A 230,686-nucleotide genomic window follows, 5' to 3' on the forward strand; every position below is an offset into this window, starting at 1 on the left:
ATCAAGTACATGTTCCCGAAAGCCCATGCGGCGGCGTATGTTTTGATGGCGTTGCGGGTGGCTTACTTTAAAGTGTACTTCCCAATTCTCTATTACTGTGCTTATTTCTCTGTCCGGGCGGATGATTTTGATTTGATTGCCATGTCAAAAGGAAAAGACGCCGTAAAAGAACGGATGCAAGAAATCACTGACAAAGGATTGGGTGCGTCAACGAAAGAAAAGAATCTGTTAACCGTTCTGGAGTTAGCCAATGAAATGTTAGAGCGCGGTTATGAATTTGGGATGATCGATCTGTATAAATCGGATGCGGAAAACTTCGTGATCGACGGAAAAAAATTGATCGCACCATTTCGAGCAGTACCGAGTTTGGGACTAAACGTAGCGAAACAAATCGTGGAAGCACGGAAAAATGGTCCTTTCTTATCGAAAGAAGATCTCGCCAATCGCGGGAAAGTTTCTAAGACTTTGATTGAATACATGACGGATAACGGTGTTCTAAAAGATTTACCTGATGAAAATCAGTTGTCGTTGTTTGATATGTTGTAAACCACCGGCTGTTCACTTAAGATAAAAAAAAGCACATCATCATAATGGCTAGTATAGCTAGTTTCTGCATGATGTGCTTTTTTGTCTTGTTTGTGAAATCGATCTAAGCAGCCACAATCTGACGAAAATCAGAAAGATCGTGGTCTATTGTGGGAAATCATAGGGGCCAGCCTTGGTAGCGAATCAATCGAACCTTTACCATACAAAGAGGAGAAAAATACTCGTTACCGAAAGAAGCGAATGCCTTTGGTAACGAGTATTTTTCGACAAAGTTCGTTAAATAGCTAAAAAAAGAAAAAAAGCAAAACAGGCAAATACACCATGTACAGTAAGACGGAATAGCCTAAACATGAAGTTGCAAACTCTTCATCCCCTTGGTAGTTTCGTACAAGGATCGGGACAGAGTTTTGGACGGGCATAGAGGCTTGAATAATAAACACAGAAAGCATCAATTCAGGAACAGGGATGATTCTGCTTAACAGCCACACAACGAGGGGCGAAAGAACGAAACGACCAAACAAGACACCGACAATGTCTTTCGTCATTCGCAAATTTTTGAGTCCCCCAAAGTAGACGATGATTCCGATAATAAACATTGATAAGGGTGTCGTCAAATCTGCTAGATAGCTTCCAAGGCCATCAACAAATGAGGGCAGCGGTAAGGTGAATAGCATCCAGATCAAACCGATGATGAAACCAATCAAGGCTGGTGAAAAAATCTTTTTTAGCATGACCAATGGATGAAAGGAAATCCGGGCTTCACCAAAATCAGGATTGTCTTTTGCTAACTCAAAAATACCGATGGTCCAAAATAATGTCGTATTTACAATATAGTACAACAACACATAAGGAACAGCTTTTTCACCAAAAATAGCTAAATTGATCGGTAAGCCGATGAAGATCGTATTGGAAAAGGTAAACATGGCGGAAAATGCGCCTTGGTGTTTGGCTTCAACTTGCGCGAAACGTCGCCATAAATAACCAGCGAAGTAAGTGATCATCATGGAAAGTAATGGGATGATCATCCCCGAAACCAATGAAAGAAATTCATCTTTCGTAAAGTTTTTAATAATCGTTAAAAACATATTGGCTGGTAATGAGACATTTAATACCAATTTTGAAAACGTATCGGCGGTTCGATTAGAAAACCATTGTTTGTAAGACAACCAATAACCGATAAACATGAGACTGAAAATGACAAAAATATTGATATATGCTTGAAACATGTGCTCACCTCTCATTTACTATAGCGAAAGGCAGAAGAAGAAGCAACTGATTCCCATTTGAAAACAACAAAAAACCAAACCACTCATTGAGCGATTTGGTCAAGAATTACTAACGTTGCTGCTTGCCTGCGTTACGACCTTTTCCACTAGGCTTTGTCGTGTTCAACGCTTTTTTGACAGCTTCTGTTTTTTCAGGAGTTACATCTTTGCGAGGCGTAACCACCGTTTTTGGCGGATTGGCTTTCATTTCTGCTTCGACTTGGGCACGAATTTTTGGTTTCATGATGACATTCGTGATAAATGTTTGGATACAACTGAAGACCCCACCGACTACCCAATAAAGCGTCACACCAGCTGGTGCACTCATTGACATGAAAACGATCATCAATGGAGAAACGATCAACATGGTTTTCATCGTTTTTTTCTGTTCTTCCGGAATCCCAATGGTTGAGATGTATCCTTGTGCCAGGTAGGAAATACCAGCAATCGCCACAAAGAGGATGCTGGGGTCACCTAATGATACGCCAAAGAACTCAGAGTTTTGGATTCCTTGTGTGTAACGGGCGGTGAAGTAGAGGGCAGAGAAGATCGGCATCTGAATCAGTAAAGGCAAACAACCGATACCGCCAAACATACTGACGTTGTTTTCAGAATAGATTTTTTGCATCTCCGCTTGCGCTTGCATTTGTTCTTCCCGAGTGGTTGCTTTCTTCAAATTGGCTTGCGCAATATCCACTTGAGGTTTCAGAAACTGCATTTTTTCACTTTGAATCATCGTTTTTCGAGACTGATGGATCCCTAATGGTAAGATAATGACGCGGACAACGATCGTTACGGCGATGATCGCCCAGCCGTAAGACCAGTTGAAGTTTTCAACGAGCATCGTGATCATATCACCTAAAGGTTTCACCAAAAAGCGATAAATCATTCCTGTTTCTTTCGGCGTACCATCAGCATTGGTACTGACACAGCCTGATAATGCTAATAACAGGCCAAATAATCCTGATGAAAGCAGCCATTTATTCATTTTAGACATTCTATTCTTCCTCTTCACAATAAATTTAGACAAAAATAACTATACTAAAAAAGACCGACTATTTCAATGTACAAAGAGAAATTCATTGAAAAATCAATCTTTCGACTTAGAAAACATTCAATTATCAATAATAGACTACATCAAAGCTAGTACGTTCTTTAATGGTATCGTCTGGTTGGATGTCGATTTGGTTCACTTTTCCAGCGGGAGAAGGAGAATCTTTCACTCCGGCAACAAAGGCATCGATGATTTTTTCATCTCCCATTGCTTCAATCGAAACAGAACCATCTGCCTCATTTTTTACAGATCCTGTGACCCCTAACTGATCGGCAAGCATTTTCGTGGTATAACGAAAGCCGACACCTTGGACACGCCCTTGAACATGGATTCGTAGTTTCTTCATGGACAATCCCTCCTCTGCTTATAATGATAGCGTTTTTTCAGTAAAAGAACAAGTTAGATCGATTGACTCATGCTATAATAAATCGAGGTGACCACATGAAAGAAATTCAATCGAAAAAAAATACCTTTATCAAGGAAATCAAAAAACTAACACAAAAAAAACACCGTACACAGACCAATACGTATTTGATCGATGGCTGGCATTTAGTGCAAGAAGCGCTGCAGGCCAAAGTACCTATCAAAGCGTTGTTGGTGACACCGCGAGGGTTAAGCGAAGCCAACGGGCAGCTCGATGATTATCAGGAAGAAAGCTATTTAATCACAGAGGAGATCGCAGCGATGCTTTCTGATTTACCAACACCACAAGGAATTTTTGCCGTGGTGGAAAAGCAAGAGCAAAACTTACAGACACTGACGGGTAATTGGTTGATTTTAGATAATGTGCAAGATCCCGGGAACGTTGGTACCATGATTCGAACAGCGGATGCTGCTGGATTTAGCGGGGTGTTTCTCGGCGAAGGAACAGCAGATCTTTACAGCACAAAAGTCTTGCGCAGCATGCAAGGAAGCAACTATCATTTGCCGATTTTAGAAGGAGCGATCCCGCCATTTCTAAAGCAGCTACGCTCAGCTGGCGTGACGATTTATGGCACCGAATTAAATAAAGAAGCCGTTCCTTATACCGAGCTTCCTAAAGAACAAACAACTGCCTTCATTTTAGGTAACGAGGGACAAGGGGTTCACCCAGAACTGTTGGCTTTGACTGACAAAAATGTGTATATTCCCCTCTATGGTCAGGCGGAATCATTGAACGTCGCCATTGCAGCCGGAATTTTGATGTATTTTTCTGTCAGATAGATTTTTAAGGAACTGTTAAACTATTTGAATCTATTGCACCTCACCTAGAATCTTCGATGAATAGGTGCTATACTTTGTCTTGTAACAATCAAGCAGATCAAAAAAAGGTGGCAGACAAAAATTTATGACAGAAAAATGGCAAGAAGATAGCGAATATATGTCTTACGTGGCTGACCTGTTAGAAACAGAAGCTGTAAAAAAATTAGCCAACTTTGTGCAGCATATGAACTCCACACGTTTGGAACATTCGATCAGCGTCTCTTATTATAGTTACAAATTGGCCAAGAAATGGGGCGGCGATGCTCGTGCAACAGCTCGTGCAGGACTCCTTCATGATTTATTCTACTATGACTGGCGTACCACAAAGTTTGATGAAGGTACCCATGCGTATATGCATCCACGAATTGCAGTAAAAAATGCTGAAAAAATCACTGAACTAAGTGATCTAGAAAAAGATATCATCTTGAAACATATGTGGGGAGCAACGATTGCGCCGCCACGTTATAAAGAAAGCTATATTGTCACAATGGTTGACAAATATTGTGCGATCAAAGAAGCATCAGAACCACTTACAGAAAGTATGAAAGAAAAATGGCAACAACGTTTCTGGAAGAAACATCGTACGATTCAATAAGAAAAAAGTTCTTCGAACCAGCCGGTTCAAAGAACTTTTTTTGTTTGCTTAGCCAAAAATAAGTTGGAGGATCGCTGCACCTACATAAAGGATCAGTAAGGTGATCAATACCGTTAAGTGTCGTCTTTTGTGCATAAAAAGAATCGCTACGAATTCTCGTAAGAAGGCATTTGGTAAATAGTAAAAGGCGGTAGGTGCTCCGATACCATCTGCTTTAAGTTGTGCTTGATCTGCATAGAGACCGGCACGAAAAATATGGTAATTGTTGGAGGAAAAAATTACTTTGTAGCCATTTGGCTTTAAGGAATCCATGATTTCCTTCGAAAACTTCATGTTTTCATAAGTAGTCGTGGAATTTGTTTCTACTAAAATCTCTCCTTCGGGCACTCCTTGCGCAACTGCATATTCTTTCATCGCGACAGCTTCTGGCAACTTTTCATCGCTTCCTTGGCCGCCTGACATCAGTAACCGAGGAGCGGTTTTTTTCGCTTTAAATTGCGCTTCGTAGAACGAGATTGCTTTATTGATACGCTTGGCCAATAAAGGGGAGACCGTGGTGCCATTCAAAAGACCTGCTCCTAAGACGATGATAAAATCTTGATTGTAACGAGGATGATTGAACTGATAAATGACTGAAATCGATAAAAAGTTCAAAAAGACCACAAATAGATACATCAGACTTAGGGGAACAACGCCGAATAAGGTTCGGATCCAATCCGGGAAAAAGTGCAAAAGGGTATCTGAAAATAATAAAACGGTCAAAACCACTGCTAAGATCAGGGTCAATAGATTGGCGATTGATCGCGACTCTCTTCGTAAAACAATAATGGAATTCCAGTAAAGAAAGACCACGAGAATGGCTAAGCCGAATAATAATACAGCAAAGAAGATCGCTAGCAAAACAGCCAATAGACCACCTACAAGAATATCTTGTGTTCGGTATAGATTAATGACTAGGTAGCCACCAAATGCTAAGACAAACAAATTAAAGAGCAAGCCATTTACGAGTCGGTGCTTGTTGCGCCGATAAGAAAATAAAAAAAGGCCGGCGAAGGCAACTGGTATTAGAATAAAGAAACTGCCTGTCCGTAATTCTGAGACGGCTAAATAAATCAGCAGGGCTAAAATCGTCCAACAGCACTCAAAAAAGAAAATATCTGGCTCATCTTTATTCTTGCGCCACTTTTGAACGACGATCACACCCGTCAAATAGCTGATGGCAAAAATCAGCAATTGCGTAAAATCCATGTTTTTCACTCCTTTAACGATACACCTAGTATACCGAAAAATGACAAAAATTGCTTGTTGCTAAGGTCAAAGTTGCTGAAATTCTTGCAATTCGCTAAAATGAAGAAAAGAAGGAGGAAGGAACATGCAATTAGGTGAAGTGATTCGCGTTGAACGGCCCGCTTTTTATGTGATCGGAAAAGAAGGCAAGGGATTAGCGGAAGAAGGAGCTTCTTGGGTACCAGCGCTATGGGAACTTGCAACAAAGGATTTTGAAGAGATCGAATTTCTAGTGAGCGATCAAAAGGCAGAAGAACTGGAATTTTGGGGCTTAATGAGTGATGGCACTAATTGGTTAGAGCCTTGGCAAGAAACCGGCCGTTATTTGGCAGGCGTTCAAGTCCATACAGAAAATTTTCCTCCCGTCGGTTGGGTCCGTTGGGAAATGCCCGCAATGACCTATCTCGTTGTAAAAACGGATGAAAAAAACTTGACCATGATGACTGAAAAAATGTTGATGGAAGTTTTACCAGAAAATAACGTCCACTTGTCAGCAGCGATCCAAGAAAGATATCTTCCTCATTTTAAAGAAGGGGAAGTTGAATTGTTTTTCCCTGTTGAGCCTTTGGCAGCAGCAACGGTGGAAACGGTAGAATAAAAAAAATCTGTCCGAGAAGCAATCTTTGCTCAGGACAGATTTTTTCTTTGGTTTGGATTAAAAAAGATTCTCGAAAAAGGTAGACACACCGCGCCAAGCACGAACAAAGATGTTGGCTTTTTCTACCGTTTGTGTTGTGACCAATCCTGCAGTTTCGTCATGATCAGAAGCATCAATATAACCAAGCGTATCAGCTGGAATCGAAGCACTTACAGTACCGACTTCTGTGCCCTCAGTCAATGGCGCTTGCAGGGCAGAATCACGATAATGCTCATTAAAGTCAATGGTTGTTTCAAAGGCTGTTGCATCCATATCTCCACGTACCCATAAGGTCAAACCTTGATTTAAGGCAACGGGAACACTCAATTCTTTCCCATCTTTGACTGCCACCGTCTGTGTATCTTCTAACTGTGCATTTTCTGGTAGAATTTCTACTTGTTCCCAAGCATCGAAGGAGTAGTCCATCAACCGACCTGTTTCGATAAAACGTACGCTTGGATTTTCCGCATGACCATTAACGTTTAGCACGACGGTGATAATTCGTTGACCATCCTTGACGGCGGTTCCGACAAAGCAGGCGCCTGCCATATCTGTCGTACCAGTCTTAAGACCGTCAACACCATCTTTAGTATTCGTAAAACCTGGAAGCATCCAGTTCCAATTGACCATCTCGACAGGCGAATAGGAACCTTCGCCAAATTGTTTGGTGGAAAGACTTGTTACTTCTAAAACGTCTGGAAAGTCTTGCAGCAAATGGCGAGCAATCAGGGCGACATCTTTTGCGGATAGTTCGTTTTCGTCAGTAGAAGTTGACCCGGGATAGATATTGTCCCCTAAATAAGTATTGTTCAAGCCAGAAGCATTGACGATCTTTGCATCGGTAATGCCCCATGATTGCACTTTTTCTTGCATTTGATCAACAAAGGCACTTTCAGACCCAGCAATCAGCTCCGCGAGCGCTACGATTGCAGCATTTGCAGATTGGATATAACTGGCATCATACAAATCTTTTACTGTATAGGTAACGTCTTGATGCAAAGGGACATTCGATAAGTTTGGCGACACGCTGAGATTCGCGGCATAATCTGAAATAGGGACAGGATCATCCCAAGCGATGGTTCCTTGCTCTACTTGCTCAGCTACAAGGTAGAGACTGATGATCTTGGTGATGGAGGCGATGCCCATGGCGGTCTCACCATCTTGATCATACAACACTTTGCCTGTGTCAAAATCAATGGAGTAAGCGGCTTTTGCATCGACTGAAAAATCTTGGATCTCTTCGGCGCTCATAGCTGTATCATCAGCATACGAAACGACGGGTAAGCCGGCAGCAGCAAAGAGGATTGCCAAAGCAGCAACGATGGAATACCCGAACTTGGTTATTTTCTGCATATATGTAGTAGCTCCTTTAAAGTTGTATCTAAGCAAAAATTTTAACAAAGAGTATCCACCGTTGCAATACTCTAAGAGAAAACTTAGCATTTAATTGCGTAAGACCGATCCCTCAGTAGACAAACTGAGACGTTACGTGACTAAGGTTGTTTACTGTAAATAATAGCTAACAAAAAAACTTACCTTCCTATAAAATAGAAGGCAAGTTTTTGTGAATTGACATAGGGTCAAACTGATTCACTTAGCGACGATTGGAATGGATTCTCGGGTTTTGGTTTTGGACTCTGACGGGAACTTTCACCGCCTTCGTTTCTTGTTGCATAGCCAATTTTGCTAAAAAGAATGTCCCAGCTAACAATGCAGCTAAAGCAAAGATGGAAAAGAGTGAAATAAAGGTCGTTAACATAAAAATCCCTTCTTTCTATTTAAAATAAATGTGGAAGGTAGGAATCGAACCTACACCTTAATCTATGAACGATCAAACATCACTCAACGGAACACCTTGTTCAACCACTTGTTAAGTTAATGATAGCATGGATTGCCAAGAAATGCTGATAAAAAGTCTGAGAATTGACCGAAGAAAATGTGAAGAAAACATGAACTTGTCTTTCTCAGCGATTTTAGATGATTTTTGTCAAAGAATAGTGGCAATCTTCTGCTTCATCATATAAAGTAATGACGGAGCCTTTTTGTTCAAGAACTAAATGATAGCCAAATGTGTCCAGTAAAACTAACCGCATCGGAGTCAATTCAACGATGGAAGCAGTCAAAGGCTTGCCTTCGATGGTCAACGAATAATCATTGGCTATTTCTATCGTGACATCTTCTTTTGTCTTGGAAGTAAAACGCCAATTACCAATGAAATTCTGGCGATTCTCATTTTTTTGTTTTTCTTTTCGCAACAGCAAGGAGCTGACCACGCCCGTTGCAAGAGATAAACCAATCAAAATAGACCTTTTCTTCATTTATACACGTCCTATCATTTACGATTCATCAAGTTGTGCCTTGTGGACAGGTGTCCACTTTTTCGCACTAGAAAATAATTGCCATAAGTATACCATGAGAAGGTAAAAAAGCATGGTACTTTAGTTTGAAGTTTAGAAGTTTTTATCAAAATATGCTATGATTCAAAAGAGCAGGTGAGAAAATGAATTATCCGAATACCCTTTTAGCCACGTTTCTCGTGCGAGACAACCGGTTCATTGCCCGATGTCTCGTTGACGGTCAAGAAGTAATCGTCCATGTAAAAAATACCGGACGAGGAAAAGAGCTCTTGCACAAAGGTGCGCTTGTTACCCTGCAATATTGGGACAATCCGAAACGCAAAACCAATTACGACTTGATCTCAGTCAAGAAACAAGACCAATGGATCAACATCGATAGTCAAGTACCGAATCGTTTAGGCTATGAAGGCCTCTTGGATGGCACGATCCAGTTGCCAAATATCAAAGGGAGAATCGCGCTTTTGCGAAGGGAAGTTGTCTATAGGACATCAAAATTCGACCTTTATTTTGAAACAGATGAACAAGAAAAAGGCTTTTTAGAAATCAAGGGAATGACCCTTGAAAACAAGCAAGTCGGTGCTTTTCCAGATGCACCCACCATTCGTGGCTTGAAACACGTCAATGAATTGATCCATGCCAAAGAAGCTGGCTATTATGCGGCGGTTTTGTTTATGATCCAATTTGAAGCGGTGCAAATCGCCACGATCCATCGACAGATGCAACCGGATCTGGCCACTAAAATCGCTGAAGCGCAAAGCAAGGGTGTCGAAGTGTTTGCCTATAATTGCCAAGTAAACCAAGGGATGATCACGGTCAAAGAACCAATCCCTTTTGATTTGAATGTCGTCTTTGACGACCCTAATCTATAGAAGAAAGAAGGAAAAAACATGATTCATTTAGGGATTATCGGCACAAATTGGATCACCGATCAATTTGTACAAGCAGCCCACGAAACCAAACGCTATCAATTGGTTGCCGTATACTCAAGAAAGTTAGCAACGGCACAACGTTTTGGAGAAAAATATGGGGATATCGAGTATGCGACCGATCTGGACACTTTTTTTGGCTTAGCTCATATGGACACGGTCTACATCGCGTCTCCGAATAGTTTGCACTTTGAACAAGCCAAGCAAGGTATTTTAGCAGGAAAAAATGTCATTGTGGAGAAGCCAGCCTTTTCAACGCCTGAGGAAATGGCGGAGATCATCGAATTGGCAAATCAGCAACAGGTATTATTCTTTGAAGCAGCTCGCAACATCCATGAAGCAAGTTTTTCTACTGTAGCCGAATTCTTACCGACACGCGGTGCCATTCTTGGGGCGAACTTTTCTTATATGAAATATTCGTCTCGTTATGACGCTGTACTAGCTGGGGAGGAACCAAATATTTTTTCTCCACATTTTTCTGGCGGTGCCTTAGCGGATTTGGGCGTCTATCCGATTTATGCGGCGGTCGCTTGGTTTGGCAAACCGCAAGATGTTCATTATTTTGCCCGTAAATTACCGACTGGTGTAGATGGTATCGGGACTGCAGTGTTGCGCTATGCTGACTTTGATGTCACAATCCAAACAGGAAAAATCGCTGATTCAGAGTTGCGTTCAGAAATCTATTTTGAAGACGGTACATTAGACCTAAATGCCGTCAATGCCATCGAAGAAGCCGCATTTTATGAGCGAAAAACAAAACAAACCCAGGCATTAGCAGTAAGTGCTTTAGAAAACCCGATGATCGAAGAAGCACAAGACTTTGCAGACATCATCGAAAACAAAAATGATCCCCAACAAGGACAACGGTATGAGGAATGGGTGGAACTTGCTCGCAGTGTCAACGAAACCATCGCTCTTATGCGTAAACAAGCAGGCATCATTTTTGATGCAGATAAAAAATAAGGAATGGAACATTTATGACAGTATTTGAATTGACACAATTGCCAGACATCTGGCAGGAAAAATGGCAAGCGGCAGGGTATCACGCACCGTCCTTGATCCAAGAGAAAACCTTTGGCCCTTTAAAAGATGGTGAGTCTGTCATTGGAGTCTCACCGACCGGTTCTGGTAAAACATTGGCGTACCTCTTGCCACTGTTAACAAAAGTCGAGGTAAAGCAAGGCAATCAGTTGCTGATTTTGACTTCTTCACAAGAATTAGCGATGCAAGTCACAGAAGTGGCCCGAGAATGGGCCCAAGCCATTGGTTTGACCGTTCTGCCGCTAATTGGTGGCGCAAGTACAAAACGCCAAGTGGAAAAACTGAAAGACAAGCCCGAGGTCTTGATTGGCACCCCAGGCCGAGTGTTAGAATTGATCAAAGCAAAAAAAATCAAGACCCAGCAGTTGCAATCGTTGGTATTAGATGAGGTTGACCAATTATTGAAAGAAGGGGCCTTCACACTGGCTGCCAAGATCAATCAAACATTGCCAAAACAAATCCAGCGTAGTTTCTTTTCAGCAACCGCTAACGAAGTGATTGATGAGATTCGACCATTGGTGACAAAAGAGCCGCTGATCATTGATGTTACCCAAGAAGATCAGAGCAAAGGCGTGATCCATCACTACTATTTGAATTATCCGCAACGACGAATCGTGGATGCTTTAAGGCGCTTTGCTCATTTACCAAGCTTTCAAGCCTTGGTTTTCTTCAATGAATTAAGCGCAATGGGAAATGCAGAAGAAAAACTGCTGTTTCACGGCTTGCCGGTGGCATCATTAGCATCTGACCAAAACAAACTTGCCCGAAAAGGCGCACTGGAGAGCTTCCGTCAAGGAAAACTAGTAGAATTATTGACGACCGATGTCGCCTCTCGCGGCTTAGATGTGGTGGATTTGCCTTATGTCATCAATACGGAAGTCCCGTTAGAAAAAGAATCCTATCTGCACCGGGCAGGACGTGTTGGACGAATGGGCAAAGAAGGAACCGTCGTCACGATCGTTCAAGACCATTCGTTGAAGGATTTGAAAAAAATCGCGAATCAATTGTCCATAGAACTCAAGGAAGTCTATCTGCATGGGGGACAATTACACACAGAAGCACCTGTTATCGAAAAGGAAAGCAAGAAAGAAACGAAAATAGTAAGTGTGCAGAAAATTTCCAAGAAAACATCTGAAAAATTACACACTCCTGTTAAAAAGACCAAGAAAAAGACGAAAAAGCAAAAAGACAAAGGAAAAAGACGCCATTGAGCGTCTTTTTGTGTTACCATTAACGTTGTTTATTATTAGTGTGTAAAAAAATGAGGAGGCTATCGAATGAATTCGCGAAAAGAAGAGATTTTTCAAACGATCGAACTGCATAAGCAAGGGTTGACCGCAGTTGACGTCGCTAAAATCTTACAAATCGATCGCAGCAATGCAAGCCGTTATCTCAGTGAGCTTTATAAAGAAAAGAAAATCGGCAAACGTTCCGGCCGTCCGGTCGTTTATGAGCCATTAGAAGAAACGGTGCATGTGGATGTTTCCTCTGAAGTGAGTTTTGAAAGTCTTGTTGGGGTTCAAGCTTCTTTAAAAGTAAGTATCCAGCAAGCCAAAGCAGCAATTTTATATCCGCCTAGAGGACTCCATACCATTATTTTTGGAGAGACAGGTACCGGTAAATCCCTATTTGCCGAATGTATGTATCACTTTGCGGTTGAATCAAATATGTTAGAAAAAGATGCTCCTTTCGTATCGTTTAATTGTGCGGATTATGCACAAAATCCGCAGTTGTTGTTTGGTCACATCTTTGGCATCAAAAAAGGGGCCTACACAGGTGCTGCAGAAGATAGTCCAGGACTTATGGCAAAAGCCGATGGCGGCATATTGTTCTTGGATGAGATCCATCGACTGCCGCCAGAAGGCCAAGAAATGCTCTTTACCTTCATTGACAAAGGGATCTACCGCCCATTAGGGGAAAGCAACCAAGTTCATGAAGCCGCCGTGCAGATCATTGGTGCCACCACTGAATCATCAGAAACCTTTTTGACGACCTTCAATCGGCGAATTCCCATGGCTATTACTTTGCCAAATGTGGAAAGTCGTTCGCTAGATGAACGGTATGAAATCATTTCCTTGTTTATCAAGCAAGAGGCGACCCGTCTAAATCAGCGGATCGATGTCGAGCGAGATGCGATATTGGCCTTTATGCTCTATGATGCAGAAGGCAACATCGGTCAAATCAAGCGAGACCTGAAACTCGTCTGTGCGAAGGCATTCTTACATTATCGGACCTATGGGAAAAAACACCTCCTGATTCGAAAAGGCGATTGCTCACTGCAAGTTCAAAAAGGGCTGTTGAAGATCAAAGAAATGTCAGAACGCTTGGATCGGTTTTTAGATGGCAAAGGCGACTTTCTGAGTTTCGAACCCGGCGACCCAGATGTTGTCTGGTCTCGTGATCCGCAACGGAATATGCAGGTGTACAATGAGATCGAAGAAAAAGTCAGCACACTGATTGAAACCGGTGTAGCCAATGTAGATTTAGAAAACTTGATCTCTAAGGATGTGGATGCCTACTTTGAAAAATATGTCGAAGAATTGATCCAAAACCCTGTTCATAAAGAGTTGATTCCAGAAGACATTTGGAAACTGACCAATGTTCTTTATGACTTGGCAGGTCAGAGGTTAGATCGAACTTATAGTGAAAAAGCCCGTTTTGCCTTTGCGTTGCATTTGCAAAGTACGCTGGAACGTGTTAAAGAGGGACATATGATCGTTCATCCGGATTTGAACACAATTAGAAAAAACTTAAAATCCGAATTTCAAGTGGCAATGGATTTATCGACGATCATTGAAGAGGAACGTCATGTCGAGATCCCATTTGATGAAATCGGCTTTATCAGTATGTTTTTAGCGATTCAAGTCAAACAGCCTTCGCCATTGCCCCTTGAAAAAATCGAGATCATTGTCTTGATGCATGGTAAGGCAACTGCCAGTAGTATGCTGGAGACAGCCCAAGAGCTGCTGGAGACCGACCATGGCAAGGCAATGAATATGTCTTTGGATATGGAAGTCGGGCAAATGTATGACCAGCTGTTGAATTATATCAATGAAAACAAAGAGAAGATGAGCAATGGCTTATTGCTTTTAACCGATATGGGCTCCCTCAATTCATTTGCGAATTTGATTTCCGAAGAGACGGGGATTCGTACGAAAGCTATTTCGATGGTCAGCACGATGATTGTTTTAGAAGCTTTGCGGATGGCAGAGAGTGGGCGCAGTTTAGAAGATATCTACCAAAACATTCAGCGTTCTTTTGAAACCATCGTACAAGAACAGTTCCGTACGGTTCGTGAAGCAAAAGGAAATAAAAAGGCAGTCATCGTTACTTGCTTTACTGGGGAAGGTGTCGCTGCCAAACTTTATCAACGAATTTATCCCGTCGTCGATCAATCAAAAGTCGAGATCATCCAAATGCAATTTATTGAAAAAGAAACCTTCAAAAAACATATTGACGGCTTGCTAGAAGAATATGAGATCAAAGCTATTGCCGGCACCGTCGAGATCGATTATCAAAACATTCCGTTTTTCTCCGCCTATGATGTTTTTGATGACAATCGCTTGAATGTGCTAAAACGAATCGCTTCAGATGAAGTGCCGATCGAAAAGATCGTGCGTTCATTGGAAAATACGATAACTCATGTTGGGTCCGTCTATCATCTGATCGAAAGCCTGCAACGAATCGTTCATCAGATTCAAAATCAATTGCATGTGATTGTAGAACCAACCGTCGATGCAGGATTAGTCATTCATTTAGCCTTTTTGGTAGAAAGTTTATTGAAGAAGGAGCCTTCCCGTACTTTCGTCAACTTAGCTACTTTCCAAAAACGGTACCGAATTGAAATGGATGTTTTACGAACCCATTTATTACAAATTGAAAAAAATTATCAAATCAAATTTTCTGAAGATGAGATCGCCTATTTAACCCAAATGTTTTTAGAAAACAAAATCAAAAATTATGATGAATCCGCACACAATTTTAGTGTGTAATGAAAAAACTGCGAGTGTGTAAACGAGAAATTGGTTCAGACCATTGATAAATAAAGGTCTGAACTTATTTTTTTTTGGCACGCTTTTTGCTTTATAGTAAAGTGTAACTTACAACAGAAAGGAGCAGATGCGCGATGGCGAAAAAAACGATTATGCTGGTTTGTTCAGCAGGAATGAGTACCAGTCTATTGGTGACAAAAATGCAAAAAGCAGCCGAAGCTAAAGGAATGGAAGCAGATATCTTTGCTGTTTCAGCTTCAGAAGCCGACCAACATTTGGAGTCAAAACCAGTCGATGTTCTATTGTTAGGACCACAAGTACGTTTCATGAAATCACAATTTGAACAAAAATTAGCACCAAAAGGCATTCCTTTGGACGTGATCAACATGGCAGACTATGGCATGATGAACGGCGAAAAAGTATTGCAACAAGCAGAAACATTAATGAACTAAGATTTTTTAGGATCGAAGTGTAAGGAGGATTTTTAAAGATGGATGAGCAAAATTTGGAAGCCATTATGGGATTGATCATGTATGGTGGTAATGCAAAAAGTGACGCAATGGAAGCAATCGCGGCAGCAAAAGAAGGGAACTTCGAATTAGCTGACCAAAAAATCAAAGATGCTGAAGCATCTCTTGTGGAAGCGCATCATTCGCAAACAGGATTGTTGACACAAGAAGCGCAAGGCAATCATATGACCGTGACATTGTTGACCGTGCATTCACAAGATCACCTAATGACGTCAATCGCATTTACCGATTTAGCGAAAGAAATCATTGATGTCTATCGACGTCTAAATAACGAATAATCTTTGAACGGATAGAAGTAGTTATTGTCGATGATTCAAAAAATCTTCTTTGACGAATAGAACTTATAGGAGGAATTAAGAATGGATGGATTAACAAGTTGGATGGAGAAGTACATTCTCCCTGTAGCTGCAAAAATTGGAGCCCAGAAGCACTTAGTTGCATTACGTGATGCCTTTATTGGAACAATGCCTGCTACTATGGCTGGTTCGATCGCAGTAATGATCAACGCGATCATTCGTGACTTACCACCGCAATTTTGGCCGAGTTATGATGCCAGTACCATTCCAGTTATTCGTGAAATTATTAGTATCAATGGCTTCGTATGGAATGGTACATTGGCTGTTGCTGGTTTAGTATTTGCCTTTTCTTGGGGATATAATCTGGCTCGTGCTTATCGAGTGAATGATCTCGCAGGTGGGATCGTTGGAGTAGCGACACTGATTCAAGGAATTGCTTTTTCATACAGCACTTCTGTGGCGACAGCTGTTCCAACAGCTTTGATGGATGAAATCAATGCTGGGTCAGCAACTTCCGGATGGTCTGCAACAGCAGATGCAATTACAGCAGGTGGATGGGGTTGGTTGAAACTCGATCATCTAAACGGAAACGCTTATTTTACCGTAATGATCATGGGGGCTATTTCAGTTATTATTTTCTGTAAATTGATGTTAGCTGATATCACTATCAAAATGCCTGATTCAGTACCGCCAGCAGTATCGAAAGCGTTCGCTGCGATTTTGCCGGCAACAATTGCCTTATATGTCATTGCTATTATTAACTTTATTGTCGGTAAACTGACTGATGGACAATTAATTATTGATCTTGTCCAAAAATATATTGCAGAACCATTCCTAGGCTTGTCTCAAGGGCTTGGTGCAGTACTGATCGTAACTGTTTTTGTTCAAATTTTCTGGTTCTTCGGAATCCATGGTCCAAACGTACTAGCTCCAGTTTTAGAAGGTATTTGGGGACAAGCGCAGTTGATCAATATCGATATTTTCCAAAAAGGATATGAAGGACAAACCGGTACTAACGCGGTTCTTGCCGCAATCGAAGATGGCAAGGCATATATGTGGGTACGCGGATCCTTTGACTCATTTGCTTGGTTTGGCGGTTCAGGCGGTACAATTGTATTGCTGATTGCTATTTTGATCCTATCAAAACGTGCGGATTATCTAACTGTTGCAAAATTGTCAATCGGACCTGGTGTGTTTAATATTAATGAGCCGGTAATGTTCGGTCTGCCAATCGTATTGAATGCGATCATGTTTATTCCGTTCATTATTGCTCCGCTAGTAGCCACTTCAATCGGTTGGTTAGCAACGTACTTTGGTTTAGTAGCACCTGTTTCACAACAAGTAACGTGGGTCGTTCCACCAATGTTGCTATCATTCTTGGCAACAGGAGCTGACTGGCGTGCCCCAATCGTAACGTTGGTATGTATGGTCGTTACATTCTTCATTTGGGCGCCATTCGTTATTTCAGCAAATAAAATTGATCCAAAACTAGGCGAATAGACCTGTAGATTGTGAGGAACTGCTATGGCTTCGCTTGAAGTAAAGCAGTTCCTCCTTTTATTATTGATTATTTAGGAGGAAAAGAATATGATTTCAATAGCAAGTGCAATGCAGCAAGATGCCATCAAAGAATTACTTGAAGGATATAACGAAGATGGAATGTCTTTTACATTCAAAGAAAAACAAGGAATTAAACTTATTTTTACTACGACAGCTTCCGATTCAGAAGCGGCGGCAAAAAAAGCAAAAGAATTGATCAAAGCACAGCCTTGGGGTTCTGTTTTATACTTTCAAGCAGTTAGTGTTTGAGTAGGTTCTCTGTGGATCAACGAATAGATAGGATGATTGAAAATGATAAAAAACGGCTTGTTTATATGTAGTATCGGTCTACTCGTAGTCCTATACAGTATGAATCCAAGTAATCAGCAGTTAGATATATTCAGTTTTACAACAGGTATTTTCTTGCTTATTTCTGGCAGTCTTCTGTTCATGAAAGGAAAGAAGAAAGCCGAAGAGTCAGATAGGAGGAAGTCTTAATGAGAATTGAAAAAGATTTATCGATTCCAGCAAATGTCTTTTACGATCAAATTATGGATTCTGTTATCTTTGACATACGAAAAGCAACTGGAAAAACACTTTCTAGAAAGCAACTGGCAGGATTTCAATATGTAAAGGAATTTTCTACTACGAGTCGTGCGAAGATCGAAATCGAAGAAATCATTGAAAATCAAGTTTATCAATTCAAAACAGAAACAACAAAAAATGAATTTGTCGCTCGCTATGAAGTAACGCCACTTGATGGAAAGAGTAGCAAAGTCATTTATACGGAAACCATGAAATCACATGGCTTCATGCAGCAATTAAATGACATGCTCTTAGGTACGATTCTAGGATATTTCAAACGCAAGCAATTTAAAAAAATGTTGAGTATGATGGAAGAAGCATATTAAGGGGTCGACTGACGCCTTTTTTGCGTTTCTTGCGTGTTTTCAAGTAGAGGAGATGAAGGAATGACAGATGTCAAAAAAATGACCGAATTTGGTTCGCAAGAAGTACTGGACTTGGTTTCTTATGCCTTTCAGTGGGAATTGAATGAACCAAATATCAAGCGCTATCGCAAGCTTGCGGAAAATTCTTGGAATTATGGTTCCTACGATGGGAATGGAAAATTGGCGAGCCAAATCATGGCAACGATTTTTGATGTGAACTTTCATGGAACGAGTTATCCGATGGCAGGGATCGGTTTTGTGGCTTCGTATCCAGAGTATCGCAGCCAAGGTCGGATCGATCGGATCATGAAACAAATCATTAAGGACTGCTATGAACAAAAAATCGTTCTTTCCTATCTGGCACCTTTCTCCTTTGCTTTTTATCGCAGATATGGGTATGAGTATACTTTTGAACGGACGGTTTATGAAGTCGATGCGCATCAATGGCCCGATGGCAAGAAAGTGAATGGAACGATTCAACGCATGAATTGGGAGGAAGCACAGCCGATCATTCACGAGATTTATCATCAATTGCCGCGCCATCAAAAGGGCGGACTGATTCGCCAACCCTGGTGGGAAGAAATCAAGTTTGTTTTGCGACGACCGTATACGTTTGCGATTTATCGCAATGAAGCAGGGGTCCCTGAAGGCTACTTGATTTACTTTATCGAGGGAGGACGTTTCGATATTCAAGAGTGGGGCTATTTGACTGCGAATGCTTACCAAGGATTTAATCGGTTTATCGTCTCCCATGCAGATTCAGTAGCACAGATTAACTATCGACCAGGGTTTGATGGGGAAGTCCTACAAGCAAACGCGGCCAAACCATTGGCTCACTACCAAGTGCGCCCGGACATGATGGCGCGCGTCATCGATGTGGAAGGGTTTCTAAAAAGTTATCCATTCACATTGAAAAAAGCCGGCGGTTTTGCCATAGAAATTCAAGGGGATGAATATGCCCCATGGAATAATGGCTGTTATGAAGTGACAATCGAAACCGCTCAGCATCAGGTCACGAAAACGACGGCTACCAAGCTGCCAAAAGCAACCTTGTCGATTCAGCGTTTTGTGCAGCTGTTCTTGCAGGCACAATCCCTCGATTCTCTGGTCTTTTTCCAGCAAATGGAAACGGAGAAGGAAGCTGCAGTGATGATTCAGGAAAACTTACCAGACGGAAAGCCGATTCTGGAAGATTATTTCTAAGCAAATCGAGGCAGAGGTATTTACTTTCCAACAAAAAAAGATTCCTTAAAAATAAGGAATCTTTTTCTTCAAAAAACGTTCCCTGCCGGAATCGAACCAGCAACTAATCCTTAGGAGGGACTTGTTATATCCATTTAACTAAGGGAACACAATAGCTATATTTTACCTGTTATTCGTGTTTCTCGCAAGATGAGAAGGAAAAGAAAGGAAGAAAAACATGGTCAAACGATTGATAAGTGCAAACTATAGTGAAATCAAAGAAATGTCGGCGCAAGAATTGAAACAATCCATTAAAGCGAGCGAAGGACGAGTAATCGTCTGTGAAACGGTGGTTCAAACCATGCCGCAAGCTGGCGATATTACCAACGCAGAAGTCGCGGCAGCTTTTGGGGCTGACTTAATTTTGTTGAATGGGTTTGATTGTTATCGCCCAGCTATTTTTGGGATGCCTGGTATCACATTGGAGCAGCTGCTTGATCCTAAACAACCGATTGAAAACCCGATTCCTCAACTAAAACAACTGATTGGACGACCTGTCGGCATCAATCTTGAGCCGATCCCAGCTACGACGGAGATGATGAGTGAAAAGATCAGCATCAGTCAAGGCCGAACAAGTTCGGTTGACACCATCAAAAAAGCCCAAGAACTCGGGGTGGACTTTCTCTGCTTTACAGGCAATCCTGGAACAGGTGTGACCAACCGAGAAATCGCTAAAGCAGTAAAATTGGCAAAAGAACATTTCTCTGGGTTGATCATCGCTGGAAAAATGCACAGTGCCGGCTCAGATGAGCCTGTGGTTGATCGAGAAGCCATCATTTCTTACGCTGAAGCTGGGGCAGATATTTTGTTACTGCCTTCCGTTGGCTCGATTCAAGGCTTTCTAGAAAAGGATCTGATTGAAGCTGTTCAAATTGCCAAACAATATGACTTATTGACGATGTCAGCGATCGGAACGAGTCAAGAAAGCGCACGTCCAGAAACGTTGCGGCAATTAGCCATTATCAACAAAACCTGTGGGGTCGATCTGCAGCATATCGGTGATGCCGGCTATGGCGGCATGGCACCGACCGAAAATATTTTTGAAACATCGGTTGCGATTAGAGGCATGCGCCATACGATCAATCGTGTCGGGCGTTCAATCAACCGTTAAATCAGAAAAAAATACTAGCGAAGGAAAGCGAAGAATCGTTCTGCTTCGCTTTTTGCATTTTTTTCGCTAAGTTAGAAAGAAAGGAGGGAACACAAAATGAAACAAGCATTGATCATTTATGGAGGTTGGGAAGGACACGCCCCAAAAGAGACCAGTCAGTTTTACCAAACGTTGCTGGAGTCAGAAGGATATCAGGTGACACTCGCCTCAGATTTTGAACCTCTCTATCATAAAGAAGAATTAAAAAGGCTGGATCTGTTGATCATGAATTGGACGCGAGGAGAATTGCCTGATGAGCCGCTGCAAAATGTCACTCAGGCTGTAGCAGAAGGATTGGGATTAGCAGGGGTTCATGGCGGTTTTGCCTCGGCTTTTCAAGCCAGTAAAGGCTGGTTGTTTATGACTGGTGGCTGTTTTTTGGCACATCCTGGCGGCTTGAAAACGACCTATAGCATCGATCTTACGACAGATCACTATATTACGGCAAATACGCAATCGATCCCTCAGTTGACGACGGAGCAATACTATTGCCTGGTTGATCCAGCCGTCACTGTGTTAGCTACCTCAACATTTGCCGCTAAAGATCATCCGAATGCAGCTAACCAAGAAGTCATACTGCCAATGATGTGGATCAAAAAATGGGGCAAGGGCAGAGTCTTTTTCCAATCCGTTGGACACAGTCTAAAAGAGCTGAAAGAGCCGACCATTCAAACTTGGACCAAACGAGGCTTTCTATGGGCCACCAGAAATACATTGACAGATCCGCTGAAAAATAGCCAGTATAGTGATTAATCAGAAAAACGAATGAGGAAATAAATGCGTGCAATCGTTTTACTTTATGGAAGAAAATAAGCATGGTACACTTTATTTGTATTTGATTAAGCAGGAGGTAATGTGGAATGGGAAAATTTGGAAAAAGTTTTTTATCGCAGGTAATATCTGACGGAATCAAAGGACCATTTGTCACGATCATGCTCAATACGCATGTCGGCCACCAGAATGTCGAAAAGGATCAAATCAAATTTAAGAACTTTGCCAAAGATGCGAAGCGCCGTTTTGAAAAAAAATACCCAGAACATGCTTGGGATCTTTTTCAAACGAAAATTGATGAACTGCTTGCAGATCAATCATTTTGGCGTAACAGTACAACAAGTGTGGCGGTGATTACCACCCCAGAAGAGGTACTGGTCCATCGGTTAAGTATTCGTGTGGATGATCAATATTACGTAGGGGAAACTCCTTATGTATTAGCTGTCATCAAAAACGCACAATTTAATTACCCATTTTATCTCTTAGCGTTGAATCGCGATTCAATGCAAGTCTATCAAGTTGAAAACAATCAAGTGCGTGAAGTCGAGTTGCCAGAAGAGGCACCGACAACGATCGAAAAAGCGCTGGGGGAAGAAATCACTGGCGGCGGCAACTTTAATTACAGTGCCCAAGGTGGCCCTAACTCAGGAGGAGAAGGCGTCGCTTATCATGGCTTTAGTGCCAAAGACGAAGAGGTCGAGATCGATCACGTCAACTACTACCAAGCAGTTGATGCATTTTTCAAGAATGATTTTTCAAACGAAGAGCATTTACCAATGTATCTTTTTGCGTTGCCAGAAAATCAAACGCTGTTTAAAAAAGTGGCAAAAACCAACTTTTTCAAAGCAGAACCAAGTATTTCTTCTTCACCAGCGTCGTTATCTTTGAAAGAGATCCAAACGTGTACGCAAAAGCTGATTGCGGAGTTGACACAAAAAGAAGTTGGGGAATACGGCAAGCTGTTGGATCGAAAATTTATTGACCAATTGGTTGATATCGTGCCTGCAGCCAAAGAAGGCCGCATCGCCAATCTGTTTGTGGCTACCTCAAATCTCGCCGATGGGTTTGGAGAAGATCCTGATACAGAGTACGATCGTCGCCAAGTGTTAAATACGCTGGCAATCGATGTTTTAGAAAACGGCGGTGAGGTATCTATCTTGGAACAAAAAGATGCCCCTGGAGAAAAAAGTTTGACGGCGATTTTGCGTTACTAAACACAGTTGCGTCGTTCATAAATAAATCGTTTCCATAAAAGAGAAGGCTGTTGCAGATCTTTAATGCAGCAGTCTTTTTGTGAATTATAAAAAAATAAAGGCGTTTTCATTTTTTTTGATTTTCTATTAGTCATAATGAAGATAATGTGCTATAATACAAAGTGTAGTTTTTGTTACGGTAAATTATGGTAGCTTGTTTCATCTTAAACATCTTCCACATTTTCACCTTATACAAGTAATTGCAAAATATGTGTATAAACACAAGGAGGATTTTTATTATGGAAACAGGTACAGTTAAATGGTTTAACTCAGACAAAGGTTTTGGATTCATCACTGCAGAAAACGGTAACGATGTATTCGTTCATTTCTCAGCTATCCAAGGCGAAGGCTTCAAAACTTTAGAAGAAGGTCAAGCAGTGACTTTCGATATCGAAGACGGACAACGTGGCCCTCAAGCGACTAACGTTAACAAAGCATAATTAGTGAATGCCTTTTAAGAGCAGCTTAGCTGCTCTTTTTTTGTGCGCGAGATATTTGCTTGCAGACAATGGAGTTGTTATACTCTTAAAAAAAGGAGGCACATTTATGGGATTGAATGAATTTATTCTCGGATTGGCTAATTTAGAAAAGATCCAACGAGCGCCGGGTTTTTTTAAGTTTACTGAGCACAGTGTAGCTGCTCATTCATTTCGAGTAACTATGATTGCCCAGACCTTAGCTGATATCGAAGAAAAGGCGGGGAATCAAGTCAACTGGCAAATTCTCTACGAAAAAGCCTTGAATCATGATTACACCGAACGTTTCATCGGTGATATCAAAACGCCGGTCAAATATGCGAACAAAGAATTGCGGGCAATGTTATCAACCGTTGAAGAAAAAATGACCGATGCCTTCATCGAAGAAGAAATTCCAGGAAGCTTTCAAGCAACTTATCGCAGACGCCTAGCGGATGGCAAAGACAACAGCCTTGAAGGGCAGCTATTAGCAATTGCGGATAAGATCGATCTTTTGTATGAATCTTTTGAAGAGATCTCAAAGAGCAACCCAGATAAAGTATACAAAGAAATGTTTCGAGAGGCCGTTTTAACTGTCAAAGAGTTTCAGCATCGTCCGTGTGTCACTTATTTCTTTGAAGCCATTTTTCCAGAGTTACTAAATGCAGATTTTTATGGCAAGACTGCCTTTCTAGAAGAAATCGCGGCTTTGGTGGAAAAATAACCAAAACGAAAAAACGAAAAATCAAGAAATGATTCATCTCAAGGGCTTCAATGAAACAAGTGAGGGGATCAGGTTTGATTTTTCGTTTTTTTGTTGGATTAAAGTAAAGATTCCGCTCCATCAATATAGACTTCCGTTCCAGAAATATTGCCCGCAGCCTCTGAAGAAAGAAAAAGCACAAGGTTGGCGACTTGTTCTGGCACGCCTGTTTCTTGCTTTAATGGTCGAGAACGTTCTGGATATTTGACGGGGATCTCAACGCGAGCAACTTCTTCTTCAATTTCTGTGTTGGCATCGATATTCGTTGCGATCGCCCCAGGACAGATAGCATTGACCCGAATATTATAACCGGAAAGTTCCAGCGCAGCCATTTTTGTAAAGGCAACTTGTCCTGCCTTAGATGTACTATAAGCTGTCGCACCAAAATTGCTAAAGATGCGGTTTCCATTGACTGAACTCGTAATGACAATGCTGCCACCGTTTGTTTTCATAAAGGGAATGGCCGCTTTGACGGTAATAAAGGTACTGCGTAAATTTGTGTTGATCGTCTGATCCCATTCTGCCACCGTCAGCTCTTCGATCGGTGTCCAGGTACCGTTGATGCCGGCATTGACATGGAGTACATCAAGTCCACCTAGTTCTTCCACAAGACCACTCATTGCTTCTTGCAGCTTATCCGCTTCGGTGACGTCAACCGCTCGATAATGGGCTTGTGCGTCATAGTCAGCAAGAAACTCCTGCAGCTCTTTCTCATTGCGATCAATCAACCCAACAAGTGCGCCCTGGGCTAGAAATTGTTCTGCCACTGCTTTTCCAATTCCTGAAGCAGCCCCCGTTACAATCACTCGTTTGTTTTTGAAATCATTCATTTTTTTCGCCTCCTTATAGTAAATTATAAAAAAGATCCCTTTTTTTGTCGAAAAAAGCGATCAGTGACCAGCAAAAAACTCTTTCAGATGGGACACGCGAACGGTTAGCTTTCTAGTTTTACCTCCTGAGAACCCTTGTATCTAGTGGGAAAACAGATGTAATCGCCATTGATTTTGTAGTATAATGCAGACAGTGTGCAAGGAGGAATACAATGAAACCCATATACGCTGTGGTGGATCTTGAAACAACAGGAACCGATTCGACGGTTGATCGAATTATTCAATTTGGCTGTGTCTTAGTCCAAGATGGCAAGATCATCAATCGTTTTGCCGCAGATATCAACCCTGACCGCAGAATTTCTAAGCAAATTCAACGATTGACACACATCACAAACCAACAAGTAAGCAAAGCGCCATATTTCGAAGACGTAGCTGATACGATCTATAACTTACTCAGTAACACGATTTTTGTGGCGCATAATATTTATTTTGATTATCATTTTTTAAGCAATGAATTTGTGCGTTGCGGGCTGCCACCTTTATCACTTCCCGGAATCGATACGGTGGAATTGGCACAAGTGTTTTTACCAACAGAAAGCAGCTTTCGTTTAGGTGACCTAGCAGACAGCATTGGCTTTCGTCATGATAACCCGCATCAAGCAGATAGTGATGCAGAAGTGACCGCAGCTTTATTTTTGTATATCGAAGCGATCATGCGAGAACTGCCACGGACGACCCTTAAACAAATTGCGCTTTTAAGCGGTCAAATGGGTATGCAAACGAGTGACTATATCCATGGGATCTTAAAAGAAAAAGGACCAGAGTTGGCGGAAGATTTCGAAGTGATCGACGGCGTCGTCCTGCGAAAAAAAACTGTTCCGCTTTTTGAAGCCACGCATTTTCAAGAAACGTATCCGAAAGTAAAAACGGAAAAAGAACAGCGCTTTGGCCAGCACTTAGTCTATCGGAAACAACAAGCACGCTTGATGAATGCAGTGTATACGCATTACACCCAGCCAGAGAAAAATCTGATCATTGAAGCAGAAACAGGCATGGGGAAAACCATTGGTTACTTGTTTCCAGCCGCCTATTTAGTGACACCAGAAAATCCGTTGATCGTTAGTACCTCTTCAATTCTATTGCAAAATCAAATCATCAACAAAGACATTCCTTTGGTAAACCAAGTACTGCAGCAACCTTTGCAAGCAGTTTTGGTCAAAAGTCATCGTCATTACATTGATTTGCAGCGTTTTAAAGCGACCCTTGATCAACCGATAGAGCAAAAGCAATATGCGCAATACCAAATGGGGATCTTAGTTTGGCTGACTAAAACAGAAACGGGGGATTTCGATGAATTGAACTTGGTTCGACTTGATCATCCTTTATTTACCGACATCCGCCATCGCGGCGTTGCTTTTTTAGCCAAAGATCAACCCTTCTATGAACAAGATTTTGTTCGACATTTATATAAGCGGATGGCGCAAAGCAATGTTTTGATCGTCAACCATGCCTTTTTGATGCAGGAAAACCGGCGAGCGCAGCCACTGTTGCCAACGAGTGATTACTTATTGATTGATGAAGCCCAACAGTTGCCGCAGCAAGCAGAAGGCTTTAGTCAACATGTCTTTGACTCTGCTCACTTCAAGCGGCAGTTTTTACAGCTAAATGAAGAAGGGCTATTTGAAGAAATTGCCCAAATCATTACCGAGGATGACTTTCTGCAACGGATGTTCTCGTTGTATCGAAACGCGTTGTCGATCTTGGTCGAAACACAAGAACAGTATTTTCGCAGTTTGTCGATCGATGCGCCAGAGCTACAAGTCGTGCACCATGACGACCTCTATGATGGCACGTTAGAACAAGACAAGCTGCATCAGAAATTGAGCCTTTACTATCAAGAAATCAATGAGATCCAACAACAGTTGCGTCAGCGATTCGAGTTGACCAATGATCGGTGGTATGCAAGACAACGAATCGTGATTGCTCGTTTGTTTGATTTCTTTGGTCAAATGGAAACCCAGGAACAAACGGTGACCGCATGGTTGACTTGGTGGCATCCTCGTTACGTTCATTGGTTGAAAAAGCATCCCCAGTCAGGAAATGCTGTGATTGAATTAGCTGATCTAGAAGGGCATTCGATCGTGGAAAGCACGTGGTATCAACGCTATCAGCACATCATTTATCTTGGGGGGACATTGAAGATTCCAGGAAATAAAGAATATTTTGCCCATCAGATTGGCTTGACCGATGTGCCAGTCAAAACGATTCCCGCTTTTTATGACTACAGCAAACAAACTCGACTCTATGTAGTTAAAAAAGGACTCTCGATCCAACAAGCATCAGCTGCCGAATACGCGGATTATTTAGTCGAAGCGTTAGTCCCAATTTTGTTTGACAATCCGCAACCAGCGCTTGTGTTGTTTACGGCGCACGAAACTTTGAAAAATGTCTATGATCGATTGAATAAAAAAGCCCTGCATTACGGCAGAGAAATCGTTGCTCAAGGAACTGGCGGAACCCGTGAGAAAATCTTAAAGAAATTTTTATTAGCGGAAAATGGCATCTTATTAGGGACTAGCAGTTTTTGGGAAGGGGTCGACCTACCAGGTCAGGCCTTGAAGATCGCTGTGGTGACTCGCTTACCTTTTGAGAATCCTAAGCAACCTATGGTCCAAGCACGGCATGCCTTCTTGGAAGCAGAAGGCATCGATTCTTTCAAAGAAGATGCCTTACCTAAAGCGATTCTACGGCTACGCCAAGCGTTGGGGCGCTTGATCCGTTCTGAAGAGGATACAGGCGTGATGGTCGTCCTTGATCGACGCTTGTTATCAACGAAGTATGGCAAACGGATGGTCAAAGGTCTACCTAAAAACTTACCTCTGATTGAAGCTAGTCCAACCGAAATTGCCGAAGATATTCAACATTTTTTTGCGCAAGAGGAAAAAGCGGCGGTTGATTTTGAAAAATGAGTCGAACATCTGATATAATGAGTTTTATTTAAGATTGGAGTACGAAGTGTGAAAACAAAAGACAAAGAACATCGGCGAGTGATTATTTTGCTGAGTGCGATCACGGTTTTACTGGTCGTTATTCTCTTCGCTTCTATTTTCTATCTCCGTTCTTCTCGTCCAATGCGGCAAGCAAGAAACGAAGCGATCGAAATAGCAGAAAGATACACCGATTTAGCAGAGGTCGAACAATTTTATTGGTTCACCCGTGAGGAAACATCTTTTAGCATTGTTGGAAAAGATACGAATAACAATGAGATCGTCGTGATCATTCCTAAAAGCGGCGAAAAGGTTTCCGTTTTTAATCAAGGGGATGGATTGACGGAAGCACAGGCCAAGGCCTTCGTTCGCGACAACCATCAAGGGCAGGAAATCCAAAAAGCAGCATTGGGTATTTTTAAAGGCGAGCCCGCTTGGGAAGTCATGACTAAAGACGACCAAGGCCGCTTGAACTATTATTTGATTGGTTTCAAAGATGGAGAAGAAATCAAAGCGGTCACTGAACTATAAAAAGGCGCTTTTGATAGACAGAAATTTGGATCGTAGGAAGGATGATAAACATGGTACTTTCAAAAAGAGCAGAAAAATTAGAACCCTCCGCTACGTTAGCGGCATCTGCTAAGGCAAAAGCATTAGCAGACCAAGGTGTAGACGTATTAAGTCTAACCGTCGGTGAGCCCGACTTTATTACCCCGAAGAACATTCGCCAAGCAGCGATTGCAGCGATTGAGAGCGGCAAAGCTAGTTTTTATACAGCAACTGCTGGGATTCCAGAGCTAAAACAGGCGATTCTTGCTTATATGAAAGAGTTTTATGGTGCTGACTATGATTCAAACCAAGTGATCGTGACAGATGGCGCGAAATTTGCTTTGTATACGTTGTTTCAAGCGCTTCTTGATGAAGAGGATGAAGTACTTATTCCAGTTCCTTACTGGGTCAGTTATGCGGAACAAGTCCGTTTAGCAGAAGGGACACCTGTGTTTGTTGAAGCTAAGCAATCAGCAGATTTTAAAGTTTCTGTTGCTCAATTAGAAGCCGCTCGTACAGAGCAAACGAAAGCCATCATTTTAAACTCGCCTGCCAACCCAACAGGGGCGATATACTCAAAAGAAGAATTAACGGCAATCGGCAACTGGGCAGTGGAAAATAATATTTGGATCATAGCGGATGATATCTATGGTCGTTTGGTTTATAACGGCAATACCTTTACATCAATCGCTAGTCTATCAGAAGAGATCCGCAAACAAACCATCGTGATCAACGGCGTTTCTAAAACCTATTCTATGACTGGGTGGCGGATCGGATTTGCTGTCGGCGATGCAAAAATCATCAAAGCGATGGTCGATATCGCTTCCCAAGCTACCAGCAACCCGCCGGCTGCTAGCCAATACGCTGCAGTTGAGGCACTGACTGGTAATCAAGAATCGATCGAAGTGATGCGTCAGGCCTTCGAAGAACGCTTGAACAAACTATATCCGCTAATTGCCGCTATTCCTGGTTTTCAGGTGACGAAACCCCAAGGCGCTTTTTACTTGTTCCCAAATGTCAAAGAAGCCATGACAATGTGCGGCTATCAAACCATTGATGCCTTCGTAGAAGCTTTACTAATGGAAGCCCACGTGGCAGTAGTGACTGGTGCTGGTTTTGGCACACCGGATTATTTACGGATCAGCTATGCAACTGATTGGGACACGTTAGCGGAAGCTACCAAACGAATCCATGATTTTGTTGAAAAGAAGCGCCAAAAAGCTTAAAATGCTCTATGGTGCCTTTATTAATTAGATAGGAGAGAATCAAGTGGAATCTATTCAAATTTTAGATGCAAAAAAACACGTTGGCGAAACCGTTCAAATCGGAGCATGGGTTGCTAACAAACGTTCTAGCGGCAAGATCGCCTTCTTACAACTTCGCGACGGAACAGCGTATTTCCAAGGAATCGTTGTAAAAAGTGAAGTAGGTGAGGAAGTTTTCCAATTAGCGAAAAATTTAAATCAGGAAACTGCCGTACTGGTCACTGGGGAAATCAGGGAAGACAGCCGCTCAAAATTTGGCTATGAAATTGGCATTTCTGGTTTAGAAGTTGTTGGGGAAAGCCATGATTACCCAATCACACCAAAAGAACACGGAACAGATTTCTTGATGGACCATCGTCATTTATGGTTGCGTTCCTCAAAACAACACGCCATCATGCAAATCAGAAACGAAATCATCCGGGCAACGTATGAATTCTTCAACAAGAATGGCTTCATCAAAATCGATCCACCGATCCTAACCGGATCAGCACCAGAAGGAACGACCGATTTATTTGAAACCAACTATTTCGATCAAAAAGCATATCTATCTCAGTCCGGTCAATTGTACATGGAAGCTGCCGCTATGGCGTTTGGCAAAGTCTTTTCTTTTGGACCAACCTTCCGTGCCGAAAAATCAAAGACACGTCGTCACTTGATTGAATTTTGGATGATTGAACCAGAAATGGCCTTTATGCACCAAGAAGAAAGTTTAGAAGTCCAAGAGCAGTACGTGGCATTCTTAGTGCAAAATGTGCTCGATAACTGTGACTATGCGTTAGACGTCTTAGGTCGTGACCGTGAAGTCTTGAAAAAATACACCAAATTACCATTCCCACGAATCTCTTACGATGATGCAGTGGAATTATTACAAAAGAACGGCTTTGATGATATTCAATGGGGCGATGACTTTGGCTCACCACATGAGACCTTTATTGCCAATTCATTCGATCAGCCCGTCTTTATCTTAAACTATCCAAAAGCCATCAAACCTTTCTATATGAAGCCACATCCAACGAGAGAAGATGTCGTGATCTGTGCCGATATGATCGCACCAGAAGGCTATGGCGAGATCATAGGTGGTTCTGAACGTGCCATCGATCATGAATACCTCCTAGAGCAAATCCGCGCCCATGGCTTGGACGAAAACGAATACTCATGGTATTTAGACCTACGCAAGTACGGCTCAGTTCCTCACACCGGCTTTGGACTTGGACTAGAACGGACCGTTACCTGGTTATCAGGAATCGAGCACGTAAGAGAATCCATTCCGTTTCCACGGTTGTTGAATCGGATTTATCCGTAAAAAAGATAAAAAGTCAGCTTGATTTGAAGCTGACTTTTTTTGATTTCTTAAATGTGATGAATAAGATTACTGCTCATTGACTGATGCTAATGAAAGAAAAGCTCAAAAACAGTTAGAGTAATATAACGGTTTTGTTACAATTATTTTCTTTTCACTAATAATCATGTAAAATAAGAACTAATGTGAAAATAGAGGGTAATTATGAAAAAAAATTTTTTTGTTTCATTATCAAAAGAAGTATATTTATTTTTAGTTCGTCTTTGTTCCTTAGGGAAAAGGCGTAAAAATGATAAAATCATTTTTCTTGTCAGTTTTCCTTCAACAAGCAACTACGTTTTGGAAGCTCTGGCTGAAGCCTATGGTGATCGACTGATAATTTGTTACACCAGAAATGCGCGACAAATGGTTTCAGTATTTGAGAAACAAGGATTTAAGAGCTATCTTGTGGATTCCTTTGCAATCCTTTGTTTAAAAGTCATACCGATACTAAAGAAGTCAAAATTGATCATTTGTGATAATTACTTTGCTTTTTTGGGTGGTATGATATTAGATAAACAAACGAATGTTGTTCAAATTTGGCATGCCAATGGAGCAATTAAAAAGTTTGGTCTTCAAGCACAGTATGCAAAAAATGCTGCTCCTGCGGATCGTCGGCGCTATCAGAAAGTTTATAATAAATTTACTCATTTTGTAGTAAGTTCACCCACAATGGCAACGATTTTCAAGGATAGTTATAATATTGATCCGATCTTTCTAAAGTTCGGCTATCCATTAACTGATTATTACTATCAATTAGATGATGAAACAATAACTTATCAAAAAAACGCTTTGCTAGAGGATATGAACAAGAAAATCGCTCTTTATTTACCTACCTACAGAGAGAATACCGATGATAATAATCCCTTAGATTTTGATTCTATATCAAATCAATTGAATGAAGATTGGGCATTATTCATTCATCCACATCCACATGATAAAAAGATGATAGAATTAGCAAACCAATACCCAGAATATTTTATTAAAGATGATAAGGACTACGATTTAAAAAATTTAATAGCAATGGCGGATTGCTTGATTACAGACTATTCTTCAGTACCTTTTGAATATTCTTTAGTAAACCCTCGTGGGAAGATCATTTATTTCTGTTATGATTTTGAACTGTACGATGAAATTGTCGGAATTCAAGAAGAGTTTAAGAAAGATATAGGTTCTTCCATTGTGAAATCCTCCGAGGAACTTTTTTCCAGTATAGAGACGATGGGAAATGAGGATTTGTCAGATTTTAACCAAACTTGGAATACGTATGTTTCCGGGCGCGCCATTGACTCTTTTTTAGAATGGATTGATAAGCAATATGAAATCTGAAAATATAATGGGCGTTTTAGTTGATCCAATCACTTATGGAGAAGTGGTGGATGATTTGGCACGCTACATCGATAGTGATAAGAAAATGACTATCATTAGTGTAAATCCGCAGATTATTACTGAAAGCAGAAAATACCCAGATATTGTAACGTTTATCAATCAGAGTACCCATCGGATACCTGATGGCGTCGGAGTGGTACTTGTTTCAAGATTAACTGGCGGAAAGATAAAAGAAAGAGTTACTGGTTACGATTTAATGGTAAGATTGCTAGGTTACGCAAATGAAAATAAAATGAGTGCTTTTTTTTATGGCGCAAAACCTGAAGTGTTGACTGATGCACTAAAAAATATTAATAATCAGTATCCCGACCTAACAATTGCAGGAGCGATAGACGGTTATACGACTCTGGGTGATGAGGCAATTGTCAATCAAATAAACGCTGTGAAGCCCGATTTTGTTTTTGTGGCGCTAGGGTTCCCCAGACAAGAACGGTGGCTTGCCCAAAATATGAATGCGATACACGCTTCTGTTTTTCAAGATGTTGGTGGGAGCTTTGATGTTTTGAGTGGTCATGTAAAAAGAGCCCCTAATTTTTTTATAAACCTTCACTTAGAATGGTTGTATCGCTCGTTAAGTAATCCGACCAGATTAGGAAGAATTGCGCAATTGCCTGTTTTTTTAGTTAAAAGTATCTATTGGAAGCTGGTGAATAGAAGTGATCAAAAGAATAATTAGTTTTTTTTATCGAATACTATTTAATTTTATAGCATCTATTTTTCCAGTAAAAAAACAAATGGTTATATTCGAAAGTTTTAACGGGAAAATTCCTTCTGATAATCCTTTAGCGATCTATCAAGAGATGATACAATCGATTGATTTTGCAGATTGGACTTTCTACTGGAGTATAAAAAAAGAAAGTTTGTCAGAAGCGAAAGAAAAATATCCTGAAATGTTTTTTATCTCACGTTTTTCCTTTAAATGGCTTTTGTTAATGCCAAGGGCTAGTTTTTGGATCTTTAACTCCCGTTTATCTGAATGGCTTAAAAAAAATAAGCAGACAATTTATTTGCAAACGTGGCATGGTACGCCCCTTAAAAAATTAGGAGCAGATATTGATAACGTGGTTATGCCAAATACTGATACGCAAAAATACAAAGCTGGCTTCTACAAAGAAAGTAATCGGTGGGATTACTTGATTGCCCCAAATGAGTATTCAAAAAATATCTTCAAGACGGCGTTTGGTTTTGAAAATACTTTCTTAGATATTGGTTATCCAAGAAATGATGTTTTAGTACGTTTCAAAGATGATGATAATACAATTAGTCAGCTTAAGAAAAAAATTATTGGAGATAGAAAAGGGCATGTTCTATTATATGCACCGACCTGGCGGGACGATTATTTTATTTCAAAAGGAAACTACAAGTTCTTTATGCCATTTGAATTGAGTCAACTTACTTCTAGAATGAATAAAGACGATACATTGATAATTCGACCGCACTATTTAGTCAAAGAATCTATTGTAATAGATGGCTATGAAGACCAAATCAAAATATGTTCGGATGAGGATATTAATGAGTTATATTTAATTAGTGACTGTCTCATAACGGATTATTCTTCTGTAATGTTCGATTATTTGATATTAAAAAAACCGTTGATTTTCTATCCATATGATTTAAATCATTATGAAAATGGAATCCGAGGATTTTACTTCGATTATAGTGAAGTACCAGGATCTATCTGTTTAGATGAACAATCATTCTACCAGGTTATAGAAAAATTTTGTCGTCAAACTATTGATTCAGAATGTTCGGATACGAAATATCTAGAATTCTATAATAAATTTTGTTCTTGGGAAAATGGTGATGCTGCTAATAAGGTAGCTGAACTGATCAAAGAATGCAATATAAGGGGATAACACATGAGTGCTTTAAGTAATGTGAAAACGATATTAAGTAAAGTAGTGACTAGTTTTGTTTCAGAAAATGGCAAAATTGCCTCATACTATATAAAAGCGAGTAAAAAGAAAATACAAAAGAACACGATCCTTTATGAAGTTCGAGATGGGCAATCAATCGTAGATTCTCCCTACGCAATGTTTATGCATTTAGTAAAAGATCCCGAATATGCTCATTTTCATCATATCTGGGTTATCAACGACTTAAATTATCCCACAGTAAAACGTATTAAGGCAGAATTCGACAATGTTGAATTTGTAGAAAGAAACTCAAAAAGATATTTGCTTTGGCTGGCAACAGCAGAGTATCTAATTAACAATGCTACTTTCCAGTCAATTTTCTTAAAGAGAGAAGGTCAAACATACATAAATACTTGGCACGGAACGCCTTTGAAATATATGGGATTTGACATTCCTGGAAATCCAGCCCATTCTCAAAATGTTGTACGAAATTTTTTAATGGCTGATTACATCTTGTCACCTAACTCACATACAACAGAGATTTTCTCAAAAAGTTATCGTTTAGATGGCTTATTTCCTGGAACGATTTTAGAAGGCGGATATCCAAGGATCGATAGGACGAATACTATCAATCGAGAAAGTATAAAGAAAGAGTTAAAGAAGCTAAACTTAACTTATAATGATCGTTTACCTACAATTTTATATACACCGACTTGGAAAGGATCATCCATCTTAAATCCCTCGAATGATAAAGAGCAGATCGTTAAAGAAACCATTTTTTTGAAAGAACATTTTAAAAATCAGTACAATGTATTGGTTAAAGTACATCCATATATTTATCGTGAATTAAGTAGAGATGAAGAGATTCGCTCAATACTTATTCCGGACTACCTAGATCCTAATGAAGTTTTGTCTATTGTTGACTTATTAATAACAGATTACTCTAGTATATTTTTCGACTTTTTAGTAACTGATAAACCAATTATTTTTTATGTTTGGGATCGAGACTTATATGAAGTGGATAGAGGAATGTATTTAAAAGAAAGTGATTTACCAGGACCAGTTGCTGAAACAATAGATGATCTTATTCGGTTAATAGAAACAAAAGCGTATTCTACTGAGCAACATCGGGAATGTTACCAATTGATGAAAGAGAAATTTTCCAAATATCAAGATGGTAAAGTTACAAAAAGATACATCGAAAGAATATTTAATAATAAAAGAACGAAAAGAATTGAAGAAGTTATTCTAAGAAACGATTTAAATAAGCTTATTATTTATCCTGGCGGAATGAAAAATAATGGTATCTCAACTAGTTTTATCAATCTTACCAATAATCTAGACTTCAATAAGTATGATGTTTCCATTATCCTCAACAAACCAGTTTCCGACGAAGAAATCAGTAATTTAAATAAAATCAATGAAAATGTTCGAATGCTTTTTCGTCCTGGAAGGACCCTTTATTCGAGAAGTGAAATATTGAGAGACTTATTTATTCAGGCGTTCACTTCGAAAAAAGTATGGCGTTTTGTCCTTCCGAAACAAGCGTACAAGAGGGAAGCAACTAGAATAGTTGGGAATGTTCATTTTGATGCTGCGATTGATTTTAGTGGCTATAGTTTTTTCTGGGCAAAAACTATAGCGTTTATGAACAGCGATAAGAAAATTATTTTCCAACACAATGATTTATTAAGTGATTCAAAAAAAATAATCAATGGAAAAGCCCCACACAAGAAAAATTTACCAGCTGTTTTTTCAATATATTATCTTTATGACCGCATCTTAAGCGTATCGAAAGAGACTATGGAAGTTAATAGACGAAACTTAAGAAGATTTATTAAAGATGATCAACTTGGTTTCACTATAAATACTATCGATACTAGAAAAATCCTAAATGATGATTTTGTTTCTAAAGATCATAATATAGTAAGTAATGAAGTAGTGGAATTTCGATATAATGCAAGAATCAAAAAAGAGGGTTTTTATAAAGTAGCAAAAAACTTAGTTTCATTAAAAGACAATTCCTTTTTCAATATATTGATTTCTGAAAAAGACACTATCTTCGTAATTGCTTCAACGAGAGTTAATGTTAAGGAATATGTAAAGATTACGTTGAATGGACTATATACAGGATGGATAGACGGTAAAGATGTTGATCCAATTAATCACATGATTGAATTAGATACTGTTGTAGATAAATACTCATCAATTGCTACCGTCAATTGTGACAATGATGCAATGATTTTTAAGTCATTAAACAATTTAACTGAATTTCGCTCACCACTAAAGATGCTTGACAAAACTTATGTTTATATAAGTAAGCGAATCATATTCAATGATCAAAGATTTTGCTTTATTGAGAATAATACTGGCGAAGTTGGCTGGGTGAATCAAAGTAGTCTTTCTAATTTTCATGACACTAAAGGACTTAAGTTTTTAAAAAATTATTTTCTTAGAAAAAATAAATCAAAAAACATAAATCTGTATGATTCATTTGCAATGGAGTTTGTAATTGGAACAGTTGCTAAGAATCCCATTGTAGCATCTCTTGCTCCTGAAATAGATTCTGAAAGTGAACATTTAGTTTTGGAAAAACAAAAGGGTAGGGTTATAAGTTTTTCTAAGCAAGCAAGAATTGCTGATAAGATTTACTACTGCACTAATGATTTTAACAATCAGTCTCTTTGGGTTGAAGAGGATGATTTAATAGGAATTTCTGATATACAAAGTAATGAATATATTTTCAATAAAAATTATCGGAATGAATTTACTGATAACAACCAACGAACAGAAACTGAATTACCACAAACATTAGATAATTATTTTAATTTAGTCAATATGGGAAGATTATCACCTGAAAAAAATCAGATCAGTTTAATTAAAGCAGTTAAGACCGTACTAGGTAAACAGCCAAATATTCGCCTATTTATTATAGGAGATGGCCCTTTAAAGAACGAAATGCGTCAGTTGATCTTGAGCTTAGACTTAGAAAAAAATGTTTTTCTTTTGGGACATCAAGAAAATCCATTTACAATTATGAAGCAGTGTGATCTTTTTGTTTTCCCCTCAATTTACGAAGGACAACCAATGGTCTTACTTGAAGCATTAACTTTAAAACTTCCTGTTTTAGCCACTAATATTCCGGCAAATCTATCGGTCCTCAAAAATTATGCTTCGGAATATATTGAAGGATTTTCTTCTGAAGATATTTCTAGCGCTCTGTTTAAAAAAATTAATAATTTAGAAATGAATTTAATTTTTAATCCCGAAGAATATAATGATAAGGCGTTAAAAAACTTTTATACAGAAGTAAATTAAAAATGAATTTAAACTGTAAGAAAAAGTGGCTATATTATAGAATAATTTACAATTTGTATTGTAGAGAAAGGTGCTTATTATGATAGCAAAAAAGTTCAAGAAAATTAAATTGAGAAATTCTGAGCAATTATCATTATGGTTTTCTGAAGAATATAAAAAAAATGATGTTGATTCATCAACAATTTTTTACGAATCTCGAGATGGAAAAAATATGATTGATTCTCCCAAAGCAATATTTGATTATCTAATTGGGGATCCTATGTTTGAAAAATATCATCATGTGTGGAGTTATGTTCCCACTGAAATTGGATGGGGTAGAATAATCGAAAAATTTTCTAATATGCCAAATGTTTCTTTTATAGAAAGAAACACTCGCGAATATGTATATTATCTTTCAAAAAGTAAATATCTTATAACTAATTCAACATTTCAATCTTTCTTTATACCTAAAGAAGAGCAAATTGTGATTAATACTTGGCATGGAACACCTTTAAAAAAAATGGGATATGACATTGAAAATGCAAATCCAGCAGGATCTCAGAATGTTGTTAGAAACTTTTTATTTAGTAAGTTTATTCTTAGTCCTAATGCACATACTACGGAAGTGTTTAAGAATAGTTTCCGATTGGACGGTATTTTTTCAGGTGAGATACTAGAGTTTGGTTACCCAAGAAATGATATATTGCAGAAGAAAGATAAATCTGTCTTGGAACAGTTGATTGAACGTGGAATGGTTATTGATTCTACAAAAGATGTTATCTTGTATTGTCCTACTTGGAAAGGTACCTCAACATTGAATCCGACAGATTCAATACATCAGATACTAGCGGAAACATCCTTATTAAGAAAACAAGTCGGGGATAAATACAATGTTTTAGTCAAAGTACATCCTTATATTTTTAAGCGAGCACAAGAAGTTGAAGAGTTGAATAATTACTTAGTTCCAGACGATTTTGATCCAAATTGTATATTATTAGCTACAGATATATTGTTGACAGACTATTCAAGTATTTTTTTTGATTTTTTAATTACAGACAAACCGATAATTTTCTATTCTTGGGATAATGATATTTACGATTCGACCAGGGGATTGTACTTTGATGAGAAAGAATTACCAGGACCGATTCTAAGTACGATAGATGAAGTGATTGAATCGATTAACGCAATTGAATCAGTGAAAGCTGAATACAAAGAAAATTATAATAGAGCAAAAGAAAATTTTGTTAAATATGAAGATGGCTGTGCAACTAAACGAGTAATAAATTATATATTCAAGGATCAAGCAGCTGGTTCTGGTAAAGTCGTAAAGTTAACAAATACAAAAGAAAAAGTTCTAATATATACAGGTGGAATGCAAAACAATGGTATTACTTCTAGTTTATTGAATCTCTTGAAAAATATAGACTACGATAGATACGAAATTACTTGTTTTATGGGCAATCCTAATACAAAAGAAAAACTGGAGAATGTGAATAGAATTCCGAAGCAATGTCATCTTATTTTCAAACCAGGATATGCCATCCTTACCCCGGAAGAAAGTAAGAATCTTAGAAAGTTAACTTCACAAAATAATGTAGATCATATTGATAGTTCAATGCTTCCTTGGGAAGGTTTTCGAAGAGAAGCAAATCGTATTTTTTCAAATAGTAAATTTGATGTTTCTATTGATTTCTCTGGTTATAGTTTCTATTGGGCAAAATATATTTTATCATCAGATTCAAAAAAGAAAATTTGTTACATGCATAGTGATATGGATGCTGATAGACAAAAAATAGTAAATGGAAGACAAGTTCATTTTAAAACCCTAGGGCAATTATTTAGTGTATATAATCGTTTTGATATGTTATTAGCTGTATCTCCAGTCATGGCCGATGTGAATAAAAACTCTCTGAAAAAGTTTATTCCAGAAGAAAAAATTAGCTATGTATTAAATTCATTAGATTTAGAAAAACTATTTAGTAATGATGATAGTACTAAGGAAGAAAAAAAACCTATTATAAAAAAAGTAAATATAGAATTAGAGTTAACAAATAAAATGGATATTCTCGTATGGGACACATTTCGTGAGAAATCTAGTAAAATGTATCCTTATAAGGATGATTTAAAAATAAAAGCTATAGCATCTGTAAAATATAAAAGTAAAGAGTTTTATAAAATCTTAATAGACGATGTTTATGTGGGATGGGTTGATGCACAGAACTATACTAAAAAGTATCCTTATTTACTTTCAAAGGAACCATATTCGTCGTATGGTTATATAAAAAGGCAAAAAAACAAGGTCTTTTGGATCGATCTTCCTACAAGTGATCTTAGTAAAAGATATGGAACGACCGATTTTTACAAATATTTGTATGTAAGAATTATTGAGAAAGCCACTTTAAGTAATGGAGATATCTATTTTCATATTATTGTTGATAATTATGTTAATGGATGGGTCTATTACAACGTTATTAACGAAGTACCAAGATTCAGTAAAATTAGAAGAGTCAAGAATATTATATCTAATTTAAAGAGGCTAGCTGATAAGAAAAAAAATCCTTTATTAACAATTAACGAAGAAGGTTATGTATCTATAAATAGTATAGATGGAAAAGATCCCTTCGATAAAGCGGCGAACAATAATTCAAATTTCAATTCTGTTAACTTAATAAACAAAATAGTTAAATATACTAAGATTATTAATAATTTTTATGGAACTTACTATCTTTTATTTGATGGCAGCAAAAAAATTGGTTGGGTAAATAAGAATAATCTGCGTTTTATATCAGATGATCAAATTGTTTCAGAAAGAAAAGTAAGAGTGGAGATATTATTGAATCCAGGAAACAATAAGTATACTGATTGTTTCTTAAAGAATCCTATTACAATTGATAAAAAAGAAACTATTATTGTTGATACTTTAATTGAATCCACTAAAGGGTCTTTCTTTTATGATGGAACTTTCTATTTTGAAACAAAAGATGTTGAGATAGTAAAAGAGTTTGGAAAATATGATCTACTTGGGAACTTCATTTTACTTCCAGATGAAAGTAATTATAATATTATTTCTATTGGAAGATTATCTGTTGAAAAGCAGCAAGATAAGCTTATTACTGCTTTTCAAAACTTCCAAAAAAAGGTTCCTAAAAGCAAATTGTACATCTTGGGGGACGGCAATTTAAGAGAAGAATTAATATCAATTGTTAAGGATAATAACTTAGAAGATTCTGTTTTTCTAATGGGACATGTTTCTAATCCTTTTGCAATACTGAAAAAGTGTCAACTTTTTACTTTAACCTCGGCCTATGAAGGTCAACCTATGGTTCTTCTTGAAGCTTTATCTTTAGGTATTCCGGTTTGCTCAACTAATATTCCAGCGAGTAATTATGTTCTTTCAAATGGAGATTATGGTATACTGGCATCCTCTAATGATATCAATGGGATAGAAAACATGTTATTGGAGTCTTATCATAGTCAAGACGAATTTAAGAGATTTGATGCAAATGAGTACAATAAAAAAGCTGTAGAGATGTTTTATGATAAAATTAGCATACTGTAAGTGACGTATTAAATAAATATATTTTAAGGAGTATCAATTATGAAGTATTTTGTATCTGGAGGCGCTGGTTTTATAGGGTCTACCATTGTCAACACGCTAATTAAAGAAGGAAATGAAGTCATTGTTTTAGATGATTTATCAATGGGAGATCTTCAAAATCTGAAGCAATCGAAAAATTTAACATTTGTTAAAGGTGATATACGAGACAAAGAAATGATTAAGGAAATATTTGAAAAAAATACGTTTTCGTTTATCTTTCATTTAGCAGCAATCGCCAGTGTCGCAGATTCAATTGGCAGACCATTATTAACACATCAAGTTAACATGGAGGCGACTCTAAATTTATTAGAGCTCTCAAAACAAACTCAGAAAAAACTAAAGAGATTTGTCTTTGCTTCATCTGCCGCTGTATATGGAGATGAACCTTCTTTACCTAAAACCGAAAATTCAAAGATAAAGCCTTTATCACCGTATGCTATTGATAAATATTCTTCGGAACAATATGTTTTACTTTATAATTCACTTTATGATCTACCTACTAGTGCTGTACGATTTTTCAATGTATATGGACCTAATCAAAACCCATCATCGCCCTATTCAGGTGTACTTTCTATAATAACGAACCATTTCAAGAAACTGAAAAACCATGAAAAAAATGTGTTTACCCTTTATGGTGATGGAAGTCAGACAAGAGACTTCGTCTATGTTGACGATGTCGTTCAAGCATTAAAAATTGTGTCAGAAAAAGAAGAGGCACAAGGTAATGTTTATAATGTTGGTACTGGTACTCCAAGTTCAATTAATGATGTACTGGATATTTTTAAATCAGAGACAGGTATAGAGCCAATCATTAAATATGAAAATGTAAGAAAAGGAGATATTCAAGACTCATATGCAGAGGTTTCTGAACTCAAAAGTCTTGGATTTTCACCTAAATACAATTTGAATAAAGGGATAGCTAAATATTTAACAAATGAAATGAAATAAGTTTTTCTGTTCTTTAGAGTTATTTTTTTTATTGTTGGGTTGGTTTCTCACTAAAATATCTGTTAAGATATTTTAGTGAGAAACCTTTTTATTTCAATAAATAATTTGGTGCAAATTAATAGAGGCAAATCTTGTCTGATAATGTAGGGAGTTTTTTAATAATGATAAATCGAGCAAAAAAAGAAAATAGCTTTAAGTATTTAGGAGTCATCTTAATATTTTCAATTGCTTCCATAGCTATTCAAAGTGCTCAGATGTATGAAAGAGGATTTATATTGGGTGTGGATTCTATATTTCATATGAATCGTATTTATGAAACCATGATGCAAATGCAATCGGGAGAATTCAATTATTTTCTTTCTCTATTTTCTTTTCAACAATCCGCAAGAATCGTAAATGCATTTTACGGACCCGCAATGGCTTATTTGTTAGGTGCTATTTTACTATTTACGGAGAGCTGGGTGAAGTTTCAATTAGTAACATCGTTTCTTGTTAATATAATAGGTGCAATTGGAATTTATAGAATTGCGAAGAAGCTTTCGTTGAGAGATTCAATTGCACTGATGTCTGGTATCCTTTATATGTCAAGCTATTTTGTTTCGTCATGGAATCTTGCAGGCTCTTTTACGAGCGTGGGAAATATGCTTATTCCATTTGTAATCTATTATGGTATTGAAATGCTAATTAACGAGGACCATGATTTTTCTGCTTTTGGATTAGGACTAAGTATGGGGATGCTGCTTCAAACACATGTTTTTTCTTCTTTACTTGCGACAATTACTTTAGCCCCATTTATTGTTTACTCTTTTTATAAGTGTGATAATAAAAAAAAATTCGCAATCAAACTACTCTTAGCGATTATTCTAGCAATACTGCTAAGTTTAAATGTTTGGACAGGAATGCTACATTTAATGAGCAGTAATGAATTGTTACAGACATTTCCCAGTGATTTAATGGCAAATGCAGTTTATTTTCTCCCTAATGCAGGTACTGGTCATGCTAATATAGGAATTATTTTTTCTCTTGTATTTTTTATACAAATTTGTTATTCAGTTACCTTTTGGAATACCATAAATATTAATAACAAGTTAATGACAGCAATAGGTGTTATTTTCTTGTTTATATCAAGTCGCTTCTTCCCATGGAATGTTTTAGGTCAAAAAGTCTCAGCATTAGAGACTCTTCTTCAATTTCCATCTAGACTAATTATAATACCAACTATATTATTATTGCTTTCACTGGGGATGAATATAAACAAACACAAAGAAAAACAATTAATTATAATGCTAGGTGTAATCACTTTGTTTTCTGTGTCGATAGCTCAAAATAGAGTTTATGAAAGAATGGATAGTTGGAAGTCTGAAAATGTTTTAGCATTTCCAAATAAAAAGCCTGATAGTATTTCAAGTGAGGATATGCGAAATGCTATTAAGAGTAAGAATTTAGAGGAAGTACTTAACATAGTAAGAAAGGGAACTTCTGATTATCTTCCTTTACAACACAAAATTCCAAATAATGAGTTCGAGGATTTTAATCCATATACAAAATATTGGACATATATTATATATCCGAATAGCGATTTTAATAAGGAAGTAAAGAATGGCAAAATAATAGTCACATGGAATAATGATAAAGAAGAAAAAACGAATATTCCTATCGTGAAGTATAATGATACAATAATTGAGGATGTATTGAATAAAAATGAAATTAAACCTGAACTAACTGAGATTGGTACGATTCAGGTCGAAGCTAACCAAGGTCAAAATAGATTAGAGGTATCGTATGATACACCTAGTTATGTGATTTTTTCAATATTTATATCATCAATAGTTTTCATCATATCTTTGTGTTATATATGTTTTTCAAAAATTTATAAATTATTGAATTAGCTTTATTATTTTCAATATCACTATGTAATGTACAATTTGTTGCTATTGTAAATCGTATTATCTTGAGGAGAGGGCAAGATGAGACTTTTTAGTTTATAATCTTTTTAATGGAAGAATTATTTTATTTAACTCCTCCTAACTTTCGTGTATAATGGTACAAGCCAGTATTACGAAAGTTAGGAGGAGTTGTTTTGAGTAAACAACATCCAGAGGATAGATCCTTTAAAGACGAAGTATTAGGAGCTTTAAAGCAACCTCAATCAGATCAAACCCATGAAGACCAAGGTTTGAACGAGCGTCCTATTCAACAACCTCAAGAAGAGGTGGGTTCGCGAACTGCAAGTGGAAAGACCAAAAATAAACAAGCAAAGCAAGCTGCTACAAGTCGTAGGGCAGCAGCGGAAGAAGTGCCCATAGCTGAAGGTGGGGAAACGCAATTGCGCAAGCAGCAACGCAAAAAAGAAGATCGGATTGTCAATCGGATCGTTTTGATCGTAGTCCTTGCTCTGCTCGTCATCGGTGGTGTTTTAGGATTTTCAATGTATCGTTATGTAACATCAGGATTGCAGCCGTTGAATCCAGAAGATACAGAAACGGTGGCAGTTGAGATTCCTAGTGGATCGTCCAACAAAGCAATTGGAGAAATATTGGAAGAAGACAATATCATTAAAAGTGGTATGATCTTTAACTATTATACGAAATTCAATAATTTAACTGGATTTCAAGCAGGAAATTATCATTTTTCTCCTAGTATGACTTTGGATCAAATCTCAAAGATGCTGCAAAATGGCGAAGGTTCGGTCACCTCTGATGCAAAAGTGACGATTCCAGAAGGATTTGATGTGGACCAAATCGGTGATGCTCTAGCGGAAGCAACAAATATCTCGAAAGACGATTTCTTAGCTTTGATGGAAAGCGATGAGTTCTTTGAAAAAATGAAAGAAACCTATCCTGAGCTTTTAGCAAGTGCCGGCGATGCGCAAGGCGTGCGTTACCGACTAGAAGGATACTTGTTCCCAGCGACGTATGACTACTATACAGGGAATACCCTAGAAGAAGTCGTTACCCAAATGGTGGATAAATCAAATTCAGTCTTGTCCAAATATTTCGATCAAATTGCTCAAAAAGAAATGACGGTCCAAGAAGTCCTTACATTGGCTTCACTTGTTGAAAAAGAGGGTAGTAAGCTAGAAGATCGTAAAAATATCGCACAGGTATTCTTCAATCGTTTAGCGATTGATATGCCGCTACAATCGGATATTTCGATTCTATATGCGTTAGGTGAGCACAAAGAGCTAGTCACTTATGAGGACACTCAAGTTGACTCTCCTTATAATCTCTATGTGCAAACTGGCTACGGACCTGGACCATTCAACAATCCAAGCGAAGCAGCGATCCAAGCGGTCTTAGATCCAACACCGAATAACTACTATTATTTCATTGCTGACATTCAAACCCAAGAAGTTTACTTTGCGGAAACCTATGAACAGCATATGCAATTAGTGGAACAATATGTAAACAATACCTCAAATTAAATTTTCATAGGTTTATAGTTTACATTTAAAAAAAAGCATGGTAATCTTTTGTGGACTCATCGCAAAAGATTACCTTTTGCGATTTATTAGAAGTTACTAAAAGGAGAAAAGAACTATGGTAGAAAAAGTTTACCCAATGACACTTGAAGGAAAAGAAAAGCTAGAACAAGAATTAGAAGAATTGAAAACGGTAAAACGCGGGGAAATCATTGAACGTATCAAGGTAGCCCGCAGTTTTGGCGATTTATCCGAAAACTCCGAGTATGAGTCTGCAAAAGATGAACAAGCGTTTGTCGAAGGCCGAATCACTACTTTAGAAAATATGATTCGTTTTGCAGAGATCATTGATAATGAGGGTGTAGACTCTGATGAAGTTTCCATCGGAAAAACTGTGATTTTTGTTGAGTTGCCTGATGGTGACGAAGAAGAGTACATGATCGTTGGTAGTGCTGAAGCAGATCCGTTTTCTGGTAAAATTTCCAATGATTCACCAATCGCTCGTGCCTTGATTGGGAAAAAAGTCAATGATGAAGTGACGATCTCAACGCCAGGCGGAGATATGCAAGTAAGAATCACAGAAGTAAAGAAAAGCTAATTGCTTGATCACTCGATCAAACTAGTTGACCCTGTTGTTCATTCTCCTTAAGGGAATTTGATCAAACAGGGTCTTTTTTCGGACCAGCGACGGATGGACAAACCATTTTTTTCGGGTATGATAAAGTAGAATTACTAGGAGGAGGAGCTTGAATGAAAAGTCCTTGGCGTTTTTTCTTTATTGTTGAAGCGCTCTTACTGCTTTTTGCGGTATGGCAAATTTTATCTAATCCGCCATTATTATTTTTATTAATACTTGGTGTGACGTGCTTGGTCCTTGTGAACCGAAGTGAGCGCAAGAGCAATTTTAAAAATTTCTTGATGGTCTCAAGTTCCATTGCTATTTTGATCAGTTTGTTAAATAGTCCAGCACTGTGGCTGATGCTGATTTTTGCGATTTTATTTATTGGTTTAAAAGGAGTCGAGATTACCGGAATCGACTTAACTAAAAATTCATTCTGGCGCAAAAAACAAATGATTATCGTTGAAACTGAAGAACCCAAAGCTGATCATCCGCTGAAACAAAAGCAGCAATGGTTAGGCAATGAACGGATCGGCAGTCAAGTCTATGAATGGGACGATATCAATTTAGATATCTTGACGGGAGACACTTTCATCGATCTAGGCAACACTTTATTGCCTAAGAAAGAAAACGTCGTGATCGTACGAAAAGGCTTTGGTAGAACTCGTATTTTAGTGCCTGCTGGCATAGCGATCAAATTAGAGCACAGTACTTTTATTGGCTCTGTTATCTTTGAAGGCGAAGAAACGAGCTTGAAAAATGAAAAAGTGACGATTTACAGCCCGGATTATGGCGAAAATAGTCGGCGTTTGAAAATCTTAACGAATACCCTTGTTGGTGATGTTGAGGTGATTCGGGTATGATTGGGAAATTTTCAAGAGGCATGATCGCTTTTTACGCAGGATTAGCAAGTTTTTTCACCATGATATTGATGCTGTTTTCCTATTTGTATGCCAGTGGGAAAAATAATTGGCTGATAGAAGTCTTTCAAATCAAACTCTTTTTTATCCCAATTATCTTTCACTTACTTGTAATATCTGCATTGATTGCTTTAGCTGTCTTTTTACTGATTTCTTTTTTTCGCAACCGTCAATACGGTCCGGTGGAAGAAAAGCTAAGACTGTTAGCCAGCGGCTATATCGATAGCCCTTTATTGGAAACAAAGATCCCACATGCGTCTGAAAACCATTTGATTGCGAATGTGGATCGTGATATTGCCAGTATCCAATCGAAGATGAAACAGATGTCGATGGAATTACAGCAATTGAATGCGAAACCTCAGTTTGTTGATGGTCAGACGAAAGAAGAGATTTTAGAAGCAGAAAGGCAGCGTCTGGCTCGTGAACTGCACGACTCTGTTTCTCAACAGCTGTTTGCCGCCATGATGATGATGTCTGCACTGAATGAGCAAGCGATTCGAACAGATGCTCCAGAAAGCCAAAAGAAACAGTTAGCGATGGTCACAGACATTATCAATGCTTCGCAATCTGAAATGCGGGCGCTCTTGCTTCATCTACGACCTGTAACTTTGGAAGGGAAGAGTCTAAAGCAAGGAATCGAGCAATTGTTAAAGGAATTAGAGACCAAAATCAAAATTCTATTGACTTGGGATATTGAAGACTTTACGATGCCTAGTTCGATTGAAGATCAACTCTTTCGTGTGATCCAAGAACTCTTGTCTAATACACTGCGTCACGCGAAAGCTGATGAGTTAGAAGTATACTTGCATCGCATCGATAATAACGTGTTATTGCGGGTGATCGATGACGGAGTTGGCTTTGATCCCCAAGATCAAAAGGCCGGCAGCTATGGCTTGATGAATATCCGAGAACGTGTAAGTGCTGTTGGCGGAACGTTGAAAATTATTAGTTTTAAAAATCAAGGAACCAGTATTGAAATCAAAGTTCCACTGTTGAAGGAGGCATAACGTATGATTAAAGTGTTGTTAGTTGATGACCATGAAATGGTTCGTCTAGGGGTCTCTTCTTATCTATCAATTCAAGACGATATAGAAGTAATTGGGGAAGCGGAAAATGGTCGAGTCGGGTATGAAAAGGCATTGGAATTACGTCCAGATGTGATTTTGATGGATTTGGTTATGGATGAAATGGATGGGATCGAATCTACGAAATTGATTTTAAATGATTGGCCAGAAGCAAAAATCATCATTGTCACTAGTTTTATTGATGACGAGAAAGTCTATCCTGCAATTGAAGCGGGTGCGGCCGGTTACCTGTTAAAGACGTCTACTGCTCATGAGATTGCGGAAGCCATTCGTGCAACCCAGCGAGGAGAGCGGGTCTTAGAACCCGAAGTCACCACGAAAATGATGGATCGTTTGACGAATCGGACACCAATCCTACATGAAGATTTGACCAATCGGGAACAAGAAGTGTTACTGTTGATCGCTGAAGGAAAGAGCAACCAAGAGATTGCGGATTCACTCTTCATTACGCTGAAAACAGTGAAGACACATGTGTCAAACATCTTATCAAAATTAGAAGTAGAAGATCGTACACAAGCTACGATATATGCTTTTAAACATGGCTTGATAAAATAAAATCTTAATAATCATACCTCCTCATGGCAAGCAGGGGAGGTTTTTGTTATACTAAATAATGATCTGGCAAACAAAGGAGCGTTTGTGGTGAAGCAAAATTATGCAATTATTGGATTAGGTCGTTTCGGTGGAAGTATTTGTCGTACGTTGATTGAATCAGGTCAAGAAGTGTTGGCAATCGATAGCAACGAAGATCGTGTCAATGAATACATGAATATCGCCACCCATGCGGTGGTCGGGAACGCACAAGATGAGATGACGTTGCGTTCATTGGGTATCCGTAACTTTGACCATGTCATTGTTGCGATAGGTGAAGATATTCAAGCCAGTATATTGGTCACACTGATGGTTAAAGAAATGGGTGTTCCTAATATCTTAGCCAAAGCCCAAAACGAATACCATGCCCGTGTACTGGAAAAACTCGGCGCAGACCGTGTCGTCCATCCTGAACGTGATATGGGGATTCGCATCGCCCATAATCTAGTTTCCAAAAATATCTTAGATTATATTGAACTATCTGACGAATTTTCTTTAGCAGAGATTCGCGTGTCCAATCCACGCTTTTTCAATAAATCCCTGATTGAGCTGAATTTTCGACAAAAGTATGGTCTGACAGTCGTTGCGATTCGTCGTGGACCAGGACAAGTGATCGTTTCGCCTGATGCAGAGGCAATCGTGCGTGAAAATGACAATTTACTCGTGATCGGCAATACAGATGATGTAGATATACTCGATGAACATATGAATGATTAGGAGTGAAGAAAATGAACTTAACAATAAGTCCTGAAGCAATGCAATGGTTCAAAAAAGAGTTGGTGGTAGACCAAGGAAGCGGGATTCGTTTTTTTGGAAAAATTTATGGAAAGACACAAGTGCATGACGGATTTTCCGTGGGGATGTCAGTAGACAAACCAGAACGTCCGATCGTTGAACAAACCATTGACGGATTGCTTTTTTTTATTGATGAAGCGGATGAGTGGTTTTTCAAAGGCTATAATCTGACAGTTGATTATGATCAAACGTTGGATGAACCGAAGTACGATTTTAGTGAAGATAAAAAATAATGTGGATTCGGTCATAGCTGACCGGCTTCCCACGATTGGCTCTAGGAGATGAAACCGATGTTATCAATTGTTGTACCTTGTTTTAATGAAGAGGCGAGCTTGCCGATATTCTTTGAGGAAACAGAAAAAGTGAAGAGACAATTAAATATGCCCTTTGAATATATTTTTGTCAATGATGGCTCTTCAGATCAAACACTACCTGTTTTAAGAGAGTTATATCGTGCCCACCCCGACAGTGTTCGCTATTTATCTTTTTCGAGAAACTTTGGCAAAGAAGCGGCACTTTATGCAGGCTTACAAGCGGCGAAAGGCGATTTTGTCACTGTGATGGACGCAGATCTACAAGACCCGCCGACATTACTGCCAGAAATGTTTGCGATGCTGGAAGCAAAACCAGAGCTTGATTGTGTGGGGACTAGACGGGCGGATCGCAAAGGAGAACCGAAGATCCGTAGTTTTTTCTCAGATGCTTTTTATAATATTATCAACAAGATTGCCGATACCGAAATGGTAAATGGTGCTCGAGATTTTCGCTTGATGCGCCGTAATATGGTAGATGCCGTTTTACAACTGTCTGAATATAATCGCTTTTCCAAAGGGATCTTCAGTTGGGTCGGCTTTGATACAGAATACATCGCCTATGAGAACCGGGAACGAGTCGCTGGTGAGACATCGTGGTCATTTTGGAAACTATTTCAATATTCGATCGACGGTATCGTCAACTTTTCGGATACCCCTCTGAACATTGCTTCTTTTATTGGTGCGCTTTCCTGTTTTGGCTCTCTGATCGCATTGATCTTTATTGTGATCAGAACCTTTATCTTTGGTGATCCAACAACTGGTTGGCCATCGATGGTTAGCATTTTCTTATTTGTGGGCGGCTTGCAATTGCTTTGTTTGGGAATCATCGGGAAATATATTGGGAAAATTTTCTTAGAAACCAAAAATAGACCCTTATATTTCTTGAAAGAAACTGAAAAAGACCAAGAAAAACAACGATAAATTAAAAGTGTACAATCTGAAGGTTTCGCCTCCAACTGTACACTTTTTTTGCGGAAAGAATTTGTTAGTAGCCTTTATCCAAGTTTATCTCATTTTTTTCAAGTTCTTGTTTCGCCAAAAATTGTTGGAGATTCGCTAAGAAAATGGCCATAAATGCCTTTTGAAAATGGGGCGTATGCCCTGAGATATGGGGGGTTATCAAAAGGTTCTCGATGAGCCATAACGGATCATTCTCGGGCAAGGGCTCTTCTTCAAAAACATCCAGTGCGGCAAATGCTATCTGCTTTTTTTCTAGGGCTTTTGCTAATGCAGTGGTATCCACACTTGGCCCGCGGCCGACATTATAAAAGGAAGCACTAGGTTTCATTTGGGCAAAAAAAGCTGCATCATACAAGTGATTGGTTTCTTCCGTCAGAGGAAGGATGTTGATGACGCAATCGGCGGTTTTTGCGCAAGCGTGTAAGTCAGATAACGCAAACGTTTTTTCAAAACCTGTCACGTCATGCCCGCTAGTATTGATACCAATGGGACTTACACCAAAAAAGGTCAATGCTTGAGCTAACTTTTGGCCAATTTGTCCTGTACCAACGATCAAAATCTCTTGGTCCGACAATTTTGTATAGTGAATTGTATTCGGTGACCATTGCTGTTTTCTCTGTTGCTGAATTGCTTGGAAAATCCCGCGGTTTTCCATAAATAGTAGAGCCAACAAATGGTCTGTGATCGATTCGGCATGGATGCCGCTGCCATTAGATAAGCGAATATTGTATTTCGCAAACTCTTTTAATGGTAAGGTGTCTACGCCAGCTGAAATCGCTTGGACCCATTTCAAATTTGTTTTCTCCGTTAGCAGGTAGTCCTTCCATTCCGACTTCCAACCAATGGTGATTTCTACTTGTGACCAATCAATTGCTTGGTCCTTTGTGTACACAAGAAATTGATAGTCTTTTTCGATTTGTTTCACATATGTGTCGCGAAACTCTCGAGTGGCTAAGATTATTTTTTTCATTGCCAAGCCTCCTTTTAACTTAAGTGTAGCAAAGAATGAGAAAAAAACCATGTTCAAGGAATTGAACATGGCCTAGATTAGGTTTTAAACTGAATTTTTGGAGAATGTTTGACCCCTTGTGTGAATAAGAATAAAGAACCAAACAAAATAAAGGTGGTTGCATCGAAGGAAGGCAATAGTAGTTGTACGATTACACTAATAAGCGTAGGCAATGCAGCACTTACGATCAGAATCTTTAAATTTTCAAAGAAAGTATAGGAGAATCGTTTTAATCTTGTATAGATTGTTGCAATAAAGGTCCCCATCACTAAGGTGATCAGCAAGCTGACAAATGATGGATACAATGCAACAAAAAAGACAATGAGTTTGATTAGCCATGGAATTGCTTGGTTTGATAGCGCTTCTCGAATCGCCTGACCGTTAAGATTGCGCAGCGCAGGCTCACTGTAATCAAATTCTAATTGATTAGAATCTAACATTGACGTCGATAAGCCAGAAGAGGGGATACGGATGACCAGCTGATCTTTTAACAAGCCAACAGCGATGACAGAGCCAGTAACATCAGATGCAATATCTGCTGGCGTACGGTTGCCATCTGGATCGAAAGTAAAGATGATCGAATCGGTTTGATAAATGAAACCTTGCGTATCCGGCGCTGTAGCAAGCTGCCCATTTTCGATCGTAAAATCTGGAATCGATTCTCCAATTTTTTGTCCGTCTGCTTGCACATCGCGAAAGACACCTAATACATTGATGGTCATCGGTACCGCGATAAGCACGGAGGCGCTTAATAGAAAAACGATTACTTTGGAAAATTCTGCTTTTTTGACAAATTTTAAATCAGGTATTCGGAAAAAAGCAAGTTTAAATAGTTGGACGATAGTCATTTGCTGATGAACTCCTTTGTGGTATAACTAGAGTAATTGTAACGAAGGGTTCTTTGAATTACAAGGAATTCACAAAAAAAGAACCAATAATCGAATGAATGAATAAATAAAGAAATGAAAGTAGGCAAAAGAATGCAAAAGTACAACGAATACAAGCAGTTCTTGCAGCAAAAAAAGTTGTGGGAGCCGATTACGTATTTATTTTTTGGTGGATTAACGACTGTAGTCAACATTGTCGTCTATCTCATTTTTCGTGAAGGATTTGGTCTTTATTACCAGACAGCGAATGTGATTTCATGGATTGCTTCTGTTTTGTTCGCCTACTTTACAAATAAGTTATGGGTTTTTGAAGCAAAAACCGAGACAAAGCAAGAGTCATGGGCGGCATTTGGGAAGTTCATTTTCTTTCGTGTCTTATCATTAGGCTTAGATATGCTTTGTATGTATCTATTTATTTCAATTTTGGCAACCGGCGATCTAGTTGCCAAGCTGGTCACCCAAGTTGTTGTTGTTTTGGCAAACTATGTGTTTAGTAAATTTTTGATTTTCAATACGAAAAAAAGTGAGAAAAAGTAAGCATATTTTTTGAACAAAGTCTGATAGTCTGATAATGTTACTTATGTAAACATTATCATTGAGGAGGAATTTTTTTATGACTTACACATTACCAGATTTACCTTACGCATACGATGCATTAGAACCATACATTGATGAAGAAACGATGCATTTGCATCATGATAAACACCATAACACTTATGTAACAAACTTAAACGCAGCGATTGAAAAACATCCTGAATTAGGTGAAAAAACAGTTGAAGAATTATTAGCTGACTTTTCTTCTGTACCAGAAGATATTCAAACAGCAGTTCGTAACAATGGTGGCGGCCATGCCAACCATACGTTCTTCTGGGAAATCTTAGGCCCAAATGCTGGTGGCGAACCTACTGGAGCCATCAAAGAGGCAATTGACGAAGCTTTCGGCAGCTTTGAAGACTTCAAAGAAGAATTCAAAACGGCTGCAACCGGACGTTTTGGTTCAGGTTGGGCATGGTTAGTCGTGAAAGATGGCAAATTAGCAATCACCTCAACAGCGAATCAAGATTCACCATTGATGGATGGCCAAACACCTGTCTTAGGTTTAGATGTTTGGGAACATGCGTATTACTTGAAATACAAAAATGTTCGTCCAGATTACATCAATGCTTTCTGGAGTGTTGTTAACTGGGACAAAGTAAACGAATATTTCGCAAAAGCTTAAACAATTTACTAGAAAGAAGCCTGCTAAAAGGCTTCTTTTTTTGTGGATAGAAAGAATCGTTTTGATATTGCTAACGCTTACATAATCCGCTATAATAAAGGCGACGGAATCGTCGGATTATAATTATTGGAGGCTTTACACACTATGGAACATGGGAAAGTAAAATGGTTCAACAACGAAAAAGGGTTTGGTTTTATCACAGTTGACGGTGGCGATGATGTATTTGTTCACTTTTCTGCCATTCAAGGAGACGGTTTTAAGTCACTAGAAGAAGGTCAAGAAGTTGAATTTACGATCGTTGAAGGTGCCCGCGGACCTCAAGCAGCAGAAGTGACCAAAGTCTAAATCAGAACGGAAAAGCTGAGTAAGCCCTCAGCTTTTTTAATTTGCTATTTCTCGCCATATTTGGTATCTTCAATACATTAGTAAGACTAGGAAGCGAAGAGGGATAAGCATGAAACGAGTAATTACTTACGGAACATTTGATTTATTGCATTATGGACATATCAATCTTTTGCGTCGTGCAAAAGAGCAAGGCGATTATTTGATCGTAGCACTATCAACGGATGAATTTAATTGGAACGAAAAACAAAAAAAATGCTACTTTTCTTATGAGAAAAGAAAGCAGTTATTAGAAGCGATTCGGTATGTGGATCTAGTGATTCCTGAAGAAGGCTGGGGCCAAAAAGTTTCCGATGTCAAAGAATATCATGTGGATACCTTTGTTATGGGAGACGATTGGGCTGGCAAATTTGATTTTATTCAAGAAGAGACAGATGCTGAAGTGATCTATCTAGCACGGACTCCGGAAATATCAACTACTCAAATCAAAAAAGATTTGAAACTTAACAATTAAAAGACTATTATAAAAAAGCATCTTTTACAGATGTTTTTTTTATTGAGCCCAACTTCAAGAAATTAAGATTTTATTACTAGTTTTTCATTGATTATTTGTTCAGAACACAAAATATGGTATGATGTTTTGTGAGTTGACTCGATCAATTAGAAATTCTATGAGAATGGATGAAGAAAGTGGAAAAAGAAATCAAAGTCCGTGCAACTTTAGTGACGAAAGAATACGACTTATATAAAAAGAAAGCGGATAAAGTAAAAGCACTATTCAAGTTCTATCATCGCAATGTTCCTCGATTTTGGGCCTTAAAAGGGGTCAGCTTCGATGTGAAAGCCGGCGAATCAGTAGGGATCATTGGAATCAATGGTTCTGGGAAATCAACTTTATCCAACGTGATCAGTGGGATTATCCCACCGACATCTGGTACGATGGAAGTAAATGGTGACACCTCGATTATCGCAATCGGTGCGGGGTTAAAATATCAGCTGACTGGGTTAGAAAATATTCGACTCAAAGCATTGATGTCTGGAATGACTAATAAAGAAATTGATGAAAAAATGCCTGAGATCGTGGCCTTTGCTGATTTGGGTGACTTTATCAATCAACCGGTTAAAAGCTATTCCAGTGGGATGAAATCACGGTTAGGCTTTGCTATTGCTGTTCATAATGATCCAGATATTTTAGTTATTGATGAAGCTTTGTCTGTCGGTGATGAAACTTTTTATCAAAAATGTGTGGATAAAATCATGGAATTTAAAGCAGCCGGAAAAACCATCTTTTTTGTCAGTCATGCTTTAGGACAGGTAGAAAAACTTTGCGACCGAACGATTTGGATGCACTATGGTGATTTACGGATGTTTGGTCCTACTGAAGAAGTAATGGCTGAATATCGCAAATTCATTGATTGGTTCAAAAAGCAGCCAAAGAAAGAGCAAAAAGCGTATCAAGACAATTATAAAGAAGACCAGAAAGCCTTTAATTTGGAGAAATTAGCAGAAAAAAGCCGTGAAGATCACTTCTTGCAACAACAAAATCTTTCGGACCAAATGATCCAAAAAAACTTGAAACGTACACCTTTAGGGGAAAAAATGAGCTGGCCAACCAAAGGAATCCTAGGTTTGGTAGTAGCCGCAACGATATTTTGTTCGCTGGTTTCTTTTAGTGGGCGTTCGATTACTTACGCAATTAAGAATCCCGTTGAAACGATCAGTCAAGTTTTCAAATAAAGAAGATGTTTCTTTGTTTAGTTCATATAGAAAAGGAAGAAGTTTGTGAAAGAGATTGCTGCAGTTATAAAAGAACAATTTAAGCATGCGGGAATTATATTCCGGATGTCTCGATATGAGGATAAGGCTACTTATCAGAGCCATTATTTGGGATTAGCTTGGCAAATATTAAATCCTGCGATTCAAATCGGTATTTATTATTTGGTTTTCGGGTTAGGAGTGAACGGGAATAGAAAAATTGATGGCGTTCCTTTTATTATCTGGATGCTGATTGGGATCACTGCTTGGTTTTATATTAATGCATCTGTACTAGGCGCTTCTAATAGTATTCACCGACAAGTTGGAATGGTAGCAAAAATGAAGTTCCCAGTAAGCATTTTACCATCGATCAATATTATAAGTAATTTGTCATCCTACATTCCTATGGTGGCAATCGTCGTAGGTTCGTTATTCATAGCAGGTGTGACACCAAGCATCTATTGGTTACAATTTATTTATTACTTTCTTGCGATGGTCATATTCCTATTTGCTTTTGGTCTATTGAATGCGACCATAACAGTACTGATACGTGACTATCATATTTTTCTACAGTCTGTTTTGAGATTATTATTTTATGTTTCTGGTCCGATTTGGGATATTAATAACCGAAATATGCCTGTTTGGTTAATCAAGATTCTTCGCTTGAATCCATTTTACTATTTAATCGAAGGATTTCGTGATGCTTTCCTTTCTCGTGCATGGGTTTGGGAAAAAACAACTTATACACTTATCTTCTGGTGTTTAACTTTGATGCTTCTTATTCTAGGAAGTCATTTGCATATGAAGTTCCGCGCTCGTTTTGTGGATTATATTTAAAAAAGACTATTTGCGGTGTCCCCTCTAACTTAGAGGGGACACTTTATTTTTGTTTATTTCAAAGAAGTTACGGAAGGATTAAATATGAAGTTGATGCATGATAGCGATTGCTGAAAGATGCGTTTTGTGGGAAAATTTATTTGATGAGTGAATTTTTATTAGCGAGGTGTAAGATGCGGAGATATCAAAAGGTAATTTTAGGTATTTTAGTCGTGTTAGTGGTTGGAATCATTGGAGTAACGATCTACGGGATGCAGGTTTATCAAGAGACGAATGCCACTTTTAATCAAATCTCTCACGCTGTTGATCGGAAAACAGACAAACGAGAGGAAGCGATCAGCATTGAAGATCGAGATCCGTTTTCCATTTTGCTAATGGGAATCGACACTGGGGCTTTAGGGCGAACCGAACAAGGTCGTTCGGATAGTATGATGGTGGTGACGGTCAATCCAGAAAAAAAACAGTCAACGATCATTAGCCTTGACCGTGATATTTACACACAAATCGTTGGGTACAATACGATCGATAAGCTGAATCATGCTTATGCTTTTGGTGGGGAGGCCATGGCCATGGATTCTGTTGAAAATCTTTTGGACATTCCTATCGACCATTATGTGACGATCAATATGCAGGGTATGCGGGATCTGATTGATGCAGTTGGGGGCATCGAGGTGACAAATGCTATCGATTTTACTTTAGAAGGTGTTCATGTCCCTGAAGGGCGAATTACTTTAGATGGTAAGACAGGTTTGGCTTATGCAAGAATGCGAAAACAAGATCCTGAAGGGGATATCGGTCGCCAAAGACGGCAAAGAGAAGTGGTTACGAAAATTCTTCAAAAAGTTATGAGCCTGGATGGTATCAGTAATTACAAAAAGATTCTTAAGGCGGTTGAAAAGAATTCGAAGACGGATCTTACGTGGAATGATATGATGGACATCGCTACCAATTATATCCCTGCTTTTACGACCATCAAACAAGAGCAACTCCAAGGAGAAGGGCAACTGATTGGTGGAGTGTATTATCAGTTATTGGGGACGAATCAGTTGTTACATACGCAAAATTTATTAAAGGAGCAGTTGCAACTTCCGACGAACGAGGGTTTGACCCAAGGCGACGAATTTACTAACGGATCGCCTAATTATCAGTTATACGACGACAGTCTGACCTTTTCAGAAGAAAACTCAACAACTGGAGAGTAGCTAGTTTCTTTAGAAGCCTAAAAAGCAGGATGACCGAAAGTCCTCCTGCTTTTTAGTTTTCCACAAAAGCACCAACGGAAATCTTGTTTCACGAAACCATCAAATGAAAAAACATAAGAAAGCATAAAAAAACAATTTTTTCATGAAAGAATGAAAATGAAACATTCAAACTGTGAAACATTTACTCGGATTCACGCTAATTTTTATAGTTTTTTCTAAGGATTAATGGATATTTTTTGTTTTTTCTGTTTCGAATCGAATTTTTTGGTAAAATAGGACAGTAGTCATTATAGATTGGAAGGATAGATGAGATGAAGAATTTGAAAGATAAAGTTGTCCAAGGGATACGCAAGGGGCCAGAAGAACCAAAGGCTAAATCGTATCGCAAATCTCATGTTCCATTTCGATTGAACTTTTTGTTTTTTATTATTTTTGCTTTGTTTGTGTCCTTGATCGTTCAATTAGGCTATCTACAGATCGTCAATGGCGACAATATTGAGCAGCAGTTGAAAGCTTCATCTGTAGTGGAAGTCAAAGGAAGCGCCCCTCGGGGAATGATCTATGACGCTTCTGGAAAAGCGCTGGTGGAAAATCAAGCCAATGCAGCAATCACATTTACCCGCGGAAACAAAATGACCGCTCAAGATTTGTTAGAAACGGCCAAAAAATTGAGCGAGTTGATCGAAGTACCTGTGGACAAAAACTTGTCTGATCGTGATCTTAAGGACTTTTGGTTGGCCGATGAAGAAAATCTTGAAGCAGCAACTGACCGATTGAGTGATGAAGAGCGTTCTTTAGGTACTTCTGAACAATATGCGGCAACCGTTGATAAAGTGACAGAAGATGAAATCAATTTCTCTGATGCAGAATTAGAAGCAGCCACGATTTTTAAGCGGATGAATAGCGCCCAATCTTTGAGTACGGTCTTTATTAAGACGTCGGATGTGTCTGACCGTGAATTAGCTATTGTTGCTGAAAACATGGTCGATTTACCGGGAATCTCCACCGGTACCGATTGGACGAGAAACATCGTTGAAGGAAGTTCTCTGGCTAGTTTGATCGGAACGGTGACCAGTGAAGAACAAGGGATTCCGGAAGAAGTTTTGGATGAATTTTTAGAAAAAGGCTATGCTCGTAATGATCGAGTTGGACGTAGTTATTTAGAGCAGCAGTATGAAGAAGTCTTACAAGGCACAAAATCCATTTCTGAGATTTCCCTTGATAACAATAATAATATTGAAAGTCAAAAAGAAACCTTTGCTGGGGCAAAAGGAGATAACCTTGTATTAACATTAGATGCTGAGTTTCAAGCGAGAGTTGATAAAATCTTGCAAGACAATTTCCAAAAACTGATTGATTCTGGGGCAGCAGAATATTCTCCAGGGGTTTACGCAGTGGCGTTAAATCCAAAAACCGGCGGCGTTTTGTCAATGTCCGGCTATCATCATGACACAGGTTCAAATGAATTGCAGGAAAATGCCATTGGTACCTTCATTAATTCCTTTGTACCAGGGTCCGTTGTCAAAGCAGGGACTTTGGCTGCTGGCTGGGAAAATGGGGTCTTAAATGGCAATGAAGTGTTATTGGATCAACCAATCAGAATTGGCTCCGATGTAAAAGCCTCGATTTTCAATCCAACTGGGGCAAATAATCGTAACCTTTCTGCGGAGCAGGCGTTGGAAGTTTCTTCTAACTCCTATATGATGCAAGTCGCTTTACGTTTGATGGGCATCAATTATCAGTCAGGTATCTCGATTCCAACAGTGGATCGTCAAGGGGATGTCTATGAAAAACTACGTTCATCTTTTGCCTCTTTTGGTATGGGAACTGAAACTGGGATCGATTTACCGGGAGAAGCGACTGGTATCAGCACATCGATCGATAATATGGACCCCGTCAGTGATGGTGGGAAGATCCTTGACTTGGCTTTTGGTCAGTTTGATACCTATACCACGTTGCAGCTGGCACAATATGCAGCAACCGTTGCTAATGGTGGCAAAAGATTGCAGCCTCATATCGTCGACGGTATTTACGGCAATGATGAAACTGGCGGTCTTGGCTCACTGATTGAAGAGATCGAACCAACGGTATTGAATGAAGTTGGTTTAACAGATGCTCAAATGCAAATTGTTCAAAATGGATTTTATGATGCAGTTCATGGAACGGATGCTTGGGCAACTGCCAAAGGCTTGGCTTCTGCGAAAATGGAGGTCTCTGCCAAAACAGGTACTGCCGAAACACCAATTGTGGATAGTAATGGCAATACCATCAGCTTAGTTAACCTAAACATCGTTGCCTACGGGCCAAGCAGTGATGCGGATATTGCGATTGCGATCGTAATGCCTCAATTAAAAGGCGACACAGATACCCATCCAAATATTCAAATCGCCAAAGAGATCATGGATGCTTACTACGACTTATATATGAAATAAGCATAAAAAATCGCAGTGAAGACTGCGGTTTTTTTGTTTTATAAGAAAACTGATAGAAAACCAACATTTAGTGAGAAAGACTTGCTATTTTTGAATGATTGGCTTAGAATACTAGCGGTCAAGAGATAATTTTGATTTGCACGTTAAATAAAAAGATAAACTGATGATAAAAGGGGTAAAAAACGTAATTATGAACAAGGAATGTTTAAGTAAGCAAGAACTAATGAAGCAGTTGGGACAATTTACACCAGCTGAAAAAAAGGAGATTCGGGATTATTTGCAACGGAAAAATCCATTGCTTTTCCGAAAATTTGAACGAATGAAACACGATTTATATCGCTTGGAATCACGGCGTGTCCAATGCGAGATTGAAAATAACGAAAAGGAGTTAGGTCTTCTAAACGACAAGATCCTTTTAAAAAAAGAAGATTTTCTTGAGCTGTTATTAGCCATTCGAAAGAAAAGAGGGTAATGGATGGAATTTATTGAACTCGTCATTATCATTGCAATTCTTGTCACATTATCAAATGTGGCGAGCAAAATATTGCCCTCAGTACCGATCTTTTTTATTCAAATCATCTTAGGAATTTTATTAGGTCTTACAGAAATGGGTCAAGAGATCGCCTTTGAACCGGAAATGTTTTTAGTAATGATCATTGGTCCATTGCTATTTCGAGAAGGGGAACGAGCAGATGTACCTGAGATCCTAAAAAACAGCAAGATCGTGCTGTTTTTGGCTTTTGGTGGCGTGTTAATGACGCTGTTTGCGGTCGGCGGAACCCTCCATTGGTTGATGCCGACGATACCTCTGGCTGCTTGCTTCGCTTTCGGGGCTGCGTTAGGACCAACTGATGCGGTGGCAGTCTCCTCATTAGCAAAGCGTTTGAAAATTTCCAAAAACATTATGCATATTCTTGAAGGCGAGGGCTTACTGAACGATGCTTCGGGGGTTACCGCATTACAGTTTGCTATCGTGGCTTTGACTACCGGGAGTTTTTCAGCAGCCAACGCAGGCTTCCAACTTCTTTTCTCTAGTATCGGTGGCGGGCTTGTCGGTTACTTGATAGTATGGCTGAAACGCCGGATTTTACGTTTTATTGAAAAAATCTCGGCACAAGATGTCACAGTATACTTATTGATTGAACTGCTCTTGCCATTTGCTGCCTATTTGCTGGCAGAAATGATTGGCGTCTCAGGGATTATCGCAGCAGTTGTGGCAGGTGTAGCCCAAGCCCAAAGAAAACGCCGGATCTCGTTGTTTGATGCAGAATTAGCGAACATTTCGGAAAGCACATGGTCGACCATTGTCTTTACATTGAACGCATTAGTGTTTCTCTTTCTAGGGATCGAGTTGTCACAAGTCTTTTCACCGATCTGGGAAAGCAAAAACTATGCAAACTGGCATCTAGTCATCACGATTTTAGTCGTCACAGCGGTGATTTTCCTCGTACGTTTTATCTTTTTACTATTTTATTATTGGTTCTTACAGTCAAAAAAACAAGTATCCATGAATCAAGTCGCCTTGTTGACCTTTGGTGGCGTCAAGGGAACAGTCAGTTTGGCAGCCATCTTCATTTTACCGGTGATGGTGCATGATACACCGTTTCAGGAACGGAGCTTGCTCCTGTTTTTGACCGCCTGTGTAATTTTGCTGACATTGATCATCAGCGTGATGGTCTTACCTTATTTGGCAGATGGTGAAGCTGCCGAAAGTGTCGACTTCAATCACTTGCTGATCTTAGAAGACGTCATCGAACAATTGGAAGCAGAAGAAAAACAAGAGCTTTCTGATAAAGGTCGCTTAGCGATCGATGCTGTCATCAATTCCTATGAAAATCGTCGTTGGGAATTGTATCGCAATAGTTTGACTGATTCAGAAAAACAAGAAATCCAAGAAATTCAAGGATTGATTTTATCGATCGAACAAGACGGCTTGGATGAAGCTTATCGAAATGGGAAAGTCAGCCTAAATGGCTATCGTTTTTATTCACGCTTTATTTCTCAGCAGCAGCATTCCCTCGCAAAACAAATTCTCTCATTCTTTAGTTTTTGGCTCTTCTTTATTCAGCGTTTTATTCGTGTACTGATCCATCCACGTTTGTTTTTACAGCGGCAGCAGCAACTGAAAGATGCCTTGAAACAACGAGACATTTCTGAAGTACAAAAAATCTACTTAAAAAACAGCGAATACATTTTTCACAGTTTGAGCAATTTAGAAGATGTTTATGATTCCTCGCTGATCAATTTCTTTATTCGTCAACGAGAAATGAGCATCAAACGGTTTGAACATAGCAATTTCATTGAAACGATCATGATTGAGCAAGACCCGATTTTTGTTAAGAAAGTCCTTTGGGGCTATTATCTTGAGCGCAAGACGATCGATGAATATGAAGTGGCTGAGAAAATTTCAACGATTTCTGCAAATGAGTACCGACGCAATGTCAATCTGTTAGAATCGTATGCGATGTCTCGAGCGGAAGAACAACCGAAACAGCGGATGTTCCGCCGATAATATGTCTCAAAAGGCGCGCAACTTGATGCACGTTTTATGGAGTGTCTCCGTCAGGTTATTCCTAAAAGATGATCAACATCGATGATCAGAGGGAATAAACTGACGAAGGCATTCTTTTTTATTGCAAAAACTGCTCCTTTCTCTCATCGTTTCCTCGGATGAAATGTGGTACAATGAGCGAAGAAAAAACTCAGGAGGGATTCTGTGAAAGAATTAAAAGTAAGTGATTTAACCAAAACTTACGGTGAAAAAACACTGTTTGATCAGCTTTCTTTTCTGATACATGAAAAAGATCGGATCGGTTTGATCGGTGTCAATGGCACGGGGAAATCAAGTTTGCTGCGAATCTTAGCAGGTTTGGATCGTGGAGATGGTGATCGCCAAACTGTTTTTGCTAGTCAAGATTATCGAATTGGCTTTTTAGCGCAAGACAATCAGCTACAAGAAGAATTATCCGTTGTAGATGCTGTTTTTCAAGGGACCAGTCCGCTGATCCGCGTTGTTCGCGACTATGAAAAAGCGCTGATTGCTTTAGAAAATAATGGTATGGATCAACAAACGCAGCGCAATTATCAATTGGCAGAAGAAGCGATGAATAAAGCGGATGCTTGGAACACAGATACAACAGCCAAAATTATCCTCCAAAAACTTGGGATCAGTGATTTAAAGAAAAAGGTCAGTGAGTTATCTGGAGGTCAAAAGAAACGAGTGGCTATGGCTCAAGTATTGATCGATGAACCAGACCTGTTGTTATTGGATGAACCGACTAACCACTTAGATTATGATGCGATCCAATGGTTGGAAGGCTATCTAAAAAATTATCGGGGTGCGTTATTGATGGTGACCCACGATCGCTACTTTTTGGATCGAGTCGTTAACCGGATCTTTGAATTGTCCTTTGGCAAGCTGCATGAATATCAAGGCAATTACGAGACGTATCTTCATGCTCGAGCAGAACGAGAACGAGTGGAGGAGACGCAAGAAGACAAGCGCAAGCAGTTATACAAACATGAGTTGGCTTGGATTCGCACCGGAGCGAAGGCCCGTACAACGAAACAACAGGCACGGATCGATCGTTTCGATGATTTAAAAGAAAACCTACATCAAGTAAAACGGAACGGCGAAGTGGCCATTGATGTTGCTACGACACGCTTAGGCAAACAAGTCTTAGCGCTAAAAGATGCGAGTTTCCAGATTGAAAACAAAACGATTTTGTCTCACTTTGATCTGTTGATTCAATCAAGAGAACGCTTAGGGATCACAGGAGAAAACGGTGCGGGCAAATCTACGTTGCTCAATATTTTAGCTGGTCGCCTGCCTTTAGAAGAAGGGGAGCGGACGATTGGCGTGACTGTGAAAATGGCTTATTATACGCAAACGATTGAAGCGATGAACCCTGATCAGCGAATGATTGCTTATTTGCAAGAAGCAGCCGAGGAAGTGCAAAAAGTGGATGGCTCACAAGTCAGTGTCGCAGAAATGCTGGAACAGTTTTTGTTTCCGCGATCCATGCACGGCACTAAGATCGGCAAGCTGTCTGGCGGGGAAAAACGACGCCTATTTTTGCTCAAGCTATTGATTGGGCAGCCAAATGTTCTCTTGTTAGATGAACCGACCAACGATTTGGATATTGATACCCTGACGATTTTGGAAAATTATTTGGAAACATTCCCAGGTGCAGTAATCACTGTTTCCCATGACCGCTACTTTTTAGATAAAGTTGCCCAAAAATTGCTGATCTTCGAAGGAGACGGCAGGATTAAGTCCTACTTTGGTTCCATTAATGAGTACCTAGCAGCCAATACCAATAAAGCTAGTTCAAGTGTACTAGAGCCAAAAGAATCAAAAAACGATTCACTTTCTGCTGATAGTGAGGAGTCTGCTGCAGCGCCTGTCAAAAAGAAACTGAGTTATATGGAACAAAAAGAGTGGGCGACAATTGAAGATGATATCGCGGCGTTAGAAGAAAAAGCTGCCGCTTTGACTGAAGAGATGAATCATCAAGGAGCTGACTTTACCAAGCTCCAAAAATTACAGCAAGAAATCAGCGAGGTTGAAACGCAACTTGCAGAAAAAATGGATCGTTGGGAATATTTGAGCGAGTTTGTGTAGAGTAAAGGAGAGAACGATGGAACAAGCATATTTAGATCTAGGAAGAAAAATATTAGCAGAAGGCAATGATAAAAGTGATCGTACAGGAACGGGAACACGCAGTGTCTTTGGTCACCAAATGCGTTTTGATCTGTCCCAAGGCTTTCCATTGTTGACAACCAAGAGAGTTCCTTTTGGCTTGATCAAAAGCGAATTATTGTGGTTTCTAAAAGGAGATACCAACATTCGTTATCTCCTAGAACATAATAACCACATTTGGGATGAATGGGCGTTTGAGCGCTATATTAAAAGTGATGCTTACACAGGTCCTGACATGACGGACTTTGGCCGTCGTTCCCTAGTGGATGAAGCTTTCAATGAACAGTACCAACACGAGTTGAAACAGTTTTGTGAAAAAATCTTATCTGATGATACTTTCGCTGAAGCCTTCGGCGATTTGGGACACGTTTATGGGTACCAATGGCGCCATTGGGAAAAAAGTACGGGCGGGTTTATCGATCAAATCACAGAAGTGATCGACATGATCAAGACGACGCCAGATTCTCGTCGTTTGATCGTCTCTGCTTGGAATCCAGAAGATGTACCGACGATGGCGTTGCCACCTTGTCACACGATGTTTCAATTTTATGTTCATGATGGTCGCTTAAGCTGTCAGTTATATCAACGCAGTGCCGATGTCTTTTTAGGCGTTCCCTTCAATATTGCTAGTTATGCGCTATTAACGCACCTGATTGCTCATGAAACTGGACTAGAAGTCGGAGATTTTGTCCATACATTAGGTGATGCTCATCTGTACAGTAATCATACAGAACAGATGAAGGAACAGTTGACTCGTTCGGTACGTCCGGCGCCAAGCTTACAGTTAAATCCTGAAAAACAGTCAATCTTTGATTTTGAAATGGAAGATATTACCCTGGCAGGGTATGATCCGCATCCAACAATCAAAGCACCGATCGCAGTTTAAGTGGTTGTTTGGTTTCATTTCATAAAGAAAGGAATGAGGCGTAATGGAAAATACCCACAAACGAGGCTTTGCGGCGACCTTTCATCAGAGACATGCTGGATCGATTCATGCATTGCTCATTGATCAATGCATTGATTTTTTGCATCAGCACTATGATGCAGTTTGGCTATCCGTATCCGAGGAAACAGTGCCGGAGCTAAAAGAAGCCATTCGATCAAATCAGCAGTGCACTGCCATTTTTATACCAGCAAAAGGGGCGGCGGATGCCCGCAGAAGGCTTATTTTTGCGGCACAGCATACTTTACCGATGCTGGATTCATTGCATATTTGTGATTTTGATCGCGTAGTGACTTGGATCGAGACGTATCCAGAAGAACTTGTGGCAATAAGCAAACAGCCGTTACCAGAGAATACGTATTGTATCCTAGGGCGAACTGCAAGGGCGTTTGCGAGTCATCCGCAAACGTGGCAAAGAACGGAGCGCTTGATCAACGAGATCGCAGCTGACTTTTTTCAAATACAAGAAATTGATGTCGCAGCTGGTAGTGCTCTCTTTCCTATCTCCCTGATACCGACCTTGCTGAAAAACAACAACGCGCGTTTAAACGATGGGGAATGGCCGAGAAATGTCCAAAGAAGCGGCGGCACAATTGTTTACCAAGCCTGTGATGGCTTGCGCTTTGATGAACGCAACAAAGATCCATTTGAGCATGAATCAGCTGTTCAGCTGATGCAGCGGCTGCAGGTTGCTGCTACTATTTCTGAATCATTTTATACAGAAGGGATGTAATTTTTATGTTGATCGCACTTTGGGCACAAGATCAAAAGGGTTTGATCGGAGCAGATGGCACGTTGCCGTGGCATTTGCCAAATGATTTGAAATTTTTTAAAGAGCAAACCATCAATAATACGATTATAATGGGGCGCAAAACCTTTGAAGGAATGGGAAAAAGATTACTGCCGCAGCGTACGACGATCGTTTTGACAAGTGATCGAGAATATCAAGCCAACGGCGCGTTAGTGATGCATGACCGAGAGGAAATCTTAGCGTATGTGAAGCAACAAGAGCATCCCGTTTTTTTAACTGGTGGAGCGGGTGTTTTTGAAGCGATGATTGACGATTGCGATCAATTGTACCGTACAGTGATCGATGCGGAATTTAACGGAGATGTGTATTTCCCAGAGATTGATTGGACGCAATGGAAACTTGATCATGTGATCGATGGGATCGTCGATGAAAAGAACCGTTACCCCCATCAATTTGAATTTTATCATAGAAAATAAAAGAACAGGAAGCTTTCTGCAGCGAAAGTTTCCTGTTCTTTGTTTGTAAGCAATGCTTCATTTTTAGGTATACAACAAGACGGAGAAGTACATCAGTCCAGCACCTAACATAACGAATAAGTGCCAAACCACATGCATGAATCGAACGGATTTTAAACTATAGAATAGCGCACCTACAGTATAAGAAACACCACCGCTTGCTAGTAAAAATGTTCCCCAGTAGCCTAAATGTTCGATCAGAGGTTTGAAGGCGACGACACATAGCCAGCCCATGATGATGTAGATCAGGGTGGAGATTTTTGAGACAGTCTCTTTTTTATGAAGAGTCAGTGACTTATAAACGATGCCGCTAATTGCTAGTAGCCAAATCAAGACAAAGAGTGACCAGCCAAGCCAGCCTTGGATACTAAGCAAGCAAAAAGGTGTATAGCTTCCGGCGATCAGCAAGAAAATGGAGGCATGATCAAAGACTTGGAAGACCTTTTTTGCTTTGGTAAAAATCAAACTGTGAAATAAGGTAGAAAAGAGGAAGAGCAAAATCATCATCGACCCATAAATGGCATAGGAAACGATGTGGATAGGTGACCCTAGATTTGCCCCCTTGATTAAGAGGATGACCAGTCCTGCGATACTCAGTCCTAATCCGATCCCGTGGGTTACTGCATTTAATACTTCATTGACGATCAAATATCTGCGACTAAACTTCATGTGCTGCATTCGGCACCGTCCTTTCGAATCGAAATTAGATGAAAAAAAATTTTCTCTCTGTTATACTTAGTATAAATGGTCTGTGGTTATTTTACCACGAAAAAAGACTTGATTTAAAGAGAGAGTGAATATATGATGGCAAATCTTAAAATTGTGACAGATTCTTCCAGTACGATGGAACCAAGTGTCCGTGATGCTTTGGCTATCCATGTCGTGCCTTTATCTGTAATGATCGATGGTGTCGTTTATCCAGATGATGAAACGCTGCCGGGAGAAAAATTTATGCAAATGATGGCGCAAGCCAAAGAATTACCTAAAACTAGCCAGCCGCCGATCGGTCATTTTGTAGAACTATATGATGAATTAGGCAAAGATGGCAGTGAAATACTATCGATTCATATGACCAAAGGGCTTAGCGGAACCGTGGAAGCGGCTCGTCAAGCCAGTCATTTATCAAAAGCTAAAGTCACCGTGATCGATAGTGACACGACAGACCAAGCGTTGGCTTTTCAAGTGATTCGGGCAGCAGAATTGGCTAAAGCCGGTAAGACACTAGAAGAAGTTTTACCAGAGGTGGATTTGGTGCGTGAGCATACGAAATTATTTATCGGCGTTTCAACGTTAGAAAACTTAGTAAAAGGCGGTCGTATCAGTCGTGCCAAAGGTCTTTTATCGAGTTTGCTGAACATGAAAGTGATTATGGATTTTGATCATTCAGAACTGATTCCAGTCGTCAAAGGACGTGGTGTCAAGACCTTCAATAAATGGTTTGAAGAGTTAAAAGCTGAACTGAAGAGTATGCCTAAAGTGACGAAAATTGGTATTTCTCATGCTGAAGGGTTAGAAATCACAGAACGTTTCCAAAAGGAATTAGCGGAACTATTCCCCGAGTTGGATATCCCCTTGTTGCACACGACACCGATCATCGCCACTCACACAGGTAAAGGTGCCTTTGCGATTACTTATAGTACGGAATAAAAAAGCATGTTTTCTTTCAGCGATTCGTTTAATGACGAATCGCTTTTTGGCGTATGACAAGCTGTCAGGAAGAAAAAACAAAAAAAGAAGCTGCCTTTGCTTGTCGACTCTTTGGCAGGTAGCTGTTTTCTTTCTTAAGTTTGAAGGATTGCGACTAGGAATTTTATGAGAATTTTGTTAAAATAGCAAAGATTACAAAGGAGTTTGAATACCTGTGAAATGGAAGAAATTAGTAACTTATCTACTCGTTGTGGGATTGATAGCTATTGGAACTGGCTTACTGTTTCATTTTACTGTTCCCAAAGCCCAACCATTGCTGACCCCTGTGGACAAGCTAGCAGCCAATGATTCGAAAAAATCCGCCATTGAATATCTCGCTCTTGGGGATTCCTTGACAGAAGGGGTTGGTGATGAAACAGCTCGTGGTGGCTTTGTGCCAATTTTGGCTGGGGATCTAGAGGATCGCTATGATTTGAGCAATTTGGTAACTAAAAATTATGGGGTCGCTGGTGAAAGAAGCGATCAGATTTTAAAGCGAGTGAAAAACGATGAAGACTTACGCCAAGATCTTAGTCAAGCGGATTTGATTACCTTGACTGTCGGCGGTAACGACGTACTAAAAGTGATTCAGAGCAATTTCTTCGGCTTGAGCATTGAGACGTTTACGGAACCGATGGAAGATTACCAGGAACGTTTAAAAGACTTGTTTGCTCAAATCCGCGATTTGAATAGTGATGCACCAATCTATGTCTTGGGCATCTACAATCCATTTTATCTGAATTTCCCAGAAATCACGGATATGCAGACGATCATTGATAACTGGAATAAACAAACGGAAACGTTCGTCAATCAGCAAGACAATGCCTTTTTTATTCCTATCAACGATTTGCTCTATAAAGGGTTAAGTGATGAGGTCGGTATTGCTGATACAGAAGAAGGGGAATCAGAGAAAACTGCCGAATCATCGGACACAGAACGCTTATCTGATTCATCGACGACAGCTTCGGACGAATCACAAAGCAGTACTTCAACGACAACTGATTCATCGCAAACTGTCGGGAATAATATCACAAACAATGTTTTGTATGAAGGCGATCGCTTCCATCCCAATAATCTTGGGTATCAACTGATGGCGAATGCCGTTCGCGATGAAGTGATCAAAACGCAAAATTATTGGTTGCTAGAGGAGGAAGCAAAATGAAACCAAGCGAATCAACGAAGCAGCCGGAAAAAACAGCTGCAACGAAAAAAAAATCGATTAACTACTGGAAAATTGCTTTTCTAGTGTTGGTCGGTATCCTTTTAGGCACGACGGTTTTCTTTGCTTCAAGAATTTTTCAACAGCGAGAAACCGGCTTAAATGAAAGTGCTGAACTTGTTCAACGGGAGGGCAGTCCTGTTTTGACCGTTAACAGCAACAAGAGCCAGGTCAACCAATTGATTGATTTTTATCTGTCTGATTTTCAAAAAGATCAAGAGGTCAAGTATAATTTTGAGCTAAGAAATGAGGCATTGTTGACGGGAGAGTTTCAAGTATTAGGATTTCCTATCACCTTCTATCTCTATTTTGATCCTTACGTGACCGAAGAAGGTAACGTTCAATTGAAAGCCAAAAGCTTATCAATCGGCACCTTGGATCTGCCCACCAGTGAAGTAATGAAAATGATCAAACGTAGTTTTAAATTTCCTGATTGGATCGATGTCAATGCCGATGAACAAATCATTTTGATACGTTTGGATCAATTCCGTATGCAAAATGGCTTGTTTATCAAAGCCAACAAAATCAATCTTGTGGATGATGAAATTCAAATGAGTTTATATTTACCAGCTGAAACGGAGGATGAATAATGGAACGAGCAATTTTTGCCGGTGGGTGCTTTTGGTGTATGATCCAACCCTTTGATGAATTAGAAGGGGTGCATTCAATTTTTTCCGGCTATACCGCAGGACATACCGAAAATCCGACTTATGAAGAGGTCAAAAGCCATCAAACCGGGCATACAGAAGCAGTGGAAATCATTTTTGATCCTGAAAAAATCAGTTATGAAGACCTTTTGACGATCTATTGGCAGCAAACGGATCCGACAGATGCTTTTGGTCAATTTGAAGATCGCGGCGACAATTATCGTCCGGCTATCTTCTATTTTAATGAAGAGCAGCGGAAAAAAGCCGAAGCCAGCAAAGAGGCGCTTCAGACTTCCGGTCGATTTACCGATCCGATCGTGACCACGATCGAACCAGCCCAACCTTTTTATTTAGCGGAAGAAGAGCACCAAGAGTATTACAAAAAGAATCCTGAGAATTTTGCTCGCAATCACGCCCGTAGAGCAGCCTTTTTAGAAAATCATTGGGAGCAAGAACATGCGTAAAAGTTTTTATACCTATTTAATGGCAGTCAAAGGACCGAGTCATACAGATGAGGCCCAGATCTTTGCTACTCATGCAAGTCATGATATCCAGTTTCCGAAGCACAGCGATGACTATGATGAAGTCTCTTCTTATCTGGAACTAAATGTTGATTATTTGCCATCCATGGATATTTTTGATCGTATTTGGGCAGAGTATCTCGAAAATAACAAATAAAAAAACTATTCTTCGTTTTGTATGGTTGCATAAAATCCGCAGAACGGAGCTGTTTTTTCTCAGAGAGGTGTTGTGAATGAAAGGTTTAACGACGAGCCGATATATCGTTTCTCTCGTTTGTGTCGCAATTTTGTCAGGAGGTGGTGTCTATTTATGGCAAACGGCTCAGCAAAATCAGCAGACGACGCAACCGGTGACAGAAACGACCACAGAAGCCAGCGGAATGGAGAAAATCCAGTCGCTATATGACCAAATCCTTGCGAATTATTACCAAGAAGTTGATGAGGATGCCTTGATAGAAGGTGCCCTTCAAGGGATGACTGATGCGCTAGATGATCCTTATACGACGTATTTGAACCAATCAGATGCGGATAACTTAGAACAATCACTTTCTGGAAGTTTTGAAGGGATTGGTGCTACCTTGTCAATCGTTGAAGACTATCCAGAAGTCGCACAAGCGCCGATAAAAAATACGCCTGCTGAAAAAAGTGGTCTGCGGATCAATGACCGAATCGTCAAGGTAGACGGTGAAGATACGCAAGGACAGGAATTATCTGAAGTTGTGGGAAAGATTCGTGGTGAAAAAGGGACGAAAGTCACCTTAACGATTCAACGTGATCAGGACACCTTTGATGTGGAGATCATTCGTGATGTGATCCCAATCGAAACAGTCCATGGAGAAATTGCTGAAAATAATGACACAATCGGTCGTATCGATATTACTTCCTTTGGTGAAAACACAGCAGCTGAGTTGAAAGAAACCATCACCGAACTGCGAGAAGCCGGCGCAAAGTCGTTTGTTTTGGATTTAAGACAAAATCCTGGCGGATTGCTGGACCAAGTACAGATCATGGCAAGTATGTTTTTAGAAAACGGCCAAACGATCGTGAAGTTTGCCAACAATCAAGGGGTGGTCAGTGAGACCAAAGCGAGCGAAGCATTGGATGAAGGATTCAAAGTCACAGAGCCGGTCGTTGTTTTAGTCGACGGAGGCAGTGCCTCTGCATCGGAGATTTTTGCCGCAGCCTTGCAAGAATCAGCGGATATCCCAGTTGTTGGTACAGAAACCTTCGGCAAGGGAACCGTTCAGAACGTGAAAGATCTGGGGGATAATAGTGAATTAAAAATGACGGTCATGAAATGGCTGACACCGGATGAAAATTGGGTCAATGATCAAGGTGTGATGCCGGATTATGAAGAGGACTATCCAGAGTATGCGTATTTCCCGCCATTACCACGGGACAATGCCTTAAAAGCTGGACAATCATCAACGGCAGTCAATAACCTAAATCAATTTCTTAAAGCGTTAGGGTATGCCACTAGTGGTGATACCTTCAATGATGAGACGACCGCAGCAGTGAAGACTTTTCAAGAGGCTCATGATTTAAAAGTGACTGGGGAAGTCGATGCAGACACTGCCCAAGCGATCGAAAAAGAAGTAACGGAGAAACTCAAAGCAGAGGACCCAGCATATTTAAAAGCACTGTCCTTGCTTTCTGAAGAATAAACTAAGTGAAAAATTGGAGAGGAGGCAGACGTGTGGAGGCGAAAAAATTCTGGGTTGATCGTTTTTGGCTAGTAGTGAAATATGCGTTAATCGCTTTTGCAACAGCATTCTTGATTCGGGCATTCTTGTTGATCCCAGTTCCTGTTGAAGGAAATTCGATGGAAGGAACCTTAAAACAAGGAGACATGGTGGTCATTGAGAAGATTTCGCCCATCCAACGTTTTGATGTCGTTGTTTTCCAGTTGCCGGATGGTTCGACCTATATCAAGCGGGTGATTGGCTTACCGGGTGAGTCAGTGAAATATGTCAATGATCAGCTTTACATTGATGATGAACCGGTAGATGAAGATTTTCTAGTGAAGAACCGCAGCAATGATCACGAGTCTGTCTCTTACACCAATGACTTTGATTTGGAATCTTTATTAGGTGTTGAGAAATTAGGGAAAGATAGTTACTTTGTCATTGGAGACAATCGACGTGCCTCCAAAGATAGCCGTTCCTTTGGACCAATATCAGGAGAGGCCATTTTAGGCAATGCTCGTTTTGTTTATTATCCATTGACTCATATTCGATTGATTTAGTCTGTGTAAAATCAATAAATAATTAAATAATGAATCCCCCCTTGGAATCATCCGTTGATTCCAAGGGGGGATTTTGTCTAGCTTTTTATTCTTTTTCCAAAGGGAAATGGTTAGCATCGAAAAAAGCGTTTGTTTAGTCACTAATTGCTGTTAATTTTTTTATTTTTTCATTAAAAGCATTCGATAGTTTCTGACATAAATTCGTTTCAAAATCACGATAGCGACAAAAATCAATGATCGCCGAGTTTTCTTCGGTTGTAAAAGGGGGTAAAAGCTGTGGTGAGCTCAAAATATAAAAGTCAAAAGGTTCTTCAGTTGGCAGCGTGATCCGTTCAATTTCAACGTAGGGCAACCGTTCACATATATTAAAAACTTCCATGGAAACCAAGTAGTTAGATACATAGACAAAAGCAACTTTAAGTTTATATTTTTGTTCCTTTTCAATGTAAATGGGATAAAGCAAACAGGCTTGATAAAAAGCAAGATCGGTATAACAGGTTTTTAACCACTCATAACCTTTACGATTTGCTATTTTACGCCAAAAACTTTGAATGGTATTTGTCAAAATCGTATGTAATGGGTATTTATCCTTAATGACATTTGCTTCGAAAAAATTCGAAAGGGGGACTTTTTGCTTAAATATACAGAACTTCAACAACGTAAGATATGTATTCATATAAAGGAACGACTGATGGTCGAAGTCAAAATCACAGAGAAATTTTTGGCAATGTTCTTCAAACTCAGTCATCAGCTCTTTTAATTCTAGCTTTTCGTGATTGTAACAATCCGTTACAATCGGAAGACGCACATCTTTGGCAGAAGTCAGCATCGGCCAGTAATAAAAAAGAAAGAACAAAGAATTGATCTCAAGAATGTCTATTGCTGAATCAATGATCATAAAGAAAGCAGAGAAGAAATCAAGCTTTTCACCACTGGGGATAAATGATCGGTTCGTTAACTGATAAAGATTTGTCTTGTGACCATCCTTTAAACGAAACAGACAAATCTTGCAATGAAGTAAGGCTTCTTTTTTGCCAATTTCATACTTGCTTTTGTATTTCGTTCCTTCATAGGTAACAAAAAGCTCTTCGATCTCTTGGTCAAAGGCCTTCACCAAACTATCCCCTAAAGAAATGTGCCAGATAAAATTAAACAATAAGATGCGAATCACCATCTCTGAACCGATAAGCGTCATGGCGGATTGATTTAAGGTTACGTTGAATTCCTTTAAATGATCCTGAAGCTTTTTAGTTTGTCGGAAACAAGTCGAACGACTGATATAGTTTCTTTGGCAAAATGCCAGCAAACTTTCATCTTGATTGGTCAAGATACTTAACAACATTTTATAAGAAATACTTTCTTGGGCTAAAAACTGCTGATATTGATTGTATTCAATCAAATTTTTAGGGAGACTAAGGGTGTTTTTATGTAATGAAAGATTTACTGGGGAGAGGTTTTGCAGGTCCTCTTGGATCGAGGAAAGTAAACTTTTCAATCTCGTTGCACTTAAATGGGTCAGATTTTTCACGAACTCTATGTTGTATTCACCCGGAGCAATTGATAGTAGTTTTCCGTAGAGTCCGATTTTGTCTAATGCTCGGGTATCTAAGAGTATTTTTTCAATCAAATGATCACCTTCTTATTTTATTAATAACTTATTTATATTACTGTGTAAAGACACGTCTCAAAACTTTTGCTTTTTTTTAGAAAAACTGAGACAAATTTTTGCCAGAGCTGTCTCATAAAGAACAAAAATAGAAATCGCATGTGAAAAACGCTAGTTTTTTTTAGTTATTAAATAACGTTGGTTAATTGGTTCCGCTTTGAAATAAAAAACTTTTTTTATTTATGAATAACTACAGATGCGTAAATTTTTCCTGTTTTTCAGAAAATAAAAAAAAGAGGTGTCTTTCGCTTCTTTCTTGTATCATCAGCTTGTAATTTTTGATTCTTTGAAAGGAGGTCTTTTTATGTTTTTGACAAAGAGACACCACTGGTTCTCTTTCATTTTCTGTATGTTAGGGGGGATATTATTTTTCATTTATTCGAGTTTGCAAACAAATGGGACAGCAAGTGCACAAGAAGAAAATACGATCGCTATTACCGAAACGGAGCAGATCAAGCTGACAGGTCAACGGGAGGGCAATCAATTTACTTTACGATATCAGCTATCACAAAAAAACAAACAGCAACGCATCTGGCTGCAATTATATGCACTTGATGAAACAAAAGAACAACCGCTAACGAAAACGAACAACAAAGAGGTGGTTTTTATTGAGGATGAATCCGCGCAGTCTTGGCTAACAACACAAGACTTCTTGCAAACACCCTGTGAACAAGAAGTAACGTTTCAACTACCTAGTGAAACAAAAAAACTGAAGTTGGCGATTCAGATTGAAGAATATGATCACGAAAATCAAGAATCGCACAAATTGGCGTCTTTGGATGAATTGATAGTTGACATTCCGCTTGCGACAGAATCTGCTTCCTCAGATAGGGTGGAAGTCAGCTCAACTGATTCACAAGCTGCAGAAACCGGCACTGAGTCAACTTCGGAACAAGTGTCGAATGAAGACTCAAAAGGTGTTTCGAATGAAGAAACGCAGGAAGAGACAAAGGAAACAGGAACAACGACAAGTTCTTCTGAAGACGAAACACTCATTGAACCGTTTAAACAAGAACGTCTTTATCAAAAAACGACCGTTTCACAGGCTTTTGCTTCGATTGAACCAGATTATACGACAGACCAGAATGGAACCTATCCCACAGCTAGTTGGAAAATCGATGAAAAGAGCAATGTCTTAAATCATCAGGGGAACAAAGATGCAGGCGAAACCTGGGATGGCGTAGCTACATGGAATGGTGATCCAGAAAATTTGACCAACTCGTATATTGAGTATGGTGGTGTGGGAGATGAAGCGGATTTTGCTTTACGGAAATTTGCAAAAGAGACGAATACTCCAGGACTGTTTGATGTCTACCTAAATGTACGAGGGAATGTTCAACGCCAAATTGATCCGATCGATGTTGTGTTGGTAGTGGATTGGTCAGGGAGTATGAATGAGATGGGACGCATCACTGAAGTAAAAAAAGGTGTGGATCGCTTTTTGAATCAAATTGAAGGAAGCGGCATTCAAGACAGTGTCTACATGGGCTATGTCGGTTATTCCAGTGATGGTAACAATTACCAAAACAAAACCTGCCAGTTAGGAAAATTTTCTGAAGTCAAAGAGACGATCCGAACGATGACGCCAGAAACAGCAGCTGGGGGGACCTTTACCCAAAGAGGGCTACGCCAAGCTGGGGAGATGCTATCAACGCAAAATGGACATAAGAAAGTCATCGTTTTGCTAACAGATGGCGTGCCGACCTACAGTTATCATGTGTCCAAAGTGCATACACAAGCAGATGGTAGTTATTATGGAACCGCCTTTTCTCTTTCTCAAGACCAGCCGATGAATACTTCACATCTCTACAACGGGTATTTTGCATCTGATCAGTACGGTAACTCTAAATGGATCAACAATACGTTTGTCGCCACGATCGGTGAGGCGATGGCGTTAAAAGAGCGCGGGATTGAGATTCACGGATTGGGGATTCAACTGCAAGGGGATCAAACAGCTGGGTATACAAAGGACGATGTTGAGAACAAAATGAGACAGATGGTTTCTGCTGATGAAGAGGGGCATCTTTATTATGAGTCAGCCAATGAAGCAGCGGATATTGCCGACTATCTCGAGAAAAAAGCCCTTCATATTTCGGCGACAGTCACTGATGGAGAGATTACTGACCCCATTTCGCAGCCATTTTTATACGAAGAAAATAGCTTGTCCATCAAAAGTGTCGGTTCTGCTGTTCTAACGGTGCAGCCTGAGGTCACGATATCTGACAATACACTCAATGCTTCTGGTCTTTATTTAGGCGAAGGACAGGAACTGCAAATTCATTATCAAGTGCGGATTCAAACGGAAGCAGCGGATTTTAAACCAGATACTTGGTATCAAATGAATGGAGAAACGGTGTTTTATCCGAATCATCAGTCCGATCAAAAGGCATTGTTTGGTGTGCCATCTGCCAAAGCAGCTGGGAAGGAGTTGACGATCAAAAAAGTCTGGGAGGAATACGATGGCGATACGTCAAGTCGCCCAGAATCTGTCTATTTTGAAATAAGCAGAAGCCCAGTTACTAGCAAGGAGAGCTGGCAAACAGGATATCTCAAACTTACTGAGACCGATGCACAAGATCAGACAAGTTGGGAACGAAGCAAGGTTTCCGCGGTTTCTGAAAAGGATGGAACGGATTACGAAGAAACCCGTCTACTGCCGCTTTATAACAATCAAGGAGAAACGTTTAATTATCAAGTCACAAATGAACTGGCAGTATCAGGCTACGAGTCGACAAGAGTGGACGTTTCTACATGGAAAAACACAAAGACGTTTGTGCCCCTCGCATTAAATCTGATCAAAAAATCCGCTGTAGGAGAGGTGAAGCTGACAGGTGCTGTTTTTGAATTGACGGGCGCTGGAAAGACAGTAACCCTTGTGGATCAAGGGGATGGAACGTACGGGATGCCAGCAGATACTACGTTGCAAAAAAGTCAGACGTATCGTTTAAAGGAAGTCACTGCACCGGCGGGACATCATTTGGCTAAGCAAACAGAGTGGCTGATCCATATTGATGAGCAAGGGCATGCGACGATTGATGGACAACCTGTCACACTGGTCGAGCATACGATTATCCTGGAGATTACCAATCCGTTTACAGAAATTCCAGTCGCTATTCGAAAATATTCGTTGCAAAATGAGCAGCAAGTATTGTTAGCAGGCGCTGTCTTTTCTCTTCAACAAAAAACAGCAGGAGGGGATTATCAAGAAATCGCCTCAGAAACGTCGGATGATGTTGGGATGGCTGAATTTACGATCCTTGAGCCTGGCGCTTATCGTATCTCAGAAACAGCCGGTCCGCTCGGATATGATACGGTTGCCGGTGACTATGAATTTGTCGTTGGTACAGACGGAAAAATCCAGTATCAAGGGGAAAATGTCGACGGGGATGCCAACTGTTGGACCCTTACCCATGGCAATCAGTTAAAACCTTTTGATTTGGTGGTCAATAAACAGGATGAACTGGGACAAGCACTTGAGGGGGCAAAATTCCGGCTAAGTGGAAACGGACGGACTGTCGAACTGCCTGAAAACGGAGAAGCACTAGCGGTATTTCACTTCCAAGATCTCACACCCGGCAGCTATACCTTGGAAGAAACTGGTACACCCGCAGGCTATGCAGGTTTAACAGCACCTGTCCAAATCAAGATTGAAGAGGATGGTCAGGTCTTTATCGATGAAGAACGACTACCGAATCTTCTTGTTTCTGGAGAAAAGAACAATCAAATAGAATTGATCGTAACCAATCAAGTGAAAGTGTCTCTTCCTGAAACCGGAGGGAATTGGCATGGATGGATGGTCATTCTTTCAGCAAGTCTGCTAGTCCTTTTAGCTGGTAGCTATTTGCACGTTAAGCGCAAAGATAAGCCTTCATTAAAGTAATTTTTCCATTAGCGAATGAAAAACGAAAAAAAATTTAGAAGAGAGGAAAGAACAATGAAAAAGATTTTTAATCATACGAAAATGGTTTGTCTCCTATTTTTACTTTTGCCATTTGTCTTTTTTGGAACAAAAAATCAGCAAGTGTCTGCAGAGAGCAATTTGGCACAGATCCATCTCCATAAAAAGAAAATGGTCAATCTGCCAGGTTCATTGATTCAAAATAGTGGGACTGATATGGAAGAGTTTGATCAATACCAAGGCTTAGCCGATGTCACTTTTTCTGTCTATGATGTGACAGCAGCATTTTATGAAAAACGATCTGCAGGGGCATCCGTTGAAGAAGCCAAGCGTCAAGTTCAAACCTTGACGTCTGGTTCCCCTATAGCTAGCGGGAAAACAGATGCAGCCGGTGATTTGGTTTTTGAATTGCCGAAAAAACAAGCCGATCGGGATGCAGTTTACACCATTGTAGAAGCCCCTAAAGACGGCGTTACAACTGCTGAGAATATGGTGATCGCCTTTCCCGTATATGAAATGATCCAACAAGCTGATGGCTCATATGTTTATGGAGAAGAAGAGCTAGACACGATCCATCTTTATCCGAAAAATATCGTCACAAATGAAGGAACGCTCCTTGTGAATAAGCGAGGAACGGGGGAAAACGAACCACTGAATGATGCAGAATTTGTTGTTTCAAAGCAAGAAGGACGCGAAAATACCAAGAAATACATCTTAAGTGCAGCCGATGGACTTTATACATGGACAACTGACAAACAGGCAGCGTACCGTTTTTTGACAGGCAAAAAATATGCTGCTGGAGACGCTGGTATCGATGTGAGTGAGAACCAAAAAGGACAGCTAAAGATTGCGCAACTAGAAACAGGCGCCTATCAATTAGAGGAAACGAAAGCCCCAAGTCAAGCCGCCTTAATCGAGGAAGAAAGAATCAAGGATTTCTCGATTGATTCAGGAAGTAACGTTACTGTTGAGCTAACAATCAAGAATGACACAACAAATGTTACAAAAACAACACCACAATTAGACGGCAAAGACGTAGAGATCGGCGAAAGAATCCAATATCACCTAACGGTCAATATCCCATCAGGTATTCAAGATAAAGTAGGATCAGAAAACAAATACAAACATTTTCAATTGATCGATGCCCATGATCCAGCATTAACTTTTGAAAATACAGCTGAAGGAGAAACGGGCTATGCGTTGTATGATGGAGAGCAGAAAATCGATGCGACGAATTACCAAGTAACGGAAAAAGAGCATGGCTTTACGGTAACTATCAATCCAGAATTCGTGCCGCAATTAACGCCGGGAAATCAATTGCGCTTTGTGTATTATATGTATTTAAATGAACAGGCTATTCCTATCAATGGCTTTACGAATGAAGCAAATGTAGAAACGGATTTCATGACGGATCAAACGCCTCCAAGCGTGGAAGTTTTGACAGGGGGCAAACGGTTCTTAAAAGTCGATGGGGCTGTGACCGCTACCGAAGCATTGGCAGATGCAGTTTTTGTTGTACGGGATCAAGACCGTGATGATGCCAACTACCTGAAAATCGAAGAAGGAACCAAACAGGTATCTTGGGTGCAAACAGCGGATGAAGCGACGAAATTTACCACAGGGACAGATGGATTAGTTGATATCATCGGGTTAAAATTTGGCACCTACTATTTGGAAGAAGTAAAAGCACCAAAAAATTATGTACTGCTAACAAATCGCATCGCTTTTGAAGTACATGAAACGTCTTATGGAACGAAAGAGCAATTGGGAGATCCAGAAAAAGTCCCTAACCGCCGCAAAGGAACCTTACCGGCAACTGGTGGTGCCGGCACGTATTTAATGGGCGCCATCGGAGTGGTGATCGTTGGTTTAGCTGGGTGTTATTTTGTTAAACGGAAAAAAGGGTAAGTAAATGAGATGAAAATGCACGATGACAATCAAAAGGAAAAGAAATGGCACGAAAGTACCTACTCAAAAAGTGACTTTGTTGGATGTTCTAATGGGTATTCTGCTGCTGCTAGGTGTTCTGATCATCAGTTATCCTTTTGTAAGTAATCAGCTCAACACCTTTTTGGATCAACAGTTGATCAGCTACTACCAAAGCCAAGCTAAAAAAATGAGTGAAATAGAAAAACAACAAAAAAGGAACCAGTTGGAACGAGTAAATCAAGAGCTGGCACAGCATCCCAGCAATCCTGGAATCAAAGAAACGCAAGATTTATCAGAAACAAGGGACTCAGAATCAGGCGATACACCTGATTACTATGAACGACATACGATCGGCGTTTTAAAGATCCCCGTGATTGGTGTCGCTCTCCCGATTTTTGATCAAACCACCGATACGTTGTTAAAAAGAGGAGCAACATTATTGGAGGGCGCTTCGTATCCAATAGGTGGTGAAGATACCCATGCAGTTTTGTGCGGACACCGTGGGTTAACGAGTGCAACCCTCTTTACGGATCTGCCTAAGCTGCAGATCGGCGATGAGTTTTATATCGAAACGTTTGATGATACGTTGGCGTATCAAATAGATCAGATTAAAACGGTCGCCCCTGATGATACCGAAGCACTAAAAATTGTCAAAGGCAGTGATTATGTCACCTTACTAACCTGCACACCCTATATGGTCAATAGCCATCGTTTATTGGTTCGCGGCAAAAGGGTTCCTTACAATGAAGAAAATGAAACAAATGCCGCAAAAAAAGCAAACCAGCAGGATTTGTGGGTGCTGCTAGTTGTAAGCACCACACTATTACTACTCCTGCTGGTGATTAGCAAAATCAAAAGAAAAAAACAGCATGATTTGATCACTCCCAGTGATAAGAAGCAAAGATAGCAGGTTTTCCTCTAGATCCACTAGAAAATGACTTGTTAACCTTACTCAGAACGAAACATGTCGTGTGAAATATGGTACAATAACGAAGATAAAAGGTAGTAAAAAGCAGTCGGTCTAATGGTAAAGGTGTCAGAAAAAAGGAAGAATGAGTGGGTAGACAAGCTTTTTCCAACCACTTCCCCAAAATTAAAAAGCGAGAAAGCGCGTATGACGCATGAGAATCGCGCTGAAAGCTTTACCTATGCACGAGGTTGGAACAAGAACATTGTCCTAAAGCAATTTTAGCAAAATGCCCAGTGTGACTAGTTTCTCTGATGGTTTTAGAGCAAATAGTCCTCGTTCTTGTCAGGTATATACTGCATGGATTTAGACACTACTGTCTTTTTACCAATTCGAAGAAGTACCAAGGAGGAAAACGTTCAAATGACCATTCAATGGTTTCCAGGCCATATGGCGAAAGCCAGACGTGAAGTAAGTGAAAAATTAAAATTCGTGGATATCGTTTTTGAACTCGTGGACGCACGCTTGCCGATCTCATCCCGCAACCCCATGCTGGACCAATTATTACAGCAAAAACCACGATTGATCTTGATCAATAAAGCGGATTTAGCAGATCCCGTTCAAACCAAAAAATGGGAGCATTATTTCCAAGCACAAGGCTATTTAGCCTTGGCGATCAACGCCCAAGACAATCAAGGCGTCAAAGCCATTGTCCCGACGGCTAAGCAAGTCTTGAAGGAAAAAATCGCTCGTGACAAAGCCAGAGGATTGAAGCCCCGTGCGATTCGAGCGATGGTGATTGGCATTCCGAATGTCGGAAAATCAACCTTGATGAACCGTTTAGTAGGGAAGAAAATTGCTCAGACGGGTAATAAACCCGGCGTGACCAAAGGACAGCAATGGCTGCGTTTTGGGACTGATCTAGAGCTGCTAGATACGCCTGGGATCTTATGGCCAAAATTTGAAGATCCTGAGATTGGTAAAAAATTGGCATTGACGGGGGCTATTAAAGATCAGCTGATCCATTTGGATGATATCGCATTGTATGGACTTGATTTTTTTGCCCGCTATTATCCTGAAAGAATCGCCAATCGTTACCAACTAAAGGCGGAGGAAGAGGCGTTGTTAGCGCCAGACCTGTTGATGAAAATCACTGAAAAACGTGGTTATAAAGATAACTATGATCGAGGAAGCGAGCTTGTTGTCTTTGACATTCGGCAAGGAAAATTAGGCCGTTATACACTAGATCGAGTGGAGGAAATGGAAAGCCAAGATGAAACAACCGATTAAGACAATCAAAGAGCGATTATTTGATCCAACCTTTAATGACCCGGCATTTTTGCAGGAATTGCTAGCAGATGAACGCGCGGGGGTCCAAAAGCTGTTGCAACGATATGAGAAACAATTAGTCAAACAGCAGCTATTGCAGGAAAAATACGAAGAAATGATGCGTTTTGAAAACGAAGCATTTCAACAAGGCGCCCGTTTTATCGCCGGTTTAGATGAAGTGGGGCGCGGACCTTTAGCAGGACCCGTGGTGTCAGCTGCGGTGATTCTGCCTAAAGAATGCCAGATTTTGGGGTTAAATGATTCAAAACAGCTTTCTGCGAAGAAAAGAGAAGAACTGTTTATCGAAATTCAAAATAAAGCCGTTGCTGTCGGTATCGGTGTGGTTAGTCCTGAAGAAATCGATCGGATAAATATCTATCAAGCGAGCCGCCTGGCGATGAAAGAAGCTTTGATCGACTTAGCGGTCAAGCCGGAACATTTGCTCATTGATGCGATGACCATCGAGACCGACATCCCTCAACAAAGCTTGATCAAAGGCGATGCCCGCTCCATTTCGATTGCCGCAGCAAGTATCATTGCCAAAGTCTATCGTGACAATTTAATGAAAGATTTTCATGATGTGTATCCTTTTTATGGGTTTGATCAAAATGCTGGGTATGGGACCAAAGTTCATTTAGAAGGGTTAGCTGCCCATGGAATTTGCCCTATTCATCGAAAAACCTTTGCCCCAGTTAAACAATACCTATAAATTTCATCCATCCCTCTTTTTTTAGCGAATCTTATAAGTAAGATCACTAAGAAAAGAGGGCTTTGTTTATGAAGTATCAACAAGCAACAGATTTTGAAAAACAGTTGATAAAACTGTACTACTGTCAGGGAATCGGTCTGCAAGGTTGCTGGAAGATTATTTGGCATTGGCTGGAAACAAAAGAAATGCGTTGTTCGTTGGAAGAGATGATTGCCATCGGCGTCCTTCCACAGCATAGGACGGTCTTTCGCCGATCGTGGGAGCAAATGACAGAAGAGCATATCACACAAAAGATGGGGGGACAAAACTACCTCACCTTCTTTTCAGCGGAGTATCCGATGCTTTTAAGACAAATTGCGGACCCACCATTATTACTATTTTACGAAGGAAATCTGCAATTGTTGCAAACGCCCATGATTGGATTTGTCGGCGCAAGAACAGCTTCTCGCTACGCGCGTAAAGTTTGCGAAAAGCTGATCCCGCCTTTAGTGACAGAAAACTATACGATCGTCAGTGGATTAGCAAATGGCGTCGACAGTTTTGCCCATGAATCAGCCATCAGAAATCGGGGACAAACCATTGCCGTGATTGCTTCTGGTTTGGAACATTGTTATCCTACTTCTGCGTATCCGTTGTTCCAGCAGATTCGTCAAGAACATCTAGTACTGAGTGAATATTCTCACGACACCAAACCGCAAAGACATCACTTCCCCTTACGCAATCGCATCATTGCCGGTATTTCAAAAGCAATCTGTGTGATTGAAGCTAAAGAAAGAAGCGGTTCTTTGATTACGGCACAATTAGCAATGGAAAATGGCCGAGAAGTTTTTGCAGTGCCTGGTGAAATGATTTCCGATCAGTCAAAAGGTTGTCACCACTTGATTCAAGATGGCGCAAAATGTACGATTAGTGTGTCAGATATTTTACAGGAGTTAGCCTTTTTTTGATTTTTCCAATCAACCTTCCTTGACAAACCTTTTCTTGAAAGCTATGATAAGCTACGATTTGTATGTTTCATCTGCATACGATAGGTTCACTGATTGATAGAATATAATAGTAGGAAAAATTCAGGAAGGAGCCATTCTTTATATGGCATATAAATATTTAGTAATCGTGGAATCGCCGGCAAAGGCGAAAACCATTGAAAAATACCTTGGACGAAATTACAAAGTCGTCGCAAGTGTCGGTCATATTCGTGATCTTCCTAAAAGTAAAATGGGAATTGATGTCGAAAATGACTACGAACCGCATTACATTTCGATCCGTGGCAAGGGCGATGTGATCAAAAGTCTCCGCTCAGCTGCGAAAAAAGCCGAAAAAGTCTACCTCGCAAGTGACCCGGATAGAGAAGGAGAAGCTATTGCGTGGCATTTAGCTTTTCTACTAGGGTTAGATTTAAAAGATAAAAACCGAGTCGTCTTTAATGAGATCACTAAGGATGCGGTCAAGGCAGCTTTCAAAGAACCAAGAACGATCGATGTAGATCTCGTTGACGCTCAACAAGCGCGCCGGATTTTAGATCGATTGGTGGGGTATTCATTGAGCCCGATCCTTTGGCGTAAAGTGAAAAAAGGCTTGAGTGCTGGCCGTGTTCAATCGGTGGCGCTTAAGATTATTATAGATCGTGAAAAAGAGATCCGTGAGTTTGTTCCTGAAGAATATTGGAGCATCGATGGGAACTTTAAAAAAGCCACGAAAAAATTCAAAGCCAATTTTTGGGGCCTAGATGGCAAAAAGAAAAAATTACCGAATGCTGAAAGCATAAAAGAAATCACCGATCGTCTTTCTAGTAAAGAGTTTCAAGTGACGAAGGTTGAAAAGAAAGAACGCAAACGCAACCCGGCGGCACCGTTTACCACCAGTAGCTTGCAACAAGAAGCAGCCCGTAAACTGAACTTTCGAACGCGGAAAACCATGATGGTCGCACAGCAGCTCTATGAAGGGATCGCTCTTGGTAAACAAGGAACCGTTGGTTTGATCACCTATATGCGTACCGATTCGACCCGAATCGCAGACACAGCCAAAGGCGAAGCGGCCGAATTTATTGAAAGTACTTATGGTTCAGAGTTCTCGGCGCACGGTGGCAAAAAACGCGCGAATGCACAAGGGGCACAAGATGCCCATGAAGCGGTAAGACCAACAAGTGTGATGCGTACGCCAGAAGCCATGGAGAAATTCTTAGACAAAGACCAACTGAAACTGTATCGCTTGATCTGGTCTCGCTTTGTGGCTAGTCAAATGACGCCGGCGATTTTGGATACAATGAAAGTTACCTTGGATCAAAATGGTGTCATCTTTATTGCCAATGGTTCAAAGATCAAATTTAAAGGGTTTATGCAGGTCTATGTGGAAGGGCGCGATGATGGCAAAGAAGACAAAGAGAACATTTTGCCAGAGTTAGTTGAAGGAGATGTGGTCCAATCCGTATCGATCGAACCAAAACAGCATTTCACTCAACCACCTGCCCGCTACAGTGAGGCCACCTTGATCAAAACCCTTGAAGAGAACGGTGTGGGTCGTCCTTCAACTTATGCACCAACGTTGGAAACAATCCAACGACGTTATTATGTGAAATTGACACAAAAACGTTTTGAGCCAACTGAACTTGGTGAGATCGTCAATTCATTGATCGAGGAATTCTTCCCGCAAATCGTTGATATGCATTTTACTGCTGAAATGGAAAATAGCTTGGATAGCATTGAAGCTGGGAAAGAAGAATGGGTCAAAGTCGTCGATCAATTCTACCGTCCCTTTGAAAAAGAATTGACGACCGCAGAAGAAAGTATCGAAAAAATCCAAATCAAAGACGAACCTGCAGGCTTTGACTGTGATCTTTGTGGCCATCCAATGGTGATCAAATTAGGTCGCTACGGAAAATTTTATGCCTGTAGTAATTTCCCTGACTGTCGCAACACGAAACCAATCGTCAAAGAAATCGGCGTTGAGTGCCCGGTCTGTCACCAAGGCCAAGTTGTTGAACGCAAATCGAAAAAAAATCGGTTGTTTTATGGATGTACCCGTTATCCGGACTGTGACTTTACTTCTTGGGACAAACCTGTAGGCCGTAATTGTCCGAAATGTGATAATTACTTAGTCGAGAAGAAAGTCAAAGGCGGCAAGCAAGTCGTGTGTATCAATGGGGACTATGAAGAAAATGTGCAAAAATAACTAGCAGGATTCCCTGTTAAAAAAAGAATCGGCGCATTCTTTTGAACGGTCAGCCTCGATGTTGGCTGACAAAAGAAAGTGCCGGTCCTTTTGATTAATACAAGCAGTTTCTTATGAGAAGAGGCGAGCTTTTGAAATAAAAGGAGAGCACTATGAAAGAAATCAATGTTATTGGTGCCGGTTTAGCCGGAAGCGAAGCTGCTTGGCAAGCAGCGCAAGCAGGTGTCGCAGTAAAGCTTTATGAAATGCGTCCTAAGAAATCGACAGAAGCCCATCACACAAATAATTTTGCTGAACTTGTTTGTACGAATTCACTTCGGGGCAACAATTTAACGAATGCGGTCGGTGTTTTGAAAGAAGAAATGCGCCGCTTAGATTCAGTCATTATTACCTCTGCAGACAAAACAGCTGTTCCAGCAGGGGGTGCTTTAGCTGTGGATCGTGATGATTTCTCAGAGTTAGTAACCAAACGTGTCAAAGAACATCCTTTAGTCACTGTCATCGAAGAGGAGATCACTGAAATTCCAGAAGGGATTACCGTGATTGCAACTGGACCTTTGACTTCTGAACCTTTATCAAAAGCGATCCAAGCTTTTAACGGATCAGAAGGATTTTATTTCTATGACGCAGCAGCACCGATCGTCGATAAATCCACCATCAATATGGATAAAGTTTATTTGAAATCACGCTACGACAAAGGCGAAGCAGCCTATCTGAACTGTCCAATGAACGAAGAGGAGTTTTATGCGTTTCGTGAAGCTTTAGTCAATGCGGAAGTGGCCCCTTTGAAAGAATTCGAAAAAGAAAAATTCTTTGAAGGATGTATGCCAATCGAAGTTATGGCTGGCCGTGGACCGAAAACTATGTTGTTTGGTCCGATGAAACCCGTTGGTTTGGAAGATCCGAAAACCGGCAAGCGTCCTTATGCAGTGATTCAGCTGCGGCAAGACAATGCAGCTGCTTCTCTGTACAACATCGTTGGTTTTCAAACACATTTGAAATGGGGCGAGCAAAAGCGGGTATTCCGGATGATCCCTGGTTTGGAAGAGGCAGAATTTGTGCGCTACGGCGTGATGCATCGGAATAGTTTTATGAATTCACCAGAGTTGTTACAACAAACGTACCAATCGAAAAAACGTGAAGACCTCTTTTTTGCTGGTCAGATGACAGGCGTTGAAGGGTATGTTGAAAGTGCAGCCAGTGGATTGATGGCCGGGATCAACGCTGCCAAACTTGCAAAAGGGGAAGCGCCGATCATTATGCCACAAGAGACGACAATTGGCAGTATGGCGTATTATATCACTCATGCAGAAGGCAAACACTTCCAACCGATGAATGCCAACTTTGGTTTGCTGCCAGAACTTCCAGAACGAATCAGAGATAAAAAATCTCGTTATGAAGCATTGGCAAACCGGGCATTAGCTGCCTTAGAAGAAGCCAAAGAACAACTATAAGAGCGATGAGTCATCACCTTCTTACTAATAAATGGTAAGAAGGTTTTTTTTTAATTTGTCTTGAAACTTTAATCAAGGTGACTTATGATAGACAGTAACAATGACAGAAGGTGGTGAAGATGGTGATTGGAGAATGGATTCATTTGATTCAAAACTATTTACAGCGTTTTCCTACAGTAATTCAATTTTTAGGATGGCTGATCCTTTTGGTCGGGGTCATTTTCGTTGTCTTTGTTTTATTTAGTTTGCTGTTAGGTCCCATTATGTGGCTTTACAATCGCATCACAGACAAAAACCGCAGCAATGTCATTAGTCGCAATGATTTTGTGATCGGTGAACTGACGGAAAAGATTGTCGGAGATACAATCGGCGAAGTCATGGAGATAGGGAGTCAAGGTGCACGTTCTGTTTATCCTGCACGTTTTTTTCGGGAAGAAGATCGTGAAAACAATGTTCGATTGCCAGTCGGAACCAAAGTCATCATTGTCGATTTTGATAAAAAAGGGATCGCGTTGGTGGTGGAAAGTAAAAATTTTATAGAATAGGAAGTGTTACGTTATGGTGGATACAGGATCAGCAGTAGATTTTTTAAGTAATCCGATTTTATGGGGTGTTGTCCTCGTTGTTTTATTGATCGCTTTTTTGATGATACGCTATCGCATTGGGAAACCCGATGAAGCATTGATCGTTACGGGGTCGTTTTTAGGAAAAGAAGGCATCAAAATCTTAAAAAACAGTGGGACGTTTGTGATTCCTATTGTTCAAAAAGCCCATAAATTAAGTTTATTGACCCACAAGTTAGAGATTGGGACACCAGAAGTTTATACGGAACAAGGCGTACCGATCAAAGCCAGTGCGACGGTGCTTGTAAAGGTCGGCAACAGTACCGAGTCGATCAAGACAGCTGCTGAGCAATACTTAGGCAAATCCACAGGTGAATTGGAAGATGAAGCCCAAGAAGTCTTAGAAGGTCACTTACGGGCGATTCTAGGAACGATGACGGTAGAAGCCATCTATAAAAACCGCGATGATTTTGCGGAACAAGTGCAAGAAGTTGCCTCTACGGACTTGAAGAAAATGGGGTTGGAGATCGTTTCGTTTACGATCAAAGATGTCAGCGACAGCAATGGCTACTTGGATGCGTTAGGACGCCCTCAGATTGCTGAAGTGAAAAAAAATGCCGAAGTAGCGGAATCCAATGCCTTAAGAGAAACTCGAATCAAGCAAGCTGAGAATGAGCAATTGGCACAGCATGAAGAGATCCGTCGCCAAACAGAAATCGCAGAAGCGACAAAAGATATGGCATTGAAACAAGCACAATACAAACAAGAACGCGAAGTTGCGGATGCGAAAGCGGAACAGATCGCGGTCGGCGAACAAATGAAAGTTCAATTGATCGAACAAGAAAAAAATATCGAGATTCAAGAAAAACAAGCGGAATTGACGGAAAAAGAATTGAATGCAACTGTCCGTAAAAAAGCCGAAGCGGATAAATATGTGGTTGAACAAAACGCTTTAGCAGACAAAGCAAGAGAAATCGCACGAGCACAAGCGGAAGCGGAAAAAGTCAAATTAGCTGCCCAAGCAGAAGCCGAACGAATTGAAAAACTAGGTAGTGCCGACGCGGAACGGATCGCAAAAGTCGGTCAAGCCGAAGCGGAAAGCCGTGAAAAGATGGCGATTGCTTTGACCAAACTGAACGAAGCTGGTATTTTGATGGAGTTCATCAAAGTGCTGCCTGAAATCGCGAAAGAGGTCAATGCGCCACTGAGCAATATTGATAAAGTGGTTAGCTTTGGCGGCAATGATGGTCTTCAATCAATGGGGGAAGCTGGTTTAGCGCGAACCTTTGATACGATCAAAGAGACAACCGGATTAGACTTAGTTGGGTTAATCAATGACACGATGTCCACAAAGCAAGGAAACAAAGAGCTAGTTCAGGCTGTATCTGAAAGCACTGGTTCGCATCAGCCAACAACTGATCCAATCGAATAAAAGCAAATAAGTGGAAACGTATCAGTCCCTCTTTCTTTTGATAAGAGGGACTGGTACGTTTTTCTGGCGCATTTAACGGATCTTTCTGAACAAAGATAAGAATCTTACGTAGATTCTTAGAAAGTTTTCACAATTATGTCTAAACTTTGAAATATTGATTAAATTCTGACAATTCATTTGTTTTTTTTTGTGGTCTATGCTAAAGTTATTTCGAATCATGAAAAGGGGGGTTAATTTGCAAACAGATCAGTTTCAAGAAGAGTTTTTTCGTTATCTTATTGTTGAAAGAGGGTATTCGGAAAAGACAAAAAAAGCGTATCAAGAAGATATGGGCGATTTTTTTCACTTCTTAAAAGAGTCTGGCAATGAAGACCCATTAGCAGTGGAATACCGCGATGTTCGCGTCTATTTAAGCTATTTGACGGAACGAGAGTACAGCCGTAATTCCATCAGTCGTAAAATGGCTAGTTTGCGATCTTTTTATCAGTTTCTAACCAAGCATGAGATCGTCAAAGAGAATCCTTTCGCCTACATTCATTTAAAAAAGAAAAACGCCAAATTGCCGCGTTTTTTTTATGAGAAGGAAATAGATGCTCTCTTTCAAAGTGTTGCTGGCGATGAGCCACTACAACAGCGCAATCAAGCATTGTTAGAAGTCCTTTATGGTTCAGGTTTGCGGGTCAGTGAGTGCAGCAGTCTCACACTGGGGGCAATCGATTGGGAAAGCGGCGTATTACTGATCCATGGGAAGGGGAATAAGGATCGTTATGTTCCTTTCGGTAGTTACGCACAAGCAGCAGTCAAACGCTATCTTTCCTCAGGACGCAAACAGCTGATGGAAAAGCAGAACAAGGAACACGAGATCCTTTTCGTGAATCATCTTGGTGACGGGATCACTGCAACTGGGATCGAATATGTTTTGAATCAAATCATTCGAAAAAGCAGTTTAGACAGTAAAATCCATCCTCATATGCTTCGGCATACGTTTGCAACCCATTTATTAAACAATGGCGCCGATATGCGGACCGTTCAAGAACTGTTGGGGCATGCCAATCTATCGACGACACAGATTTATGCGCATGTCACCAAAGACAGTTTACAAAAAAATTATCGCCAATTTCATCCACGCGCGTAAAATTGGTACAGGAGGAACATAAATGAAGTCAGAATTTCATTCAACCACCATCTGTGCGGTTGAAAAAGATGGAAAATTTGCCATGGCCGGTGACGGACAAGTAACGATGGGAGAACAGGTCGTTATGAAAGGAACCGCTCGGAAAGTCCGTCGAATTTACAATGGTGAAGTGATCGTTGGTTTTGCCGGCAGTGTGGCAGATGCCTTTACCTTGGAAGAAAAATTTGAAGGAAAACTAAATGAATACAACGGAAATTTGCAGCGAGCTGCAGTAGAATTGGCACAAGAATGGCGGACTCAGCAATCGATGCAAAAATTAGAGGCGATGCTGATCGTCATGAATGATAAGGAGATGCTTTTGGTCTCTGGGACAGGCGAAGTCATTTCGCCAGATGAAGGGATCTTAGCCATCGGTTCAGGTGGAAACTATGCCTTGGCAGCAGCCCGTGCGATGAAACGTTATGGCGGTGAACTATCTGCCAAAGAAATTGCTGAAGGTGCCTTGAATATTGCCGCAGACATTTGTGTCTTTACGAATCACAATATCATTGTAGAAGAGTTTTAAAGAGGGATGACGATATGACAAACCAAAACAAATCACCACGAGAAATCGTGAAAGAGTTAGATGAATACATCGTTGGACAAACCAACGCCAAAAAATCAGTGGCTGTTGCTTTGAGAAATCGCTACCGCCGGCTGCAATTAGATGAAAAGATGCAACAAGATGTCACACCAAAAAATATTTTGATGATCGGACCAACAGGGGTTGGTAAAACGGAAATTGCGCGACGCTTAGCAAAGATCGTTGATGCACCTTTCGTTAAGTTAGAAGCGACGAAATTCACGGAAGTCGGCTATGTCGGTCGAGACGTAGAATCGATGGTACGTGACCTCGTTGAGAATGCGATCCAAATCGTGAAAAAAGAACAATATAAAAACGTGCGGATCCAAGCAGAGAAAAAAGCCAACCGTCGTTTAGTAAAAGTCTTAGTTCCTGGTATTAAAAAGGAACAGAAAAAGAATACCAATCCTTATGAACAAATGATGAATATGTTCAACGCCGCACAACAACCAGAAGAGCCAAAAGAAGAATTGACGGATGAGATTCGCAGCAACCGTCAAGCCATTTTTGAGCAATTAGAAAAGGGCCTTTTAGACAACCGGGAAGTGACGATCCAAGTCGATGAGCCGAAAAATCAAGCACCGATGATGAACAATGGCTTAGAACAAATGGGGATCGATTTGAATGAAACCTTAGGAGCATTGAAACCGCAAAAGAAAATTGAACGCACAGTAACCGTAAAAGAAGCACGAGAATTGCTGATTCAAGAAGAATCTTCAAAACTGGTCAACGACGCGGATATTCACAGTGAAGCATTACGTTTAGCAGAATCTAGTGGCATCATTTTTCTAGATGAAATCGACAAAGTATCTTCGAAATCACAGCAGTCAGGAGAAGTTTCTCGTGAAGGGGTGCAAAGAGATATCTTACCGATCGTTGAAGGATCGCAAGTCAATACGAAATATGGCACGTTACAAACAGATCATATTCTCTTTATCGCCTCAGGCGCGTTCCATCTATCAAAACCAAGCGATCTGATCCCTGAGTTGCAAGGGCGTTTCCCGATTCGCGTGGAACTAGATGACTTGACAAAAGAAGACTTTGTTAAAATTTTAACGGAGCCAAACAATGCTTTAGTCAAACAATACATCGCCTTGTTAGGAACCGAGAATGTCAAAGTGGTCTTTACGATGGAAGCCATCGAAAAAATTGCCGAAATCGCGTATCAAGTCAATCGCGATACCGACAATATCGGTGCTCGTCGTTTGCATACGATTCTAGAGAAACTACTTGAAGACTTATTGTTTGAAGCATCTGAGATGCAAATGGGTGAAATTACCATCACAGAAGCGTATGTGGAAGAAAAACTTGCGTCCATCGCAAAAGATGAAGACTTAAGCCGGTATATTTTATAAAGGGAGCGGACCAATGAAAACATTATTAGAAAAGACAAGACAAATCAACGAATTATTGCAGCAAAAAAACACCTTTAATTTAGCTTCTGATTTGCCTTACGACAAGATGGCTGTCATTTTAGGAAACATCCTAGACAGCAATGCGTATATTATTAGCATTGACGGTAGCGTGTTAGGTTTTGTTGAGAACCATGATGTCAATAATGAACGCATCAAAAAAATGTTTGTTGAAAAACAGTTTCCTAAAAATTATACAGATTTAGTCGATCACCTGACTTCCACAGAAGCTAATGTGCCAATCAGTGATGATATGACCGCTTTTCCTGTAGAAGGCCGTGAGTTGTATCCCAACGGACTAACGACCATCGTACCGATTTACGGTGCAGGGGAACGTTTAGGTACGATCATTCTTTCCAGAATCGATAAGTCCTTTGATGACGACGATTTGGTATTAGCGGAATACAGTGCGACAGTTGTTGGTATGCAATTCTTGTACCAAAAATCCCGCAGTATCGAAGAAGATGTTCGCAGTACCACAGCTGTTCAAATGGCAATCAACACCCTTTCTTATAGTGAGTTGAAAGCTGTTCAAGCGATCTTTGAGGCATTAGAAGGCGACGAAGGTCGTCTGACCGCGTCAAGTATCGCTGATCGCATTGGAATTACACGGTCGGTGATCGTAAATGCTTTGCGTAAACTAGAGTCTGCCGGCATTATAGAATCCCGCTCTTTGGGGATGAAAGGCACCTATTTAAAAGTGCTTAACAGCCGCTTTAAAGAGGAATTGACGAAACATCAATATTAGGAGATGAGACCATGACAGTTACCATCACGGCGGGTCATCTGCAAGCAAAAATTGCAGAAAAAGGGGCTGAGCTACAAAGCTTAGTTGATACAAGCAATGACCTTGAATATATTTGGCAAGCTGATCCAAACCACTGGGGAAAGCATGCGCCAATCTTATTTCCGATTGTTGGCGCCTTAAAAGAGGACACCTATCAGCATGAGGGCAAAAGTTATCATTTGCCCCGTCATGGGTTTGCCAGAGACATGTTGTTTACTGTCGTTGAAAAACGTACAGACTATGCCTTGTTTCTATTAGAAAGTTCAACTGAAACCAAAGCGAAGTATCCGTTTGATTTTCAGCTGTATGTCAGTTACGAATTAGGCGGTGATGGCTTAGTCGTCAAATATCAAGTAAAGAATAGCGGTCAAAAAGAACTATTCTTCTCCATTGGAGGACACCCTGCATTCAACGTCCCACTTGAAAAAGGGCTGACATTTGAAGACTACTACCTTTCTTTTTCTCCAAAGAAATCACGAGTGAAATTGCCATTAAAAGGCAATTATATTGATTATGAACAACGCACACTCGGTCAAACGAATACGGATTTGCGCTTGACCCACGATATGTTTGCAAATGATGCGCTGGTTTATGAAACGAAAGGATTGCATTCCTACTCGATTCGCAGTGAGAAATCGCCTCATAGTGTTACGTTAAGCTACAATAATATGCCGTATGTCGGTTTTTGGTCCACGTATCCCGTAAAATCGCCGTTTCTATGTATAGAACCATGGTGCGGTATCGCAGATACACTGGAAGCTTCCGGTGAGCTTTCAGAAAAATTGGGTATTCAAGCACTTTCGCCTGAGGAGTTATTTGAAACAAAGTACTCGATCACAGTCAAATAAAAGCAGGCAAAAAGAAGCTGAGAAAAGTCATTGCACTTTTCTCAGCTTCTGCTTATTTGTTCGCTTGACGCTTATTCAGACCAAACGGTACCCGACTTTCAGTCCCGTCTTTAATACGTGAAATATTTTCGCGATGGCGAATAAAGATAAAAATCGTTACGCCGATCGCGATGAAGGTCAGCAACCAGTTTTGCTCAGGCAATATCGTAGGGGCGATAAAAGGCAAAACGACCGTCGATAAGGTGATCAAACACGCCGCGATCATACTGGTCAGGCTTACCATACTTGTCACATAAAGACAGATAACAAAAATCAATGAAGAATAAATGAAAAAGAGCGGATTGTATCCTAAGAGCATCCCAGCACTTGTCGCCACCGCTTTGCCGCCTTTAAACTTGGCAAAGATCGGAAAGGTATGACCTAAGATCGCGCAGACCCCAAACCAGAGCGGATTGACGGTATGGAGACCAAAGAGGACAGGCAAACTGGTTGCCAAAGTTCCTTTTAAGATATCCATCAATAAAACAACGATCCCGGCTTTCTTTCCTAAAACGCGAAATGTATTGGTCGTTCCCGTATTGCCGCTGCCGAATTGGCGAATATCTTTTTTGAAAAACAATTGGCCAATCCAAACACCCGAGGGGATCGAACCTAAAAGGTAAGCAACAATAAATAAAAGAATCGTATTCATAATAACCAACTTTCTTTGCAAGGCTAGGGCAATTTTAGCATGAAAACGCCTTTCCAACAATAAGAAAATCTTTCGCTAGTCAGGGAAAGAAGAAAAACAGCTTTCCTCGGAGCTGTGAAACACAAACAAGCCATTTTGTGACTCTAGCTTGTGCAAACAAAGGAAAAAGGATAAGATAGTTTAGAAAAATGTTCGCTTGAAAAAAGCGTATTTTGTGTTAAGATTTTTTTTGCAGTCCTTTCAGCAGTAAAAAAGGACTGATCAAGATTAAAGGAGCGGTGGGTTTGGCAAAGAAAACCACAGAATATAATGATGCTTCCATTCAGGTCTTAGAGGGCCTAGAAGCAGTAAGAAAACGGCCAGGAATGTATATCGGCTCGACCGATAGCCGCGGCTTACATCACTTAGTGTATGAAATCGTCGATAATGCGGTTGATGAGGCACTCTCAGGATACGGCAATGAAATCGATGTTACGATCCACAAAGACAATAGTATCAGTGTTCGAGACAATGGGCGAGGAATGCCGGTCGGGACACATGCATCGGGAATCCCTACTGTTGAAGTGATCTTCACAGTGCTACATGCCGGCGGGAAGTTTGGCCAAGGAGGCTACAAAACTTCTGGCGGCCTTCATGGGGTTGGTGCCAGTGTTGTAAATGCTCTATCCAGCTGGCTGGAAGTAGTCATCGTTCGTGATGGCATCGAATACAAACAGAGCTTCAAAGACGGTGGGAAACCAGCGGGTACTTTGAAAAAAATCGGCAAAACTCGTAAACCAACTGGAACCACAGTCACCTTTAAACCTGACGACACGATCTTTTCAACAACCAAATTCTCCTATGAAATTCTCGCAGAACGTTTAAGAGAATCGGCTTTCTTGCTAAAAGGGGTCAAAATCTCCCTGACGGATGAACGTGGGGAAGAACCAATTCATGAAGTTTTTTTATATGAAGAAGGCATCAAAGAATTCGTTGATTATTTAAATGAAGAAAAAGATACCTTGACCCAGGTGGTGTATTTTTCCGGTACCAAAGAAGCAATCGAGGTAGAACTTGCCTTTCAATACAATGATGGCTATTCGGAAAATGTCTTGTCCTTTGTCAACAATGTACGTACCAAAGATGGTGGTACCCATGAAGTGGGGATGAAAACGTCAATGACGAAAGCTTTCAATGAATATGCCCGCAAGGTCAATTTGTTGAAGGAAAAAGATAAGAACCTTGAAGGTAGTGATTTTCGTGAAGGCTTAGCGGCCGTGTTGTCGATCCGTGTTCCAGAAAATCTTTTGCAATTTGAAGGGCAGACCAAAGGGAAATTAGGAACACCCTTAGCAAGAAATGCTGTAGACAATGTGATTGGCGAGCAACTAGGCTATTACCTGCAAGAAAACAGTGAAATGAGTCAAATGCTGGTTCGTAAAGCGATCAAAGCAAGAGAGGCCCGTGAAGCTGCCAGAAAGGCGAGAGAAGAAAGCCGCACAGGAAAGAAACGCAAAAAAGGTGAGTCACTGCTTTCTGGAAAATTAACGCCTGCTCAGTCTCGTAATCCTAAGAAAAATGAATTGTATTTGGTGGAGGGGGACTCAGCCGGCGGGTCAGCGAAGCAAGGCCGTGACCGCAAGTTCCAAGCGATTTTACCGTTACGAGGCAAAGTTATCAATACAGAAAAAGCCAAGATGCAGGATATTTTGAAAAATGAAGAGATCAATACCATGATCTATACTATCGGTGCCGGTGTTGGCCCAGAGTTTTCGATTGAAGACTGCAATTATGACAAAGTCATTATCATGACCGATGCGGATACCGATGGGGCGCACATCCAAGTGCTGCTTTTAACGTTTTTCTACCGGTATATGAAACCTTTGATCGAAGCGGGAAAAGTATACATTGCTTTGCCACCTTTGTATAAAGTGTCTAAAGGGTTAGGGAAAAAGGCAGTAGTCGAATATGCTTGGACGGATGATGAACTAAGCAAACTGACCCAAAAAATCGGTAAAGGCTATATGCTTCAGCGCTACAAAGGGTTGGGGGAAATGAATGCCGATCAATTGTGGGAAACGACGATGGACCCAGAAACGCGGACGCTGATTCGGGTAAGAATCGATGATGCGGCTCAAGCAGAACGTCGCGTCACCACTTTGATGGGGGACAAGGTAGAACCTCGTCGGAAGTGGATCGAAAGCCATGTTCAATTCAGTTTAGAAGAAGATGGCAGTATTTTGGATAAAAAAGAAGATACGGTACCGGAATTAGTTGATGAAAAGTTAATGGATACCGAACAAGCAGAAAGCAAACATTTAGTTAAGGAATAGGAGGTGGTCTCTTGGAACACAGAAGCAATATACAAGAATTGACATTGGAAGAAGTGATGGGAGATCGCTTCGGTCGATATTCCAAATACATTATTCAAGAACGGGCATTGCCAGATATTCGTGATGGGTTAAAACCGGTTCAGCGGCGCATCTTGTTCGCCATGAACCAAGACGGCAATACGTATGACAAAGGCTTCCGCAAATCAGCGAAATCAGTCGGGAATATCATGGGGAACTTTCATCCCCATGGTGACTCGAGTATTTATGAAGCAATGGTCCGCATGAGCCAAGACTGGAAATTGCGTCAGATTTTGATTGAAATGCACGGAAACAACGGGAGTATGGATGGTGATCCGCCAGCTGCCATGCGTTATACCGAAGCACGACTTTCAGAATTAAGTGGTGAGCTGTTAAAAGATATAGAAAAAAACACCGTCGAATTGGTGTGGAATTTTGATGATACCGAAAAAGAACCAACGGTCTTACCAGCAAAATACCCAAATCTGTTAGTCAATGGCTCAACTGGGATCTCAGCTGGGTATGCAACGGAAATTCCCACCCATAATTTAGGGGAAATCATTGATGGAACGGTCTATTTGATCGACCATCCGCAAGCTTCTTTGGATCAGCTGATGAAGTATATTCCCGGCCCTGATTTTCCAACAGGAGGGATTTTACAAGGGAAAGAAGAAATCAAAAAAGCCTATGAAACAGGCAAAGGCAAAGTGATCCTGCGTTCGAAAACCAAGATCGAAGACATCAAAGGTGGCAAGCAGCAAATCGTTATCAATGAGATTCCCTATGAGGTCAATAAAGCCAATCTAGTCAAAAAAATGGATGAGATTCGTTTGAATAAACGGATCGACGGGATTGCTGAAGTGCGTGATGAAACTGACCGTACTGGTTTGCAGATCGTTGTCGAGCTGAAAAAAGAAGCAAATGCACAAGGAATTTTAAATTATTTATTTAAAAATACCGAATTGCAGATCAACTACAACTTCAACATGGTGGCTATCGACAATATGCGCCCCCAACAAGTCGGTTTGAAACGGATTTTAGAAAGCTACATCAAGCATCGGCGTGAAGTGATCGAAAAACGCAGTCGTTTTGAACTGCAAAAAGCCCAAAAGAGACAGCATATCGTCGATGGGTTAATCAAAGCTTTATCGATTCTTGATGAAGTGATCGCCACCATTCGCGGCAGTAAAGACAAAAAAGATGCCAAAAACAATCTGGTTGTTCAGCACGGTTTTACGGAAGAGCAAGCAGAAGCCATTGTGAACTTACAGTTGTACCGCTTGACCAATACGGATATCACACAATTGCAAGCAGAGGCGAAAGAACTTGCTGAAACGATCGCTGAATTGACAACGATTTTAAATGAGGAAAGTGAATTACTGAAAGTGATCAAAAAGGAATTGCGGGAGATCAAGAAAAAATATTCGACACCGCGATTGACTGAGATCGAAGCCGAAATTCAAGAAATCAAGATCGAAACACAAGTTTTAGTCGCGCAAGAAGAAGTCGTCGTGACAGTCACAAGAGACGGTTATGTCAAACGCAGCAGTTTGCGTTCTTACGGTGCCTCAAAACCAGAAGAGATCGGCATGAAAGAAGGCGACTCTTTACTTTACAGCAACCAAATGAATACGTTGGATCATCTGTTATTGGTAACCAATAAAGGAAACACGATCTATCGTCCGGTTCATGAATTGCCTGATTTAAAATGGAAAGATCTAGGCGAACATATTTCGCAAACGGTTATGACACTGGCGCAAGATGAAATGATCATTGGGGTCTTTGCCTACAAAGAGATCGATCCGTTGAAAAACTTTGTGCTGATCAGTAAAAACGGCATGATTAAACAAACACGAATGACGGAATTTGAACCTTGGCGCACCTATAAGACACGGCCAATGACGATCATGAAGCTGAAAGATGAATCAGATGAATTAGTCAATGTCTTTTTGACTGATCAAACAGAAGAAATGGATGTCTTTTTAGTCAGTCATCTTGCCTTTGGCTTACGGTATTCGCTTAATGAAGTGCCCGTTGTGGGACCAAAAGCAGCTGGGGTCAAAGCGATGAACCTTAAAGCGGATGATTATCTTATCAATGGGTTGTTAGTTTATTCAGAAGGGGATACACCGATCGTTCTGATTACCCAACGTGGCGCAGCAAAACGCATGCTAGCCCAAGAGATCACCCAATTAGGACGGGCGAAGCGTGGATTGATGGTCTTACGGGAATTGAAGAAAAACCCTCATCGCGTAGTCTATATGGGGAATGGTGAGAACCAGCAGCTACTGGTAACCAACCAAAAAGGACAAGCCTTTGAAGTCATCACGAATCAAATCCCGATCAATGATCGGACCTCCAACGGCTCATTTATCATGGATGAGAAAACAGGGGGGCAAATCTACGAAGTGAAAACACAAATCAGTCCTGCAATCGCAGAGGATTCTGTACTATAAATTATAACAAAGCAACCATTCTGTACCAGTACAGAATGGTTGCTTTTTTGCCTCTTAATTAATCTTTCACATTAATAAAAAACGCACTTTAATAAAAGATTCACATTTGATAAATGCTTATAAATCAACGTTTTTAATAATAAAAATCTTAAAAAAAACTAAATTGTTCAAAATAATTCTTGAAAACACTTGCAATCATTAGGGTGTGTGTTATACTGTTCACGTAAAGCTGTTACATTAGTGAACAGAAAATTTAAGGAGGTCCATCAGATGGAACAATGGAATGGATTTAAAGGAAAAACTTGGAAAGAAGAAGTAAACGTACGCGACTTCATCCAAGAAAACTACACACCTTATGACGGAACAGATGAATTCCTAGCAGATGCTACTGAAGCAACGACGAAGCTATGGGATCAAGTCATGGAACTGAACAAGCAAGAGCGTGAAGCTGGCGGCGTATTGGATATGGATACAAAAGTCGTTTCAACGATTACTTCTCATGGACCTGGCTACTTAGACAAAAACTTAGAAACAGTTGTTGGTTTCCAAACGGAAAAACCATTTAAACGCAGCTTGCAACCATTTGGCGGCATCCGCATGTCAGAACAAGCAGCAGAATCTTACGGCTATGAAATCGATGCGGAAGTTTCTCACATTTTCCGCGACTACCGTAAAACACATAACCAAGGGGTATTTGATGCCTATACACCTGAAATCAGAGCAGCTCGTCGTTCTGGTGTAATCACAGGTCTTCCTGATGCATACGGCCGTGGCCGGATCATTGGTGACTACCGTCGTGTTGCATTATACGGAGTGGATTTCTTGATCAAAGAAAAACAACAAGACCTATTGTATTGCGGAAACGGAACCATGTCTGAAGACATTATCCGCCAACGTGAAGAATTAAGTGAACAAATTCGCGCTTTAAGCGAATTGAAAGAATTAGGAAACATTTACGGATTTGATATTTCTAAACCAGCTCAAACGGCGAAAGAAGCATTCCAATGGTTATATCTTGGTTACTTAGCAGCCATCAAAGAGCAAAATGGTGCGGCAATGTCATTGGGACGTACGTCAACTTTCCTTGATATTTATGTTGAACGCGATTTGAAAAATGGCGTGATCACTGAAGAAGAAGCACAAGAAATCGTTGACCATTTTGTCATGAAACTACGTCTTGTGAAATTTGCTCGGACGCCTGATTACAACGCATTGTTCTCTGGAGACCCAACTTGGGTAACTGAGTCAATCGCTGGTATGGGTGAAGATGGACGCCACATGGTAACAAAAAACAGCTTCCGTTTCTTACACACGCTAGCAAACTTAGGTCCAGCACCAGAACCAAACTTGACTGTTTTATGGTCAACACGTTTGCCTCATAACTTCAAAACATTCTGTGCGAAAATGTCGATCCAAACATCAGCGATTCAATATGAAAACGATGATGTGATGCGTGGACATTGGGGCGATGATTACGGAATCGCTTGTTGTGTATCCGCAATGCGCATCGGGAAACAAATGCAATTCTTTGGTGCTCGTGCCAACTTAGCGAAAACATTGTTGTATGCAATCAACGGTGGGGTCGATGAAAAATCAAAAGCACAAGTTGGACCAAAATTCCAACCAATTACTTCTGAATACTTGGATTACAACGAAGTAATGGAAAAATATGACACAATGATGGACTGGATTTGTGATCTGTATGTGAACACATTGAACATCATTCATTACATGCATGACAAATATTCATATGAACGCATTGAAATGGCGCTCCAAGATACAGATATTCTACGTACGATGGCTACTGGTATCGCTGGTTTCTCTGTTGCAGTTGATTCATTATCAGCGATTAAATATGCCAAAGTTCGTACGATTCGTGATGAAAACGGCATTGTTGAAGATTACGAAATCGAAGGCGATTATCCTAAATACGGAAACAATGATGACCGTGTAGATGATATCGCAGTCAACTTGTTGAAAGCTTTCATGAAGAAAGTAAAACGCACAAAAACATATCGTGATGCAAAACATACAACTTCGATCCTTACAATCACTTCTAATGTGGTTTATGGGAAGAAAACAGGGAACACGCCTGATGGACGTCGTGCAGGTGCACCATTTGCTCCAGGTGCAAACCCAATGCATGGCCGCGATACGCATGGTGCATTAGCAAGTCTTTCGTCAGTTGCGAAATTACCATATGATTACTCATTAGATGGTATTTCAAACACCTTCTCAATCGTACCTAAAGCATTAGGTCGTGACGATGAGACACAACAAGAAAACCTAGCAACAATGCTAGATGGCTATGCAGCAAAAGGTGGTCACCACTTAAATATCAACGTATTTAACCGTGATACATTACTTGATGCGCAAGCTCACCCAGAAAAATACCCACAATTAACGATTCGGGTTTCTGGTTATGCGGTTAATTTCATTAAATTAACCAAAGAACAACAAGATGATGTCATTGCTCGTACAATGCACGAAGCAATGTAATAAGCAACAACTTCAGGCGGCGGACGGGAAAATCCGCCGCCTCTTGTTTTGAGAGTATCAGACGGAGCATGGTTATCCGTCGTTTCGAAGAAAGGAAGAGCATTATGGCAGTAACAGGACAAGTACATTCAACAGAAAGTTTTGGATCAGTAGATGGACCAGGTATCCGTTTTATTGTATTCATGCAAGGATGCCGCATGCGTTGCCAGTTTTGTCATAATCCAGATACTTGGAAGATTGGCACGGGTGTCGAACGAACGACCGATGACGTCTTAGAAGAGGCGTTGAAATATCGCGAATTCTGGGGACAAAAAGGTGGGATCACCGTTAGTGGCGGGGAACCGTTACTTCAAATGGACTTTCTGATCGATCTGTTTCGTAAAGCCAAAGCAGAAGGGGTCAGCACAACATTGGATACTTGCGGAAAACCATTTACACGAGAAGAGCCTTTTTTCAGTAAGTTTCAAGAGTTGATGACTGTGACCGATTTGCTGTTGTTTGATATCAAACATATCGATAACAAAGCCCATAAAGAGCTAACCACGCAATCCAATGATAATATTTTGGATATGGCGAATTATCTTTCAGAGATCAATCAACCTGTCTGGATTCGTCACGTCCTGGTTCCTTTTAGAAGCGATTATGATGACTTCTTGATCCGTTTGGATGAATTTATCAAGACGTTGAAGAATGTCGATAAAGTTGAGATCTTACCTTATCACACGATGGGGAAATACAAGTGGGATGAGCTAGGCTTGAAATATCCCCTTGAAGGGATCGAACCACCAACCGAAGATCGGGTGAAAAATGCCAAACGTTTGCTCCATGTAGATGACTATAAAGGCTACTTAACCCGTTGATCAAAACAGGAAAGAAGAGATTGCTATTGCTTCTTTCCTGTTTTTTTACTATGATTAGAAAGTGAATATCAATTGAAATAGGAGCGATGAAGAAATGTCGAAAATATTAGTATTTGGTCATCAAAATCCTGATACCGATGCCATTGGTGCAGCGATTGCCTTTGCGAACTTACAAAATCAACTTGGGAAAGACTGTGAAGCAGTAGCGCTAGGTACACCAAATGAAGAAACACAATTTGCACTAGACACCTTTAGCCTGGCTGCTCCTCGTGTGATCGATTCAGTGGCAAAGGAAACCCAAGAAGTAATGTTAGTGGATCATAACGAATTTCAACAAAGTGCAGCAGATATTGCGGATGTTACTGTATTAGCAGTGGTTGATCATCACCGTATTGCTAACTTTGAGACAGCCAATCCGTTGTATTATCGTGCAGAACCTGTTGGTTGTACCAGTACGATCGTATTGAAGTTATACAAAGAAAATCAAGTGGAAATTCCAAAAGCGATCGCAGGAATCATGCTTTCAGCGATCATCTCCGATACATTGTTGTTCAAATCGCCAACATGTACCGATGAAGATGTAGCGGCAGCAAAAGAATTAGCGGTTTTAGCAGGTGTTGAACTGGAAGCATACGGATTGGATATGTTGAAAGCCGGCACAAATCTTGGGACGAAATCAGCCGCAGAATTGCTGGATCTTGATGCAAAAAGCTTCCCAATGGGCGGGAAAAACATCCGTATCGGACAAGTCAATACAGTCGACCTAAAAGAGGTCTTTGACCGTCAAGCAGAATTGGAAGCTGCCATGAAAGAATCAATGTCAGCAAATGGCTATGATTTGTTCTTGCTTGTTGCTACTGATATCTTAGACAGTAATTCTGAGCTATTAGTTGTTGGTGAACCAATTGCCCCAGTAGAAGCAGCGTTTGAAACGACATTAACGAACCATCGTGCCTTTTTACCTGGCGTTGTTTCTCGTAAAAAACAAATCGTTCCTCAATTAACAGCGGTTTTCGAAGGATAATTAGGATAAATGTCAGAGTGCTGGTGAGATCTGTTTTGGTAGATCAAGCCAGCATTTTTCATGATTTTTTTAATAAGGAGTACACACAGTGAAATTTTTTTATAGTCCCCATTATCGTTCGTTGCAACCGATAGTGGCATCTTCTGAATTCCATGATTTGGTTCATGTGCTTTTAAGCTGTCAAGAACCGCCGACACTACGAGAGCTAAAAGCGAAGTTTCCAGAGGTGTCATTTGATAAAACCCTTGACCGTCTGATCGCATCAGCTTTGATCATCCGCCAAAATCGACGCTATTTTTTAGGTTTTCCTGTTTATACTGAAGAAGATCAAAAGCAGCTGAAAGAAAGTGACGGTTTTTATCAAGATGCCCTTGATTGGTCAACACAAGAAATCGCTGGTTTTCTCAAAAACTTTGCGACATTAAGTAATGAAAATAAATACTTCTATGGTTGTTTGCTGGAGGTGGAGCAGGGGATTGTTTATTCCTTGGCCCATGAAAGTTTTCAGATGATCTCATACGCAGAAGCGCCATGGCCACCAACGCTGCCGGCTTTTTTTGAAGCAAATCGCCAGCTGCAAAATCTATCGGTTTATGACGAACTAATGGATTTGATCGGCGATGTCGATCCGGTCTATTACTTAGATCAAGTAAGTGTCATCTTTGAACGTATCCGTAAAAACAAAAAAGTGCGTCCGAGTATTTTTCTAGAATCGCTTCAACAGTTGAAAATCGTTAGTTCCGAGCTAGATTTCTTGCTGGAAGAAATAAATTGTGATAATCTAAAAAACGGCCGTTATCCATCTGCTGAAAAGGATATTTTCTTGCAACGATCAGTGCTCGCTCACTTAGTGAAAAAAGCAGGTTCATACAACACGTTTTTTTTCAATGATAATTGAGATTTCTAATAATTATGTTATTTGTTTTAAATTTTCTGAATATTACAAAGCTGTTAGATGTTATTCTAATAGCTTTTTTTCTTGTTCACTAAAATGATAATTTGATGAATAAAAATTAAAATATAACGATCGTTTTGTTTGGAGATTTGATTTCTTGATGATATGATGATTTTAGAACGTTGAAAGGGGATATAAAAATGGAAGGATATAAAACGGTTGATTTTGAACAGTTGGAACGGAATAAAACGAAAGCAGAAATGATTACATTCGTATCAATGTCAGAGATAGAAGCGGCACGGCAAGCAATTACAAATGCGGGGATCGATGAAACGCGTTTTTCTGATGGAGATCTCATTCTCGCATTAAAGCAAAAGGAACGATTTGGGGCAAATACGATCGTTTCAGTGGTTATTGATTGGCTAGTGAATCAAAACTATTTAGTGAATCCCGCGAATGCCCTTCGTTATTTGGCAAAAAAAATGGCAGATGGTCCATTAACGAGTTATAAATTATTGAGTGAGGGAGAGTTTGACTGTGATGGCAATTATTACTTAATTGGTCACGCAGACAAGTCCTTGGCAGTAAATAAAGCCTATAAAGTTTACACCGATGGGCAAGTAAAAGAGCTTTGGCAAGCAAAATAATTGAAGGTGATTTCGGCTCTAGCGAAGAAGGGAAACGGCTGTAGAAGCAGTTGTTTTCGTAAAAGGATCGAAGATTGAAGGTTGTGAAGGACGCGTGAAACTAAACATTCGAATCAGCTTAGCTGGCAGTCATCTTTTGATTGGTGCATTCAGTTTGATCGGTGCATTGCTGACGCTTTATAAAGTACCAACTAGTTTTGGTACGATCCAAGTCATGTTAGGTGAAATTTATTATACCGATACGGTATTTGACCGATTTACTCAGCTTTTCTTATTGGGGATTATTAGTCTTTATACCGTAGTGACGAGTTTTTACGGGTTTCGATTCTGGTGTTTTTGCTCCGCCTCTTCTGCATTTGGGACACTGCTGGCATATGTTGAATTAACTGAGACATTTCCGGTGATGGTTGTTTTCATCCTGGTTTTGGCAAGTTTGTTTCAGTTAAGTGTAGTCACATACTTCATTTTCCAAAAGCTAAAAAGTAGAGCTGAAACAGGTTGAACAGATACGTTCAAGCTGTTTTTTTCTGTCCTGAATAATTCGTTCGTATCATAGGGTTATTAGGTTACTAGAATTTTATTTTATGCTATGCTAACAGTAGAGATCGTTTGATTGCAAATGCTTCTCTATTAAAAAATGGGACAATGATCGATCGTTAAAGAATAAGCGATCAAGATGAGTCGAAGGAGGACTGATGAGAGAGTGGTTACCAAACAACAGGTACTGACTGCAGAAAAGGACTTTCTGAGCGGTGAAAATTTTTATGTCCAACATTTCTTAGGAGCCCATCAAGCGGATGACGGCTATGTGTTTCGTGTTTGGGCACCAAACGCTCAACAAGTTTGGCTGGTTGGTGATTTCAACCAATGGACAGACACTTTGCCAATGAATAAAAGGGCAGAATCTGGGGTCTGGGAGATTGAGACCAACCAAGTAAAAGAAGGACAGCTTTACAAATACAAAGTCAAACAAGCAAATGGACGAGAAGTATTGAAGATTGATCCTTTTGCTGTCCATTTCGAAGCTCGACCAGGAACTGCTGCCGTGTTGCATTCGATCCCACAAAAAAAATGGCGGGATGGACTATGGCAAGGCCGCAAAAAAAGACAGAAAACATTTAATCGACCTCTAAATATTTATGAAGTTCATGCCAGCTCGTGGAAGCATCACGAAGACGGCACCCCTTATCGCTTCTCTGAATTAAAAGATGAACTTATTCCTTATGTGAAAAAAATGGGTTATACCCATATTGAATTTATGCCTTTGATGGAACATCCATTAGGTACCTCGTGGGGCTATCAGCTGACAGGTTATTTTGCGCTCAGTTCCTATTATGGGACACCAGAAGAATTTCAAGACTTTGTAGAGGCATGCCATTTAGAAAATATTGGTGTCTTTGTTGATTGGGTACCAGGACATTTTTGTGTCAATGATGACAGCCTAGCTTATTATGACGGCACGCCGACATTTGAATACATGGATGAAAACCGTGCCAAAAATGTTCGCTGGGGTGCGATCAACTTTGATCTCGGCAAACCACAAGTCCAAAGCTTTCTGATCTCAAGTGCCTTGTTCTGGATCGAATTTTATCATATTGATGGTATTCGGGTAGATGCCGTTTCCAACATGATCTATCGCGATTATGATGAAGGTCCATGGGAACCAAATCACGAAGGGGGCAATCGCAACTTTGAAGGCTATTACTTTTTACAGAAGCTTAATTCTGTTATCAAGTTAGCCCATCCAGCAGTGGTCATGATTGCAGAAGAAAGTACGTCTGAAACCAAAATAACAGGAATGGTCGAAGAAGGCGCGTTAGGATTTGATTATAAATGGAATATGGGCTGGATGAACGATGTCCTGCGTTTTTATGAAATGGACCCGATTTTCCGTAAAGATCATTTAAATCTGCTTTCTTTCTCTTTCATGTATCGGATGCAAGAAAATTATATCTTGCCACTTTCTCATGATGAAGTCGTTCATGGTAAAAAAAGTTTGATGCATAAAATGTGGGGGGACCGCTACAAACAGTTTTCACAACTACGAAATCTCTATACGTACATGATGATGCATCCAGGGAAAAAACTGTTATTCATGGGTAGTGAATGGGGACAGTTTTTAGAATGGAAATATGATCATGGGCTTGAATGGGTCGATTTAAACGACACATTAAATGCAAAAATGCAGTTCTTCACCCAGACCTTGAATGAACTATACAAAGAAGAACGAGCCCTTTGGGAATTGGATGATCAAGAAGATTCATTGATGGTGATCGATGCAGACAACTTAGATGAAACGACATTGACTTTCTTACGACAAGGAAAAACGAAAAAAGATTTCTTGATTGTTGTTGTCAATCTGACACCAGTGGAGCGTCACGATTTTGCGATCGGCGTGCCATACGAAGGAACGTATCGAGAGATTTTAAACACTGAACGGGATGTATTTGGTGGAACTTGGGTGGCTAATAACCAAGACTGCCAGACCAGTAATGCCCCTTTTAAACAATACGACTATCAAATCAAAACAATTTTGCCTGCACTTGGGGCTTTGATTATCAAACCAGAAAAAATCAAAATGACTCGTAAAAAAGCAGTAAAGAAAGCATAAAAAAAGAGTAGAGGGGGAACGGTGAGTAGATCACCAAACAAAATGAAAACAGAAATGTTAGCAATGATCCTCGCAGGAGGACAAGGGACTCGTTTAGGGAAACTAACAAAAAATATTGCCAAGCCAGCAGTTCCGTTTGGCGGCAGGTATCGGATCATCGATTTCACGTTGAGTAATTGTGTCAATTCTGGAATCAAAAATGTGGGTGTAGTCACGCAGTACCAACCTTTAGCACTGAACAACCATATCGGCAATGGTGCCAGTTGGGGATTGGATGGAATCAGTACCGGTGTGACGATTTTACAGCCATATTCAAATTCAGAAGGCGAAAAATGGTTTGAGGGAACTGCCCATGCCATCTATCAAAACATCGCCTATATCGATGAGATGGACCCGCAATATGTCTTGATTTTGTCCGGCGACCATATCTACAAAATGGATTACGAAGAAATGCTGGAAAAACACAAAGAAAATGATGCTTCATTGACGGTTGCAGTTCTCGAAGTTCCGATGAAAGATGCTTCTCGTTTCGGGATCATGAATACTGATAAAAATGACCGCATCATCGAATTTGATGAAAAACCAGCCGAACCAAAAAGCAATCTTGCTTCGATGGGGATCTATATATTTGATTGGAGTCGTCTACGCAGTATGCTTTTGAGTAACTACACAAAAGACGGCGAAATGGTCGATTTTGGGAAACATGTCATTCCTTCTTATCTAGAAAGCGGCGACAACGTTTTTGCCTATCGCTTCTCTGGCTATTGGAAAGACGTAGGAACGATCGATTCATTGTGGGAAGCCAACATGGAATTTATTGATCCAGCCATGGAGTTGAATATCCGGGATAAAAGCTGGCAAGTGTTCTCCAAAAACCCAATCGCACCGCCGCACTTTGTAACTGAAACCGGTGCTGCTAAAAATTCGCTTGTGATGGACGGCTGCTATGTTGCTGGGGAGATCGAGCACAGTATTTTATCAGAGAACGTGCAAGTGAAAGAAGGCTCGACTATCAAAGATAGCGTAATCATGCCTGGAGCGGTGATTGGCAGAAATGTCAAATTAAATCGAGTGATCGTTGGGGAAAATGCAGTGATTGGTGACGACGCAGAGATCGATGGAACAGACGAAATTGCCGTAGTCGGCTATTCTGAAATTTTAGGGGTGACGATTGATGAGAACTAATAAAATGTGTGCAATTTTAGGGAACCTACAGCGATACCAAGACTTGTTGCCATTAACGGAGAATCGTCCGCTGTCGACCTTGTTGTTTGACTGCAAATATCGCTTGCTGGATTTCAATCTTTCAAGTATTGAAAATGCCAACATCAAACAAGTCTACATGATTTTCAATGAAGGAGAGACTCAGTCAGTTTTTGATCATATCGGTGGTGGAAAAGAGTGGAACTTGGACGGTGTTCAAAACCGGTTCTTTATCCACTTATTTCAAGACTCATTGAAAAAGCAAGCCGAAGGGCAAGAGTACTACTATAACGTCATTGACTATTTGGAAAAATCGAAATCAGATCACACTGTATTTATGGGCAGCAAAATCTTATGCAACATCGATTTGCGTGCTTTGCTGAAAATTCATCAACTACAAGGCAATGAAATGACTGTGGTGTATAAACGCATCGGCAGTGACAATGTTTCTGAAAGTGACTTGTTGTTTAATGTTGACAGTGAAGGACACTTAGAAGAAGCGATCCAAGCGAAAAAAGGGGAAGTTGGCTCCCTAGTCAACTTGTGTACGGATATTTTTATCATTCAAACGGATCGTCTGATCGCGGCTCTTAAAGAAGGGCAAAAAGTTGGCGCAACGGCAGATCTCGGTCAATTTTTACGAGAGATGATCTCTGTGGAGAACACTGGCCTATATGAGTACACTGGTTACTTAAGTAACATTTATGATATCTCTTCATATTATCAAACAAATATGGACATGCTAGATGTGCATAAATTCACCTCATTGCTTTATTCGAATCAAAAAATCTATACCAAATTGAAGAATGAAGTACCAACCTATTATTCGGAAACGTCTGAGGTGAAAAATAGCCACTTTGCTTCTGGTTGCATCGTGGAAGGTATGGTCGAACAGTCACTGGTTGCTCGCCGTACGAAAATCCATCCTGAGGCAAAAGTCAAAGGTGCGATCATTTTCGGGAATAACGAAATCAAAGCAGGTGCCGAAGTCTCTTATGCGATCTTAGATAAAAATGTAACCATCGCAGAAGGTGTAAAAGTGCAGGGAACCAAAGAAACGCCGATTGTCATTAAGAAGAATTCTCATGTGACAGAAGATGTAATCGGAGGAGCAAGCGCATGAAGGTTTTGTTTACAGCAGCAGAATGCGCTCCGTTTTTTAAAACAGGCGGGTTAGGGGATGTTGCAGGTGCATTGCCAAAAGAGTTGGTCAAAAAAGGCGTCGAGACAGTTGTCGTCTTACCTTATTTCACGAAAATGCCTGCCGAATACCAAGACCAAATGGAAGATTGTTTTTCCTTTGAAGTGGCGGTCGGCTGGCGCAAGCAATATTGTGGAATCAAAAAATTAGTTCTAGGCGCTGTGACCTATTATTTCATAGACAATCTCTACTATTTTGGTCGCGAACGGCTCTATGATTTTTATGATGATGGGGAACGCTTTGCTTTCTTCCAATTAGCCGTGATCGAAATGATGGAACGCATTGAATTTATTCCAGACATCGTACATGTCAATGATTACCATACGGCGATGATTCCGTTCTTGATCAAAGAAAAATATCATTGGATCCAAGCGTATCAAAACATACGCACCGTTTTGACGATCCATAACATTGGGTTTCAAGGGTGGTATAGTCGCGATATTTTACCGGATCTTTTTGGGATGGGTACGGAAAGATATGATGATGGAACCTTGCGTTTAAACGATTGCTTGAACTTTATGAAAGCAGGAATCTTGTATGCGGACCGCATCACGACCGTCAGTCCTTCCTATAGTGAAGAAATCAAAACAGCTGAGTTTGGTTGTGGTCTTGAAGTCATTTTACGCATGGAAAGTGGCAAGCTAAGCGGTATCTTGAATGGAATTGATTATGAAATGAATGATCCAGAAACCGATCCTCATTTGGACTATCCTTTCAGTGTCGAGGATTTATCAGGAAAAGCTAAAAACAAGCGAGCGCTACAAGAACAGTTTGGCTTGCCAACTCGTAAAGAGGTTCCGCTGATTTCCGTTGTTAGTCGTTTGACCACTCAAAAGGGGTTCCATTTAGTTCTTGAAGAAATGGAAAACCTCTTGCAGTTTGATGTCCAGTTTATCCTATTGGGAACCGGTGAGCATGATTTTGAAGAAGGCTTTCGCTACTTTGCGCAGAAATATCCTGACAAATGTGCTGCCGCGATTTCTTTTGATATTGCATTGGCGCAAAAGTTATACGCAGCAGCAGATCTCTTCTTGATGCCTTCGGCTTTTGAACCATGTGGACTATCGCAGATGATCGCGATGCGTTATGGTACATTACCGATCGTTCATGAAATCGGTGGCTTGAAAGATACGGTGGATTCCTATAATCCGATCACGAAACAAGGAACCGGCTTTGGCTTCCAAGAGTTTTCACCTTTTTACTTGATGAATGCCTTAAAACAGGGGATTGAATTATATGAATCGGATCCGACAACATGGACGGCATTAGTCAAGCAAGCAATGAAAAAAGATTTTAGCTGGAATCAAAGCTCAGATCTTTATGTTGAGTTGTATAATAATATCAAAGTTTGATTGTTTTAAGACAGAAGAATCCTTGTCTGCAACAGAACGGCTAGTTGTATGACTAGCCATTCTGGCGGCAAGAATTCTTCTTTTTTATAAACGGTTAGCATAAAGGAGTGTAACCCTATGACAAAAGAACGATTGCGTGATCTGTTAGAAACCAACGTGCACGAACTGTTTGCGATAGAGATCGATGAAGCATCACCGCAGGAATTGTTTCAGGCGCTAGCCAATGTCGTGAAGCAAATGTATTCAGAAGACTGGCGTCAGACCAGAAAAAATCTCTTGTTGGAGGATCAGAAACAAGCGTATTATTTTTCAATCGAATTTTTACCCGGCAAAATGTTAAAGAGTAATCTGTTAAATATGCAGCTGTTGGAGCAAGCGGAAGCCGTTTTTGAAGAGTTAGGGGTTTCACTTGACGATGTTGCAGAGACGGAAAAAGACATGGCTTTAGGCAACGGGGGACTCGGTCGCTTAGCGTCTTGTTTTATGGATTCATTGGCTTCTTTAGGTTTGCCGGGAAATGGCAATGGGATCCGCTATCGCTACGGATTATTTAAACAAAAATTTATTGACGGTCATCAAGTAGAGTTGCCCGATGACTGGTTGCGTTCGGGGAATGTTTGGGAAGTCCGCAAAGAAAGCAAGGCGGTGCCTATTCGTTTCGGGGGCCATGTCTATCTCGTTACCGGAGAGGACGGGAAATTAGCCCCAGTTTATGAAGGTGGCTTTACCTGGCGGGCGGTTCCTTATGATACAGCAATGGTTGGCTACCAAAATCACCATCTCAATACCTTGCGTTTATGGAGTGTTGAGGTTCCTGTCGAAGATGAGGCGCACTACGCGACACTAGAATCGCGGCAAGCATTGGAAAATCTGACAGCGGTCTTGTATCCCGATGATTCCAATGAGACAGGCAAACGGACCCGGCTGATGCAAGAATACTTTTTTGTGTCTGCAGGGATCCAAAGTATCGTCCGTTATTATAAAAAATTGAATTTACCTTTGGCCATGATGAGTGAACGAGTAGCGATCCACATCAATGATACGCACCCAGCCCTTTGCGTCCCAGAACTGATGCGCATTTTAGTTGATGAAGAAGGTCTTGCTTGGGAACAAGCGTGGTCGATCACCGTGAAAGTCATGAGTTATACGAACCATACGATCATGGCGGAAGCCTTAGAAAAATGGCCCGTGCGCATGATTGAAGAAGTTTTGCCGAGAATGGATCAGATCATCAAAGAAATTGATCGCCGTTTTGTGGAAACGATGCAAGGGGTCCATCCGCAAGCCTTACTGGAACGGACGCGAATCATTATTGATGATCAAGTCCATATGGCACATCTCGCGATCATCGGCAGCCACAGTGTCAATGGCGTAGCCAAGCTCCATTCTGATTTACTAAAATCAGTGGTACTCCATGACTTTTATCTTATTTATCCTGCCCGTTTCAACAATAAGACCAACGGCATCGCGCAACGGCGTTGGCTTCAGCTAGCCAATCAACCGTTAGCCAAAGTATTGGATCAGTCCATCGGTACAAGCTGGCGCAATGATCCATTAGACCTGCAACTACTCAAAAACTATTATGAGGACGAAACTGTTCTCCAACAAATTGCCGACGCAAAAATGAGTAACAAGCGTGCACTAGCACAGTACATTCAAAAAGCAACGGGCATCACAGTAGATCCGACGGCAATATTTGATGTGCAGATCAAGCGTCTGCATGCATACAAACGACAATTACTAAATCTTATGCATATTCTAAAGCTCTACTTTGAGGTCAAAGACGATCCAACTGCTGCGTTTCATCCAAGAGTCTTTCTCTTTGGTGCCAAAGCCGCACCAAGCTATCACTACGCAAAATCGATCATTAAAGTCATCAATGAAGTGGCGAATCTGATCAATCATGATGAAACCATCAATGATAAAATCAAGGTTGTTTTTTTAGAAAATTACAACGTTTCTTTAGCAGAAAAAATTATCCCAGCAGCGGATGTCAGTGAACAAATATCATTGGCCTCCAAAGAAGCTTCTGGGACAAGCAATATGAAGTTGATGCTAAATGGGGCAGTAACGATCGCCACTTTAGATGGTGCCAATATTGAGATTCGAGATGCAATCGGTGATGAAAACATCGCGATCTTTGGGCTAACCGAAGAAGAAGTGTATCAGTATTACGCCCAGCGTAATTATTCTGCCTATGCGTATTATGAGTCAGATCCACTATTGCAACGTGTAGTCAATGCCTTTATTGACGGGACAATCCCCAATATTCAAGTAGAAGGCCGCGAGATTTTTGATTCACTTTTGAAATACAATGATGAGTACTTTTTATTAAGAGATTTCCACGCCTATTGTGATGCACAGCATCGGGTGGATATTGCTTATCAAGATACTCATCGCTGGCAAAAAATCAGTCTAATGAATATTGCGAATGCTGGGAAGTTTTCGGCGGATGAAACGGTGCGAAATTATGCAGCAGATATTTGGCAGATCGATCCATTATTTGCCCATATCAAAGAACCAAATGCGGCAAGCTTGACGGAGTCAGTGCCTCCAAGGGGAGACAATTGAAGCGACTTCGGTTGAAATGGCGCAGTCTTTCGTGAAATTCTCTTTTATTTGTGGTATGATGAAAAAAATGCATGTAAGAGGATGAGTACAGTGGCAAATTATTTAGATGTGAAACGAAAACACTTCCGTTTTCCTGCTTATGATGATACAGACGGTGTGAAGCTTCAATCCGAGCATCGCCCCGCATTCAGTAAAGCAGATGATTGGATTTTAACCGAAATCAAAGATCCCGTGAGTCATTCTCACAAGGAAGAAAATCAATCTTTGCAGCGTAAAGTGCATTCCAGCCAACGCGATCGAGGGCACAATGTTCGTCAAAAAGAAGAGCTTGCCAATCACCGTGCCAACTTGCCTCAGTACGGAAAACGTCCGGTGAAAGAGCAGATGCCGACAGGAAAAACCAATTTTTTTGGCAAAGAAGCGAACCATTCTTCTTATCAAGTGACTAGTAAGAAGGAAAAAGCTGAGGTTCCTGTTTCTTCAAAAAAAGAATATTCGGGACGCTCTTACTTCGTGCCTAAATATATTCCTGCATCAATTATTCCTGATGAGAAAAAACCTGAAATTACGCCGAACGATTTGATGGATGCAATGGCAAAAAAACAAGAAAGTTATTTGTTATTTGACACTGAACCAGCAGCTTATCAAGTCAAAGAAGAAAGCGATCCAACCGTCAAAAAATTCAATCGCCACCCCTCTGTTGGGATGACACGCAGCGAGTTTCGAGCCAACAATAAAAAAAATGGTGAGAAAAAACGGTCCGTTTTAGATCGATCATTAAAAGGAATGATTGAAGACGATCAACAAGAAGAATCTTCAAATGGCTATTTTCGTTCTAAATAGTAGAGACAGTTACTCTTAATAGAAGTAGTCCTTTGAGCATAACGATGAATGATTTCAGCTAGATGGCGAACATCTAGCTGTTTTTTTTGTGTGCTGAAACTGCCGATTTCACAAAATACTTAGTCGAATTACATTTTTCACCGACTGAGGAATATTCTGATTTTACTAAGCAATAGCGTGGGCTATAGAATAAAGTGAAACGATCAAAACCATCGTTATTTATAATGTTTGTTATTTTAATTGGCGATTTCTTTTGTCATTTAAAATCGATGGCAGGATTGTGGTTTTCTGATCAGCCGTAATTGAAAAAAGGAAGCAAGCGTCCTGATGGTTATAGCTGCTCTTTGGGAAGGACTGATCCATGATCGATTTCAAGGGAAAGATACGCTGAAAGGTGGGGCATCAACAAATGAACAAGAAAAAGAGAAAGGTATATTTCACCATCATTATTGGCTTACTTGGAGGACTCTACTTTTTTTCAACCATGAGTGTGTTTTCTTCAAACATTTTCTTTGCTGCACAGCTGGAGGAAGAAACGGTTGCGAGTGACCCATTCGAACCGATACGAGAGAAAGAGGCTGAGGGAAAAGTTGCCATTTATTTTGATGAATCAACGAAAGCCGGGACTGTAGGAGACATGTTACTAGTTGCGTTTCATACGGGCCGTCCCATTAGTGAAATAGCGATCCGGTTGCCGCAATCTGCGGTTTTTGTTGAAGAGGAGTTGCCAAAGGGAGTCAAAATTACGTCCACCACTGAAGAGAATGGTTGGAAACTAACGACTGATATCCCTAGAAGTGATTTTTTGGTTCCATTGGTAGTTGATACAGCAGGGGCGTTTCCATTTGAAGTAGCAGAATCAATGATAATACTTGAAATAAAGGAAGCACGGGAGACAAACCCTACGGATACACAAGAGGATGCGCTAACCGATTCGAGTGACTCCACTGATCAATTCGATCAAGAGGACAAAGAGGATCAATTACCAAAAGAGAAGGAAATAGAAAGCCAGATTCCTGACGAATCAGAGTCAGATCCTGGTAATCTGTATCTGTTAGGCGACGACGTAAAAAAGAGAGGGGTTGCTAACTGGGTCGAATTTATGGCTGCAATGGTCGATCCGACGGTCAATTATATTTATTTGACAGCCAGTTTTCAAACGAACGATAATCCTCGTTTAGGCATTACGGGAATTGACGGCTGGAGCAGCAGCGCCAATCCTAATGGCGGATTAGCCTATGTTTATATCAATGCCTCGAGAGTTTCAAGAACGTTAATCATCGATGGTCTCGACACCTTTCAGATGGATCTTAGAGCCGTAGCGATCTGTTTCCGCGATTCGAGTGTCAATCCTGATTCCCCATGGGACATTACCTTGCAAAATTTGGAACTCTACCATGGAAACTTTTGGGGGGCAATTGAATATCATGATTTGAACATGTCAAATCAGCAGCGTTCAATCATTCGGTACCACAATCTCAACCATACTGGCAATCAGTTGTTTTACGGTTTGCACTCTCGAGCCAGCTTTTCTGGACATTCGGTTTCACACCAAACGCCTAGATATACATCAGACTTCAATGCTTCTTGGATGATTCACTCGAACACCCAAGCGAATTTTGAAATCAACCAAATAGAGCTTCGTGAGGGAGCAAACGTCGAAATGTCGACGATCAGCTCAGGAAATCTTGATTTTTATAATACGAACGCGCGTCTCATACTAGGGAATAATGCCCGACTATCATTAAATGCCAACGGTTCAGCTGGCGAAGCAGGCGGTGCCAATATTCGCTTTGTCGCTGGCAATGGACGCATTGAGTTAGGAAAAGGTGCGGAATTGGCATTAAATACACAAAACAACAGTCCGGCAGTCATCACATCAGGCACGCCCCATGATATTCGCTTAATGGAAAAAAGTCGCTTGTCAGTTACTGCTACAAACCGAACGTTGTATAGTCATATTTTCTGGTTGAGTGCCAATACTCATGTAACCTTAGAAGACAGCAGCACCTTAGAGGTTGAAGCAACAAATCAAAATACAACCGCAAATATCTTCCACTTCTCTGGCACGACTGGCAATCTCAACGTAGGCAAAGATGCTACCTTAGATATTCTTACGGACAGCCCACAACCTGTCCAACGCCTACTTTTCTTTAGCGGTGCCAACAATCCCGCAAGATTGACGATCGACGATGCCAAGCGTGTCAATTTGCAAAGAACCCGCCCGATAACGACCACCACAAATGGTCTAATTGAAGGGGGAGGAATCACTGCAAAGAATCAGGCGATTCGCCAGTGGCGGCATGGAAATACAGGAGATCCATCTGATTTTCAGTGGCAACCGATTCTGTCCATGACTGCGGCGATTTCCGGAACCAACACCAATGTGACCAATGTATCTTCACTGAATGAGGAAACAAGTCGAGGGTTTGCCGCGCAGTTTGCTTCTCGTTCACAACGTCTATTATTTGAGAGAACCCCAGACATCACGGTGACCATCGATCCTTTGACAGAAGATAGAACCTTACCTAATGCCTATACGATTTCGGGAACCGCCAATCCTGGTAGCTACCTTCGATTTCAAAGAGAGGGGCTGATGCCAGAACCGACGCTTGAAACGCCAGTCGATAGTGCCGGCAATAGCGAGTACTTTCACACACAAGCGGGTGAAAATGGGCACTATTTACTTGATCTATCTGATTTAGAACCTTTCCAGTATTTTACACAAGGTGAGGTGGTCACCGCTCAGGCATTTCTTGATGGTAAATGGGCAGAAGCATCAACCACTGTGGAACCCATTGGTGACGTTGACCCAAAAGATCCCCTTGATCCTGATCAACCGATTCTACCTGAAAATCCACCATTGATACCAGAAAATCGCGGGTTTATCAGTATAGACTTTGTTTCACAATTCGATTTTGGTACAGTACCGATTCGCTCGTCGACAAGCCGCTATCCGGCGCGTCCGCAACGAATTTCTTCAGTGGATGATCATGAATCAACCAAACGACCAAACTATATTCAGGTTTCCGATCGTCGATTTCTCCCAAATGGCTGGACCTTGAGTGCCCGATTATCTGAGGAAGGGTTCGTAAGCACGGATGCGTTTAAGCACTATTTAAAAGGAGCGAGTGTGCATTTGAATAATATTGAAATGGTCACCTCTAAAGAAAATCGCTCTGAAGCACCAGACTACGTTGAAGCAATTGAGCTAGGACCGCAGAATCAAGTGATTGCACGTGCCAATGAAAATCAAGGGACGGGTACTTGGATTCAACGCTATGGAAACGAGCATACCATGCAAAAAAGTGTCGAGCTGGAAATCCCTATTGGCGCGAGGCCGCAAGCAACAAGTTATCAAGGAACCCTTCGTTGGGAGCTGAGTTTCGTACCTGGTGCTGACGAATAACCCCTTGGAAAACAAGTAAGCATGTTCTGCAATCGTGAATATGATCGAACACTGTAAAAGTTGCTCAGACAAAAAGAAGTCCAGTTGCCATTGGACTTCTTTTTTGTCTGAAACAGACGAGCGGTGGTTTAAACTGCTTTTCCCACTTTGGTGGATATGCTTTTCGATCAATAGAAGAGAGTGAAACCACAGGCAATGGACCAATGAGTGAAATCATGACATGGTAGTGATCAATGAAATCACTTAAGCACTATATCTTCCTCAGTATAAATTTTATTTAGCTATTTTAGTAATTAAATCCTGCTCAAATATTTTAATTTTCTCTTGCCTTTTGATATGCTAAGAACAAGGGGGAATCAAAGATGGAAGTTGATCTACAAATGCTGGCGATGATTTTCTTTATCAATCTCGCCTATGTTACATTGAACACACTGCGATTTTTATTGACAATGAAAGGGTATCGCGTGATTGCCCCATTAGTGAGTATGATCGAAATCACGATCTATATTTTAGGCTTATCTATGGTATTGGATCGTTTGGATAACCCGCTGAATCTCTTATTCTATGCATTAGGTTATGCTGCAGGAGTCAGTATTGGTATCAAAATCGAAGATAAGCTGGCTCTGGGCTATACAATGGTCACAGTGATCCTACCTAGTAATACGGATGAGGAAAAAAGTTTGCCTAAGATCTTACGACAAGAAGGCTACGGAGTTACACAAAGTTATGGAGAAGGCTTAGAAGGGCCACGACTGATTTTAGAGATTCTTTCCCAAAGAAAAAGTGAGAAAAAGCTCTATCAAACCATCAAAGCGGTGGAAGAACGAGCGTTTATCATCAGCTATGAACCCAAGTATATCTCAGGTGGATTTTGGACCAAAAAAATCAGCCGCCGAGAAGCAAAGTTGAAAAAACAAGCACCTGTTGATTGAAGAGACTCAGTCAGCCGTGATTCATTTGAGAAGAATAGCAGAGTAAAAGACAGGGAATTTATTGATGAGAGGAAGCGTAAGGTGTGGAAAAGAAAGCAAATGGTATGATGGCAGTCATCGCTGCCCTGATCTCAAATATTTTGGTGGCTATTAGTAAGTTTGTCGGTTATGCACTAAGTGGCAGTGCAGCCATGTTGAATGAAAGCATTCATAGTGTCGTGGATTGCAGCAATCAAATCTTTTTATTGATCGGGGATAAACGGGCAACAAAGGGCCAAAGTGAACTGCATCAGTTTGGAGAAGGTCGGGCGAAATATTTTTTTAGCACGATCGTTGCGATGATGCTCTTCTTTGGTGGGGGCGCCCTCGGTGTGATGGAAGCGGTAGAAAAGCTGCTGCATCCTGCCCATGAAGTTGGTAACGCTTGGTTGGTGATCGCTATTTTGATTTTCGGTATGATCGTTGAAGGAAGTTCGTTGTGGATCGCGATCAAGGAGATCCGCGAACTGAATGTGGAACGTCAACCAATCTATCGTTTTTTGAAAGAAAGTCGGCATAGTGAGATTCTGATCATTTTCACAGAAGACTTTTGTGCAATGATCGGCCTAATGATCGCACTATTTGGTACGATTTTAACCATGATTACGGGTAACGCATTTTTTGATGCCTTCAGTGGTTTATTGATTGGTCTTTTATTGATGGTAGCAGCCATTTTCTTAGCCCGAGAATTTTACAGTCTACTGATTGGCGAAAGTGTCACAAAACGGGATCTAGCAGTGATCAAAAGAGCATTTGAACGGCCAGATGTTGATCGCTTGATTGATGTTAAAACGGTGCATTTAGGACCATCAGAAATTTTGATTGCGGCAAAAGTTGATATTGCCTCGAAACAAGAAGAGGTCGGCTATGAGATCATTAATGAGATTGAAGCCGAGATTCGACACCAGATGGCAGATAAAAAAGTCTATATTTATATTGAGACAGATGAGTATGACCCTCACTATATGGAGAAACGCCGTAAACTTGTGCGACCTTCCCACTGATTTAGCTAGAATAAAGCAGCTTTTTTTGATACAATAGACAAGGATTATCACATAGTGAAGGAGATTTCAAAATTATGATCAATGCAAGTGACTTAAGAGCTGGAATGACATTCGTTCAAGACGGCAAACTTATCAAAGTATTAGATGCTAGCCATCACAAACCAGGTAAGGGAAATACGGTTATGCGTATGAAATTACGGGACGTTCGGACTGGTTCGACTTATGATACAACCTTCCGTCCAGAAGAAAAATTTGAAAAAGCGCATATTGATACGAAAGCTGTGCAATATCTATACACAATGGATGATACAGCATTCTTCATGGATCTGGAAACGTATGAACAATATGAAATTCCAGTTGAAGTGGTAGAAGAAGAAATGAAATTTATTCTTGAAAACATGGAAGTAAAAATCCAATTCTTCGGCAGCGAAGTAATCGGCGTTCAACTACCATCAAGCGTAATCTTAAAGGTTGTTGAAACACAGCCGTCGATCAAAGGGGCGACTGTGACTGGTTCAGGCAAGCCAGCAACGATGGAAACTGGCTTAGTTGTCAATGTTCCTGACTTTGTTGAAGAAGGCGAAATGCTAGAAATCAATACAGCTGAAGGTACCTACTTAAAACGTGCGAAATAAGAAAAAAACCGCGACTTGTTCGCGGTTTTTTCTTTTGCTCTGGAGGAGGGATCAAAAGTGAATCATTTCCCGTCTGCCAATGATTTTTGTAAGGGATAAATACTATAGGGTTTACTGATAAAGTAGGCGACGGAGCAGACGATCACAAACAAGGGCAGATTTTCAAAGCCAAAGACTTCCCCACCGATAAAGATCGGTGCAAATAAAGTGCTAGTAGCACTGCCAAAGACACTGGCATAGCCTAGGGCTGCCACCAGTTCGATAGGCAGTCCGAAGAGCGGTGCCAGCACGACGCCCAAAGAGGCGCCGATCGCAAACAAAGGGGTGACTTCTCCGCCCAAAAAACCAATACTGATAGTCAGTACAGTTAACACCATCTTAAGCAGCCAGTCATAAGAATAGATTGGTTGATTCGTGAAACTAGCGCTGATCAAATTCGTTCCTAAACCTGAATAACGACCATGATACAAAAGGACAAAAAGTAAGACTAGCACGAGTGAACCGATGCCAATGCGCCAGAGAGGATGAGGAAAGCGTCGTTTCATGATCCGTTTCATCGTTTCTAATAATCCCGCAAAGCTGCCACCAACAATACCAAATATTAAGCCAATCAAAAGTAATTTCAGAAAAACAGCCAAAGTCAAATCGGGGGACGGTGACAAAGCAAAACTAAATTTTTCTAATCCTAACAATTGAGAAGTCGTACTAGCGGTGAAAGCAGCCAGCAAAGTTGGTAAGAGTGCATGATGACTGAATTTACCGATGACAAGTACCTCCAGTGCGAAGAACGTCGCAGCGATCGGGGTTTCAAATAAACCAGCAAATCCCGCAGCCATCCCAATCATGATCAGGGTGCTGGCGTACTTTTCTAGTCGCAGCCATTTTCCTAAGCGATTGGCGATGGTGGCACCTAACTGAACCGCAACCCCTTCTCTGCCAGCGCTTCCTCCAAATAAATGCGTCAGCCAGGTTCCCACCATTACAAAAGGAATCAAGCGCAACGGAATGTCTTTTTCTTCTTCATGTCCGACTAAAAACACTAAATTCATTCCCTGAGGACTTCGGTCACCGTACTTTTGGAACAGGTAAGTAAAACAAATGCCGATAATGGGTAAAAAGAGAATCAAGGGCAAAAAATGACTATCACGAAAGGCGCTTAAGGAAAGTAGGATCTTCCCAAAGAAGGTGTCGACGGCTCCAGCGAATACGCCAATAACCAGACTGACCACACCTAAAGCAGTCAGTTCCCAATTAGTTGTTTTTTGTTTCATCATTTCTATCACGATCCTTTAAAAAGAATATAGGAACAATGCTCCTGCAAATACGACGACCTAGTGAAAATAAAAAAATGACTGCTACACACTAAAAAAAGTGGTAGAAGTCATTAGCAAAATTGCGGTTTCAGTAAGAACTGAGGGAGACATTCATTCCCGATTAGCATTAATATTATCTGATAAAACCCTCCTTTTGTCAATGGATGTTTGTTGTGAAAAGCAATTCATCTAACACTTATCTTTTCTACATAGTTATGGTAAAATTAATCTCATAAGAACTTATATGGGAATTGAGCGCCTTGAGGATAATTGGCATGAAAAGGGATGAAAGGACGATCCTTCTACTGTTTGACCAAGGGTAAGACAGTGAGTAGTGAGGAATCGAAGAGGAATAAAAAATGGTTGCATTTATGACGAGCGAAAAATGGCTGCAAAGTGAGCGTTTTTATTATGTGATCCTACCAATTCTCATGGTAGTTGGTCTGATTGCGTTATTAGGGTTCCTGATGGTTCTGCTTTATCGAGAAAACCGCAACCCAAAAGTGACGCTATTGCTTGGCGGCATAGTCGTTACGTGTCTATTAGGTTTTTTTATTGGGGATCAAGTGTATGGTGAATTCAAAACGTATAATGCGCTGATCACACCGAATATCCGAGATCGCGAAAAGATGTTTCTAGGCTATAAATATTACGAATCTGATACTACAGCAATTTATCAGCGCATCCAAAGCAATGAAGCGATTGAAACTTTAGGAATCTATCAAGCAATACCGGTGGAACGGGAGATTGAATTTCTTGGTTCTGCTCATAACTCCGTATATTTTAAAATGGGCGCCCAGGTTTACTATGCTCGCTATCAACCGACTTTTGTGGATGAGGAAACAACTGCTAAACTGCAGGGGGTTCAATACCATTTGACTGATCCTTCCTTTGAAACAATTGGTTTCTATTCCGAAACCAACAACTATTTAACGGCAATTACGATTCCAAAGTCCCAAGAAACCCTCGAATATCAATCCGTTGATTCTGTGATCCCGAAAGAATTTGGGAAAAGTCAAACCCAATGGGCGTTACCGAATAGGAATGAATAACGATAAAAAAACTACCTAAGTCACGAAAGAAAGCTCCCTCAAGAAGGAAACTTCCGTGCGCAGGTAGTTTTTTGCATGCTTGGTCAGAGAACATTGCTTTTCCTATGACTGATCAGGTAGTCCTCTTTCTTTTTGCGAGGCAATTTTTTGAAGGCGGCTTCTGCTTGAGTGGCTTTACTGCGAGTGGAAAAGCTTTCCGCATGGATCATTTGCAAGGGTCTGCGACTAGCGGGACGGGTATATTTTGCCCCGATCCCTTTGTTATGCTCTAATAAGCGGCGACTCAAATCGGTAGTATAGCCGCCGTAAAAGGATTGGTCGTTGCAACGTAAGACATAAAAGTAATGGTTGTCAGCAGCCATAGAGCATCGCCTTCACTTCTGGACTATAAGAGCCCGTTTCATCATAGGTAATGAGAGGAGAATCAATTTTAAACCCTTCCGCCTTACCATCCTTGATTCCTTCAATCAATAAAATATTGGCCTCTTTGCCTACTTTCGGATAGACGAAGCGGACTCGTTTTGGCGCGATTCGATGGGTGCGCATATTGTCCAAAATATCGAGAAAGCGATCCGGGCGATGAACCATCGCAAACCTTCCATTCATTTTTAACGCTTTACTGGCGGTTTGGATCACTTCATCTAAATTTGTGGTGATCTCGTGCCGGGCGATCGCTAAATAGGGATTCGGGTTTTTGATCGCCGTCGGTATATTTTTAAAATAAGGCGGATTGCAGACCAAAAGATCGACGGAATCAGGTTTGATTTTTTGAAAGAGATTCTTCAAATCCATAGGATAGACCGTCAGCTGTTCTTGCAAGTCATTTAATTCGATACTGCGCTGCGCCATATCCGCTAAGCGTTCCTGCAATTCGACCTGATAAATATGAGCAGTCGTTTTTCTGCTGATAAATAAACCGACTGCGCCATTCCCTGCACAAAGGTCAACGATCACACCTCTTTTTGGTACTCTAGCGTAATTGGCTAATAAGACAGCATCTAATGAAAAAGAAAAAACTTCGGAACTCTGAATAATCTTGATGTCATCGGCATACAATTGGTCAATGCGTTCGTTCGGTTGCAACATGAAGCATACTCCTGTTCTAAATTCATTTCAATGTATTATACTACGATTAAGAATAATGGGAAACGCTAAAAAAGGCTTGTCATTTAAACCGTTTTTTTGCATACTTGAATAGGAGAGAAATAGAAAGGAAAATGAGTATGTTTTTTCGCTTTATGCGCGGTGTGGTTCGCGTAGTATTATTTTTGATCAACGGCAATGCTCGTTATCAAAACAAAGAGGTTTTACCTAAAAATGAAAACTATATTTTAGTGGCTCCTCACCGAACCTGGTGGGATCCATTGTACCTAGCAGTGGCTGCTCGGCCAAAGAAATTCAGTTTTATGGCGAAAGAAGAGCTGTTCAAAAACCCGATTTTACGGTTCATTTTGATTCATGCCAATGCTTTTCCAGTCAAACGGGACAAACCAGGACCGAGCGCGGTAAAGACGCCAGTCAAAATCTTGAAGGAAACCGATCTTAGCTTGATCATGTTCCCAAGTGGTACGAGACATGCAACGGCCTTAAAAGGTGGCATGGCGTTGATCGCGAAAATGGCCAAAGTCAAGATCGTTCCCTCTGTTTATCAAGGACCGCTGACATTAAAGGATTTATTTAAACGCAAGCGAGTGACTGTCCGTTTTGGGGAGCCAATCGATATCAGTGACATCAAAAAGATGGACAAAGAGGGCTTGGCGGAAGTGGAACGGCGCATCCAAGGTGCATTTGACACACTGGATCAAGCGATCGATCCGTCATTTGTTTATCAAATCGATGAGTCCAAAAGAGAAGATTAATACCTAAGAAAAGCCGTTGATCCTTTTGTGATCAGCGGCTTTTTTCTAATGATTTAATCCAACAATTCGAAAGCAAATTTGGTCCATGGTTTCAAATATTCCAACAAAGGCAACTCCTCTTTTGGGATAGCACTGACTTTGTTTTTTCGGGCGTCTTGGTGAGGGGTCAAAACGATCTGCAATTCGTTTTTGTACTGACCAAAGGTATCATTGCCGATAACGATGTCCCCATAAGCAAACGGTTCTTGGTTTGTATGAGGGAGGTTTTCGATGGGACGGTATTTCACCCGTGATTGTGTGGAACGAGCGACTAACGCATTACTGTCACCGCGACGAAAATGATTGGTTTCAGCTAATATCCTCCGTTCGATTTCGCTGGCTTCTGCTTCTACGGAAACGCCAAAGGTCAGTTTGTAGCGATCGATCGCCGCCAGAGCTTTCAGTTCTGCATCCGACGCATAGGCATTGCCAATAATCACCGTATCGATCAACCCAGAAGCAAAAAGCAGCTTTCCTTGCAACGCCAAAGGTAAATCGCGACAAGATTCTAAGGTTGGCAGGCCATCATTGACTTCCCAAGGGCCAATTTTGGCTGATTGACTAGTGATGAAGGCGGCTGTTTTCAACCCATATTTTTTAAAACGTTGACTGCAGTTGCGGAAAAAAGCCTCCGTTAATCCTGTGCCTCGTTGGGGGTAAAAATTGTGGCAGCCATATAAAAAAGGTTCATTGGCTTGATAAGAAAGGATATTTTCTAAATAGTTCACATCATTACTCATGTTTAATTCAATCGCCAAGCCGAATGGATTGAAGGTCAGTTGGGCTTCTTTGCTGCCATCAAACCCTTGATCCAAGCGGATACCGTCCGCACCTAATTCTGCAAAGAAGCTTAGATCGTCATAAGAGATCGCCAGATCACTAAAAACAGCTGGGGAAATATCTAAAATCGTTTCAAACCCAAGGTTCTTGGCAAACCCGATAATCGAAGAGAATTTTTTTCTGACGGTCTCTTTGCCTTCACTGACTTCTAGCATACTCATAAATAAGCGAGAGTAACCAAGGGCAGCAGCTTTTTTTAAATAGTCTTGATCCAGTAAAGGATCGCTATGGTCGGGGTAAATCGAAAGGCCAATTTCTCGTTTCAATGGTTTTCCCTCTTTCTAAAAAAATCGTACGAAGCACCTCTTAGTATCGAAAAATGCTGCTGTGGAGCGCTTCTTCCGATTGTCTTGATGGGTGCTTCGTCCGACCTTTATCAACAAATTATTGTGTGACTGGTTGATTTTCTTTTTCCAATTCGTTTTTGTCATAGATTTTTACGAATGGGTAATAGATCAGAATCGATAAAAGAATCAAAAGAACATTCAGCACGATCGCACGCCAATCGCCGCCAGTCGCTAAGAAAGCACCAATTGGTCCAGGCAATGTCCAAGGGGCATTGACCGTGACGGCATTGACTAAACCTGCTGAGGTGGCGACCCATGCAATGATACCATTGATTAAAGGCGCAATGATGAATGGCGGGATCAAGATTGGATTCAAGACGATCGGTGTACCGAAAATCAGTGGTTCGTTGATGTTGAAAATAGCTGGAATTAAGGCTGTTTTTCCTAGTTTGGAACCGAATTCCGATTTTGTGCGAAAAGCTAACAAAATAGCCAAACCAATCGTTGAACCAGCCCCACCAATCCAGATGAACCATTGATAAAATGGTTCGGCTGCAATATTGGGAATCATATCTCCCGATGCAAGCGCTGTTGTATTTCCTTCTAACAACTGTAACCATAATGGACGAGCCAGTGAACCAACGATAGAAGCACCATGGATCCCGAATGACCAGAAGAAGGTCGTCAAGAAGGTGATCAAAAGCACACTTGGCAAGGTATCTGCGGCACTGACTAAAGGATCGACGACTTTTGCCACGATCGTGTGCCAGTCAAAACCGATATAGTAAGTGATCGCGCCCATTCCCAAAATGATCACTAAAGTGGGAGTCAAGGCTTCAAAAGAGCGAGCGACTGCAGGTGGGACTTGTTCTGGCATCGTGATTTTGAATTTCGATTTGTCCGTTAACCGATAGATTTCAACGGCAAGAATCGAGGTGATGATCGCCACGAACATACCAGCACTCCCTAAATTGGCCATTGGCAAGACAAAACCGACCGTTCCAGCTGCATCCAACGCTTCTGCTGGGATATTGACCGGGGTGAAGGTCAGTAAGAAGGCGGTCGTAGCTAAGATCCCACCTGAAAGACCATCAAGCTTATAAGAGCGAGAAAGACTGTATCCGATCCCGAATGCAGCATACAAGCTCATAATGTACATCGTCATTCGATAAGGCAATAAGATGGTTGTGGCATTGCTAGACAAGAATTGATAGATGCCCCAACTTTGAGGCAGCGGTGGAAAGGCTAAAATCATAAAGAACGAACTGACGATAATCAATGGCAATGTTGAAACGATCCCGTCACGAACCGCTCGCAAATGACGCTGGCTGCCAAGTTTTTCCATCGGTCCTGCCAGATGGCGTTCGATGAACTGAGTGAATTTATCTAACATGGTTTATCCTCCTAAGATGTTTTACATTTTTGTTTCCCATGGATTCGGAATGATTTTTCCTAAAATCACGCCTTGGGCTGCCCCGGTTGCTGCAGGGGCATTGTTGACACGGCTGTGAAGGGTTTCATTTCCTAAGATGGCGAAAGCCACCGCTTCTTTGGCATCGTTCGAACCGCCAATGTCATCTTGTGTTACAACGGCTACTGTTTCGGGTAAATAGCCTTTGATCATCTCAATCAGCAGATGGTTATGGGCGCCGCCACCTGAAAGAATCACTTCAATATCATTTGTTCCCAACTGAGGGAAAATGAACCGTTGGTAACTGTCAGCAATGGAAAATGCGGTGAAATCGGTTAAAGTTCTCACCAAGTCTTCCGATGCTACTTGGGGATATTCGGTCATTAGCTGCTGCACAAAATGTTTACCAAATTGTTCACGTCCAGTGCTTTTCGGCGGTTGCTGGGACAAATAAAAATGAGTTCTTAATTCCTTTTGCAAGGTGGGTATAATTGCTCCCGCTCGGGCTGTTTCACCAAACGCATCATAAGGCTGACCGAATAGCTGAACCATTAGTTCATCGATGACCATGTTTCCTGGACCTGTATCAAAAGCATATAATTCGCTTAAGCCACCATCTTTAGGCAGAACAGTAACGTTGCCGATGCCGCCAATATTTTGCAACAAACGATTTTTATCGTCTGATTGATAGAGCAGATAGTCCGTATAAGGTACAAGGGGCGCTCCTTGCCCGCCAGCAGCCATATCCATCACTCGGAAATCGGCGACGACTTTCGTTTGTAAGCCATAAGCGATAATCGAAGGTTCACCAATTTGCAAGGTGCTGTTTTTCGCTGGATCAGCATCGGGGGAGTGCCAGATCGTTTGTCCGTGGCTGGCAACAAAATCAATGCTTTTTTCTTCAATACCGGCTTTTTGGCAGAGGATTTGACACGCTTCCAAAAATTGATACCCTAATTCAGTATTTAATTGGCAGATGAGGGGAACATTTGATTCCACCGGATCACAAGCGGTTTTTATTCGTTCCTTCAATTCTTCACCAATGGGCAGTGTGAGCATTTCCATCAGCTGGACGTCAGTTTCGGTACCGCAGCCGTTGATTTTTACTAAAGCAGCGTCGATTCCATCCAAACTGGTTCCTGACATGAGTCCTATTGCAAGCATATCGTTTCTCCTTTCTTTTAGAATAGTGATGAAAGCGATTGTTGAATTCGATTTCACACTCATTGTAAATGAAGTGTAATTATATTTCAAGATATAAATTTATAATTGAAAAAACATTTCAACATAATGATGTTAGGTGTTCGCTATTTTTATCAAAAATGGGTGGTAAATGAAATTTCGCTGGAAGAGAGATGTCTAACGATCAGGGAAAGTGGTATAATGATTGGAAGGATATTTTTTAAGAAGGTGAAGAAATGCGCTTTATACATACAGCTGATTGGCACATCGGAAAAAAACTACATGGCTATGATCTGCTGGAAGACCAACGAGCAATCATTGATCAAATCATAGCGCTAGCAAGAGCAGAAAAGGTCGATGCCATCGTCATTGCGGGGGACCTTTATGATCGTTCGGTTCCTGCTGTTGATGCAGTCAAATTACTAAATGAAAAAATCGCTGAAATCAATTTAACGAATGAACTGCCATTATTGGCTATCTCAGGAAACCATGATAGTCCAACTCGTTTAGAAACCGGCAGTCAGTGGTTTCAACAAACACGCTTTTACCTGTCCACCAGCATCGAACAAAGTTTGCACCCGGTTGAGTTTGACGATACACAATTCTTTTTACTACCGTATTTCGAACCCATCGAGGCCCGCTTGTTTTTTGATGAACCATTAATGAAGATTTCTGATAGTGTCCAAAGAGTCATTGAGGAGATGACCAAGAACTTTGACTCGTCCAAAAAGCAAGTGCTAGTGACCCATTTTTTTGTGGCGGGTTCTAGCCAAACAGATTCAGAAACAAAAATTCAAGTTGGCGGATTGGACAGCGTACCGACCACCGCTTTTGCGCCTTTTGATCGGGTTGTTTTAGGCCATTTACATGCCAATACGGCTCTCAAACACCCAAAGATCGGGTACAGCGGCTCACCACTGAAATTTTCCCTTTCTGAACGGACGAACCAAAAAGGGATCTATCTTATTGATACCGTAAAAGATACCAATGAATTTATTCCACTGACACCAAAAAGGGATATCCAGCAGCTGACGGCGTCCTTTGAGGAGTTGATCGATCCGGTTTTTTACCGTGATCTGGATCGTGAGGCGTTTTGGCATTTTCTGCTGACGGATCGTGCTGTGATTCCAAATATGATGAATCAGTTGCGAAAAATCTATCCATTTATTTTGTCTGTCGAACGGTTGAATGGACGAGAACAGACGAAAAAAAGACAGCTAACGACACGAGAAACCGACCCGCAGACCTTGATCAGTCATTTTTTTCAAGAAATGACGGGAGATTCATTGCTCGATTCACAAACCAAATGGATCGAACAAGGATTAAATGAAGCATTTGTCGTGGAAAAGAGGGAATAGTCATGCAACCGAAGTCTTTACAAATGAAAAATTTTGGTCCATTCATTGATGAAAAATTGGATTTTAGTCAGCTGCAAGCTGGCGGGTTGTTTTTGATCAGCGGTAAAACTGGTGCAGGAAAAACGACTATTTTCGATGGAATGACGTTTGCCTTGTTCGGTGAAACATCGGGGAATCTGCGCTCAGGCAAAGAAATGCGATCGATGTTTGCTTCACCAACCGAAGAGACCAGCGTCACCTTTACTTTTGAACATCAGCGTTTTACCTACCAGATCCAACGGAAACCGGAACAGACGTTAGCAAAAAAACGTGGTGACGGTGTCACTAACCAAACGGCAAAAGTTCAATTGACGATTTTTGACGCCGATGGCAAAGAGAAAAAGCAGATCAGTAAACGGACAGAAGTTGATGCGTTTATCAAGGATCTGCTGCAGCTGGATGCAAAACAGTTTTTTCAAATCATGATGTTGCCGCAAGGAGAATTTCGTAATTTTCTGATTGCCAGTAGTAACGAGAAAGAACGGGTTTTACGAAATCTATTTGGTACAGAAATGTACCAGCAATTTAATGAATGGCTAAAAGAGCAAGTCAAAGCACAAAGTAGAAAGCTTGAACATCAGCAACTAGTCGCTTCGCAGATCATGGAGCGTTTTGAATGGGAAGAAGTGCAAGAAGTTTTAACGGTTGCGGAATGTCTGACTTTATGGGCGCAAGATTTAGAGAAACAACAGATTCAACTTCAAAAGTTATTGCAGAGAAAAGACCAGGCAACGCAAGAAATGAAAGCTGCGCAAGATGCCTTTTACCGTGCAAAAGAAATCGAAAATGCTCGGATCGAATGGCAAGAACTACAAGAAAAAGCACAACTGTTGAATGCCCAAAAAAACGAGATCGATCAAAAAAAAGCACGATTGACCCAACTTGTGTGGGCGCTTGAACATCAAGAAATCATGCAGCAAAAAGAAGAACGCGTAAATGAAGCGCAGCAAGCAGCACAGCAAATCGACGAAACGAAGCAGCTGTTGCAAGATGTTCAGCGGCAACAAGTAAGCTGGCAAGAACAAAGACCGTTGATCGAAGAGACTAAGAAAAAGCATGAAGCTGCCAATCAAAGAAGCCAACAGATCCAGCAGCAGATTCCATTGGCGCAACGCACAGAAAAGCAGCGAGAAGAAGTGGCACAGCAGGAAAAAGCAGCACAGCAGCAAACGGGCAAATTGACCCAAATTACTCAAGTGCTTGCTAACACCAAAACACAAGAGCAGCAACTGGTAGAAAAAATTGAAACGTTAAGAACATTTCAAACAGAAGCATTAAAACTAGCTGAAACACAATTGCTAATTGAAAAATGGCAGCAAGCAAAGGCACTGGTTCGTGAAGCAGAGCAAAAAACCGGGGAACAACAACAAATTCATTCGGATTTGGTCCTTGAAAAACAGCAACTAGAAACATCTTTGCTAGAGCTGCAAAAAACGCTAAAACAAGAAACCAGTCAAAATGCTCGGATGCAAATTGCGCGGCTTCGTCTTTTATTGGAAGAAAATGAACCTTGTCCCGTGTGTGGATCATTGGATCATCCGAATGCACAGGAGCATACGACCTATCCCATTGAGGACATTCTTGCGAGTGAGCAAAGACTTGAGCAAATGCAAGAAAAATTGACGATAGTCCAACAGCAGGTATCGGCAAATCAAACGCTTCAAGAACAAGCGTTATTGCGGATCAATGAATGGCAAGCGACAAGCGTTTCGGCGGAAAAGCAAGCGGCTGCTGCTTGGAACGACGTTCAGCAGGCATACGCTAGGTTACAGCCTTTCGAAACGCAAGAGAAGCTTACTGAAGAAACGATTGCACAGGAATTAAAAAAACGACAATCTATCAATCAGCAAAAAGCCTCCTCTTACGAAGCAGCGCAAAAAACATATCAGGCAGTAAAGGGGCAATTGACAAAGTTAGATGAATCCTATCAGCAAGTCAGTGAGCAAGCAAAAAAGGCCGAGGAAGCGCGCCAACTTGCGGCAGGAAAATTGGCCTCTTTGCAAGAACAACTTGGTGGTGCTACTTACCAACAACTACAAGCCGATTTAGCGTCAATTCATCTTTTACTAAGGGAATATACGCAACAAATCGAGGCGGATGCCCGGCAAGAAGCACAGATCAAAGAGCAGCAAGCGATCCTTTCAGAGAAGTTGAAGAATGTACAACAATTTTTCGAAGAAAAGCAAGCCGCCAAGGCGAAAGCAGAACAACGGCTGATGCAACGATTGCAAGAAGCAGCGATGACTGAAGAAGCAATGCGGGAATTGATTGCCCAAGCTCCTCAAACAACCCTTCTGACAGAAGAAATCAAAACCTATGAGCAAGAAACGGCGTTTGTTCAACAGCGTCTGATATTGCTAGATACCCAATTAAAAGAGCAGGCGACAATGGATTTAATCCAATTGGAAACGACCTACCTTCAGTTGCAGACTGTGATGGAGGAATTACAGCAAGAAACGGTTCGCAAACAGGAGAAGGTCAACAGCAATCAACGGTTATTTGACGAGTTGCAAGTCATTTATCAGAAAAATGTAGAAGAACTTGCCCAATTAGGCCAACTTCAACAGTTGGCAGAAACCATCAATGGCGAAAACACGAAGAAAACCAGCTTGGAACGGTATGTGTTGCAACAATTTTTGACGGAGATCTTAGAAGTCGCCAATGAACGCTTGTCCCGTTTGACCCGTGGCCGCTATCAATTTGAATTAGCGGATAAAGTTGGGAGCTATCGAAGCTCAACAGGCTTAGAAATTGACATCTATGACGATAATGCCGGTCAAGTCAGAAGAGCACATACACTGTCAGGCGGTGAAAGCTTTATTGCAGCCTTAGCGTTAGCAATCTCTTTAGCAGATGTGATCCAGCAACGAGCTGGCGGGATTGAGATCGAAGCACTTTTCATCGATGAAGGGTTTGGCTCGCTTGATGAAGAATCATTGGAAATGGCGATGGAAGCATTAGAAATGATCGAAAATGAAGGGCGCATGATTGGGATCATCAGTCATGTTCGAGAACTGCGGGCAAGGATCCTGCAGCAAGTGTTCGTAGAAACCAACGGCAGCGGGCAAAGCCGGATCCGAATAAAAGAATAAGGAGAGGAGGGCTCTTATGAAGTGGAGTATTCCAGAAAAAGTAATCGAGCGGGGGAGAACGTATCTTAATGAAGGCCGTGTCCTGTCTGTGACCCCGGATAAAGAAAAAAATGTGTGGCATGCAGAAGTACTCGGAACAGAATTATATTTAGTTACTTTGGATGCTACTGCCAAAGAAGTGGATTATTGCCAATGTCCCTATTGGGAAGAACATCATTATTGCAAACATACGGTGGCCGTCGAACTCTATTTACGCCAACAAGGAAAAACACGGAAAATCAATGAACAAACCCCCATCAAAAAAGCCTTTTCTGCTTCAGAGATGTTTTCCAATGGTTTTGCTCGCTTAGACAGCGAAAAGGAAGCGAGTAAACCATTACAGATTGAATTTCGGGTAGATACGATTGCGACAAATCCTTATCACCAAGAGATGGATATTTTAGGGGTCTCTTTGAAGGTCGGGCATCGCGGCACGGCCAGGACCTATGTCGTCAAAAACATTTATAAATTTTTACAGATGTATCAAGAGAACAAGCACTATGCGACCAATAAGCAACAGACCTTTTTGCTTTCTGCGGATGCTTTTGATGAGAAAAATCGAGCTTTATTGAATCGATTGACAGGAATCGCGCAAACCCAACAATTAATGGGGCAAGCGGGCATTCAAATCAATGGCAAACTTGACAAAAAATACTTGCTGCTGCCCGTTGAATTCGGCAAGGAACTGCTATTGCAATTCAATGATGTCTACACGCAAATCACCATTGGTGAAACCAAGGTCAGCCAAGTAGACTTCCAATCGGGGGAACCATTGACGTTTTCAGTTACAAAAGAAGCGGATCATTTTCCGCTGCAGTTCGTAAAAGACTTCGACCACTTACTTAGTTATTATAACTGGGGGCTGTTGGACGGAACATTTTATGAATTGACTGTCGAGCAAAAGGAGATCTATGTCACGATGCAGCAGCTGTTTAAACGTTTTGAACAGCCAATCATTGATTATCCAAAAGAAGAGCTGGCGAATCTCTTTATGAAAGTTTTGCCTTATTTGCGAAAAATTGGGCGTGTCCAAGTGGCTCCTGAGGTTCAAAATGACATCGAAGAATCTGAATTGAAAGCAGTTTTCTCCTTGCGGAAAATCAAAGGTCAAGTAGATCTACAAGTTGATTTTACTTATGGAGAAGTCGTTTTTTCAAGTGATGAAAAACATCAATACATGCCAGAAAATCATCCAGAGATTTTACGTGATTTCCAACAAGAAGCACGGATCGAAGCCATTATTGAAACCTTTGGCTATCAAGCCAGCAGCAAAAATTGGCAAAAAAATCTACCACTAGGCGAGCAACTCTATACCTTTTTTACGAGAGAGATCCCGGTCTTGAGACAATTAGGGGAAGTGCGGATCGGCAAGAAGCTGCGGGAACTCTACCTTGATGCCCAGCATCATCGACCAGAAATCGTGATTGAAGAGAATGGTTCTTGGTTGGATATCAAGTTTGATGTTAGCGGCATTCAAGAATCAGAGATCAACGATGTTTTGCGGAGTCTGTTGCAATCTGCGCAATTTTATACCACAGAAAATGGTCAAGTTCTTTCGCTGGAGTCGGAAGAGTTTCAAGAAGCAAGTGCTGCCCTCAAAAAATTACGGCTCTCGTTAGATACGAAAAACGGGGCAATCCAAGTCCCATTGAATCAAGGGCTATTACTGCAAGAACAGTTTGCCGATCAAGCGAGTTTTAGTACAGGTTTTCAGCAAATGACGGAAGATTTGATCCATCCAGAAAACTTTGAGGCACAGTTGCCAGACAACTTGCATGCTGAGTTGCGGCAGTACCAAGAAGTTGGCTTTCGTTGGCTAAAAATGTTGAGCCATTATCAATTTGGCGGTATTCTTGCTGATGAAATGGGGTTAGGGAAGACCGTCCAAACCATTAGCTATTTGCTTTCTGAGAAACAAGAGCATCAAAAATTGAATGCATTGATCGTGGCACCAGCCAGTCTAACATTCAACTGGCAGCAAGAAATCAAACGGTTCGCACCTTCAATTTCAGCGACTGTCATCAGTGGAACGAAAGAAGAGCGAGAAGCGCAGATGGCGCAATCAGCGGATGTCCGAATTACTTCGTATGCAAGCTTGCGTCAGGACATTGATGCCTATCAAGCACTAGAGTTATCGTGTTTGATTTTAGATGAAGCACAGATGGTCAAAAACAGCGCGACCAAAACGGCACAGGCATTGCGATCCTTGGAAGTTCCGCAGCGGTTCGCCCTCAGTGGCACACCGATCGAGAACAATTTAGAAGAATTGTGGTCCTTGTTCCAAATGATTATGCCAGGCTTTTTCCCCAACAAGCAGAAATTTAAGGAACTGTCTACACAAGAAATTGCAAAAATGATCAAACCCTTCATTTTGCGAAGAGATAAAAAATCTGTGTTACATGATTTGCCGCAAAAGCTGGAAACAAATTATTACAGTGTCCTAACAGAGGAACAAAAGAAAATTTATTTGGCGTATTTGCGACAAATGCGAGAAGAAATCGCGCAAATGGATTCTACGTCTTTCCGCAAAAATCGGATCAGTATTTTAGCTGGCTTGACTCGTCTACGGCAAATCTGCTGTGACCCTCGATTATTCGTGGAGGACTACGAAGGGTCTTCTGGGAAACTTGAGCAGGTCAAAGATTTACTCTTAGCAGCCAAAGAAAATGGCCGTCGTGTCCTGCTATTTTCTCAGTTCACCAGTATGCTTTCGATTATTGAAGAAGAATTAGCCCAGGAAGGGTTTGAATCCTTCTATTTGCGTGGCAGCACACCGCCGCAAGATCGTTTGACGATGGTCAATGCTTTTAATAGTGGCGAAAAAGATGTCTTCTTGATCTCATTAAAAGCAGGAGGAACTGGACTAAATCTGACTGGTGCAGATACAGTGATTTTATACGATTTATGGTGGAACCCAGCAGTGGAAGAACAAGCCGCTGGACGAGCCCATCGGATTGGTCAAAAAAATGTAGTCGAAGTCTGGCGAATGATCGCCGAAGGAACCATTGAAGAACGAATGGATGCATTGCAACAAGAAAAACGTGAGCTTTTCCAAAAAGTGATTCAAGGCAATGAAACCCAGCTTCAACAAATGACCGAAGAAGATATTCGTTTAATTTTGAGTATCGGCGAAGAACATTAAGCATTCAAAAAAACATGGACCCGCTTGAAGCGAAGGTCCATGTTTTTTAGTTATAGGCGTATGCAGGAAGCTGCAAGAGGGCGTCAATACTTTCTTGGAGCTGCGAGAAAGCAGTGATCGACACATCGGGTAAATCTTCCAATCCATTAGGCGCCTGACGAAGACGATGATTGAACCACAAGGCTTGCCAACCGGCTTTTTTGCAGCCCACTACATCATTATCAAAGTTGTCACCTACGTACAGTGTTGTTTCTGGATCAAGAGCAAAGGCGGTTTCTGCCAATTGGAAAATTTCTAGCTCTGGTTTCTGATAACCGGTTGCTTGTGAAATGATCATATGCTCTGGTTTGATCCATCGAGTCAGTTGCAACTGATTCAACTTCTTTTGTTGGTGGTCGGTGGGACCGTTAGTAATAATTCCTAATTTGATTGGCAATTTGGACAAATAACTCAAGGTTGACTCAACTTCCGGATGTAGCGTGATAGCATCTAGTTCTTGTTCATAGCACAGCTGAAACTGGCAGCTTTCTTCCATAGTAATAGGGAAATAACCTAAGTCCGTTAGAGAATGAGTCAGCCGGTAATAACGAAAATGCTCCAGCGTCCATTCATTCGCCAATACCCTTCCAAACTGTTCATCGCTATGTACGCGAAAACGCAAATAAAGAGCGGTTAGGTCCTTGCGGGCAATTTCTGGAAAGCATGAGGTTATGGCATTACGAAATGGTTGTTGCTGGTCATATAAGGTATCATCGACATCAAAAAGAATACTAGTGATCAAAAGAGACACGCCTTTCAGAGTTAGTGAAAATTTTCAGTTTGTTTTCGAATCAATCATAAGCCATTATGACTCTAAAAAAAAGGGGGAAAACCTTGTGAAATAAAGGTTTTATTTACTGTTTTTAGAAATCCGCGTCTTGATAGGTTTTCAAAATTATAGTGAATTTTACCCATTTTCACATGTTTCTCATTTTGCATTTCTTCAAAGAGTTGCTTATAATGAAAGCTATTGAGGAGGGGGAAATGTGTTAAAAAGGTTTTTTCGTTATTATCGACCGTATCGGTCACTATTTATGCTAGATTTTACTTGTGCGGTATTTGCTGGTTTATTAGAACTGGCCTTTCCCGTTGCCGTCAACCAAGTAATCGATAAGATCATGCCCCAGAACAACTTTCGCTTGATACTATTGGCTTGTTTAGGCTTGTTCTTGTTTTATGTGATCAATACTGTGTTGCAATATATCGTGGTTTTTTATGGTCATAAACTTGGGGTCAATATTGAGACAGATATGCGTCAAGAACTGTTTCGACATCTGCAGACCCAATCTTTTGAATATTATGACAATCAAAAGACCGGCAAGCTGATCAGTCGCTTGACCACGGATCTCTTTGAAATCTCTGAAGTCGCTCACCATGGGCCAGAAGATGTTTTTATCACCATTATGACTTTGGTGGGGGCATTCCTATTGATGTTGAATATGCACGTTCAATTAGCGGTAGCGACATTTGCGTTGATTCCATTGATTACGATTGCCTTGGTTTTTTTCAATAAGAAAATGACCAAAGTCAATACACAGATCTATGACAACCTCGGTGAGTTCAACGCCGGAGTGGAAGCATCTGTTAGCGGCATTCGAGTGACCCAATCGTTTGCTAATGAAACGTTCGAACATAAGCGCTTTGATGGATTGAGCGAAATCTATCGGCAATCGAAGATCCTTTTTTATAAGGTAATGGCGATCAGTTCAGCGTATAATTACTTTCTGATTCGCTTGATCAACTTGTTTGCTCTGATTTTTGGTGCTTACTACGTGATTCGTGGTGAACTGACGAATGGCCAGTTTGTTGGGTTTATTTTATTATCGAATGTCTTTGTTAGACCAATTGAGAAGGTCAATACGATGATTGAAAGCTATCCGAAAGGCATCGCTGGCTTCAAACGATTGACCGAAGAATTGGATAAAGAACCGACGATCAAAGACAAACCAGGGGCACGGGCTGTTCAATCATTAAAAGGGGATATCGTCTACCAAGATGTTTCTTTTTCCTATGCGGATGCGACGAAAGTCTTGAATCACATCGATTTATCGATCAAAGCTGGCGAGACGATCGCCTTCGTCGGGCAAAGTGGCTCAGGGAAAACCACGTTATGCAACTTGTTGCCGCGTTTTTATGAAGTCACTGAAGGCGCCATTACGATTGACGGCATCAATATTCAGGAGATGACCCTGGCTTCTTTACGTCAGCAGATTGGGACTGTGCAGCAAGATGTCTTTCTTTTCCCGGGAACGATTCGAGAAAATATTGCTTATGGCAAACTTGATGCAACAGAAGAAGAGATTTTAAAGGCAGTCAAATTAGCACACTTAGAAAAGGTCATCGATCAAATGACGGATGGGTTAGATACGGTCATCGGTGAACGAGGAGTCAAATTATCCGGTGGTCAAAAGCAGCGGGTAGCGATTGCTCGGATGTTCTTAAAAAACCCGCCGATTTTGATATTAGATGAAGCAACATCAGCGTTGGATACGGAAACCGAGCAAGTGATTCAAGAGTCATTGAATTCTTTGGCAGATGGCCGTACAACCTTGATCATTGCCCATCGCCTCGCAACGATCAAACATGCGACACGCATCATTGTCGTTAGTGATAAAGGCATCTTAGAAGAGGGGACCCATGAAGATTTGATGGCGAAAAAGGGACATTATCGCGCATTGCATGATGCGCAATTCGCTCGTGATGGAGAACCTTCTCTCCCTTAGAAGAAAGAAATGAACGATCAATCCAAGAAAACACTAGTCTTTTTATACTTTGTCAGGAAAAAGCATAAAAGACGGGTTTCTTAGGTTGATCGTTTTTCACTAAATTTTTGTGAGAAACCCTTTTCATTTATAAGCAGATATTCATTTCTCCTACTGTTTTATTGTCGATTATGACAGAAATGCTTGTATGGTTTTCTGATTAAAAAGGAATGTGATACAATGGAATCAAGAATGAAGACATTGGTTGAGAATCTTCTCTGGAAAAAATAACATATATTTTTATTGTAGCCCTGTCGTTTCCAAGGCAACAAGGGATCGTGAAATTTTTCCTTTGAAAACGATTGAGCCATGGACTTGGTTTTTTTCTCCATTTTTTTGATTACACATGTAATTACAGAGGGGAAATTAAAAAACGCGGGATTCAACTAAAAGAGTATTTTAATATTCTGACATCTTTTTGATACACCTTTGACACACTGTTGTATAAAAGAAGTAATATTAAAAAAAAATTTGATTTTTCTCATTTAAAAATAAACTTTTTGAGCGAAACCTTTTGCCTAAAAGGTTTCGCTTTTAATATAACTTTCGAGTTTTATTAAAAAATATGAGATTTAGACTAGATTTTTTTTAGTTAAACCTGTATAATTGAAATCAAGCGAGGGAACAGGACTTGCTTGATTGAAAATTAAAAAGGAGAGATGCACGTTGTTGACACTATACACTTCCCCAAGTTGCACATCTTGTCGCAAAGCTCGTGCGTGGTTACAAGAGCACGAAATCCCTTTTGTTGAAAGAAATATTTTTTCAGAACCGTTAAATATTTCTGAGCTTAAGGCAATTCTACAAATGACAGAAGATGGCACAGAAGAAATTATTTCCACCAGATCCAAAGTATTCCAAAAGTTGAATATGGATCTAGATGACCTGCCCCTAAAAGATTTATTGACACTTGTTCAAGAAAATCCAGGATTATTGCGTCGGCCAATTATGATCGATGAAAAACGATTGCAAGTTGGGTTTAACGAAGATGAAATTCGTCGGTTCTTACCTAGGGATGTTCGCCAACTGGAACTAAGACAAGCGCAATTAATGGCAGGCTTATAAATTTGACTTCATCGACTCGCTTTCTCGTAGAAAGTGAGTCTTTTTTTGAGTTTTTACGTTTTTCTTAAGAGGATATTCGTTTTCTCTTTACTTTTTATCAGGTTTCGATACAATGAACCTATAGTGAGTAGCAAAAGTGAGGTGTAGCTAATATGGAAATGGAACATATCAATGAGAACACCATTCGTGTATTGATCAAAAGTGAAGACTTAGCTGCGAGAGGCATCACTTTTCTTGACCTTCTAGGAAATCACAATGAAATTGAAAACTTCTTTTACAGTATTCTTGAAGAAGTTGATATTGACGAAGAATTTAAAGGCAGTGAAGCTGTAACTTTCCAAGTCTTGCCTAAAGGCGATGGGTTAGAATTGTTTATTAGCAAAAATCTTCCACCAGAAGGAATGGAAAATTTTGATGAGATGAACGATGAAGCGAATGAAGACATTACCGATATGTTGAAAAAACATGTAGCGGCTCAATTACAAGAGTCAGAGCAAGCAGAAGAAATCGGCAATCGTTTTGTATTCGAGTTGTTGCGATTCGAAGATATGATTCAATTGGCATCCGAAGTATATTTGGATTCCGTTGCAACCAATCTTTACCAAATGGGCAATCATTATTATATTGAAATTCGATTTATGGATGTAGATATTACTGATATTGAAGTGGAAAATGCACTTTCTTATTTGATGGAATTTGCCCAAAGGACTTCAGTGACGCCCGAAGTTTTATCAGAATACGGTGAGTTGATCATGGAAAACGATGCACTTGAATTGACTCGTTTCTATTTCAAGAATGATTAATGAATGAAAATCATTTCCAGCCAAGGACATTTTGACAATGTTTTTGGCTTTTTTAATTGTGTTTGACGAATCTGGCGTACCTCTTATTGAGGTGAGCCAGATGTTGAAAGCGTTGAACCAAAGAAAAGAAGTCATCCTAGCGAAAGGGGCAAAGAAATCCTCGGGCCCTTTTTATTGCCCAGGCTGTCAGAAAGAAGTGATTTTGAGGCAAGGACTTAAGCGACAATCCCACTTTGCCCATCAAGCCACCACTGATTGTCAGACATACAGTGAAGGCGAGACGAAGGAGCACTTGGAAGCAAAACAACTTTTGTTTGAATGGTATCAAGAGATGGATATTGAACTTGAAGCCTACTTGCCGCAACTTCAGCAGCGACCTGATCTCTGTTACAAAAATATTGCCGTTGAAGTCCAGTGTTCTTCACTCAAGTTTTCACGATTTCTGGAACGAACCAGCACTTATTTAGCAAATGGTTATCAGCCTTGGTGGATCCTAGGGACCAAAATGTATCCGAAACGCCATTGGTCGCTTTTGGCAAAAGCCTGCTGTACTTATCAGTCTACTGGCTTTTGCTTGTGGCTCATTGATACGCGAAATCAGGCATTGGTGCGGCTGCACCAAATCAAATGGCACTATCAAGAAGGGGTAATCAGTCGACGAAGCGCTATACAAAAAGGGGAGCCATACAGGAAAGAGACACTTCGACCTTTGTACGAAGCAGATGAATCAGATACCCACCATTCTATTGAATGGGTAGCGGTCGATTATCGTTTGTGGGTGATTCGAAAACTGCGAAACAGACTGCCTAAAATCAGAGAGATTCAAGAAATAGTATACCCGTTGAATGGGAATGTCTCACAGTTGCCTCTTTGGTGCTATTGTGAAAGTCGGTTTGGCTTTTTATTTGAACACCACATACTGATTTTTCGCTTTCTCTATTTAAGTGAATGTCCCATTAGTTTTGAACAGTGGTTGATTCAGTTGAGGAAGCTGCATTGGCAATGGTGCTTTCCTTTGCTTGATCAAAGAGAAATATTGAGAGAAATCTTTCAAGAATGCCAATATTTAGAAAATTCGGTTTCTTTTTCAAGCCAATGATTTGGTTTCGTTGAAAAGTGTGATAAGATATTTTTAACCAATGAACAAGGAGTGAAGGGAATGTCAGAAACAAAACAATTACCAGCACGTGAATCGATTCCAGTCGAAAAAACGTGGGACTTAACGAAAATCTATGCCGATGATACGGCTTTTGACATAGAATTTCAAGAAATCCAAGCACAGCTCAAAGAAGCTAGCAGTTACCAAGGCACTTTAGCAGATGGGCCACAAGCCTTCCTATCCGCTTTAGAATTTGTCTTAGATCTTTCTCGCCGTTTAGAGAAACTGTATGTTTACAGTCATTTGAAAAATGATCAAGATACCGCTAATACGACTTATCAAGGCTTATATGCGAAAGCCAGCAGTTTAGTTGCGCAAGTAAGTGAAGCCGTTGCTTGGTTTGATCCCGAGTTATTGACGATGTCCGATGAAACGATTTGGGGCTATTTCGATCAAGAACCGAAACTAGCTGTTTATCGTCATATGATCGAAAAAACTATTAACGAGCGGCCCCATGTTTTGCCTGCCGATCAAGAAGCGCTATTGGCCGGAGCAGGCGAAATTTTTGGAGCATCCGGCAACATTTTTTCTGTTTTAAACAATGCTGATTTGGATTTTCCAGTAGTTGAAGATGAAAACGGGGAAAAAGTACAGCTATCTCATGGTGTATACGGTGAGTTGATGGAAAGCACGGATCGGTCTGTTCGGGAAGCGGCCTTTAAAGGTCTCTATGGCGTTTATGAGCAATTCCGCAATACCTTTGCCCAAACCTTAAGTACGAATATCAAAGCCCACAACTTTAAAGCCAAAGCCCGTAAATACGACTCGGCACGCCAAGCCGCTTTGAGTGCCAATCATATTCCTGAAAGTGTCTATGATACCTTAGTGGACGTCGTTAATCAGCATTTGCCATTATTACACCGATATATGGCATTAAGAAAACGCCTGTTGGCTGTCGACACGCTTCATATGTATGATGTGTACACGCCGATTTTAGGGGAAGCACCGATTCGCTATACCTATGAAGAAGCAGTCGAAAAAGCGAAAGAAGCGTTAAAACCATTAGGGGAAGAGTATCTAGCTGTAGTTGAAGAAGCCTTCAGCAATCGGTGGATCGATGTCGTTGAAAACAAAGGCAAACGCAGTGGTGCCTATTCTTCAGGTGCTTATGACACACTGCCTTATATCTTAATGAACTGGAATGATCGATTGGATCAACTCTTTACCCTCGTTCATGAAATGGGACACAGTGTGCATAGTTACTTCACACGGAGTAACCAGCCTTATGCCTATGGGGATTACTCGATCTTCTTAGCAGAAATCGCTTCAACCACGAATGAAAATATTTTAACGGAATACATGCTTCAGACTGAGACTGATCCGCGGGTCAAAGCCTATGTCTTGAATCATTTTCTTGATGGCTTCAAAGGAACGATTTTCCGTCAAACGCAATTTGCCGAGTTTGAACACTTCATGCACGTGGAAGATGCGAAAGGAACGCCGTTGACCAGTGAATTCTTAAGCGAGAACTATGCCGAGTTAAATGCAAAATACTACGGACCATCAGTTGAAAAAGATCCGGAGATTCGTCTTGAGTGGTCACGCATTCCGCATTTCTATTACAATTACTATGTTTACCAATATTCAACTGGTTTTTCGGCAGCTTCTGCTTTGGCGAAGAAAATCTTAGCTGGCGAACCTGATGCCTTAACTAACTATTTGAACTATTTGAAAGCCGGACGTAGTGATTATCCAATCGAAGTCATGAAAAAAGCAGGCGTAGATATGACGAAAGCAGATTATATTGAAGATGCAATGAAAGTATTTGAGCAACGCTTGAATGAATTGGAAGAACTCGTAAAAGAAATCGAAGCATAATTGAAAAGAGTACAAACCAGTCCGAAAAGGATTGGTTTGTTTTTTTTGTTCCTCCCGCAATGAAAAACGCTGCGCAGCGAGCCAAACACAAGATCATCGTTTGGCTCGCTGCGCAGCGTCGCTATTGAATAGGGTTTCATAAAAGAATCAACCCTCGATCAATTTCATGAATAGTGGAAAGTTTTGGTGCTTTCAAAGACTGAGCTTTTTGCATAAATGTATCGAGTTCTGTTGCTGTACCACAGACGAGAGGAAGACTTCTCAGTTCCTCTGATCCTTCTAAAAGGACCCCATATTCTTCTTCACTTGAAAAATCATACACCACAGCAGAAGGTGTGATCGTGATGCCCATGTCTTTCGCTACCCTCTGATCGGTGGCAAAGTTCTTTTTCACTAACTCAGATGTACGATCTTCTAGGAACATCTCTAAATCACCATTCGTTTCTGAAAATAGATCTTTCACTAAGGTGTCACAATATTCCTGGTTTTCGATCCCTATCCGTTGTTGCAATTTCAATAAGAAATCCCGAGCAATTTTTTTTCCTTGCAACTGGGCTGCTTTATAATCCAATGACGCAGCATAGATTTGGTTGGTCTGTTCATTTCGCAAGACCAAATCCGCCTTATTCATGGACAAATAGTCCATTGAAACACCTACGGAAAACAAGTTAACGAAAGGCAGGATCTGCAAATGGATTTTTTTGCGGCTCGTGTTTAATTTGTTGAGAATCTCTTTTTCGATATCATAACAAATAGGCCCAATCGGATTAATAAATAAAAAAAGTTCGATCATTTGAATCTCTCCCCAATTAAGATTCTTGAGTAACTTGAAAAACAAAATAAGTATGTTTTATTAAATATAGCAAAAAAACGCGAAAAAAGTAAGCAAAAGGGCATCCTACAATGATTTTTCTTCAACGGCTCGAATGATCTTGTTTTTTGCTGGTCGGTAAGGAACACCAAAAGAATGCAATAACGATTGAAAGGCAAGTTTTCCTTGAATTGGCTCACTGACTTCTAGCTCTAACTCATAATCATGCTGTTGACCATACCAGCTTTCATCCAAAGCAAGTAATCCTTCATTGATCGGAAATTCCGCCCGTTTCGTTTTTAATGCTGCGATCATGTGTAATGAATCAGGTTCGATATTCGCTGCTTTTAAGCGTTGAGCAACCACACCTGTTTTTAAAATTTTTTCTGACGCGATCAATGACGCTGCGGTTTCGATTGTCAAAGGATCAGTCGTTTCTAACAGACCGTGTTCAATGGGGGTCTTTAGCGTTAATTCTGCATTGGTAGGAGTCGTGCGAATGCGTAAGCCAAAATGCTTTTCTCGCAGTTTAAAGTCTTGCGTATCAAAGTAATAATTGGTTTGCGTTTTGAAGGCTTTTTCTGACAATTTGTAATAAGCAAGCAACTGGTGGTATTCTTTTTCCGTCAACATTGTTTTATATTCAATCTCTACTTGTTCGACCATTTATTTTCACTCTCTTTCTATTGCAAACATAGTGTACGCTGTTTCAGCTATTCCGTCAAAGAAACTAAACAAAGAAAAGCGGAAACGATTGGGGCAGACAAAAAAATCTTTTGTTTCTGCACTTCTGTCCATTCAGTTTTATTCCAAGAGTATGGTAGAATAAGAGGTATGTTATGAACAGAATCGAGGGAGAAGAATGATTCGAGATTGGGAAGAATTCTTAGCGCCTTATGAACAGGCGGTTTCAGAATTAAAAGTAAAATTAAGAGGCATAAGAAAACAATATCGGGAACAAAACAAACATGTTCCCATTGAATTTGTCACGGGGCGTGTCAAGCCAGTAGATAGCATTTTAACAAAAAGCAAATTACGAGGAATCGCACTGGATCGTCTTGAAGAAGAAATGTCTGACATCGCCGGTTTGCGAATCATGTGTCAGTTTGTGGAAGACATTCACCAAGTCGTTGAACTGTTGCGGACACGTAAAGACATGAAAGTCATTATTGAACGTGACTATATTACCAATAAAAAAGTCAGTGGTTACCGCTCGTATCATCTGGTGATCGAGTATCCAGTTCAATTGATCGATGGAGAAAAAATTATCTTAGCAGAGGTACAAATTCGTACACTGGCGATGAACTTTTGGGCAACGATTGAACATTCATTGAACTACAAATACCAAGGGGAATTTCCCGATGAAATTAGCGAGCGACTACGACGTTCGGCAGAAGCAGCCTACCAGCTAGATGAAGAGATGTCTAATATTCGTGAAGAGATCCAAGAGGCACAGCGGTTGTTTTCTCATGGGAAAGGCAAACGCGGCGGACATGACACGCCCAAGTTGCCGAAGGAGGAATCAGAATGAAAGGCATCCGCGTGGCAATCGTCCATAATCAAGAAAGCAAGTCAGTAGAAGTGACGAAGCGTTTAACTGTCCTCCTGGAGCAGTCTGAAAACAAGATCGATCAAGAGAACCCTGAATTAGTGATCTCTGTTGGTGGAGATGGTACGCTTCTTTCTGCTTTTCACTTGTTCAACCATAAGTTAGACCAAGTACAATTTTTAGGGGTCCATACGGGACACCTCGGCTTTTATACAGATTGGCGTGACTATGAATTGGATGAATTGGTAGAGTCTTTATGCAATGACCATCAAAAGAGTGTCAGTTATCCTTTATTGGATGTCCGAATCACTTATGCAAATGGCAAACCAGACAAGCATTTCCTGGCATTGAACGAATCAACGATCAAACGCGGCAATCGCACCATGGTTGCCGATATTTCTATTAAAGAAGACCTCTTTGAAAAGTTTCGCGGGGATGGCCTCTCGATCTCAACGCCAACCGGCTCAACTGCCTATAACAAAAGTGTTGGTGGGGCAGTATTGCACCCAAGTATCAATGCGTTTCAATTAGCAGAGATTGCTTCTTTGAACAATCGCGTCTTTCGGACACTTGGATCACCGATCGTTGTGGGTCATCACGAGTGGGTCAAAGTGCAACTGCAACAAAGTACCGACTATTTAGTGACGATTGATCAATTTACCATCGAGCAAGAAGAAATCGACGCAATCTATTACCGGATTGCCGATGAACGGATTCATTTTGCGTCTTATCGGCATATGCATTTTTGGAATCGTGTCAAAGATTCCTTTATTGGAGAAGAATAAACTCATGGAATTTACGTATCAATATACCGGACAAGGGCAGCAAGTCAAATATTTTTTGAAGGAACAAGGAGTATCCAAAGGTCTGCTAGCGAAAATAAAATTTCAAGGCGGAAAGATATTTGTGAACGACCACGAGCAAAACGTCTTGTTTTCTTTGGCGCAAAATGATAGGGTAACTATTGTAATTCCTCCTGAAGGGGAACATGAAACGATGCTGGCTGATCCGACACCTATTGAGATTGTGTATGAAGATGCCCATCTGTTAATCGTGAATAAGCCGGCTGGCATCTCATCGATTCCTGCGCAATATCATCCGACTGGCACGATGGCCAATCGAGTCAAGGCCTACTATCAAGCGCAACACTATGAAGATCAAGTGATCCATGTAGTGACTCGCTTAGACCGTGACACATCAGGATTGATGCTTTTTGCAAAACACGGCTTTGCCCATGCGAAGCTGGATAGCCAGTTACGGAAGAAGCAAGTTGTTAAAAAATATCAAGCCCTCGTTGCGGGAGATCTTTCCGCATTATCCGCCCATAGCGAGATCGATTTGCCTATCGCTAGGGACCTGACCTCGCTTTTGAAACGCAAGGTCAGTGAAGAAGGAAAAGAGGCACGTACGGAGTATTGGCTAAAACAGCGCAATTCAGATTGCGCATTAGTCGACATTCAACTACACACAGGCCGGACACATCAAATAAGGGTCCATTTTTCTGCAATCGGTTGTCCCTTACTAGGAGACGAGATGTATGGGGGACCAATGGCTTTTGGGATCAGACGACAGGCACTTCATTGCTGTCAGCTGCAATTCCAGCATCCCTTTACGAATGAACCGTTGGCTTTTGAACTGCCTTTACCTGCAGACATGGCCGCTGTTTGTTCAGCTATCGATAAGCAATAACAAATGAGGTGAAGAGATTGGATGAAAATCAAGAATTAACCGAACGATTTGATCAACTGAATCAAGCACTAAAAGACAATGATATCCAGGGATTTCGTGAGGCATTCTTGGATCTGCATATCTACGAGCAGGGTCAATTCTACCAATCTCTAGAAGCAGACGATCGACAAATCGTCTATACGTATCTATCGCCGAAAGAATTGGCAGACATGTTTGACGTCATTGAAGAAGACGATGAAAACATGGTGGACTATCTTTCAGAAATGCGGCCGGCATATGCTGCAACGATGTTAGCAGAGATGTATACCGATAATGCTGTCGATCTACTGAATACATTGGACAAGAAACAAACGGCCAAATATTTGAGTCTGATGACTGCTGAAGCCGCTAGCGAGATCAAAGAACTATTGCATTATGAAGATGAAACAGCTGGATCATTGATGACAACCGAGTTTGTTTCCATTGTTGCCAACCAAACGGTTCGTTCAGCGATGTATGTCTTAAAAAATGCCGCAGATGTTGCTGAGACGATTTATTATATTTACGTCGTGGATACCGACAACAAACTTGTGGGCGTTATTTCTTTAAGAGACTTGATCATCAATGATGAAGATACCATGATTGCTGATATTTTGAACGAGCGGGTGATGTCGGTTCATGTTGGAGATGACCAAGAGGATGTCGCTCAGACCTTCCGGGATTATGACTTTCTCGCATTGCCAGTCACCGATTATGACGATCACCTATTAGGGATCGTGACCGTCGATGATATCATCGACGTTATCGATGATGAAGCAGCCAGTGATTACTCGGGTTTGGCAGGGGTCAATGTAGAAGAAGTCAGTGAAAACCCGATCAAAGCTTCTTCGAGAAGGTTACCTTGGCTCATCACCTTACTCTTTCTCGGAATGGCAACCGCCAGTTTAATCAGCCATTATGAAGAGTTAGTTAGTGAAGCAAGTATTCTCGCCGTCTTTATCTCACTGATCACCGGAACTGCCGGCAATGCCGGTACCCAATCTTTAGCGGTAGCCGTACGCCGCTTGGCGATCAATGATGATAAAGAAAATAGCTTTATGAAAACAGTGGTCGGTGAGGTGCTGACAGGACTTTTCACAGGAGCTATTACCGGATTGACGATTTTTGCTATTGTGGCTGTCTGGAAACAAAATCCGATTCTAGGGTTTGTGATCGGGATGGCTATGATGTGTGCCATCACAGTAGCCAACTTAGCGGGAAGTTTGATTCCGATGCTAATGGATAAGCTTGGGTTTGATCCGGCAGTGGCGAGCGGTCCGTTTATTACGACCCTCAGTGATTTGACCAGTGTTTTGATCTATTTCAATATTGCCAGTCTTTTTATGAACTATTTTATTCAATGAATAAAAAATAAAAGCAAGCCGATGATTTTTCTTCGAGTGAAGAATCATTGGCTTGCTTTTTAATTTTTTTGTTTTGGCAACACCCCAGAAGGAGAGACGCCATAAAGTTTTTTAAAAGACTTGCTAAAGTGATAGGCATCTTGATAGCCAACTGCAGAGGCGACTTCCTTGATCGTGAGGTTGTCATTTTTTAGCATGTCTTTGGCGCGTTTTAGGCGGATTTCTATCAAATAGTTAATGGGGCTGACCCCTGTCGCTTCTTTAAAAATCTTGGAAAGGTACGTCGGGCTGAGAAATTGATCTTGTGCCAGTTTTTCCAAGGTGATTTCTTCTTTATAATGATTTTCCAAATAATAGACGGTATAGTTGACGATTTGTTGTTGTCTTCTTTGGCTTTTGGAAAGGTAAGGAACGACATTGATGTGGTCTTCATTTAGTCCGCGTAAAATATAGACGAGCATCTCCATCAAGACAGCTTTTTGCATCAACTGAAACTCATCCCGCTCTTCACTGCTTTCTCGCACCAACTGCCACGCTTTTTCCAAAACTTGATGATGGTATTTGCCTAATTCTAACAATGGGTGCTTGTTGGGGAAAAAATTTCGCTTGAATCCTTCCAAGGAAATATTCTTCAGTCCAATATGCAACTGGTGGGAGCGAGTGCCTTTAGGCTGTAACTCGCAGTGGTCGACACCAGGATTAAAAAGCATGACACTGCCAGCACGAATTTTCTTCGCTGGTTCTTTTTCAAAATAATACGTACTTTCTCCTTCTAACAAGACGCTGATTTCTAAAAAGTCATGATGGTGCATTTCTCCATGACTTTCTGCTTGCGTCCATGGGTCAAAGAGATAGATGATTTCGGGATTGAAGGTTCGAGGGTTAACTAAATTCATGGCTGATTCACTCCAATTGGGTGCCCATCTCCGATAAAAAAAGGGAATGGTGCTTCTTACTAATATTTTACATCAAAATGAGTAAGAAAAACCATTCAAATCGCTTTTCAAAACGCTAAGCTTAACAACGAGAGGGGGAATTAGATGAGTAATACACAATGGATCTGGCGCTATGCCAAAAAGAACCGCGGAAAAATCATATTGGCGATCCTGTTTTTAGTGATCAATGCAGCGCTGATCATTGTTAATCCGTACTTGGGAGGAATGGTGATCGATGATGTCATCAATCAGCAAAAAACGCACTTATTGATTCCATTACTGTTGATCATGATCGCAACGACCGTCATTCGCACCATTGTCCGCTATAGTTATCAAATTTTATTTGAACGGGTCGGACAAAATACGCTATACGATTTACGGGAAGACTTGTATCAGAAACTGCAGGAATTGGATTTCGACTTTTTTAATCACACACGGGTTGGAGATATTATGGCACGAATGACCGGGGATACTGATGCCATACGCCACTTTGTTTCTTGGGTGACCTATAATATCGCTGAATGTATCTTGTGGTTCTTTTCTGCGGTGGTGGTCATGAGCTTTATTGATTGGAAATTGATGTTGGCATTGGTGGCTGTCACACCGATCATTTTTCTGTTGACGAATCGCATGTCTAAAAAAGCACACCCACTGTTTTTTGATATTCGTGAGAGCTTTTCGCGCTTGAACTCAATGGTAGAAGAAAATATTGGTGGCAATCGGGTGGTGAAAGCTTTTGCTCGTGAAAATTTTGAGATCGAAAAATTTCGCTCCTACAACGAAGATTTTAAGACCCGCAACATGGCATCTGCCAAAGTTTCCCGCACTTATCTGCCATGGCTTGATGGCTTAGCAGGAAGTTTGTCAGTCATTGCCTTAGTCTTAGGCGGAATTTTCGTAATCAATGGGGAGATGACATTAGGTGATCTCGTTGCATTTAATGGCTATCTATGGATGTTGAATAACCCTATGCGTATGAGCGGTTGGTTGATCAACGATGTTCAGCGATTTTCTGCAGCTTGTATCAAAATTCGACAAATGCTAGCACAAGAATCGAAAATACCGGTTCACCAACAAGAAAAATTAGAACCGATCAAAGGGTTTGTGGAATTCAAAGATGTCTCGTTCCACTTTTCAGATGACCCGGATCAAAATGTGTTGGAAAACATCAACTTCACCATCGGGCCAGGACAAACGTTAGGGATTTTAGGCGAAACTGGGTCTGGGAAAACGACCTTAGTGAATTTAGTCGGTCGTTTTTATGACCCGACTGAAGGGGAAGTATTCATTGATGGGAAAAATGCCAAAGAGTATCCTGTGCGACAAATGCGGGAAAACATTTCAATGGTGATGCAAGATGTCTTCTTGTTTTCTAATACCATCTCTGACAATATTGCTTTTGGAAATCCTTTAGCAGATGAAGGCTTTATTCGGCAAATGGCGGTAGTCGCCGATGCAGATACCTTTATTTCTCGAATGCCTCAAGGCTATGAGACGATTGTCGGTGAAAGAGGCGTCGGACTTTCTGGTGGTCAAAAACAACGGATCTCCCTCGCACGGGCTCTAGCGAAAGATCCATCGATCTTGATTTTGGATGATACGACATCTGCCGTCGATATGGAAACAGAATCGAAGATCCAACAAGAACTAACGAAATTAACTGGAGAGAAGACAACGTTTATCATTGCGCATCGCATCTCCTCCGTTCGAGAAGCCGATCAGATCTTGATGATGGAAAAAGGGCGGGTCGTTGAACAAGGCACCCACGAAGAACTTGTCAAACTGCGAGGTAAATACTATGAAGTGTATCAAAAACAATTAGGTTTGTCAGGAGGTGAAGACGATGGCGAGAAATAAATTTGATGTGGATGAGGAATTAGACCAGGAATTTAGCTGGAAGGATTTCAAGCGTTTGTCCCAATACGTCGTACCGTATAAAAAAAGCATTGGGAAAGTACTATTTACGATCATCCTGGCAAACTTAGCAGGAATGCTGGCGCCCGTTTTCACGAAGATCGCCATCGACTCATCGATTCCTGAAAAAAATGTCAATCAATTGCTGCTTTTAGGAGCTGCCTTTTTAGTGACCTTGATCGTTATTGGCGTCTGCATGCGTTATCGTATTTACCATATCACGAATATTGGGCAAGATGTTTTGAAGGATATGCGCTTTGATATTTTTGAACATCTGCAGCGGCTGCCGTTTTCTTATTTTGATACAAGGCCCCATGGCAAGATCTTGATCCGCATCGTAAACTACATCAATACACTGAGTGACCTGTTGAGTAATGGCCTGATCAATTTGATTTCCGATGTTTTCAACGTCATCATCACCTTGATCTTTATGTTTGCGATCGACTTCAAATTGACCCTATATTCCCTTGCGTTGCTGCCAATTTTGTTCATCATGGTGATGGTAATCAAAAATAACCAGCGCAAAGCCTATCAGGAGTTGAGTAATAAACAGTCCAATTTAAATGCTTACATTCATGAAAGTATTGCCGGCATCAAGATTACCCAATCCTTCGCACGGGAAGAAGAAAATGCAGAGATTTTCCAAGAAGTCAGCAATGATTATCGGACTTCCTGGATGAAAGCTGTCAAAATTCAGTTTCTCATGTGGCCTGGGGTGCAAAACATTTCAGTCATTACGACTTGCTTGATTTATTTTGTCGGCATTCGCCAAATCGGTGTCGATGTCAGCACAGGTACGTTGATCGCTTTTATCAGTTATATCAATAATTTTTGGAATCCAGTCATCAATATCGGGAATTTTTATAATTCTTTGATTACAGCAACAGCCTATCTTGAACGGATTTTTGAAACGATGGATGAAGTCCCAGATATCGAAGACAAACCAGATGCAAAAGTATTGCCGACGATGAAAGGGACCGTTGATTTTGAACACGTGACCTTCCGATACGAAGAAGGCAAAAACATTCTTTCTGATGTCAATTTTCACATCGAACCCGGGGAAAGCATTGCCTTGGTTGGCCCTACTGGTGCAGGAAAGACCACGATCATCAATTTGCTGAGCCGCTTTTATGATGTCAATGAAGGCAGTGTTAAAGTAGATGGGATGGATGTTCGTGACGTGACGCTGGAATCGCTGCGTTCACAAATGGGGGTCATGCTGCAAGATACCTTTATTTTCTCAGGAACGATCATAGAGAATATTCGCTATGGAAAATTAGATGCGACAGAAGAAGAGATCATCGAAGCAGCGAAAATCGTCCGTGCTCACGACTTTATCACGGAGTTGAAAGACGGCTATCAAACCGTCGTCGAAGAACGAGGAAGCACTTTATCTGCAGGGCAACGGCAACTGATTTCCTTTGCCCGAGCGTTGTTGGCTGATCCAAAAATTTTGATCTTAGATGAAGCGACCTCAAGTATCGATACGAAGACAGAAGAATTGCTGCAAGAAGGATTGTTGAAGCTGTTAGAAGGCAGAACCTCATTTATCATTGCTCACCGGCTGTCCACGATCAAAAATTCTGATCGAATCTTTTACGTGGCGGGGGGAACGATCGCTGAATCTGGTAACCATGATCAGCTAATGGCACAAAAAGGCTTGTACCACCATTTGTATCAATCACAATACGACTTACTGCAAGCCATATAAAAAGAATCCCCACAAATGATGCGTTACCATCGTTTGTGGGGGTTTCTTTGCGTGATTCTTTTGTGTCCCTCAATCTCAATCGTTAAGGTCAACGATTCTGGTTCCATGAACTTCTTTTACACCTAGTATATCAGCAACTTGTTGGGCATTTTCATAGGAAATGCCACCGCCAGGTAAGATCTTTAAACGCTCACCAGCATAGGCGATCAATTCTTTCAGACGATCGAAATTTGCTTCGATAGGGGTGCCTGCAGTACCACCATGGGTCAAAATCCGCTGTACGCCATGCTCAGCTAACCAATCGATCGCCTTGAATTGACGCGCTGCAGGAATCGCGTCGAATGCCATGTGAAAAGTAACTTGCAAGCCTTCTGCAGTTTCTAACAATAGCTCCAATGCTTCTTCGTCCAACCAACCGCTAGGTGTTAAGCAACCTAGAACAACGCCGTCTGTTCCTAATTTTTTTGCTTCGATCAAGTCGGTATGCATGATTTTCAATTCTGTATCATTGTAAACAAAATCACCGCCCCGAGGTCGAATGATCGTCATAACGGGTATTCCTTTTTCGCCAGCATATTGCAGGACTTCTTCTTGCACGCCGGTACTTGGTGTTGTTCCGCCGACTGCTAAATTATCACAGAGTTCGATGCGTTGGGCACCTCGGGCGATTGCTAAGGGAATATTGGTATAATTTTCTGCACAAAATTCTTTTAACATGATTTACCTCCAATAGATGGGTGTTCAATTGATTTGTTATTCTATCCACTAGCATTCTACCACAAGAATATGCTAAAGTAGAGCAGAGATGAGGGAAGTTGAATGTTAAAAAAAATCGATCGCGGGCGCCTTTTTTTAAACGCCCATTATCACTTATTTGAATGTCCGTTGTGCCGCCAAGCATTTTTCCCGACCGAAAATGGCTTGGTTTGTCCAAATCGTCATCGATTTGACTTATCAAAGAAAGGCACACTTTTCTTTTTGGATCATCAAGTTAAAGCAGATTATGATCAAGCACTGTTTTTGCCGCGTCAACGTATGATCGCTAGCGGCATGTATGCACCAGTCCTTGAGACTATCAAAGCAGCTTTGGGGGATGCTGAGTATCTTTTAGATGTCGGTTGCGGTGAAGGTAGTTTCCTTGCACAGATGGTCAATGAAAAGACCCAAGCGGCTGTCGGTTTTGATATAGCCAAAGACGGGGTCTATCTAGCTACCAATCAAAACGTACCCGCTTTTTGGTGTGTGGCGGATCTGACTAAGTTACCGTTTGCTGAAGCGAGCTTTGATACGATTTTCAATCTGTTTTCACCGTCAAATTACGGGGAGTTCAACCGCATTCTAAAAAAGGGTGGCCAGTTGATCAAAGTCGTCCCAGCAGCGGATTATTTAAAAGAACTACGAGCCGCTTTTTATCCTGATGACGAAACAAAACAGCAGTATTCGAATGAACGGGTCGTTAGCAAATTTTTTGAACACTATCCCACCGCATCCCGTCAAAGAGTAACGCATGTTTTTGCGATTCCTGAAGAAAATCGGCAAGATTTACTTGCCATGTCGCCGTTAGAGTGGGGGGCTTCGGAGGAAAGGAAAGAAAAGCTGCGTCAAACCCCTTTGGCACAGATAACTGTTGATGTTGAGGTGTTGATTGCGAAAATTTCCTGAAAATATTTTGAACTTTTTTGTTATTTACTCTTGCAATCATGCCATGGGAGTGATATATTGTTCTCAAGTCATTTTTCATTGGTTTTTATCAGGTTCCTGTTCTGATAAAAGTTAGTGAAAAGAGCTTCACTAACGTAACGACTCGCAGTGATCGACACCGAGTTGGTACGTTTTTTTTTATGCCCAAAATTCAACTTAAAAAATGTCTTTTTCAAAAAACAAGCGTGCCAAAATATGGTACTATAGAAGTTATTGAAGAAGCTATTGAGAATCAATTGTAAAACGCAAGATACAGAGACACAAATCAATGCGAGAACCGATCGGCAATATCCGATCGAAAGGAGTTTTTATCTATGAATCACATCGTTCTTTTTGAACCTCAGATCCCGGCCAATACGGGGAACATTGCACGTACTTGTGCAGCAACAAATACTCATTTACACTTAATAGAGCCACTAGGCTTTTCAACGGATGACAAGCAATTGAAGCGGGCAGGACTTGATTATTGGCATGATGTCAATATCACCTATCACAAAGATTTGGCTACTTTTATGGACTTTTTAGGAGAGCGTCCGTTGTACCTGATCTCGAAATTTGCCAATCGCGTGTATTCTGACGTCGATTATACCGCGGATGATGATCAGTTCTTTATTTTTGGGAAAGAAACGACGGGGCTTCCGGAAAGCTTTATGCGTGAGCATGCCGAAAAATGCCTACGCATTCCGATGAATGATGAGCATGTTCGTTCCCTAAATCTATCAAATACGGCTGCTTTGATCATTTATGAAGTTTTGCGGCAGCAAGGCTTCCCACAGCTGGAATTGACACACCATTATGAGAACGACAAACTAGATTAAGAAACGAGGCTTGTTCGATGCAATTATACTTTACCCGTCACGGAAAAACAGAGTGGAACCAAGCGCGCCGCTTTCAAGGGATGCTAGGGGATTCACCGTTATTGCCGGAAAGTCATGAAGAGATCAAACTGCTCGGTGATCATCTGGCTGCTATTCCTTTTGAGAAGATTTATTCAAGCACGTCTTTACGAGCAAAAGTAACTGCCCAAGAGATCCAAACAAGGCTCCATCACCCTGTTGAAATTATTTATAATGAGAACCTGCGTGAGATCGGACTTGGTGAATTAGAAGGACGTTCTATCGATGAAATGCATGAGAAGTATCCTCAACAATTGACTGATCTGCGTAATCATCTTGATCGCTACGATCCCAGTGCCTTTAAGGGAGAGCCGATCCAAGAAACATTGAGCCGGATCGAGACCGTCGTCATGGATGCGGTGATGCAGCATGAAGGCCCATTATTGTTCGTCGGTCATGGGGCATCCTTTACGGCTGCTATCCAGTGGCTTGCAGGCAAACCATTAGCCGAATTAAGAGAGCAAGGTGGATTAGTCAATAACAGCGTTAGCTTATTAGAGACGAATGAACAAAAAGTATTGCCTTTTGAACTAAAAGTTTGGAATGAAGCAAGCTTTTTAAGCAATCAGGCAGGATTAGACGCTTTATTGTAAACCATGAAAGGAGCGGCACCATGATTCCAGAAAGAACGTTTTTTGTCGGCCATGTTGCCGCCATCTTTTTCCAGAATCCCAGCAATTTTTATAAAGTACTATTAGTTAAAGTCACTGAGAATAATGCCGACTACAAAGACTCGGAGATCGTCGTTACTGGTAGTTTCGGCGAAATCCAAGAAGAGGAAAAGTATCGGTTTTTTGGTGAGCTGGTCAATCATCCCAAGTATGGCGTCCAGTTGAAGGCCGAAAGCTACCAACAAGAACAACCGACCTCTGAACAAGGGTTGATCGCCTACCTTTCTGGAGAAAAATTTCCTGGGATCGGCAAGAAGACCGCTGAAAAAATCGTTGATCTTTTAGGAGAAGAAGCGATCGACCGGATGCTGGAAGAACCGGCATTGTTGGAGCAGATTCCAGGGTTAAATGAAAGTAAGCAAAAAATGATTTTAGATACCGTTCGGCAAAACCATGGGATGGATCAAGTAATCGTTGGCTTGAGTCGCTATGGCTTTGGTAGCCAGCTATCTTTTGCTATCTATCAAGCCTACAAAAATGAGGCGCTATCCATTATTGAGGAGAATCCATATCAGCTGGTGGAAGACATTGAAGGCATTGGCTTTAAACGCGCAGATGGCATCGCTGAACAGCTGGGGATCGAAGCTTCGTCACCGCAACGGTTTCGAGCGGCGGTCTTGCATCAAATCTTCGCCCAGTCCTTGCAGACGGGCAATACCTTTATCCACGCCCAAGATTTGTTAGAGCAGACACTGCGCCTATTAGAAACGAGCCGCCCCATTGAGATTGCGCCTGACGATTTGGCATCAACGATCATTCATCTAGTGGAAGAAGGAAAGATCCAACAAGAAGAAACCCGTTTATATGAAAATAGTTTGTACTTTTCTGAATGGGGAATTGCCAGTTCCATCGAACGCTTGCTTTCCCGCAAAAAAGAAATCGTCTATCCTGAGAAAAAAATCAGTAAAACGTTACGTAAAATAGAAAAGCACTTAGGCATCACCTATGGTTCCTCGCAAGAAGAAGCGATCAAAGAAGCAATCCGATCGCCATTGTTTATTTTGACAGGTGGCCCAGGTACTGGGAAAACAACAGTGATCAATGGGATCGTACAATTATTTGCTGAGTTGAACGATTTGGACTTAGAACCATCAAAATACAGCGACGAAACCTTTCCGATTCTCTTGGCAGCACCGACTGGTCGAGCCGCCAAACGGATGAACGAAACGACTGGTTTGCCAAGTGGTACGATCCATCGTTTGTTAGGATTGAATGGCCGTGAAAAAGCACCATCGATTAGTCCCAAAGAGTTAGAAGGCGGTTTACTGATCGTCGATGAGATGTCAATGGTCGATACGTGGTTGGCGAATACGCTCTTTAAGTCGATCCCTACAAACATGCAAGTGATTTTTGTGGGGGATAAAGATCAGCTTCCTTCTGTGGGACCAGGACAAGTCCTTCATGATTTGCTAGCGATCGATGCGATCCCGAAACAAGAATTGACGGAAATCTATCGTCAAGGAGATGGATCAAGTATTATTCCACTGGCCCACGCCATCAAAAACGGGCAGCTGCCTGCTGATTTTACACAAAACCAAAAAGATCGTTCTTTCTTTGCTTGTGATGCGTACAAGATCGAACCGTTGATCGCTCAGATCGTGAAACGGGCGAAAGACAAAGGTTATACGCCGCAAGATATTCAAGTGTTGGCGCCGATGTATCGTGGGGCAGCTGGGATCGATGCTCTGAATAAAATGATGCAAGAGATTTTTAACCCCAACGATGGAACCAAAAAAGAGGTCACCTTCAATGATACGGTGTATCGTATCGGCGATAAGGTCTTGCAGTTGGTAAACTCTCCTGAAGATAACGTGTTTAATGGCGATATGGGCCAAATCGTTGGGATCACTCTAGCCAAACAGTCGGAAGACAAGGTTGACGAACTGGTCATTCAATTTGATGCCAATGAAGTGACCTATAAGCGTAATGAATGGAACAAGATCACATTATCCTACTGTTGTTCGATCCATAAATCCCAAGGTAGTGAATTTCAAATGGTTATTTTGCCGATGGTTCATCAATACCAGCGTATGCTGCAGCGCAATTTGCTATATACCGCTGTGACTCGCAGCAAAGAGATGCTGATTTTACTTGGTGAACCGCAAGCCTACCAAACCTGTGTCAGTCACGAATCTGCCACTCGCTTAACGACATTAAAAGAACGTATCAATGGCACGGAAGAAATGACGCCGCTGCAACGGGCGAAATTGGCTCAGTTTGAGGAAGCCGATGATCCGTTTTATAATGATTCCTCTGAGAACACGAAGGCAAAAATGGTAGCTTCGAAGCCAAAGGAAAATCCCAGCACTGAAGCTGCTGCTAACCAGCAAGCGACAGAAAAGTCACCAGATAGTGGGTTGGACTTGTTTGCTTTTGCCGAGCCTGAGCCGTCGGCACCAAATCAGACAGAAACGGCCAAGCCTCTGTCAGGGGATAAGGTCCTAAGTGAAGGGACTACGGGGGAAGAAGCACTCATCGAAGAAACGCAAAACGATGGTGTGCTGACCTTAACGATGGTCAAAAAGCATTTAGTAGATCCAATGATTGGGATGAAGGACTGTTCTCCGTACGACTTTATGCCCGTAAAAAACGAGGGATTATAACGATGAGAAAATGCTAAAAATGGGTTGTTAGTGAGCGCTTTCTTTTGGTTTTTCAGCTTCTTATGCTAAGCTGAAATCAAAAGGAGGCGTTACATTATGGCGAAAGAAACCGAAGACAAATTAGCAAAACTCGCAAAAGAATCTGGCAACGACTTTAAGAAATTGGATGAGATGGAAAAAGAATTTAAATTAGATGAAAGCCCTGATGCAGAACGAGGCGAACGGGAAGAATCAGGATTAGAAAAAACGTTAGATAAGGCGCCGATTTTCCCGCCTAACACACCAAATAACCCAACGAATCCTGGCAGTCCTGGAAATCCATGATTTTATACCAAGAAGAAACCAACTGTTGAATAATCGAATAGAAAGAAACCTGAAGAATGCAAAGGCGCATTTCTTCAGGTTTTTTGTGTCTAACGAGACTCACTGTAAATGCTGATAAAAATAGATTGCTAATTGCGTGCGATCCCGTAACCCCAGCTTTTCTAGTAATTGGCTGATGTAATTACGAACGGTTCCATCACTCAAATACAAGGCATCGGCGATTTCTTTATTGTTTTTACCCGCTGCTACTTCTTTGATGATCGCAAATTCACGTTCGCTAAAGGAAGCTTGATTGTCAATTGATGGTTCGTTCTTCATTAGCTGTGTGAAGGTCTCAACGATTTCATTCCCAAAGACAACTTGGCCATTATAAGAGGCTTTGACAGAAGGGATGATTGCCTGTAAATTCTGTTTGATCAAATAACCTTTCACACCGATGGAAAAGGCTTCTCGAATGTATTCTTCATCTTTGAAGGTAGTCAATAGCAAAAGGATCGCGTGGGGAAATTTAGCCAGTATTTCTTTGGCAGCATCGATCCCAGTTTGTTCCGGCATGCGGATGTCCGTCAGCAAAACGTCAGGACGATGAGTTTCATAGAGGTCAATGGCGTCTTTGGCACAATGACCGATGCCTAATACACGAATTTCTTCTGTGCTTTCTAAAATGGTTTGCAACGAGGTCGTCACAAACGGATCATCGTCAATAATAACTACAGTAATCATTGGTGTTCCTCCTTTGGTAAAATGATCGTCAACTGAAAGCGTTGGTTTTCTTGTAAGATATGAACTTGTCCTTGTTGTTCTTGGACCCGTTGACGCATCGTTTTCAGACCGATTCCAGTTTTAGCAATTTGAGATCCGCGGACCCCATCATTGGTGATTTGCAAGCGGAAAAAAGCAGGCAGTGTCCGAAAATGCAAGACAACGGTTTTGGCATGACTGTGTTTGATGCTGTTGGTCAAGGCTTCTTTGATCACCATTAAGAAACAATTTTGCTGGGCTTCGTTCAATCCTTCAAATAAGGTTCCTTCAATCGTGACTGAAGATGGAAAATCAGCAATCAGAAACTCTAAGGACTGTTGGAAAGTAATCGATGTCTCATGGAGATCATGAACGCTTTGGCGGATACGATCCATCCCAGTGTGAACCGTAGCACTCAAATTTGCTAAGGGCTCATTCAGTTTTGGTTCTTGATTGATCATTTCAAGTGCGCCAATCTGCAAAATGGCACTCGACAGCAGATGGCCAACATTGTCATGGATATCTCGCGCGATTCGATTTCGTTCTTCGGCAATTTGTAAGGCCAATTTTGTTTCTTGTGATAAGGCTAGTACTTTGTTTTGCTGCGATAATTGCTGCTGTTTTTCCCAATGAGTATCTTTTGAAGCGATGTACTTTTTCTCAAGAGCAGACATTCGCTGTTCTTTTTTACGTAAGTAAAAAGCAAAAAGCAACAAAAGGATGACAAAGGCGATCTTGGAGGGGGATTGATTGCCAACTGTCGCGATCAATAAAAATCCTAATAAAGATAGAATGTCATCTTTTCTTTCTTCAGGAGCGATCACCCGCATCATTGCAGGCAGAAAGAGGGCAAGCTCTGGCCAAAAAGTACATAGAAGCAATAGAATAACTTGAAAAAACCAGCTTGCTTTCCTAGGCAATAAATAACTGACACCAGTGAAGAAAATAGCGATCAGCAAAAAAATGACTTGTACGGCAACAAATCCTTGATTTACCAATAGAAGCAACGAGATTGCGAGTAGAAAGCCAGCTTCGCTGAGTAGTCGAGATTTGGACATGGCAGACTCCTTCATTGTGACAAATGTCATAGTTGATTTGGTCAATCGTCACTAGTTTCTTTTCTTAAACTTTATTATAGTCAGATTAACAAGAAATTTGGAAGGAGTTTTTCATCATGATTATTGAAATTGATAAATTAGTTAAACGCTATGGTGATTTTGTGGCATTGAATCATTTTGATCTGCAAGTACAAGAAGGGGAAGTTTTAGGATTATTGGGACCAAACGGTAGTGGGAAATCGACTGCTATCAATTGTATGCTCTCTTTGCTAAATTATGACAAAGGCACCATTAAACTGTTTGGATCAACCATGACCCCTGAAAACTATGCCGTTAAAGCAATGATCGGCGTCGTTCCTCAAGATGTTGCCGTCTTTGAAGAACTAAGTGTACAAGAAAATATCGATTATTTTTGTGGTTTATATGTTGCTGACAAAGAGAAACGGCAAGCATTGATCGAAGAAGTCATACAATTAGTGGGATTGGAAAATTTCGTGACTTTCCATCCAGGTGAGCTGAGTGGTGGCTTGAAACGACGGTTGAATATTGCCTGTGGGATCGCTCATAAGCCACGCTTGATTTTTTTAGATGAACCAACAGTCGCCGTCGATCCCCAAAGTCGTAATAAAATTTTGGAAAGCATCAAAGAGCTGAATCGCCAAGGAGCAACGATCGTTTATACGACCCATTACATGGAAGAAGTGGAAATTCTTTGTGACCAGATCGTGATTATGGATCAGGGACAGGTGATTGCCAAAGGGACCAAGGAATCTCTGAAAGACATGGTACGCACGGCAGATCGTTTGACCATCGACATCCCCTTACTGCCAGACCATGTATTGGCTACAATTCAAACCACCATTACTGCTGACGGGATCGTTTATAAAGAGGGACAGCTCCAAGTAACAACGACGGAACTCAATACGGTCTTGCTCCCCATTTTGACGCTCTTACAAGCAGAGAAAATCAGTTACGGAAAAATTGCAACCAAAGAAGCGACCTTAAATGATGTCTTTTTAGAGATCACGGGCAAGGAATTGAGAGACTAAAGGAGGGGAAAACATGTTTTGGCATTTTTACAAATATCGCACAAAAGTGCTGTTGCGAAATAAATCCATGCTGTTTTGGACGTTGGCGTTTCCCATTCTCTTAGGCCTAATGTTTATGGCGGCCTTTGGGGAGATCGATCAAGCAGGAAATTTAGAGACAATCACGACGGGAATCGTAAAAAACGGGGATCAATCAGCGCTTTCGGAAAATTTTTCCGCGGTCCTTGAACAAGTGGAAATCAATGAAAAACCATTATTTGATCTTAAGGAACTATCAGAAGCAGAGGCAGTTGAAGAGCTGAATGCGGGTGATTTAGCTGGGTTTTATCTGATAGCTGACGAAACGATTTCACTCCATGTGGGGCAAGCGGGCATGAGTCAGACGTTGATGAAAAATGTAATGGATCAATTTTTACAACGTACAGCGATTATTTCTAGTAAAGCAGCAGAACTTGAAACGCTTGATCTTGCACCAATTATGGCCGCGTTTGAACAGGAAGCGACTTTTCAAGAAGTGAATGCTGATCGTGACATGAGTGTTAAAAGTTTTTATTTCTTTACTTTGATTGGGATGGCGATCCTCTATGGGACGATGTGGGGTGTTCGCAATGTTCAGGATCAGCAAGCCAATCAATCCGCGAATGGGATTCGGCTTTCCTTGATACCAAGAAAACGCACATTGGTTTCAAGTGCGAATTTAGCGGCGAGTTTTACGATTGTGTTAGTAGAAGTCTACATTATTTTAGCGGTTTTTCGTTTTGTCTATCAAGTAGACTTTGGTGAACGATGGCAGTGGCTACTACTGGTTGCCGCGTTGGGATCATTGTGTGCGATTTTGCTAGGAACATTGATTGGAAATCTGACGCCAAAAATGAATCTGGTGCAAAAGGATGGCATTTTGATTTCCGTGACGATGGCGATGAGCTTTTTTGCCGGGATGATGGGCTCGGAACAAATCAAGTATTGGCTTGATCTACATGTGCCGATACTGGGGCAAATAAATCTCGTCAATTTGATCAGTGAAAGTCTCTATCAATTATACTACTATACAGATCTGGCTAGCTTTTATACCAATCTTTTATGGTTGACTGGCTTTATCGTCCTTTTCGCAATTGGAAATACTTGGATCGAAAGAGGGGTGCGCTATGACGCTTTATAAAACGATTTGGACTTTACTGAAGGCCAATAAGTCGAATTTACTAATTGGAGTACTGATCACTGTGGGAGTTACATTCTTTTATGCACAAAGCATCGACGTCGAAAACACCTCTTTACAAGAAGCCAACATTGCTTTGATCAGTGAAGAGGAGTCGCCAGTCGTTGACGGTCTTCGGGACTACTTGAAGGAGAAGCAGACCTTGGTCACTTTGGAGGGTACCTCACAAAAAGAAATTGATGATGCCCTTTATTTTAATCGCATAAACATCGTCTTGCATTTACCAGTAGATTTCACGGAACAGGTGGAGGCCGGCCAGATGCCAGCAATCGAGATTCAAAGCCGGCCAGATGCTTTCTCTAAAACCATTGTCACCCAGCAAGTGAACACGTACTTACAGACGCTTTTGCTTTTTAAAGAAGAAGGTAAAACAGTTAGTGAGGCGATAGAACAAGCACAAACAGCGCTAGCCGTCACTGGGCAAGTTGAACTCAGTACAGAATATAGTCAACGAATGAAAAAAATGTTAACAAGCATGACCTTTAACTTATTGTCATATGGTCTCTTTCTATCAATATTTAGCGGGTTTGGCGTGATCAATATGGCCTTTAATCGCAAAGCAATCAGCAAGCGAAACCAGAGCGCCCCTCTTGCTAAACGTGTCTTACAGCGGAAAATCCTGTTAAGCTTGATCAGTTATTCGCTGCTCTTAACTTTCGGCTTTTTATTACTGATGGTGTTATTAGTGATCCGCACGTCTTGGGATACAGCAGCTTGGTACCACATTTTGAACACGTTCTTGTTTTTATTACCAGTCATCAGCTTCTCGGCGTGTGTCACTTCCCTGGTGAAAAATTCAGAAGCAATCGGCGGGATCAGCAATATCTTTATAACCGGCAGCTGTTTTATCGGTGGTGTCTTTGTATCAGCTAATTTCCTGCCAGATATCGTCAATAAAATCGCGGCGTTTACACCAACGTATTGGTTTGTTCAAAACAATACCTTGATTAGCGAGACCCTCACGTACAATCAAGGGTTTACTGAATCGTTTTGGTTCAATGGCTTTGTCTTGGTTGCATTTGCAGCAGTATTTTCAATGATTCATTTTGTTTTGGGAAAAGAAGGAAGTCCTCGTTGGCAGTACAACTCAGCGAAAAACTAACAGGTACACAGAAAAAAACGATACAAATCGTTGCTGATTTGTATCGTTTTCTTTATGGGCACCAAAATAATTGATTGGCAGTAGTAAAGGTAATATCAAAGGGACGTTGGCCCATTTCTTCGCCATCTTCTTGTCCATGTTGGGGCACGGTAGAGATAATTCTCAGCTTCGACGTGGAGAGATGATGAAAGTAGCGTGAATTCATGTGTTTCTTACGCATCAGTAAACCGATCAGCCAGAAAATCTTGAAAATCGACACACGCTCAACGAGCACGAAATCAAACTTTTTCTCTCTGACTGAAGCGGTTGGGGCGATTGCAACACCGCCGCCAAAGTAAGGATGATTGGTCGTGGTGCACAAAAAAGCTTTTTTATAACTGAATTGTTGCCCATTACACTCGACTAAGATCGGAAAACCTCTTTGAAGAAACAAAACGCGGATAATTGCAGCGATATAGGAAAAGGAGCCGAGGTTGAACTTATTAAGACTGCTTTTTGCCACAGAGTGATTGGTGGTATAGACGATTGCCGCATCAAGACCAATACCCACATTATTAAGAGCGATGCCGTTTTCCTCTTGGATCTGCTCTTCATAGCGGATAATGGCCAATTCTTGGGGCTTAGTAGTACCGGCAATTTTCCAAAACGCTTTTTCCGGCTCTCGTGGCAGATCGATACTTCGCGCAAAATCGTTTCCCGAGCCAGCGGGGATGTAAGCAACGGGAATTTGTTGTTGTTCAAGTTGTAACTCTGATACTACTTGGTGCAGCGTTCCATCACCGCCGATAACCACCAATAATGGATAAAGCATCTCGCCATTTTCTAAATAGACATCATCCCAAGGCAAAAGTCGTTCTTTTAAGAGTTTTCTGGTGATGTTCCGTTCGTCGCCGGGTGATTTGGTTAGGTAGATTTGATGGGGGAAACGATGTTTTTTTACGATTCTTTGCACACGTTCCGCCGCTTTTTTTCCTCGTCCACTACCTGAAGCAGGGTTTACGAGGAAGTGATAATAATAGTTCATTTTATGAATAGCTCCATATCGTTTTTTCGTTCAATGCGGTTAATTATAGCATGTTTCGACAGAAGGCGGGGAGACGATGCCTGAAAAAAGAGCAAAAAAATAGATTCGACGATTGTGCTTTCTGGGTTTTCAAAGGTTCTTATGTCCACTTTGATCCTCAGGTAATGATGCCCATCGCCGAATCCTATTCAATTAGTAAGGAGTAACTCAAATTCCCACATCCTTTGTCTTTTATTCTAAGTTGACAACAATTCTTTTCTTGCAGAACCTGCTTCGTCTGCTTTACTGGGAATCCTTGCTCCTTACACTTATAGTATAGCACATTTTTCTCTTTTAGCAATCGCTTACATGATTTGGTTGTTGTCTTTTAGATAAATTTAAATAGTTTAAATAAAAGATAAAGGAAAAGCAAAACCGAGTTTTCATTCGATTTTGCTTTTATGTCTTTTAGAAAGTAGCAGTCATTCTTTTTTTGGATTTTTCACAAAAATTAAAATCAAAATTGGAACCACTAAAAATATAATCGCATTATTGATTATCAGCACATCGTAATTACTAAAATTAAACGGATTATTTTGCCATGTTTGAAACATAAATCCCAGTAAATTTTGAGTATGGGCAAGATAAAATAAAGCAGAGGTGCCTAGTATGTTAAGGATTATTGTGATCACACATAAAATCCGTACTAGCTTAATTAGTACTTTTTTCATAGGAGAGCTCCTTTAGTTATTGCTGCATTTCTGGTAGATTGGCGAAGGCTTCAGTTAGTTTCACAGATTCTTCTAAAATATCCATATAGATATCGTAGTAAGCCCAGCCGTCACCTAGATCAGCCGCTTCAATTGTCTCAGTGGTTGTTTGAAATTCTCTCATCAAATCAGTGTAGCTACGCATAACAGAAGTGTAAGCGGACAAATCATAAGTTTCGGGATTGGCAATATACCCTTCAACTTCTGCGATCAGATCAGCGTACGTATCAGATAATTTTTCAAGTTGTGCTTCCAATTCATCAGAAGCTTGCTCATTCGCTTGGCTGTCAATTTCTTCTTCTGAGCTCTCATTAGTTTCAATCTCTTCTTCTTCAGAAGCAGCGACATCCTCAGAATCTTCGGAGCTTTCCATTGTTGTTTCAGTTGTTTGTTGTGACGATTCGACAGTATCACTTTCCACATCTTCACTAGAGCAACCAGCCAGGAATAAAGTGGATACTAGTACAAAACCAAATAAAATCTTTTTCATTTTTAAACCCCTTTTTTTCAAAATAAATTGTAATATTTTGCTTATATTATAATTTATGAAGAAATATTTTTTTGTATCTAAAAAAGAACATATCCTTTCTTTTTTAGATACTTTATTTATTTTACCTTGAAAAGCCTCACAAATAAAGAAGTATCTGGTTGTTTTAACCATTATTTAACTATATTTATGTGTATTGTTATAAAAAGTGATAAAAAAAGCGTTTTTTCTATTTTGTGTAAAAATTCGAAAGGTTTGCATTTTATTGAGAAAAGATATTAAAATAACTATAATATATCTAATTATCTTTTTATTATTATTTATTGCTTTTTCCTTGTTAAAAAAAAGCGATAGGAGTAAATTAGAAGTGTAAAAAACTTATTTTAGGAGGAAGTATTATGTGTACTGCGTTAACTTATGTAACGAAAGATCATTATTTTGGCAGAAATTTTGATTATGATGTTTCTTATAAAGAAGTAGTGACCATTACTCCGAGAAATTATCCATTCAAATTTCGCAAAGTAAGTGAAATAGATCACCATTACGCAATGATTGGGATTGCTGCTGGTGTCGCTGAGTATCCACTGTATTATGATGCGGTCAATGAAAAAGGTTTAGGTATCGCTGGATTGAATTTTCCAGAAAATGCTGTCTACAATGAATTTCAAGAAGGAAAAGAGAATGTTACGCCTTTTGAGTTCATCCCATGGCTCTTAGGACAATGCGCTACTGTCGAAGAGGTAAAAGGGCTATTAGCCAATGTCAATCTCGTTCGGATCAATTTTAGTGAAGATTTGCCTCTATCGCCTTTGCATTGGATGATTGCTGATAAAAAAAGTGCCATCGTTGTGGAAAGTATGAGTGATGGCCTTCATATTCATGAAAATCCGGTGGGAGTTTTGACAAATAATCCACCATTTGACTATCAATTGTTCAATTTGAATAATTACCGTGTGTTATCATCGAAAACTCCGGAAACTCATTTTTCTGACAAGGTGGATTTTGATGAATATAGTCGTGGAATGGGCGGCTTAGGTCTGCCAGGAGATCTTTCTTCGATGTCTCGCTTTGTCAAAGTAGCTTTTACCCGATTGAATTCCGTTTCTGGAGAATCTGAATCCGAAAGCATTAGTCAGTTCTTCCATATTTTAGGTTCGGTTGAGCAACAAAAAGGACTTTGTGACATAGGCAATGAGCGCTATGAGTACACGATTTATTCTTCTTGCTGCAATACAGATAAAGGAATCTATTACTATCGTACGTATGAAAATAGTCAAATCGTTGCAGTTGATATGAATAAAGAAGATTTGGAAGGTAATGTACCGATTTCTTATCCATTAATTGAAGACCAACAAGTTCTTTTCAGTAACTGATCCATTCTTAAAAAACCATCTCAAAGCTGTTTTGAGATGGTTTTTTTCTTTTTCATTTTTAAAATGAATCACTCTCATTTGTTGTCGTCTTCGTCCCTGCGGTACTTTTATTCGGAAATGGAAAAAAGCGGTTCACCAATATTGCAATCGTCATGCCGATAAAACTATCAACAATCCGATTAAAAGCATACAAGTAAGATTCAGTTTGAGGAATCATAAATAAAATCGTCAATAGTGTGGCACAAGCACCAACTGTTCCCTCGGAGTAATCAAATTTGACCAATAAAGCGATCATTAACATGATCACTAAAGGGATTGCAATCATTTGAATAAAGGACGAATGTCCGAAAAAGTTAAATATCGCAATACAAAATACAGAAGCGATTGCGCCGAAGCTGTTACCGGCAATCCGATGTTTCCCGTATTTGACGGTATTCTCATGATCTTCTCTTAATGTGAAAACAGCTGTGATCGTTGATACGACGTAGGTTTCACGATTCAAAAGAACACTAATCAAAATACAGAGGAATACACTGATTCCAGTTTTTACATTTCTTAAGCCAAAGGTCAATCCAAATAAGTTCAATCATGCCATCCTCTCAAAACAAATTTCAACGAAGTCGATTATACCACATTGCAGACGGTCAATTGCTTAGATTTTCAGAAAAATGAACAACGATTCTTTCATCGTACGTTGACAGGCAAATTTTATCAGTCGTCGAGAAGCTAGCTTGATACCATGCAATTTTCAACTTTGAGTGTTGAAAGGAATACAATAAGTGACCCCAACCCTAAATGAATTGACTTTCGTTGCCATCGCTTAAGACTCCTTTTTTTATTTCTCAGTGTGTTCAACGTTTAAATAAGTGTTTTGATAAAAAAATATTTATTGTTCATAAAAAGTTTGTTTTTTAGATATTATATTGAGATAATCAAAATAAGGAGGGTTTAAAATGAAAAAAGTGTCAATACTATTTGTTCTTTTACTTGGCTTTGTTGTTTTTCCGATGACAGTTTTTGCTGCATCTTCACCAAGTGTGAGCTATCAAACAAATATCCAGTCTCAAGGGTGGCAATCATGGAAAACAAACGGTCAGACGTCAGGGACCACAGGGAAAGCCAAGCGACTTGAAGCAATCAAGATAAAAATTACTAACGAAAAATACAAAGGGAATATTGAATATAAAACCTCCATTCAGAAACAAGGCTGGGAAAAATCGTTTAGAAAAAATGGGACTCTGTCTGGTACAAGTGAAAAAGGACAACGGTTGGAGGCGATCCAAATCAAACTCACCGGTGAGATCGCTAAGTATTACGATGTCTATTATCGAGTCAATGCACAACAATTTGGCTGGATGGGGTGGGCGAAAAACGGACAGTCTTCAGGAACGTCTGGCTTTGGTTTTCAACTGGAAGCAATCCAGGTCAAACTGGTGAAAAAAGGTGGGAAAGCACCTGGAACGACGAATGATGCATTTAGAGATGGACTGAAAAAATATGTAGACAAACGGGGCAAAGGGCTGATCAAAGGCTCCAAACAAAAGATTTATCATATACCGGGGAGTCAATATTATAATAAAACGACCAGTCCAATTCGGATGTTCAAGACAGAGGTGGAAGCCTACAAAGCGGGCTTTCGACCAGCTAAATAGAGGTGTGGCAGGCATTCGCTGAGTAAACATCTATGAGAAATTGCTTTACCAAAAAGGTAACGAGGCAACGAGAAGAAAGCTATTTTTGATCAAAAAGTAACTGAATCGTCTGATTCATTCTAAACATCCCTTTCCGTTAGCGAAAAGGGATGTTTTACGTATTCAAGATGATTTCTGTGCGTAGATCCGACGAATCTTAAAGTAATTCAGCACTTAACCTTTCATCACGAGATGCGCCTTGATTTAGCGAGGTTTCAACACAAAGCCACTATCTTCATCGTTCATTTCTTCGGTAGGCGTAAAAATAATATTTTTCCCATCTCTTTCAAGGGTAAAGATTGAATCACAAGCCATTAGGAAATCTGACGATGGATGATTCATTGATAGTCGAATAGGGATAGAAAATGAAAGCTGCGAAGTGTTTCTTTGAATCAACGAATGAAGGAACAGAGGGAGCAATTCCATCTGCATAAAGTTTTGTCAGGTGATTTCGAGATGATTTGATGATTAAATGGCCGGTTTAACATTGATATATGGCTATTAATGTGTATAATAAGTACTTGTGCGAAGCGCACCGCGGTTCATCAACCATCCCGCGTAATCAAAACTCGGAGAAAGTAGGGATCAAATGGAAAAATCAACAAATCTAACCAATCAACGTTTGCGTGTCGTCGCAGCCAATGGGATCATTATGGCACTTTATGTTGCTGTAACGGTTCTAGTCTCACCCGTTGCCTCAGGAGCGATTCAATTTAGGATATCTGAAGGATTGAATCACTTGGTCGTTTTCAACAGAAAATTGATGTGGGGTGTCGTTGGCGGGGTTGTAGTGTATAACATGTTCTTCGGAATGGGGATCTTGGATGTCGTATTCGGCGGTTTCGGAAGCTTCTTGGCTTTAGGAGCAACTGCATTGGTATATAAGAAGATTCCAAATGTTTTCGTAAGACTGGCATTTAATACCATTGTTTTTTCATTAAGTATGTTCCTGATTGCGATTATGCTAAATATCACCTTAGCATTGCCTTTCTGGCCAACATTTGCAACAACGGCATTGAGTGAATTTATTGTAATGACGATTACGGCACCGGTGATGTATATCATCAATCGTGCCGTTCGCTTCGATAAGCGCGTGTAAAAAAAGCTTGTTTTTTGCTTTGATGGTTCTCAAAAAACAAGAAAAAAGATCATTCCTAAGAAATGAAGGAATGATCTTTTATTTTATTCTGCTTTTAAGTCTTCGATCTCCACAACTTTGAAGTTTTTCGCTTCTAGTTGCGCCACGATCTTGTCGCATAATTCTTTTGATGTGTTTGCTGGTAAAGTGATCATCGTACGACGAATAAATTCGTCTTTACCGATGTCGAGAGTGATACAGCTAGCGATACTGCTGTATTTTGCGATTATTTTTGAGATAACCGCTAAGTCGCCTTGTTGACCTGTCGATGCGATCGTCAACACATAGCTTCCTTGTTCGACGCTCCATGATTGTGACAACATATTCAATAAGGAACTATGAGTCAAGATACCGTAAAATTGATTGTTTTCATCTAGTACCGCAATATAAGGCAATTCTTTGATTGTAAAGAAAACCTTAAAAAATGAAGAGTTGACATAAATGAACTTCGTCGCATTTTTTAGCAGATAGGTGACGGGTAAAGTCATGTCACCGCCATTTGCTTTATGGCGATAGATGTGCATTTTATAAATATTTCCTCTAAAAATCTTTCCTGATTCATCTAGGATAGGCACACAACGATAACCAGACTCTTCTAAAATTGCCAGCGCTTCTTCTAAGGTAGCTGTTTCCTTTACCGTTGTTAAATCGCGTTTTTTGTAGACCATTGTTTTTAATAACATAATTTTCCCTCCCAAATACCCATTTAACACCATTATCATACCACAAAATCAGCAGAAACTATATTTATACGACAGAAAATCAAAAATTGACACAATCTTAAATAAATGGTATTTTTAGTGTTGGAAAACTTTATAAAAAGGGGGAGGACACTAAGATGGCAACGAAAAAAGCTGCTTTGGCTTGTTCTGTCTGCGGATCCCGCAACTATTCAAAATCAGTCAGTGAAGGTAAAAAAGGCGAACGCCTTGAAATCAACAAATTTTGCAAGTATTGCAATCAATATACTTTGCATCGTGAAACGAAGTAAGGAGGGAATCGAATGAAATTTTTGAAAAATGTTGTTGAAGAAATGAAAAACGTTTCTTGGCCATCAAAAAAACAATTACGCAAAGATACATTTGTGGTGATTCAAACAACCATTATTTTTGCATTGATGTTCTTTGTGATGGACACACTGATTCAAACGGTCTTCAATTGGATCCTAAAGTAACACTTCTTACTGATAGCGCTAGTCATTTATCACAAATCGTGCTATAATCGCTTTGAGGAAAAACTTCGGTGCAGCTGAGGTTTTTTTATTTTACAAAAAAGATGGGGAGTCCGAAAAAAATGGAATCTTTTGAAAAAAATTGGTATGTACTGCATACGTATTCTGGCTATGAAAACAAAGTAAAAGCGAACCTAGAGTCACGTGCACAAAGCATGGGGATGGGTGATTATATTTTCCGTGTCGTCGTTCCCGAAGAAGTAGAAACAGAAGAAAAAAACGGCAAAACCAAAGAAATCGTTCATAAAACATTTCCTGGCTATGTATTAGTTGAAATGGTCATGACGGATGAATCTTGGTACGTGGTTCGGAATACACCAGGAGTGACTGGTTTCGTTGGCTCTCATGGTGCAGGAAGCAAGCCAGCGCCTTTATTACAAGAAGAAATCAATTCAATTTTACGTTCGATCGGTATGAGTACTCGGACAGTTGAACTGGAAGTCGAAATTGGCGAAACCGTCAAAATCATCGAAGGTGCGTTTTCTGGTCTAGAAGGACAAGTAGCAGAAATCGATGAAGAAAAACAAAAACTAAAAGTGAACATCGATATGTTCGGTCGTGAAACCAGTACAGAACTTGATTTTGAGCAAGTAGATAAAATTTAACTGCTGGATAGACTAGCATGAACGGCTCATTTACGGTAAAATAACAGTAATGAGAATAAAGTGGACCAATTCGTTGGCCCACTTTTTTTCTCAAAATGAGTAAGCGCTTTATAAGAGGAAGGGGTCTTATGTCAAAATTATTTGCTTTTTTTAGAGTAAAGTTTCACAATGATTTTCATCCCCATACTAAAGGGATGATCTCTGTACATAATGGGTATAGCTTGTTGTTTCTTTTTAATTTGCTGCTGTTTTTCTTTGCCATGTTGTTTTTCGATCCAAGGGTGGCAGTCGAAGAGCTCAAGTTGATTTTATTTTCGGAAAGTCATCTTGTGACAGATTATATTGCTATGACTTCTGTAGGGTCGGCTTTATTAAACAGCAGTTTGATGACGTTTGTAGCGATCTCGATTTGCTATCATTATCGGGTGCCGATCACAGGAGGCGCGGTGTCTGCTATCTTTATGGTGACTGGGTATGGTTTTTTTGGGAAAAATCTACTAAATTTTATCCCGATATTTTTAGGCGTCCGTCTGTATTCGTATTTTATGAATGAACCATTGAAAAAATTTCTGTTGATTGCCTTGTATGGATCGTCGGTTTCTCCAATCGTCAGCTATTTTGCATTCAATGACTCACTACCGCCTTATTTTAGCTTGGTGATGGGGTACGGTATTGGAATTTTTACCGGTTTTTTGATGGTTCCCATGGCCTTATATTTTCAAGGACTATTTCAAAGCGTCAGTTTATACAGTGCTGGATTCACTTCAGGAATGTTGTGTACATTAGTCGCCGCTATCTGTCGGATGTTTGGCCTAACGATTGAGCTAAGAACATTGGTGTCGCAAGAACAGCAGCCGCGTTTGATTCTCATGATGCTGGTTTTAGGAAGTGTGTTCGTAGGCTATGGGTCGCTGATGGCAATCAAGAAAAAACGATTGAATATGCGAGCGATTTGGTCTCATAGTGGCAAAATCGAACGAGATATCTTACGTGATACCGGCGTTTATAATACGATGATCAACATGGGATTGATGACGTTTTTGCTTGTGGCATATGTCGTCAGTATTGGTGCGGTTTTAAATGGACCAGTTATCGGTGCGATCTTTTGCGTCATCGGCTTTTCTGCTTGTGGCTCTCATGTCTTTAACTCGCTGCCTTTATTGGCAGGGGTGACGATTGCCAATCTATTGAGCGTATACACCATCAACGAGACGGTTACAGTCACGTCAGCGATTTTTGCGATGATGCTCTGTGCAGTAACAAATGCCTATGGCTGGAAAGGCGGCTTGGTGGTCGGTTTTGTGCACGCCTCAATGGTACTGAATATTGATTTCTTACATGGAGGTTTGAATCTGTATAATAATGGTTTTTCTGGCGGGCTAGTCGCCATGATGATCATTCCCTTATTGGATCTCAGCAAACAGCTTTGGCAAAAATCAGCCGATCAGGCGCAAGCTACCAAGGATGAAAAACCACAAATGGACTTGAAAGCACAAGAAAGCGAGCAGCCATTGGTCCCATTGGATCAAACAGAAGGAAAACCTAAATTTTCCGAGCCTGTGAAGGTATTAAAACCCGTTGCCCAAAAGAAACACTATAGGGTAGGCGAGTGGGAGTAGAAAAACCGCCAATGTCATTTGTTACTTGTTTAACAAGCAGGGAGTACTTGTCTTTTCGTCGTTGGAAATAATGGGAAAATGAAAACCAACCAAGAACAAGCAAAGATTGGTTGTTCTTGGTTGGTTTTTATTCGTGTTCATTTCTAAAAAAACATCAACGATTGGCTTCTAAGATTTCTGCCTGTAGGCGTTGGGCAGTCGGCGTCATGGCTAGACCACCTTCAGCCGTTTCCTTGAAAATGCTAGGCATTTGTCGTCCTACTTGATACATCGCTAAGACCACTTCATCAGGTGGGATGACACTTTCGATTCCTGCTAATGCCATGTCGGCAGAGATAAAGGCCTGGGAAGATCCCAGGGCATTGCGCTTCACGCAGGGGACCTCGACTAAGCCCGCGACAGGGTCACAAATCAAGCCCATCATATTTTTTAAGGTGATCGCCACCGCTTGAGCCGCTTGGTGAGGGGTGCCACCTTTTGCACAAACCAAAGCCGCCGCTGCCATTGCGCTAGCAGAACCGATCTCTGCTTGACAACCGCCTTCGGCACCGGAAATCGAGGCATTGTTGGCAATCACCAGGCCAAAGGCGCCGGCTGTAAACAAAAAGTCGACTTGTTGCGCTCGAGTCAGTGCCAAACGCTCACGTACGGCCATCAATACACCAGAAACAACACCCGCACTACCGGCAGTCGGTGTTGCACAGATCAAGCCCATTTTCGCATTGACTTCGTTGACTGCAATGGCATTTTGGACCGCTTGTAGAATGGTTTCTCCGCTTAAAAAATCACCGGCAGCAAGGTAGTCGTTCATGCGAGTCGCATCGCCGCCGGTCAATCCCGTCACCGATTTTACACCAGCGACACCTTCAGCGACTGATTGTTCCATAACAACTAAATTCTTTTCCATGATTGCAAGGATTTGTTCGCGACTACGACCAGTATTTTCTGCTTCGATCGCAATCATCATCTCTGCAACGGAAGGATAATTTTTACTTTCTATTACTAACTCTTCTATTGTATAGAACATGTGCTTATCTCCTTTAATCAAAATACGCAGCGCTGTAAACGTGCGGCAAAACTTTGATTTGTTGCGCCAGCTGATCATTGCGCTGATCGACTTCGATGATCATGATTGCTTTATCACCGACAGCTTCTCTCGTAACGGTCATCGTACCGATATTGATTTGAGCCTCTGATAATAAATTGGTTACTTTCGCAATCATTCCCGGAACATCTTGATGGACGATCACATAAGTAGGGGTACCCAGTGTCAGAGAAATTTTGAAGCCGTTAAGCTCTGAGATTTGAATGTTGCCACCACCGATCGAGATGCCAGTGACAGATAGTTTGTGGCTACCTTTTGTCAAAATCATCTTGACCATATTCGGATGTTCCGCTTTTTCTTTTTTAGGGACGAATAAGACTTCGATCCCTTTCTCATAAGCGATTTTTAAAGAGTCCGCTAGGCGAGCATCATCTGGCTCCATGCCTAAGAGACCGCCAACTAACGCAATATCGGTTCCATGACCGCGATAGGTTTTAGCAAACGATTCATACAACAGGATATCTACACTGTCTGGCTGTTCGCCAAAAATACTGCGAACGATTTTTCCGATCCGGGCAGCACCGGCGGTATGAGAACTGCTGGGACCCACCATGATGGGTCCGATTATGTCAAATACACTGCGGTATTTTAATTGTTCCATTTTTTTCACCTCGATAGTAGTAAACGAATAGGGAAGAATTCCAGTAGTAGTGTAGCATAAAAAAATGAGAGAATGAAAAAAGCAGACCAAAAGCAAGTGATTTTTATTTCTTTTTTTAGCGATGGACTAACGAAAAGCGCTGGTGAGCATTTTTTCAAAAAAATCAGCTGAAAAACCTTGAATTATTCCATAAAGATGCTATAATATTCCAGTGTGCTTTCGTCACACGTTTTTTGTGTGTGCACATGAATCACCAAAGTGGGAGGAGAAATTTGGATCTCCAATTAACCACATCACGGACTCAAGGAGGTATGTCTCGTGGCAAAAAAAGTAGAAAAAATCGTTAAATTGCAAATTCCTGCAGGTAAAGCAACACCAGCTCCGCCGGTAGGTCCTGCGCTAGGTCAAGCGGGTATCAACATCATGGGATTCACTAAAGAATTCAATGCTCGTACAGCTGATCAAGCAGGTTTGATCATTCCAGTAGTGATCTCTGTATACGAAGACCGTTCATTTACGTTCGTTACAAAAACACCACCAGCAGCAGTATTGTTGAAAAAAGCAGCAAACGTTGAAAAAGGTTCAGGCGAACCAAACAAAACAAAAGTTGCAAAAGTTTCACGCGATCAAGTAAAAGAAATCGCTGAATTGAAAATGGAAGACCTAAACGCAGCTGACGTTGAAGCAGCAATGCGCATGGTTGAAGGAACTGCACGAAGCATGGGGATCACTGTAGAATAATTACAGCCCTAAGGAAGTAGCTTCTCAGTCGGCTTCATATTGAAAAATATGGGACACGTGGGAGGTTCTACCGTTATAACCACATCAAGGAGGAAACAAAATGGCTAAAAAAAGCAAAAAAATGCAAGAAGCATTGAAAAAAGTTGATGCTACAAAAGCTTATTCAGTTGAAGAAGCAGTAGCTTTGGCAAAAGAAACAAATATTGCAAAATTCGACGCAACGGTTGAAGTTGCTTACAAATTAAACGTAGACCCTAAAAAAGCGGATCAACAAATCCGTGGTGCGGTTGTATTACCAAACGGTACTGGTAAAACACAAACAGTTTTAGTTTTTGCTAAAGGCGATAAAGCCAAAGAAGCAGAAGCAGCTGGTGCTGATTTCGTTGGTGACGACGATATGGTTCAAAAAATCCAAGGTGGCTGGTTCGATTTTGACGTTGTTGTTGCAACGCCTGACATGATGGCTACTGTTGGTAAATTAGGTCGTGTATTAGGCCCTAAAGGTTTGATGCCTAACCCTAAAACTGGTACAGTAACAATGGACGTAACAAAAGCAGTTAACGAAGTAAAAGCTGGTAAAGTTACTTACCGTGTTGACAAAGCTGGGAACATCCACGTACCAATCGGAAAAGTTTCTTTTGAAGATGACAAATTGATTGAAAACTTCAAAACGATCCATGAAACATTGTTGAAAGCTAAGCCTTCAGCAGCAAAAGGGCAATACATGAAAAATATCTCAGTTACAACAACATTTGGTCCTGGGATCCATGTAGAACAAGCTTCTTTCTAATTTAATACAAAAATTCAAAACTTTTATTGACTTGACTACCTTATCTGTGGTAAGGTAGTCAAGGTTAAAAGTTTAACTGTACCGAAGACAGTAGGTGGCATTTGCCTTAATTTCCTACCGAGGACGTTTATTGAGAATCTTCAATAGTCCCTCTATGTCTACGGTGGCATAGAGTTTTTTTATTGTCCTTTATAGGACAAAGGAACAGTTTGTTTCGAAGAAACTCTTCCATCAAAATCAGGAGGTGAAATATAAATGAGTGAAGCAGCTATCGCTAAAAAATCCGCGATCGTTGATGAAGTGAGTGCAAAATTCTCTGCAGCCGCATCTGTAGTCGTTGTTGACTACCGTGGACTAACTGTTGATGAAGTAACTCGCTTACGTAAACAATTGCGTGATGCAAACGTTGAGATGAAAGTTATCAAAAACTCAATTCTTTCTCGTGCTGCTGAAAAAGCTGGTCTAGAAGGTTTAGGTGAAGTATTCACTGGCCCTACTGCCGTAGCATTCAGTAACGAAGACGTTGTTGCACCTGCAAAAATCATTAACGATTTCGCAAAAGACGCAAAAGCTTTAGAAATCAAAGGCGGTATCATCGAAGGCAAAGTTTCTTCATTGGAAGAAATTACTGCATTGGCGAAATTGCCAAACCGCGAAGGACTTCTTTCTATGTTGCTATCTGTGCTACAAGCACCTATCCGCAACGTGGCTTACGCTGTCAAAGCAGTGGCAGAAAAAGAAGAAGATGCAGCATAATTGCCGCATAATTTTTCAGTATTAAAAACTAAACTACTTACTTAAATGGAGGAAAACAAAATGGCATTGAACATTGAAAACATTGTCGAAGAGCTAAAAGGCGCGACAATCTTAGAATTAAACGATTTAATTAAAGCTATCGAAGAAGAATTTGGCGTATCTGCTGCAGCTCCTGTAGCTGTAGCTGGTGGAGCTGGCGATGCTGGTGCTGCTGAAGAACAAACTGAATTCACTGTAGAATTGACTGCAGCTGGCGATCAAAAAGTTAAAGTTATCAAAGCAGTTCGTGAAGCAACTGGCTTAGGCTTGAAAGAAGCGAAAGCAGTCGTTGACGGAGCTCCTTCAGCAGTTAAAGAAGGCATCTCTAAAGACGAAGCTGAAGCATTGAAAGCAGCTTTAGAAGAAGTTGGCGCTTCAGTAACAGTTAAATAATTTTTCTTAGTGTCAAATCTTTTCGTATGAAGGGGTTTGGCGCTTTTTTTGTTAGAGGCTGAGATTCCTAAAAAGTAATAAGCAGCGATCCTCGTTTTTTTATGAGCGAGGATCGCTGCTTATTTTTTTCGAAATTGTTGGAATAAGAACACGAAAATAAAAAAGAAAAATGCTTCCCACAACGTTGTGGTCCAACTAAAGCTGCGGTTAATACCAAAAACGAGATTACCAATATTGGAAACCACCAAATACAAGGCTGTTGCTAGCAAAGAATAGCCGAATCGTTTGCCCATCATTACGCCTCCCTTTGCTATGATTGTAACAAGTCAAAAGAGTTGTGGCAATCAATTCTGATGCAGTGATGATAAATTGATCGATAGAAAGAGAAAAACCGAACGGTCCGTAGTGATCGTTCGGTTGAAGAGGATGTAGCCCGGTTCGCTTAATCCAATGGAACATCAAAGATCCAACCGGTTGGTGCCGAAATATCGCCGAATTGAATGCCGGTCAATTCGTGATACAATGCCTTTGTTTGTGGACCAACTTCCGTTTCGCTATAGAACACATGGAAATCCTCGCCGTTTTGGATCCCGCCGATCGGGGAAATAACAGCAGCTGTTCCGCAGGCACCCGCTTCGACAAAACGATCCAGCTCATTGAGATAAACATCACCTTCCACAGGGGTCAATCCTAATGAATGTTGCGCTAGATGCAGCAATGAATATTTTGTGATACTTGGTAAAATAGAAGGAGATTTTGGTGTCACAAATTCATTAGCAGCCGTGATCCCGAAAAAGTTGGCAGAACCGACTTCTTCGATTTTGGTATGCGTTTCTGGATCAAGGTAGATGCAATCGGAAAATTTCCGTTGATGGGCTTCGTATCCAGGTAACAAACTCGCCGCATAATTTCCACCAACTTTGGCTGCGCCAGTACCATTTGGTGCCGCGCGATCATAATCAGAAACAATGAAATTGGTTGGTGTCAATCCGCCCTTAAAGTAAGGTCCGACCGGCATACAAAAAACCGTAAAAATATACTCTGGTGCTGGGCTGACACCGATATTTTCTCCGACGCCAATCAATAGAGGACGAATATACAAGGTGGCGCCGCTGCCATAAGGCGGAACATATTCCTGATTTGCTTTTACTACTTGTTTTACCGCATCTAAGAAAAAGGCCTCAGGAACCTCTGGCATACGCAGGCGATAGGCACTGCGGTTCATCCGTTTGCTATTTTCGTCTGGACGGAACAAATTGATGCCGCCATCTTTTCTTCGGTAGGCTTTTAGTCCTTCAAAACATTGCTGTCCATAATGAAGAGCGGTTGATCCCTCGTGGATATGCAGATAATTATCCTCGGTAAGTTCGCCTTCATTCCAAGAACCGTCTTTCCATGTTGCCAAAAAACGCCATGGCGTTTTGATATAAGAAAACCCTAAATTTGACCAATCGATTGTCATTCGTTCACACCCTTTTTTAATTTTTCTAAGTATAGCACTTCAGAAAAGAAATGTCATTATTTTCTGAAAATTCTTCTGTAAGAATATTTGGTGACAGTGACGTGTAAAGAAAGGGGAACCGATCTTTGCTTGTACGAGTTCCCCAGATTGTTTTTCTACAAGTTCTGTGCTTCAATGAGAGTATAAAAAAACAAAAAAGGGGGAACGTTTGTGATTGAGGAAGTGTTGACGGACAGTCTGGGGATCGCTGCTGCGTATCGACGATTGAAACCAATCATGATCCATACACCACTTGCACCAAGTAATATTTTAGGCAAAGAAAAAGAGGGCACGATATTTTTGAAATTAGAAAATCTACAGCGTACCGGCTCCTTTAAAGCGCGGGGGGCGTATAACAAACTCGCGTCATTGACTGATGCAGAAAAACTTCGCGGTGTCATTGCCTGTTCTGCAGGAAATCATGCGCAAGGTGTTGCTCTCGCCGGATCGTTACTGGGGATCAATGTCCGAATCTTTATGCCATTAACGGCTGCCAAAACAAAAATAGAGGCGACAAGAAGTTATGGCGCACAAGTCGTTTTAGCAGGAGAGACGTTTGATGAAACCAAACAACTGACACTAGACGCCATGAAAGATAGTGGCGAAGTATTTGTCTCTCCCTTTGATGATCGTGCAGTAATGGAGGGGCAAGGAACGATTGCGATCGAACTGTTGGAGGATCTTCCAGATGTTGATAATGTCATTATTCCCATCGGCGGTGGTGGGTTGATTGCTGGGATTGCTTTAGCCTTAAAAGAACTTCGTCCAGAAGTCAAAATCATCGGCGTTCAATCCTATGGCGTTTATGGCATGATCGCCTCACTTTGGCAGCAAAAGCTAGTAGCCAATCGCCGCAGTAGAACGATCGCCGATGGCTGTGATGTTGCTTTGGCAGGGGAACTGACCTATGATGTTTTAAAGACCCGTATCGATGAAACGGTCTTAGTTGAAGAATCCGATATCGAACAAGCGATCCATTACTTAGCATTGAGGGAAAAAGTCATCGCAGAAGGGGCTGGTGCATTAAGTACGGCGGCGATTTTAAGCGGACAGATCGATCATTTGCTTCGAGGAAAGAAAACTGTGGCATTGGTCTCCGGCGGCAATATTGATTTCTCTGTGTTTAAGGAAATCATCTGAGTGCAACAAGCCTTCCAAAAAAGAAAGAAGAGACCTGATTAGACATTCTCCTAATTGGGTCTCTTCTTTTAAATTAAAAGCAGGCGCTCAGATGATTACTTTGGGAGAGAAAGTATTGTTTCGATCCACTGTCCAAAGGTTGTTACATATTTCAACGGTCCGATCAATGTAAATCGTGCCATCGTTGGGTTGATTTTTTCAAAGTAAAAACGCCGACTTTCCCCTGAGTAAAGTGCATTGAACTCATCAATAACGATTTTTTTTTGCTGTTGTAGCAATTCCTCTGATTCAATAAAGAAATCAATGGCAAGTAAGCTTTCGGGTATCTGTTTTTCTGAACGTATTGAAGCAAAAGAAAGCAGGGGATCTTCAAATGGTTCGCCCATCAACGAAGCCACATCTTTGTAAGAAAAGCGCCACTGCCCGCCAATTTTTGTCCCTTTAAGTTGGTTGGTCTTTTGATAATTTCGGATGGTTCGAGTCGTTACGCCCAGTTTTTCAGCGACTTCTTCAACGGTATAATAATCTTTCATCGGTTCCTCCTACAAAGCGATTGTACGATCACAAAAGCGTTGCTCCTCTTTCTTATGACTAGTATAGATGATAATGCGTTTTTCTGCATGTTTTTTTAAATACTTCATAATCTTTTCGGCAGCTTCATCATCAAGGCTGCTGGTAGCTTCGTCTAAAAGAATGATTTCGGCATCACTTAATAATATGCGAGCTAGAGCGATTCTTTGCTTTTCTCCTCCAGACAAGTCGGCACCATTTTCCGTAAGCCTGCTAGTCCATGAGCGCTGTTGAAAAATGGGCGCTAAAATACCAGAGGTTTCGATAATTATTTTTTCTTCTCTCGTCATTTTTCTTCCCCATACAAGATTTTCTTCAATTGTCCGAGAGAGAATCGTAGGGTCTTGAGCAAGGTAGAGGGTTTTATCTGTTTCAGGGTTTCTTGGCTTGATGCGTTTACTCTTCGTTGAAAGCGAAATTCCTTCTGATGGATAAAGGCCAGCAATTGCCTTTAAAAACGTTGATTTTCCTTTTCCTGAAGCGCCAGCCAAGTAAATATGTTCACCAGGTTTCAAGGTTTCTTCAATGGGAAAGGAAAAGCTGTGGTTGCCAATGGATACGACAGGGTGGTCGAAAGTAAGACTCAGAGTAGCTTCACACGTTTGGTTCCAGCGGTCATCGGGAGCAGCCAATTCTTCGTTAACAAAACGTTGATTGGTCCTCAGAGTAGCTGTATCAAGATTGATTTTCGTTAAACCACTTAATGCAGAAAAGTAAATGGGTAATAGCACGCCAATCAAAATCAACGCAGAGGTTGGCAGTTCATCTTGTAATATTCCTTGAATCATAAACAAATAGACGCCGATCTGGGCGATCTGATTGATCGCATTAAGGACTAAACTAGTCGTTTGGGCAAAAGTATTGGTGTTTGCTAATGTTTGATACATCGATGTCAATTGAGAGGAAAACAGCTGCTCAAGAACAGCGTCACTCCATTGCTTCATTGTATCAATATGGGACAATGTTGTTAACATTTCCTTATTGCTAAGAGCAAATGCTTCTTGCATATTTTTCATCTTAATACTCAACTGTTGATTGATCCATCGAAACCCAAAAACATTGATGGGAAATAGCGATAGTAAAATGAAACCCAGTAAATAATGCAATTGGAAACACAAAAAAAGTGGGATCAGCAATAAGAAAAAGCAGCGAATGGATTCGCTAAAACTACCGCAAATAAACAAGTATAAGGAATCAACAACGCCAAAGATGCGGTTTAATAGATAAGTGGGCTCCTTTTCAGAGAGTTCTACATAACTCTTCCTTTTCATTTTTTTTAACAATTCTAAGAGATGGCGAACATTCATCGAAGCTGCATAGCGCTCTTTCATCAAAATCAATAAGAATTGCGCGCAATAAGTGATACTTAATATGAACGCTAATAAGCCGACGAGATGATCAAAGCGCAGTGCGTGATCTTCTTGTAGAAGCAAAGGGAAAGCGAGGTTTGTCAGGACAGTCAAAAAAACTAGCAAACTACTCAAACTGATAAAAAGTTTATTGTTTCTAATAATTTCAAACATAAAATCAACTCATTTCCTATATTTTCCTAAATGGTAGATGTTTTTATGAAAATTGTCAACAAAAAAAGAGTTCCTGATTAAAGGAACTCTTGAAAAATCAAAAGCTGCGTCCGCCGCCGCCGAATGTTCCGCCACCAGAAGAGTGGGTCGTACTGCCACCGCCGCCGCCAGAAAAACCGCCACCACCGCCTCCACCATTATTCGAAGGACGGGGGATGCGTCTGGTTGTGACAAAGGAATTGACTAAGCGATCTTCTTTTTGGGTCAGATCAATACTTGATTTTTCTAGATAGTTAAATTTGTAGCCGCCCATTTTTAATTGGTAACGGGATTTAACAATGATGAAAAAAGCGATACTGATCACTGCCGCGATCGCTAAGCAAATAGCAATTTCTAGTGGCGTTATCACTTTGTAATAAGTAATTTTTCCGGTATCACGATCGATACGATAATGATCGGCAGGAACACCTGCTTCCACAAAACCCTCTGCTTTTTGCAGATAGACCAATGCAGCTTGATAATAATTTCCCTCTGCCATCTGGTCAAATACCGCATCAAGTAGCTTATCTAGACGTGAATCGGTAAGATAATCGATCATATTTCCGGAAGTCGAAACGTGAAATTTCCGTTGCGCCATATCGATCACCAATGCCGAACCGTTGTTGTCGTTGCCGATCCGTCTTGAAAGATATCGATCAGTGTACAACTCGATATCTCCCGTATTGCTGTTCGTTGTTTGAATAAAAACTTCGCCTTTGATCTTTGCATTCAGCGCTTCTGCTTCTTCGTTCAACTGCTGGATCTCTTGTTCGGTAAAGAGTCCAGCGTGGTCTGCGACTGTCTCTTCGGCTGCGAAGGCGGGCAGGGCGGTTAAGAAAAAGCCAACCAGCAGTAACAACAAATAAGATAGTTTTTTCATAAGAAATACGCTCCAATCAATGCGAGGATGGTCGTTGCCACGAAAATTGCGCCACTGACGATTCCCAAGCGCTTGTAACTAATCGGTAAAACACCGCTGACTTTTCCGGTTTGCCCATTCATCGCATAATAAAAGGCACTCTTGTTTTCATCATCGGCTCGATAGGTCACTAGCCATACAGGAAGCAAAACGTAGTTGTTTTCTTCTTTTGTTAGATTGATGGAACGATTGTTGCGTTTAAAACTAGTATAGCCATTGACGGTACCTGCTAGCAGATTTTCAGCATAACCCGATAATTCGTTTTTGACTTCGTCAGAAAGATCAATGTATTCAATGTCTCTTTTTTCTGCTTGGAAGCCGGCTAAATACTGACTGCGAAAATTAACAGCTTTTTCAAGGGGAAACGGCTGAACGCCAGTCACCATTTTTTGCTGAACGTTTTTTGACAGCGCATGCTTGAGCAATTCATTCACCTTGATTTTTCCTCGTCGCAAGACATCGTATTGTTTGTGCTCAGTATATTCAATATCACCAACGCGCCAAATACGCAAAGAGGTACCCATACCTGAAAGCGAGCCATTCATCTCAGCATCGACGACCCAATAAGGGAAGTACACACCAGTCAATTTCTCTACTTGTGCTTGATCGAAGAAATCCCGTGGCACAAATTTTTTCTTTTGCGCCCATTCTAAGAATTTCGCAGTTGCTTCTTCCTTTTCGATGGCAAAAGGGAGGACTTTGTTAGGTAAAAATTCTCCTGAAAGCCGTCCTGACAAGACGACAGGATTGTGGCAAAAGTAGCAGTAGGTTGCGGCCGTCGTTGCATCCGTCACGATTTCTGCACCGCAGCTGGGGCAGGTAAAAAGGTCCATCTGCCCCGCTTGTGCATCGGCTTGCTCTCTAACTTCTTCTTGAAGGGACGGTTCGGCTTCGGTCGTTACAGAAGGATCTGAGACAGGAGTATCGGCCATCTGCGCTTCTTTTTGCTTTTCTTCGAAGGCAGTGACTTCGTCTTCAGTAAAAATACTCAGACAAAATGGACAATGAAATTTTTGATCACCAGGTTCAAAGGTTAAAGCGCCCCCACAATTGGGGCACTTATGTGTGATAACATCCATCAGCAATCCTCCTCAATTAGTCTACTGGGACACCTTTGAAAGGTTTGCCACAATTCGGACAGAATTTTGGAATGCCGTTGGCTAAATCGATCACTTCACCACAATCGCTGCATTTCATTTTCAGGCTTGGTCCATCGCTCGTTGGTTTTGGCGTCCCGCAATTGCTGCAGAATTTACCAGTATTAGAGGTGCCGCATTGTGGACAGTCCCAATGATCTGCGTTGTTTTGTGCAGAAGCCTGTTGCTGCATTTGCTGTTGGTTGTTTTGTGACGCTTGGTTCAAATAACCGCCACCAGCGTTCATCCCCATGCCCATGCCAACAAACCCAGTCGTAGCCCCAGCGGCATTGCTACCGGCAGATTCCATACCACGAGCAACCGAACCTTGAACATAGCCTTCACGAATCGAAGGGTCGCCTAACATTGCCCCTTGGTTCCGCATGTTGATCAGTTTTACGGAATCATCCGTATAAGAGATGCTTGCGACGGCAACAGAAACGATTTCCATGCCGCGGAGTTCTCGCCAGCTGTCATCAAGAACCGTTCCCATATATTTGCTTAATTCCATGCTCTTAGATGGAACGTAAGAAATTCGTTCGCCATCAGCGGACATTTTGTTGATCGCGGTTTGTAGGGCGGTCAAAAATTCAGCTAAGTACTGCTCATTGATGTCGTTGATATCGACTTGACTTTTGTTTTTTGGGATCGCATTCGTATAGAACAAAATTGGATCGGTAATTCGTAAGGAATAGTTTCCGTGCGCCCGTAAGAATAGTTCTGCGTTATAAAAGTTGTCAAAATAGTTCAAAGGCGATGAAGTACCGAAGCGAATTCCTTTGATTTCTTGAAGATTGATATAAAAAACTTGTTGTTTTTGTGGTGTAACGCCGCCAAACTTAAAGCGGTCGAAGGTTTCAGAAATCGCATCTTTCAGTGAACCGTTCAACATCGAAGGCGCTAATTCATTTTTGACGGTATAGTAGCCTTCTTCAGCGGTATAATCGATGATTCGCCCGCCATCAACCAATAACATCATCATATTCGGATAGACATGGATCACTGACCCATCAGTGATGACATCTTCCGTGCCTTTTCTGTTAGAACCGCGTTTGTCATTACGCCGCACTTTGACACCTTTTGTCATTACTGTCGAATCGCTCATATTGTCAGGCTCGATCACCTCTAGCCATTGATCTGCTAATCCGCCGCCAATTGCGCTTGTTGCCGCTTTGATAATACCCATTTTCAGTCCTCCTTTAAATTGTTTTCATCACAATAGATGAACGTAGATTCATTATACCATAGGAGGTGAGATATACGTTATCAGTCTAAAGTTGGAGAAGAGGAATGGTCTTTTTTCTTGAAAATAGGGAGGAATAAAAGGATATAGTGAGTGAAAGCGCGCGGAATGGCTCTTCGAATTAAATTTCCATTTCTTTTGAGATTCCACCACGCAAACGGTGGTTTTTTTAGCTGATATTACGTATAATAGAAGGTAGCGAATTTTGAAATGAGTGTGGAAAACTATGGCCTATCAAGCATTATATCGTGTTTGGCGTTCTCAGCGTTTTGATGATGTTGTCGGACAAAAAGCAATTACCCAAACCTTAAAAAATGCAATCGATCAAAATCAAATCTCGCATGCTTACTTGTTTACGGGCCCTCGAGGAACCGGGAAAACAAGTGCAGCGAAAATTTTTGCCAAAGCCATCAATTGTCCGAACCAAGTCAATGGCGAGCCTTGCAATGAGTGTGACATGTGTCGCTCAATCACAGCTGGAACGCAAGAAGACGTGATCGAAATCGATGCGGCAAGTAACAACGGTGTAGAAGAAATTCGCTTTATTCGTGATCGTGCGAACTATGCACCGACCCAAGCAGAATACAAAGTTTATATCATTGATGAAGTGCACATGCTGTCAACAGGCGCATTTAATGCATTACTAAAAACATTGGAAGAACCACGGAAAAATGTTGTCTTTATTTTGGCAACAACAGAGCCCCATAAGATTCCAGCAACGATTATTTCCCGAACCCAACGATTTGATTTCAAACGGATCAATACGCAAGACATCGTGGGTCATTTGGAAACGGTCCTTACTACTAGCGAGATCAATTACGAAGCAGAAGCTTTACAGATCATTGCGCGAGCCGCAGAAGGCGGTATGCGGGATGCCTTGAGTATCACCGACCAGGCGATCGCTTTTAGTGATGGAACCGTAACGACCCAAGATGCTTTAGAAGTGACGGGCAGCTTGTCCTATGAAATGATGGACCGTCTGATGCAGGCTTGTGGGGAAAAAGAAGTTGCCGATGCGTTAGCGACCTTGCGGGAGTTATTAGCCTCTGGTAAAGAAGCCCGCCGTTTATTGGAAAACTTGTTGGTTTATTGTCGAGACTTGCTGATGTATCAACAAGCGCCGCAGCTGCTATCTGAAAAGTCTCTGCAGTTGACTGAAGCGTTTCAAACACTGGCAAAAATTACCCCGCCATCAAAAATCTATCACTGGATCACGGTCTTAAACGATACGCAAAATGAAGTACGATTTACGAACAATCCTACGATCTATTTGGAAGTGGCTGTGGTCAAATTAGCCAATGATCCAGAAAGTGCTGCTGTTGCCAGCAATTCAGCTGACAATAGTCAAGAAGTGGCGCAGTTACGTCAAGCACTGCAAAAACTTCAGGCAGAGGTGCAACGACTGCAAGAGAATCGACCGACAGGTGCCGTTGCTGAAACCACCGCGCCAGTGAAGAAAACCAAGGCGACCACTACGTTCCGTTTACCAAAGGAACGCGTGTTCCAAGTACTGAAAAGTGCAACGAAGAAAGACTTGGCAAATGTTCGTAATGTTTGGGACGATCTTTTGATGTCTCTTTCCGTGACGCAAAGAGCTATGCTGCACTCCAGTGAAGCAAAAGCTGCCAGCGAATCGGGCGTCGTGATCGCTTTTGACTATGAGATCTTATGTCAGCGAGCAAGTAACGACCAAGAGTTTCAATTGATGATCCATAATCAATTGTCCCGTATGATCAAAGACTACGCCCCACAGGCTGTCTTTATTACAAAAGAAAGTTGGCCGACGCTACGACAAGAGTTTTTGGCTGGCGGTCAAGCAACGGAAGAGTCAGAAATTGAAGTAGAGCAAGAAGAGACCGAAGCCGCTCCTGTCGAACCAGAAAATGACGACTTAGTAACAAAAGCGCAAGAGTTATTTGGTGAATTAACCAGCATTGAAGAAAATTAATGAATATGGAGTGATGAATAATGATGCGAGGCATGGGAAATATGCAAGGCATGATGAAACAAATGCAAAAAATGCAAAAAGAAATGATGAAAGAACAAGAAGCACTAAACAGCAAAGAATTTATCGGCGAATCGACAAATGGCTATGTCAAAGCGACCTTTACTGGCGATAAGATGTTACAAGACATTGCTATCAATGAAGCAATCGTTGATGCTGACGATGTGGAAATGCTGCAAGATATGATCATTTTAGCCATCAATGACGGATTAAAGAAAATTGAAAAAGAATCGGAACAAACAATGGGCAAATATACAAGAAACATTCCGGGTCTATAAAAGGAGAAATGACGGTGCAATATCCTGAACCGATCGCCCGATTGATCGACAGTTACATGAAACTGCCGGGAATTGGACAAAAAACCGCAACACGTTTGGCATTTTATACGATTGATATGAAAGAAGAAGTCGTCAATGAGTTTGCTAAATCGTTGCTTAGTGTTAAACGAGATTTGCACTTTTGCAGTATTTGCGGAAATATAACGGAAGAAGATCCTTGTGAAATCTGCAGTGATCCCACAAGAGACAAAGAAACGATTTTAGTAGTTGAAGAACCTAAAGATGTCATGGCATTAGAAAAAGTCCGCGAGTATCATGGACTTTATCATGTACTGCATGGCGTGTTATCCCCGATGGAAGGGACAGGTCCAGAAGATATCAACATTGCATCCCTGATACAGCGGCTGCATGATGATCAGGTCAAAGAAGTGATCATTGCGACCAATGCGACCACGGAAGGCGAAGCGACGGCGATGTATATGTCGCGTTTGATCAAGCCTGCCGGTATTAAAGTCACGCGTTTGGCTCATGGCTTATCTGTGGGCAGCGATATTGAATACGCGGATGAAGTGACCTTGCTAAAAGCAGTAGAAGGTCGCCGAGAATTATAAAGATATTGGAGGCAATTAGGGTGAATGGATTGTTTATAACCATCGAAGGACCGGATGGTGCTGGAAAAACCAGTGTGATCGAAGAATTGTATCCTCGGTTACAGCTTGAAGCAACAAGAAAAATCGTTAAAACAAGAGAACCTGGCGGAGTTAAAATCGCTGAAAAAATTCGTAAAATTATTTTAGATCCGCGAAATGAAGAAATGGATGAGCGGACCGAAGCCTTACTTTATGCAGCGGCACGCCGCCAACACTTGATTGAGGTTGTCCTACCGGCATTGAACGCCGGACACATCGTGATCTGTGACCGCTTTGTTGACAGTTCGCTTGCCTATCAAGGAGCTGGACGTCGCATCGGGATTCCTGAGATCGCACGGATCAACGAGTTTGCGACGGAAGGAACGACCCCTGATTTTACCTTGTATCTAGATGTTGACTCTGATACTGGCTTGCGTCGCATCCAAGAAAATCGTGCACATCAATATGACCGACTAGATTCGGAAGGATTGGAGTTTCATCAACGGGTTCGTCATGCGTATCTAAAGCTAGCGGAAGAAAATCCTGTACGCATTCATAAGATTGATGCTAGAATGGGGTTACAAGAAGTTGTTGAATCCAGCTATTCGGCAATCGTTGAATCGTATCCTGCTTACTTCAAATCAATCTAGGGTAGGTTGGATAACACAAAGGAGATGGTCCCATGAAATTAATTATGGCAATCGTACAAGACAAAGACAGTAATCGTTTGGCAAATGAGTTTATTGATGCCAATATCCGTGCTACAAAATTGTCATCAACGGGTGGTTTTTTAAAGGCTGGTAATAGTACGTTTATCATTGGTATTGAAGATGACCGTGTGCAAGATGCGTTAGAATTGATTAAAAAAACCTGTCAATCAAGAAAGCAATATGTCTCGACACCGATGTCACTAGATATATCCTTAGATGGTCAAGTTCCTTATCCAGTCGAAGTCGAAGTCGGTGGCGCCACCGTATTCGTGCTGCCAGTTGACGGATTCCATCAATATTAAAAAAGGAGCATTTCATGGAGGAGTTATTTCTACAAGAATACCAGCCTCTTGTTTTTGCCCAACTAAAAAAAAGTATCAAGCATGGGCGCATTGCTCATGCTTATCTTTTTGAAGGGGACAAGGGGACTGGCAAGCATGAACTAAGTCTATGGCTCGCAAAACGCCTTTTTTGTGCCAATGTACAAGAAGAAGCGCCATGTGGTGCATGCAGCAATTGTCTACGGATCGCCCAAGGAGAGCATCCTGACGTTATCCAAATTGAACCTGATGGACAGATGATCAAAGTCGACCAGATTCGACAGCTGCAAGAGGAGTTCTCAAAAAGCGGCTTTGAAAGCCGTTTGAAAATCTTTATTTTGTCTCAAGCTGACAAAATGAACAACAGCGCTGCCAACAGTTTACTAAAGTTTTTAGAAGAACCAGTGGGAAACTTTCTGGCGATCTTAGAAACGGAGAGCCTTGGTCGTATTTTGCCAACCATCCAGTCTCGCTGTCAGATCATTCATTTCTCTCCTTTGTCAAAAGAAAAACTGCAAGAAAAGTTACAAGAAGAGGGACTTTCTAAAGAGACAAGCCGACTTCTAAGCCACTTGACCAATAGTTATCATAAAGCAGTTGAAATCTCGCAAGATGAATGGTTTAATGAAACTAAGGATGCTGTTAAGCGTTGGGTGAATTACCTTTTGAAGAAAGACCCGCAAGCATTTATTTTTGTTCAGAAAAAATTATTGGGTCTAGCAAAAGAAAAAAATCAGCAATCAGAAATCTTTTTGCTCTTGTTATTTTACTTTCAAGAGGAGCGGGATCGATTGTTGGGGCAAGGTTTATGGGGAAAAGAGATCAATCGTGCCATTGAAGCCGCATTGCAAGCACAAAAAAAGTTGCAAGCCAATGTGTCTTTCCAAGGTGTGGCAGAACAATTTTCCGTGAAAATCATCTATGGATAAAACGCAGCAGCCGGAAAAGGAGACCAGAGATGATCGAAGTTGTCGGAGTGCGTTATCATGACGTAGGCCAGATTTATTTTTACACACCGAAAAAACAGACCTATACTATAAATGACCAAGTCATCGTGGAATCACAAGATGCTAAATGTCTTGCCACAGTCGTCACCAAAAGCAGAGAAATGAATGAGAGCGATTTGCCTCAGGTAGTCAAACCTATCTTACGTCGGGCGACGAAGAAAGATTTGGAACAGGCAGCAGCCAATCAAAAGGCGGCAGATGAAGCGTTAAAAATTGGAAAAGAAAAAATCCGCGCACATCAGTTGCCAATGAAATTGATTCGAGTAGCCTATACCTTTGAGCGGACAAAACTGATTTTTTCGTTTACTGCAGAAAGCCGTGTTGACTTTCGCGAATTAGTCAAAGACTTGGCAAGTGAATTTCATACCCGGATTGAACTGCGCCAAATCGGTGTCAGGGATGAAGCGAAGGCGCTAGGCGGAGTTGGGCCATGTGGTCGCAAACTATGCTGTGCGACGTTTTTAGGGGATTTTATCCCTGTATCCATCAAGATGGCTAAAGATCAAGGACTTTCCTTGAATCCTGCGAAAATCTCAGGATTATGCGGTCGTTTGATGTGCTGTCTTAAGTATGAAAGTGAAGAATATGAGCGGGCGAAAAAAGAATTGCCGGATCGCGGCAAGGAAGTTGAAACGCCAGATGGCAAAGGACGTGTGGTTGGGCTGGATCTGTTGAGCCGAGTGATCAAAGTCCGTTTGCATGATCGGCAAACACCAATCGAATATGATTATGAAGAACTAGTGACAAAATAAGTAGGTGACCATAATGAGCATGGACAAACGATCAATATATGACGGATTGAATCAGTTAGAATCGGAGTTGCAAAATTCCTTAAATAATCTAGCGGAAATGAAGCAGTCTTTGCAAGAAATCGTCGAAAAAAATACGACATTAGAATTGGAAAATCAACGCTTACGTGAACACATTCGTGAGTTGAACCAAGTGGCAGATGCACCCGCTGAATCGGTCAAACAAGAACTTTCTAAATCACGAATGAATTTAGAAAAGATTTACGAAGAAGGATTTCATGTTTGTTATGACTTATACGGTTCTCGCAGAGAACATGATGAACCTTGTGCATTTTGTCTAGAAGTGATCTATCGTGAAAGCGGCAAATAACTGACTGACAGTCTAATAGGTTCGTTAGAAAAAAGATCAGTTTCCACTGGTCTTTTTTTCGAAAGGAGCAGTACATGCAAAAGCAACAAAGTTATAAACAAGACTCTGGAAAACTGTATCTTGTTCCGACACCGATCGGGAACTTGGAAGATATGACGGTCCGCTGTGTCAAAATTTTAAAAGAAGCGGACCTGATCGCAAGTGAAGATACTCGCAATACCCAGAAATTGTTGAATCATTTTGAGATCTCGACGCCGCAAAAAAGCTTACATGAACACAATTATAAAGAGCGAGTTCCGCAGTTGGTAGAACAGCTGCAGATGGGCAAGACCATTGCCCAATGCAGCGATGCTGGTATGCCCTCCATCAGTGATCCGGGGCATGAATTAGTCAAGGCCTGTCTAGCTGAAGGAATCGCGGTGATTGCGCTTCCGGGACCTACGGCAGGTTTGACAGCGTTGATTGCTTCAGGTTTATCGCCGCAACCAAATCTCTTTTATGGCTTTTTACCTCGTAAGAAAAAAGAACAAAAACAAGCCTTGAGTGAATTAGTGACCCAGAAAGCAACGATGATTTTTTATGAGTCACCCTATCGAATCGCCGCGACGATTGAAACAATGCTAGAGGTATTTGGTGAACGTCAGGCAGTCATTTGCCGAGAATTGACAAAAATCCATGAAGAATACTTGCGAGGGACCTTTTCTGAATTGATCGACTATTTAGAGCAGCAGCCAATCAAAGGAGAATGCTGTCTGTTGGTGGAAGGCTCTTCTGAAATACATGAAATTGTTTATGAAGGAAGTTACGCAGAACAAGTAGCTGCCTTGATGGAAGAGGCCGAAATGTCCTCAAAAGAAGCAATCAAAGAAGTGGCTAAACGTAATCAAGTAAAGAAACAGCTTGTCTATCAAGCGTATCACCAAATAGAAGAGTAATCATACCGAGACTTCTCTCGGTATTTTTTTTGTTCACACGCTTACTTATGTGATATTACCTAACATATAAAGTCAGCTATTTTCAGAAAATTCATGTTTTTCTCAGAAAAATCTAGATTATTCGAAAATATGGTGTTAGGATAGCTAACATATAGAAAGGGAGGCGTGTAAAATGGATACAGGGAATATTGCATTTATTTTAATTTGTAGCGGTATGGTTTTTCTAATGACTCCAGCATTGGCATTTTTTTATGGAGGATTGGAACGACGCAAAAACATCCTCAATACCATGATGATGGTGATTTGTACGATGGGCTTGGCGTCCGTCCTCTGGGTCGCTCTAGGGTATACATTATCCTTTAGCGGGACAGGATCATTTATTGGCAATTTAGACAAAGTCTTTTTCAATCATGTTTCGATGTCAGAAGGAGAGGGAATTCCAGAAGGGTTGTTTGCTGCCTTTCAAATGATGTTTGCTTTGATCACAACGGCGATTATCACTGGATCAGTCGTTGGAAGAATGCGGTTCTCTGCTATTTTTCTATTTATTGGCTTCTGGCTGGTTTTTGTGTATTTTCCAATGGCGCATATGGTGTGGGGCGGTGGCTTCTTAGATGCGATCGGCTCGATCGACTTTGCAGGAGGCAATGTCGTTCACATCAGTTCGGGAATCAGTGGGCTAGTCTTAGCGATCGTTGTCGGTAAGCGACGAGAATTTCATCAAACCGAATATCGTCCTCATAATATTCCCTTTGTTGTACTAGGTGCCGGTCTTTTATGGTTTGGCTGGTTTGGCTTTAATGCTGGCTCTGCGTTAGCAGCTGATGGTCTAGCGATCCACGCCCTAATGACCACGAATACAGCAGCAGCCAGTGCGATGCTTTCTTGGATGCTGATCGAAAAAATCGTCGTGGGAAAACCGACAATCGTCGGTGCTTGTACAGGTGCAGTGGTGGGCTTAGTTGCCATCACACCAGGGGCGGGGTTTGTCTCCCTTTGGTCTTCCTTTATCATTGGCGCTTTAGTCAGTCCGTTTTGTTACTTCTTTATTTCCGTCATCAAACATCGATTAGGGTTAGATGATGCATTGGATGCCTTTGGTTGTCACGGGGTAGGCGGAATCTTCGGTGGTTTGATGACCGGGATCTTTGCCGATCCCGCTGTTGGCGGACATTCAGGATTGCTTTATGGCGGTGTTGATCTTTTTATCGCACAAGCCGAAAGTATCGTATTTACGATTTTGTTCGCTGGTATCCTATCCTTTGTCATAATTACCTTGATCAAATGGGTGATGCCGATTCGCGTATCTCAGCAAGAAGAAGCGGTGGGGATGGATCGGATCGAACATGATGAAACGGCCTATCCTACCTTTATGGGGTTAGATTCTTAAGAGTGGAGGAGCAGTCATGAAAAAAGTTGAAGCGATTATTCGCCAAGAAAAATTAGAGGAGCTAAAAGCCGCTTTGGATCAATCGGATCTGATCAGTGGGATGACGGTCAGTCAAGTTCTCGGGTGTGGCAATCAAAAAGGGTTAAAAGAGTTTATTCGTGGCCAAGAAGTGATCACGACTCTTTTACCGAAAGTAAATGTCCGCTTTGTTTTGGCAGATGAAAAAGTCGATGCCGTGATTGAGCTGATTGTATCGATCTGTCGGACAGATGAAGTCGGTGATGGCAAAATATTCGTCTACCCTTTGGAAGAAGCGATTCGGATTCGCACCAATGAACGAGGAGAAGCTGCCTTATAGCAGAACTTCTTGGGTCATGAACCGTGCAGCAAAAGTAGCGAACGTATAGGGAAGGGCCAATGAAAATTGGTCCTTTTTGCGTCTTTGTCTTGATTCCTTGCTTGATAGGGAACTTCTGTTCGTTTATAATAAGAAGCGAGGTGAGCAACGATGTCGGAACTGCAATTTCCCTTAAAAAATGATACGAGCCGCAAAATTATTCATATTGATATGGATGCTTTTTTTGCTTCGGTGGAAGAACGGGATGATCCTGAGCTGGCCAAGCATCCCCTTGTCATTGCCCGTCACCCAAGTGATACCGGCGGCCGAGGAGTGGTCACGACAGCGAATTATCTGGCGCGACAATATGGCATCCATTCGGCAATGAGCGCACAAAAAGCCTACGAGCTTTGTCCGCAAGCGATTTTTAAACCGGGGAATCATCAAAAGTATCGTGAAGTGTCCCAGCAAGTCAGAGAAATTTTTCACCGATACACCGACATCATCGAACCAGTTTCAATTGATGAAGCGTATCTGGACGTCACAGTGAACAAAATCAACTGTCCTTCAGCAATTAAGATCGCTCGTCTGATTCAGCGAGACATCTGGCATGAGACCCATTTGACTTGTTCGGCAGGCGTCAGTTACAACAAGTTTTTGGCAAAATTGTCCTCGGATTATCATAAACCACGAGGGTTAACAGTGGTGATGCCGGATGAGGCAGTGGCCTTTTTACAACAACTACCCATCGATAAATTTCATGGGATCGGGAAGAAAACTGTCCCCAGGATGCATGAGTTAGGCATTTTTACAGGAGCAGATCTATACGCTTGGAGTGAGATGGCGTTGATCCGCGAATTTGGCAAAATGGGGTATTCTTTGTATCGCAAAGTTAGAGGAATCCATGATTCACCAGTCAGTGTGACCAGAGAACGAAAATCAGTCGGTAAGGAGCATACATACGGCAATCCATTAACGAGTGAAGAACAAGTCTTAAGTCAATTACGCGCCATCGCAGAAGAAGTTGAGAGATCACTAAAGCGCACACAGAAACATGGCAAAACAGTCGTGTTGAAAGTCCGTTACAGTGATTACTCTACGATCACTAAACGAGTGACTTTGCCGATTTACGTTCATAAAAAAGAACAGTTATTTTCAGAAGCCAGTCTCATTTGGGAAGAGATTTTAGGTCTTGAAAAAGGCATTCGTCTTTTGGGAATCACCGTCACAAATCTCGATCCTCTGACCTATGAAAATATCGTACTGCCTTTATGGCAAACATCTGACGATCAGTAGACCTAAAAAGGAGGACCAATATGACGATCTATCAAGTATATGAAACGATGATTGCTTTGGCTGATGAAGAACGAAGGGAAAAAATGGCCGCCTATATGCGGCATCAGTTTGAGTTTTTAGGCATCCCTACACCGTTGCGCCGTCAGCAGGAAAAAGCAGCCTTTAAAGTAGCAAAACAAATGAAACGAATCGATTGGGAATTTATCGATCAATGTTGGCAAAGCAGCTATCGGGAACACCAGTACCTTGCGATTGATTATTTAGTGGCGCTGGAGCCCTTTTTATCAGCCGTTGATCTAGGAAAAATTGAACAGTTAGTCATAACGAAATCTTGGTGGGATAGCGTGGACGCACTAAGTGAGGTCGTCAGAAAGCTTGTTCGCCGACTGCCAGCGTTAAAGGCTGAGATGCTTCGTTGGAGTCTTGAGGATAATCTTTGGCTACGGCGAGTGGCGATTCTTCACCAATTGTTGCAAAAAGAACAGATGGATCGACCATTCCTTGAAGAGATCCTTGTCAACAATTTGGGGAGTTCTGAATTCTTTATCAACAAAGCCATTGGCTGGAGCTTGCGAGACTATGCCAAGACGAATCCTCTGTGGGTCCAAGATTTTCTTCTACGCCATCAAAAAAGTCTGGCGCCTTTGACGGTTCGTGAAGCAAGTAAGTACCTTTAAAAAGCTTGGTCACTGATTTTTATATAACAAAAAAAACACCGTGCATCATCTTTGAAGGAAGATGTGGTGACCCCAAAAGTTCGATTTTTTGGTCTAACTTTTGGGTTCATCTCAAGATGCACGGTGTTTTGAGTCGTTAAATTTGTTTTTTGATTTGTTCGTAACTTGCTTCAGCATCTTTGCACTTTGCCCAGATAACCGCTTTTCCTTGTTCTCGAGATGCAGCAAGATCAATGATTCGTTGATTGCTGCTACCACGAAACTGCAAGTTTAGGTTTCGCTTGCTGAGTTCAAAACGGCCGTCCACCAAAATATCAATTTTGGATAAAAGTTCTAGTTTGTCAGGGGTTTCCAAGAGCAGTTCTTCGTAAGTGTAGCCTGACCAGCTCCAAATGTCCTTGCTATGACCAAATTCGGCGCGAACGCGATCAACAACTTTCAGACAGACCGTCGTGTTCAAGAAAGGTTCGCCGCCTAGGAGGGTCAGTCCTTGAACATAGTCATGTCGCAGATCCTCAATGATTCGATCCTCTAGCTCTTGGGTAAAAGGTGTGCCGTAGCGAAAGTTTTGGACGGCTTTGTTGAAACAGCCTTCACAAGCAAACAGGCAGCCGCTCACATATAAACTATTTCGGATGCCTTCACCGTCCACAAAGTTGAAGGCTTTGTAATCAGCGATATAATTTTGACTGTACTCGTTTGCTTTCCATTCTTGGGGCTTAGGATTTCTCATAAGAAAACTTCTTTCTATTGTGAATTACAGGGGTTGTTCGATAAAAGGAGTGTAGAAGAAATCTAACACTCCTTTTATGATTATTCTTGCAAATGTTTGACCCGAGCAGAGATTTCTTTGTGACGACCGTTGACCATCGGGCGAGCTTGAGGATTTCCAAGATACCCGCAGGTTCTTTTGACAACATCACAACTTTTTGGATCGTGATTGCCACATTGTGGACATTCAAAGCCTCGTTCGGTTGGATTAAAGTCTCCTTCATATCCGCACTCGTAACAGTGATCGATAGGGGTATTTGTTCCAAGATAAGCGACCCGATCATATGCGTAATCCCAAACCGCTTCTAACGCTTTTGGATTTTGCTGCAAGACTGGATATTCACAGTAATGAATAAAGCCACCAGAACAGTATTTTGGATAGTCCTTTTCAAAATCAAGTTTCTCAAATGGTGTCGGATTTTTCCGCACATCATAGTGGAAGCTATTGGTATAATATTCTTTGTCGGTAATATTTTCAACTTCACCGAATTTTTCGGTATCTAAGCGACAGAAACGATCGGTCAAGCTTTCACTAGGGGTCGAGTACACACTGAAATGATAGCCGTATTCATCGCCCCAGGCATCGGCATGAGCTTTCAATTCTTTCACGATCGCCATCGTAAAGGCCTTTGCTTCTGGGTCTTGTTCCCAAGTTCCACCGTAAAAAGCCGAAGCAGCTTCGTATAAACCAATGTAACCAAGCGAAACAGTGGCACGTTTGTTTTTGAATAATTCGTTGACATTGTCTTTGCGATCCAAACGTTCACCGAAAGCCCCATACATATAAAGGATCGGTGCATTGGCGGGACTCGCTTCTTTACAGCGTTCCACTCGATAGACAAGGGCATCTTTAACGATTTGCAGACGGTCCTCCAGCAGTGACCAGAATTTTTCTTGATCGCCATTTGCTTCTAAGGCGATCCGTGGAATATTCAATGTCACGACACCTAGATTCATCCGACCGACATTGATTTCTTCACCACGTTCGTTTTTCCAGCCTTGCAAGAAAGAACGACAGCCCATCGGCACTTTAAAGCTGCCAGTCAATTCAACCAATTTATCATAATTCAAAATATCCGGGTACATCCGTTTAGTGGCACATTCTAAAGCCAGTTCTTTAATATCATAGTTCGGATCGGTAGGTGCCAAGTTGACCCCACGGCGAATACTAAAAATCAATTTCGGGAAAATAGCAGTACGCTTTTCACTACCTAACCCGTTGATGCGAATTTGGAGAATCGCTCGTTGAATTTCCCGTTCGAACCAGTTGGTTCCTAAACCAAAGCCAAGGGAAGTAAACGGCGTTTGTCCGTTAGAGGTGAATAACGTATTGATTTCGTATTCTAGACTTTGCATTGCATCGTAGATATCTTTGCGGGTTTTGCTCTTCGCGTAAGCTTCCCGACGTTCGGGTGTCTCAATCCATTCTTCGGCATCTTTTAAATGTTTTTGGTAATTCAACTCAGCAAAAGGAGCCAATAATTCATCTGTTCGATCAGCAGAACAGCCACCATATTGACTCGATGCTACATTTGCAATGATTTGTGAGATTTGAGCGGTGGCCGTTTGGATCGATTTTGGCGATTCCACTTCGGCGTTCCCAATTTTAAATCCATTATTTAGCATGCCTTTAAAATCGATTAGGCAGCAGTTAGTCATTGGGGTATATGGATGATAATCCAAGTCATGGTAATGAATGTCGCCTTTTTGGTGGGCATTTGCCACGTGAGGAGGCAGCATTTTCAAACCAATCGATTTTCCTACGATCCCAGCGGTCAAATCACGTTGTGTGTTGAACACGTTACTATCCTTATTGGCATTTTCATTGACGACCGATTGATCTTTATTCATCAATTTATTGATCGTAAAGTTGATGTCTGTTGCTTTGCTGCGTTCGAAATCACGATGGGTCCGGTAGTTGATATATTCTTCAGCCAAGGCATACTCGTTCTTTGCTAACAAGATATGCTCGACGATATTTTGGATCTCATAGATTTTTACATTTGTACGAAAACGTTCCGCGATCTCGTGATCGACACTGTCAACGATCTCGGTGATTTTTTCGTGGTCGATGGGAGAAAGCTCACCGTTGATTTTTCTCAGGGCTTTCACTAACGCATCATAAATTTTTTGATCATCAAAATCGACAAGCCGTCCATCACGTTTTACGATTTTTAACTGACGCAAAGCGGACTGTCTTTCCAACCCTTGCTCAGGATTTCTCTTAATGTTCATCATTTCTACCACTCCTTATCTTCCACAATATAATAAAACAAATTGTAGAAATGAGCAACTATATATAGTAGTCGAAAAGGGTTTGTGTTTTGGATATACACAATATATGGTGTATATTCATTGAGGTGTTTTCGAGAAAACTTGATAAGATTAAGGATTTGGTTGTTCCATGTTTCACATAATGAATAAAAACTTTTTTAAATTTATTTTTTCTCTGTTTTGAAGCAGAAGTATTCAATGATAAAGTATGCTACCATAAGGAGAGAATTTTTTTAAAGGAGGGTTCTGTGTGAAAAATATGATCGATGTGAAGCATCTGACAAAAAGTTACGGCACCCGTTTCAATCAAACCAAAGTATTAGATAACCTTTCTTTTGCAGTGGATCAAGGAGAATTTGTTGGGGTCATGGGGCCAAGCGGTGCTGGGAAAACGACCTTGATGAATCTTTTGTCTTCAATCATGCGACCTAGCTTAGGCTCGATCTATATCGATGGCAAAGACATTACCCGAATGTCGGAAAAAGCCCTCAGCGATTTTCGCCGTCAGCAGATTGGCTTCATCTTTCAAGATTTTAATCTTTTAGAGACATTGACAGCCAGAGACAATATTTTGCTGCCTTTAGCGATTGATCGTTTGCCCGTGAAGGAAACCCAAGTACGTATCGAGGAGACGGCCAATTTGTTAGGGATCGAACACTTGTTGGATCGCTACCCAGAAGAATTGTCTGTAGGGCAAAAACAAAGGGTCGCTGCTGCTCGGGCGATCATCAGTCGTCCGGCGGTCCTTTTTGCTGATGAACCCACGGGAGCCCTTGATTCAAAAGCGGCAACAGAATTGTTACGGTATTTAGCGCAAATCAATCAACAAGAAAAAACGACGATCTTGATGGTCACCCACGATCCTTTTACCGCCAGCTACTGCAATCGGATTCTGTTCATTCGCGATGGTGTCTTCTTTGCGGAAGTTGTCAAAAAAGGCAGCCGTCAGGAATTTTTCGAGAAAATCATCGATATGCAGGCTACGATTGGAGGCGGTCCGCGCCATGTTGTTTAAAATCGGCTGGCGGAGTTTTTTGCGGCAGTTTCGCAATTATATGGTGTATTTTATTTGTATGATGACCGCTGTGATGATTTTCTATTCATTTAATGCCTTGATGAACGATCGCCTCTTGAATCAACGGGTCCAGCAAGACATCCGGATTGAAGGGGTATTAGGATTTGGCAGCAGTGTGGTCGCATTTGTTGTCTTGTTTTTTATGCTGAGTGCCAATCATTTTTTTCTTAGTCAGCGACAAAAAGAAATCAGTGTTTACCAGCTTTTGGGGTTGCGACAAGGTCGTCTTGCTTGGCTGTTGCTACGGGAAACGTTTTTACTAAATTTTTTCTCTCTAGTGACCGGTATCTTTATGGGAATTATTTTTTCAAAATTCTTCTCAATGATTTTGATTCGGGCGATGGGCCTAAATTTGACCAGTCATTTCTTTAATTCACCGCAATCGATTTTTTCGACGGTCTTTGTCTTTATTGCCGCAATGATTATATTGAGTATTCAAGTGATCCTTTTTGTTTGGCGTACCCCAATGAGTGAATTGATCAAGACCGAATACCGCTTACCGATCAAAAAAATGAAAATGACTCCGTTTCGTACATTGATGGGGGTCCTAGGTCTGATTTTACTTGGGGTAGGGTATTATCTGTCATTGACCCTAAGGGAAACATGGACCAACTATATCACGTATACGCAAGATTTTTCAGCAATTTTATGGATTCCTTTATTGATTCTGTTTTGCTGTGTGACGGCAACCTATCTTTTTTTTGATTGCTCGTTGCCGGCATTGTTATATTTTTTGAGTAAGCCGAAAAAACGTCTTATCAAAGGGGCGAAACTGATTGCTTACAATAACGTGCGTGCTTACTTGCAAAGGACGTGGAAAAGCTACGCCCTTTTGACGATCATCACTGCAATCGCGATTTCATTGATCGGGGGAACAATGGGGGTCATCTCTTTGAATTACCAAGCAACGAACCGTATCTATCCAACTTCCTTTCAGGTGTCAGGAGAGCAGGCAGGGGCCTTGCGTACCCTTTTAGAAAAGTCGGATGTGCCAATTACAGCGGAACAAGCAATTCCCTATAAAATGACCAATATGACGGTTCAAACCCGTTACCTTGGAGAGTTGCAAGACGAAAATATTGAAAATATCATGGTGAATCTGGTCGCTTTTTCTGATTATCAGCGTCTGCGAAAACTGGTTCCCGATGCCCCGGAGATTCAACTGAGTACCGATAAACAAGCGGTGCTTTTTGACAGTCAATACGATGTGACTCGTTCGTTTATCACATATCGCGATGAAGTCAAAGTCGGCAGTCAGCATAATTTTAAACTCATTCAAGCCGAACAAGATTATTTTGGTGATAGTGCTTTACGCTATTCTTTACCCAATGTCCTTGTCATTCAAGATGAGGCGTACCAACAAATCAAAGGATTCACCTATACCATTGCTTATTTACAGACCGAAAAGGTGCAAACAGACGCGCTGACACAGTTGTTGGATGAAGAGCTGCCAATCGAGTGGGCGCATCCATTGACCTATGAATTTAGCGACGACCAAAAAAACGTACGCTTTTATCCAGAGACCGCTCGGGATTCAAGTAGTGATAGTGGTCAGACGACCGCATATCGGCTAACGTTAGCCAATCGCTTTACAACAATGCGCGGGGTGCGACGACAAGCAGGAATCATTTTGTTCGTATCGCTATTTGTTGGGGTGATCGTTTTGATCACCACGTCTAGTAGTTTGATCGTTCGGCAATTTTCTAACACGGAGCGGGAAAAGTACAATTACCGACTATTGACAAAATTAGGCTACACCCGTAATGAAGTGCGCAAGTTGGTGTACTGGCAAAACATTTGGATTTTTATGCCTGGCACCTTATTGGCGATTTTGCATGCGGTATTTGCCATCAATACTTTCACACAGATCATCGACAGTCCCGGGTACTGGGTCGCTCATTTGTTTGCAGGAGTAGCAGCAGTTGTCTATCTATTTGCCTATTTGATTACCGTCAAGCTGTGTCTGCGGATTATTGAAACTTGATCTATTTATACGATAAAACGATTCTAGGAAACTAGGATCGTTTTTTTTCGTTTAACCAATCTTTTTGTATTTCCCTCTGGCACCAGATTAAGAGAATGGTATAATCATAATCAATGAGACAAAGGAGGAAGCAAGATGGAGAAAAAAGAAGAACAGCTTTTAATAGACCTAACGACTGCACGTGGGGTTCCTGGGAATGAGGAGGAAGTGCGTGAAGTCTTTAAAGAATATGCCAAAGACTTTGCTGAAGATATCTTTTTTGATGGTTTAGGAAGTGTCATTGCCAAACATGTTGGTGATGGCGGCGGTCCGAAAATTTTTATTTCGGGACATATGGATGAAGTCGGCTTTATGGTAACAAAAATCACAGAAAAAGGCTTTATTGAATTTCAAACCCTTGGGGGCTGGTGGGGGCAAGTGATGCTGGCACAGCAAGTGGAGATCAAAACCAATGAAGGCAAAGTGATCCACGGCGTAGTCGGCTCAAAACCACCCCATGTGTTGAGTCCAGAAACTCGAAACAAACCTTACGATATCAAAGATATGTTCATCGATATTGGCGCGTCAAGCGAAGAAGAAGCCAAAGGCTGGGGCATCCGTCCTGGAGACATGATCACCCCCTATATCCAATACAAACGGATGAACGACAGCAAATTTTTGCTAGCAAAAGCCTGGGACAATCGAATCGGTACGGCGGTATCACTGCGGGTATTAGAAACCTTGGCAGCAGAAGGACATCCAAACTGCTTGTTTGCCGGCAGTGACGTGATGGAAGAAGTTGGACTACGAGGTGCGCGAACAAGCACTCACTTAGTGAATCCTGATATCGCTATCGCACTAGATACTGGTACCGCTGGGGACACACCTGGAATGACACCAAAAGAAGCGGATTCTGTGTTAGGCAAAGGCCCACAAGTCTTGATTTTCGATGCTTCCATGATTCCTCACAAGAAATTATTGAATTTTGTGATCGATGTCGCCGAAGAGATGGAGATTCCCTTCCAATATACCGTAATCACTGGTGGAGGAACTGATGCCGGACAAATGCATTTGACTCGTGATGGGGTTCCTTCGATCGCTATTACAGTGCCCGTTCGTTACTTGCACTCGCATACTTCCGTCATTCATGAGGATGATTACTTTAATACAGTCAAGCTTGTAACGGAAGTGGTCCGCCGCTTAGATGATAAAACCGTTAAAGCATTGCGCAGTTATTAAGGTGAGCCTATGAGATCAAACACAATGATTCGTGAGACGGCTAAAAACTCCTTGCGAGGATTCTGGGGAACGTTCGTCTTAAGTATTTTAGCGACGGTTGCCGTTCAAGCGGTGGTCAGCTCGCTTTTTAGTAGTATTGGGACTTCTTTTGGTGCAAACAATGCAGGGAGCTGGATCGATCTGATCTTGGATAATTTTGTCTTCTTTGCGTTTTCGGTAGCATTGAGTATCATGGCACTCTATCTGGTTCGTGGCAGAGGAATCCAGGTGGCGGATATTTTTCTAGTCTTTGATAAGCGTCTGTATGTACCGTTTTTGCTATTAAATTTAGTGAGCGCGCTTTTAAATTATCTTTTGAGTTTTGCGATTTTCTTGCCGCAGTTTGTCTTATCAGGACTCAATCAGTATTTGGACTTGGTATTCAATTTTAATCGGGGAATCTCTGTTGATGTGGCTATGTTTAATGGTTCGGTCGCTTTTGTGATTGGGATCTTTCTCTCCATCATTTTGTTCTTCTTTTTGTCACAAGTCGTTACTGGTGTGATCCAATTAGCAATCTATCTGCGCTATGATCAACCGGAATTAGGAGTCCTTCAATCAATTAAAGCAGCTTTCGCTCTCTTGCGACCGCATCTGGGGCAATACATTTGGCTGCAGTTATCACTGATTGGTTGGTTTATTCTGGGTTTCTTGGCGCTTTTGATCGGGATGTTGTGGGCAAACGCCTATGCGTATGCGGTCAACGCAGCATTCTATGAAGAATTGATCAATGAACAACGAGCGCTGATCAGATAAGCAAAAAAAGACGACGTACCATTGGAATGGTTCCTTAAGGATAGAGTTGAACACTCATTCAAGGGATTCATCAATAGACGTCGTTTTTTTCTGATTTTCTTGATACTTTTTCGCAAAAAAAATGGTCGGATTTTAGTCAAATCAGCTGAGATGTGATAGCATAAAAGAAGTAGAAAATCAGCTGGAGCCAAAGAGGAGGAAACACATGTGAAAATAACTGTCTTAGGCTGTTTAGGTGCCTATCCGTATAATGGTGAAGGGACTACTGGCTATTTATTAGAGTCAGATGGCTTTCATTTGCTGCTTGATGCGGGAAGTACCACCTTGGTCCAATTAGAAAAGATCCTTGATCCATTAGACTTAGATGCAGTGATTTTGACACATTACCATCACGATCATATTGCGGATCTGGGGGTATTACAATACTATTGGCAATTATATCCCGAAAACGAAGAACGCCAGGTTTTGCCGATCTACGGTCATGGGGAGGACAGGGTTCATTTTGAAAGTCTGACGATGCCGGGAGTGACTCAGGGATTTGATTACCTTCAGTCTAAGTCGTTGGAATTGGGCCCGTTCACCATTACCTTTATGAAAACGATCCATCCAGTCACTTGCTATGCCATGCGATTTGTTGAGAAAAGTACGGGCAAGGTCTTTGTTTTTACTGGAGACTCTGGCTATTTAGAATCTTTCGTTCCGTTTGCTGAAGGGGCTGACTTATTCTTGGCAGATACCTATCTTTTTGCAGGAAATGAGCGGCACAAGGCTCATTTTACTTCAAAAGAAGCAGGGGAGATCGCCCATGCAGCGCAGGTGAAAAAATTAATGTTGACGCATTTGCCGCAACACGGTGACTTAGAACAGTTACGAGAAGAGGCTGCGCTAGCTGCCAATGGAATCCCTGTTGAGTTGGCGGCTGTTCAAAAAATAGTAGAAATCATCTAATTAGGAGGAACGAATAGTATGCTTTTTGTACCGAATGAACTGAACGACCCACGCATCAATTTAGCCATCGAGATTTTTCTTCTTCAAGAAATGAAAGTGGATGAACCAATCTTACTTTTTTACATTAATGAACCATCGATTATCATTGGACGCAATCAAAATACGATCGAAGAGATCAATAAGGAATATGTGGATGAACATGGGATTCATGTCGTTCGTCGTTTCAGCGGCGGCGGTGCAGTCTATCATGATTTCGGAAACTTGAATTTCAGCTTTATTATGCCTGACGATGGCAATTCTTTCAGAGATTTTGAAAAACTGACCAAACCAATCGTCCAAGCCTTGCATGAGATGGGGGTTGAAGGGGCGCAACTAAAAGGGCGCAACGACCTTGTGATCAATGACATGAAGTTTTCTGGGAATGCGATGTACGCAACGAATGGCCGGATGTTTGCTCATGGGACGATCATGTTTGACAGTGACATCAATGAAGTGGTCAACGCCTTGAAAGTCCGCAAAGACAAAATCGAATCAAAAGGCATCAAATCGATCCGCTCAAGAGTGACCAACATCAAACCATTCTTGCCAAAAGAGAAGCAAGACATGACGACTGAAGAGTTCCGTCAAGAAATCTTATTGAAGATTTTTGGTGTCGATTCCTTGGAAGAAGTCAAAACCTATGAACTGACTGAAGAGGATTGGGTCAAGATCAATGAGATTTCCGATAAGTATTATCGCAACTGGGATTGGAATTACGGTAAATCTCCAGCTTTTGATATTGAACGCCGTCATCGCTTCCCAATCGGCTCCATCGAAGTTCGTTTGAATGTGGCAGAAGGAAAAATCACGGATGCCAAAATCTTTGGCGACTTTTTCGGACTAGGGGACATTGCAGATGTCGAACAAGCCCTGATCGGAACTCGTTATGCCAAGGAAGATTTGGCACAAGTCATCGCCAACATTGATGTTAAAAAATATTTTGGCAGCATCACGCCTGAAGATTTTCTTTCATTGATTTATTAATCAAAAAACGAAGCAGCCTTTTCAATCTGGCTGCTTCGTTTTTTCTATTAGTATGCGCGGGCGATCCAAACGGTATGCTTGGCAGGCTTGCCGCTGACGATATCGACTGTTTTTTCCATTGGTGCTTCAAACGGAATGTTCCGGGTAGTAAAGCCGGTTTCTTCTTTGATTTTCGCTTCCGTTTCTTCCGAGCCGTCCCAACCGATCAAAACAAAGCCAGTCACTTTGTCTTCTTGTTTGCACGTTTCGATATGGGCTTTTAGTTCATCCAATGTATCGATGTTGGTGTACTCATTATCTTTGTTACGTTCCTTCGCAGCTGCCAATAAGCGTGGGGTCATTGCTTGCAGTTCTTGATCAACGAAGGCTTCCAAGTCCTCAAGAGCGACTGTTTGCTTGTCAGTCAAGTCGCGGACTTTGACCATCACTTTGCCAGCTTCTAAATCTCTTGGGCCACATTCGATTCGCAAGCAAGCGCCTTTTAGTTCCCATTCATTGAACTTATAGCCAGGTGAGTTATCAGAATCATCCAATCGAACACGAATGCCCTTGGCTTTAAAGTTGGCATACAGTTCTTCTAATTTTTCTAAGATGGCTGGATTCTTTTTCCATGGACCGACTGGTAACAACACAACTTGGGTTGGTGCAATGGTTGGTGGGAAAACTAACCCATTTTCATCGCCATGGGTCATGATCAAGGCCCCCAACAAGCGGGTAGAGACACCCCAAGAGGTTGTGTGGGCATGGACATGCTTGTTTTCTTTCGTTAAATACGTAATATCAAATGCTTCAGCAAATTTTGTCCCCATGTAGTGGCTGGTTCCTGCTTGGACTGCTTTGCCGTCTTTCATCATCGCTTCGATCGAATAAGTATCAACTGCTCCAGCAAAACGCTCAGAAGGGGTTTTTTGTCCGCGATAAACAGGGATCGCTAGGAATTCTTCGCAAAGGCGGGCATATTCATCCAAGATTTTCATGGTGCGTTGACGTGCATCTTCTTCGTTTTCATGAGCGGTATGACCTTCTTGCCATAAAAACTCTGAGGTACGCAAGAAAGGCAATGTTTTCTTTTCCCAACGAAAGACGTTTGCCCATTGATTGATTTCGTAAGGTAGGTCACGATAGGAGTTGATCCAATCAGAAAAGGCAGAGCCAATCATGGTTTCTGAGGTTGGACGCAAGGCCAAAGGTTCTTCCAATTTTTCATTGCCGACTTCTGTGACCCATGGCAATTCAGGCGCAAAACCTTCAATATGATCGGCTTCTTTCATAAAGAAATTTTGCGGAATCAGCATTGGGAAGTACGCATTGCGAATGCCCTCTTTTTTCAAGAATCGATTGAACTCTTCTTGGATATGCTCCCAAAGTTCGAAGCCGTCAGGACGGAAAATAATGGAGCCTTTCACTGGGGAGTAAGCCATCAATTCGGCTTTTTGGATCGTTTGGATATACCATTCTGTAAAATCATTTTTTTGTGTCATTCTTTTTCCTCCTTAAAAAAATAAAAAAGCATCTCGTCCTAAAAAAGGACGAAATGCTTGGATTTCGCGGTACCACCTTTGTTGATTATCTATCGGGATAATCCAACTCGTAAAGGATAAGGCCTTTCCACCGACCGTTTTGCGGTCATTGCCATTGGGTAGGTTCATTTTATCAGTGGGTGTCGATTTTTCAGCTGCCATCGACTCTCTAAGACCATCATAAAACTACTATTCCAATGCTTGTTGCTGTTCTTTATCATGCTAAAGCGAAAAAGCGAAAAAAGCAAGAGTTTTTTCGCTTTTTCTTAAAATCGCTCCTTTAAAACTAATGTAGCAAGACGGTCAGTCGAAAGACAGCGGATCTATTTTCGCCCTAAGTGTCAAATGCAAGAGGTGAAGCCCGTCAGTTTCTTCAATCCGGATACTTCCTTGGTAGGCTAAACAAAGTTGTTCTAGCATTTGCATGTCAGCCTGCATCGCCTGTCGTTTGGTTTCATTGTTCTGTAGTTTTTCTGCTTCTTCATTTGAGAGAAGCGGCATTTGGCAGTCGATATGCAACTGGCCGTTCGTGTCATTCACCCTCAACGCGAGTCTTCGCTTTTGAGGATCAGTGACCGCACAAGTGTATCGGATGGCGTACTCTAGGCAATGAGCGATCAAGGATAGACGATCATTTTCCGCCAATTGTTCCAGTGGTTCTATGATGCCATCACAGGCAAAGGTGATCCTTTTTTGAGCAGCTGTGTGTTTATAATTAGCAAGCAGCATCGTCGTGAGTGATTCTTTTTCAACGGAAGGACTCGTTAACTGCTGCTTGATCTGTTCTTCAATCTCACTAAGGCCTTCATAGGCCGCTGCCAACTGCTGATCTTCTAACATATCCTTGACCGTATGGGTTCTTTGTTTGATGGTCCGTAAAACTTGCTGCCATTTTAACGTTTGTTCAGGGCTGATTGCTTGTTGGTTCTCATATAAACGCACTTTGATGTCTGCTGTATCGATCTGTTTGTTTTTGCCCTCGCTGGCAAAAAAAAGTTCGAGGAATCCATAACAAGTAAAAATGATAATTAATAAGAAAAAGATGATCGAACGCCAATTAATATCAGATTGTGGCAAAACTAAAATATCCTGAATATACAAGAAACAATGACCAATAGCCGCAATCACGATCCAAGGCGCACAAATGACATAAAAAGGATTTTTTTTCAATGCTTCATAGATTGCTGCAAAAGAAGTAATGAAGGTACTGGTAATATTCAACAAGAACATATAATTCATGATGACGGGCAAACTTTGTGCTTGGAAAAGTGCGAAAAGTATCGCTAACAGACCGAATGAATAGTGGAAGTATAACCATTTCTGGTAGTACTTGCGAATAAAATGCATATTCGTGCAGTAAAAGCCGATCAAGAACATTGGTGTAATAATAGAAAGAATATTTAACATTACGGAGTTGACGATCGGGGGAAACAGTAGTCCACCAAGCATATCGCTGAAGCCCGCTTCCAAGCCTGCTGTTAAGGCAAAGCCGCTGAATAAGAGAGAAGATATTTTCAGCCTTCGTTGATTGATAAAAGAAACTAAGACATAAAATAAATTGATGATACAAATAAAACCAGTAAATAAAAGAATGTAAATATTTAAAATTGACAGACTGAAGACATAGCCGATCAGTGCATTTGCAGGGCCAAAAAAGACTTCTGCTGGGAAGCCAGAATAGGTGTCAAAAGGACTAGTCACGTATATTTTCAAGGTTTTACCAACATAATCCTCAGGCAAGGTGATAAAAGACAATGTTTTGCCTGGATGATTGAGAGTCAGTGGATCATTGGGCTCATCGTTGGTGTAAATTTCTTGATCATCGAGATAGACAGTCATGTGTTGATGATCGCCAATTAGTAACATTGTAGGGTATTTATAATCGTTGGTCATTTTTCGCTTCATCACAAAACGATCATTGGCTTTTACACTAGGTAAATGTTTCACATAACGGCTAATAAAAGTAGATTCGGGATTGTCCTCAGCATAGAAAATCCAGTCTTCCTTTTTCTCCACTGCATGGATATCAGAAGTTGGGAATAAAAAAAGAACGAGAAAAAAGACAATACTTCCCAGTAAAAATAGGACCAGAAGGATGAAGGGAATCCAACGCTTTAAAAAAAACTTGTTATTTAAAAAAGGCATACTTTTTCTCCTCTGTTTTTTAATCGCCTTTAGCATAATATAAATAATTAAATAAAGTCAAATAATAATCGAGTAATCTTCGTATAAAAATTCAATGAAACGTTTTTAAATATTTGAAAAAAATAGAGTTATGTTATAGAATCATAAAAGAAACTGAGGTTTAGAAGGAGAATAGAAAATGAAGCTTTTTCCAAAACAAAGTATCATGCTCTCACTTTTTGTACTGATGTTCATGCTGCTGTCTGTACTAATTGTGGTGATCCCACATGCGTTTGGTTTCACAATGGCTATTGTTGCTAGTGATGCAATGGAACCGACATATTCTGAAGGGACACTCCTTTTTGTAAAAAAAGCTTCTGAAGATAATTTAGTGGTTGGCAACGAAGTAACGTATTATGTTGATCAAGGTAGACAGATGCGGACGCGGCGAATCGTTGCGGTTGGGGAAAATCAATCGGTGCTCTACACCATTGGCGACAATCAAAATCAGATGGAACCAAACGAAATTCAAAAAAGTCAATTGATTGGCCAGCCGATATTTTATATTCCCAAAGTAGGGGCCTGGTTGAACCAAACGACGATCCAGCTGTTTAAAAACATGTATCTTCTTTTCGCCTTGTATATATTAGCAACAACGATGTTTGTTACGTTTTACCAAATCAAATCTGGCTCAGTAAAAAAGACGATCACTTCTTAATAAATCAATGAAAAAAGACAAAGAAACCCTTACGTTTCTTTGTCTTTTTGTCTCTTTCCCCTTTATAGGATGAGTGTTCCGCCAAGTCCCACCATCAAACATAAGGATAAAAACAGCGTATCCATAAAAGTGATTCGAAATGTCTTGGCATAAGTTCGCGTTCCTTCACCGTCGAAACCTCTTGAAAGCATTGCCGTCGCCAAAAGTTCGGACCAGCGAATGGATTTGACGAGTAAAGGAATCAACATTTTGAAAGAAAACGAATTGACTGAGATTCCTCTGGAACGCATGCTATTGCGGATGTTTTGATACTCTGCTGGAATGATCGGAGCAATTTGAAACGCAGCGAGCAGACCGTACGCAAAAACGGCAGGCAGGTGCAGCTGTTGCTGCAGCGAATAAATCAATTCATTGATCGTGGTCGTCACACTGAAAGAACTGCCCAGAATACCGAAGCAGTAGATTCGGCTCGCCATGTCAAGCCCATAGTGAATAGCTGCCGTTGAGGAGGGAGCGCCTTGATGGTCTTGATAGTAAAGGAGACCAGTGAAAAAGACCCCTACAGCTGCCAGTGTTAATGCAGAAAAGAGCAAAAGACTTTTTTTCAAGGAGCGCTCTTTTACAGTAATAACGAAGAATAGGACAGAGAGCAATAAATTCAATCTGAAATTATTTTGAAAAGAAACCACTAAGGCGAGTCCTAAAATGGCGAATAACTTGACTGTGGGATTGAGTGTACGCATCTGCGACCTCCTTTTGATAGCAATTGAAATCAATGATTTGCGAGCAAAACTGTTGCAACAATAAGACATCGTGACTAACGATCAAAACTAACGTGCCAGTGGTTGCTTTAGCAGCTAATAGCTCCATGATCTGCCAAGCTTGTGTGACATCTTGACCATATGTCGGCTCGTCTACTAGCAGTAGGTCGACCGGGCGCTGCAGTAAGGAGGCAACAGCCAAGCGCCGTTGCTGTCCTTGACTCAGTAGAAAAGGCGACTGGGCACTCTTGTTTTGCAGACGCAATTTTTCGAGTAGTTTGTCGCTCTCGGTCGGGGCGCTTCCTTGGCTAAGCTCTTGCGCAACGGTAGCTGCCAAAAATTGGTCTTGCGGATTTTGCATGATCCAACTGATGGAGCGAAAAGGTGACGGATACTTCTTGATTGGTTTACCTGCCAAAAGAATATCCCCTTTATAGGCCTGCTGCTGTAAAATAGCTTTTAAAAACGAAGACTTGCCGCTGCCGCTACGTCCAGTGATTCCAATCAGTGAGCCCTTATCAAAGGCAAGATCTGGGAAAACAATTTCATGGTTTCGGATGGGTAATCGGAAATTTTGAAATGAAAGCCGTTTTTCGTTAGAAGTCGATTTAATGTTCACAAGCGGCAGCGACTTGCGTAGGTGCTGATCAAGTTGGCGGAGCGCTGCTTGATTGATCGTTCTGAATTCCTCTTCAATCAGCAGCCACTCATCGACCCAGTTAGCGGTCTCTTTGATTTGATGATCGATCAATAAAATACCAAGAGCATTTTTGTGTTGGATTTGCTGCAGTTTTCGTATGACTTTTTGACTTGTGTCCGAATCCAAATTGGCAAAGGGTTCGTCCAAAAGCAAGTAACGACTTTTTAATATCAGACAACAAGCCAATGCGGCTAGCTGTTTTTCACCACCAGACAAGGTCGTGAAAGGTTGATCAGCAAGGTGGGTAATCTCGCAAAATGCCAAAGCTTCAGCCACTTTGTTTGGCATGTCTTTTTGGGGAATACATTGATTCTCTAAACAGAAAAGCAACTCTTCTCGAGGTGTTGCCATGCAAAATTGCATATCAGGATTTTGAAACAATAAGCTGACGGACGTGCTTCTTTCCCGGATGGAAAGCTGGTTCATCGTTTGGCCGTCAATCGTATACGTCCCTCCATCAAACCCCTTCTCATTTAGTCCCGCTAAGAGATGGAAAAGGGTGCTTTTTCCTGTTCCTGAAGCACCATAAATCCCTTTTGTTTCACCAGGGGCCAAAGACAGAGTCAATTCAAGTCGCTTTTGATCCACCAAAAAACTGCCGTTTTTTACCGACAGGCTCATGCGGTTTTCCGTTTGACGATGACCGTTTGATCTTCAGCAATGGGGTAACTGTTGAGGACCCCCATCCGTGTCAAGTGGTCACAGACGATCTTCACTAAAAAGGCTGAAAAGAATAACGAAGAAAGCAAGCGAATAAGAAAGATCGCCAACAGCAACTGCCATTGTAGGTTAATGAAATTTGACCGAATGATTCCCCAAAGAAAACTCGTGATCGTGGCGCCCACGGCTCCAGTAACTAAAGGGAACCACCCGTAGCGTCGGTAGCGGCCTAATGCAAAGCCGGCTTCTGTTCCGATCCCCTGTACAAAACCGCTAATAAAAATGATAGGTCCATAAAAATTTCCCATAAACACTTCTAAAAGAGCCGCAATCATTTCAGTGATCGTAGCTGCTCCCGGCTTACGTAGCACATATCCGGCAAAAGCTGCCGCCATGAACCAAACACCAAAGATAAACTCATTGGCTAAGACAGATAATCCAAAGGGCGTTAGAAGCGTACCTAACAACAATCCGAAATGGACAGCCCCAAGATAGATCACGCCAAAAATCAACGAAGCAATTCCTACCATGATGACATCTTTCAAAGCCCACTTAGTCATGTGGCATCGCCTCCTTTTTTGAAGGGCTATTGACCGAAACAGTCGCTTCCAGAACATAGTGGGGGAGATGGTCATGGGCATAAGCTAATGCGGCTTCAAAATAAGCAAAGAGTTGGCTTGCTGATCCGGTCAGCATCGTCACATAGTGAGCGGAACGAGGGCTCAAGCCATGAGTCTCTGCCAGTTGGACGATCGTGGCGATTTCTTCCATATAATGATTTTCGCCAAATACGTAAAACGAATATTTGCAATCAACCAAAAAGTCACCATTCGCAAGGTTCTTTCCTTTATTGGGTTGCGCCTGTTCGCCATTCAAGAATGTGTCACCCGCAGTGTCTCCGGGACAGCCTTTGGAAAAAGTAAACTCACCCACGAGGTGTGTCTTTGATTCGTAGGCGTTGATAAATAGCGCCTCTGCTGCGTCTATGACACTAGGCGCTTCCCCTCGAAAAAGGGTACTGAACAGATCGGTCTGCTGCCAAACAGCGCTCGTATTCGTTTTTTCGATACTTGTTAAAATTTGTTGCGCGAAATGGTCTTTCATTGGGTACAAGCTAACTCGGCACCCAGTGATATCGATCCCATCTGCCGCACAGGCGATTGGTTCATTTGTCATTTTTCTCTTCTCCTCTCGATGGTTTTTCTGTCTACAAAAAAAGCGTTCCTCCTTTTTCTATCCACACGTAGACAGAAAAAATGGGAACGCGAAAAATCATGCGCTGCCACTTCCCTACGTTGGTACTAACCAAATCAGGTTCTAAGGGACCAGACATACGTCTATCTCAGCATAAAGCGCCCCTAGTGGATAATCTTGTATTCAATTACCCCTCGAGTGTAGCACAGGAGGCGACAAAGGACAATAGATAGCGATTTTCGTCATTTGCCGATTGTTGCCGAATCAACCGATCCATTCAGTAAGTTAATAATGATATCAGCAGTGGTACATATGAAAGTTTTTACATATAAAAAAACATCTTGAAAAGCTGTTGACAAGGAGTAAATAGTTGTGTAAAGTAGAAAACCGATGGTAAAACGTAAACGTTACGTTTTGTTTTTGTAAATCGTAATTGATTTATCAGTGTTTTGCCGAGGAAAAGGAAATATGGAAAAATAAAAAGGAGTGTATTTTGAAAATGAAGAAGTTTTTTAAAATAACGATGTTATCAACAGTAGCCCTAGCTTTGGCGGCCTGTGGACAAGGAGGCTCTGATGCAACTGAACAATCAGGCAACGCTGCTTCTGATAATGAACAAATCCAGGTCATGGCTACGTTTTATCCGATGTATGATTTTGCTCGTCAAGTTGTAGGGGATGAAGGGGAGGTTGAATTATTGATGCCCGCAGGCACTGATTCCCACGATTATGAACCTTCTGCAAAGGATATGGCAAAGATCCAAGATGCGGATGTTTTTGTTTACAACAACGAGAACATGGAAATGTGGGTTCCTTCGATTGAAGCCACGTTAAATGACGGGGATGTGACAGTGGTTAAAGCCACAGAAGGAATGGTCCTGTTACCCGGTGACGATGACCACGACCACGATCACGATCATGACCACGGCGATGATGGTCATTCTCATGAATTAGATCCCCATGTCTGGTTAGCCCCAAGCTTAGCCATGAAACAAGTAGAGGCGATCCGTGACCAGCTGAGTGAGGCTTATCCAGCGAAAGCGACAGCCTTTGCTGAAAATGCGGCAAATTATTTAGCACAATTACAAGATCTTCATGAATCGTATGAAGAAGCATTTAGCAATCCGGCGCAAAATCATTTTGTAACGCAGCACGCCGCTTTTGGTTATTTAGCTTTAGAATACGGATTGACCCAAGTTCCGATCTCCGGTCTTTCACCAAGTGAAGAGCCTTCCGCTTCACGGATCGCAGAACTAAAAGAGTTCGTTCAAGAAACAGGCATTCAGACGATCTATTTTGAAGAAAATGCCAAAGACAGCATTGCCCGGACGTTAGCGTCAGAAGCAGGAGTCGAATTAGCTGTTTTGAACCCATTAGAAGGCTTGACCCAAGAGCAGATGGATAACGGGGAAGACTACATTTCAATTATGGAGCAAAACCGCGATGCCTTGAGAAAAACCACCGATGTAGCAAATGACAAAGAAATGGCTGAAGCCGAAAAAGAAAAAACAGTTTATAACGGCTACTTTGAGGATGCCGATGTACAAGACCGTCCTTTATCTGACTGGGCAGGAGACTGGCAATCCGTTTACCCATTTTTACAAGACGGAACATTGGATCAAGTGTTTGATTATAAAGCAAAAATGGACAAGAAAATGACAGCTGACGAATACAAAGAGTATTATACGACAGGGTATCAAACGGATGTTGCTCAGATCAAGATCACAGACAATACAATGACATTTATTTTTGATGATGGTACTGAGAAAGAAGCTAAGTATGTGTATACTGGCAAAGAGGTTTTGAACTACTCAGCTGGTAATCGTGGCGTACGCTTCTTATTTGAAAGCACCGATGAAGATGCGGCGTTCAAATATATCCAATTTAGCGACCATATGATCGCACCAGGTGCTTCACATCATTTCCATATCTACTTTGGCAACGAGAGTCATGAAGCGTTACTAGAGGAAATGGAGCATTGGCCGACCTATTACCCAACGGGGATGAGCGGATTAGAAATTGCACAGGAAATGCTCTCCCATTAAAAAAAAGATTGACAATCCTCGCTCTTTTCGTCAAAGTAAACTTGATAGGAAGGAGCGAGATTTTTTTGGAAAAAACATTGAAGAAATTAGCGAAAGTGATTGACCGGATGATGGATCACGTTGATTTGTATGGCGGACCCAGTGTGGTTAGTGACGACGATCTTGAGCATTACTTAGATCCTGTTTTTTACTTGATCTTTTGCGCGGAAACAGATGGCGGCATGACCAAACTAAAAGACAAAGTCTTTGTTGAATGGGTATATACTGAAATGCTGCCTCAAGAAGTACCGTACAGTCTAAATTTTCTTCCGTTTGCCAAAACAGCCATTGAAGACTTTTATTACTGCATGTATAAAGAAAAGCATATTACCAAATCGCAATACCTAGAAATTGCCTTTGTATTGGCTGAAAAACAACCTATCTTTTTCGCTCGGATGTCCAAACCACAGTTTTGGTCAGCTGAAAAGAAAGAAGCGATGTTAGCAATGATTAAAGACACCGATCCCGAAGAACATGATCTATTGCCCGTTGATGACCCACGGATTGCTGCAATCTCGCCAAAAATCGTCCCATTTCCAACAAAACATACGGCCTTTGATGACGCAGCAGATACGCCGGTCGCCTATCAGGTCCGTATTGATTTAGAAGGATACCGTCCGCCAATTTGGCGTCGTTTGATTATTCCTGCAGGGCTGACCTATGAACAGCTACATATTTTGATCCAGATTGCCTTTGAGTGGATGAATCAACATTTGTATTTGTTTATTGCCGGCTCGAAATCGATCGGCTTAGGCAATTCCGTTCCAACGGATGCGTCCGCTATTGACCAAGATTTTCAGTATTGTAAGTCCATGACCTATATTTATGATATGGGGGCAGATTGGACACATAAGATCAAGATTGAAAAAGTGTTGACAGCAGAGGATCATCCGAATCCGGTCGTCCCGGTTTGTATCAAAGCTGTGGGCGATGTCCCGATCGAAGATGCCTTTGATGATGATATCCGTGAACCACTGGATCGTGAGATCATCAATGAAGTTTTACTCGATTATTGGGAAACAGGAGAATATGTTTAACTAGTAGTTAGGAAATTGTCCGTAATTTTACAAGAATCAAACAGCACAACCACCAGACCGTAACGGTTCTGGTGGTTTTTTAGTGGTTTCCTATCAAAGGCGCTTCTTGATATACTCTGTCATCGGTTTGGTGTAGCACGAGAAGTCTGTTGGTTGCGCATGTACCTCATTGATCCGATTTGCTAGAAGATAACCGATGTAAGGTCCCGTCGTTAAACCGGAAGAACCTAGCCCGCTGGCGGCGAACAAATTCGTTTCATCAGGCACTTCCCCAAAGAAAGGCGCAAAATCAGAGGTGTAAGCGCGTGTGCCGACTCGCATAGTCATTGGGGCAGCAAAGAGTGCTTCGGGGTCTTCAAGAAAAGCACCGATTCCTGTCATCAATTGCTGTTGGGCTGCTTCAGTAGGTGTCAAATCCCAACCAGCATCATTTTCATGAGTAGCGCCTAATAAAATTTGACCATTAGAGAAGGGAATCAAGTCGCCTTCGCCTTCTAGCATGGCGACCGGCCAACTGTTTGTCGGCAGGTTGGTGGCAAAAGAGAGCAACTGGCCTTTTTGCGGACGGATATCAACCTGATACCCTAAAGGTGATAACAAGTCTAGTAATCCCGGTCCAGCTGTCAGGCAAAGAATCTCGGTTTCAAGAAAGTGATCCTTGGTTTTGATTTGCCAATGGTTGTCGGTTCTGACGATCTCAGCTTTTTCTTCAATAAAAGTCACTTGCTGCTGCTGAGCGTTTGCTTTTAAGTGGGCAAGATAAGCCTGACCATCTAAGCGGCCACCGCCTGTGATTCGTAAAGAGGGCATTTCTTTTAGTAATGGCAATACCTCTTTGGTTTGTGAGCCCGTCAGTAAGTCGATTTCGCCGATTCCTGGTGCCGCCTTACGTCGATTTTCAGCTAATTCTGTCAGTTCTTGAAGCGCCTTTTCTGGTCGCACTACTAAAGTGCCACATGGGGCATAGATGGATTCATCTAAAGCAAAATCCCGTACCAATTTCGGGAAGAAAGCGGCTCCGTCTTGTGCTAACTGGTACCATTTTTTATTGCGGCGTTTGGATAACCAAGGGGAAATGATGCCAGCGCTGGCAGATGTTGCTTGACCGATGAGGGAATCAATGACAGTCACGTCAAATTTGGTTTTATCAAGATAATTGGCGAGGGTCAAACCGATGATCCCACCGCCGATAATCATAACTTTTTTCATAGTAGAAGACTCCTTTGGTTGATTTCATTGAAAAGCGAATAAAAAGCGAAAGTTCTCTTAATGCCGTTTTCTTTGCGTACTTAATTGCGTATAATAAGGAAATGGAAAAGAGGGTATTATGCAAACTATTCAAACAGTCTTAAAAGAACATTTTGGCTATTCACAGTTTCGTGAAGGTCAAGAGACGATTATTCAATCTATTTTAACACAACAAAATGTTTTGGGAATCATGCCCACAGGTGGAGGGAAATCCATTTGTTATCAATTGCCAGCGCTCTTGCTGGATGGAGTGACCTTGGTCATCTCCCCTTTGATTTCATTAATGAAAGACCAAGTAGATAGCCTCGTTGATATGGGGATCCCAGCAGCGTATATCAATTCTTCCTTGACAGGAGCACAGATCAATCAACGCTTGCAAGAAGCACGCCAAGGGCGAATCAAACTGCTGTATGTTTCGCCAGAACGCTTAGACTCAGAATCTTTCCGCTACTCATTGCGGCAGATGCCGATCGCTTTATTGGCCGTTGATGAAGCCCACTGTATTTCCCAATGGGGACATGATTTTCGCCCGAGCTATCTGCGACTCGCCGAAACGATCGAAAACTGGGAGCAGAAGCCAACGATCGTTGCCCTTACCGCGACAGCTACACCCAAAGTTGCTGAAGACATCGAAAACTTACTTTCAATTCCGGCAGAAAATCAAGTCAAAACCGGGTTTGCTCGGGAAAATTTGGCTTTTCAAGTCGTCAAGGATCAAAAAGATACCTACATCACAACGTATTTGAAAATGAACCAAGGACAATCAGGTATCATTTACGCCAGTACCCGCAAGGAAGTGGAACGGATCTATCACCTGTTGAAACATGAACGCGTGTCCGTCGGGTATTACCATGGCGGACTTTCAGAAGAAGAGCGCTCATTTTTCCAAGAAGAATTTCTTTATGACCGCCTGCAAGTGATGGTAGCGACCAATGCATTCGGGATGGGAATCAACAAAAGCAATGTCCGTTTCGTGATCCATGCCCAGATACCTGGAAATTTGGAGTCTTATTATCAGGAAGCCGGGCGTGCCGGACGAGACGGCGAACCCAGTGATGCGATCTTACTTTATGCTCCACAAGACATGCAGATTCAGCAATTCTTTATCGATCAATCCGAATCAGATATTCTTTATCGCCAAAACGAATACTTGAAATTGCGGGAGATGAGCCAATACGGACATACCCAACTGTGCTTACAGCGCTATATTTTGCGTTATTTTGGAGAAGATGGACCCGATTGCGGTCGTTGCAGCAATTGCCTTGATGAAAGAGAACAAGTGGATATCACAGTGGATACACAAAAAGTGTTGTCATGTGTGAAACGAATGGGCGAACGCTTCGGGAAAGCCTTGGTGGGGAAAGTGCTAACGGGCTCTGGCGACCAAAAAGTCAAACAGTGGGGCTTTGAAAAGTTACCAACTTATGGATTAATGAAAGATTGGTCTCAAAAGGAAGTCAATCAGCTGATCGATTATTTAACAGCATCAGGGTATCTTTTGCCGTCAGAAGGGCAATACCCTTTGTTAAGTGTGACCAATGCGGGGATTGATGTGTTGCTTGGAAAAGCAAAAGTTTATAGAAAACAAACCAAAGTCAAACAGTTAGTGGTTGATGATGAACTGTTCGATCAACTGCGCACCTTACGATTGAATCTCGCACAAGAACAAAATTTGCCGCCGTATGTCGTTTTTTCTGATAAAACACTGCGAGAATTGGCGGAAGTTCAGCCAAAAACGCCGATCGATTTTTTACAGATCAAAGGGGTTGGCCAAAACAAATTGGATAAGTATGGCGATGCCTTTTTAGCATTGCTTTCTGAATACGAAAAGATGGAAAGTGATTAAAATAGACCATTTTCTCTACGATAAGACAAAAAACAGCAGGAAGGGACGAAAAATCAGTGATTACGATTCGACCGGCAATAGCTGCAGATCAAGCGTTTTGGTTTTCTTTGGATACTCACTTACCAAAGGAAGTCTTCGCCAAAAAGATAATGGAAAAAACTGCTTATGTAATAGTTGCAGACGAACAGCCAGTAGGGTTACTGCGCTACAATTTTTTCTGGGACACGATTCCTTTTTGTACCATGTTAGTGATCGCAGAAGCGCATCAAGGCAAGGGACTTGGGAAACGGTTGGTTACTTATTGGGAACAACAGCAAAAAGCAGCCGGCCATGCTCTTTGTTTGACTTCCACGCAAGTCGACGAGCAAGCACAGCATTTCTATCGCAACCTTGGTTACCAAGATGCCGGTGGGTTACTTTTGACAAGTCCTGGATTTGAACAGCCGATGGAATTATTTCTTATCAAACAGTTGTGATGTTTTTGCTAGCTTGTGGTACATTGATAGGAGAATGAGAAAATAGGAGCGTTTACTATGTCTTTTTTTGGAAAAATCGATTTCAATGAGTTATCAGAGACCGATCGTGCGATTTATCATTATATGTCGAGCCAAAGTGATAAGATTCCCTATATGCGGGTTCGTGAGATCGCGCTTGAATCCCACACCTCAGCTTCTTCTGTTATGCGCTTTATCCGTAAATTAGGGTATGAGAGCTTTACAGAATTTCGTACCCAGTTCAAAGCACCTGAGTTAGATGCTGTCAGTTTTTTTAGCAGTATGACCGTTTTGGATCCGGAACGCTTCCCGCGAGACATCGAAGGAAAAATCCGGCGAATCGCTGAACGAATGCTGGAATGTGAGAATATTATTTTTTATGGCATCGGTGCGTCAGGTTCAATGTGTGAATATGCTGCCCGCCGTTTTGCCACAATCGGATTTAACAGTTATGCTTTGGTGGATAATACCTATCCAATCTTTGCGAAGCTGAAACATACGTCAGACAATATGATCGTGGTCCTTTCAATCACCGGAACGACCACCGAGATCATTGAAGTGGTCAATGGCTTTCGTAATAATCCTGACTTCACCACTGTAGCAATCACCAGTGACGCCAACAGCACACTGGGGCGAATGTCCGATTATGTCTTAGACTATTCAGTTGATGTGAAACGCATCAACAAGTATGAAGATTTGACGACGCAAATTCCTTGCCTTTTCTTAGTCGAAGCGTTGTCGGAGACGGTTCGTCAGTTTTCTTTATCCGCAGGGGAATAAGCTACATTTTTCCTTTAATAAATGAAAAAAACAAACAGGTTTAATGGATCAAGAGACTTTTCTTTTGATGACTTTTGGACCTGTTTGTTTTTTTGCATTTTAGCAAGCTAATTACGGTTCAGTCTTGTTGATAGAAAATGAGAGGGACGCCTGACATGAAGCGTCGATTCAAGGTGTCGAGGATTAAAGGAATAACGTAATCTAAGATCATTGAGCTTTTTGTTGTATAAAAGGGAGATGGCAAGTTTCTAAAATAGTTGCAACAATAACATATGAATGAAACGTATGTTTTTTTTAACTTCATGCAGGATATTCATCGATCGAGGAATATCGTGAATTTTATTCTAAGTAGAACATCGATATAATTAGTATGACATGTTTGAAAACCATCGTTTTTGAGACGTGTTATTTTATTAAAGCCAATCTCTTTACAAAAGCCTAAATAGTACTGTTTATATGGAATTCATTCTATCTTGATCGTAGTCGTACTTGATATCTCAAAAACCATCGTTTTCGAAATGAACAACTCACAAGGAGGAGGGAGAATGGATATCAACGGTGCATCTATTAGAGGAAGGGCTTTGAAAGTATGTTTGGTCTTATTGTTCGCTTTCGGGTTTACAAGAACGAGTTTTGGCGAGGAGAGACGTTCAACGGAAACGGAGGGGACAGTGGGGTTTACCGGGATTTATGAGCCTTTGGATCAACCAGAACCATCTCCACCAACCGGTCCTGTTCCGCGTCCACCGCAAGACACGGGTAAACCCGGCGGGCAGCTGCCCCAGACAAACTTCATTCAACGGTTGGATTGGGTGATTCTTGGAAGTCTCTTGCTGATCACCGCACTTAACATATACGTAGTAAAACAACTTATCAAAAAAGGGAAATCAACATTCCCTAAGTGGGGCTAGATCCCATGGGGAAAATAAGAGAAATGACATTTAGGAGTGAATGCGATGAACTCATTTTTTCGCAAAAAAAATAAGTGGTTGCTGGTTCTACTTGCCTTACTCCCACTGATTACAACATTAACAATCATGAATGCCGAGACGATTTTTTCGTGGACACCAGAGGAAGAACACGAGGAGAAGGCCGACGATGAAGTGAGTGGAGAAATCTCCTTTGCGGAGGAACTGATCCAAGGAGAGGTCGAGCACGTAATAGATTTTATTTTCTACTCAGAAGTTGCCCTCGAAACGGTGGACATCGCGTTGCCTCAGGAAATAATCATTGATCAGGAAGCTTTGAACGATGAACTAACGGTGGTAGCAACAGACCACGAAGGTGTGTGGCAGCTGAACAGCGAGACCCCACAAACGACTTTTGTCTTACCGATTCTTGTGGATACGATCGGAGAATATGAGATCATCGTTGCCGAGACTGCTACGCAGCGCCTGCTGATCTTAGATCATACGGATGCCGAAGACACTGATTCGACGGAAGAAGAGAATGACTCTGCGGAAGTAGATCAAGCAGATGAGGCTGCGGATGAAGTAGGAAGAGAGGCAGAAGTAGATGATAGAAGTGATACTACAGCTAAAATTCGAATTGAGCGAGCAGATTTCTTAGATCATTTTGATTTGCAAGGACACCCTATCGATGCTACTTATAACGAGCAAACAGGAGAAGTGCTGTTAACGCCCAATCTATCAGATCACGTTGGTAATGTTACTTTAAAAGAAAGGCTCAGTTTGGATCGTCCATTTACGCTAAAAGGCAAAGCAAATATCGGAACGAGATTAGACGGAGCCGATGGCATTGCTTTTGGCTTTCACAATTCGGCTACAGATGAAGTCGGGTATCCAGGAAATGCGTTTGGTATTGGCGGTTTGATCGATGGCTTTGGGTTTAAATTGGACAATAATTATAACACTACACCTAGTGTTTTTGAAGAATTCACGAATCGATTTGAGGTGATTAGAGATCCAATGTCTGTTGGCGGTGCGCCATTCGCTGGATTCATCTATCATACAGGTCCGCGAACGATGGCGACCTATACCGGCAATGATGCATTACCGCAAAGAGCTGGAAATCGCTTGGGACATGATTTGGATGTACTTATTCAATATCAGCCGGATGAAAATGGGAGATGGTTTCAAGTCGATTATGACAATCGGACATGGCGTAGAGATATTAGTGATTGGCAACCTGAGGATGTTTCTGCGATGGCTTTTCTTATTACTGGAAGTACAGGTGCAAGGAGTGATCGCCATACCTTTACTTTTGATTGGATGGAATATCACATTGGTACTGGAACCGTCCATGTAAACTATCTGGATCGAGAGACAGGGGAGGATATTCTACCAACTGAAACATTAGAACTACCATTACGTTTCCTTCATACCCTTGACCCCAAGAACCGAGAGAGCGATGAACCCTATCAGTTAGGGTATGACTATTACGGGGTTGAGTATGTCACAGAACACTTTGACCCAGGTACATTTGCTATTATGCCGCAGCCTTTCCATCAGAATGTTACTTTTTTATTTGATCGCGTGCCATCGAACATCAAGATCAATCACATAGATGAAGAAGGGGTAGCATTGAGGGAACCAACCTATCAAGGAGAATTCGTAAATGAATCGGTCGATATCCTTCCTGAGGAGATTCCTTATTACCAATATCTTTACGAGCGGGACGGTCAGCCGCTGGAAACAAGAGTCACCCGAGATGAACAAGAATACTGGCTGGTTTATGGTTTGGAAAGTACTCCGCAACCAGTAGACCCTCTTGATCCGGATACGCAAGTAAATCCTGAGAATCCGCCTGAGATTGATGCAGAACAAGGGTTTGTCAGCTTGGATTTTGTTTCCCAATTCCAGTTTGGGACAGTTGGCATTCGGTCAGAAACGACGACCTACGATGCCCTGCCGCAGAAACTGCTTCAGCCGGCTGATCCAAATGATAATCTACGCCCTAATTATGTGCAGGTTTCAGATCGGAGGCGGGAAAATTCCGGTTGGACCCTCCGTGCAACCTTACGAGAGCCTTTTGAAAGTGATGAAGGGCATCAACTGACTGGTGCTAGAATTTTATTAGACAATATCGATGTAGTAACGACTCGAGAAAACGTGTCTGAGCCACCTACTCACAAACAGCAAGCAGCACTGACTGTTGGAAATGCGGAGATAATCGCACAAGCAGGTGCCAACCAAGGCAGAGGCACTTGGGTCCAGCGCTTTGGCGATCGAGAAACAATGGATCAAAGTGTCAAACTTGAGGTGCCAATTAGTGCGACTCCTCAAGCCACGAGATATTCAGCAACCATTCTTTGGGAACTTTCATTTGTTCCTTAACAATAAACAAAAAGAAGCTGCAGCGATTTGCAGCTTCTTTTTGTTAGCATCGGAGAAGACACAATGTCGGATGTATCAGGGGATTTGGTGTTATCCATTATTTATGGTACACCTTGTACCATGATGAAGATTTTTCCTTTTTGCCATGAGTTGCACCAAAGTATGAAGATCGTCTTTTTTTGAAAACGTTTTTAATTATACTGAATGAAAGGAATCGGCAACATGTTGCTTCTGCTAAGAAGGAGCAAATGCCGCAAGTTCGATAAGCAAAAGAAGAGAGCCTAATGATTGGAGAGAATAATAGTGGAAACCGTAAAACTAAAAGAACTGATTGACCAAATGACTGTAGCTGAAAAAGTGGGCCAGTTGGTCCAATTGACGCCAGATTTTTTTGCGCAAGGAGGAGAAATCACCGGTCCGATGCAACAATGGCACATGAGTGAAGACCAATTATTTTCGATTGGTTCTGTGTTGGGCACTCATACTGCGGAACAAGTGTATGCCATCCAAACGTCTTATCTTGAGAAAAGTCGCTTAAAGATTCCTCTTGTTTTTATGGCAGATGTTATCCATGGGTATGAAACGATTTTCCCAATTCCACTGGCCTTAGCATCTTCCTTTGATGCGCAGTTAGTGGAAGAGGTTGCTAAAGCTTCAGCAAAAGAAGCGGCAGAAGCTGGTGTCCATGTCACGTTTTCACCGATGGCGGATCATGTTAAAGACGCGCGCTGGGGAAGGGTCTTGGAAAGTAATGGGGAAGATCCGACCTTATCTGCGGTGTTGACGGCTGCTTATGTACGAGGGTATCAAGGAACTGCTTCCCTTGCAGAAAATAAACAGCGAATTGCTGCTTGTGTCAAACACTTTATCGGCTATGGCGCTGCAGAAGGCGGCCGGGATTACCATACTGTCGATTTGTCTGATCTGGAGCTCTACCAAAATTATCTGCCCGCGTTTCAGGCGGCGATTGAAGCTGGTGCAGAATTGGTCATGACTTCTTTTAATACGATCCATGGTGTGCCGGCCACAGCCAATCAACCATTGTTGCAGGAAGTATTGCGAGAAAAGCTTGGGTTTGATGGCTTGATCATCTCAGATTGGGCAGCGGTGGCGGAATTGATGGCGCATCGTGTAGCTGCTGATCGAAAGGAAGCCGCACAGAAAGCTTTTACTGCAGGTGTCGAAATGGATATGATGAGTGATTGCTATTTGAACGCACTAGAGCAAATCATTCAGGCAGATCCTGCTATGAAAGAGCAGTTGAATAAGGCGGTTTTTCATGTGCTACATTTAAAGAACAAGCTAGGCCTTTTTGAAGACCCTTATAGAGGGTTAGCACCGGAAAACTTAACGCCTAGACTCCTAAAGGAAACCCGTCTTCTTTCACGAGAAGCAGCAAAGCAAACAACGGTTCTTCTGAAAAACCAGGCACTGTTGCCTTTGCAGAAAAAGCAAAAGGTCGCGCTGATCGGTCCCAAAGCAGATTCAAAGGATCTTTTGGGGGCTTGGTCGTGGATCGGCAAACCAGAGGCTGCGGTCTCCTTAGCGGAAGGTCTTTCTCAAAAAGAAATTGACTTAACTGTCTTACCGTACCCTGATGGGGAAATGTTGACGAGCGCCTTTCTTGATGAGGCGTGTAAATTCGCTAAAGGAGCTGAGGTCGTTTTATTGGCTCTGGGGGAAACCAGCGAGGAAGCGGGAGAAGCGGCAAGTCTGACCAAACTTTCTTTATCAAGAAAGCAA

206 protein-coding genes, 1 tRNA gene, 2 riboswitches and 2 other annotated features (2 of these 211 cut by a window edge) are annotated in these 230,686 nt (G+C 41.2%); of the genes, 157 read left to right on the forward strand and 50 right to left on the reverse strand.

Annotated elements, in window-relative coordinates:
• Positions 1-546: the end of a PolC-type DNA polymerase III gene (locus IGJ74_RS06710; protein WP_218193239.1), read on the forward strand. Its footprint begins 3,804 nt before the window's first position; the window shows 546 of its 4,350 coding nt (coding positions 3,805-4,350); the start codon falls outside the window, past its left edge; the stop codon is at positions 544-546.
• A 284-nt stretch (positions 547-830) separates the two neighbouring features.
• Here IGJ74_RS06710 and IGJ74_RS06715 read toward each other — a convergent pair whose 3' ends face one another.
• The 3 genes from IGJ74_RS06715 to IGJ74_RS06725 all read right to left on the reverse strand — a co-directional run bounded on the left by IGJ74_RS06715 (position 831) and on the right by IGJ74_RS06725 (position 3,211).
• Positions 831-1,772, reverse strand: coding sequence for an AEC family transporter (locus IGJ74_RS06715; protein WP_034872197.1), 942 nt, complete (start codon positions 1,770-1,772; stop codon positions 831-833).
• A gap of 109 nt (positions 1,773-1,881) precedes the next feature.
• Complete coding sequence (yidC, locus tag IGJ74_RS06720; RefSeq protein ID WP_086299625.1) at positions 1,882-2,808, reverse strand: membrane protein insertase YidC; 927 nt, start codon at positions 2,806-2,808, stop codon at positions 1,882-1,884.
• A 124-nt stretch (positions 2,809-2,932) separates the two neighbouring features.
• Entirely contained in the window at positions 2,933-3,211 is a 279-nt protein-coding gene (locus IGJ74_RS06725) for an acylphosphatase (protein ID WP_005236969.1), read from the reverse strand.
• A gap of 95 nt (positions 3,212-3,306) precedes the next feature.
• Between IGJ74_RS06725 and IGJ74_RS06730 the strand changes: the two genes are divergently transcribed.
• Together IGJ74_RS06730 and IGJ74_RS06735 are read left to right on the forward strand one after the other, a co-directional pair.
• A complete protein-coding gene (locus IGJ74_RS06730) occupies positions 3,307-4,068 on the forward strand; it encodes a TrmH family RNA methyltransferase (RefSeq protein ID WP_008381120.1) in 762 nt (253 codons plus the stop codon).
• Positions 4,069-4,192: 124 nt separating this feature from the next.
• Positions 4,193-4,702, forward strand: a complete 510-nt coding sequence (locus IGJ74_RS06735) for an HD domain-containing protein (RefSeq protein ID WP_005236965.1) — start codon at positions 4,193-4,195, stop codon at positions 4,700-4,702.
• Between the two features lie 48 nt (positions 4,703-4,750).
• Here the strand turns inward: IGJ74_RS06735 and IGJ74_RS06740 are convergent, their stop codons facing one another.
• A complete protein-coding gene (locus IGJ74_RS06740; RefSeq protein ID WP_016621250.1) occupies positions 4,751-5,950 on the reverse strand; it encodes a YdcF family protein in 1,200 nt (399 codons plus the stop codon).
• A 124-nt stretch (positions 5,951-6,074) separates the two neighbouring features.
• Between IGJ74_RS06740 and IGJ74_RS06745 the strand changes: the two genes are divergently transcribed.
• A complete protein-coding gene (locus IGJ74_RS06745) occupies positions 6,075-6,587 on the forward strand; it encodes a GyrI-like domain-containing protein (RefSeq protein ID WP_008381124.1) in 513 nt (170 codons plus the stop codon).
• A gap of 57 nt (positions 6,588-6,644) precedes the next feature.
• Here the strand turns inward: IGJ74_RS06745 and IGJ74_RS06750 are convergent, their stop codons facing one another.
• The 3 genes from IGJ74_RS06750 to IGJ74_RS06760 form a co-directional block, all read right to left on the reverse strand.
• Positions 6,645-7,979 (reverse strand): serine hydrolase, encoded by a 1,335-nt coding sequence (locus IGJ74_RS06750; protein ID WP_016621251.1) that lies wholly within the window; start codon positions 7,977-7,979, stop codon positions 6,645-6,647.
• Positions 7,980-8,220: 241 nt separating this feature from the next.
• Positions 8,221-8,385: a hypothetical protein gene (locus IGJ74_RS06755; protein ID WP_008381128.1), complete on the reverse strand. Its 165-nt coding sequence runs from the start codon at positions 8,383-8,385 to the stop codon at positions 8,221-8,223.
• A gap of 214 nt (positions 8,386-8,599) precedes the next feature.
• On the reverse strand, positions 8,600-8,944 hold the full coding sequence (locus IGJ74_RS06760) for a DUF4828 domain-containing protein (RefSeq protein WP_008381130.1): 345 nt from the start codon (positions 8,942-8,944) through the stop codon (positions 8,600-8,602).
• A gap of 182 nt (positions 8,945-9,126) precedes the next feature.
• Between IGJ74_RS06760 and sfsA the strand changes: the two genes are divergently transcribed.
• The 11 genes from sfsA (at position 9,127) to IGJ74_RS06815 (ending at position 19,460) form a co-directional block, all read left to right on the forward strand.
• Positions 9,127-9,852, forward strand: a complete 726-nt coding sequence (gene sfsA / locus IGJ74_RS06765; protein WP_005236955.1) for a DNA/RNA nuclease SfsA — start codon at positions 9,127-9,129, stop codon at positions 9,850-9,852.
• A gap of 18 nt (positions 9,853-9,870) precedes the next feature.
• On the forward strand, positions 9,871-10,872 hold the full coding sequence (locus IGJ74_RS06770) for a Gfo/Idh/MocA family protein (protein WP_008381134.1): 1,002 nt from the start codon (positions 9,871-9,873) through the stop codon (positions 10,870-10,872).
• 14 nt (positions 10,873-10,886) lie between these two features.
• Complete coding sequence (locus IGJ74_RS06775; protein WP_016621253.1) at positions 10,887-12,161, forward strand: DEAD/DEAH box helicase; 1,275 nt, start codon at positions 10,887-10,889, stop codon at positions 12,159-12,161.
• 66 nt (positions 12,162-12,227) lie between these two features.
• A complete protein-coding gene (locus tag IGJ74_RS06780) occupies positions 12,228-14,942 on the forward strand; it encodes a sigma 54-interacting transcriptional regulator (RefSeq protein WP_016613177.1) in 2,715 nt (904 codons plus the stop codon).
• A gap of 134 nt (positions 14,943-15,076) precedes the next feature.
• Positions 15,077-15,394 carry a PTS sugar transporter subunit IIB gene (locus IGJ74_RS06785; RefSeq protein WP_005229471.1) on the forward strand — a complete coding sequence of 106 codons (318 nt, stop codon included), beginning with the start codon at positions 15,077-15,079 and terminating at the stop codon, positions 15,392-15,394.
• 38 nt (positions 15,395-15,432) lie between these two features.
• Positions 15,433-15,750: a PTS lactose/cellobiose transporter subunit IIA gene (locus IGJ74_RS06790; protein WP_005236949.1), complete on the forward strand. Its 318-nt coding sequence runs from the start codon at positions 15,433-15,435 to the stop codon at positions 15,748-15,750.
• Between the two features lie 102 nt (positions 15,751-15,852).
• Entirely contained in the window at positions 15,853-17,268 is a 1,416-nt protein-coding gene (locus tag IGJ74_RS06795; protein ID WP_371179804.1) for a PTS sugar transporter subunit IIC, read from the forward strand.
• An 87-nt stretch (positions 17,269-17,355) separates the two neighbouring features.
• Complete coding sequence (locus IGJ74_RS06800) at positions 17,356-17,577, forward strand: hypothetical protein (RefSeq protein ID WP_081118753.1); 222 nt, start codon at positions 17,356-17,358, stop codon at positions 17,575-17,577.
• A 42-nt stretch (positions 17,578-17,619) separates the two neighbouring features.
• A complete protein-coding gene (locus IGJ74_RS06805; RefSeq protein WP_010749336.1) occupies positions 17,620-17,805 on the forward strand; it encodes a DUF3188 domain-containing protein in 186 nt (61 codons plus the stop codon).
• Positions 17,805-18,218 (forward strand): DUF3284 domain-containing protein, encoded by a 414-nt coding sequence (locus IGJ74_RS06810; protein ID WP_086292815.1) that lies wholly within the window; start codon positions 17,805-17,807, stop codon positions 18,216-18,218. Before IGJ74_RS06805 ends, IGJ74_RS06810 begins: the two co-directional genes overlap by 1 nt.
• A 60-nt stretch (positions 18,219-18,278) precedes the next feature.
• The gene (locus tag IGJ74_RS06815; RefSeq protein ID WP_218193238.1) at positions 18,279-19,460 is read left to right on the forward strand and encodes a GNAT family N-acetyltransferase; all 1,182 of its coding nucleotides are present in this window, start codon (positions 18,279-18,281) and stop codon (positions 19,458-19,460) included.
• Between the two features lie 76 nt (positions 19,461-19,536).
• Here the strand turns inward: IGJ74_RS06815 and IGJ74_RS06820 are convergent.
• A tRNA-Arg gene (locus IGJ74_RS06820) sits at positions 19,537-19,608 on the reverse strand.
• Positions 19,609-19,677: 69 nt separating this feature from the next.
• Here IGJ74_RS06820 and IGJ74_RS06825 point away from each other — a divergent pair.
• The 5 genes from IGJ74_RS06825 to IGJ74_RS06845 all read left to right on the forward strand — a co-directional run bounded on the left by IGJ74_RS06825 (position 19,678) and on the right by IGJ74_RS06845 (position 23,852).
• Complete coding sequence (locus tag IGJ74_RS06825; RefSeq protein ID WP_016613182.1) at positions 19,678-20,610, forward strand: hypothetical protein; 933 nt, start codon at positions 19,678-19,680, stop codon at positions 20,608-20,610.
• A gap of 96 nt (positions 20,611-20,706) precedes the next feature.
• The gene (locus IGJ74_RS06830; RefSeq protein WP_218193237.1) at positions 20,707-21,402 is read left to right on the forward strand and encodes a ThuA domain-containing protein; all 696 of its coding nucleotides are present in this window, start codon (positions 20,707-20,709) and stop codon (positions 21,400-21,402) included.
• A 107-nt stretch (positions 21,403-21,509) separates the two neighbouring features.
• Complete coding sequence (locus IGJ74_RS06835; protein ID WP_218193236.1) at positions 21,510-22,634, forward strand: hypothetical protein; 1,125 nt, start codon at positions 21,510-21,512, stop codon at positions 22,632-22,634.
• 278 nt (positions 22,635-22,912) lie between these two features.
• A complete protein-coding gene (locus tag IGJ74_RS06840) occupies positions 22,913-23,113 on the forward strand; it encodes a cold-shock protein (protein ID WP_003126918.1) in 201 nt (66 codons plus the stop codon).
• 106 nt (positions 23,114-23,219) lie between these two features.
• On the forward strand, positions 23,220-23,852 hold the full coding sequence (locus IGJ74_RS06845; RefSeq protein WP_008381147.1) for a YfbR-like 5'-deoxynucleotidase: 633 nt from the start codon (positions 23,220-23,222) through the stop codon (positions 23,850-23,852).
• 98 nt (positions 23,853-23,950) lie between these two features.
• Here the strand turns inward: IGJ74_RS06845 and IGJ74_RS06850 are convergent, their stop codons facing one another.
• Positions 23,951-24,721: an SDR family oxidoreductase gene (locus tag IGJ74_RS06850; RefSeq protein ID WP_077452593.1), complete on the reverse strand. Its 771-nt coding sequence runs from the start codon at positions 24,719-24,721 to the stop codon at positions 23,951-23,953.
• Positions 24,722-24,933: 212 nt separating this feature from the next.
• On the opposite strand from IGJ74_RS06850, the gene IGJ74_RS06855 reads away from it, so the two are divergent.
• The 19 genes from IGJ74_RS06855 to IGJ74_RS06945 all read left to right on the forward strand — a co-directional run bounded on the left by IGJ74_RS06855 (position 24,934) and on the right by IGJ74_RS06945 (position 50,615).
• Positions 24,934-27,690 (forward strand): helicase C-terminal domain-containing protein, encoded by a 2,757-nt coding sequence (locus IGJ74_RS06855; protein WP_218193235.1) that lies wholly within the window; start codon positions 24,934-24,936, stop codon positions 27,688-27,690.
• A gap of 48 nt (positions 27,691-27,738) precedes the next feature.
• On the forward strand, positions 27,739-28,239 hold the full coding sequence (locus tag IGJ74_RS06860; RefSeq protein WP_005236934.1) for a DUF5590 domain-containing protein: 501 nt from the start codon (positions 27,739-27,741) through the stop codon (positions 28,237-28,239).
• Between the two features lie 50 nt (positions 28,240-28,289).
• Entirely contained in the window at positions 28,290-29,483 is a 1,194-nt protein-coding gene (locus IGJ74_RS06865; protein WP_008381156.1) for a pyridoxal phosphate-dependent aminotransferase, read from the forward strand.
• Positions 29,484-29,526: 43 nt separating this feature from the next.
• Positions 29,527-30,825: an asparagine--tRNA ligase gene (asnS, locus tag IGJ74_RS06870; protein ID WP_005236932.1), complete on the forward strand. Its 1,299-nt coding sequence runs from the start codon at positions 29,527-29,529 to the stop codon at positions 30,823-30,825.
• Between the two features lie 201 nt (positions 30,826-31,026).
• Positions 31,027-32,190, forward strand: coding sequence for a CDP-glycerol glycerophosphotransferase family protein (locus tag IGJ74_RS06875; RefSeq protein ID WP_087664337.1), 1,164 nt, complete (start codon positions 31,027-31,029; stop codon positions 32,188-32,190).
• Positions 32,180-32,926, forward strand: coding sequence for a WecB/TagA/CpsF family glycosyltransferase (locus IGJ74_RS06880; RefSeq protein WP_177900717.1), 747 nt, complete (start codon positions 32,180-32,182; stop codon positions 32,924-32,926). The genes IGJ74_RS06875 and IGJ74_RS06880 overlap by 11 nt, the downstream gene beginning before the upstream one ends.
• Entirely contained in the window at positions 32,907-34,106 is a 1,200-nt protein-coding gene (locus IGJ74_RS06885; RefSeq protein WP_142424438.1) for a CDP-glycerol glycerophosphotransferase family protein, read from the forward strand. The genes IGJ74_RS06880 and IGJ74_RS06885 overlap by 20 nt, the downstream gene beginning before the upstream one ends.
• A 3-nt stretch (positions 34,107-34,109) precedes the next feature.
• Positions 34,110-37,424: a CDP-glycerol glycerophosphotransferase family protein gene (locus tag IGJ74_RS06890; protein ID WP_430608741.1), complete on the forward strand. Its 3,315-nt coding sequence runs from the start codon at positions 34,110-34,112 to the stop codon at positions 37,422-37,424.
• 79 nt (positions 37,425-37,503) lie between these two features.
• Positions 37,504-40,962 carry a CDP-glycerol glycerophosphotransferase family protein gene (locus IGJ74_RS06895; protein ID WP_207463013.1) on the forward strand — a complete coding sequence of 1,153 codons (3,459 nt, stop codon included), beginning with the start codon at positions 37,504-37,506 and terminating at the stop codon, positions 40,960-40,962.
• A 39-nt stretch (positions 40,963-41,001) separates the two neighbouring features.
• Positions 41,002-41,949, forward strand: a complete 948-nt coding sequence (locus IGJ74_RS06900) for an NAD-dependent epimerase/dehydratase family protein (RefSeq protein ID WP_207463014.1) — start codon at positions 41,002-41,004, stop codon at positions 41,947-41,949.
• A 161-nt stretch (positions 41,950-42,110) separates the two neighbouring features.
• On the forward strand, positions 42,111-43,838 hold the full coding sequence (locus IGJ74_RS06905) for a hypothetical protein (RefSeq protein WP_207463015.1): 1,728 nt from the start codon (positions 42,111-42,113) through the stop codon (positions 43,836-43,838).
• A gap of 191 nt (positions 43,839-44,029) precedes the next feature.
• On the forward strand, positions 44,030-45,373 hold the full coding sequence (gene mltG / locus IGJ74_RS06910; protein ID WP_218193345.1) for an endolytic transglycosylase MltG: 1,344 nt from the start codon (positions 44,030-44,032) through the stop codon (positions 45,371-45,373).
• A gap of 115 nt (positions 45,374-45,488) precedes the next feature.
• On the forward strand, positions 45,489-45,968 hold the full coding sequence (gene greA, locus IGJ74_RS06915) for a transcription elongation factor GreA (protein ID WP_005229556.1): 480 nt from the start codon (positions 45,489-45,491) through the stop codon (positions 45,966-45,968).
• A 152-nt stretch (positions 45,969-46,120) separates the two neighbouring features.
• Complete coding sequence (liaF, locus tag IGJ74_RS06920; RefSeq protein ID WP_010749367.1) at positions 46,121-46,852, forward strand: cell wall-active antibiotics response protein LiaF; 732 nt, start codon at positions 46,121-46,123, stop codon at positions 46,850-46,852.
• Positions 46,849-47,916 (forward strand): sensor histidine kinase, encoded by a 1,068-nt coding sequence (locus IGJ74_RS06925; protein WP_005236914.1) that lies wholly within the window; start codon positions 46,849-46,851, stop codon positions 47,914-47,916. Before liaF ends, IGJ74_RS06925 begins: the two co-directional genes overlap by 4 nt.
• Before the next feature lie 3 nt (positions 47,917-47,919).
• Complete coding sequence (locus IGJ74_RS06930) at positions 47,920-48,549, forward strand: response regulator transcription factor (RefSeq protein WP_005236913.1); 630 nt, start codon at positions 47,920-47,922, stop codon at positions 48,547-48,549.
• Positions 48,550-48,636: 87 nt separating this feature from the next.
• On the forward strand, positions 48,637-49,302 hold the full coding sequence (locus IGJ74_RS06935; RefSeq protein ID WP_005229566.1) for a potassium channel family protein: 666 nt from the start codon (positions 48,637-48,639) through the stop codon (positions 49,300-49,302).
• Between the two features lie 11 nt (positions 49,303-49,313).
• Positions 49,314-49,613, forward strand: coding sequence for a HesB/YadR/YfhF family protein (locus IGJ74_RS06940; RefSeq protein ID WP_008379609.1), 300 nt, complete (start codon positions 49,314-49,316; stop codon positions 49,611-49,613).
• 57 nt (positions 49,614-49,670) lie between these two features.
• On the forward strand, positions 49,671-50,615 hold the full coding sequence (locus IGJ74_RS06945; protein ID WP_176285423.1) for a glycosyltransferase family 2 protein: 945 nt from the start codon (positions 49,671-49,673) through the stop codon (positions 50,613-50,615).
• Between the two features lie 64 nt (positions 50,616-50,679).
• Here the strand turns inward: IGJ74_RS06945 and IGJ74_RS06950 are convergent, their stop codons facing one another.
• Both IGJ74_RS06950 and IGJ74_RS06955 read right to left on the reverse strand, forming a co-directional pair.
• Positions 50,680-51,675 (reverse strand): phosphoglycerate dehydrogenase, encoded by a 996-nt coding sequence (locus IGJ74_RS06950; RefSeq protein WP_086299663.1) that lies wholly within the window; start codon positions 51,673-51,675, stop codon positions 50,680-50,682.
• A 26-nt stretch (positions 51,676-51,701) separates the two neighbouring features.
• Positions 51,702-52,511, reverse strand: a complete 810-nt coding sequence (locus tag IGJ74_RS06955) for a DUF1189 domain-containing protein (protein WP_430608742.1) — start codon at positions 52,509-52,511, stop codon at positions 51,702-51,704.
• A 132-nt stretch (positions 52,512-52,643) separates the two neighbouring features.
• On the opposite strand from IGJ74_RS06955, the gene IGJ74_RS06960 reads away from it, so the two are divergent.
• The 14 genes from IGJ74_RS06960 (at position 52,644) to IGJ74_RS07025 (ending at position 67,209) form a co-directional block, all read left to right on the forward strand.
• Positions 52,644-53,087: a GtrA family protein gene (locus IGJ74_RS06960; RefSeq protein ID WP_034872204.1), complete on the forward strand. Its 444-nt coding sequence runs from the start codon at positions 52,644-52,646 to the stop codon at positions 53,085-53,087.
• 76 nt (positions 53,088-53,163) lie between these two features.
• The gene (locus IGJ74_RS06965) at positions 53,164-53,769 is read left to right on the forward strand and encodes a superoxide dismutase (protein WP_005236898.1); all 606 of its coding nucleotides are present in this window, start codon (positions 53,164-53,166) and stop codon (positions 53,767-53,769) included.
• Between the two features lie 144 nt (positions 53,770-53,913).
• On the forward strand, positions 53,914-54,114 hold the full coding sequence (locus IGJ74_RS06970) for a cold-shock protein (protein WP_005229578.1): 201 nt from the start codon (positions 53,914-53,916) through the stop codon (positions 54,112-54,114).
• A 109-nt stretch (positions 54,115-54,223) separates the two neighbouring features.
• Positions 54,224-54,625 carry a glycerol-3-phosphate cytidylyltransferase gene (gene tagD, locus IGJ74_RS06975; RefSeq protein ID WP_086317041.1) on the forward strand — a complete coding sequence of 134 codons (402 nt, stop codon included), beginning with the start codon at positions 54,224-54,226 and terminating at the stop codon, positions 54,623-54,625.
• Positions 54,626-54,792: 167 nt separating this feature from the next.
• Entirely contained in the window at positions 54,793-55,848 is a 1,056-nt protein-coding gene (locus tag IGJ74_RS06980; protein WP_086317042.1) for an ABC transporter ATP-binding protein, read from the forward strand.
• Between the two features lie 45 nt (positions 55,849-55,893).
• On the forward strand, positions 55,894-56,703 hold the full coding sequence (locus IGJ74_RS06985; protein WP_086299611.1) for an ABC transporter permease: 810 nt from the start codon (positions 55,894-55,896) through the stop codon (positions 56,701-56,703).
• 173 nt (positions 56,704-56,876) lie between these two features.
• A complete protein-coding gene (locus IGJ74_RS06990; protein ID WP_218193344.1) occupies positions 56,877-57,905 on the forward strand; it encodes an LCP family protein in 1,029 nt (342 codons plus the stop codon).
• 311 nt (positions 57,906-58,216) lie between these two features.
• Complete coding sequence (locus tag IGJ74_RS06995) at positions 58,217-60,337, forward strand: peptidoglycan D,D-transpeptidase FtsI family protein (protein WP_008379624.1); 2,121 nt, start codon at positions 58,217-58,219, stop codon at positions 60,335-60,337.
• Positions 60,338-60,527: 190 nt separating this feature from the next.
• The gene (locus IGJ74_RS07000) at positions 60,528-60,809 is read left to right on the forward strand and encodes a hypothetical protein (protein ID WP_008379625.1); all 282 of its coding nucleotides are present in this window, start codon (positions 60,528-60,530) and stop codon (positions 60,807-60,809) included.
• A gap of 3 nt (positions 60,810-60,812) precedes the next feature.
• A complete protein-coding gene (locus IGJ74_RS07005) occupies positions 60,813-62,849 on the forward strand; it encodes a cation:proton antiporter (protein WP_086317044.1) in 2,037 nt (678 codons plus the stop codon).
• 204 nt (positions 62,850-63,053) lie between these two features.
• On the forward strand, positions 63,054-64,961 hold the full coding sequence (locus IGJ74_RS07010) for an ABC-F family ATP-binding cassette domain-containing protein (RefSeq protein ID WP_061053950.1): 1,908 nt from the start codon (positions 63,054-63,056) through the stop codon (positions 64,959-64,961).
• A gap of 16 nt (positions 64,962-64,977) precedes the next feature.
• The gene (locus tag IGJ74_RS07015) at positions 64,978-65,925 is read left to right on the forward strand and encodes a thymidylate synthase (RefSeq protein ID WP_218193343.1); all 948 of its coding nucleotides are present in this window, start codon (positions 64,978-64,980) and stop codon (positions 65,923-65,925) included.
• Positions 65,926-65,968: 43 nt separating this feature from the next.
• A complete protein-coding gene (locus IGJ74_RS07020; RefSeq protein WP_061053952.1) occupies positions 65,969-66,715 on the forward strand; it encodes a hypothetical protein in 747 nt (248 codons plus the stop codon).
• A gap of 5 nt (positions 66,716-66,720) precedes the next feature.
• The gene (locus IGJ74_RS07025) at positions 66,721-67,209 is read left to right on the forward strand and encodes a dihydrofolate reductase (RefSeq protein WP_061053953.1); all 489 of its coding nucleotides are present in this window, start codon (positions 66,721-66,723) and stop codon (positions 67,207-67,209) included.
• A gap of 63 nt (positions 67,210-67,272) precedes the next feature.
• Here IGJ74_RS07025 and trhA read toward each other — a convergent pair whose 3' ends face one another.
• The gene (trhA, locus tag IGJ74_RS07030) at positions 67,273-67,926 is read right to left on the reverse strand and encodes a PAQR family membrane homeostasis protein TrhA (protein WP_005236874.1); all 654 of its coding nucleotides are present in this window, start codon (positions 67,924-67,926) and stop codon (positions 67,273-67,275) included.
• Positions 67,927-68,052: 126 nt separating this feature from the next.
• Here trhA and IGJ74_RS07035 point away from each other — a divergent pair, with 126 nt between their 5' ends.
• The 7 genes from IGJ74_RS07035 (at position 68,053) to lepB (ending at position 73,566) form a co-directional block, all read left to right on the forward strand.
• Positions 68,053-68,895 carry a DegV family protein gene (locus tag IGJ74_RS07035; protein ID WP_034872242.1) on the forward strand — a complete coding sequence of 281 codons (843 nt, stop codon included), beginning with the start codon at positions 68,053-68,055 and terminating at the stop codon, positions 68,893-68,895.
• Positions 68,896-69,109: 214 nt separating this feature from the next.
• On the forward strand, positions 69,110-70,096 hold the full coding sequence (locus tag IGJ74_RS07040) for an SGNH/GDSL hydrolase family protein (protein ID WP_086317054.1): 987 nt from the start codon (positions 69,110-69,112) through the stop codon (positions 70,094-70,096).
• The gene (locus IGJ74_RS07045) at positions 70,093-70,743 is read left to right on the forward strand and encodes a YpmS family protein (protein WP_005236869.1); all 651 of its coding nucleotides are present in this window, start codon (positions 70,093-70,095) and stop codon (positions 70,741-70,743) included. The genes IGJ74_RS07040 and IGJ74_RS07045 overlap by 4 nt, the downstream gene beginning before the upstream one ends.
• Positions 70,743-71,264, forward strand: a complete 522-nt coding sequence (gene msrA / locus IGJ74_RS07050; protein WP_005236868.1) for a peptide-methionine (S)-S-oxide reductase MsrA — start codon at positions 70,743-70,745, stop codon at positions 71,262-71,264. Before IGJ74_RS07045 ends, msrA begins: the two co-directional genes overlap by 1 nt.
• Positions 71,257-71,478, forward strand: a complete 222-nt coding sequence (locus IGJ74_RS07055) for a YozE family protein (protein WP_005236867.1) — start codon at positions 71,257-71,259, stop codon at positions 71,476-71,478. Before msrA ends, IGJ74_RS07055 begins: the two co-directional genes overlap by 8 nt.
• A gap of 76 nt (positions 71,479-71,554) precedes the next feature.
• Complete coding sequence (locus tag IGJ74_RS07060; protein WP_218193341.1) at positions 71,555-72,985, forward strand: S41 family peptidase; 1,431 nt, start codon at positions 71,555-71,557, stop codon at positions 72,983-72,985.
• Between the two features lie 32 nt (positions 72,986-73,017).
• Positions 73,018-73,566, forward strand: a complete 549-nt coding sequence (gene lepB / locus IGJ74_RS07065) for a signal peptidase I (protein WP_086299602.1) — start codon at positions 73,018-73,020, stop codon at positions 73,564-73,566.
• A gap of 133 nt (positions 73,567-73,699) precedes the next feature.
• On the opposite strand, the gene IGJ74_RS07070 is transcribed toward lepB, so the two are convergent.
• Entirely contained in the window at positions 73,700-75,193 is a 1,494-nt protein-coding gene (locus IGJ74_RS07070; RefSeq protein WP_086372724.1) for a helix-turn-helix domain-containing protein, read from the reverse strand.
• Between the two features lie 343 nt (positions 75,194-75,536).
• On the opposite strand from IGJ74_RS07070, the gene IGJ74_RS07075 reads away from it, so the two are divergent.
• From IGJ74_RS07075 to IGJ74_RS07145, 15 genes are all read left to right on the forward strand, one after another.
• Positions 75,537-79,112 carry a SpaA isopeptide-forming pilin-related protein gene (locus IGJ74_RS07075; RefSeq protein ID WP_218193340.1) on the forward strand — a complete coding sequence of 1,192 codons (3,576 nt, stop codon included), beginning with the start codon at positions 75,537-75,539 and terminating at the stop codon, positions 79,110-79,112.
• 54 nt (positions 79,113-79,166) lie between these two features.
• Positions 79,167-81,038 carry a SpaH/EbpB family LPXTG-anchored major pilin gene (locus tag IGJ74_RS07080; RefSeq protein ID WP_218193339.1) on the forward strand — a complete coding sequence of 624 codons (1,872 nt, stop codon included), beginning with the start codon at positions 79,167-79,169 and terminating at the stop codon, positions 81,036-81,038.
• 22 nt (positions 81,039-81,060) lie between these two features.
• Positions 81,061-81,966, forward strand: coding sequence for a class C sortase (locus IGJ74_RS07085; protein ID WP_086338076.1), 906 nt, complete (start codon positions 81,061-81,063; stop codon positions 81,964-81,966).
• A gap of 423 nt (positions 81,967-82,389) precedes the next feature.
• Positions 82,390-83,256 carry a ribosome biogenesis GTPase YlqF gene (ylqF, locus tag IGJ74_RS07090; protein ID WP_005229614.1) on the forward strand — a complete coding sequence of 289 codons (867 nt, stop codon included), beginning with the start codon at positions 82,390-82,392 and terminating at the stop codon, positions 83,254-83,256.
• Positions 83,240-84,004 carry a ribonuclease HII gene (locus IGJ74_RS07095; RefSeq protein ID WP_016621295.1) on the forward strand — a complete coding sequence of 255 codons (765 nt, stop codon included), beginning with the start codon at positions 83,240-83,242 and terminating at the stop codon, positions 84,002-84,004. Before ylqF ends, IGJ74_RS07095 begins: the two co-directional genes overlap by 17 nt.
• 68 nt (positions 84,005-84,072) lie before the next feature.
• Positions 84,073-84,951, forward strand: coding sequence for a DNA-processing protein DprA (gene dprA / locus IGJ74_RS07100; RefSeq protein WP_008379662.1), 879 nt, complete (start codon positions 84,073-84,075; stop codon positions 84,949-84,951).
• A 142-nt stretch (positions 84,952-85,093) separates the two neighbouring features.
• Positions 85,094-87,172 (forward strand): type I DNA topoisomerase, encoded by a 2,079-nt coding sequence (gene topA, locus IGJ74_RS07105; protein ID WP_008379664.1) that lies wholly within the window; start codon positions 85,094-85,096, stop codon positions 87,170-87,172.
• Between the two features lie 152 nt (positions 87,173-87,324).
• On the forward strand, positions 87,325-88,626 hold the full coding sequence (trmFO, locus tag IGJ74_RS07110) for an FADH(2)-oxidizing methylenetetrahydrofolate--tRNA-(uracil(54)-C(5))-methyltransferase TrmFO (RefSeq protein WP_016613226.1): 1,302 nt from the start codon (positions 87,325-87,327) through the stop codon (positions 88,624-88,626).
• A gap of 119 nt (positions 88,627-88,745) precedes the next feature.
• A complete protein-coding gene (locus IGJ74_RS07115; protein ID WP_008379668.1) occupies positions 88,746-89,171 on the forward strand; it encodes a hypothetical protein in 426 nt (141 codons plus the stop codon).
• 13 nt (positions 89,172-89,184) lie between these two features.
• Positions 89,185-90,621 carry a flotillin family protein gene (locus tag IGJ74_RS07120; protein WP_005236824.1) on the forward strand — a complete coding sequence of 479 codons (1,437 nt, stop codon included), beginning with the start codon at positions 89,185-89,187 and terminating at the stop codon, positions 90,619-90,621.
• 196 nt (positions 90,622-90,817) lie between these two features.
• Positions 90,818-91,756 (forward strand): tyrosine recombinase XerC, encoded by a 939-nt coding sequence (gene xerC / locus IGJ74_RS07125; RefSeq protein WP_218193338.1) that lies wholly within the window; start codon positions 90,818-90,820, stop codon positions 91,754-91,756.
• A gap of 22 nt (positions 91,757-91,778) precedes the next feature.
• A complete protein-coding gene (hslV, locus tag IGJ74_RS07130) occupies positions 91,779-92,321 on the forward strand; it encodes an ATP-dependent protease subunit HslV (RefSeq protein WP_005229630.1) in 543 nt (180 codons plus the stop codon).
• A 14-nt stretch (positions 92,322-92,335) separates the two neighbouring features.
• A complete protein-coding gene (hslU, locus tag IGJ74_RS07135; RefSeq protein ID WP_005236820.1) occupies positions 92,336-93,733 on the forward strand; it encodes an ATP-dependent protease ATPase subunit HslU in 1,398 nt (465 codons plus the stop codon).
• A gap of 13 nt (positions 93,734-93,746) precedes the next feature.
• Positions 93,747-94,538, forward strand: a complete 792-nt coding sequence (codY, locus tag IGJ74_RS07140; RefSeq protein WP_005236817.1) for a GTP-sensing pleiotropic transcriptional regulator CodY — start codon at positions 93,747-93,749, stop codon at positions 94,536-94,538.
• Positions 94,539-94,549: 11 nt separating this feature from the next.
• Complete coding sequence (locus tag IGJ74_RS07145) at positions 94,550-95,425, forward strand: aldose 1-epimerase family protein (protein ID WP_016621299.1); 876 nt, start codon at positions 94,550-94,552, stop codon at positions 95,423-95,425.
• Positions 95,426-95,477: 52 nt separating this feature from the next.
• Here the strand turns inward: IGJ74_RS07145 and plsY are convergent, their stop codons facing one another.
• Complete coding sequence (gene plsY / locus IGJ74_RS07150) at positions 95,478-96,116, reverse strand: glycerol-3-phosphate 1-O-acyltransferase PlsY (RefSeq protein ID WP_218193337.1); 639 nt, start codon at positions 96,114-96,116, stop codon at positions 95,478-95,480.
• Positions 96,117-96,400: 284 nt separating this feature from the next.
• On the opposite strand from plsY, the gene parE reads away from it, so the two are divergent.
• The 18 genes from parE to efp all read left to right on the forward strand — a co-directional run bounded on the left by parE (position 96,401) and on the right by efp (position 122,627).
• Positions 96,401-98,428: a DNA topoisomerase IV subunit B gene (gene parE / locus IGJ74_RS07155; RefSeq protein WP_034872209.1), complete on the forward strand. Its 2,028-nt coding sequence runs from the start codon at positions 96,401-96,403 to the stop codon at positions 98,426-98,428.
• Positions 98,429-98,439: 11 nt separating this feature from the next.
• Positions 98,440-100,902, forward strand: coding sequence for a DNA topoisomerase IV subunit A (gene parC / locus IGJ74_RS07160; protein WP_005236805.1), 2,463 nt, complete (start codon positions 98,440-98,442; stop codon positions 100,900-100,902).
• Between the two features lie 270 nt (positions 100,903-101,172).
• Complete coding sequence (gene pflB / locus IGJ74_RS07165) at positions 101,173-103,401, forward strand: formate C-acetyltransferase (RefSeq protein ID WP_008379680.1); 2,229 nt, start codon at positions 101,173-101,175, stop codon at positions 103,399-103,401.
• 104 nt (positions 103,402-103,505) lie between these two features.
• Positions 103,506-104,261 (forward strand): pyruvate formate-lyase-activating protein, encoded by a 756-nt coding sequence (gene pflA, locus IGJ74_RS07170; RefSeq protein ID WP_005229643.1) that lies wholly within the window; start codon positions 103,506-103,508, stop codon positions 104,259-104,261.
• A gap of 94 nt (positions 104,262-104,355) precedes the next feature.
• Positions 104,356-105,285, forward strand: coding sequence for a manganese-dependent inorganic pyrophosphatase (locus IGJ74_RS07175; RefSeq protein ID WP_005236800.1), 930 nt, complete (start codon positions 104,356-104,358; stop codon positions 105,283-105,285).
• An 88-nt stretch (positions 105,286-105,373) separates the two neighbouring features.
• Complete coding sequence (locus IGJ74_RS07180; RefSeq protein ID WP_218193335.1) at positions 105,374-106,183, forward strand: DUF1803 domain-containing protein; 810 nt, start codon at positions 105,374-105,376, stop codon at positions 106,181-106,183.
• A 197-nt stretch (positions 106,184-106,380) separates the two neighbouring features.
• Positions 106,381-106,827: a hypothetical protein gene (locus IGJ74_RS07185; protein ID WP_005236794.1), complete on the forward strand. Its 447-nt coding sequence runs from the start codon at positions 106,381-106,383 to the stop codon at positions 106,825-106,827.
• A 94-nt stretch (positions 106,828-106,921) separates the two neighbouring features.
• A complete protein-coding gene (locus tag IGJ74_RS07190; RefSeq protein WP_005236791.1) occupies positions 106,922-107,329 on the forward strand; it encodes a hypothetical protein in 408 nt (135 codons plus the stop codon).
• Positions 107,330-107,503: 174 nt separating this feature from the next.
• The gene (glgB, locus tag IGJ74_RS07195) at positions 107,504-109,438 is read left to right on the forward strand and encodes a 1,4-alpha-glucan branching protein GlgB (protein ID WP_016613231.1); all 1,935 of its coding nucleotides are present in this window, start codon (positions 107,504-107,506) and stop codon (positions 109,436-109,438) included.
• A 42-nt stretch (positions 109,439-109,480) separates the two neighbouring features.
• On the forward strand, positions 109,481-110,623 hold the full coding sequence (locus IGJ74_RS07200) for a glucose-1-phosphate adenylyltransferase (protein WP_016613232.1): 1,143 nt from the start codon (positions 109,481-109,483) through the stop codon (positions 110,621-110,623).
• The gene (glgD, locus tag IGJ74_RS07205; RefSeq protein WP_218193334.1) at positions 110,613-111,764 is read left to right on the forward strand and encodes a glucose-1-phosphate adenylyltransferase subunit GlgD; all 1,152 of its coding nucleotides are present in this window, start codon (positions 110,613-110,615) and stop codon (positions 111,762-111,764) included. Before IGJ74_RS07200 ends, glgD begins: the two co-directional genes overlap by 11 nt.
• Positions 111,761-113,194 carry a glycogen synthase GlgA gene (glgA, locus tag IGJ74_RS07210; RefSeq protein WP_144330976.1) on the forward strand — a complete coding sequence of 478 codons (1,434 nt, stop codon included), beginning with the start codon at positions 111,761-111,763 and terminating at the stop codon, positions 113,192-113,194. Before glgD ends, glgA begins: the two co-directional genes overlap by 4 nt.
• 117 nt (positions 113,195-113,311) lie before the next feature.
• Complete coding sequence (locus IGJ74_RS07215; protein ID WP_218193333.1) at positions 113,312-115,765, forward strand: glycogen/starch/alpha-glucan phosphorylase; 2,454 nt, start codon at positions 113,312-113,314, stop codon at positions 115,763-115,765.
• A gap of 81 nt (positions 115,766-115,846) precedes the next feature.
• A complete protein-coding gene (locus tag IGJ74_RS07220; protein ID WP_218193332.1) occupies positions 115,847-116,608 on the forward strand; it encodes a hypothetical protein in 762 nt (253 codons plus the stop codon).
• Positions 116,609-117,017: 409 nt separating this feature from the next.
• A complete protein-coding gene (locus tag IGJ74_RS07225; RefSeq protein ID WP_430608748.1) occupies positions 117,018-120,017 on the forward strand; it encodes a WxL domain-containing protein in 3,000 nt (999 codons plus the stop codon).
• Positions 120,018-120,379: 362 nt separating this feature from the next.
• A complete protein-coding gene (locus tag IGJ74_RS07230; protein WP_005236782.1) occupies positions 120,380-120,949 on the forward strand; it encodes a DUF2179 domain-containing protein in 570 nt (189 codons plus the stop codon).
• Positions 120,950-121,053: 104 nt separating this feature from the next.
• Positions 121,054-121,992 (forward strand): cation diffusion facilitator family transporter, encoded by a 939-nt coding sequence (locus IGJ74_RS07235; protein ID WP_034872243.1) that lies wholly within the window; start codon positions 121,054-121,056, stop codon positions 121,990-121,992.
• 74 nt (positions 121,993-122,066) lie between these two features.
• On the forward strand, positions 122,067-122,627 hold the full coding sequence (gene efp, locus IGJ74_RS07240) for an elongation factor P (RefSeq protein WP_005229668.1): 561 nt from the start codon (positions 122,067-122,069) through the stop codon (positions 122,625-122,627).
• A gap of 62 nt (positions 122,628-122,689) precedes the next feature.
• Here efp and IGJ74_RS07245 read toward each other — a convergent pair whose 3' ends face one another.
• The gene (locus IGJ74_RS07245) at positions 122,690-123,901 is read right to left on the reverse strand and encodes a chloride channel protein (RefSeq protein WP_086299712.1); all 1,212 of its coding nucleotides are present in this window, start codon (positions 123,899-123,901) and stop codon (positions 122,690-122,692) included.
• Between the two features lie 94 nt (positions 123,902-123,995).
• Positions 123,996-124,068: riboswitch (Fluoride riboswitch) on the reverse strand.
• A gap of 231 nt (positions 124,069-124,299) precedes the next feature.
• On the opposite strand from IGJ74_RS07245, the gene IGJ74_RS07250 reads away from it, so the two are divergent.
• Entirely contained in the window at positions 124,300-124,992 is a 693-nt protein-coding gene (locus IGJ74_RS07250) for a hypothetical protein (RefSeq protein ID WP_008379712.1), read from the forward strand.
• Between the two features lie 83 nt (positions 124,993-125,075).
• On the opposite strand, the gene IGJ74_RS07255 is transcribed toward IGJ74_RS07250, so the two are convergent.
• Together IGJ74_RS07255 and IGJ74_RS07260 are read right to left on the reverse strand one after the other, a co-directional pair.
• Entirely contained in the window at positions 125,076-125,354 is a 279-nt protein-coding gene (locus tag IGJ74_RS07255; RefSeq protein ID WP_005236776.1) for a GIY-YIG nuclease family protein, read from the reverse strand.
• Positions 125,344-126,078 (reverse strand): tRNA1(Val) (adenine(37)-N6)-methyltransferase, encoded by a 735-nt coding sequence (locus IGJ74_RS07260; RefSeq protein ID WP_016613240.1) that lies wholly within the window; start codon positions 126,076-126,078, stop codon positions 125,344-125,346. The genes IGJ74_RS07255 and IGJ74_RS07260 overlap by 11 nt, the downstream gene beginning before the upstream one ends.
• Before the next feature lie 137 nt (positions 126,079-126,215).
• Here IGJ74_RS07260 and IGJ74_RS07265 point away from each other — a divergent pair, with 137 nt between their 5' ends.
• On the forward strand, positions 126,216-126,851 hold the full coding sequence (locus IGJ74_RS07265) for a lysophospholipid acyltransferase family protein (protein ID WP_005229679.1): 636 nt from the start codon (positions 126,216-126,218) through the stop codon (positions 126,849-126,851).
• A gap of 53 nt (positions 126,852-126,904) precedes the next feature.
• Here IGJ74_RS07265 and IGJ74_RS07270 read toward each other — a convergent pair whose 3' ends face one another.
• The 3 genes from IGJ74_RS07270 to anmK form a co-directional block, all read right to left on the reverse strand.
• Positions 126,905-127,996, reverse strand: coding sequence for a MupG family TIM beta-alpha barrel fold protein (locus IGJ74_RS07270; protein WP_218193330.1), 1,092 nt, complete (start codon positions 127,994-127,996; stop codon positions 126,905-126,907).
• Between the two features lie 118 nt (positions 127,997-128,114).
• Positions 128,115-129,410, reverse strand: a complete 1,296-nt coding sequence (locus IGJ74_RS07275) for a PTS sugar transporter subunit IIC (protein ID WP_005236767.1) — start codon at positions 129,408-129,410, stop codon at positions 128,115-128,117.
• 21 nt (positions 129,411-129,431) lie between these two features.
• A complete protein-coding gene (gene anmK, locus IGJ74_RS07280) occupies positions 129,432-130,592 on the reverse strand; it encodes an anhydro-N-acetylmuramic acid kinase AnmK (protein WP_218193329.1) in 1,161 nt (386 codons plus the stop codon).
• 254 nt (positions 130,593-130,846) lie between these two features.
• Between anmK and IGJ74_RS07285 the strand changes: the two genes are divergently transcribed.
• The 3 genes from IGJ74_RS07285 to IGJ74_RS07295 are packed head-to-tail and all read left to right on the forward strand — an operon-like array spanning position 130,847 to position 138,280.
• Positions 130,847-131,968, forward strand: coding sequence for an exonuclease SbcCD subunit D (locus tag IGJ74_RS07285; protein WP_005236763.1), 1,122 nt, complete (start codon positions 130,847-130,849; stop codon positions 131,966-131,968).
• Between the two features lie 2 nt (positions 131,969-131,970).
• Positions 131,971-135,099 (forward strand): SbcC/MukB-like Walker B domain-containing protein, encoded by a 3,129-nt coding sequence (locus tag IGJ74_RS07290; RefSeq protein ID WP_218193328.1) that lies wholly within the window; start codon positions 131,971-131,973, stop codon positions 135,097-135,099.
• A gap of 16 nt (positions 135,100-135,115) precedes the next feature.
• Positions 135,116-138,280, forward strand: coding sequence for a DEAD/DEAH box helicase (locus IGJ74_RS07295; RefSeq protein WP_016621311.1), 3,165 nt, complete (start codon positions 135,116-135,118; stop codon positions 138,278-138,280).
• A gap of 46 nt (positions 138,281-138,326) precedes the next feature.
• On the opposite strand, the gene IGJ74_RS07300 is transcribed toward IGJ74_RS07295, so the two are convergent.
• Complete coding sequence (locus tag IGJ74_RS07300) at positions 138,327-139,061, reverse strand: HAD family hydrolase (protein WP_042890425.1); 735 nt, start codon at positions 139,059-139,061, stop codon at positions 138,327-138,329.
• A gap of 244 nt (positions 139,062-139,305) precedes the next feature.
• Here IGJ74_RS07300 and IGJ74_RS07305 point away from each other — a divergent pair, with 244 nt between their 5' ends.
• The 5 genes from IGJ74_RS07305 (at position 139,306) to pepF (ending at position 145,926) form a co-directional block, all read left to right on the forward strand.
• Complete coding sequence (locus tag IGJ74_RS07305) at positions 139,306-141,042, forward strand: ABC transporter ATP-binding protein (protein WP_005236757.1); 1,737 nt, start codon at positions 139,306-139,308, stop codon at positions 141,040-141,042.
• A gap of 705 nt (positions 141,043-141,747) precedes the next feature.
• On the forward strand, positions 141,748-142,146 hold the full coding sequence (gene spxA, locus IGJ74_RS07310; protein ID WP_003127030.1) for a transcriptional regulator SpxA: 399 nt from the start codon (positions 141,748-141,750) through the stop codon (positions 142,144-142,146).
• A gap of 152 nt (positions 142,147-142,298) precedes the next feature.
• The gene (locus IGJ74_RS07315; RefSeq protein WP_016621314.1) at positions 142,299-142,949 is read left to right on the forward strand and encodes an adaptor protein MecA; all 651 of its coding nucleotides are present in this window, start codon (positions 142,299-142,301) and stop codon (positions 142,947-142,949) included.
• 100 nt (positions 142,950-143,049) lie between these two features.
• Positions 143,050-144,048, forward strand: a complete 999-nt coding sequence (locus tag IGJ74_RS07320) for a competence protein CoiA (protein ID WP_042890434.1) — start codon at positions 143,050-143,052, stop codon at positions 144,046-144,048.
• A gap of 60 nt (positions 144,049-144,108) precedes the next feature.
• Positions 144,109-145,926, forward strand: coding sequence for an oligoendopeptidase F (pepF, locus tag IGJ74_RS07325; RefSeq protein ID WP_218193326.1), 1,818 nt, complete (start codon positions 144,109-144,111; stop codon positions 145,924-145,926).
• Positions 145,927-146,062: 136 nt separating this feature from the next.
• Here pepF and IGJ74_RS07330 read toward each other — a convergent pair whose 3' ends face one another.
• Together IGJ74_RS07330 and IGJ74_RS07335 are read right to left on the reverse strand one after the other, a co-directional pair.
• A complete protein-coding gene (locus tag IGJ74_RS07330; RefSeq protein ID WP_034878650.1) occupies positions 146,063-146,719 on the reverse strand; it encodes a DsbA family protein in 657 nt (218 codons plus the stop codon).
• A gap of 105 nt (positions 146,720-146,824) precedes the next feature.
• Positions 146,825-147,403 (reverse strand): CYTH domain-containing protein, encoded by a 579-nt coding sequence (locus IGJ74_RS07335; RefSeq protein ID WP_218193325.1) that lies wholly within the window; start codon positions 147,401-147,403, stop codon positions 146,825-146,827.
• Between the two features lie 196 nt (positions 147,404-147,599).
• Here IGJ74_RS07335 and IGJ74_RS07340 point away from each other — a divergent pair, with 196 nt between their 5' ends.
• From IGJ74_RS07340 to mgtE, 4 genes are read left to right on the forward strand one after another with little or no spacing between them, the layout of a single operon-like run.
• A complete protein-coding gene (locus tag IGJ74_RS07340; protein ID WP_005236729.1) occupies positions 147,600-148,268 on the forward strand; it encodes a GTP pyrophosphokinase in 669 nt (222 codons plus the stop codon).
• Positions 148,269-148,273: 5 nt separating this feature from the next.
• Positions 148,274-149,071, forward strand: a complete 798-nt coding sequence (locus tag IGJ74_RS07345) for an NAD kinase (RefSeq protein WP_301280263.1) — start codon at positions 148,274-148,276, stop codon at positions 149,069-149,071.
• 4 nt (positions 149,072-149,075) lie between these two features.
• On the forward strand, positions 149,076-149,975 hold the full coding sequence (locus IGJ74_RS07350) for an RluA family pseudouridine synthase (RefSeq protein WP_034872214.1): 900 nt from the start codon (positions 149,076-149,078) through the stop codon (positions 149,973-149,975).
• 17 nt (positions 149,976-149,992) lie between these two features.
• Complete coding sequence (mgtE, locus tag IGJ74_RS07355; RefSeq protein ID WP_005229714.1) at positions 149,993-151,357, forward strand: magnesium transporter; 1,365 nt, start codon at positions 149,993-149,995, stop codon at positions 151,355-151,357.
• A 59-nt stretch (positions 151,358-151,416) separates the two neighbouring features.
• On the opposite strand, the gene IGJ74_RS07360 is transcribed toward mgtE, so the two are convergent.
• Positions 151,417-152,253: an AraC family transcriptional regulator gene (locus IGJ74_RS07360; protein WP_218193324.1), complete on the reverse strand. Its 837-nt coding sequence runs from the start codon at positions 152,251-152,253 to the stop codon at positions 151,417-151,419.
• A gap of 144 nt (positions 152,254-152,397) precedes the next feature.
• On the opposite strand from IGJ74_RS07360, the gene IGJ74_RS07365 reads away from it, so the two are divergent.
• Both IGJ74_RS07365 and IGJ74_RS07370 read left to right on the forward strand, forming a co-directional pair.
• Positions 152,398-154,149, forward strand: coding sequence for an ABC transporter ATP-binding protein (locus IGJ74_RS07365; protein ID WP_061053974.1), 1,752 nt, complete (start codon positions 152,398-152,400; stop codon positions 154,147-154,149).
• Positions 154,136-155,917: an ABC transporter ATP-binding protein gene (locus IGJ74_RS07370; RefSeq protein ID WP_016621320.1), complete on the forward strand. Its 1,782-nt coding sequence runs from the start codon at positions 154,136-154,138 to the stop codon at positions 155,915-155,917. The genes IGJ74_RS07365 and IGJ74_RS07370 overlap by 14 nt, the downstream gene beginning before the upstream one ends.
• A gap of 75 nt (positions 155,918-155,992) precedes the next feature.
• On the opposite strand, the gene IGJ74_RS07375 is transcribed toward IGJ74_RS07370, so the two are convergent.
• Positions 155,993-156,634: a copper homeostasis protein CutC gene (locus IGJ74_RS07375; RefSeq protein ID WP_218193323.1), complete on the reverse strand. Its 642-nt coding sequence runs from the start codon at positions 156,632-156,634 to the stop codon at positions 155,993-155,995.
• 102 nt (positions 156,635-156,736) lie between these two features.
• Here IGJ74_RS07375 and IGJ74_RS07380 point away from each other — a divergent pair, with 102 nt between their 5' ends.
• The 5 genes from IGJ74_RS07380 to IGJ74_RS07400 all read left to right on the forward strand — a co-directional run bounded on the left by IGJ74_RS07380 (position 156,737) and on the right by IGJ74_RS07400 (position 162,112).
• Positions 156,737-157,579 carry a methyltransferase domain-containing protein gene (locus IGJ74_RS07380; protein ID WP_016613256.1) on the forward strand — a complete coding sequence of 281 codons (843 nt, stop codon included), beginning with the start codon at positions 156,737-156,739 and terminating at the stop codon, positions 157,577-157,579.
• 353 nt (positions 157,580-157,932) lie between these two features.
• Positions 157,933-158,436 carry a tRNA (uridine(34)/cytosine(34)/5-carboxymethylaminomethyluridine(34)-2'-O)-methyltransferase TrmL gene (trmL, locus tag IGJ74_RS07385; protein ID WP_008379765.1) on the forward strand — a complete coding sequence of 168 codons (504 nt, stop codon included), beginning with the start codon at positions 157,933-157,935 and terminating at the stop codon, positions 158,434-158,436.
• A 17-nt stretch (positions 158,437-158,453) separates the two neighbouring features.
• Positions 158,454-159,107 (forward strand): histidine phosphatase family protein, encoded by a 654-nt coding sequence (locus IGJ74_RS07390; protein WP_016621323.1) that lies wholly within the window; start codon positions 158,454-158,456, stop codon positions 159,105-159,107.
• A 20-nt stretch (positions 159,108-159,127) separates the two neighbouring features.
• Entirely contained in the window at positions 159,128-161,788 is a 2,661-nt protein-coding gene (recD2, locus tag IGJ74_RS07395; protein ID WP_061053976.1) for an SF1B family DNA helicase RecD2, read from the forward strand.
• A gap of 96 nt (positions 161,789-161,884) precedes the next feature.
• On the forward strand, positions 161,885-162,112 hold the full coding sequence (locus IGJ74_RS07400; RefSeq protein WP_005236708.1) for a hypothetical protein: 228 nt from the start codon (positions 161,885-161,887) through the stop codon (positions 162,110-162,112).
• Between the two features lie 99 nt (positions 162,113-162,211).
• Here IGJ74_RS07400 and IGJ74_RS07405 read toward each other — a convergent pair whose 3' ends face one another.
• Together IGJ74_RS07405 and IGJ74_RS07410 are read right to left on the reverse strand one after the other, a co-directional pair.
• Entirely contained in the window at positions 162,212-162,835 is a 624-nt protein-coding gene (locus IGJ74_RS07405) for a response regulator transcription factor (protein ID WP_008379771.1), read from the reverse strand.
• The gene (locus IGJ74_RS07410) at positions 162,832-163,941 is read right to left on the reverse strand and encodes a sensor histidine kinase (protein ID WP_005236702.1); all 1,110 of its coding nucleotides are present in this window, start codon (positions 163,939-163,941) and stop codon (positions 162,832-162,834) included. Before IGJ74_RS07410 ends, IGJ74_RS07405 begins: the two co-directional genes overlap by 4 nt.
• An 86-nt stretch (positions 163,942-164,027) precedes the next feature.
• On the opposite strand from IGJ74_RS07410, the gene IGJ74_RS07415 reads away from it, so the two are divergent.
• The 3 genes from IGJ74_RS07415 to IGJ74_RS07425 are packed head-to-tail and all read left to right on the forward strand — an operon-like array spanning position 164,028 to position 167,278.
• Positions 164,028-164,960 (forward strand): ABC transporter ATP-binding protein, encoded by a 933-nt coding sequence (locus IGJ74_RS07415; RefSeq protein WP_005236700.1) that lies wholly within the window; start codon positions 164,028-164,030, stop codon positions 164,958-164,960.
• A gap of 13 nt (positions 164,961-164,973) precedes the next feature.
• Positions 164,974-166,119: an ABC transporter permease gene (locus tag IGJ74_RS07420; RefSeq protein ID WP_034878640.1), complete on the forward strand. Its 1,146-nt coding sequence runs from the start codon at positions 164,974-164,976 to the stop codon at positions 166,117-166,119.
• A complete protein-coding gene (locus tag IGJ74_RS07425; protein ID WP_218193322.1) occupies positions 166,106-167,278 on the forward strand; it encodes an ABC transporter permease in 1,173 nt (390 codons plus the stop codon). Before IGJ74_RS07420 ends, IGJ74_RS07425 begins: the two co-directional genes overlap by 14 nt.
• 52 nt (positions 167,279-167,330) lie before the next feature.
• Here IGJ74_RS07425 and IGJ74_RS07430 read toward each other — a convergent pair whose 3' ends face one another.
• The 3 genes from IGJ74_RS07430 to IGJ74_RS07440 all read right to left on the reverse strand — a co-directional run bounded on the left by IGJ74_RS07430 (position 167,331) and on the right by IGJ74_RS07440 (position 169,541).
• Positions 167,331-168,302 (reverse strand): diacylglycerol/lipid kinase family protein, encoded by a 972-nt coding sequence (locus IGJ74_RS07430; protein ID WP_008379780.1) that lies wholly within the window; start codon positions 168,300-168,302, stop codon positions 167,331-167,333.
• A 461-nt stretch (positions 168,303-168,763) separates the two neighbouring features.
• Positions 168,764-169,012 (reverse strand): hypothetical protein, encoded by a 249-nt coding sequence (locus tag IGJ74_RS07435; protein WP_005236692.1) that lies wholly within the window; start codon positions 169,010-169,012, stop codon positions 168,764-168,766.
• A 16-nt stretch (positions 169,013-169,028) separates the two neighbouring features.
• Positions 169,029-169,541 (reverse strand): membrane lipoprotein lipid attachment site-containing protein, encoded by a 513-nt coding sequence (locus IGJ74_RS07440; RefSeq protein WP_008379783.1) that lies wholly within the window; start codon positions 169,539-169,541, stop codon positions 169,029-169,031.
• A gap of 395 nt (positions 169,542-169,936) precedes the next feature.
• Here IGJ74_RS07440 and bsh point away from each other — a divergent pair, with 395 nt between their 5' ends.
• Positions 169,937-170,911 (forward strand): choloylglycine hydrolase, encoded by a 975-nt coding sequence (bsh, locus tag IGJ74_RS07445; RefSeq protein WP_005236690.1) that lies wholly within the window; start codon positions 169,937-169,939, stop codon positions 170,909-170,911.
• Between the two features lie 58 nt (positions 170,912-170,969).
• On the opposite strand, the gene IGJ74_RS07450 is transcribed toward bsh, so the two are convergent.
• Complete coding sequence (locus IGJ74_RS07450; protein ID WP_005236688.1) at positions 170,970-171,497, reverse strand: FUSC family protein; 528 nt, start codon at positions 171,495-171,497, stop codon at positions 170,970-170,972.
• A gap of 367 nt (positions 171,498-171,864) precedes the next feature.
• Between IGJ74_RS07450 and IGJ74_RS07455 the strand changes: the two genes are divergently transcribed.
• Together IGJ74_RS07455 and IGJ74_RS07460 are read left to right on the forward strand one after the other, a co-directional pair.
• Positions 171,865-172,563 carry a hypothetical protein gene (locus IGJ74_RS07455; protein ID WP_218193147.1) on the forward strand — a complete coding sequence of 233 codons (699 nt, stop codon included), beginning with the start codon at positions 171,865-171,867 and terminating at the stop codon, positions 172,561-172,563.
• Between the two features lie 628 nt (positions 172,564-173,191).
• Positions 173,192-173,701, forward strand: a complete 510-nt coding sequence (locus tag IGJ74_RS07460; RefSeq protein ID WP_008379785.1) for a QueT transporter family protein — start codon at positions 173,192-173,194, stop codon at positions 173,699-173,701.
• 83 nt (positions 173,702-173,784) lie between these two features.
• Here IGJ74_RS07460 and cbpA read toward each other — a convergent pair whose 3' ends face one another.
• Complete coding sequence (gene cbpA / locus IGJ74_RS07465; RefSeq protein ID WP_008379786.1) at positions 173,785-174,423, reverse strand: cyclic di-AMP binding protein CbpA; 639 nt, start codon at positions 174,421-174,423, stop codon at positions 173,785-173,787.
• A 155-nt stretch (positions 174,424-174,578) separates the two neighbouring features.
• On the opposite strand from cbpA, the gene rpmG reads away from it, so the two are divergent.
• The 4 genes from rpmG (at position 174,579) to IGJ74_RS07485 (ending at position 177,195) form a co-directional block, all read left to right on the forward strand.
• Positions 174,579-174,731 (forward strand): 50S ribosomal protein L33, encoded by a 153-nt coding sequence (gene rpmG, locus IGJ74_RS07470; protein ID WP_005229764.1) that lies wholly within the window; start codon positions 174,579-174,581, stop codon positions 174,729-174,731.
• A 12-nt stretch (positions 174,732-174,743) separates the two neighbouring features.
• Positions 174,744-174,914 carry a preprotein translocase subunit SecE gene (secE, locus tag IGJ74_RS07475; protein WP_005229766.1) on the forward strand — a complete coding sequence of 57 codons (171 nt, stop codon included), beginning with the start codon at positions 174,744-174,746 and terminating at the stop codon, positions 174,912-174,914.
• 119 nt (positions 174,915-175,033) lie between these two features.
• The gene (nusG, locus tag IGJ74_RS07480; protein WP_005229769.1) at positions 175,034-175,576 is read left to right on the forward strand and encodes a transcription termination/antitermination protein NusG; all 543 of its coding nucleotides are present in this window, start codon (positions 175,034-175,036) and stop codon (positions 175,574-175,576) included.
• Between the two features lie 128 nt (positions 175,577-175,704).
• A complete protein-coding gene (locus IGJ74_RS07485) occupies positions 175,705-177,195 on the forward strand; it encodes a DUF1576 domain-containing protein (RefSeq protein WP_008379789.1) in 1,491 nt (496 codons plus the stop codon).
• Between the two features lie 154 nt (positions 177,196-177,349).
• Here the strand turns inward: IGJ74_RS07485 and sdaAA are convergent, their stop codons facing one another.
• Together sdaAA and sdaAB are read right to left on the reverse strand one after the other, a co-directional pair.
• On the reverse strand, positions 177,350-178,222 hold the full coding sequence (sdaAA, locus tag IGJ74_RS07490) for an L-serine ammonia-lyase, iron-sulfur-dependent, subunit alpha (protein ID WP_008381622.1): 873 nt from the start codon (positions 178,220-178,222) through the stop codon (positions 177,350-177,352).
• Positions 178,223-178,235: 13 nt separating this feature from the next.
• Positions 178,236-178,901, reverse strand: coding sequence for an L-serine ammonia-lyase, iron-sulfur-dependent subunit beta (sdaAB, locus tag IGJ74_RS07495; RefSeq protein ID WP_005229781.1), 666 nt, complete (start codon positions 178,899-178,901; stop codon positions 178,236-178,238).
• A 318-nt stretch (positions 178,902-179,219) separates the two neighbouring features.
• Here sdaAB and rplK point away from each other — a divergent pair, with 318 nt between their 5' ends.
• From rplK to rplL, 4 genes are all read left to right on the forward strand, one after another.
• Complete coding sequence (gene rplK / locus IGJ74_RS07500) at positions 179,220-179,642, forward strand: 50S ribosomal protein L11 (RefSeq protein ID WP_005229787.1); 423 nt, start codon at positions 179,220-179,222, stop codon at positions 179,640-179,642.
• A gap of 100 nt (positions 179,643-179,742) precedes the next feature.
• On the forward strand, positions 179,743-180,432 hold the full coding sequence (gene rplA, locus IGJ74_RS07505; protein WP_005229790.1) for a 50S ribosomal protein L1: 690 nt from the start codon (positions 179,743-179,745) through the stop codon (positions 180,430-180,432).
• Between the two features lie 63 nt (positions 180,433-180,495).
• Positions 180,496-180,622, forward strand: a sequence feature (ribosomal protein L10 leader region).
• A gap of 65 nt (positions 180,623-180,687) precedes the next feature.
• Positions 180,688-181,188: a 50S ribosomal protein L10 gene (gene rplJ / locus IGJ74_RS07510; RefSeq protein WP_005236672.1), complete on the forward strand. Its 501-nt coding sequence runs from the start codon at positions 180,688-180,690 to the stop codon at positions 181,186-181,188.
• A 60-nt stretch (positions 181,189-181,248) separates the two neighbouring features.
• Complete coding sequence (gene rplL / locus IGJ74_RS07515) at positions 181,249-181,620, forward strand: 50S ribosomal protein L7/L12 (protein ID WP_003127081.1); 372 nt, start codon at positions 181,249-181,251, stop codon at positions 181,618-181,620.
• Between the two features lie 119 nt (positions 181,621-181,739).
• Here the strand turns inward: rplL and IGJ74_RS07520 are convergent, their stop codons facing one another.
• Together IGJ74_RS07520 and IGJ74_RS07525 are read right to left on the reverse strand one after the other, a co-directional pair.
• A complete protein-coding gene (locus IGJ74_RS07520; protein WP_005236653.1) occupies positions 181,740-181,913 on the reverse strand; it encodes a hypothetical protein in 174 nt (57 codons plus the stop codon).
• A gap of 149 nt (positions 181,914-182,062) precedes the next feature.
• On the reverse strand, positions 182,063-183,082 hold the full coding sequence (locus IGJ74_RS07525; RefSeq protein WP_005236652.1) for a branched-chain amino acid aminotransferase: 1,020 nt from the start codon (positions 183,080-183,082) through the stop codon (positions 182,063-182,065).
• Between the two features lie 210 nt (positions 183,083-183,292).
• Here IGJ74_RS07525 and IGJ74_RS07530 point away from each other — a divergent pair, with 210 nt between their 5' ends.
• The gene (locus IGJ74_RS07530) at positions 183,293-184,261 is read left to right on the forward strand and encodes a pyridoxal-phosphate dependent enzyme (RefSeq protein WP_005236650.1); all 969 of its coding nucleotides are present in this window, start codon (positions 183,293-183,295) and stop codon (positions 184,259-184,261) included.
• Positions 184,262-184,356: 95 nt separating this feature from the next.
• On the opposite strand, the gene IGJ74_RS07535 is transcribed toward IGJ74_RS07530, so the two are convergent.
• From IGJ74_RS07535 to IGJ74_RS07555, 5 genes are all read right to left on the reverse strand, one after another.
• Positions 184,357-184,794, reverse strand: a complete 438-nt coding sequence (locus IGJ74_RS07535; protein ID WP_005236643.1) for a helix-turn-helix domain-containing protein — start codon at positions 184,792-184,794, stop codon at positions 184,357-184,359.
• A gap of 9 nt (positions 184,795-184,803) precedes the next feature.
• A complete protein-coding gene (locus tag IGJ74_RS07540; RefSeq protein WP_194199462.1) occupies positions 184,804-186,354 on the reverse strand; it encodes an ABC transporter ATP-binding protein in 1,551 nt (516 codons plus the stop codon).
• A gap of 97 nt (positions 186,355-186,451) precedes the next feature.
• Positions 186,452-187,273 carry a TPM domain-containing protein gene (locus IGJ74_RS07545; protein ID WP_218193146.1) on the reverse strand — a complete coding sequence of 274 codons (822 nt, stop codon included), beginning with the start codon at positions 187,271-187,273 and terminating at the stop codon, positions 186,452-186,454.
• The gene (locus IGJ74_RS07550; protein ID WP_218193145.1) at positions 187,270-188,391 is read right to left on the reverse strand and encodes a TFIIB-type zinc ribbon-containing protein; all 1,122 of its coding nucleotides are present in this window, start codon (positions 188,389-188,391) and stop codon (positions 187,270-187,272) included. The genes IGJ74_RS07545 and IGJ74_RS07550 overlap by 4 nt, the downstream gene beginning before the upstream one ends.
• Positions 188,392-188,407: 16 nt before the next feature.
• Entirely contained in the window at positions 188,408-189,634 is a 1,227-nt protein-coding gene (locus IGJ74_RS07555; RefSeq protein ID WP_086299567.1) for an SPFH domain-containing protein, read from the reverse strand.
• 283 nt (positions 189,635-189,917) lie between these two features.
• Between IGJ74_RS07555 and dnaX the strand changes: the two genes are divergently transcribed.
• From dnaX to IGJ74_RS07620, 13 genes are all read left to right on the forward strand, one after another.
• The gene (gene dnaX, locus IGJ74_RS07560) at positions 189,918-191,639 is read left to right on the forward strand and encodes a DNA polymerase III subunit gamma/tau (protein ID WP_086317206.1); all 1,722 of its coding nucleotides are present in this window, start codon (positions 189,918-189,920) and stop codon (positions 191,637-191,639) included.
• Between the two features lie 20 nt (positions 191,640-191,659).
• Positions 191,660-191,974 carry a YbaB/EbfC family nucleoid-associated protein gene (locus IGJ74_RS07565; protein ID WP_218193144.1) on the forward strand — a complete coding sequence of 105 codons (315 nt, stop codon included), beginning with the start codon at positions 191,660-191,662 and terminating at the stop codon, positions 191,972-191,974.
• A 14-nt stretch (positions 191,975-191,988) separates the two neighbouring features.
• A complete protein-coding gene (gene recR, locus IGJ74_RS07570) occupies positions 191,989-192,585 on the forward strand; it encodes a recombination mediator RecR (RefSeq protein WP_005229813.1) in 597 nt (198 codons plus the stop codon).
• A gap of 20 nt (positions 192,586-192,605) precedes the next feature.
• Entirely contained in the window at positions 192,606-193,253 is a 648-nt protein-coding gene (tmk, locus tag IGJ74_RS07575) for a dTMP kinase (protein ID WP_005229815.1), read from the forward strand.
• Between the two features lie 32 nt (positions 193,254-193,285).
• Positions 193,286-193,615, forward strand: coding sequence for a cyclic-di-AMP receptor (locus IGJ74_RS07580; RefSeq protein ID WP_005229817.1), 330 nt, complete (start codon positions 193,286-193,288; stop codon positions 193,613-193,615).
• Between the two features lie 14 nt (positions 193,616-193,629).
• A complete protein-coding gene (gene holB, locus IGJ74_RS07585) occupies positions 193,630-194,562 on the forward strand; it encodes a DNA polymerase III subunit delta' (RefSeq protein WP_005236622.1) in 933 nt (310 codons plus the stop codon).
• A 29-nt stretch (positions 194,563-194,591) separates the two neighbouring features.
• Positions 194,592-195,392, forward strand: coding sequence for a PSP1 domain-containing protein (locus IGJ74_RS07590; RefSeq protein ID WP_005236620.1), 801 nt, complete (start codon positions 194,592-194,594; stop codon positions 195,390-195,392).
• A gap of 19 nt (positions 195,393-195,411) precedes the next feature.
• Positions 195,412-195,759 (forward strand): DNA replication initiation control protein YabA, encoded by a 348-nt coding sequence (locus tag IGJ74_RS07595; RefSeq protein ID WP_077452675.1) that lies wholly within the window; start codon positions 195,412-195,414, stop codon positions 195,757-195,759.
• 74 nt (positions 195,760-195,833) lie between these two features.
• Positions 195,834-196,694 carry a 16S rRNA (cytidine(1402)-2'-O)-methyltransferase gene (gene rsmI, locus IGJ74_RS07600; RefSeq protein WP_218193143.1) on the forward strand — a complete coding sequence of 287 codons (861 nt, stop codon included), beginning with the start codon at positions 195,834-195,836 and terminating at the stop codon, positions 196,692-196,694.
• A gap of 172 nt (positions 196,695-196,866) precedes the next feature.
• The gene (locus IGJ74_RS07605) at positions 196,867-198,084 is read left to right on the forward strand and encodes an ammonium transporter (RefSeq protein ID WP_005236611.1); all 1,218 of its coding nucleotides are present in this window, start codon (positions 196,867-196,869) and stop codon (positions 198,082-198,084) included.
• A gap of 16 nt (positions 198,085-198,100) precedes the next feature.
• Positions 198,101-198,442: a P-II family nitrogen regulator gene (locus tag IGJ74_RS07610; RefSeq protein WP_005229830.1), complete on the forward strand. Its 342-nt coding sequence runs from the start codon at positions 198,101-198,103 to the stop codon at positions 198,440-198,442.
• A gap of 150 nt (positions 198,443-198,592) precedes the next feature.
• Positions 198,593-199,717: a DNA polymerase IV gene (dinB, locus tag IGJ74_RS07615; RefSeq protein ID WP_005236610.1), complete on the forward strand. Its 1,125-nt coding sequence runs from the start codon at positions 198,593-198,595 to the stop codon at positions 199,715-199,717.
• A 20-nt stretch (positions 199,718-199,737) separates the two neighbouring features.
• Positions 199,738-200,394, forward strand: a complete 657-nt coding sequence (locus IGJ74_RS07620) for a DNA alkylation repair protein (protein ID WP_087664245.1) — start codon at positions 199,738-199,740, stop codon at positions 200,392-200,394.
• 136 nt (positions 200,395-200,530) lie between these two features.
• On the opposite strand, the gene nrdG is transcribed toward IGJ74_RS07620, so the two are convergent.
• The gene (nrdG, locus tag IGJ74_RS07625) at positions 200,531-201,127 is read right to left on the reverse strand and encodes an anaerobic ribonucleoside-triphosphate reductase activating protein (RefSeq protein ID WP_005236608.1); all 597 of its coding nucleotides are present in this window, start codon (positions 201,125-201,127) and stop codon (positions 200,531-200,533) included.
• Between the two features lie 80 nt (positions 201,128-201,207).
• Complete coding sequence (gene nrdD / locus IGJ74_RS07630; protein ID WP_005236607.1) at positions 201,208-203,403, reverse strand: anaerobic ribonucleoside-triphosphate reductase; 2,196 nt, start codon at positions 203,401-203,403, stop codon at positions 201,208-201,210.
• A 286-nt stretch (positions 203,404-203,689) separates the two neighbouring features.
• Between nrdD and IGJ74_RS07635 the strand changes: the two genes are divergently transcribed.
• The 6 genes from IGJ74_RS07635 (at position 203,690) to IGJ74_RS07660 (ending at position 210,482) form a co-directional block, all read left to right on the forward strand.
• Positions 203,690-204,454, forward strand: coding sequence for an ABC transporter ATP-binding protein (locus tag IGJ74_RS07635; protein ID WP_005236606.1), 765 nt, complete (start codon positions 203,690-203,692; stop codon positions 204,452-204,454).
• Positions 204,444-206,498 (forward strand): FtsX-like permease family protein, encoded by a 2,055-nt coding sequence (locus tag IGJ74_RS07640; protein ID WP_087664244.1) that lies wholly within the window; start codon positions 204,444-204,446, stop codon positions 206,496-206,498. The genes IGJ74_RS07635 and IGJ74_RS07640 overlap by 11 nt, the downstream gene beginning before the upstream one ends.
• A gap of 135 nt (positions 206,499-206,633) precedes the next feature.
• Entirely contained in the window at positions 206,634-207,716 is a 1,083-nt protein-coding gene (locus IGJ74_RS07645; RefSeq protein ID WP_008381585.1) for a M42 family metallopeptidase, read from the forward strand.
• A gap of 9 nt (positions 207,717-207,725) precedes the next feature.
• Positions 207,726-208,511, forward strand: a complete 786-nt coding sequence (locus IGJ74_RS07650; protein WP_237714964.1) for a DUF975 family protein — start codon at positions 207,726-207,728, stop codon at positions 208,509-208,511.
• Positions 208,512-208,718: 207 nt separating this feature from the next.
• Positions 208,719-209,459 carry an MBL fold metallo-hydrolase gene (locus IGJ74_RS07655; RefSeq protein ID WP_008381581.1) on the forward strand — a complete coding sequence of 247 codons (741 nt, stop codon included), beginning with the start codon at positions 208,719-208,721 and terminating at the stop codon, positions 209,457-209,459.
• An 18-nt stretch (positions 209,460-209,477) separates the two neighbouring features.
• Positions 209,478-210,482: a lipoate--protein ligase gene (locus tag IGJ74_RS07660; RefSeq protein WP_087664243.1), complete on the forward strand. Its 1,005-nt coding sequence runs from the start codon at positions 209,478-209,480 to the stop codon at positions 210,480-210,482.
• A 47-nt stretch (positions 210,483-210,529) separates the two neighbouring features.
• On the opposite strand, the gene proS is transcribed toward IGJ74_RS07660, so the two are convergent.
• Together proS and IGJ74_RS07670 are read right to left on the reverse strand one after the other, a co-directional pair.
• A complete protein-coding gene (gene proS, locus IGJ74_RS07665; protein ID WP_008381577.1) occupies positions 210,530-211,963 on the reverse strand; it encodes a proline--tRNA ligase in 1,434 nt (477 codons plus the stop codon).
• 41 nt (positions 211,964-212,004) lie between these two features.
• Positions 212,005-212,209 (reverse strand) — a binding site (T-box leader).
• A 96-nt stretch (positions 212,210-212,305) separates the two neighbouring features.
• Entirely contained in the window at positions 212,306-214,147 is a 1,842-nt protein-coding gene (locus IGJ74_RS07670; RefSeq protein WP_008381574.1) for a hypothetical protein, read from the reverse strand.
• 178 nt (positions 214,148-214,325) lie between these two features.
• On the opposite strand from IGJ74_RS07670, the gene IGJ74_RS07675 reads away from it, so the two are divergent.
• The gene (locus IGJ74_RS07675) at positions 214,326-214,844 is read left to right on the forward strand and encodes a signal peptidase I (RefSeq protein ID WP_016613282.1); all 519 of its coding nucleotides are present in this window, start codon (positions 214,326-214,328) and stop codon (positions 214,842-214,844) included.
• Between the two features lie 62 nt (positions 214,845-214,906).
• Here the strand turns inward: IGJ74_RS07675 and IGJ74_RS07680 are convergent, their stop codons facing one another.
• From IGJ74_RS07680 to IGJ74_RS07695, 4 genes are read right to left on the reverse strand one after another with little or no spacing between them, the layout of a single operon-like run.
• Positions 214,907-215,587: an energy-coupling factor transporter transmembrane component T gene (locus IGJ74_RS07680; RefSeq protein WP_005236565.1), complete on the reverse strand. Its 681-nt coding sequence runs from the start codon at positions 215,585-215,587 to the stop codon at positions 214,907-214,909.
• Positions 215,514-216,926: an ABC transporter ATP-binding protein gene (locus tag IGJ74_RS07685; RefSeq protein ID WP_008381568.1), complete on the reverse strand. Its 1,413-nt coding sequence runs from the start codon at positions 216,924-216,926 to the stop codon at positions 215,514-215,516. The genes IGJ74_RS07680 and IGJ74_RS07685 overlap by 74 nt, the downstream gene beginning before the upstream one ends.
• Entirely contained in the window at positions 216,923-217,525 is a 603-nt protein-coding gene (locus IGJ74_RS07690) for an ECF transporter S component (protein ID WP_005236560.1), read from the reverse strand. Before IGJ74_RS07690 ends, IGJ74_RS07685 begins: the two co-directional genes overlap by 4 nt.
• A complete protein-coding gene (locus IGJ74_RS07695; RefSeq protein WP_005236559.1) occupies positions 217,518-218,141 on the reverse strand; it encodes a YkoF family thiamine/hydroxymethylpyrimidine-binding protein in 624 nt (207 codons plus the stop codon). Before IGJ74_RS07695 ends, IGJ74_RS07690 begins: the two co-directional genes overlap by 8 nt.
• A 94-nt stretch (positions 218,142-218,235) precedes the next feature.
• A riboswitch (TPP riboswitch) is annotated at positions 218,236-218,335 on the reverse strand.
• A gap of 323 nt (positions 218,336-218,658) precedes the next feature.
• Between IGJ74_RS07695 and IGJ74_RS07700 the strand changes: the two genes are divergently transcribed.
• The gene (locus IGJ74_RS07700) at positions 218,659-220,203 is read left to right on the forward strand and encodes a zinc ABC transporter substrate-binding protein AdcA (RefSeq protein WP_008381566.1); all 1,545 of its coding nucleotides are present in this window, start codon (positions 218,659-218,661) and stop codon (positions 220,201-220,203) included.
• Positions 220,204-220,268: 65 nt separating this feature from the next.
• Entirely contained in the window at positions 220,269-221,279 is a 1,011-nt protein-coding gene (locus IGJ74_RS07705) for a plasmid pRiA4b ORF-3 family protein (RefSeq protein ID WP_008381564.1), read from the forward strand.
• Between the two features lie 93 nt (positions 221,280-221,372).
• Here IGJ74_RS07705 and IGJ74_RS07710 read toward each other — a convergent pair whose 3' ends face one another.
• Entirely contained in the window at positions 221,373-222,488 is a 1,116-nt protein-coding gene (locus tag IGJ74_RS07710) for an NAD(P)/FAD-dependent oxidoreductase (protein ID WP_087664240.1), read from the reverse strand.
• Positions 222,489-222,606: 118 nt separating this feature from the next.
• On the opposite strand from IGJ74_RS07710, the gene recQ reads away from it, so the two are divergent.
• From recQ to IGJ74_RS07740, 6 genes are all read left to right on the forward strand, one after another.
• The gene (gene recQ / locus IGJ74_RS07715; RefSeq protein ID WP_087664239.1) at positions 222,607-224,373 is read left to right on the forward strand and encodes a DNA helicase RecQ; all 1,767 of its coding nucleotides are present in this window, start codon (positions 222,607-222,609) and stop codon (positions 224,371-224,373) included.
• Positions 224,374-224,429: 56 nt separating this feature from the next.
• Entirely contained in the window at positions 224,430-224,849 is a 420-nt protein-coding gene (locus IGJ74_RS07720) for a GNAT family N-acetyltransferase (RefSeq protein WP_005236549.1), read from the forward strand.
• 57 nt (positions 224,850-224,906) lie between these two features.
• On the forward strand, positions 224,907-225,647 hold the full coding sequence (locus IGJ74_RS07725) for a MurR/RpiR family transcriptional regulator (protein WP_005236546.1): 741 nt from the start codon (positions 224,907-224,909) through the stop codon (positions 225,645-225,647).
• Positions 225,648-226,192: 545 nt separating this feature from the next.
• The gene (locus IGJ74_RS07730) at positions 226,193-226,558 is read left to right on the forward strand and encodes a hypothetical protein (protein ID WP_008381556.1); all 366 of its coding nucleotides are present in this window, start codon (positions 226,193-226,195) and stop codon (positions 226,556-226,558) included.
• 45 nt (positions 226,559-226,603) lie between these two features.
• Positions 226,604-228,943, forward strand: a complete 2,340-nt coding sequence (locus IGJ74_RS07735) for a WxL domain-containing protein (RefSeq protein WP_086338111.1) — start codon at positions 226,604-226,606, stop codon at positions 228,941-228,943.
• A 303-nt stretch (positions 228,944-229,246) separates the two neighbouring features.
• Positions 229,247-230,686, forward strand: the 5' portion of a protein-coding gene (locus tag IGJ74_RS07740; protein ID WP_087664238.1) for a glycoside hydrolase family 3 N-terminal domain-containing protein. The gene runs 705 nt beyond the window's last position; the window shows 1,440 of its 2,145 coding nt (coding positions 1-1,440); its start codon is at positions 229,247-229,249; its stop codon lies off the right edge, out of view.

The organism is Enterococcus sp. AZ009 (genome assembly GCF_050548785.1).
GTDB lineage: Bacteria > Bacillota > Bacilli > Lactobacillales > Enterococcaceae > Enterococcus_D > Enterococcus_D entomosocium.

Excerpts from the sequence above, each read along its gene's own strand:
- IGJ74_RS06715 (WP_034872197.1), bottom strand. The coding sequence starts at position 1,772 with ATGTTTCAAGCATATATCAATATTTTTGTCATTTTCAGTCTCATGTTT.
- yidC (WP_086299625.1), bottom strand. The coding sequence starts at position 2,808 with ATGTCTAAAATGAATAAATGGCTGCTTTCATCAGGATTATTTGGCCTG.
- IGJ74_RS06725 (WP_005236969.1), bottom strand. The coding sequence starts at position 3,211 with ATGAAGAAACTACGAATCCATGTTCAAGGGCGTGTCCAAGGTGTCGGC.
- IGJ74_RS06730 (WP_008381120.1), top strand. The coding sequence starts at position 3,307 with ATGAAAGAAATTCAATCGAAAAAAAATACCTTTATCAAGGAAATCAAA.
- IGJ74_RS06735 (WP_005236965.1), top strand. The coding sequence starts at position 4,193 with ATGACAGAAAAATGGCAAGAAGATAGCGAATATATGTCTTACGTGGCT.
- IGJ74_RS06740 (WP_016621250.1), bottom strand. The coding sequence starts at position 5,950 with ATGGATTTTACGCAATTGCTGATTTTTGCCATCAGCTATTTGACGGGT.
- IGJ74_RS06745 (WP_008381124.1), top strand. The coding sequence starts at position 6,075 with ATGCAATTAGGTGAAGTGATTCGCGTTGAACGGCCCGCTTTTTATGTG.
- IGJ74_RS06750 (WP_016621251.1), bottom strand. The coding sequence starts at position 7,979 with ATGCAGAAAATAACCAAGTTCGGGTATTCCATCGTTGCTGCTTTGGCA.
- IGJ74_RS06755 (WP_008381128.1), bottom strand. The coding sequence starts at position 8,385 with ATGTTAACGACCTTTATTTCACTCTTTTCCATCTTTGCTTTAGCTGCA.
- IGJ74_RS06760 (WP_008381130.1), bottom strand. The coding sequence starts at position 8,944 with ATGAAGAAAAGGTCTATTTTGATTGGTTTATCTCTTGCAACGGGCGTG.
- sfsA (WP_005236955.1), top strand. The coding sequence starts at position 9,127 with ATGAATTATCCGAATACCCTTTTAGCCACGTTTCTCGTGCGAGACAAC.
- IGJ74_RS06770 (WP_008381134.1), top strand. The coding sequence starts at position 9,871 with ATGATTCATTTAGGGATTATCGGCACAAATTGGATCACCGATCAATTT.
- IGJ74_RS06775 (WP_016621253.1), top strand. The coding sequence starts at position 10,887 with ATGACAGTATTTGAATTGACACAATTGCCAGACATCTGGCAGGAAAAA.
- IGJ74_RS06780 (WP_016613177.1), top strand. The coding sequence starts at position 12,228 with ATGAATTCGCGAAAAGAAGAGATTTTTCAAACGATCGAACTGCATAAG.
- IGJ74_RS06785 (WP_005229471.1), top strand. The coding sequence starts at position 15,077 with ATGGCGAAAAAAACGATTATGCTGGTTTGTTCAGCAGGAATGAGTACC.
- IGJ74_RS06790 (WP_005236949.1), top strand. The coding sequence starts at position 15,433 with ATGGATGAGCAAAATTTGGAAGCCATTATGGGATTGATCATGTATGGT.
- IGJ74_RS06795 (WP_371179804.1), top strand. The coding sequence starts at position 15,853 with ATGGAGAAGTACATTCTCCCTGTAGCTGCAAAAATTGGAGCCCAGAAG.
- IGJ74_RS06800 (WP_081118753.1), top strand. The coding sequence starts at position 17,356 with ATGATTTCAATAGCAAGTGCAATGCAGCAAGATGCCATCAAAGAATTA.
- IGJ74_RS06805 (WP_010749336.1), top strand. The coding sequence starts at position 17,620 with ATGATAAAAAACGGCTTGTTTATATGTAGTATCGGTCTACTCGTAGTC.
- IGJ74_RS06810 (WP_086292815.1), top strand. The coding sequence starts at position 17,805 with ATGAGAATTGAAAAAGATTTATCGATTCCAGCAAATGTCTTTTACGAT.
- IGJ74_RS06815 (WP_218193238.1), top strand. The coding sequence starts at position 18,279 with ATGACAGATGTCAAAAAAATGACCGAATTTGGTTCGCAAGAAGTACTG.
- IGJ74_RS06825 (WP_016613182.1), top strand. The coding sequence starts at position 19,678 with ATGGTCAAACGATTGATAAGTGCAAACTATAGTGAAATCAAAGAAATG.
- IGJ74_RS06830 (WP_218193237.1), top strand. The coding sequence starts at position 20,707 with ATGAAACAAGCATTGATCATTTATGGAGGTTGGGAAGGACACGCCCCA.
- IGJ74_RS06835 (WP_218193236.1), top strand. The coding sequence starts at position 21,510 with ATGGGAAAATTTGGAAAAAGTTTTTTATCGCAGGTAATATCTGACGGA.
- IGJ74_RS06840 (WP_003126918.1), top strand. The coding sequence starts at position 22,913 with ATGGAAACAGGTACAGTTAAATGGTTTAACTCAGACAAAGGTTTTGGA.
- IGJ74_RS06845 (WP_008381147.1), top strand. The coding sequence starts at position 23,220 with ATGGGATTGAATGAATTTATTCTCGGATTGGCTAATTTAGAAAAGATC.
- IGJ74_RS06850 (WP_077452593.1), bottom strand. The coding sequence starts at position 24,721 with ATGAATGATTTCAAAAACAAACGAGTGATTGTAACGGGGGCTGCTTCA.
- IGJ74_RS06855 (WP_218193235.1), top strand. The coding sequence starts at position 24,934 with ATGAAACCCATATACGCTGTGGTGGATCTTGAAACAACAGGAACCGAT.
- IGJ74_RS06865 (WP_008381156.1), top strand. The coding sequence starts at position 28,290 with ATGGTACTTTCAAAAAGAGCAGAAAAATTAGAACCCTCCGCTACGTTA.
- IGJ74_RS06875 (WP_087664337.1), top strand. The coding sequence starts at position 31,027 with ATGAAAAAAAATTTTTTTGTTTCATTATCAAAAGAAGTATATTTATTT.
- IGJ74_RS06880 (WP_177900717.1), top strand. The coding sequence starts at position 32,180 with ATGAAATCTGAAAATATAATGGGCGTTTTAGTTGATCCAATCACTTAT.
- IGJ74_RS06890 (WP_430608741.1), top strand. The coding sequence starts at position 34,110 with ATGAGTGCTTTAAGTAATGTGAAAACGATATTAAGTAAAGTAGTGACT.
- IGJ74_RS06895 (WP_207463013.1), top strand. The coding sequence starts at position 37,504 with ATGATAGCAAAAAAGTTCAAGAAAATTAAATTGAGAAATTCTGAGCAA.
- IGJ74_RS06900 (WP_207463014.1), top strand. The coding sequence starts at position 41,002 with ATGAAGTATTTTGTATCTGGAGGCGCTGGTTTTATAGGGTCTACCATT.
- IGJ74_RS06905 (WP_207463015.1), top strand. The coding sequence starts at position 42,111 with ATGATAAATCGAGCAAAAAAAGAAAATAGCTTTAAGTATTTAGGAGTC.
- greA (WP_005229556.1), top strand. The coding sequence starts at position 45,489 with ATGGTAGAAAAAGTTTACCCAATGACACTTGAAGGAAAAGAAAAGCTA.
- liaF (WP_010749367.1), top strand. The coding sequence starts at position 46,121 with ATGAAAAGTCCTTGGCGTTTTTTCTTTATTGTTGAAGCGCTCTTACTG.
- IGJ74_RS06925 (WP_005236914.1), top strand. The coding sequence starts at position 46,849 with ATGATTGGGAAATTTTCAAGAGGCATGATCGCTTTTTACGCAGGATTA.
- IGJ74_RS06930 (WP_005236913.1), top strand. The coding sequence starts at position 47,920 with ATGATTAAAGTGTTGTTAGTTGATGACCATGAAATGGTTCGTCTAGGG.
- IGJ74_RS06940 (WP_008379609.1), top strand. The coding sequence starts at position 49,314 with ATGAACTTAACAATAAGTCCTGAAGCAATGCAATGGTTCAAAAAAGAG.
- IGJ74_RS06945 (WP_176285423.1), top strand. The coding sequence starts at position 49,671 with ATGTTATCAATTGTTGTACCTTGTTTTAATGAAGAGGCGAGCTTGCCG.
- IGJ74_RS06950 (WP_086299663.1), bottom strand. The coding sequence starts at position 51,675 with ATGGTTTTTTTCTCATTCTTTGCTACACTTAAGTTAAAAGGAGGCTTG.
- IGJ74_RS06955 (WP_430608742.1), bottom strand. The coding sequence starts at position 52,511 with ATGACTATCGTCCAACTATTTAAACTTGCTTTTTTCCGAATACCTGAT.
- IGJ74_RS06960 (WP_034872204.1), top strand. The coding sequence starts at position 52,644 with ATGCAAAAGTACAACGAATACAAGCAGTTCTTGCAGCAAAAAAAGTTG.
- IGJ74_RS06965 (WP_005236898.1), top strand. The coding sequence starts at position 53,164 with ATGACTTACACATTACCAGATTTACCTTACGCATACGATGCATTAGAA.
- IGJ74_RS06970 (WP_005229578.1), top strand. The coding sequence starts at position 53,914 with ATGGAACATGGGAAAGTAAAATGGTTCAACAACGAAAAAGGGTTTGGT.
- tagD (WP_086317041.1), top strand. The coding sequence starts at position 54,224 with ATGAAACGAGTAATTACTTACGGAACATTTGATTTATTGCATTATGGA.
- IGJ74_RS06980 (WP_086317042.1), top strand. The coding sequence starts at position 54,793 with ATGAAGAAAGTGGAAAAAGAAATCAAAGTCCGTGCAACTTTAGTGACG.
- IGJ74_RS06990 (WP_218193344.1), top strand. The coding sequence starts at position 56,877 with ATGCGGAGATATCAAAAGGTAATTTTAGGTATTTTAGTCGTGTTAGTG.
- IGJ74_RS06995 (WP_008379624.1), top strand. The coding sequence starts at position 58,217 with ATGAAGAATTTGAAAGATAAAGTTGTCCAAGGGATACGCAAGGGGCCA.
- IGJ74_RS07000 (WP_008379625.1), top strand. The coding sequence starts at position 60,528 with ATGAACAAGGAATGTTTAAGTAAGCAAGAACTAATGAAGCAGTTGGGA.
- IGJ74_RS07005 (WP_086317044.1), top strand. The coding sequence starts at position 60,813 with ATGGAATTTATTGAACTCGTCATTATCATTGCAATTCTTGTCACATTA.
- IGJ74_RS07015 (WP_218193343.1), top strand. The coding sequence starts at position 64,978 with ATGGAACAAGCATATTTAGATCTAGGAAGAAAAATATTAGCAGAAGGC.
- IGJ74_RS07020 (WP_061053952.1), top strand. The coding sequence starts at position 65,969 with ATGGAAAATACCCACAAACGAGGCTTTGCGGCGACCTTTCATCAGAGA.
- IGJ74_RS07025 (WP_061053953.1), top strand. The coding sequence starts at position 66,721 with ATGTTGATCGCACTTTGGGCACAAGATCAAAAGGGTTTGATCGGAGCA.
- trhA (WP_005236874.1), bottom strand. The coding sequence starts at position 67,926 with ATGCAGCACATGAAGTTTAGTCGCAGATATTTGATCGTCAATGAAGTA.
- IGJ74_RS07035 (WP_034872242.1), top strand. The coding sequence starts at position 68,053 with ATGGCAAATCTTAAAATTGTGACAGATTCTTCCAGTACGATGGAACCA.
- IGJ74_RS07045 (WP_005236869.1), top strand. The coding sequence starts at position 70,093 with ATGAAACCAAGCGAATCAACGAAGCAGCCGGAAAAAACAGCTGCAACG.
- msrA (WP_005236868.1), top strand. The coding sequence starts at position 70,743 with ATGGAACGAGCAATTTTTGCCGGTGGGTGCTTTTGGTGTATGATCCAA.
- IGJ74_RS07055 (WP_005236867.1), top strand. The coding sequence starts at position 71,257 with ATGCGTAAAAGTTTTTATACCTATTTAATGGCAGTCAAAGGACCGAGT.
- IGJ74_RS07060 (WP_218193341.1), top strand. The coding sequence starts at position 71,555 with ATGAAAGGTTTAACGACGAGCCGATATATCGTTTCTCTCGTTTGTGTC.
- IGJ74_RS07075 (WP_218193340.1), top strand. The coding sequence starts at position 75,537 with ATGTTTTTGACAAAGAGACACCACTGGTTCTCTTTCATTTTCTGTATG.
- IGJ74_RS07080 (WP_218193339.1), top strand. The coding sequence starts at position 79,167 with ATGAAAAAGATTTTTAATCATACGAAAATGGTTTGTCTCCTATTTTTA.
- IGJ74_RS07085 (WP_086338076.1), top strand. The coding sequence starts at position 81,061 with ATGACAATCAAAAGGAAAAGAAATGGCACGAAAGTACCTACTCAAAAA.
- ylqF (WP_005229614.1), top strand. The coding sequence starts at position 82,390 with ATGACCATTCAATGGTTTCCAGGCCATATGGCGAAAGCCAGACGTGAA.
- IGJ74_RS07095 (WP_016621295.1), top strand. The coding sequence starts at position 83,240 with ATGAAACAACCGATTAAGACAATCAAAGAGCGATTATTTGATCCAACC.
- dprA (WP_008379662.1), top strand. The coding sequence starts at position 84,073 with ATGAAGTATCAACAAGCAACAGATTTTGAAAAACAGTTGATAAAACTG.
- topA (WP_008379664.1), top strand. The coding sequence starts at position 85,094 with ATGGCATATAAATATTTAGTAATCGTGGAATCGCCGGCAAAGGCGAAA.
- trmFO (WP_016613226.1), top strand. The coding sequence starts at position 87,325 with ATGAAAGAAATCAATGTTATTGGTGCCGGTTTAGCCGGAAGCGAAGCT.
- IGJ74_RS07115 (WP_008379668.1), top strand. The coding sequence starts at position 88,746 with ATGGTGATTGGAGAATGGATTCATTTGATTCAAAACTATTTACAGCGT.
- IGJ74_RS07120 (WP_005236824.1), top strand. The coding sequence starts at position 89,185 with ATGGTGGATACAGGATCAGCAGTAGATTTTTTAAGTAATCCGATTTTA.
- xerC (WP_218193338.1), top strand. The coding sequence starts at position 90,818 with ATGCTAAAGTTATTTCGAATCATGAAAAGGGGGGTTAATTTGCAAACA.
- hslV (WP_005229630.1), top strand. The coding sequence starts at position 91,779 with ATGAAGTCAGAATTTCATTCAACCACCATCTGTGCGGTTGAAAAAGAT.
- hslU (WP_005236820.1), top strand. The coding sequence starts at position 92,336 with ATGACAAACCAAAACAAATCACCACGAGAAATCGTGAAAGAGTTAGAT.
- codY (WP_005236817.1), top strand. The coding sequence starts at position 93,747 with ATGAAAACATTATTAGAAAAGACAAGACAAATCAACGAATTATTGCAG.
- IGJ74_RS07145 (WP_016621299.1), top strand. The coding sequence starts at position 94,550 with ATGACAGTTACCATCACGGCGGGTCATCTGCAAGCAAAAATTGCAGAA.
- plsY (WP_218193337.1), bottom strand. The coding sequence starts at position 96,116 with ATGAATACGATTCTTTTATTTATTGTTGCTTACCTTTTAGGTTCGATC.
- pflB (WP_008379680.1), top strand. The coding sequence starts at position 101,173 with ATGGAACAATGGAATGGATTTAAAGGAAAAACTTGGAAAGAAGAAGTA.
- pflA (WP_005229643.1), top strand. The coding sequence starts at position 103,506 with ATGGCAGTAACAGGACAAGTACATTCAACAGAAAGTTTTGGATCAGTA.
- IGJ74_RS07175 (WP_005236800.1), top strand. The coding sequence starts at position 104,356 with ATGTCGAAAATATTAGTATTTGGTCATCAAAATCCTGATACCGATGCC.
- IGJ74_RS07185 (WP_005236794.1), top strand. The coding sequence starts at position 106,381 with ATGGAAGGATATAAAACGGTTGATTTTGAACAGTTGGAACGGAATAAA.
- glgB (WP_016613231.1), top strand. The coding sequence starts at position 107,504 with ATGAGTCGAAGGAGGACTGATGAGAGAGTGGTTACCAAACAACAGGTA.
- IGJ74_RS07200 (WP_016613232.1), top strand. The coding sequence starts at position 109,481 with ATGAAAACAGAAATGTTAGCAATGATCCTCGCAGGAGGACAAGGGACT.
- glgD (WP_218193334.1), top strand. The coding sequence starts at position 110,613 with ATGAGAACTAATAAAATGTGTGCAATTTTAGGGAACCTACAGCGATAC.
- glgA (WP_144330976.1), top strand. The coding sequence starts at position 111,761 with ATGAAGGTTTTGTTTACAGCAGCAGAATGCGCTCCGTTTTTTAAAACA.
- IGJ74_RS07215 (WP_218193333.1), top strand. The coding sequence starts at position 113,312 with ATGACAAAAGAACGATTGCGTGATCTGTTAGAAACCAACGTGCACGAA.
- IGJ74_RS07220 (WP_218193332.1), top strand. The coding sequence starts at position 115,847 with ATGAGTACAGTGGCAAATTATTTAGATGTGAAACGAAAACACTTCCGT.
- IGJ74_RS07225 (WP_430608748.1), top strand. The coding sequence starts at position 117,018 with ATGAACAAGAAAAAGAGAAAGGTATATTTCACCATCATTATTGGCTTA.
- IGJ74_RS07230 (WP_005236782.1), top strand. The coding sequence starts at position 120,380 with ATGGAAGTTGATCTACAAATGCTGGCGATGATTTTCTTTATCAATCTC.
- IGJ74_RS07235 (WP_034872243.1), top strand. The coding sequence starts at position 121,054 with ATGATGGCAGTCATCGCTGCCCTGATCTCAAATATTTTGGTGGCTATT.
- efp (WP_005229668.1), top strand. The coding sequence starts at position 122,067 with ATGATCAATGCAAGTGACTTAAGAGCTGGAATGACATTCGTTCAAGAC.
- IGJ74_RS07245 (WP_086299712.1), bottom strand. The coding sequence starts at position 123,901 with ATGATGAAACAAAAAACAACTAATTGGGAACTGACTGCTTTAGGTGTG.
- IGJ74_RS07250 (WP_008379712.1), top strand. The coding sequence starts at position 124,300 with ATGGTTGCATTTATGACGAGCGAAAAATGGCTGCAAAGTGAGCGTTTT.
- IGJ74_RS07255 (WP_005236776.1), bottom strand. The coding sequence starts at position 125,354 with ATGGCTGCTGACAACCATTACTTTTATGTCTTACGTTGCAACGACCAA.
- IGJ74_RS07260 (WP_016613240.1), bottom strand. The coding sequence starts at position 126,078 with ATGTTGCAACCGAACGAACGCATTGACCAATTGTATGCCGATGACATC.
- IGJ74_RS07265 (WP_005229679.1), top strand. The coding sequence starts at position 126,216 with ATGTTTTTTCGCTTTATGCGCGGTGTGGTTCGCGTAGTATTATTTTTG.
- IGJ74_RS07275 (WP_005236767.1), bottom strand. The coding sequence starts at position 129,410 with ATGTTAGATAAATTCACTCAGTTCATCGAACGCCATCTGGCAGGACCG.
- anmK (WP_218193329.1), bottom strand. The coding sequence starts at position 130,592 with ATGCTTGCAATAGGACTCATGTCAGGAACCAGTTTGGATGGAATCGAC.
- IGJ74_RS07285 (WP_005236763.1), top strand. The coding sequence starts at position 130,847 with ATGCGCTTTATACATACAGCTGATTGGCACATCGGAAAAAAACTACAT.
- IGJ74_RS07290 (WP_218193328.1), top strand. The coding sequence starts at position 131,971 with ATGCAACCGAAGTCTTTACAAATGAAAAATTTTGGTCCATTCATTGAT.
- IGJ74_RS07295 (WP_016621311.1), top strand. The coding sequence starts at position 135,116 with ATGAAGTGGAGTATTCCAGAAAAAGTAATCGAGCGGGGGAGAACGTAT.
- IGJ74_RS07315 (WP_016621314.1), top strand. The coding sequence starts at position 142,299 with ATGGAAATGGAACATATCAATGAGAACACCATTCGTGTATTGATCAAA.
- IGJ74_RS07320 (WP_042890434.1), top strand. The coding sequence starts at position 143,050 with ATGTTGAAAGCGTTGAACCAAAGAAAAGAAGTCATCCTAGCGAAAGGG.
- pepF (WP_218193326.1), top strand. The coding sequence starts at position 144,109 with ATGTCAGAAACAAAACAATTACCAGCACGTGAATCGATTCCAGTCGAA.
- IGJ74_RS07330 (WP_034878650.1), bottom strand. The coding sequence starts at position 146,719 with ATGATCGAACTTTTTTTATTTATTAATCCGATTGGGCCTATTTGTTAT.
- IGJ74_RS07335 (WP_218193325.1), bottom strand. The coding sequence starts at position 147,403 with ATGGTCGAACAAGTAGAGATTGAATATAAAACAATGTTGACGGAAAAA.
- IGJ74_RS07340 (WP_005236729.1), top strand. The coding sequence starts at position 147,600 with ATGATTCGAGATTGGGAAGAATTCTTAGCGCCTTATGAACAGGCGGTT.
- IGJ74_RS07350 (WP_034872214.1), top strand. The coding sequence starts at position 149,076 with ATGGAATTTACGTATCAATATACCGGACAAGGGCAGCAAGTCAAATAT.
- IGJ74_RS07360 (WP_218193324.1), bottom strand. The coding sequence starts at position 152,253 with ATGAATTTAGTTAACCCTCGAACCTTCAATCCCGAAATCATCTATCTC.
- IGJ74_RS07365 (WP_061053974.1), top strand. The coding sequence starts at position 152,398 with ATGAGTAATACACAATGGATCTGGCGCTATGCCAAAAAGAACCGCGGA.
- IGJ74_RS07370 (WP_016621320.1), top strand. The coding sequence starts at position 154,136 with ATGGCGAGAAATAAATTTGATGTGGATGAGGAATTAGACCAGGAATTT.
- IGJ74_RS07375 (WP_218193323.1), bottom strand. The coding sequence starts at position 156,634 with ATGTTAAAAGAATTTTGTGCAGAAAATTATACCAATATTCCCTTAGCA.
- IGJ74_RS07380 (WP_016613256.1), top strand. The coding sequence starts at position 156,737 with ATGTTAAAAAAAATCGATCGCGGGCGCCTTTTTTTAAACGCCCATTAT.
- trmL (WP_008379765.1), top strand. The coding sequence starts at position 157,933 with ATGAATCACATCGTTCTTTTTGAACCTCAGATCCCGGCCAATACGGGG.
- IGJ74_RS07390 (WP_016621323.1), top strand. The coding sequence starts at position 158,454 with ATGCAATTATACTTTACCCGTCACGGAAAAACAGAGTGGAACCAAGCG.
- recD2 (WP_061053976.1), top strand. The coding sequence starts at position 159,128 with ATGATTCCAGAAAGAACGTTTTTTGTCGGCCATGTTGCCGCCATCTTT.
- IGJ74_RS07400 (WP_005236708.1), top strand. The coding sequence starts at position 161,885 with ATGGCGAAAGAAACCGAAGACAAATTAGCAAAACTCGCAAAAGAATCT.
- IGJ74_RS07405 (WP_008379771.1), bottom strand. The coding sequence starts at position 162,835 with ATGATTACTGTAGTTATTATTGACGATGATCCGTTTGTGACGACCTCG.
- IGJ74_RS07410 (WP_005236702.1), bottom strand. The coding sequence starts at position 163,941 with ATGACATTTGTCACAATGAAGGAGTCTGCCATGTCCAAATCTCGACTA.
- IGJ74_RS07415 (WP_005236700.1), top strand. The coding sequence starts at position 164,028 with ATGATTATTGAAATTGATAAATTAGTTAAACGCTATGGTGATTTTGTG.
- IGJ74_RS07420 (WP_034878640.1), top strand. The coding sequence starts at position 164,974 with ATGTTTTGGCATTTTTACAAATATCGCACAAAAGTGCTGTTGCGAAAT.
- IGJ74_RS07425 (WP_218193322.1), top strand. The coding sequence starts at position 166,106 with ATGACGCTTTATAAAACGATTTGGACTTTACTGAAGGCCAATAAGTCG.
- IGJ74_RS07430 (WP_008379780.1), bottom strand. The coding sequence starts at position 168,302 with ATGAACTATTATTATCACTTCCTCGTAAACCCTGCTTCAGGTAGTGGA.
- IGJ74_RS07435 (WP_005236692.1), bottom strand. The coding sequence starts at position 169,012 with ATGAAAAAAGTACTAATTAAGCTAGTACGGATTTTATGTGTGATCACA.
- IGJ74_RS07440 (WP_008379783.1), bottom strand. The coding sequence starts at position 169,541 with ATGAAAAAGATTTTATTTGGTTTTGTACTAGTATCCACTTTATTCCTG.
- bsh (WP_005236690.1), top strand. The coding sequence starts at position 169,937 with ATGTGTACTGCGTTAACTTATGTAACGAAAGATCATTATTTTGGCAGA.
- IGJ74_RS07455 (WP_218193147.1), top strand. The coding sequence starts at position 171,865 with ATGAAAAAAGTGTCAATACTATTTGTTCTTTTACTTGGCTTTGTTGTT.
- IGJ74_RS07460 (WP_008379785.1), top strand. The coding sequence starts at position 173,192 with ATGGAAAAATCAACAAATCTAACCAATCAACGTTTGCGTGTCGTCGCA.
- cbpA (WP_008379786.1), bottom strand. The coding sequence starts at position 174,423 with ATGTTATTAAAAACAATGGTCTACAAAAAACGCGATTTAACAACGGTA.
- rpmG (WP_005229764.1), top strand. The coding sequence starts at position 174,579 with ATGGCAACGAAAAAAGCTGCTTTGGCTTGTTCTGTCTGCGGATCCCGC.
- secE (WP_005229766.1), top strand. The coding sequence starts at position 174,744 with ATGAAATTTTTGAAAAATGTTGTTGAAGAAATGAAAAACGTTTCTTGG.
- nusG (WP_005229769.1), top strand. The coding sequence starts at position 175,034 with ATGGAATCTTTTGAAAAAAATTGGTATGTACTGCATACGTATTCTGGC.
- IGJ74_RS07485 (WP_008379789.1), top strand. The coding sequence starts at position 175,705 with ATGTCAAAATTATTTGCTTTTTTTAGAGTAAAGTTTCACAATGATTTT.
- sdaAA (WP_008381622.1), bottom strand. The coding sequence starts at position 178,222 with ATGTTCTATACAATAGAAGAGTTAGTAATAGAAAGTAAAAATTATCCT.
- sdaAB (WP_005229781.1), bottom strand. The coding sequence starts at position 178,901 with ATGGAACAATTAAAATACCGCAGTGTATTTGACATAATCGGACCCATC.
- rplA (WP_005229790.1), top strand. The coding sequence starts at position 179,743 with ATGGCTAAAAAAAGCAAAAAAATGCAAGAAGCATTGAAAAAAGTTGAT.
- rplJ (WP_005236672.1), top strand. The coding sequence starts at position 180,688 with ATGAGTGAAGCAGCTATCGCTAAAAAATCCGCGATCGTTGATGAAGTG.
- rplL (WP_003127081.1), top strand. The coding sequence starts at position 181,249 with ATGGCATTGAACATTGAAAACATTGTCGAAGAGCTAAAAGGCGCGACA.
- IGJ74_RS07520 (WP_005236653.1), bottom strand. The coding sequence starts at position 181,913 with ATGGGCAAACGATTCGGCTATTCTTTGCTAGCAACAGCCTTGTATTTG.
- IGJ74_RS07525 (WP_005236652.1), bottom strand. The coding sequence starts at position 183,082 with ATGACAATCGATTGGTCAAATTTAGGGTTTTCTTATATCAAAACGCCA.
- IGJ74_RS07535 (WP_005236643.1), bottom strand. The coding sequence starts at position 184,794 with ATGAAAGATTATTATACCGTTGAAGAAGTCGCTGAAAAACTGGGCGTA.
- IGJ74_RS07540 (WP_194199462.1), bottom strand. The coding sequence starts at position 186,354 with ATGTTTGAAATTATTAGAAACAATAAACTTTTTATCAGTTTGAGTAGT.
- IGJ74_RS07545 (WP_218193146.1), bottom strand. The coding sequence starts at position 187,273 with ATGAAAAAACTATCTTATTTGTTGTTACTGCTGGTTGGCTTTTTCTTA.
- IGJ74_RS07550 (WP_218193145.1), bottom strand. The coding sequence starts at position 188,391 with ATGGATGTTATCACACATAAGTGCCCCAATTGTGGGGGCGCTTTAACC.
- IGJ74_RS07555 (WP_086299567.1), bottom strand. The coding sequence starts at position 189,634 with ATGGGTATTATCAAAGCGGCAACAAGCGCAATTGGCGGCGGATTAGCA.
- dnaX (WP_086317206.1), top strand. The coding sequence starts at position 189,918 with ATGGCCTATCAAGCATTATATCGTGTTTGGCGTTCTCAGCGTTTTGAT.
- IGJ74_RS07565 (WP_218193144.1), top strand. The coding sequence starts at position 191,660 with ATGATGCGAGGCATGGGAAATATGCAAGGCATGATGAAACAAATGCAA.
- IGJ74_RS07580 (WP_005229817.1), top strand. The coding sequence starts at position 193,286 with ATGAAATTAATTATGGCAATCGTACAAGACAAAGACAGTAATCGTTTG.
- holB (WP_005236622.1), top strand. The coding sequence starts at position 193,630 with ATGGAGGAGTTATTTCTACAAGAATACCAGCCTCTTGTTTTTGCCCAA.
- IGJ74_RS07590 (WP_005236620.1), top strand. The coding sequence starts at position 194,592 with ATGATCGAAGTTGTCGGAGTGCGTTATCATGACGTAGGCCAGATTTAT.
- IGJ74_RS07595 (WP_077452675.1), top strand. The coding sequence starts at position 195,412 with ATGGACAAACGATCAATATATGACGGATTGAATCAGTTAGAATCGGAG.
- rsmI (WP_218193143.1), top strand. The coding sequence starts at position 195,834 with ATGCAAAAGCAACAAAGTTATAAACAAGACTCTGGAAAACTGTATCTT.
- IGJ74_RS07605 (WP_005236611.1), top strand. The coding sequence starts at position 196,867 with ATGGATACAGGGAATATTGCATTTATTTTAATTTGTAGCGGTATGGTT.
- IGJ74_RS07610 (WP_005229830.1), top strand. The coding sequence starts at position 198,101 with ATGAAAAAAGTTGAAGCGATTATTCGCCAAGAAAAATTAGAGGAGCTA.
- dinB (WP_005236610.1), top strand. The coding sequence starts at position 198,593 with ATGTCGGAACTGCAATTTCCCTTAAAAAATGATACGAGCCGCAAAATT.
- IGJ74_RS07620 (WP_087664245.1), top strand. The coding sequence starts at position 199,738 with ATGACGATCTATCAAGTATATGAAACGATGATTGCTTTGGCTGATGAA.
- nrdG (WP_005236608.1), bottom strand. The coding sequence starts at position 201,127 with ATGAGAAATCCTAAGCCCCAAGAATGGAAAGCAAACGAGTACAGTCAA.
- nrdD (WP_005236607.1), bottom strand. The coding sequence starts at position 203,403 with ATGATGAACATTAAGAGAAATCCTGAGCAAGGGTTGGAAAGACAGTCC.
- IGJ74_RS07640 (WP_087664244.1), top strand. The coding sequence starts at position 204,444 with ATGTTGTTTAAAATCGGCTGGCGGAGTTTTTTGCGGCAGTTTCGCAAT.
- IGJ74_RS07645 (WP_008381585.1), top strand. The coding sequence starts at position 206,634 with ATGGAGAAAAAAGAAGAACAGCTTTTAATAGACCTAACGACTGCACGT.
- IGJ74_RS07650 (WP_237714964.1), top strand. The coding sequence starts at position 207,726 with ATGAGATCAAACACAATGATTCGTGAGACGGCTAAAAACTCCTTGCGA.
- IGJ74_RS07660 (WP_087664243.1), top strand. The coding sequence starts at position 209,478 with ATGCTTTTTGTACCGAATGAACTGAACGACCCACGCATCAATTTAGCC.
- proS (WP_008381577.1), bottom strand. The coding sequence starts at position 211,963 with ATGACACAAAAAAATGATTTTACAGAATGGTATATCCAAACGATCCAA.
- IGJ74_RS07670 (WP_008381574.1), bottom strand. The coding sequence starts at position 214,147 with ATGCCTTTTTTAAATAACAAGTTTTTTTTAAAGCGTTGGATTCCCTTC.
- IGJ74_RS07675 (WP_016613282.1), top strand. The coding sequence starts at position 214,326 with ATGAAGCTTTTTCCAAAACAAAGTATCATGCTCTCACTTTTTGTACTG.
- IGJ74_RS07680 (WP_005236565.1), bottom strand. The coding sequence starts at position 215,587 with ATGCGTACACTCAATCCCACAGTCAAGTTATTCGCCATTTTAGGACTC.
- IGJ74_RS07685 (WP_008381568.1), bottom strand. The coding sequence starts at position 216,926 with ATGAGCCTGTCGGTAAAAAACGGCAGTTTTTTGGTGGATCAAAAGCGA.
- IGJ74_RS07690 (WP_005236560.1), bottom strand. The coding sequence starts at position 217,525 with ATGACTAAGTGGGCTTTGAAAGATGTCATCATGGTAGGAATTGCTTCG.
- IGJ74_RS07695 (WP_005236559.1), bottom strand. The coding sequence starts at position 218,141 with ATGACAAATGAACCAATCGCCTGTGCGGCAGATGGGATCGATATCACT.
- IGJ74_RS07700 (WP_008381566.1), top strand. The coding sequence starts at position 218,659 with ATGAAGAAGTTTTTTAAAATAACGATGTTATCAACAGTAGCCCTAGCT.
- IGJ74_RS07710 (WP_087664240.1), bottom strand. The coding sequence starts at position 222,488 with ATGAAAAAAGTTATGATTATCGGCGGTGGGATCATCGGTTTGACCCTC.
- recQ (WP_087664239.1), top strand. The coding sequence starts at position 222,607 with ATGCAAACTATTCAAACAGTCTTAAAAGAACATTTTGGCTATTCACAG.
- IGJ74_RS07725 (WP_005236546.1), top strand. The coding sequence starts at position 224,907 with ATGTCTTTTTTTGGAAAAATCGATTTCAATGAGTTATCAGAGACCGAT.
- IGJ74_RS07730 (WP_008381556.1), top strand. The coding sequence starts at position 226,193 with ATGGATATCAACGGTGCATCTATTAGAGGAAGGGCTTTGAAAGTATGT.
- IGJ74_RS07735 (WP_086338111.1), top strand. The coding sequence starts at position 226,604 with ATGAACTCATTTTTTCGCAAAAAAAATAAGTGGTTGCTGGTTCTACTT.